The organism is Halobellus sp. GM3 (assembly GCF_052545375.1).
Map to the genome: position 1 here is coordinate 1 of NZ_JBQWLT010000006.1, position 219,196 is coordinate 219,196.

The following is a 219,196-nucleotide window of genomic DNA, read 5'->3' on the forward strand; positions in this document are numbered from 1 at the left end:
GCTGAGGCGGGCGATTTCTGGCATAGATCACCAAGGAATTCTCCCGCCTCACTCTTCATCCTTAACTAAACACGACCCTTCTCTCGTATCTGCGCTCTGTCACCCGTACCCTTCGACCCTCCTCTGTTCAGTTGATGGCGGATCTTTAAGCGCGTCCCAGTGTAGATCTGAATCGTTCCAATGAATTCGAAAGAGGACACATACGAGGAATCTGGGATTGGAACCGAACAGATCGGGTTCGGAGATACCCCCGCGATTGTCGTTATCGATCTTCAGAAAGCGTTCACCGACCCTGACTGTCCGCTCGGTAGCAATCTAGACGAAACTGTAGCCAATACTGTAGAACTTCTCAAGACGGCACGGCAGCTCGGCATCCCGGTGTACTTCACTCGAGTCGTCTGGCGCGCCGACTACAGGGACGCCGGAATATTCGGAATCAAAGGTGCTCCAGACGGAGACCATCTTACTGCTGACTCGGATTTTTCTGATCTCGACTCACGGCTTCCAGTAGATGAGTCCGATCACATCCTCGAGAAAAAACAACCGTCGGCGTTCTTCGGGACGGAACTCAATACGATGCTCACGACAGAGGGCTGTGACACCGTTATTGTCACTGGTGCGACCACGTCGGGATGCGTCAGAGCCACGGTCGTCGATGCCTGTTCGTACGGTTATCGTCCGATAGTACCTCGTGAGTGTGTCGGTGATCGAGCACCCGATCCTCATAAATCGAACCTGTTTGATATGAACGCGAAGTACGCCGACGTCCTCCCATTAAACGAGGTAACACAACAGATACAGGGGGGATAGCCGTCCTGAGTACTTCAGCCGATTATCTGCACCAGTGGGGAACCGCAAAATACGTACCCTCGTGCACTACTTCGTCGCGGAACCGAAGTGACGCGTTCCTGCTTGCTATGACGTACGTCTTACCTGACCGGCCCCGGATGTGCGGGGTCTCCGGGCTCGATCCACTGGTCCGGATCTGTGTAGGGGATGACCGGCAACACCAGCCGTGACTGTCTATCGTTATCGTGGTAGATCCGATGACTGATCGTTTCGCTGTGCGGGAGATGATGACTTCCGGGAGGAAGGTCACTCGTGTCAGAGAATGGCATTTCCAATGATTTGAGGCTCATCTGTAGTCGATGTCCCTGCTTGAATAGATTCGAGATCGGGGGTAACTCTAGGTGGTACTCGTACGTTTCCCCCGGTTCGACAGGTTCTGGATCATCGTGGGGATGGTACGGCCGATACGGTTCAGATCGATCATCGTCGATTCCGCGGTGGGAGGCTCGGAGGTATCCCCGGCTCAATACGAACGCCTCTCCTGTTGGGGCAACGTCACTGAGCGTTGCCATCCATGTCGTGTCCGCCCTGTCGATAGCAGCATAGAAATGTAATGCAGCCGGCCCCGTCATTTCTGTCTCTGTCTCGAACGGCTGGGTACGGAAGACGATGTCCTCGATGTCGGTCCCGACGTTCGGTGGTTGTTGCGTAAATCCGCTCGGCGGCAGGTCTGCGACTGGGTCTGGGTGATCAAGGAGGCGCCCGTGATTCCTGAGATATCGCTCGGTCCATTCTGTCCGTTCCGGGATCAAGCTGTCTTCGAACCGCCACTTGTCGGCACCTCTGACGTACATCTTTACTTTTGGTTCATCTGTGATCCCGGTGTCCTCTCCCTTGATCCAGTAGTCGTACCAACGGAGCATCTCCTCTTTGTATTCGTGATATGGACGTTCGAGAAGGCGCGGTGGAGTCATCAGGTATCGACGTTCGTCCAGCGACAATTCTTCCTCTGCGGTATACACGGGTCTAGTGTGGGTACCACCCCAAGCCCCAGAGATGTAGATTGGAACGTCCACTTCATCGAGCCGTTCGTGCGGCGACCGTTCGGCGTAGAACTCTGTGTCCGTGTCGTTCAACACGAGATCAACGAACAACGGATTTTTCTCGGGGTATTCGAGAAGCTGGTACAGATTCGGATACGTCCTGAAGTCTGGATCCTCGAGCTTTTCGCTCAGCTGATCGTTGAATTCAGACTCGGTATTTCGCTTTCGTTCACGGGAGACCCAATTAGTATCAACGATACCGCTATCGCCGCCCCGGCCATCCCACAGCCCATAGAGGAACATATTGAGTATACCGCCGTGATATGCGAATTCCCGATACAGGTCCGTGAATACGCCGCTTGGGAACACCGCTTCAAGAGAGGGTGGATTCTCGGCTGCCAACAGTAACTGATTCGTTCCGAACCACGAGCGTCCGATACCACCTACCTTGCCGTTACACCAGGGTTGCTCGGCGATCCACTCGACCAAGTCGTACCCGTCCTGGCCCGCTTTATCGAAGAATCCAACGCACTGGCCGCCCGAATCACCAGTCCCGCGAACGTCGGCGATAACGTGGGCGTAGCCGTTCTCTGTGAGAAATTCGATATCACCTGCTTCGATCGTCCCATCCCACATTGTGGATTCATCACGCGCTTGTTTTGGAAGGAAGAGTACGGAGTCTTGGATTTCCTTGCCGTACGGAGAATAGGCGAGGAGTGTAGGATATTCACCCTCTTCCTCCGGCAGGTAAACATCTGCTGCGAGTTCGACACCGTCGCGGGCCTCACAGCGTTCGTTCTTTTTAATTTTCATAAGATGACAAATTATGCATTATCAGTATAGTATCGTGTATTGGGGAAAATATTGCCGTCCGAGGTGTGTCATTTCTATAAAAACATCGACCCGCGTCCGACCGCGGTGGGCTCTCTCAAGCAAGTCCTCGAAGAGTACGACCACCTCGACGACATCCTCTCGCCGATGGGGTACGGCAATGCCCAGCTCCGGGATCTCGAGGCGACCATCCGGAATGCCGACCGGAGGTCGTCGTCTCGGGGACGCCCACGACCTCGCGCGGGTGATCGACGTCCCCGTCGTCCGCGTCCGCTACGAGCTCGAAACGAAGAACCGCACCCTCGGATCAATACTCGACGAGCGCGCCGAACGCTTCGAGAGCGACACCACGTCAGCCTAAGTACGGCGGCGACGTTTGCGACACCAGAGGGATGGATTCGATTCTCGGTCCACTGCGGTCGCGACTCGGCGAGACGCAGCTGTTCGCGTCCGCCGCGGACCGCCGTCGGTTTCTCTTACACTCGACGGTCGCGGTCGTCGCGGTCGCCGTCGGAGTGGTCCTCCTCCGGCGGCGGCTCGCCTTCCTGACGAGCGCGTCCGAACTCCGGGAGTTCATCCGCGGCTACGGCGTGTGGGCCCCGCTCGTGCTCATCGGGTTGCAGACGCTGCAAGTCGTTCTCGCGCCCGTCCCGGGACAGATTCTCGCGGTCGTCGCCGGCTACCTCTTCGGCGCGTGGTGGGGAACGCTCTACAACATGATCGGCATCACACTCGGGAGCGCGGTCGCCTTCTGGCTGTCGCGGCGGTTCGGCCGGTCGTACGTCGAGCGCGTCGTCAGCGACGAGGCCCTCGACACGTTCGACTCGGTCAACGACGGGTACGTCCGCCTGAGCCTCTTCGTGTTCTTCCTGATCCCCGGGCTCCCCGACGACGTCCTCTGTTTCGCCGGCGGCCTCACCAAGCTTCCGCTGTGGCAGCTCGTGCTCATCGCCGCCGTCGGCCGGGCGCCGGCGTTCTTCCTCGCGAACGTCGTCGGCGACTTCCTCGGGACCGAACAGGTCGCCGCCGCGGTCGGCCTCGCCGCGGGCGTACTCCTCCTCTCGGCGATCGGCTACCTGAACCGCGATCGGATCGTTCGGCTGTTCGGCGGCGAGCGGTAGCCGCGGCGGGGCCGGCGCCGCTCGCGTTTCCCGTTCGCTTTTGGTCTTCGGCCGCCGTCCTGCTGGTATGGAACGGGCCGACCCGAGCGAGACCGACGGCGGCGGGAACGCTGACGGCGGGAGTGGGAGTGCCGACGGCGGGGACGGGGACGCCGACGCGTCGATCGAGGGCACCGGCGTCGACGGCCCCAACGCAGACACGGACGACCGGCGACCGGAGGGGCCGCCGGAGAAGATGCTCGCGCGCCGCGAGGAACTCACGCCGATGCTCTCGCAGTATCTCGACCTCTGTGAGGCGCACCCCGAGGCGCTCGTGCTCTTTCAGGTCGGCGACTTCTACGAGGCGTTCTGCGAGGCCGCCGAGACCGTCTCTCGCGTCTGTGAGGTGACGCTGACCCAGCGGGAGGACTCCACGGGTACGTACCCGATGGCGGGCGTCCCCATCGACAACGCGGCCTCGTACCTCCAGTCGCTGCTCGACGCCGACTTCCGGGTCGCCGTCGCCGACCAAGTCGAGGACGCCGAGGAGGCCTCGGGACTGGTCGACCGGGCCGTCACGAACGTCGTCAGCCCGGGGACCGTCGTCGAGGACGAACTGCTCGATCGCGCGAGCGCGACGTATCTCGGCGCGATCGTCGGCGGTGGCGACGGCGACGGAAACGGCGACGGAAACGGCGACGGCGACCCCAGCGAGACGGGCGCGGCGGCGCTCGCGACCCTCGACGTCTCGACGGGCGAGTGCCAGGTGACGAGCGCGCCGGCCGACCGAATCCGCGAGGAACTCGAGCGGCTCGCGCCCGCAGAGCTGCTCGTCGCCCCCGAGGTCGGCCTCGCCCCGGAGACGCTCGGCTTCGAGACGATGGTGACCGACCGCGACCCGGCGACGTTCGGGCTCGAAAGCGCCGACGAGACGCTCTCGGGGTACGTGGCCGAGCCGGCCGCCGTCCTCGGCTCGGCGTCGGAGCGGCGCGCCGTGGGCGCCCTCCTCGACTACGCGGAGTACACCCAAGGCGGCGACGGCACTCTCTCGTACGTCTCGCGGATCCGTCGGTACGATCTGCGGCGCTCGCTTCGAGTGGACGCGACGGCGATGCGGAGCCTCGAACTGTTCGACTCCCGGCACCCCGGCCGCGGGGCGACGCTGCTGGATGCGATCGATCGAACGGCGTGTGCGCCCGGCCGGCGGAAGCTGGAGGCGTGGCTCCGCCGACCCCTGATCGACGAGGGGGAGATCGAGCGCCGACACGACGCCGTCGGGGAGCTGCTCGACAGACCGCTTCCGCGGGAGACGATACGAGAGCACCTCGGGCGGGTGTACGACCTCGAGCGGCTGGCCGCGCGCGTCGCCAGAGAGCGGGCGAACGCCCGCGACCTCCGCGCGCTCAAGACGACTCTCGACGTCGTCCCGGACGTGAAAGCCGCGCTCGCCGACGCCGAGTCGACCGCGCTCTCGGAGCTCCGCTCGGCGCTCGACGAACTGGCCGACGTCCGGGAGCTGATCGAGCGATCGATCGTGCCCGACCCGCCGCAGGAGATCACCGAGGGCGGCGTCGTCAGAGAGGGGTTCGACGCCGAACTCGACGAGATCCGCGAGGCCGAGCGCGAGGGCCGCGAGTGGGTCGCCTCCCTCGAGGAACGCGAGCGCGAGCGGACCGGAATCGACTCGCTTGAGGTGGGATACACCCAAGTCCACGGCTACTACATCGAGGTGACGAACCCGAACCTCGATCGGGTCCCCGACGATTACACCCGCCGGCAGACGCTGAAGAACGCAGAGCGGTTCTACACGCCGGAGCTGAAGCGCCGCGAGGACGAGATCCTCTCCGCGTCCGAGCGCGCCGACTCGCTGGAGTACGAGGTGTTCTGCGAAGTACGCTCTCGCGTCGCCGCGGAGACGGAGCGCCTCCAATCGCTCGCGGACGCGCTCGCCCGGCTGGACGTGCTCGCGGCGTTCGCCGCCGTCGCGGCCGGAGCGGGCTACGTCCGTCCGGAGATGGACGCGGAGACCCTCCGCGTCGAGGCCGGGCGACACCCCGTCGTCGAGCGGACGCAGGCGGAGTTCGTCCCGAACGGCGTCGACTTCGCCGACGGCCACGTCGCGGTTATCACCGGACCGAATATGAGCGGCAAGTCGACGTATATGCGGCAGATCGCGCTGATCTGCCTGCTCGCACAGGCCGGCAGTTTCGTCCCCGCCGACGCCGCGGAGCTGCCGGTCCTCGACCGCGTCTTCACGCGGATTGGCGCCTCCGACGACATCGCCGGCGGCCAGTCGACGTTCATGCGCGAGATGTCGGAGCTGACGGACATCCTCCACGACGCCACCGCGGACTCGCTCGTGCTCCTCGACGAGGTCGGCCGCGGCACCTCGACGGCCGACGGCCTCGCGATCGCCCGCGCGACGACGGAGTTCGTCCACGACGAGGTGGGCGCGACCACGCTCTTTGCGACCCACTACCACGACCTGACCGCGCTCGCCGAGGACCTCCCGGAGGCGTTCAATCTCCACTTCACCGTGAGCAAGGCGGGCGAGGGGTCCGGAGACGAGGCTGAGAACGGAGACGGGGCCGACCACGCTGCTGACGCCGCGGGGTCGACCTCGGACGTGACGTTCCTCCATCGCGTCGCCGAGGGCCCCTCGTCGTCGTCGTACGGCGTCGAGGTGGCGAAGCTCGCCGGCGTCCCAGACCCGGTGGTCGAGCGCGCGCGTGAGTACGTCCACGAGCCGTCTGAGCGCGGGCCGCCGTCTCCCGCCGAACCGAGCGACGCTTCCACTCCCGAAGCACCGGCGTCGATGTCGGCGCGCCAGTCGAACGGGGTCGCCCGGGCGGAACCGCCGTCCGCCGCGGATCGAAGCGAGGAGGCGACCGAGCGCGGCGACACGCTCGCGGCGTACGTCGACGGCCTCGACGACGCCGAAGCCCGGGACGGCGTCGGTCAAGCCCAGCGGACGGCGGAGTCGAGACCGGCGGCGGAAACGGACCTGACGGACGCCGAGCGCGCGGTTCTCGAATCGCTCCGCGACGTCGACGTCGCGCGGACGACGCCGCTCGAAGCGCTCAACACGCTGGAGGCCCTACGGCGCCAACTAGATGAGTGACGCTTCCGGCCCGGCCGACGCCGGCGACCGTTCGGTCCGCCGCCTCGACGACGCGACGGTCGCGAGCGTGGCCGCCGGCGAGGTGGTCACCCGCCCGGCGGACGTCGTCGTCGAACTGATCGAGAACGCGCTCGACGCCGGGGGCGAACGGGTCGACGTCGAGGTCGCAGGCGACGGCACAGAGCAGATCCGCGTCCGCGACGACGGCCGCGGGATGAGCCGTCGAGACGCCGAGCTCTCGGTCGAGCGGCACACGACGAGCAAACTCGCCCCCGGAGAGTCGCCCGAGGGCGTCGGGACGCTCGGCTTCCGTGGCGAAGCGCTCGCGAGCGTCGCGACGGTGGCGACGCTCGACCTCCGGACGAACGACGGCGGCCCGCGCGGGACGCGCGTCGTCGCCGCGGACGGGCCGGGCGCCGACCGGGTCGAAGCCACCGGACGCGGGCGTGGAACGACCGTCACCGTCCGAGACCTCTTCGCGTCGACGCCGGCGCGCCGGGAGTCGCTCGCGGCCTCTCGGACCGAGTTCGCGCGCGTGAGCGACGCGGTCTCGCGCTACGCGATCGCCCGCCCGGACGTCGCGTTCTCGCTGACTCACGACGACGCATCGGTGTTCTCGACGCCCGGGACGGGCGCGTTCGATGAAGCGCTGCTCGGCGTGTACGACCGGGAGGTCGCGGCGCGAACGGCGGAGTTCGAGGCGGTCCACCGGGCCGGATCCGGCCCCGAAAGCGCGGCCGGGGAGCTCTCGATCCGCGGCGCCCTCGTCCAGCCGTCGATCACCCGCGCGCGGCGGGAGCACGTCTACGTGGCGGTCGACGGGCGACCCGTCCGGAACGACCGCCTGCAACGCGCCGTTGTCGAGGGATACGGCGACCTGCTCGCCGACGGCCGCGCGCCGATCGCCGCCCTCTCGGTGTCGACGCCCGAATCGTGGACCGACCACAACGTCCACCCGCGGAAGCGCGAGGTCCGCTTTCGCGACCCCGACGCCGTCGCGAGCGCGGTCCGAGCGGCCGTCGACGACGCGCTCTCCACGGCGGATCGGCGCCGGAGCGAGGCGCTCTCGATGGACCTCGGCGACTCGCTGGAGCCGGTCACGGAGACCTCGGCGTTCGAGGCCGTCGACGTCATCGGCCGGTTCCGCGGGCTGTACCTCCTCTGTGAGCGCGACGACGACCTCCTCGTCGTCGACCAGCACGCGGCGCACGAGCGCGTGAACTACGAGCGCCTCCGCGATGCGGTCGCCGGCGAGTCGCCGACCGCGCCGCTGGATCCGCCGGCGAGCGTCTCGCTGACGCCGGCGCAGTACGCCGCCGCCCTGTCGCACCTCGACGACCTCGCCGACCTCGGGTACGACCTCGAACCGTTCGGTGACACGACCGTTCGCGTTCGATCGGTTCCGGCGCCGATGGGCCGCGCCGCCGCGCCCGGGACCGTCGGCGACGCGGCCGACGCCCTGCGGCGGGGGGAGACCCCCGAGGACGGGCGCGACGCGCTACTTGCGGACCTCGCGTGTCACCCCTCGCTGAAGGCGGGCGACGACCTCTCCGAGGCCGAAGCCGAGGCGCTCGTCGAACGCCTCGGCTCGTGTGCGAACCCCTACGCCTGCCCGCACGGCCGGCCGACGGTGCTCTCGGTCGACGAGGGAACGCTCGTCCGCGGCTTCGGTCGGCGGAGCGCGCGTACGGACTGACACTGATGGGCTCGTCTCTTCCCGGCCAGTCCCGCGACGACGCGACCGCGTCGGCCAGTCCCCGACCGCCCGACCGCGCCGGCTGATTCGGTACTGATTTACACGCGTCGATACGAGTTCGATTCGATGACACGACGTCGGACCGCCGTCGAACGGGTCGCCGCGCGCTCGATGCCTCGATGAACCCGGTCGGCACCTTCAAGCGCGAGGCCCGAGCGCTGGTGGGCGACGGAAAGGGCGGACCGCTGGGCGTGATCGCCGGGACGTGGGGGGTACTGTTGGGTACGCGGATGATCTATCCCGTTCTCCTGCCGTACTTCCGAGAGACGTTCGCGATCAGCCTCACCGTCGCGGGGTTTCTGGTCACGATCCTCTGGCTCGGCACCGCGATCGGACAGCTCCCGGGCGGCGTGCTGACGGACCGGTACAGCGAGCGCTCGATGATGGCGTTCAGCACGGCCGTCGTCGCGCTGGCGGTCCTAGCCGTCGCGACCGCGCGGACGGCGCTCGTGCTGTTCGTCGCGACCGGCCTCCTCGGGCTCGGACAGTCGCTGTACCCCATCGCCCGGATCACCATCCTCGCGAACATCTACCCCGACCGGATCGGCAGCGCGCTCGGCGTGACGATGGCGACTGGCGACCTCGGACAGACGGTGTTGCCGCCGATCGCCGGGACGCTGGCGGTCGCTTACGCTTGGCAGGTGGGACTCGGGTTCGTGGCTCCGCTCCTCGCCGTCGCGGCGGTCGCGCTGTGGGTGATACTGCCACGGGAGACCGCGGCCGACGCCTCACGCGGCCCGAGCGGCGGCTCACTGGCGGAGATGGCGCGCGACGTCCGCACGGCTCTCGGTCAGGAGAACGTCCTCTTTTTCGCCTTCATCCTCTTTCTGTACATCTTCGTCTGGCAGGCGTTCACGGCGCTGTATCCGACGTACCTCGTCGAGCAGAAGGAGTTGTCCTCCGGGCTGGCATCGCTCCTGTTCAGTCTCTTTTTCGCGGTCGGCGTCGTCGTCAAGCCCCTCGCGGGGGCGATGTACGATCGGGTCGGAATACGGGCCGCGCTCGTGTCGATCCTCGCGCCGCCCGCCGTCGGGCTCGCGGTTCTCCCGCTGGCTGACGGCGTCCTCGCGCTCACCGCGGTCACGATCCTCGTGAGCAGTATGCTCGGATCGGGCGCGATCACGCAGTCGTACTTCTCCGATTCCTTCCCCGAAGCGGTCCGCGGGACGGGTCTCGGCGTGGTCCGGACGGCGACGATGACGATCGGGGCCTCGGGTCCGGTGGTCCTCGGGACGATCGCAGACCGCGGGTACTTCGATGAGAGCTACTGGCTCCTCGCCGTGATCATCTTCGTCGTTGTGCTCCTCACGCTTCGCCTCTCTGGGGGATCGGACGCGGCGTGACAGCGATAGGAGGAAGCCCGCGGCTGTAGTGTTCTTTTTCCGCCGTGCGAGCGAACGGTCGGCAATGACCGTCATCGCACTGCTCAGCGTCGCGCCCGTGATCGAGGGGAGTATGGCCGAGGAAGTCGCAACGGCCGTCGACGCGCTGGATGGATTCGACGTCGAGTACGAGACGAATCCGATGGGGACCGTGATCGAGGCAGACGACGTCGGAACGCTCTTTGCCGCCGTCGAGGCCGCACACCGGGCCGTCGACGCCGATCGAGTGAGTACGGTGCTGAAGATCGACGACAAGCGGACGAGCGACGGCAGCGCTCGCGAGAAAGTCGACGTCGTCGAGGAACACCTCGGCCGACCGGCGCGCAGCGGCGAGGAGTGATCGGGGAGCCGTTCGCCCCGCGGGCGAAGTGACACGCAGCGAGCGGAAGCCCGCCCGTTCACGGCCGGATTAGTCCCGACGGAGCGCGAGAAGCGCGGCCCCGGCGAGCGCGACGAGCGCCGCCAACACGCCGAAGCCCGGCGTCGTCGTCGGCGTCTGGACCGTCGGGAAGGCGGTCGTCGTCGTGGACGCGGTCGTCGGCGCGTCCGTCGACGTCGCCGTCGTCGTCGACGTCGTGGTCGTTGTCGTCTCGGCCGGGGTCTCCGTCGTCGCGGTCGGGATCACCGCTTGAACGGTTCCGTCGACGGCCAGTTCGGGCGCGGGGCCGATGTCGTCGACGGTGACCGTGTAGCTGTCGCCGGGCCGCGTGTCGTTGAACGAGAGCGTCACGAGGAACTGCCCGTCCGCATCGACGGTGGTCGACGCGGTCTTCAGGAACGCCGGGCGAACGCCGTCGTCGCTCCGGACGCGGACGTTCACTTCGGTCCCGGGAGCGACCGTCGCCTCGCCGAATATCTCCTGTCCGCTCACCTCGGTGACGTTGAACGGCTCCGTCATCTCGAACTCGGGCGCGGTCAGCGAGTGGGTCGTCTCGACCGTCTCGTCGTCGCCGGAGGCCGTCAGATCCAAGTCGTTCTCGTCCTCGCCGTAGACCGTGAACGACGCCCGCAGGTCGTCCTCGGCGTCGATACTGCCGCGCTCGTTCTCCGATCCGTCGATCACGCCGTCGCCGTCGGCGTCTTGGACGCCGTCGATGTCGGAGTCGTCGGTGCGGAACGCCACGTAGTAGGTGTCGTTGGCCGAGTCGGCCACCACGCGGGCGTTAGAGCGGTTGAGTTCGAGGAGCAGCGGGTCCTGGTTCGGGCCCGGATCCCGCTGTTCGACGGAGAACAGAGCGGCGGGATCGCTCGCGGTCCCGTTCGCGAAGTCGAAGAACGCCTCGGTGACAGTGTCCTCTCCGCGGGCGTCGAGCGCGCCTTCCAGTCCGGACGCCTCGATCTCGTAGACGACGACGTCGCCGAATGCGATCTCGGAGTCCTCGGTGACCCACTCGCCGGTCCCCTCGTGGACGTCTTCGGGCGCGTCGAGGTTGTTGTAGCGGTTCCGGGGCGCGGTCAGGGTTCGGATGTCGGTCGTCGCGCGCTCTTCGAGGACGAGTAGCTGCACGTCCGTCTCGCGGCCCGCCGTCTCCACGGACAGCGGATACGCCTCGGCGTCGAGCAGATCCGAGACGCCGATCGTGACCTCGCCGTCGACGACCTCGTCGTCGTCGCTCACGCTGAAGAGGTCGTTCTCGCCGTCGAACTCGCCCGTGCCGAATTCGGAGGCCTCGTAACTGTTGAAGTAGACGGTCACGCGTCCGTCTCGGTCGTCGCCGCCGCCGTCGCGGACGGTCACGCTCGCCTCGTAGCCGGCCTCGTCGTCGCCGATCGTCAGCGTGGCCTCGCGGGTGTTCTCCAACTGAATCGGGATCGCCGCGACGTCGCCGCGGTGCTCCTGAACGACGTCGTTCGGGAGATCCGCCCGGGTGTCACCGGCCTCGGTGACATCGATCACGTCCGACTCGACGGAGATCCCCGTGGTGGTGTCGGTGGCGCGGATCGTGTACTCGCCGGTCTCGACCGCGAGCGATTCGAGGTCGTAGGTGAAGTCGTACTCGCCCTGTCCGCCGAGCGTCTCGTACCGGTCGTCGACGATGTCCCCGTCGTCATCGAGCAGTTCGAGGTATATCTCGCGGTCGCTGGTCTGCGCGGAGACGGTCCCCTCGATCGTCTGGAGGGTCGTCACGTTCCGGTCCTCGACCGAGAGCGAGAGATCGAGGTTCCGGAGGGTGATCGACGCCGTTCCCTCGGCCTCGATGTCGGCCTCGTAGTCGCCGAGTTCCTCGTCGGTCGTATCGAAGAGGAAGATCCGACTGTTCGTCCCGGTCGACCCCTCGAAGAAGTAGCTGTCCGTGTCGTCGTCGGTCCCCTGAAGGGTGACGCTCGTGTCCGTCGCCGACGCGACGATGGAGACGGTCGAGCCGCGGTACGCGTTGGTGTCGCCGTCGGCTCTCACCGTCGTCGGGGCGAACGTGACGTCCTTATCACCGGGGTTATCGAGCGGGTTCCCGTCGGCGTCTTCGATCCCGTCGTCGAGCCGCAGCGTCAGCTCTCGGCTGTCGACGTCGTCGAGTTCGATGATCGCGCGTCCCTGTGCCTCGGAGGCGGAGCCGACGACAGTCGAAGCGACGACGTCACTGGTCACCTCCTCGTCGTCGACGTACAGGCCGTAGTTGTCCTCGAAGTTCTCGATGTCTTCGGAGAAGGCCACCTCGATCTGGGGCGAGCCGGGTGAGGGGACGTACTGGACCGCGCTCTCGAACTCCGGCGCGCCGGCGACGCCGCCGACGTACCGGACGGTGATGTCCTCGTCGACGGAGTCCGAGCGTCCGTTGGTGTCGCTGGCCTCGGCGGTGAACGGGTACGTCTCTTCTTCCTGTCCCTCGGGAACGGCCGGGCTCGTGAGGTTGATGCTCCCCGCGAGGTAGGCGGTCTCAGTCGAGGGATTGGCGCTCATCGTGAGCGTGTTCCCGCTCTCCGATGGCGAGTCGTCGAGGACGGTCCCGTCGGCGTCTTTGACCTCGATGTCGTACGTACCGATGTCGAACTCGCTCGGAACCGTGAGCGAGAACTTCGTGTTGTCGCTCGTGTTGATTCCCGTGATCGAGTAGTTGAGGGTGTGTTCGTTCTCGGTCTCCTGATCGACCTCCGCGGGGTCGAACGTCTGTGTGCTCACGGAGAAGTCCGCGACGGTGAGCGCCACGGTCTCGGTGCTGGAGTCCGAGTCGTCGTCCTCGCCGGTGAACGTCACGTCGTAATCCCGATCGGAACTGACCGACGGCGCCGTCAGGGTGACGGTGCCGTTGAAGTAGACCGTACTCGTCGTCGAGTTGACCTCGAAGGCGAGTTCGTCGCCGGAGTCGGTGCGCGTCGCGTCCAGTTCGGATCCGGTCGCGTTCCTCACGACGATGTTGTCGTCATCGATCGTGAGGTCGCTGTCGACACCGAGCGTGAGCGTGGTGTTCCCGCTCGTGTTGACGCCGGTGAACGAGTAGTTGAAGGAGTGATCGTTCGTCGTTTCCTCGCCGACGCTCTGCGGCGTGAACGGATACGGATCCGTGACGCCGTCGACGGCGGTCACTGAGCCGGAGAACGTGACGCCGCCGGCGACGACTGACAGGACGACGAGCAGCGCGATCGGAACCGCACCGAGTCGGAACGTGGGGCGTGTCATAGTGGGGATGGGGGAGGGGTGGGCGACAGAGAGCCGACGCACCGCGTCGGGCATCGACTCGTCGGCTCGCGACTGGAACTGGCCGATTGGTCTCGGGGCTCGAACGCCCAGTCACAGCCACGTAGGTATCTGTACAGGTCAACTAACACGACACTATATGATATGTTTTGTGTATGCTTCGATCGCTATTTCACTGCGCTATCGATAATCATCAGTCGAATTACCCGATAATTATCTGTTTTGATAACTGGAAAGATAGACTTATTTGGGGGTCTGTGAAACAGGCATTTAGGCCTCCTACTGCACGAGCGGTGACTGATAGACGAGAACGGGGATGGAGGGGTCACCGCCGTCGCGTAGGGCGGAATCACTATCAACAATGAATGTCAAGCAACTGTTCACGGACGACTCGGCCGTCTCGCCGGTCATCGGCGTCATCCTGATGGTCGCCATTACGGTTATTCTCGCGGCCGTCATCGGGACGTTCGTCCTGAACCTCGGTCAGGGGATTCAGCAGACCGCCCCGCAGGCGAGTTTCGGCTTCGATTTCGACACGGACAACCAGAACGTGACGATCACTCACGAGACCGGCGATTCGGTCCCGTCGGGCGAACTCAACGCGACGTCGAGCGGATCGCTCGACTACGCTGGATCGACGACGTTCGAGGATTTAGGCGGCGATATCAGCGCCGGAGACGCGGCGACGTACAATAACTCCGGCGTGTGGAACGGCGAGACCGTCCGCGTCGTCTGGACCTCCCAAGACGGCGAGAACTCAGCGACGCTGAGCCAATCGACCGCTCCGGGTAACTGAAATCTATGAAACTTAAACAACTCTTTACGGACGATTCGGCCGTCTCACCGGTCATCGGCGTGATCCTGATGGTCGCGATCACCGTCATTCTCGCCGCCGTCATCGGGACGTTCGTCCTGAATCTGGGTCAGGGAATCGGACAGAGCGCGCCGCAGGCGAGCTTCGACTTCGATTTCGACACGACGGACGATGGAAACGTGACGATCACCCACCAGACCGGTGATTCGGTTGAGAGCGACCGACTAAACGTGACCGGCTTCGGAGCCGGCACCAACTCCCGTGGCTGGGGCGTCGACGAGACGGTGTCAGCGGGGTCCAGCAACGTGTTCGATAACAACGCTAACTGGGCCGGCGAGACCATCCGCGTCGTCTGGACCTCCCAAGACGGCGAGAACTCCGCGACGCTGAGTCAGTCGACCGCGCCCGACGAATCCTGATCGGCGCAGAGTCGACTCGATTTCGATTTTTTACCCCCGAGCGTTAACGCGCCGCGTCACGGCGCGCTGCAGTCGACAAAAAAGAGTCGTCGAGCGCTCAGACCGCCGGCGACTCTTCGGACGTCCCCACGAGCCACGTTCCGAGAGTCACGAGCGCCGCCGCGGGAACGAGCGCGTAGGTGAAGATCATCGAGGCGTCAGGAAGCGCACCCGGCAGGAGCAGCAGCGACCCGACGATTATCAGAGCGATACCGGCGAGCACGCGCGTGCTGTCGAACAGTCCCATACCTTCCTCCTGCAAGCCAGCGAATATGGATTTTCCGCTTTGGGGTCCGGGGCCGGTGCGACCAGCGGAGGTCCCCGAACACACTCTCCGTCGACGGGAGGCGGTCAGAGTGACACTCTCTACCCAGATTTCTGAAAAAACGAGAACCATAGTCCCGTTATAACCCGATATACTCCGACTGTTCAGTCGTAAGGTGACCGATTATGAGCACAACCACACCCACGACCCGAACCGCGACCGAGACGACGTTCGGAAACGTCCTCGACTTCGACCTGCAGGGCACCCTCGCCGGCTACTGGATCGCCGTCCTCCGCGTGATCACCGGCTACTGGTTCCTGCACGCCGGCTTCACGAAGTTCAGCTTTGTCGCCGGCGAGCCCTTCGACGCGAGCGGCTACCTCCTCAACGCCAGCAGCCCGATCAGCGGGCTGTTCTCGTGGGTCGCCACCACGCCGTGGATGCTCGAGTTCACGAACCTCGCGATACCCGCCGGTGAGTTCCTCATCGGACTCGGACTGATCGTCGGCGCGCTCGTCCGGCTGGCGAGCTTCTTCGGCGGCGTCCTGATGGTGTTCTTCTACTTGGGGAATGCCAACTGGGCGCACGGCTTCGTCAACGGCGACCTGATGGGCCTGATGCTCTTCGTCACCCTGGCGACGCTCGGGGCGGGTCGAATCCTCGGGCTCGACGCCTACATCGAGAAGCTCGACTTCGCGAAGACGCGCGCCGCGAAGTTCCTCCTCGGATAGGCGGTTCCCGCGCTTTCCGCTCTCTCCGCTTTTTCGTTCTCTCCGCCTTTCCGCTCTCTTCGCTTTTCGGATTTGTTCCGAAGGTCCGCGTTCGATCCGCGAGTATTTCTTCCCGGCCGCCGACCGTCCGGTATGGCGATCGATCTCCGGTCCGACACCGTGACGCGCCCCTCCGACGCGATGCGCGAGGCGGCCGCGAACGCGACCGTCGGCGACGACGTCTACGGCGAGGACCCGACGGTGAACGAGCTCGAATCCGCGGCGGCCGACCGCGTGGGGACGGCGGACGCGCTCTACGTACCGACTGGGACGATGGGCAACCAGATCGCCGCGCGCGTCCACACCGACCGCGGACAGGAGGTGGTCCTCGACCGCAACGCGCACCTCTACAACTGGGAGCTCGGCGGGCTGGCGCAGCTCTCTGCTCTCCAGGCGCGGCCGGTCGACGCCGACGACGCGGTCCCGACGCCCGAGCAGTTCGAGTCGGCGTACGTCGAGGAGTCCCTGCATCGGCCCGGCACCGGGCTGCTCGCGCTCGAGAACACCCACAACGGCCGTGGGGGCGTCGCCGTCCGGCCCGAGTCGGTCTCGGCGGTCGCCGAGGCGGCTCACGCGCGCGGCGTCCCGGTCCACCTCGACGGAGCGCGCCTGTTCAACGCCTGCGTCGCGCTCGACGTCGATCCCGCGCGGATGGTCCGCGACGTCGACTCGGTGCTGTTCTGTCTCTCGAAGGGCCTCGGCGCGCCCGTGGGCTCGATTCTCGCCGGCGACGAGGCGTTCGTCGCCGCCGCGCGGCGCGTCCGAAAGCTGTTCGGCGGTGGAATGCGTCAGGCCGGACTCATCGCCGCGCCGGGACTCCTCGCGCTGGAGAACGTCGACCGGCTCGCGGTCGATCACGAGAACGCCGCCCGCCTCGCGGCCGGACTCGGCGATATCGACGGCCTCCGCGTGCCGACTCCGGACACGAACATCGTGCAGGTGTACACCGACGGCCTCGGCGTCGACGCGGAGACGTTCGTCGCCGCCTGCGAGGGCGCCGGCGTCCTCGGCGGCGTACACGGGGCTTTCCTCACCCGGTTCTGTACGCACCTCGACGTGACGCGGGAGGACGTCCAGACGGCTATCGACCGGGTCGCCGGCGCGGCCGAAGAACTGCGTAACTGAGCGTCCAACTCACCAAGACCCGATCACACTTCGGGCTCGACGAAGATGTGTACGATCCGGTCGTCGGCGGCGATGAGCCGCCGCTCGATCTCCTCGATCACGGCGTCGAGGTCGCCGGCCTCGGTGTCCGAATCGAAACTCACATCGGCGGTGACGAGCACTTTCTGCGGGCCGACGAACACCGTCCGGAAGGTGTCGATGTGGACGACGCGCGGGCTCTCTCGAACGACGTCTCGGAGGTCGGCTTCGACGTCCGCCGAGAGGCTCTCGCCGAGGATCAGCCGCTTGTTCTCCCACGCGAGCGCGAGTGCGAATCCCATGAGCATCACGCCGATGAGGAGCGCGGAAATCGCGTCGTACACCTCGTTTCCGGTCGCCTTCGAGAGGAGGATCCCCACGAGCGCCAAGCCCGCGCCGAGCAGCGCGATCGTGTCCTCGGTGAACGCCGTCAGCGTGGTCACGTCGCTCATCTTCCCGAACGCCTCGCGGAGGCCGCTCCACCCGTAGTGATCGATCTGCCGTTGGACCTCCGCGTTCGCCTTCGCGAGGGCGTAGCTCTCGAAGCCGATCGCGCCGAGGAGGACGATCACGTTGACGTACCACGAGGGGAACGTTGCCCCGGCGAGCGTGAGCGTCCCGGAGACGGCGTGGCCCCCGTGGGCGATCGCGTTGTACCCGTGTTTGACCGACTCCCAGCCGGCGATACCGAACAGCAGGACGGCGACGAGAAAGGAGTAGAAGAACTGCGCCTTGCCGTACCCGAACGGGTGTTCTCGGCTCATCTCCTTTTCGCTGTAGCGGATGCCGACGAGGAGAAACACCTGATTGCCCGTATCCGAGATCGAGTGGTACGTCTCCGACAGCATCGAGGGGCTGCCGGTGAGGACGAATCCGCCGAACTTGAGAATCGCGATGGCGCCGTTCGCGACGAGCGCTGCGAGGACGACGCCCCTGCTTCCGGCCATACCGTAGTCTCTGTGGACTGGAATATAGGAGTTTTCACGCAGACGGTGCGGTGGTCGGCGACAGCGCCAGGCCAGACGGCGTGTCGGACGGTTCTTGTCTCTCGGCCTCCTAGCCGAGCGAAATGCTGACCGTCGTCTCCGACACCCACAGTACAGATTCACACCGCCTCTCCGGGCGGACGCTGCAGGCCGTTCGCGAGGCCGACGTCGTCGCGCACGCCGGCGACTTTATGCGCGAGTCGGTCCTCGAAGACTTCGAGCGCGAGGCGTCCCGGCTGCTGGGTGTCACCGGGAACAACGACGACGTCGCGATCAGAAGCCGACTCCCCGAGGCGCGGAACTTCACGTTCGGGGGAGTCACCTTCGCGATGACGCACACGCGACCGGGCGGCCCGACGGCGTTGTCACTGTTCGGTCGCCAGCGCGGCGCCGACGTCGTGCTCTTCGGCCACAGCCACCGGCCGACGTACGAGCCGACCGAGGCGGTCGCGCTCGTCAACCCCGGCAGCCACGCCCAACCGCGCGGCCACCGCGCCGCCCACGCGGAGTTCGAACGGCGCTCCGACGGCGCTGTCGAGGGGCGCCTCGTCACCGTCGACGGCGAGGTGTTCGAGTCGTTCGTCGTCGAGCGACGCACCGGCTGCGGCGGCGAGTGAGCGAAGCCGTGCAAACGCTACGATAGATGTCTGGAGCAGCGCGAAAACGGGGTGCGCCGGGCCGTCACCGGCCGACGTGACGGCCGCGACCAACGCGGTCTGGTGGATCAGGAGGGCGACCGCGTGGCGCGGCCGATCGCCGGCGGCGCGCCGGGGAAGACGCTCGTTGGGAGAGCCGAAGCGGCGACGACCCTGCACCCGCCCGTTCAATCCGGGAAATAAAATACCCGACGGAGACTCAAACGGCTCTTTCAGCGTTTCTGCTGGTCCACGGCCGGACGTGAACGGCCGGTCACACGGAGGGAAAGCGCTCCGGTCGCGCCGGGGGAAGACTTCCGCTGACCGCCCGCGGAGGCACCCATTCCGTCCCTTTCGAGGCCCCACTCCGTCCTTCCGAGGTCCAACTCCGTCCCTTTCGAGACCCTCACTGCCGCCAGACGAGCGCGACGAACGAGAGCGCGATGAGGCCGCCGAGAAAGAAGAACGCGCCGGGAGGAAGTCCGGCGACCGCGGCCGCGACGGCCTGCAGCGGATCTCCGCCCGCGGCCGCCTGAGTGGTCGTCTCGACGGCTGTCTGCGTCGCGTCTACGGCCGCCTGCGCCGTCTCAGTGACCGTGTCAGTCGGCGTGGCGGTCGGCTCGCCCGTCGGCGCGGGTGTCGACTCGGGCGCCGGCGTCTCGGTCGCTTCGGCGATCTGCACGCCGCCGTCTCCGCCGCCGCTCGGCGTCGCCGTCTCCTCGGGAGTCGGGGTCGCTGTCCCCTCGGAAGCGGGTGTCGCCGTCTCGCCGTCGGTCGCGGCGTCACCGCCCGACGCGCTACTGAGGTTCGTCGCGTTGGCGGCCGCATCGGCGTCGCCTCCGGCACCGCCGCCGTCTGCTCCGCTCGATCCGACGGACAGCGGCGGACCCACGCCGTGTCGAGCCAGCCGATCGACGGCGACGCTGCCGAGCGCGACGACGCCGAGACCGCCGAGCAGTTGCGTGAGCGCGGACTGGAGGCCGCCCGTGTCGTCTTCGGTTCCGGCGACGACGACCAGCGCGCGGTCGGAGGGCGCGTAGACGGTCATCTCGCGTCCCTTCTCGGAGTAGGCGGTCCCGGCCCCCTCGATCAGGCCGGCGGTTTCGAGCCGATCGAGGTGGTACTGCGCGTTCTGGATCGACGTGTCGACGCGCGTCGCGACGTCCGAGGGGGGTCCGGGTTCGTCGTGGAGGGCCACGAGTAGTTCCCGCGCCGTCTCCGAAGAGATCGCCGCGAGCAAGTCGTCGACGTCGTCACTGTCGAGCCCGACGACCCGAGGGTCTTTGTCCTCCTCGTCGGGCAGCTCTGGCCGGGAGGGCAGGATGTCGGCCATCTCTCGGAACGGTTTCGAGCCGTGCGTGATGAGTCTTGCTCTCTTCGGAACGCCGTTGTCCCACCTGTCGACCCCCCCGTCGGAAGTGCGGTACATCGCGCCCAGACACCCCACCAGCGACCCGCCGCCGCGTCTCGTCGGCGCGGCGAAACGTCTTTACTCACGCCGGGGGAAGCCCCCCCTATGTCTTCCCGTCTGCCGGGCGTCGTCGACCGGTTCCAGACGCGAGCGGTGTCGCCGCGGGCGGGGCCGCTGTCTTCGGACGGCGACCCCGCGCAGGTCGACGTCGTCGTCGACTTCGTCGCCTCGAACCCCGCGTTGGTCGTGCTCGTGGTCTTCCTGCTCGGATTCGTCTTCTTCGCCTACCTCTTCGTCAGGCGGACGCTCACGGGGCTCCGTGACGGCTTCGACGAGGGATACCGGGGGAAATAGCCGAGATGGTCGTCGGTGCCACTCTCGCGACGCTCGTCGTCGCCGCCGTCGCCAGTCTCTTCATGGCGTGGTCGATCGGCGCGGGGTCGTCCGGATCGACGCCGTTCGCCCCGGCGGTGGGAGCGAACGCCATCTCGGTGATGCGCGCCGGGTTCATCGTCGGCGTGCTCGGTCTCGCTGGCGCCGTCCTCCAGGGGGCGAACGTGACGGAGGCCGTCGGCACCGAACTCGTCCTCGGCTCGGTGCTCACCGCCACCGCCTCGACGATCGCGCTGCTCGTCGCCGCCGCGCTCGTCGCGATCGGCGTCTTCGCCGGCTATCCGATCGCCACCGCCTTCACGGTCACCGGCGCGGTGGTCGGTGTCGGCCTCGCGAACGGTGGCGGCCCCGCAGTCGCGAAGTATCAGCAGATCGCCTCGCTGTGGGTGCTCACCCCCTTCGTCGGCGGCGGCATCGCCTACGGGACGGCGCGGCTGCTCCGGAACGACTCGATCCCCGAACGCGTCGCGATTCCCGCGCTCGGCGGCGTCGTCGGCCTGCTCGTCGCGAACATTCGCTTCGCCGCACTCGGCGGCGACGGCGGGCGATCGCTGGCGGAGGTCGGCGCGTCAGCGACGCCGCCGGTGACGATCCCGCTCGTCGGCGTCGACCTCGGGGTCGTCGTCGTCTCCGCGCTGATCGTCGGCGCGTCGGCCGGACTCGTCCGCCGCGAGATCCTCGCCGACGCGAAGCGCGGGCAGCGCCGCTTCCTACTCGTGTTGGGCGGGCTCGTCGCCTTCTCCGCCGGCGGCAGTCAGGTCGGTCTCGCGATCGGGCCGCTCGTCCCGCTTCTCGACGCGGTGGCGGTCCCCCTCCCGGCGCTTCTCGTCGGCGGCGGGATCGGGCTCCTCGTCGGCTCGTGGACCGGCGCGCCGCGGATGATCAAGGCGATCTCGCAGGACTACTCCTCGCTCGGGCCGCGGCGCTCGATCGCCGCGATGATCCCGTCGTTCGCGATCGCCCAGGCGGCGGTGGCGTTCGGCATCCCCGTCTCGTTCAACGAGATCATCGTGAGCGCGATCGTCGGCAGCGGGTACGCCGCCGGCGGTGCGGGAGTCAGCCGCGAGAAGATGCTCAAGACGGTGCTCGCGTGGGTCGGCTCACTCGTCCTCGCCTTCGCCGTCGCCTACGCCATCTTCACCGGCGTCGACGCGCTGTTGTGAACCGCCGGAGTCGACGCGCTGGCGGAGGAGCAGACCCTTTGATGGCCGCCCCATACGTCGGTCGATGCTCGCTGTGCCGACCCCTCATCCCTGTGTCGGGGATTCGGAGGGTTCGCCCCCGACCTTCGTCTCGGCGCCGTCTTCGGAGGCGGGAGGCGGTGACTCGGGAATCGTGATCCGCGCCTTCATGATCCGGGTGTTGTCGACCTGTTCGATCCTGATGACGATCCCGTCGTAGGTGATCTCTTCGCCCTCCTCGACGAGCCTGCCGGCGCGGTTGAAGATGAAGCCAGCCAGCGTCTCGAACTCCTCGCCCTCGGGGAGTTCGAGGCCGAGTTCCTCGTTCACCTCGTCGATGTTGACCTCGCCGCGGACGAGCGTTTCGCGCTCGTCGACGGGCTCGAAGGACTCCTCCTCGTCGTCTTCGAGGATGTCACCGACGATCTCTTCGACCATGTCCTCGAGCGTCACGAGCCCCTCGGTGGTCCCGAACTCGTCGATGACGATGACCATCCGCAGGCGGTTGTCTTGGATCTCCGTCAGGAGCTCGTCGACGTTCTTCGACTCGGGGACGTGCAGCGTCGGCTGGACGATGTCCGTCAGCGTCGCGGCGCCCTCGCCGTAGTGCTTCTCGCGCACGAGATCCCGGATCGTGACGATCCCGATGATGTTGTCGAGGTTGCCGTCGTAGACGGGGACACGCTCGTGATCGGACTGGACACACGTCTCGATCGCCTCATCGATTGTGGCGTCTTTCGGGACGGCCGTCATGTCGAGTCGCGGCGTCATCACCTCCTTGGCGATGGTCTGATTGAAGCGGAAGATCCGATCGAGCATCTCGCGCTCCTCCTCTTCGATGACTCCCTCGCGCTCGCCCGTCTGGATGAGGTCTTGGATCTCATCGCGGGTGATGTAGGAGGTCTCGATGGCCGATCGGCCCCCGGTCACCTTGTTGATGACGCGGGTGAGGTAGTCGAAGACGACGACCAGCGGCAGCAGGACGTACTCGGAGTACTTGAGCGGCCCCGCGATCCGGAGCGCCCACGACTCGGTGTTCTCGACCGCGTAGGACTTCGGCGCGCTCTCGCCGAACAGCAGCACGAGCGTCGTGATCCCGAACGTCGAGGCGAGCACGGCCGTTCCGGGATCAAAGTAGATGCCGACCAGCGCCGTCGCGATCGAGGACATCGCGATGTTGACGATGTTGTTTCCGACGAGGATGGTGATCAGGAGCCGGTGGGGGTTCGATTTGAGCTCGCTGACGGTCTCCGCCCGCGGGACGCCGTCCTCGACGAGCGAGTCGACCCGGTGTTTCGCCAGCGAGAACATCGCGATCTCCGAGGAGGAGAAGAAGGCGGAGAAGACGATGAGGAGGGCGATCGCGACCGCGCCGGCGACCGTGACGGTCGCGTCGGTGATCGGTACGGCTTGGAGGAACGTCTCGGTGACGGCCGTCGTCGATGTCCAGTCGCCGGCCGTCGTCGATGTCCAGTCGCCGGTCGTCGCCGGAATGACGCCGCTGTCGGCGGCCACCGCGAGTGCGTCCACCCCAGTGCCATCGGCGGTTCCGACTCGACGCGGGGATGCGAGAGACGCGAATGGCGGAGATAAGCCCATATAACTACAGCACCTTGTCCGGCCCCGGAATTAAGAGTTACTCTCGTATCGGCGCCGACGAGCCGCCGAACGCGGGGCGAAGCGCTTAGGGACGTTTCGCCCGTATCGCCGCGTATGGATCCACACGAGTCGGACGGCGGCGACGAGTCGAGTCCGCCCATCACGCTGTATCGACTCCAAGCGTGCCCCTACTGCGAGCGGGTCGTCAGTGTGCTCGACGACCTCGGGCTGCCGTATCGCTCCCGATTCGTCGAACCGATGCACTCCGATCGGAACGTCGTCAAACGGGTCTCCGGGAAGCGAAGCGTGCCCGCGATCGTCGACGAGCGCACCGGAGTCACGATGTCGGAATCGGCGAACATCGTGACGTACCTCGAGACGACCTACGGCGGGCGGGGGACCGCTGACGGGGGTGCCGCCTGATGGTCGATTTCGAGGTGCTCTCCCTCCCGGAAGCGACGCATCCCGAAGTCGGCGACACCGCACCGGACTTCACGCGGCCGCTCGTGAACGGGGAGTACTGGGAGGACACCGCCCTCTCGACGGTCACCGACGCGGGGCCGACGCTGCTCGTCTTCCACCCGATGGACGGCTCGTTCCCGACGACCTACATCTGGAACGAGATCGACGACCGAGGGTTCGCCTCGGACGTGCAGCTCGTCGGCGTCTCGATCTCGTCGCCGTACGAACACGGGGCTCTCTTAGAGGAGCGCGCGGACGGCGCGCGGCTCTTTTCGGACCCCGCGGCCGAGATCGCCGAGCAGTACGGGATCGAGAACCCGCTCGACGGGATGACGGGGGTGAGAGAGCACCGACCGGCGGTGTTCCTGCTCGACGAGTCGCGGACGGTTCACTACGCGTGGGCCGCCGACGAGTGGCCCGCCTTCCCGGAGTACGACGCGGTCGAGGCGGCGATCGACGAACGCGTCGGACGATGACGGGCGGTGGTGAGCGATGACGTCCGATCAGTCCGCTTCGGATCGCCCCGACCGCGACGAACCGTTCGACGACGGACTCGAGGCGGCGATCGACGCGGCGGCGGACGCGATCGCGAGCGGTGATCCCGTGGTCTACCCGACGGAGACGGTCTACGGGCTCGGCGCGGACGCGACCGATCCCGGCGCCGTCGAGCGCGTCTTCGAGGTGAAGCGGCGCGATCGGTCGAAGCCGCTCTCCGTGGGCGTCCCGAGTATCACCGCCGCACAGCGGTACACGCGCCTCACCTCGCGGTCGATCCGGTTTATGCGCGCCTTCCTCCCCGGCCCCGCCACGGTCGTCGTCGAGCGCGAGCCGTCGCTGCCCGACGCGCTCACCGCCGGCGGCGACCGCGTCGGCGTCCGCATCCCGGACCACGAGGTGGCGCTGGCGCTGTTCGAGCGCGTCGCGCCGACCCCCGTGACCGCGACGAGCGCGAACGTCAGCGGATCGCCGAGCGTCACCGACGTCGCGTCGCTGGACCCGAGCCTCCGCGACGCCGTGGGCGCCGTCGTCGACGCCGGCCCGACGCCCGGCACCGAAAGCACGGTCGTCGACCCCGAGCGCAACGTCGTACACCGACGCGGCGCGATGGCCGATGCCATCGCGGCGTGGCTGGCCGACGAGACCGGGAGCGAGCCGACGATCGAGGGCGAGTGACGGCCCCTCCACCGCCTCGCGGTGGGGGACGACCCGGCTCCGCTTGGACGACCGGCTCCGCTCACCCGAACCCGAGCATCGTCTTCAGCGAGCGGGTCTTCGTCCCGCAGCGCGTGCGGTACTCGCAGGCGTCGCACTTCGACTCGTCGCGGATCCGGGACGGCACGCCCCCCATTGATCGGACCGTCCAGAGCGCGCGTCGGTACGCGCTCCGGTTCCGCGTCGTCAACCGCACGGTCCGGACGATGCCGTGCGCCGGGTACTCGACGAGCGCCCGCGGGACGGCCCGCTCGCGCTCCCACGCGAGCGCCTTCGCGACGGCGACCGCGCGGACTCGCTGGGGCTCCCAGACGCCGCGCGGCGGCGGATCGCCGGGCGAGACGAACGTCGGCGTCGGGGGCGAGGCGTCGCGAGCGTCGCCGTCCGCGCACAGGACTTTGTGCGCGACGCCGTGACAGTCGCGGCCGCGGAGGAACACGTCGCGCTCCGACGGCGCCGCGAGCCGGTCGTAGTCGTCGCGTCGGGCGAGCGCCGAGAGGTTCGAGCGGTACGTCGCCGGCGAGACGGCGATCGGCCGTTCCCGGAGCGAGCGGTCGGGGGCGGATCGGTTCGCCTCGTACTCGTCGGCGAGTTCGCGGACGGCGCCGACGGCCGGCGGCGGCTCGAAGTCGTCCTCGCGCCGGGCGTAGTACAGCTGTCGCGGGCAGTACGCCGCGCGAGCGAGGTGTGAGATCGGAATCGAGTCGGTCGGGGGAGACACGGGGCGAGTGGTCACCCGTTCCTATTTGAACGCTCGGTCACCCCCGTCGGTCACGGAACGGCGCGACACCACCGGTTGCCCGCGCCGACTGTCGGCGTTGTCCGCGGTTGTGCGTCTCGGCCGACACCGGATTTGAAGTGCTGCAGCCGCGACAGTTCGGACGGATGTCGCCAACACCCACCGACAACCAGCAGCGAATCCTCGAATCAGCCGTTGACGGGTCAGTGGCGCTCGACGAGGACGAACGCGACGCCCTGCTCACGCTGACCAGACACCCCTCCGAGGACGTCCGAGTCGAGGCGGCGAACGCGTTGACGATCGTCGCCGGGACGCAGCCGTCGCTTCTGGGGCCTCGGGCGGACGCCGTCCTGCTGACGCTCCGGGACGCGGACGTGAACGTCCGCGCGCTCGCGCTCGACGCCGCCGCAACGCTCGCGACGGCCGACCCGGAGAGCGCCGTCGAAGCGAACGCGATCAGCAACGTCGCGCAGGCGCTCAACGACCGAAACGAGTTCGTTCGCGCGCAGGCCGCCGAGAGTCTCGGCGAGATCGGGGAGGGGGCCGCGGACCTGCTGCTCGACACCGGGGCCGTGCAGTCGCTCGCGCGCCGAGTCGACTCGGAGGATCACAGCGACGCCCGGGCGCAGGCGGCGCGAGCGCTCGGTCGGATCGGCTCGGCCGCCCCGGAACTGATCGACGAGCGGACCGAGGGGTGCTTAGAACGGGCCGTCGACGACCCGGAGATCGATCGATCGGTCCGGTCCGCGCTCGATTCGATCGCAGCGGCGAGAGCTGGTGGGCCGGACGCACCCTCGGTCTCGACCGCGACCGCGGGGTCGACAGCGGGGTTCTGCCCGCAGTGCGGCACCGAGATCACGACCGACCCGGAACCGAACTTCTGTCGGAGCTGCGGCCACGAGCTGTGAACGCGGTGGCGGGAGGAGCGGGAGGGGCGAACGGGACGGAGAGGGGTCGCAAACGCCGCTTCCGAGACGGCTATACGGCCGGTGCGGCCGAACACTTTTTCGTCGGTCACCCGTGAGTTCCGGTATGGCGACGAACACCGAACACGACGGCGCCGACGGCGACCGGGGCGCCCCATCGCGGCTCGGTCGCGTTCTCTTCGGGCTCGGACTCGCGCTGCAGGCGTCCGAGGACTTCCGCGATATGGACGACACGGTCGAGTACGCGGAGTCCGCGGGCGTGCCGCTTCCGGAACTCGCGGCCCCGTTCGCCTCGGGAATGATGGTCTTCGCCGGGGTTGCGATCGCGCTCTGGCGGCTCCCGCGGATCGCCACCGGCGCGGCGGTCACCTTCCTCGCCGTCGTGACGCCGACGATGCACGACTTCTGGAACGCCGAGGAGGGGTCCGGAAGCGGCGACCGACTCGCCTTCTTCGGGAACCTCGCGATGCTGGGCGCGGCGCTCGTGTTTCTGCGCGAGGCGTTCCGGTAGCTCCGCTATTGCTCGGTCTTCCGGTCGGTGATGTCCTGTACGACGCCGACGGCCTCGATCGGGTCCCCCCCGTCGCCGAACTCGATCTCGGCGCGTTCGCGGACCCACCGCGTCTCGCCGTCGCCGGTGACGATCCGGTGTTCGATGTCGTACTCGGCGCCGTCGAGCGCGTCGTTCCACGCCTCCTCGGCGTGCTCCCGATCGGCCGGATGGACGTACTCCATGAACTGCGTGTGATCGAGCGTCCCCTCGCGCTCGTCGATCGCGAAAATCTCGTAGATCTCCTCGGACCAGTAGATCTCGTCTTCGCGGACGTCTTTGTACCAGCTTCCGAGGTCGGCGAGCAGTTGCGCCTGCTGGAGGTGTGACTCGCGCGCCTCCAGTTCGCGCCTCGCTCGCACGCGATCGACGTGCGCTCGGACGCGCGCGGCGAGTAGCTGATACTGTTCGTTGCCGGGTTGCTTCTGCAGATAGTCGCTCACGCCGGCGGAGATGGCGTCGCTCGCGACCTCCTCGCTCCCCTTGCCCGTGAAGAGCACGAACGGGAGCCGCGGGTACTCCTCGCGCACGGCTTCGAGGAAGTCGATACCGTTCCGGCCGGGCATATCGTGATCGGAGACGACGCAGTCGTAGGCGTTCGTTTCCAGCCGTCGGAGCCCCTCGTCGGGACGCCCGGCGGTGTCGACGTCGAACCGCTCGTCCTCGCGTTCCAGAAACGACGCGGTGAGCCCCGCGAACCCCGGCTCATCGTCGACGTGCAGGACGCGGATTGTGTCGGATGAGGGGAGCATACCGGTTGCTATCGCGAGCGGAAGGATAAGCGTACAGGGGCGATATCAGGGCTGAGAATACCGGTCTGTCGTTCTCGAGACCGGCTCGGTTCTGGTGGCCCGACGATTCTCCCACCAAACGCTTTATGGACGGACCTAACAACCCTCGTCTATGGCCGCCATCGAACTGGACGGGGTGACGAAGCGCTTCGAGGACGTCACCGCCGTATCGGATCTCTCGTTGACAGTCGACGAGGGCGAGATCTTCGGCTTCCTCGGCCCCAACGGCGCGGGGAAGTCGACGACGATCAACATCCTCCTCGATTTCGTCCGTCCGACCGCGGGGACGGTGACCGTCCTTGGACACGACGCCCGCGAGGAGAGCGTCGCCGTCCGCGAGCGGACCGGCGTCCTCCCGGAGGGCTTCGGCGTGTACGACCGGCTGACCGGCCGCGCGCACGTCGAGTTCGCGATCGACTCCAAGGAGGTCGACGCCGACCCCGACGCCGTCTTAGAGCGGGTCGGGCTCGCGGACGCCGCCGACCGACAGGCCGGCGGCTACTCGAAGGGGATGCGACAGCGGCTCGCGCTCGCGATGGCGCTGGTCGGCGAGCCGGATCTCCTTGTCCTCGATGAGCCCTCCTCGGGTCTCGACCCCGCCGGCGCGAAGGAGATGCGAGAGATCGTTCTCGCGGAGGCCGAGCGCGGCACGACGGTCTTCTTCTCCAGCCACATCCTCGAACAGGTCGAGGCCGTCTGCGACCGTGTCGGCATCCTCCGCGAGGGCGAACTCGTCGCCGTCGACTCGATCGACGGGCTACGGGAGGCGTCCGACGCCGACGCCACCCTCCGGGTCGTCGTCGGCGATTCCGTCGACGACGACGCGCTCGCGGCGGTTCGCGGACTCGACGGCGTGGCGAGCGTCGAGCGCGACGGCGACGACGCCCTGCGCGTCGGCTGCGAGAGCGACGCGAAAACGCGCGTCGTGACGACACTCGAAGAGCGCGGCGTGTCGGTTTCTGACTTCACGACCGAGGAGGCTTCACTCGAGGACCTGTTCCTCGCGTACACGGAGCAACGGGGGGACGAGAGCGGCGGAATCACCCCCGATGCCACCGACGGAGACTCCGGCGCTGGAGAGACCGACAGCGACGAGAGCGACAGCGACGACACCGCAGAGTCCGAGACCGCCGAGAGCACGGAGGTGAAACGATGAGTTGGCAGGCCGTCGCGCGCAAGGAGTTCCGCGACGCGATCCGCTCTCGGTGGCTGCACGGCTCGACGCTGTTTTTCGCGCTCTTCCTCGGCGGCGCCTCGGCGCTGTTTTTCGGCGTCCTCCTGCCCCCGGCGAATCGGCAGGTGTCGAACCTCTTCGGCTTCTTCGCCAACCTCGGCGTGTTCAGCTTCTCGTTCCCGGGGCTGCTCGCGCTCGTCCTCGGGTTCATCGCGCTGTCGACGTCGTACGGTTCGATCACCGAAGAGCGCGAGACGGGGTCGATCAAGCTCCTGCTCTCGCTGCCGAACTCCCGGCTCGACGCCGTCGTCGGAAAGCTCTTGGGCCGGTCGGCCGTCGTCGTCGTCGCGCTGCTCGTCGGCTTTCTGGCTGCGTTCGTCGCCCTCCTCGCGACTGGAACGCGGCTCGAACTCAGTTCGTTCGTCCCGCAGGTCGCGCTCACGGCGCTTCTCGGAGCCGCGTTCGTCTCCATCGGGCTGAGCCTCTCGGCGCTCGCGGACTCGAACCGGGAGGCGACGCTCGCGACGATGGGACTGTACCTCGTCTTCGCGATCCTGTGGGGGTCGGTATCGGAGGGGATCCCGAAGCTCCTGAACTACACCGCCGAACAGATCGGAATGGGCGGCGTCTCCGAGCTCACGCGGGTCAAAATCGGCGTGTTCCTGAAGTACGTGAACCCGCTGAAGACCTACGAGACCCTCGCGGCGGGGCTCTACTACGAGCCGTCGAAGGCGCGACTCGTCAGCACGGCGTTCGGCGAGCAGACGATCCTCGGGCCGGTACTCTCGGAGTCGATCCCGTTTTACTTCTCGGGATGGTTCCTGTTTCTGGTCCTGCTCGCGTGGATCATCGTGCCCGCGGCGATCGGGTACTGGGCGTTCGAGCGGTCCGATTTGTGAGCTGATCGGAGCGGGACGGCAACCGAACGGGGCGAGCCGTCGAGACTGCTCCCCCGAACGACCCGGGGTCGGCTGCGTACCTATTGTACCCCACTACTGACTACGGTGGTCCCCGTCCGTTCCCCCGTTCCCGCCCCCGACGTCGCCCGTTCTCCCACCCTCGTCCCGGATTTTCGCTCCGCGCGCGTTCGTTCGGTCTGTCGCCGTCATCGTCGTCGTCATCCTCATCGTCATCGTCGTCATCGTCCTCGTCGTCATCATCGTCATCCTCTTCGTCCTCTTCCTCCCCTCCGTCGTCGTCCTCGTCATCATCCTCATCGTCGTCTCCGCCGCCTTCCTCGCCGTCGTCCGACTCTTCAACGTCGTCGTCTTCGTCGCGGTCGTCATCGTCGTCGTCTTCGTCGCGGTCGTCATCGTCGTCGTCTTCGTCGCGGTCGTCATCCTCGTCCTCGCGATCGTCGGTTTCCCCTTCGTCGCTGTCGTCCTCGTCATCATCCTCATCGTCGTCTCGGTCACGGTCCTCCTGCTCGGCCGGCACCGAACCGACGTCCGCGCAGCGGCCGGTCGCGAGCAGGATCGGACCCTCCATATCGAGCGCGATCCGGTCTTGGCCCTCGGCGCCGGAGAGGAACTCCCAGTCGGTGAGCGTCCCCTCATAATACTCGTCGTAGAGTGCTGCGGCCTCGTTGAACGCCGGATACACGGCGATCTCGAAGTCGTCACCGAGGTCGCCGAAAGCCCCCCCGTCCGTTCTGGCGTCCGACCACGTCCAGTCGATCCGGTGTGGGTTCTCCTCGATGTCCCAGTTGTCGTAGTTCGAGGCGGCCAGTTCGCCCGATTCGGGGTCGCGGTAGAGGTCGTCTTTGACCAGCCACCCGCCGTCCGACGGGAGCCCGGCGATCCGGAACGTCACCGATCCGCCATCCGGCGAGTCGAGGCTCCCGTGGACGAAGACGAGACTCAGGCGTTCGGGGCCCTGATAGAGGAACGCGACGCTCGTCTGCGGCCGCTGGAGTTCGGCCGTTCCCCCCGAGGAGTACGAGGGTCCGTCGCCGACGACCGCGCCGTTCTCCTCGGACGCGTACCGCTCCGGCAGGAAGAACTCGTAGAACGCTTCGACCGGCTCTTCGCCCCGGAGCGGCTGGACCGGGACGCAGCCGTCGCCCTGCGCGAGGACGTACTCCGGATCCGTGTCGCCGTCCGAGGGCCGTTCGTCCGATTCCGTCTCTTCTTGTCCGGCGACGTTCGACCCGACGAGGCCGGCCGTGATTCCGGCCCCGGCGGCGGACAGTACCGTCCGGCGCGTCAGTTCCGCGTGCTGAGTTCCCATCGGTCGGACATCGAAGCCCCGAGGGTTTGTTACAATGAGCGTACCCGCGACGGCCGCGGGATAGGGAGACGTGACGAGATCGGATCGCAGAACGTGTGGCCGAATACGGACGACCCGTCCGGCCGGAAACGAGCGGTGAGGATCTGTCGTGAAGTCGACTCTCGTCGCTTCCCTGTCTGTTAAACCTCGGTTTGGCCCGTCATACCGAGCGGTACGTCGGCGTTTTCGACCCGATTGCCCCGGCTTACTCCGCGGGGGGATAGGCGATCCCCCGCGATTCGAGCAGTTCCGCGAACGCCGACTCGTCGATCACCTGCACGTCGTTCGCCGCCGCGTCCTCGCGCTTCGATCGCCCGGGGTTCGCCCCCACCACGAGGTAATCGGTGTTGCCGGAGACGCTCCCCGTCGCGGCGGCGCCGTGGCGCTCGACCAGCCGCTGTGCGGCGTCCCGCGTCACCGAGAGCGAGCCGGTGAAGACGAACGTCAGCCCGTCGAGCCCCTCTGCGCCGTCGGCGGTCTCGGGCGGCTCCGGCTCCACGCCGAGCCCGCGGAGTTCGTCGACGACCGCGCGGTTCCGCTCGTTGTCGAAGAACTCGCGGACGTGCGCGGCGACCGTCGGGCCGACGTCGTCGACGGCCCGAAGCTCTTCGGTCGTCGCCGACATCACGCCGTCGAGGTCGCCGAACGCCCGCGCGAGGTTCCGCGCGGTGCTCCCGCCAACCTCCGGGATCCCGAGCGCGACGAGGAACTCCGAAAGCGGCGGCGACGTCGTCGCCTCGACCGCGGAAACGAGGTTCGCCGCGCTGGTCTCGCCCCAGCCGTCGAGGTCCGCGAGGTCGTCGGTATCGAGCCGGTAGAGGTCCGGAAGCGACGTCAGAACGCCCGCATCGACGAGCTGTTCGACGCGCTCCTCGCCGAGGCCGTCGACGTCGAGCGCCTGCCGGCTGCCGTAGTGGACGACGGCGCGAACGAGCTGTGCGTCGCAGGTGAGCCCGCCCGTACAGAACGCCAGCGGGCCCTCCCGCTCGACGTGACTGCCGCAGACCGGGCACCGAGCCGGGAAGTCGAAGGTCCCCGGCGATCGCTTTTCGAGCACCTCGGCGACCTCGGGGATCACGTCGCCCGCGCGGCGGACGCGAACCTCGTCGCCGACGTCGACGCCGAGGCGCTCTATCTCATCGGGGTTATGCAGCGACGCCCGCGAGACGGTAACGCCGCCGACGTCGACCGGATCCAAGAGCGCGACCGGGGTGAGCCGGCCCGTTCGGCCGACCTGCACGACGATGTCGGTGACGCGCGTCACCTCCGCGCGCGGCGGGAACTTGTAGGCGAACGCCCAGCGGACGGCGCGGCTGGTCGCGCCGAGCCGTTCGCGGGCCTCGCGGGCGTCCACTTTGACGACCGTCCCGTCGATCTCGTAGTTCAGTTCGTCGCGGTCGTCGAGCAGCGCGTCGCGGTAGTCGATGGCCGCCTTGACCGTCTCGACGGACTCGACGCGGTCGTTCACGCGGAGCCCCCACTCGCGGAGTCGATCGAGCGTCTCCGTCTGGGTCTCCGGGACGTCGCTCGCGTCCAGCACGTCGTAGAAGAAGCAGTCCAGCGGCCGCTCGGCGACGATCGAGGGATCGAGCTGTCGGAGCGTCCCGGCCGCGGCGTTCCGGGGGTTCGCGAACGGCTCCTCGCCGCGCTCGACGCGCTCGCGGTTGTGTTCGCGGAACGCGTCGCGGGGCATAAACACCTCGCCGCGGACCGCCAGGAAGTCCGGACACTCGCCCCGGAGCGACAGCGGTATCGATCGGATCGTCCGCACCTGCGGCGTCACGTCGTCGCCGCGCCGGCCGTCGCCGCGGGTGGCGGCGCGGACGTACTCGCCGTCCTCGTAGACGACCTCCACGGAGAGCCCGTCGAACTTCGGCTCGCAGACGTAGTCGACGTCGCCGACGCCCCCGCGGACGCGGCGGTCGAACTCCCGCAGGTCCGCCGCGTCCGTGGACTGGTCGATCGAGAGCATCGGCGCGACGTGCTCGACCGTGTCGAGTTCCTCGAGGGGTTCGCCGCCGACGCGGCGTGTCGGGCTCGAAGCGCGGTCGAGATCGAACCGTTCTTCCAGCGCCCGCAACCGCGCGAACAGTTCGTCGTACGTTCGATCCGCGATCAGCGGGTCCGCCAGCACGTAGTACCGGTGGTCGTGTTCGCGGATCGCCGCCCGGAGCAGCGCCGCCTGCTCCGCGGCCGCCTCGCGCGTCAGCCCCTCGATGGGCTCGAAGTCCGTCTCCGGGTCGCGCAGGTACGGGTTGTCCGGATCGGCGTACGCCGGGGTCGGCTCCTCGTCGGCGCTCATACACTCGCGGATGGCCCAGCACGGTGTTAGATGCTTCGCCGTCGCCCGTCGCCGGCCGTCGCTCTCGCGCCGTTTCCCGTCGCGTTCGCGCTATCGGTCGTCGGTGCGTCGCGCGATCGACCGCCGGCGACGGGCGACCGGCAAAAACCGCGCGATGGAGGAAACCCGTATCGCTTATCCCGGAGCGCCGCAATCGCCGCGTATGGAAGAGGACTTCCTCCTCCTCAACCCGGGTCCGGTGCCCGTCACCGACGAGGTGTCGGCGGCGATGGACGAGCCGATGGTCTCACACCGGTCCGCGGCGTTCGAGGCGGTCTACGAGCGTGCACAGGACGGTCTCGACTACATCTTCGAGGAGTCCACCCCCGACGGGTCCTCGACCGCCACCGCCGGCGGCGGGACGTCGCTGCTTCTCAACGGGACGGCCACGATGGGGATGGAGGCGGCGGTCGCCAACCTCGCCGGGGAGGGCGACAACGTCGTCGCGCTCGTCAACGGGAAGTTCGGCCGGCGCTTCGCCCGGATCGCCGAGCGCTACGCCGACGTGACCCGCGTGGAGGTCCCGTGGGGCGAGTCGATCCCGCTCGCGGACGTCCGCGCGGTCGTCACCGAGGAGACGGACCTGGTGACGATGGTCCACAACGAGACGAGTACGGGGCTTCTCAACCCCGTCGAAGGCGTCGGCGAGGTCGCCGCGGACAACGACGCCCGGTTCGTCGTCGACGGCGTCACCTCGATCGGCGGCGACGAGTTCCGCCTGGACGAGTGGAACGTCGACGTCGCAGTCACCGACTCACAGAAGGCGCTCGCGGCCCCGCCGGGGATCAGCGCGATGTACGTCACCGAGGAGGTCAAAGGCGACCTCGACGGCGAGTCCGCGCCGTTCTACGAGGACCTCGAGTGGCACCTCCGGAAGGCCGACGCCCACCAGACGCCCTTCACGAGCGCGGTGCCGCTGTTCCGCGCGATGGCGGTCGCCGTCGAGGACATCGTCGAGGAGACGATGCCGACGCGGATCGCCCGCCACCGCCGGCAGGCCGCCGCGTTCCGCGCGGGGTTCACGTCGATGGGACTGGACCTCTTCGCGGAAGTGAAAGGCGAGACCGAGCTTTCGAACACCGTTACCGCGGTCTCCCTTCCCGAGGCGGTTTCGGGCGACGACGCCGACGCGTTCTTCGACGGCGTCGACGCGCGCAACGTGAGCATCTCCGGCGGACAGGGCCACCTCGGCGGCACCATCTTCCGCGTGAGCAACATGGGCGGTCTCCCGGACGACGCCATCCTCCGCGGCGTCCGCACGGTCGGGGAGGCGATGGCAGAGGCGGGCGTCGACGTCGACGTCGACGCCGGCATCGCGGCCGCCGAGAGCGAACTCGACGCGACCGAGACGGCCTCCGCGGACGACTGATACTGAGTATTCTCGTCCCGTCGAGGACGACACGGGGTCAGTCGTCTCCGACGACGGTCTCGTTCTGACGCTGTCGGATTCGAATGGCGAGCGCCAGAACCGTCGCGAGTATCGTCAGCCCGACGGCCGCGGCCGCGGCGACGTCGTGTGCCTGAGTGCTGTGGTCGCCGGCAGTGACGAATTGCGGACCGAAGTACGCGTGGTGGTAGTCACCCACGAGTGGGTAGAAGTAATCGACCACGTCGTTGAAGCCGAACCAAGCGGCGGCGAGGCCGACAGTCGGGACGGTGAACTCGGCGTACCGGTAGATCACGAACGCCTGTAAGCCCATCCCGAGGTGACTGACGAGCAGGAACCAGAGGTAGGGATCGCCGCTCGCGAGCACGTCGTTGATCGTGAGCTGGACGACGACCACCCAGAGACCGTATTTCAGGTTCCCGACGAACGCCAGCGCGTGAACCCAAGCGCGGTCCCGCCCGAGCTTCCACGACGCGAGGCTCGCGGCCATAAGCAGCGTCGCCAGCGGGCTATCGGGCACTGCGGGCCACATCACGAGCGGGGTGTGCAGGAGCTGAAACCGGTAGTACCAGAACCCGAACGCGGTGCCCGCGAGGTTGATCGCGACCACTACCCAAGCGAGACGGAGCGCCACCGCCTCGACCCGGTCGGGTAGCGGAGCGAGGTACGCCGGGAGGTCGCCTGCGGGGGGAATCGACGCCATCGTGGTTACGCACTCGGTGCGAGCGCCACCGGTAGGAGAGTTCCGATACCGACGAGACAGGCACCAGTTGCCTGTCGAGATCGCCGCGAGCGGTCTCCGTCCCGTCAGATCGCCGCCGAGCCGTCGAGCCGAAAGACGTTCTCGTCGCTTCGTCCGTAACCGCTGGTTATAAGCCTCCGAGCGAATATGCGTAATACACATAGTATGGTCGATGGGTTCCACACCCGGAGTCTGCACGCCGGTCAGGAGCCGGACGAGTCGACCGGCGCGCGGGCGCCGCCGATCTATCAGACGACCTCCTACGCCTTCGAGGACGCCGACCACGCCGCCGACCTCTACGCGCTCTCGGCCGACGGCGACGTCTACTCGCGGATCTCGAATCCCACCACGCGCGTCCTCGAAGACCGCCTCGCGGCCTTGGAGGGCGGCGTCGCCGCGGTCGCGACCGCCTCGGGGATGGCCGCGCTGGACTCGGCGACGAGCATCCTCGCCAGCGCGGGCGACAACGTCGTCGCCGCCGCGGACATGTACGGCGGGACGGCGACGTACCTCACGAAGATGGCGACGCGCCGCGGCGTCGACGTTCGGGTCGTGGACACGCTCGATTACGACGCCTACGCGGACGAGATCGACGCGGACACCGCCTTCGTCCACGTCGAGACGATCGCGAACCCCTCGCTGAAGACGCCGGACTTCGAGCGCCTCGCCGAGGTCGCCCACGCCAACGCCGCGCCGCTCGTCGTCGACAACACCTTCGCGACGCCGTATCTCTGCCGGCCGCTCGAACACGGTGCGGATATCGTCTGGGAGTCGACGACGAAGTGGATCCACGGCTCGGGGACGACGATCGGCGGGATCCTCGTCGACGGCGGGACGTTCCCCTGGGAGCACGCCGACTACGACGAGCTCTCCGGGGAGAACCCGGCGTTCGGCGTCGACTTCGTCGAGCGCTACGGCGAGGCGGCGTTCGCAAACGCGGTCCGACAACGCGCGCTCCGGACGCTCGGGAACCAGCAGTCGCCCTTCGACGCCTGGCAGACGATACAGGGGCTCGAAACGCTGCCGCTCCGGATGCAGCGCCACTGCGAGAACGCCCGGACGGTGGCGGCGTTCCTCCGCGACCACGAGGGCGTCGCGTGGGTCTCCTACCCCGGCTTCGAGGACCACCCGACGCACGCGAACGCGCGTCGGTACCTCAGGTCGGGCAACGGGGACGCCGACGGCGGGGACGGCGAGTTCGGCGGGATGGTCGCGTTCGGTCTCGCCGGCGGCTTCGAGGCGGCCAAGCGGACCTGCGAGGAGACCGAACTCGCGTCGTTCCTCGCGAACGTCGGCGACGCGAAGACGCTCGTGATCCACCCCGCGTCGACGACCCACGCGCAGTTGAGCGAAGACGAACAGCGCGCCGCGGGGCTCAGCCCGGAGATGCTCCGGCTCTCGGTCGGCATTGAGGACGCCAAGGACGTGATCGCCGATCTCGATCGGGCGATCCGCGACGCGACCCGAAGCGTTTCCTCGCCGGACCACGAACCGGGGGAGAAGCGATGAAGACCGACAGCGGCACCGTCGAACTCGGTCGGTTCGACTTCGAGTCCGGCGACGAGATCGAGGCCCTCGAGGTCGCCTACGAGTCCTACGGCGAGTTCGACGGAGAGAACGCGGTCCTCGTCTGCCACGCGCTCACCGGCAGTCAGAACGTCGCCGGCTACGGCTCCGACACGGCCGGGCAGGCCCGCGCGTGGTGGAACGACATCGTCGGCCCCGGCAAGGCGATCGACACCAACGAGTACTACGTGGTCTGTGCGAACGTCCCGGGGTCGTGTTACGGCACGAGCGGTCCGGCGAGCGAGAGTCCGGACGGCGAGCCCTACGGCACCGATTTCCCGCCGGTCACGGTCGGCGACTGGACGCGCTCACAGCGACTGCTGCTCGACGAGCTCGGCGTCGGTCGCCTGCACGCCGTCGTCGGCGGGAGCGTCGGCGGGATGAACGCTCTCGACTGGGCGAAGCGCTACCCCGACGACGCGCGGTACGTCATCTCGATCGCGGCGGCCGCGCGCCTCGACGCGCAGTGTCTCGCGCTCGACGCCATCGCCCGTCGGGCGATCACGACCGATCCGGACTGGAACGGCGGCCACTACTACGACACGGGGGAGAAGCCGACCGACGGCCTCTCGCTCGCGCGGCAGATCGGGCACGTGATGTACCTCTCGAAGTCGTCGATGGAGCGGAAGTTCGGCCGCCGAGCGGCGGGGCGGGACTCCCGCCGGGACTCCTTCCCCGCCGACCCCGCGGCGGCGTTCTTCCCGTACCGCGACGTCGAGTCCTACCTCGACTACCAGGCCGAGAAGTTCGTCGAGCGCTTCGACGCCAACTCGTATCTGTATCTCACCCGCGCGATGGACGATTACGACCTCGCGGAGGGCTACGAGGACGACGCCCGCGCCGTCGCCGCCTTCGAGGGTGAGGCACTCTTACTCTCGTTCACCGCGGACTGGCACTTCACGACCGAGCAGTCGGAGACGGTCGCTGAGGCGTTCCGCGAGGCGGGCGCGCCCGTCGCCCACCACGTCATCGAATCGGATCACGGCCACGACGCGTTCCTCGTCGAGCCCGAGAAGGTCGGCCCGCCGATCCGCGGGTTCCTCTCGGAGGGGGTCGAAGGACGATCCGTCCACGACACCGACGACCCCGACCCCGACGACGGTAACGACTTCGCTCCGGTTCACGCGTCGCTGTTCAGCCGCTGAGACGGTGGCGCTCCCGTCGCTGACACGACCGGCGTCACCGCGGCGTTTTCGCGCCGCAGACCCCTAGGCAGTCAGCATAAAGTACGCCAGCGGCAGCAGGCTGACGCCGACGCCGATGACCGAGAGGACGAGCAGCTGCGCGCCCACGTACAGCAGGCTCGCGCCGAGCAGTCCGAGCACGATCGTCAGCGTTCCGAGCGCGAACACGAAATCGAACCCCTCGTCGCTGTCCGCGGGGACGGCCGCCACCGCGAGCAGGAAGAAGTGGATGCCCATCGGGACCGCCGAGAGGACCGCGTAACCGACGTCGACCCAGCGAGGGGGCAGCGTCGTCGCCGCGGCGAAGGCGCGAAGCGTGTGGACCGCTGTCAGGTAGAACTCGCCGACGCTGTGGAGGACGAGGTCGACCGCGGAGGCCGACGCGCCGGACGTCGTCGCGAGCACGATCGAGACGCCGACGAACCCCCACGCGAGGAGCCACAGTGCGGTGGCAACGAACACCATATCCCCCTATCCAGAGAGACCGTGAAAAATCCTGCCGCGGCCCTCCCCGAATCCGAACACCCTTTTCGATCCGCTCCGTGTCCGGGCGTATGACTCCAGCCGAACTGCTCGCTCGGCTCACGGGACTCGCTGTCGCTATCGCCGGCGTAGCGCTCGTGTGGGGCGGCTTTTTCGTTCCGACCGCGGGTGCGCCCGGATTCGCGTTGCTCGCTCGCGGCGTGCTCATAGACATCGTTGTCGCCGCCGGATTCGTCGGAATCGGCTTCCTCCTCGCTGGACTCGCCGTGTTCGTCGGGCGCGGCCGGTCCCTCGCAGTCACCGTCGGCGGCGTCGTCCTCGTCGCCGCCGTCGCGCTGGTCGCTCTCGGGACCAGTTCGACACAGAGCGTCCTCGCTGTCAGCCTCCTCGCGTTCGCACTCTTCTTCGCAGGCGCGTCGGTCGACGGTCGAGAGACGGCGTGACGTCGACGCGGTGCGTTCCGACTGGGCGTCGTCGGGGGATCGGGCCGAGAATCGTCCCCAATACGTAACACGGGGTGGCGGTAACAGGTGACTGCGTGACTCGAACTGCATACTGTCGCGGGGATGTGAAACGCGATGAGTAGCCACGGCGAGCGGTCCCCGTCTGCCAACCTCAACCTCCTCGACGCGACGATGATCGGGATGGGGGCGATGATCGGCGCGGGAATCTTCGTCCTGACGGGACTGGCCGCCGAGATCGCCGGGCCGGCAGCGCTCCTCGTGTTCGTACTCAACGGCGTCGTCACTGCGTTCACCGGCCTCTCTTATGCGGAGCTCGCGAGCTCGATCCCGAAGAGCGGCGGGGGATACGCGTTCGTCAGAGAGACGTTTTCGGACCTCCCGTCGTTCCTGATGGGATGGATGCTCTGGTTCGCGTATATGATCGCCGGTGGGCTGTACGCGCTGGGTTTCGCGCCGAACTTCCTTGAGTTGCTGCACGTCTACGAAATCGTTCCGCCGCCGGGGCAGATCGGTGCGGTCGTGCTCCCGGCACTGGGCGTCTCCGTCCCCGTCGGAGTCGGACTGGCCTTCGCAGCCGTGTTCTCGTTCGTCGTGCTGAACGCGGTTTCGACTGCCGCGAGCGGCAGCGTCGAGACGCTTTTCACCGCGGTGAAGATCTCCATTCTCGTGGTGTTCGTCGGTTTCGGCGCGACCTCGCCGATGTTCTCCGGCGCGGAGTTCCAGCCGCTGTTTCCCGAAAACGTGGGCGCCTACGCGATCCTGCCCGCGATGGGCCTGACCTTCATCGCGTTCGAGGGCTACGACCTCATCACGACCGTCACAGAGGAGGTCAAAAATCCCCGCGAGAACATCCCGAAGGCGATCTTTATCAGCCTCGCTGCGACCGTCGTCATCTACATGGCCGTGGTCGCGGTCGCGATCGGAACGCTCGGGGCCGACGGCCTCGCTGCGGCCGGAGAGGCCGGGATCGCCCAGGCCGCCACCACGTTTATGCCGGCGGAGCTGCCGGTCATCAAAAACGGCGGTGCGATCATCGTTTTCGGAGCCGTGTTTTCGACGCTGACGGCGCTGAACGCCGTCGTCATCGCGTCCTCTCGGGTGGCGTTCTCGATGGGACGCGAGGGGCAACTGCTGCCGTCGCTCGGACATCTCCACCACCGGTACGGCACGCCCTTCGTCGCCATCGTCGCGAGTGCCGTGGTGATGCTCGGATCCGTCGCTCTCCCAACGAAGAGCGCGGGGAATATGTCCAGTCTCTTCTTTCTGCTCTCGTTTATCGTCGTCAACGGCGCGGTGATCAAACTCCGTCGGGAGCGCCCGAATATGAACCGGCCGTACGAACTGCCGTACTATCCGTTCCCGCCGCTGGCGGGGATCGCGTTGAACCTGCTGCTGACCGGGGTGCTGGTCAGCTACCTGTTCCGAACCGATCCGCTGGCGCTGCTTCTCAGCGCCGGGTGGATCGCCCTCGGCGGACTCAGCTACTACGCGTTCACGCGATTCCACCGCGGGCGCGACGTCGCCAGCGCGGGACGTGACGCGGAACCGACTGCGGAGGATTGAGACAAGATGCCACAAAAACAGAAACTCGACGTCGTCGTCGCCGGTGGGGGGCGCGTCGGCCGGCAGGCCGCTGAATGGCTCGCCGACCGGGACGACGACGTCACGATCATCGAACAGGACCCGGCCATCGTCGACGCGATTGCCGAGGAGTGGTTCGCGACGATCATCCAGGGGGATGCGACGGACCCCGACATCCTCGAACAGGCTGGCGTCGCCGACACCGACGTCATCGCGGCACTGACGGGCGACTCCGGCGTGAACCTCGCGATCTGCATCGTCGCACAGAAGTTGGCTCCCGAGATCCGAACCGTCGCCCGCGTCGACCACGCGGCGAGTGAGCGCTACGCCGAGTTCGTCGATGCGGTAGTCTTCCCCGAGCGGGTCGGCGCACGAACGGCGGTCAACGAGATCACCGGCAGCGACGTGCAGACGCTTGCGGACGTGACGAGTTCGCTCGACGTGATGCAGATCCGCGTCGCGGAGGGCGCCCCCGCCGCGGGGAAAACGCTCTCCGAAGTCAGCTTCCCCGCCGGAACGCTCGTCGTTTCCGGTGGCGACGGCGAGCACATCGCCGGCCCCGAGACGACCCTCGTGCCCGGAAAGCGGTACGTCGTCGCGGTCGAACCCGACGTCGTCGACGAGGTGATGAACCTCCTTCGAGGTTGACGACGCGTCGCAGATACCGGCGGTAATTGCACACGTCACGTTGGTTAGGCCCCTCCTCCGAGAACGGGCACTTATGTCAGACGACGACAGCGAGACGCCGCTCGGATTCGGAACGCGAAGCCTGCACGCGGGACAGGAGCCCGACCCGACCACCGGCGCGCGCGCGCCGCCGATCTACCAGACGACCTCCTACGTCTTCGACGACGCCGACGACGCCGCGGGGCAGTTCGCCCTCGAGAAGGAGGGCTTCATCTACAGCCGGCTGATGAACCCCACTGTCGCGACGCTGCAGGAGCGGCTCGCGTCGCTCGAAGGCGGGATCGGCGCGGCGGCGACCGCCTCGGGGATGGCCGCCCTGGACCTCGCGACGTTCCTGCTCGCGAGCGCCGGCGACAACATCGTCACGGCGTCGTCGCTGTACGGCGGCACCTACACCTACTTCACGCACACCGTCGAGCGCCGCGGGATCACGACGAGGTTCGTCGACACGCTGGATTACGACGGGTACGAGGACGCGATCGACGAGGACACCGCCTACGTCCACTTGGAGACGATCGGAAACCCCGCGCTCGTCACGCCGGACATCGAGCGCATCGCCGAGATCGCCCACGACCACGACGTGCCGCTGCTCGTCGACAACACCTTCGCGACGCCGTACCTGTGCCGGCCGCTCGAACACGGCGCGGACCTCGTGTGGGACTCCACGACGAAGTGGATCCACGGCGCCGGGACGACGATCGGGGGGGTCCTCGTCGACGGCGGGTCGTTCCCGTGGAGCGAGCACGCCGAGAAGTACCCCGAGATCGGCGCGTCGAACCCCGCCTACCACGGCGTCAACTTCGCCGAGCGCTTCGGCGACGCGGCGTTCACCTACGCGGCGATCGCGCGCGGCCTCCGCGACCTCGGTAACGCCCAGTCGCCGTTCGACGCGTGGAACACCATCGAGAAGCTGGAGTCGCTGCCGATGCGGATGGAGCGACACTGCGAGAACGCGCTGGCGGTCGCTGAGTTCCTCGAGGATCACGACGCCGTCTCGTGGGTGAACTACCCCGGTCTCGAGAGCCACGAGACCCACGAGGAGGCCACGAAGTACCTCGAGGGCGGCTACGGCGGGATGATCACGTTCGGCCTCGAAGCCGGCTACGAGGCCGCCCGCGACACCGTCGACAACGTCGAACTCGCCTCGCTGCTCGCGAACGTCGGCGACGCGAAGACGCTCGTGATCCACCCGGCCTCGACGACGCACCAGCAGCTAACGGAGGAAGAACAGAACGCGGCGGGCGTCACGCCCGATATGGTCCGGCTCTCGGTCGGGATCGAGGACGTCGGCGACATCATCGCCGACTTGGAGCAGGCGATCGAGTCGTCGACGAACTGAGGGCGCGGCGTCGGGAGCGTCCGAGACGGGAGCGGTTGCAACTGATTTCGCATCCGCTCGCGTCCGCGGCGCACGCGGGTCGGGCGCGGTCCCGGTTCTCTGTGCCACTCTGAACAGCCATCGAACACTGCCACGGGCAGCAGGCGGTCAGGTGACAAATACTGTCGCAGCGTCCCACAAATCGGTCAGTTTCGCCCGGATCGTCCGAAAAACGAAGCAAGCGAACAGCAAAGTCTAATGGGAAGGGTCACGAATCGGCTGCTGATGCCTACCGTAGAATACCTCAACTACGAAGTGCTTGACGACCAGGGCTGGGACATGGACGACGACGACCTCTTCGAGAAGGCCGGCGACGCCGGCTTAGACGCCGAGGATTACGGCTCCCTGGAAGTCAATCAGGGCGAGTACATCCTCGAAGCCGCCGAGGCGCAGGGCTACGACTGGCCCTTCTCGTGCCGCGCCGGCGCGTGTGCGAACTGCGCGGCGATCGTCACGGAGGGCGAGATCGATATGGATATGCAGCAGATCCTCTCCGACGAGGAAGTCGAAGAGAAGAACGTCCGCCTGACCTGCATCGGGTCGCCGGCGGCCGACGAGGTGCAGATCGTCTACAACGCGAAGCACCTCGACTACCTCCAGAACCGCGTCATCTAAACTCCGCGACCGACGCGTTTTTGCTGCGCGTCGTCGAGGGTGGATACGCATATCCACGTTCTCTTCGATACGCGCTCGTACGGACGATTGCCATCTCTTCGCGGGGTCACACCCCGGAAGCCGCGATTCGCGATGGCGATAGCGGTGTTTGCAGGTCTTCGCCTCTCGATCACACGGCGGCGTCCGATCGGACGAGCAATCAGCGGCACGACGATACAGATCAGTCGATCGCTTCACCGTCACCGTCTATCGCAGACGCAACTTACAACTCCCCCGGGTCCGCTTCCCCACTATGCTCGGAAGCGTACCGGATCTCCTTCGGCTGGTGGTGCTGCCCGTGCTCGCGTGGACGGCGTGGCGGGACGTCGAGACGAGGCGGGTGCCGAGTCGAACGTGGGCGCCCCTCGTCGGTCTGGGACTGCTCCTCCTCGTGGTAGACGCCGTCGGACAGCTCTCCGCGTCGATGCCCGCCGCCGCCCTGTTTTTCGTCCGCGTCGCGGTCAGCCTCTTTCTCGTCGCCCCGATCGCCTACCTGTTCTGGCGGCTCGGCGGCTTCGGCGGCGCGGACGCGAAGGCGCTCATCACGATCGCGATTCTCCTCCCGACGTTTCCGACGTACTACTTCTCGGGCTACACGCTCCCGTACGTGGAGACGACGCTCGGCGTCTTCTCGATGACGATCCTGACGAACACGGTCGTGCTCGCGGCCGCGTATCCGCTGGCGCTCGCGGTGCGAAACGCCCTCGACGGCGACGTCGCGTTCCCGGTCGCGTTCCTCGGTCGGCGGATAGCCACCGACGCGCTCCCGACGGCGCACGGACGGCTGTTCGAGACCCCCGAGGGGTTCTCCCGGAACGGCCTCGACATCGACGCGCTTCGGATGTACCTCCGCTGGCGCGGCGCGACCCTCGAGGAACTCCGGGCGGACCCGGACCGGTTCCGCGATCCGGCGAGCATCGACGAGACGCACGATCCGACGGACGGTGCGGTCGTTGCCGACGGCGGTGAAATCAGGGAACGCCGCGGCGACGGCGCCGACGACCCCGCGACGGTCGACCCCGAGGACCCGTGGGGCGCGGCAGCCTTCCTCGACGACATCGAGGGGACGGCCTACGGCACGACGCCGGAGACGCTCCGCGGCGGGCTGGAGATCGTGAGCGACCGCGAGGAGGTGTGGATCTCGCCTGGAATCCCGTTTCTCGTGCCGATGTTCCTCGGGACGCTGCTGGCGTTCACGTACGGCGATCTGGTCTTCGGCGCGCTCGGGCTGTTCGGCGTCGTGTGAGCGGCGCTGGCGCTCGTCTGCGCTCGGACCGCTCGCCCGTCGTGAGAACGTCGCCCGGCTCCGGACGCTCGCCCGTCGTGAGAACGTCGCCCCGGCTCCGGACGCTCGCCGACCGTGAGGACGTCGCACGGCTCAGCGTTGCGGGCAAAAGACCTATCGGCCGGACACCCCTCCGTCGAGGTAATGACCGACGACGTCGAGGTCGACTTCGGCGAGGACGGGCTCGTCCCCGCCGTCGCACAGGACGCCGACTCCGGCGAGGTGCTGATGCTTGCGTACGTCTCTCAGACGGCGCTCGAACGGACGCGCGAGACGGGACGAGCGCACTACTACTCGCGCAGCCGCGACGAGCTCTGGGAGAAGGGCGCGACCAGCGGGCACACCCAGTCTGTCCGAGAGATCCGCGTCGACTGCGACGCCGACACGCTCCTGTATCTCGTCGAGCAGGCCGGCGGCGCGTGCCACACCGGCCACCGATCGTGTTTCTACCGGACTATCGAGGGCGAGAACGTCGGCGAGCGCGTCTTCGACCCCGACGACGTGTACGACTAACGACCGATGACCGACCCGGACTCAGCGGACGACCGCGACGCGCACGCCCGCGCCGACTTCGAGACGCACCTCGCGGATGCCGACGAGCGGATCGAGGCGCTCAGGTCAGCCCGGACACGACGCGAGGCCGTCGAGTCACACATCGACGACCGCGGCGAGGAGGCCGTCGTCACCGCCGCCGACACCTACCGGAAAGCGGTTCGGCTCCTCGATCGGTACGAGGACTCCGCGACCGGGACGGGCGATTTCCAGGCGTACGTCGAGTTTCAGGACCGCTTTCTCGGGCTCGTCGAGTCGCTCCAAGAGTCGGTGCCGGCGCACGAGGCCTTCTCGGCCGCCGCCGAGCGGATGGACCGCCGCCGACTCAGCGCGGACGATTTCGACGCCGCGCGCGAGGACCTCGAACCCGCTTCCGAGTACGTTGACCTGCTGGACCGCCGCGAGTCGTCGAAAGAGGCGGTCTCGGCGGCAAAGCGGGACGCGAAGCTCGCGCTCGAAGACCTCGACGCGGAGATCGAGCGCCGCGAGGAGATGCTCTCGTTCGCCGACGCCGACCTCGATGCGCCGGTCGGGGAGCTTCGGGAGCCAATCGAGGCGTACAACGACGCCGTCTCCGAGGAGTTCGAGTCGTTTTACGAGTCGGCGCCGGCCGCCGAGGTCGTTGCCTTCCTCGAACGGGCGGAGTCGTTCCCGCTCGTGTCCTACGAGTCGCCGCCGCGGGACCTCCGGACGTTCGCCCGCGAGAGCCCCGACGCCGACGAGCCGATCCCGACGCTGCTCGAATACGCCGACTACACGGGCTCGAAGCTCGATCACTACGCGGCGGACCCGGCGCTCCTGCAGACGACCGTCGCGGTCCACCGGACGTTCCTCGAACGCCTCTCGGGGGAGCCGCTGACGGTGTCGCTCCCGCCGCCGCCGGCCGGGACGCTGCGCCTCTGGGCCGGCGAGGCGACCTCGCTGGCCGGCCGGTTCGCGTCCGAGGAGACGGTCGCGCGCCTCCGCGCGGTTCGATCGCTGACGCGCCGCGAGGACTACGAGGACCTCCGACTCGCCGCCCGCGCCCACGAGGAGCTCGACGCCGAGGCGCGAGAGCGCGTCCGCTCGGGCGCGGCCGCCGACGAGCTCGAACGCCTCCGGGAGGCTCGCGAACGCCTCGCCGCGGCACTGGAGCGCGAGGCCGCAGACGGGGAGCAGAGCGGTGCGGGGCGCGGCGGCGGTCCCTCCGGCGAGACCGCGGACGACGTCGAACGCGACGAGCGGGCCAACGCCCGGCGGCGCTGATGGTCCTCGTCGCCGCCGTCGCGTTCGCGGTCGGCGGGTGCTGTCTCTACTACGGGGCCCGGGCGCTCCGGACGCGGCGGGCTATCCGCCGACTCGACGACGAGGGCGATCACCTCGGCGACCCGACCGACTGGCTGGATCCGCCGAGTGAACGCCTCGAATCCGGCGACGGGGACGGTTCCGCTTCAGCGGACGACGAAGACGGGGTCGCTTTAGCGGACGACGGTCGCGGAAGTCCCGAGACGGCGAGAAGCGTTGCCGCGTCCGACCCCCGATCGGACGTCTCGATCGAGCGGGGGTTCGTCCTCCTCGTGTTGGGGGTCGTCTGTCTACTATTCGGGTTCTTCGCGCTGTGATCGATCCCGCGAGACGGCGCGTTCACTCGGCGTCGTCGAGGGCCGACCGGAGGACGTCGGCGGCGTCGTTCGCGAGCCCCCGCGCCCGCGACGCCTCGCGCGCCTCGGCGTAGACGCGAACCTTCGGCTCAGTTCCCGAGGGGCGGACGAGGACCCACGCGTCTCCGTAGTCGAGCCGGTAGCCGTCGGTCGTGTTCGGCTCCGCCTCAGCGTCCTCGGCGTACGCGCGAGCGGTCTCCAGCATCGCCTCGAGCTGCGTCTCGGTGTCGTATTCGAGGTCGATCCGGACGTTCTCGTAGTCGGTGTACGGCTCGATGACTTCGGAGACCGAGCGCTCCGCGAGGAGTTCGAGGAACTTCGCGCCGACGTACGCGCCGTCGCGGACCAAGCGGTACTCCGGGAAGAAGACGCCGCCGTTGCCCTCGCCGGCGATCGGGACGCGCTCGCCGTTCGAGCGGAGTTCCCGGATGCGGGTGATGATGTTCGTCGCGCCGATGGGCGTCAGTTCGAGCGTCGCGCCGACCGCCTCGCAGACGTCGACGAGTCGCTGTGAGACGTTGACGGCGGCGACCGTCGCGTCTCCGGCGTCGAGTTCCGCCGCCGCCAACGCCGCCAGCGACGCCTCGCCGGAGACGAACTCGCCGCGCTCGTCGACGAACACCGCCCGGTCGGCGTCGCCGTCGTGGGCGATGCCGACGTCGGCGTCGGCCGCGGTGACGAGCGAGCGGAGGTCCCCGAGCGTGCGCTCGACGGGTTCCGAATGGCGCCCGGGGAAGTGGCCGTCCGGGTTCGCGTTGACGGTGACGACCGCACAGCCCAGTTCGCGGAAGAACTCGGGGCTCGTCAGCGCGCCCGCGCCGTGCCCGGGGTCGAGCGCGACGGTGAGATCGGCCGCGGCGATCGCCTCCCGGTCGACCGAATCGAGGAGGTCCGCCACGTACTCGCGGTTGGCGCCGCTGATCTCGCGGACCGCGCCCACCGCGTCCCACGCGGCGGTCGAGAAGTCCTCGCCCAGCACGCGTGCCTCGACCCGTTCGAGGTCGTCGATCCCGAGTTCGACGCCGTCCGCGCCCACGAGCTTCACGCCGTTGTACTCCGGCGGGTTGTGCGACGCCGTGATGACGAGCGCGGGACGTTCGTACGCGCCGGCGTAGCGAACGGCGCTCGGCGTCGGCGTCGGGCCGAGCCGGTCGACGTCGACGCCGACGCTCGCCAGCCCGCTCGCGGCCGCGTTCGCGAGCATCTCGCCGGTGGTTCGGGTGTCGCGCGCGACGATCGCCCGGTCGGTCTCCCACGCCGTCCCGGCGGCCTCGGCGATTCGGAGGACGAACTCGGGCGTCAGGTCCTCGCCGACGACCCCCCGCGTCCCGCTCGAACCGAAGAGTTTCATTACCTCTTGTTGCCGCCCCCCGAGTGAAAGCGGTTGCGACCCGACAAGCGGCACTACTGCCGCGGAGCCACCGAAGCGGGTGACTCACCGGAGTACGACCTACGGCATCGGGATTCCGGAGCGCGGATCCCCCGGGCGCGAGTCACCGCATCGCGTCGCCGAGTCCGGTCAGCGCCGCCGACACCTTGTCGGTGGCGAGCAGGTACGCGAAATAGAGCGCGACGGCGCCCATCACGCCGGCCCACAGCCCCAGCATCGGCTCGCCGGTCTGAGCGGTCGCGAACGCGAAGCGCTCGATGTACACGCCCGCGAGAGAGAGCCCGAGGGAGCCGACGCTGAACACGAGCAGTTCGATGAAGGCCGGTGCGAGTTCGAGTAGGGAAGCAGACATTGCCGTCCGTTGCCCCCCACGGACCGTGGCTCTTTCGGTCGGAAAGAGGAATGTATATTAGACGCTGCGTTCTCGCGACGACTATGACGGGACGCTACGGTGACATCGACTACCCGACGCTCACGAAGCGGAGTTTCCTCCTCGGCTTCGGGCTGTTCGCGTTCGGCGCGCTCGGCGAACTGGCACTGGCCGCCACCGGGGTCCAAGTCCCCGGCTGGGAACACGCGCTCCTCGTCGACGCCGAGTGGATCGGCGTCGCGATCGCCCTGCTGTCGCCGTTCGTGTTCGGGATCTTGCTTCCGCTGACGGAGTGAGCTCCGGTGACTTTAGGCCGCCCCTCCACGGAGCCTCTCGCGTGATCGATCCATTCCCCTCCTTCGAGGTCGTCCCCGCCGTCGACATGCAGGACGGCGAGGTGGTCCAGCTCGTGCAGGGCGAACGCGGCACCGAAACGCGGTACGGCGATCCGGTCGAGGCCGCCGAACGCTGGGTGGACGCCGGCGCGAAGACGCTTCACCTCGTCGACCTCGACGGCGCGTTCGAGGGCGAGCGCGCGAACGCCGACGCCGTCGAGGCGGTCGTCGACGCCGTCGACGTGCCGGTCCAACTGGGCGGCGGCATCCGGACCGCCGCCGACGCGGCCGACCTGCTCGACCGCGGCGTCGCGCGCGTGATCCTCGGCACCGCCGCCGTCGAAGAACCCGGACTGGTCGAGGAGATCTCGGCGGACTACCCCGGCCGCGTGATGGTGAGCCTCGACGCGAAAGACGGCGAGGTCGTCGTTTCCGGGTGGACCGAGGGGACCGGCCTCGACCCCGCGGAGGCGGCGGCCCGCTACGAGGACCTCGGCGCGGGCTCGATTCTCTTCACCGACGTCGACGTCGAGGGACGACACGAGGGCGTGCAGGCGGCCGTGACCCGGCGCGTCGTCGACGCCGTCGACATCCCCGTCGTCGCGTCCGGGGGCGTCGCGTCGCTGGACGACGTCCGAACGCTCAAAGCGGCCGGGGCGGCGGCCGTCGTCGTCGGCACCGCCCTCTATGAGGGGACGTTCACCCTCGAGGCCGCGATGCGCGTCTGAGCTCATAGCGCGAGACAACCGCGGCGCTCACGAGCGTGATGAGCACGAGCCCGAGCCCGGCGGCGACGAACGAATCGGAGAACAACAGCAGCCCTCCGAAACACACCGCGAACGCGCCCAGTACGATCCCCTTGATCCCCATCGTTCCGCTGACGTCGCCGAGAACCCATTAACCTCCGCAAGACGGCCGTCGGACAGCCCGGCGTCGAAGCCGATCGGTCGAGGGCGGACAGCCGGGATAGTACGGCCGTCGGTCTAGGACGGATGTCCGTTCAGGGTCGGCTCAGGCGCGCCGCGCCTCGATCTGTTCGCGTCCGGGGGCGATGAGTTCGTTCAGGTACGTCGCGAGCGCGCCCTTCGCGTCCGCGGGGTGGAGTTCGCCGGACTCCAGATCGGTTTCCAGCCCCTCGTAGCGGTCGTAGACGAGGTCGCCGCCGTACTGTTCGGGGCGCTCGACGACGACCTCGCCGAACCGCGGGAAGACGTGGTACTCGAAGAGCTGCAGGACGGGGTTCTCGCGCTCCTCGCCCTCGTCGGTCGGGTCCGGGTCCGCCGTCGGCGGGCAGTAGGCCTTGTTCACCTTCGCCTCGATGTCGGACTCGGAGTCCTCCATGGAGATCGACAACCCCTCGCTGCTCGACATCTTGCCGACGCCGGTCGTCAGGTCGGCGATCAGCGGCGTGTGGAGACACGTCGGCGAGTCCGCGTCGATGCTCGGCAGCGTGTCGCGGGCGAGCATGTGGACCTTCCGCTGCTCCATCCCGCCGATCGCGAGGTCGACGTCGAGATAGACGATGTCGAGCGCCTGCATCAGCGGGTAGACCGCCTGGGCGACCGTGGCGGTGTCGCCCCCCGCGATCTCGGCCATCGCGCGCGAGGCGCGCGAGAGCGACGTCTCCAGTTCCAGCGCGTGCAGATCGAGGATGTACTCCTCGTCGAGTTGGTACTCCGACCCGAGGACGAACTCCGTCTGGGACTCCTCGAGGCCGTAGGCGACGAACTGCTCTTGCATCCGCGTGGCCGTCTCACGGATCTCCTCGAAGGTGCCCTTGCCGTTGAGGTAGGCGTGGACGTCCGCGAGGAGGACGACGACCTCCAGTCCCGCCTCCTGGAGTTCGATGAGCTTGTTCGCGGTCAGCATGTGGCCGACGTGGAGGACGCCCGACGGTTCATAGCCCACGTACGCCCGCTTTCCGTCCGGCGATTCGGCTAGCGCGCGCACTTCTTCCTCGGTGACCACCTCGGAGACGTTCCGGGTGATCAGGTCGTAGGCGTCCATACGTTCGGAGAGTCGCGACTGCGGCATATGACTTCTGGGATGTCCCCGCGGCGGAGCCATCGTCCGGGGTGGTCACACCGGAAATCACGGCCGCTGGCCCCACTGGAAATCACTCCGGATGGCCCACTGGAAAGCGTCATACGCGCGCGGTCCCAAGCCCCCCCGATGGCAACGACCCGTTCGCCGCTCGTCGTCCTCGGGGGGTTGGTCGCCGTGGCGTTCCTCCCGCTCGTCGTGATGTGGATCGTCGTCACCGACGTCGTCACGTTCGCGTACTTCGCCGGCTTCGCGCTCTACTTCCTCCTCGCCCACGTCGCGCTGCCCGCGTGGGTCTACCTCGATGCCACCGGGCGCGGCAGCGACTCGGCGGTCGGCTGGACCGCGCTCTCGTTTCTCCTCCCGTTCGTCGGATTCGTCGCCTACTTCTTCCTCGGACGGCCGGACGCGCCGTACGAGGCCGGCGTCGACCCTCGAGTGCGCCGGGAGTGACTCCCCGACCCAGCGAGACGTACCGCCGACGGCGGCGAAAGAATTGAATCACCCGCGGTCGTACACAGCCTATGGACCGACAGCAGGTGCTCGCGATCGTCCTCGTCCTCCTGATGGTTGGATCGTCGCTCGCCTACGGCGCGGCGCTCGTTTTCTGAGACCGGATTCGAGTCACACGACGATGAGGCGGGGAGCCACGGCGGTTCCCCGCTGCCGGGTTGATTTCAGCGACCAGAAGAATTTATACAGTAGACTGTAAGTGTCGGACAAAATGGGTCTGGGAACCGACAGAATCAGTCAAACGGACGAGACGCCGGTATCTCGTCGAGCGATTCTCCGATCGGGAGCCGTCGTCGGGACCGGCAGTTACCTCGCGCGGACCGGAATCGAAACCGCGTCCGCACAGACGGACGACAACTGGCCGGCACAGGGATACGATCCTGAAAACACGCGGTATACCGCGGAAACAGTGCCGCTACGAACTGATCCGACGGTGCTCGCAGAGGTAGACATCCCCGCGGGCCAACACGCGGACTATCTGCTGACATCTTCGGTTGCCTACCTCCACGGCGCCGAAAACGGGGTTGGCGCCGTCCACACCGAGACGGGCGAACTGCTGTGGCAGTTCAACCCGGGCGAGGGACCGGTGATCCCTGAGGGCACCGACGGGAACGAAATCCTCGCCCGAGACCGGGACGGGACCGTGTACGCTATCGATATGGACACGGGTGACCCCACCGCCGAGATCCCTGTAGGACGGGGATATGGTCTCGGATACAACGGCACGGGACAGTGGTTCGCACCCGTCTCGGGGGGCAGGATCGTCAGCGGGGAGGTCGGATCTCCAGATGTCACTTGGGACACGTCAGTAGAAGGCGTCCCGTTTCGGCCCGCAGTAACCGGTGACGATAGCCGAGTACTCGTCTCCACGGTAACGGCCCCGCCATCGAGCGTGGATCTCGACGACCCCGAGTCCGTAGATGCGGAGGGTCGACTCTACGCACTCGATGCCACGGACGGATCCGTGCTCTGGGAGTCTTCACGCGTTGGAGCCGGATTCGGATCACCAGCGATCCGGAACGGACAGGTCTACTGGGCCGGGGCAGACGGCGACATCCTCACGCATAACGTTGAGACGGGGGACAGAGTGTGGGAGTTCAAGACAAGTGGTAGCTTCCCCCGGTCGCCAGCAGTGACCACCAACGCGGTGTTGGCGGGCAATCGGGACGGGTATCTCTACGGGGTAGACGTAGACACGGGCGAACAGATCGGTCGACTCCCCGTCGGAGCGCCGATCAGCGCTCATCCGGTGGTCGTCGACGACGTCGTCTACCTCGGGACCGAGACGGGATCGGTGTACGCGTTCGAGTACGGGGGCGAAGGGCAACTGTGGGAGTTCGATGCCGGCGCGTCGGTCCGGTCGCTGGCGCCCGGCAACGACCGGGTAGTTGTTGGGACCGAGGCCGGGTACTACCTCTTGAGTGGCGACGGGCCGCCCGCAGACGGCAGTGCTGCGAGCACGACACACCAGGCGGACAGCGGTGGAGATGAGGCGCCAACTGGTGGTGACGCGGCCGATGTTCCCCAGCGTGGTCTGTTTTCGAACGGCGGTGACGAGCCGGATGCCGTTTCAAATCCGTTCAACCTGACGATGCTCGGCTTCTTGTTGTCGGTCGTCGGTATCGTTCACCAGATGTTTCAGGGGAGATAACAATGGCACGAGGACTACCAGCTGTCTGGAGTGCAATTCTCGGACTGCCTTTCGTAGCCGGCGGGTTTTACGCCGTTACGCGTGACACCTACGTTCCGGACGAAGCCGGTCTTCCGTTTATCGGATTCGGCGTGTTCGTCGTCATATTCGGGCTCTATATCCACTACGTCGCGGCACCCGAGCCGCCGACGATGCGCGAGGGAGAGGAGATAATCGAAACGCGGAACCCTGCCCAGCGAGCGGCCGCAGTCAAAACCGCGATCGGGTTTGTGCTGTTATTCGTCACAGGATATCTCCTCTTTTTCACGTACGAGCCGTATATTTACCCGATACTGACACTGATGGCCGGTCTCTATCTGTTCTCGACGGGGCTGTTCGCCTACTGGACGAACACGTTGACGACATATTACGTGACGAACCAGCGGCTGATCAAGGAGTACCGATTCATTTCGCTGGTCCGAGAGGAGCTTCCGTTCGATAAGGTTCGTGGCGTCGAAGAGCGTCGGTCACTCTGGGAGACAATCGTCGGTCTCGGGAACGTCCGCGTGGCCTCCGGCGGGGGGCGCACGCTGGAGGTAGTCGTCCGGAACATCTACTCGCCGACGGACTTCGCAGACGAGGTCCGAAACCTCGTGTGAACCGCTCGCGGTCGGCCGCTCGTACGACTCGCCGTTCACCCGTCGCCCCAGACGTCCGATAGCGGGTGGTTCGATCGCTCGTCGTCGCCGGAGCGATCCGGCGGCGGATCGTCGTCCGCCGTGCCGGACGACCGTCCCGACCGCGACGTGCCCGTCGTCCCCGCACCCGACGAGCCGGTGGCTCCCGACCCCGCCGCACCCGACTGCGACGAGCGCGGGGCTGACGAGGCACCCCGGCCGCTCGCCGTCCCGCCCGAGGCACCCCTCCCGCCGGCGGCGACCTGATCGAACGCGGGGAGTTCGGGCTCCGACAGCCTGTCGACCTGCTCGCGGAACCACGCCGGCATATCTCCCCGCGTCCGCTCGAAGAGATCGAGGAGCGACGAGTCCGCGAGGTACGTCGCGCCGTGGTCGTCGGGGGCGCGGACGACGCGGCCGCAGGCCTGAATGACCGTCCGGAGGGCCGCGCGGCGGTACCACGCCCACTGGCCCTCCTCCAGCCGCCGCGCGACCCGCGAGTCGCTCGTGTTCAGATAGGGGGCCTTACAGACCACCTGCCACCGGCAGAGGTCCCCCGCGAGGTCGAGGGCCTCCTCCATCTTCACCGAGAGGAAGACGTCGGGGTCGTCGGTCACCTTCCAGGACTCTAGGGCTGCGTCGCGGTTCTCGCGGTCGTGTCCGCGCACGCGGTCGCCGAGGCCGAGTTGCGCGAGCCGCCGCTGGAGTTCCGACTGAATCGCGTAGGAGTGACAGTGGACGAGGCCTTTTTCGTCCCGGTGATTCGCCATAATCCGGACGAGCGTCCGCGCCACCTTGGGGAGCGTCTCCTCGCGTCGGTCGTATGTCATCTTCCCCTGCGTCACGTCGTACAGCGGGCGGTTTTCGACCGGAAACGTGTGCTCGACGTCGACGAGCGCGACGTTCGAGGGATCGAGGCCGACGCCGCGGCAGAACGCCGCCTTGTTCAGGATCGTCGCCGAGAGCAGCGCGAACGTGTTCCCGCGGTCCCAGACGGTGTGGTGGAGATACCGAGCGGGATCGAGCGGCTTGACCGTGATCGCGCCGCCCTCACCGTCGGGTTGATCGACGACCCACGTCGTCGGGCTCTCGGGGTCGCGGTAGTCGGAAACGAACCACTGAAGCTCGGAGCGGAGCTCCTGCAGGCGGTCGCGACGGGCGGCGTCCTCGGGCGTCAGTTCGGGCTTCCGGATCAGTTCGTCCTTCGCGCGCTCTGCGACGCCCGCGAGCGTCTCGGCGAACCGGGACGTCCGCTCGACGGGGTCGCCGTCGGCCGTGACGTCCGGGACCCTCACGTCGTCCCAGACGGGGACCGTTCTGGGGTTGAGGTCGACGGTCGCGTACATCTCCGCCCACTCGGCGAGCCCGTGCGCCTCGTCGATCACGACGACGTCGCGCTTGCGGAAGACGTCGGAGCCGGCGGTCTGCATGAAGTACGCGAGCGTCATCGCCGCGATCCGCCGGTTCGAGGCGATGGCGCGGTCGGAGAAGTACGGACACCGGTGCCGGACTGAGCAGTCGAAGCCGGCCTGCCGGGCGCAGGGGGCCCGATCGACCGGCGTGTCGGTCTCGCCGTTCAGGATGCAGGTGTAGTTCGACTTCCCGCGGATGACGTTCAGGTCGTCTAACAGCGGGTCCTCCGCGACGTCGTCGAGCTGGGAGACCTGCGGCGTCGTGTAGTACGCGTCGGTGGCCTCCGCGGGCGCCGTCTCCTCGACAGTCGCGGCCGCGCCCGCGATGGACCGCGCGAGGAGCGACTTCCCGCTGCCCGTCGGCGCGCGGACGAGCACGACGTCGTTCCCGGCGGCGAACGCGTCGCGGATGTCCGAGAGCGCTCGCTCCTGTGCGCCGCGGAAGCTCGGGGCCGGAAACGACGGGGGGATCCGATCGGGGTCCACGTCCGACCCTGTGCCGCTCTCGGTTAAAAACCTTCAGACGGGAGCGTCGCGTTCGTCGGTAGATTCGCGCGGTGACGGCTCACAGCGATTTCACGTCGGCGCTCGTCACGACGCGGTCGTCGGGGAGCCGCGCGATGCAGTCGTGACACAGGAAGAACTCCCCTCCGTCGTCGAGTTCGAGGGTCATTCCGCCGGTCGACTCCGCCGAGAACGACCAGAAGTCGCCGATGCCGCCGGCGATCCGCACCGACCGACCGCAGGCGTCACAGGGTTCGCTCGTCATAACCGACCTACGGACCCCGAGCCTGAAACGTCCTGCGAGACGTATCTCCATAGGTACATATCCATACCTTCTACTGCGGTAGCGACGAACTACGAGGGGAATGATCACTCCAACCGTGGAGCCGGTCGCCGGCGGGGTCTCCGACGTGCGCGTCTCCATTCGGGACGCGGTCGGGGGCGCCCTCGTCGCCCGGGATCGGGCTAACGAGGCGGAGTCATCACAGGAGATAGAACACGTATGAAGACGAACTGCGAGGGCTGTGCCGGCTGCTGCGTCGACTGGCGGCCGATCGCGGACGCGCCGTCGGATCACGAGCGGCGCGGACCGGGCGAGCCGCTCGACGACGCGTACAACTTCGTCGCCCTGACCCGCGACGAGGTCGCCCGTTTCGTCGAGCGGGGGCTGGGCGACGTTCTGACGCCGCGGCTCTGGCGCGTCGACGAGGAGACCGCTGGCGTCGTCGTCGACGGCGTCCGGGTCGCTGCGCTCGCGGGCTATCCGGCGTTCTTCGTCGGGTTCCGAAAGCCCCCGAAGCCGATCGGTCCGTTCGGGACGGCGCGCCGCTGGCTGTCGACCTGCGCGTTTCTGGACCCGGACACGCTTCAGTGTCGGATCCACGACCGCGACACGTACCCAGACGAGTGCGCGTCGTACCCCGGACACAACCTCGCGCTCGACGCCGAGACGGAGTGTGAGCGCGTCGAAGCGGAGTACGGGGGTGAGCGCCTGCTCGACGACGAGGCGGAGGGACACGACGGACTAATGCTCGGCCCGCAGGCGGTCGGCGCGAAAGTGTTCGCGTACCCGGACCCCGAGGAGCTCACTGGCATCGTCGAGCGACTGCGGCGGGGCGAACTGACCGAGACGGACCGCGCCGCGTTCGTCGGCGTGGCCGCGGGCTCGAAGCCCGGCTCGCTGTCGGTCGATGAAGAGCGCGCGGCGACGGCCACCGCGGATGTCCTCGACGCCGACTCGTGGGCCGGGCGGGCGATCCGCCAGTGGGCGGACGCCGCGGGCGACGTCGGATCGGCGGCCGACGATCACCCGTCCGGCGACGCGGTCGAGGCGTCCCGCGGCGCGCCGCAGACCCCCGGCTGGGACGACGTCGACGGAGCGTGAGCGACCCCGCTGGCGACGGAGCGTGAGCGTTCTCGTCGGCGACGAACTGGACGCAGCGAGAGAACGGTTATCCGGCTCCGGAGTCATACACCGGTATGGACGTTCTCGTCACGGGCGCGACGGGCTTCGTCGGGGGGCGCCTCGTCCCCGCGCTCCGCGCGGCCGGTCACGAGGTGACAGCGCTCGTCCGCGACGCGTCGCGGTACGAGAGCCCCGAGTCCGTTCGGGTCGTCGAGGGCGACCTCCTCGAGCCCGGGAGCTTCGATGCGGCGCTCGACGTCGACGCGGCGTACTACCTCGTTCACTCGATGCGCTCGGGGGCGGACTTCGAGGCGCGCGATCGAACCGCCGCGCGGAACTTCGCGCGCGCGGCCTCAGAGCGCGGCGTCGACCGCGTCGTCTACCTCGGCGGCCTCGGGGAGGACCGAGACCGGCTCTCCGAACACCTCCGCTCGCGGCGGGAGGTCGAGCGCCTCCTCGCCGCTGGCGAGTACGACCTCACGACGCTGCGAGCGGCGATCCTGATCGGATCGGGGTCGGCGAGCTTCGAGATGATCGTCCAGTTGGCGTCGCGGCTCCCGGTGATGGTGACGCCGCGGTGGGTCGAAACGAGGTGTCAGCCGATCTTCGTCGACGACGCGATCGAGTATCTCGTCGGCGTCCTCGACGTTCCGGAGACGGCGGGTGAGACCTACGAGATCGGCGGACCGGACGTCCTGACGTACCGGGAGATCCTGACCCGCGTCGGCGGTCATCGCGGTCGGGCGCCCGTCATCGTCCCGGTCCCGATCCTCTCGCCGAAGCTCTCCTCGCTGTGGATCGACCTCGTCACGGACGTCCCGGCCCCGGTCGCCCGGCCGCTGATCGACGGGTTGAGAAATCCCGTCGTCGTCCGCGACCACCGGATCGAATCGCTCGTTGAGGTCGATCTGACGCCCTTCGACGTGGCCGTCGAACGGGCGCTCGGAGGCGGCCCCGCGGCCGACTCTTCCCCCGAGGCCGCCGACGAAGTCGACGCTGAAGCCGGCACCGAGACCGGGGCGACGGATCGTCGGGGACCCGATACCTGATGCGCCGGTCGACGTCGCGCTCGGAGCGACGGGTCGAGCCCTACGGCGAGACGTGGGTCTATGAGAGTATCGTCGGTGCGCTCCTCGGCCTCCACCTCTCGGACCGGCAGGCGATCACCCTCCAAGTGGGACTGTTCGAGGTCGCCGTGTTGCTCCTCGCGTGGTGGTACGACCTCGGGTCGGCGGTTCTACCGGGAACAGTCGCCGTGGTCGTCGCCGCGGTGGGGAGCGTCGTGATGCGGCGGTTCGGCCGGCGGACGCGACGACTCGACCTGCCGGAGCCGTACCGCCGCCTCCTCTTCGGATCGAGCATCGAGGTCGTCCTCGGCGTCTTCGCGTTCGTCGCGCTCGTGACGTACGTGTTCGTGTTCGCCCCGCGATCCGCCGTGCCGCCGCTTTTCGAGCGGCTCTTCGGGAGCGCCGCGCCGGTCCCCGTGACGTTCCTGACGCTCTTGATCCTCTGGGACCTCTGTTACCGCATCGGCACCTCGTGGTGGGCCGCCCTCGTCGCGCTCTGGCGGTCGCGGCGGTACGCGTTCGACGCCGAGACGGTGCGTGCGCTCCGTCGGCTCGACGCGCTGAACGTCGCGTTCGCGCTGACGCAGCTCGCGATGGTCCCCTTCATCCTCGATCAGCCGGTGCTGTTGCTCGCGGTGGGGGGCCACGTCGTCGCCGTCGCTGTCGTGTCCACGGCGGCAATATGGACGCTTCGCGTCCGCGACGGACACGTACCGTCCGCGAGTACGTAGTCGGCCGGCGAGCCTTCACTCGCCCTGTAGCTGTTTGAACTGGTCGAGGAGCGCCTCTGTCGAGTCGCCGGAGTCGTACTCGATAGTACCCCGATACACCGTCCGGTCGTCCGAGAAATCCGTATCGACCGCACCGTTCTTCCGTTCACGACGTTCGTGCTCGTCGTCGTCGTATGCGCCCATCGACATGGTACAACATACCGTGTGTGGGTATCCCATATATAGATGTCGCCGGAATCGGACCCGAATCCACCCATCGGTCGGGGCCAGAGAGGCGACAGTTAAACCGGACGGCCCCCTACGGGCGCGTGTGGCACGCCCACTACGCTTTCGATACGCCCCCGGTCGCTGGACCGAAGACCGGGTAGTCGGTCAAATCTACCGCGATCTCGATCGAAATCTCGGCGCGACCCGCCGCCGTCCGTGGTTCAAACAGCCGGACCGGTACGCGGGCGAACGCTTCGAGATGGACAACGGCGACATCGCGCTTTTCATCTGGAACGACGAGGAGGCCTATTGGCTCGGCAACACCGAGACGCCGGAGGCGCTCTGGCGGACCGAGAAGTACAACTTCTCCGACGTTCCCGACGACGTCTCGCGGTGGGCCACGCGCGAACTCACCGCCCAGTTACACGACGAGAGCCCGTGGCTCGAACCGTACCCCGCGCTCTCGTGGTTCTTCCTTCCCGTCTTCCTCTCGAAGGACGGCCGCGAGACGACCAGAGCGTTCTTCGACGAGCACGCGGCCGGGTTCCCCGACGCGACGCGCGAGGAGGCACTGGAGTTCTACGAGTCGTTCCTCCGGACGCGCGTCCTCGACGAGTGGCGCGAGGTGATGGCCGGCAAACTCGGGACCTCCGAGTACCTCGACCTCACGCGGATGACCGCGACGATGGGCGAGTTCAACGTCGGCCACCTGCTCGTCGAGGCGGGCTACGAGATCGAACCGGAGATCGACGTCTCGACCGGCCACGCCATCGACTACCGCGCGGAGCGTCCCGACGGCGAAGCGGCCCTCGTGGAAGTCACCCGGCCGACGCCGACGGGACAGCGCCGGGCCGGGACGCCGGTGGCGGCCGTCCGCGACACCGCGGCGACGAAATCGGAGGGGCAACTGGAGGAACACGGCGGCGGCGTCGTCCTCTTCGTCGACTGCTCGTCGTTCCCCGACGACGAGTGGCAGTCAATCCTCGCGGAACGTCCCGAGGTACACCACCGCCCGGCCGTGGTCTTCCGACTCAGGCCGTCGGGTCGCATCGAGGGATACACGAAGGGGAGCGTCCCCATCGATATTCAGCTATCGTAGCATTCCGACTGTTTTGCGCGTCCGATCGAACGACCGCGTGCCATCGAGTGTACAGTGACTTGCAAACGGCCTTATATAGCCGACCAAACCGCCGCTCAAAAGATCGATGGGGGCCGACACCCGTCGGCCGTCCGTCCCGTTAGAAGGAGACCTGCTGCGGTCCCTCTTCGCCCGTCGCGTAGGCGTCGCGGTCGCTGTAGTAGCGCCGACCGATAGCCTCGTGGCCGAGACCGCAGAAAAGCGCCGAGTGGGCGTCGTCGGCGCTCCGGTACGTCTCCGACCCCGCACGAGCGAGTACGTCTCCGAGGCGCGCCGATCCGTTGGGGAGTTCTATCGTCTGATCGCCGTACGCCTCGATGAGGTCTTCGGTCGTGGCCGGGAACTCGTGGGCGTCGATGAGCTCACCGGTCTGGTTCAAGCGCATTGCACTCTCCCGTAGAGGCTCCGTATTCTTAATGGTTTTCTATGAGGATATATGTAGAATGCAGGATTCCTTAATGATCATTAATTGGTGGCTGGTGCCACGGATCGTGTCCCCGTCTGTGACACGGGCGAGGCTGAAATCGTGAGCGTCGCGGACACGGTGAGGAACGGCGCGCGACTGCCGGAGTCGGCGGCAAAAGAGCACTGGTGATTGTTCGCACGGGGTATCGGTGAGCGCCCACCCCTGACGGCGTTCGCCGGGAGGAGACGAGAACAACCATTATGAGACGTCGCCGCCGATTTGTCGGTGTGACACACGACCGTGACGACGCCCCGGTGGCGGACCTCCACGTTCACACGACCGCCTCCGACGGGACGCTGACGGTCCCCGAACTCGCCGAGTCGGCGCGGGCGGGCGGCGTCGACGTCGTCGCCGTGACGGACCACGATCGAATCCACCCTGAGCTCGACGCGCCCGTGAGCGACCGCGACGGCGTGACCGTGATCCGCGGGATCGAACTCCGCGTCGACGCCGGGGACCAGCGCCTCGACCTGCTCGGGTACGGCCTCGAAGCGACCGCGGGGATCGAGCGGGTGACCGAACGGATCCAGCGGAACCGGAAGCAGCGCGGGGCCGAGATCGTCGAGCGCGTGGAAGCGCGCCTCAGCGTCGACCTCGACGTGGAACTCCGCGAGGGCTTGGGGCGACCGAACATCGCCCGCGCGATCGACGAGAGCGACGCCCCCTACGATTTCGACGGCGCGTTCGCACACCTGATCGGCAACGACGGTCCCTGCTACGTCGAGCGGTACGTTCCCCCGTTTTCGGAGGGGGTCGAGGCGCTTCGAGCGTCCTGTGCCGTCGTCGCCCTCGCCCACCCGTTCCGCTACCCCGATCCGGAATCGGCGCTCGAGCGGGCCCGAGAGCTCGACGCGGTCGAGCGCTACTACCCCTACGGCGGATCGAGCGCCGAACGAGAGGACCGGGCGCTTCTCGACCGCATCGCCGGGGAGGCTGGACTCCTGTTGACGGGGGGGTCGGACGCCCACGACCGGACGCTCGGCGTCACCGGCCCGCCGCGGTCGGCGTTCGAGCCGTTCGCTGCGCGTCTGCCGGGCGTCTGACTGTCGTTCTCGGTGGCGATAGCCGGGGGCGCAGAGTTAAACCCCACGGAGACCCAAGCGTGGGTATGAAGTGCCACTACTGCGACCGGGACGCCGCCTACGCCGCGGAGAAAGACGGAATCAAGGTCGGCCTCTGTGAGCGGCACTTCCGGACGCAGGTCGAGGCACTGGCCGACTCCGAGGAGTTGGCCGCGATCCGAGAGCAGATCGACATCGATCGCGCGGAGTAGTCGACGTCGGTCGCGGCGAGCGTATTTGTCGCCGCGTATCGACGCGGCGTTGGCGACGTTATCGACGCGCCAGCGGCCGCTCACAGTCGGGACACCGCTCGTCCACGATGGTCACCTGCGCGTCGCAGTCGGGACACACCTCGCGATAGCAGGCTGGGTCGCCCATCTCGTCTTCGCTACGCGCGCGACCGACAAAGTCGTTTATGCCGCGTTGACGCGACAGCGAGGCGCTCCACTCGGCGACCGTATCGCTCCGTCGGCGCTTCGCTAGCGACGCCGCTACGCAGACAGTCGCTCGAAAGAAAACGGATTCGCGGGCGTTCGGCGGGCGATTCGAGGCGTGCGGGACGTGGGAAGTGATGTAAGCGTTCTGAACCGATCTTACATTGCGCCGCCCATACCGCCCATGCCGCCCATGCCACCCATGCCGCCGGGGGCACCGCCGGGCGCGCCGCCCTCGTCGCCGCCGTCGTCGCTGCCGCCGCCCTTGAGGTCGCCGGCTGCGATGACGTCGTCGATGCGGAGGATCATCACGGCCGCCTCGGTGGCGGACTCGATGGCCTGCGTCTTGACGCGGAGGGGTTCGACGACGCCGTCGTCCTCCATGTTGACGATCTTGCCCGTGTAGGCGTCGAGGCCCGCGGCGATGTCGCCGTCGGAGTGCGCCTTGCGGAGGTTGACGAGCGACTCGATGGGGTCGAGGCCGGCGTTCTCAGCGAGGGTGCGCGGGATGATGTCCAGCGCCTCGGTGAAGGCCTCGATCGCGAGCTGCTCGCGACCGCCGACGGAGCTCGCGAACTCGCCGAGCTCCATCGAGAGTTCGGTCTCGCTCGCGCCGCCGCCGGGCAGGACCTGTCCATCCTCCAGCGTCGTCTTCACGACGCCGAGGGAGTCCTCGATCGCGCGCTCGAGCTCGTCGACGACGTGCTCGGTGCCGCCGCGGAGGATGAGCGTGACGGACTTGGCGTCCTCGACGTCCTCGACGAAGATGCGCTCGTCGCCGCCGATGTCCTTCTGGGCGACGGAGCCGGCGAAGCCGAGGTCGTCGGCCTCGATGTCGTCGAGCGAGCCGACGACGTTGCCGCCGGTCGCGCGGGCGAGCCGCTTCAGGTCCGAGGACTTCGCGCGGCGGACCGCGAGGATGCCCTCCTTCGCGAGGTAGTGCTGGGCCATGTCGTCGATGCCGTCACCGACGAAGACGACGTCGGCGCCGACGTCGACGAGCTGGTCGACCATCTCCTGCAGCTGTTTCTCCTCTTGGTCGAGGAACTGCTGAAGCTGGTCGGGATCGGTGACGTTGACTTCGGCGTCGATCTCGGTCTCACGGACTTCGAGGGCGCCGTCGAACAGCGCGATGTTGGCGTCTTCGACGCCGTAGGGCATGTTCTCGTGGACGCGCTCTTTGTCGACGATGACGCCCTCGACGAGCTCGGAGTTGTCGATGGAGCCGCCGACGACCTTCTCGACGGAGACGTTGTCCGTGTCGATGCCGTCGTCGTCGGCGACGGCCACCACGGCGTTGACGACGAGTTCGGCGAGCAGGTCCTTCGAGGACTCCGCGCCCTTGCCCGTCATCGCCGTCTCGGCGATCTTGACGAGCGTCTCGTGGTCGTCCTCGGAGACCTCAATGGCGTTCGCCTCGAGGACCTCCTTGGCCTTCTCCGCGGCCTGACGGTACCCCTGCGCGATGGTGGTCGCGTGGACGTCCTGCTCGATGAGATCCTCGGCCTGGTCGAGGAGCTCACCCGCGACGACGACAGCCGTCGTGGTCCCGTCGCCGACCTCGTCCTCTTGGGTCTCGCTCACTTCGACGATCATGTTCGCCGCCGGGTGATCGATGTCCATCTCCTTGAGGATCGTGACGCCGTCGTTCGTTACGACGACCGAGCCGCCGGAGTCGACGAGCATCTTGTCCATTCCCTTCGGACCGAGCGTGGTCCGAACGGACTCGGCGACGGCTTTCCCCGCCGAGATGTTCATCGATTGTGCGTCTTTCCCCTGTGTGCGCTGTGAATCCTCACCCAGAATGATCATGGGCTGACCCTGCTGCATTCGCTGACTCATATACAACGTGGGATTGTTTGTGATTCTATATAAAAGTGACGTTCCCGGAACCGAAACGCGAGGGAGCGCGTGTCAAGGCACGTGTTAATCACTAACATACATTGATTTATATACTATTCCCGTACTCGGCCCGGATCCGAGGGCCCCCAGACGAGTAAAGACCTAGTAGCGGGACGGACTATCTCGCGGTGATGTCGCTGCGGGGGTTCATAGACGAGTTCGCGACCACGGACGCGGAGACGACGCTCTCGGTGGTCAACACGGCGCAGCCCCCCACGATTTCTCGGATGCTCGATTCGCTGTTCGCCAATCAGCCGGTCGCCGTCTCGGAGGTCGCTCGCGTCCTCTCGGACTCGGACGTCGTCCAACTGCACCGGGACGGACGCATCGTCGCCGAATCGAGCTTCGAGGACGTTCGCGACGCGATTCTCACGGTGAACTCCGACACCTACATCACCGGCTCTCGCTCCCTTCGCGACGTCGAAACGCCGGATGTCGTCCGCGATCTCGCGGGAACGCGGTTCCGCGTCCGCGGATACCCGGACAACGCGAAGGGGAAGCTCCTCCTGATCGAGATCTCTCGGTACATCGAGGCGGAAGCGGCCCGGCACGGACGAGGAGCGCTCCACGCCGGCTTTCAGCGACTCTCGCGAATCGCCGACGAGCGCGGCACCGACCGCGCGTACGAGGAGCTGGCTGCGACCGACCTCGACGTGCACGTATACGGCCTCGGCGACGCCTACCCCCTCGAATCGAGGGACGTGACCGTCCACGACGACGACGTCGCGGAGATCAGAAACGGGTGGTTCGTCGTCTTCGATCCGCCGCCGGACGCCGACGTCTCGGGGGCGGCGCTCGTCGCGCTCACCGACGATAACTGCGAGTGGGAGGGCGTCTGGGTCATCGACAGCGAGTCGGCAGCGCGCGTGAGGGCGTATCTCGAAGAGACGTACGGATAGCGGCGAACACCGCAGCATCCCCCTCGATCGGGCGCTATCCCGATTGCCGGACGTCGAAGCCCTGCGTGAGCTCGTTGTGCTTGCGTTCGAGGAACGAGTAGACCGCGCCGTGCGGGGCGCCGTCGAGGATCATCCCGACGGCGCGGCGAACGGCCTCGACCTCCTCGGGTTGGCCGATGACGCCGAGCGTCGTTCCCTTGATGACGACCTCCGCGCCCGTGAGCTCCTCCATCAGCTCGCGGGTCCGGCCGTCCTCGCCGATGAGTCGGCCCTTCTGTCGCTTCAGATCGTTCTTGTTTCGCGTGTGCGATTCGAGGTCGACGAGCTCGAACGTCCGAAGGTCGTTATCGAGAAGCGACAGCGCCGATTCGGGCGTGAACCCGCGGCCGATCGCGCGGACGATGTCCGGGGCGAGCATCCCGCTCACGGGGTCGCCGACGTCGTCGATCGCGACCGCGCCGGTCTCGGAGTCGATGTCGAGTCGAACCTCCGCCCGCTGTTCGATCTCGCGCATCGTCTCACCGCCCTCGCCGATGAGGACGCCGATGCGGTCCTGCGGGACCTTCACGTGTTTCATACCCGAATTATCCGACGGAACGGTTTAAGCGTTTTCAGCGTCGTCGCCCGGCGTCCCCGACGGATCTGGATCGGGATCGGTGACGAACGCGTACAGTTCGTCAGCGGTCACGCCCAGCCCCTGCCGGCGGAAGAAGGCGGCCACGTTCCGGCAGTCTCGCCGCAGGAACTCGCCGGCGTTCGGGTGGTGGACAGTCACGGCCTGCCCGAGGTCGATCACGACGAGTTCGCCGTCGTGAATGATCATATTGTACTCCGAGAGGTCGCCGTGGACGAGCCCCGCGGCGTGGAGTCGTCGCATGTACTCGCGGACGACCTCGTAAGCCGTCTCGGGGTTCTCGACGTCGACCTCGGCCAGCCGGCGCGCCCGCTCTTCGACGAGCCCGACGAGTTCCATCACGAGGACGTTTCGCTCGACGGCGATCGGTTCGGGGACGCGGACGCCGGCCTGTCGCGCGCGAGAGAGGTTCGCGAACTCCTTTTGGGTCCACGCGAGGACGATCCGCTTTTTGTCGTTGCCGATGCTCTCGAACCGCGGATCGCCTTCGAGGTACTCGCTCATCTGCCGGAAGTTCGAGGCGTTGATCCGGTAGATCTTGACGGCGACGTCGCGTTCGTCCTCGCCCTCGCTTCCGAGCGCCTCGTAGACGTTCGCCTCTTTTCCGGTCGAGATCGGGCCGCCGAAGGCGTCGATGTGACCGTCCTGTACGAGTTTGTAGATCGCCGCGAACGTGGCGTCGTCGAAGACCGACTGCTCCACTTTGAACTGATCGGCGTCCTTCAGCCGCTCGCGGAACTCGTCGAACTTCCGGTCGCGACGGCGGGCGATCCGGTCGGCCTCCGTGTCGGTGACATCGATCTCCTCCCACTCGTCGCCGGGAGCGTCGGCCTCCTCCGGAGCTAAAAAGCCGAACTCCTCGGAATCAGTCACTGGATGTGTCCTTCCTCGCGGAGCTGGTCCGCCTCGGACTTCTCGTAGCGCCAGACGACGTCGGCCTTTTCGTCCTGCCAGTCCCACGGCTCGACGAGGACGACGTCGTCCTCGCGGATCCAGATGCGCTTTTGCATCCGTCCGGGGATTCGCGCGGTGCGCTCGACGCCGTCGGCGCACCTGACTTTCACGCGGTTCGCTCCGAGCATATTCGTGACGACGGCGAACACCTCATCGTCGTCGGGCATCCGGAGGTCACGTCGTCCCCGGTTCTCGTCGTCGCTCATACGCGGCCGTTCGTCGCGCCTCGGTTTAAGTTCTGCGAGAACCGCCGTCGACGGCGCTTCGAGGCCGTCGCTCGCCGCTTCGGATCAGTGTCCCGTCGGGCTGTCGCGCGGCACTCGACACCCGTCGATCTCTCACCGACAGACGACACGCTCATACGCCAGCCGTCGGTACGGCGCGTATGGCATCCGACACGCTTCTCGTCTCCGGCGGCCGGGTCCTCCGCCCCGACGCGACGGTCGTCGACGCGGACGTGCTCGTCGACCGTGAGACCGGGCGAATCACGGACATCGGAGCGGAGCTGACGGCCGAACGCGCCGCCGACGATACCCTCGACGCCTCGGGCGGACTCGTGATGCCCGGACTGGTCAACGCGCACACGCACGTCGCGATGACGCTCCTCCGGGGGTACGCTGACGACAAGCCGCTCGACGCGTGGCTCCGCGAGGATATCTGGCCCGCAGAGGCCGAACTCACCGCCGACGACGTCCGCGCCGGAGCGGAGCTCGGCCTCGTCGAAATGATCAGATCGGGGACGACCACGTTGGCGGATATGTACTTCCACGTGCCCGAGATCGTCGAGGCGGTCGACGCGGCGGGGATGCGCGCCCGCGTCGGCCACGGCGTCGTCACCGTCGGGAAGGACGACGCGGACGCGCGCGCCGACGTCGAAGAGAGCCTCGAGGTCGCCCGCGAGTACGACGGCGCCGCGGGCGGCCGGGTTCGGACGGCCGTGATGCCGCATTCGCTGACGACCGTGGACGAGCCGCTCCTGCGTGAGGCCGCCGAAGCGGCTCGCGAAGACGGGATTCCGGTTCACTTCCACGCCAACGAGACGCGCGAGGAAGTCGCACCGATCGTCGAGGAGCGCGGCGACCGGCCGCTCGCCTACGCCGACGACCTCGGACTCCTCGCCGAGGAGAACTTCCTCGCGCACGGCGTGCACGTCGACGGAAGCGAGGTCGACCTGTTGGCCGACCGGGGTGCGGCGGTCGTTCACTGCCCGGCGTCGAACATGAAGCTCGCCTCCGGGATCGCGCCCGTGCAGAAGTACCTCGACGCCGGCGTGACGGTGGCGCTCGGCACCGACGGCGCGGCCTCGAACAACGACCTCGACCTGTTCGACGAACTCAGGGACGCCGCGATGATCGGCAAGCTCGGCGCCGACGACGCGTCGGCGGTGCCCGCGGCGGCGGCCGTGCGGATGGCGACTGAGGGCGGCGCCGAGGCGCTGTCGCTGCCGGGGGGGCGTATCGAGGTCGGCGCGGCCGCGGACCTCGCGGTCGTCGACCTCGACGCGCCGCATCTCGCGCCCGCTCACGACCTCGTCAGTCACCTCGCGTACGCCGCTCGCGGTTCCGACGTCCGCCACACTGTCTGTGACGGACGAGTGCTGATGCGCGACCGCGAGGTCGTGACGCTCGACGAGAAGGGGGTCGTCGAGACGGCCCGGCGGCGCGCAGTCGACCTCGTCGCCCGCGCGGCGTGACACTACGCGATCGACGGACTACTCGGCTCGGATGTCGACGCCGTCGTCGGTGATCGAAACCGTCAGGGAGTCGACGGCGCGCTCGTAGACGCTGGCGTGCCGGCCGTTGTCGACGTCGACGCGGACGGTCTCTTCGAGAAGCCCGGCCTCGACGAGCTTACTCGCCTCCCGGTAGACCGTCGAGAGCGGCACGCCCGATCGGTCCCTGAGTTCGCAGGCTGTTCCCGGGCGACCCGCCGCCTGTAAAAGCTCGATGCCGGTATCGCTCGCCAGTAGCGTCAGCGCGTCCGATCGCGGGAGCGTTGACTCCCTGCCGTCGACCCGGCGCGGCTCGCGGTCAGGTGTGGACATCTGCGCAGGTCGCCTATCGGAGCGGACCCTGAAAGGCTTTACCGGGGTCGACGGGGGCGGCCGAAGTAAACAACACCGTATGGCAAACAGCCGGCACTCCCGCGCCCGCGCCGACGTGCCGGACAACCGCTTCCCGGCGCGGGCTGATTCTCACGTCACGGGGGCGTTGGCCCCGGCATCGCACATAAGGGTACGGCGGCGCAGTAACGCACGTTGACGGGCGTGGATGCGGTCAGCGTCAGAGCACAGCGTGTACGCAGTCGCAAGCCAGACACAGTGGGAGGCAGTCGCGGCGATCACGTCACGAGCGCATCCCCCGCGAGGCTCGCCGCGGCGAGCCTCGCGGCCTTTTTTCCCCACCAGGTTTTTGCGCGGAGGGGTCCAGTGGACCCCTCCGTGGAAAAAGGTGGTTCGGTAGGTATTTTCCGCCCGGCGGGGTAGGTCGGTCTATGAGCACGTACCCGCCCATCGGCGAGCAACTCGACGATATTGAGTCCGCTCGCACCGAGGGGCGACGGAAGATGGACTGGGCGCTCCAACACATGCCGATCCTGCGGGAACTCCGCGAGCAGTTCCGAGAGGACCGACCGCTCGCCGGCCACACGATCGGGATGGCGATGCACGTCGAGGCGAAGACGGCGAACCTCGTCGAACTGCTCGCGCTCGGCGGCGCGGAGGTCGCGATCACGGGCTGTAACCCCCTGTCGACCCACGACGACGTGAGCGCGGCGCTCGACGCCAACGACGACATCTTCTCGTACGCGAAGCGCGGCGTCGGCGACGACGACTACTACGCCGCCATCGAGTCGGTGGTCTCCCACGAGCCGACGATCACCGTCGACGACGGGATGGACATGATCTACGCGATTCACGAGGACTACCCCGAACTCATCGACACCATCGTCGGCGGCGCCGAAGAGACGACGACGGGAATCCACCGCCTGCGCGCGATGGACGACGACGGGGAGCTCAAGTATCCGGTCTTCGCCGTCAACGACACCCCGATGAAGCGGCTCTTCGACAACGTCCACGGGACCGGCGAGTCGTCGCTCGCGACCATCGCGATGACGACGAACCTCTCGTATGCGGGCAAGAACGTCGTCGTCGCCGGCTACGGCTACTGCGGCAAGGGCGTCGCGAAGAAGGCCGCCGGCCAGAACGCGAACGTGATCGTCACCGAGGTCGAGCCGCGCCGCGCGCTGGAGGCGCACATGGAGGGCTACGACGTGATGCCGATGAACGAGGCCGCCGCGGTCGGCGACGTGTTCATCACGACAACGGGAAACCGCGATGTCATCACCCGCGAGGACTTCGGTGAAATGAAAGACGGCGTTCTGCTCGCAAACGCCGGCCACTTCGACGTGGAAATCGACCTCGGCGCGCTCTCGGAACTCGCCGTCGACGAGTACGACGCGCGCGACGGCGTCCGCGCCTACGAGCTGTCCGACGGCCGGCGGCTCAACGTCCTCGCGGAGGGACGGCTCGTCAACCTCGCCTCGCCGATCGCGCTGGGTCACCCCGTCGAGGTGATGGACCAGTCCTTCGGGATTCAGGCGGTCTGCGTCCGCGAGCTCGTCGAGCGCGGCGGCGAGTACGCCCCCGGCGTTCACGACGTCCCCGACGACCTCGACCGCGAGGTCGCAGAGATCAAACTCGAGGCGGAGGGCGTCGAGATCGACTCCCTCACTGACGAGCAGACGGAGTATCTGGGAAGCTGGAGCCACGGGACGTAACGCCACTCACACTCTCTAGGGAGCTCGATCGACTGCCCAGACCTCACTGACCCCAGGTCCACTTCGCGTCGAGGACGTACCGGTAGATCCCGCTCACGAGGATCGCCACGGCGTTGGCCGCGAGATAGAGAACCGCCCCCCGCTCGACGAGCAGATACAGCACCGCGAGCTGAATCGGGATCGCGGTGCCGCGGACGACGTTCGTCTTCAACAGCCCGTAGAGATACTCGGCGGTCCCGGTGTTCTTCGAGATCTGAAACGTCCAGGCGTTGTTGAGCACGTAGGAGAGAATAATCGTGATCTCGATCGCGAAGACGGCCCCGAGTATGTAGAAGAGCCCGCCGACGTCGACGAACAGCCACAGGAGGACCATCTGGACGCCGGCCGTGAGGGTGCCGACGATGACGAACCGGCGAAGTTGTAGCGCGAGCGGACCGCTGTGGAGGTTTCGGAGAAAACTCCGGAGCATCTATCGGTAGCCGAGCGCCTCCAGCCGAGCCTCGAGATCCTCGTCGACATCGCCCGCCTCCCGGGCCGCCTCGGCGGCCTCGCCCCGCTCGCGGAGTAACTCCGCGTGTGCGTCGACGAGCGGTCGGAACCGGTCGACGACGCGCTCTGCCTCGTCCGCGAGGTCGTCGGCGATCGTATCGCGATCGGCCGCGTCGAGATCGGCCGTACCGTTGTCGACGCCGTCGGCGACGCGGTTCACCTGCTGTGTCGGGTCGTCCGGGCGGTAATACAGCTCGTGGGTCTCTCTGTCGACGTTTCGGATGTACGTCCAGTCGCGGTCGCGGACGCTCACGAGCAGGTCGCCGTCCGAGAGCGACCGGGGAATCGGCTGGGCGGTCACCTCCTCGCCGCGGACCGTGACGGAGACGACCGGGTCGTCCGCGGGGGCGTCGCCGTCGGTCACCGCCGCCGAGAGCGACGCACCGCGCCACTCCTCGGGAGCGTCGACGCCCAGCAGGTCGGTGACCGTCGGCGGGATCGCCTCCAGCCCGACCGGGCCGTCGATCCGTCGCCCCTCGGCGCCGGGAACGTCGACGATCAGCGGGACGCGGATCAGCTCGTCGTACAGCTTCGGGTAGTGTGCGAGGTGGCCGTGTTCCTGGAACTCCTCGCCGTGGTCACCCGCGAGGATGACGGCCGTCTCGTCGTCGAGTCCGTTCGCGGAGAGGTCCTCCAACAGCCGGCCGATACTGGCGTCGACCTGTCGGGCGGCCGCCTGATACAGCGTGCGGAGGTCAGAGAGGGTCCGATCGCCGACCTCCCAGCCGAGTCCGGTCCGCGCGTGTGCGCGGAGCATCCGGTGAGTTCCGATGAGGCCCGAGGAGACCTCCCGGATGTACCGGGGTGCGGGAACGTACGGGGTGTGAGTGTCCATGTAGTGGACCCACAGGAAAAACGGCCCCTCGGCGTCTTCGAGGAACGCCGACGCGGCGTGCTCGACGTCGAACATGCGCGAGGTGTCCAGAAACGGGCGATCGTCGACGTTGCCGGCGAGTCGAGAGCGGATCCGCCTGATCGGCGACGCCGCGAGCTGGAGCCACGCCTCGACGGTCGGGTGCGTCGCGAGGTACCGGCTGTACAGGCTCGACCCGACGCTGGCGACGAACGGCTCGAACGCGTCGAAGCCGTCGTCGTAGCCCCAGTGGGAGGTGAGAAACCCGTTTGCGGCGTTGAACCCGCCCGTCGCGAATCCGGCCCCAGCGAGCGTCTCCGCGAGCGTCGGAACGCCGTCGACGCCGATCTCCCCCGAATCGGCGAACACCGGTCTGGACGCCAGAATCGACGGAAACGAAAACGGCGTCCAGTTCCCGTTCGCGAACGCCCGCTCGAACACCGCGCCGCGCTCGGCCAGACCGTCCATCACCGGCGTGTGGCGTTGCTCGTCGTACGCGCCGATCGCGTCGGCCCGCAGTGAATCGACCGTGACGAGAACGACGTTCGAAACTTCGGTGTCTGCGTTCATAGGTGTGAGCGAGAGCGCCTCCGATCGGTGCTGACAGCACACGGCGGAAGTATGTACTACCCGACTGATGGGATGTGGTACATATATACTCCCGGATTTGTTACGGGGTCGAGGCTTCCCCCCGAACCCGCGACGCCGAGCGCGTTTCGGCTCGGTGTCGTCCCGTTTAAGGTCCCCTCTCACCGAGTGACGGATATGTCCTCGAACCGGAAGGGCGACCGCCGCGAACGGGAGCTCGTCAACCGCCTCGACGAGGCCGGGTTCGCGGTGATGCGAGCCCCCGCCTCCGGCTCCGCGACGGAACGAGAGCTTCCGGACGTGCTCGCCGGCGACGGCGACGTCTTCTACGCCATCGAGGCGAAATCCAGTTCGGGCCGACCGATCTACCTCTCCGGCGAGGAGGTCGAGGCGCTGATCTACTTCGCGCGGAACTTCGGCGCGAAGGCGCGCATCGCCGTCCGGTTCGATCGGGAGGCGTGGTACTTCTTCCACCCGGGCGACCTCCACGTGACCGACGGCGGGAACTACCGGGTCAAAAAGGAGACCGCGCTCGCGGAGGGCGAGGGCTTCGACTCGTTCGTCGGCGGGCCGGCGCAGTCGCGGCTGACCGACGTCGGTGACGACGCCGGGTGATCAGCGACCAGTCGGCGTCTCCCGATCGGCTCGGTCCTCGCGATGGCTGTGCTCGGGCGGACCCGATCGGTCGGGGACCAGACGAGACGCCGGGAACAGGTATCGGGGCGCTGCGGCAGCGCCCGCGAGCACCTCGTCGGGGTCGACGCCCGCCGGCAACGCGTCCACGTAGACGGCCGCGAACACAGGCTCGTGGTCGCCGTAGTTCGCGTTCGTCCGGTAGTCGGCGACGAGACGGCCGTCCGCGGTTCGGACGTCGTCGGCGCGCTCGGGTACCCGGTCGACCACGACGAGGAGCGCGCCGGTCTCGCGGTCGCGGACGCGCTCCCCACGCTCGTGGTCGTGACGGTCACACAGCGCCGGACTGCGGTCGCCGATCGGTTCGAACGTCGGGTCGCCGCAGACGGCGCAGACGCGCTCGCGCTCGTCGGGGGCGGGCAGCAGCCCTCGGGCGATCTCGGCGGCGACGCGCCGGCGGTGTTTGCAGCGCGCGCCGCGGATCGCGCTGTCCGGACAGGTGCAACGCGACCGCTCGACGTCGACGACGTACGTCCCGCCCTCGCTTTCGACCACGTAGCGGCCGTCGCGGAGCGGCCGGACGAGCATCGGCTCCGCGCGGGCGCGGTGTGCCCGACCCACGTACCCGTCGGCAGGAAGCGTCGTCTTCCGTCGAGAGCCCCTGCGCCGAGCCGGCGGCTGTCGCGAGCGGTGACCGGCTCCCGATCGGTCGTCGGCGGTCGTTGCTCCCGGCGTGGAATCGTTTCGAGTGGGCGTCATCGTGTACTCGCCGCCAAGCGTGTCGACGGCTCCGTATGACGGTACGTTCCGCACGTCCCTAAACCCTCGTTTCGGGTGGAGATCGGGGCTTTGGGTCGCATCGAAGCCCTTTTAGAATGTCCTGCGGAAGGCGCAGGTATGGATATCGACGCGGAGATGCGCCGGAAGATCATCGTCTCTATCGTCTCTGTCGGCGCGTTCTTCGCCGTGTTCCTCGGGATCGGCGCCACCTACGGTCCCGACCTCGGCGAGACCGGCGGGCTCGCGCTCGTCGGCGCGATCGCGCTGTTTATCCTCGTGATGGCCGCCGTCGGCGTGATCCTGCAGGACTAGTCTCTCCGGGCGACGCAGCCGATTCTCGACCCGCGTCGCGTCCTCTCCGTCGGCAGCCACGCCCGCACTCCGTCAGCGACGCTCGCGCTCCGGTATCGCTTACTCCGCGTCGGCGGTCTCTCGCCAGTCGCGGACGTCGCCGGCGTCCCGCACCGCGTCCGTGTAGTACGACAGCGGGTGCGAGATCGTCTCGCAGCGCTCGTCGGGGTCGACGCAGTCGCCGTAGGCTTTCATCGTCGAACACGACGGCGGCGGGTACTGCGTCCCGTCGCCGTCGGCGAGGTACTCCACGCGCGTTTCGAGTCGATCGGACTGCTCACCGCCGCTGTCGAGCAGCGTCGTCACGTCGGCGGCGTCCATCCCGAGCGCGACGAGGAACGAGACGAGCGAGAACTCGCTGTGATCCGGCAGCGACTCGCCGCTTCGGGCCCGTTGGACCAGCGTCTTCAGACAGGGCGGAAACAGCGCCGGAACGACCGCCTCGACGCGCGACTCGCTGGCGACGTCGTGGTCGTTCAACAGCGACCGAAGCGCCGAGACGGACGGCTCGAGCGCGTCCGCGATCGCGTCGCCGCCGTCGCTACCGCGCACCTCGATCGGGAGCCCGGCGGCGACGCGCCGGTGGACGGCCGCCTCGACGATCCGCGTCAGCTCGTCGTCGGTGACGCTGACGGCGCCGCTGGCCACCTCGCGGTTGACGAGTCGCCACCGCTCGCCCCAGTCGGGGTCGGCGGTGTCGAGATACGCACCCAACTCGATCCAGTAGCGAGCCTGCGCGCGTCGGCCGCCGGCAGCGGCCCCGGCGCCGCCTCCGCCGGTTCCGCCGCTCTCGACCCCCACGCTCGACGGGCCGGTTCGTTCCGGCCGCACGGTCTCATCGAGACCGAACTCCCGGAGCACGGTCTCGCGAGTCGCCCGGCGCTGCCCGGCTTCCGGGACGTCGCCGTCGGCCTCGAAGTCCGTCCGAAACCGCTCTCGCGCCGTCGACGCCTCCGCGGCGGCGTACTTGTCGACGGCCGCGGGCGTGTCGATCAGGGAGACGAGGATCCGCGCGATCGGATACGAGAGCAGTTCAGTGCGGTCGTCCCATCGTCGGGGCTCCTCGGCGACCACGGTCCCCTCCATCAGCGCGCGCTCGACCCGTTCTGTGCCCCGCTCGACGGCCGGCGCGTCCTCGGCGATGAGCGCCGCGGGCGAGATGTCCGCCTCGCGGACGGCCTCGCGGGCCCCCTCGAAGAACGGATACCGCGCGTAGAGCGGGTCGATCGGCATCGCCTCCCCGTTTCGGGCGTCGGAGAATAAACGCGGCGATCGGTCCCGCGCGGGACCGTCGTTCTGCCGTAGATGCCGCCGACGCTCCGTAGGCGCGACCTATCCTCCCGTAAGGGGAACCTACTGCGACGTCCCCAGCGGGCGCTCGCCATACCGTATCACCTAAGGCGGCACGCGTCCTCTGCTCGCTCCGTGCCGCAGTTCGAGTATCCGTGTCCCGACTGCCGGGCCACGAACAGCCTCCACGACGCCGACTGCGAGTTCGAGGGGACGCCGTGGCCCGACGTCGAGAAGGCGTACACCGACGTCGTCGCGCGACTCACGGCCGGGCCGACCGACGAGCCCGCGCTCTACGACGCCGTCGACGGCGAGTGGGGCGCGCTCCACCGCGCGGCGCTCGAACGACTGAAGCGAGACGGGCGCGTCACGGAGGCCAACGACGTGCTCCGACTGCTCACGCCCGCGGAGTTCCGCGAGGCGGTCTCGGAGCCGACCCGCGAGCCGATGCGGACGATCTACCGGCGGGGGAGCGTGCCGGGCTGTCACGACAACGCGATTTTCGCGATGATCGCGTGGTACGAGATGGTCGGCCTCTCGTGGCGCGAAACGCGCGAGAACGTCGTCGAGTGGCTCCGCGAGAGCGGCGCGTGGTCCCGGGGCGGCTTCGAGGAGTCCTCGCCCGAGGAGCTCGTCGACGCGAAGCGACACGTCTACGAGGCGGGGTACGGCTGGAAGGAGAAGGCCGAGGCGGCAAAGCGCGTGATCGAGCGACACCGCGGGTGAGACGGGTCGGCGTCGCCGTCGCGACCGGCTGGCGTGATACGGGCGCCGCTCAGTCCGACTGGATGCGCGGCGCGAGCATGTACGTGACGTTGCCCTGCCCCTCGGCGACCGCGTAGTGGATCTTCACCGGGAACTCCTCGCCGAGTTCGATGGTGACCTCCGCGTCCTTCGGGATGGCCTTGTTCATATCCTTCAGGTAATCGAGCGAGAACAGCGAGTCGGCGGCGCCGGCGGTGAGCGCGATGAGGTCGTCGGCGTCGAGCTCGAAGTCGACGTCGTCGGTATCCCCCTCCGCTTGGATGTGGAACGCCTCCTCGGTGGCGTCGACGCGGAGGCGGACGTGATCGGAGACCATGTCGGCGGCCTTGATCCCGCGGTCCAACTGCGCGCCCTCGAGGACGATTTCCGCGGACAGATCGAGGTCGGGGATGTCGGGCTCCTGTCGGATCGAGTCGGGGTCGATGAGCGCGAGCGTCGAGGAGAGGCCGTCCATCCGGATGTTGAGTTTCCGCGTCTCCTCGTCGAGTTCGAGCTCGACGAGCTGATCGCCGCTGGCCATCCCCACGAAATCCTCGAGCTTCGCGAGGTTGACGCCGATGACCCCCCCGTCGGCCTCGTAGGACTCGAACGCGGCGGCGTCGAGCGACAGATCGACCATCCCGACGTTCGCGGGATCGACGGCGCGGATCGACAGCTCGTCCTCGTTCAGACGGATCTTGCACTCGTCCACCAGCACGCTCACCGAGTCGAGCGCGTCCTGGAGCGTAGACGCGCTCACGATGGCCTTGAACATACGGACGCTGGTACGACAGCGGGCTTAAAAATACTGGTCCTTCTTCTTCGCGCGCGCGTCGTGCGAAACCGTCACGGGACGGCTGTCCGGGACCATCGGACTTCCCGGATGACAGTCCGGGACGACCGGGCTTCCGGGACGCGTCCTTACCGAGACGACGATATATATCTCCGCGCCGCGTACGACCGCTATGCGCGAACTCGTCTTCGCCCTCGAATACGAACCCGGCTGCAACAGGGTAGCGGACACGCTCTCTGAGCACCCCGAGGCCCGGATTCGCTCCCTCTCGCTGCACGCGACTTCCGAGCGCCTCTGGCGCGTCGACCACGTCACGGGGACGCCCGAGTCGCTCTCGGCGGTCGAGACCGCGGTACTCGACAGCGACTACTACGCGGACTGCCTCGCGACCGAGCACTGCGGCGCGACCCAGTCGACGGAGGTCCTCGACCACACCGACGAGACGCTCGTGCTCTACTCCTACTGGGAGCGGACTCCCACGTGCGCGTCCGTGCCGCACATCGCGCTGGATCACCTCGGCGACGGCGTGCTGTTCGACACGCGCAACGAGGGCCGACACTACACGTGGCGCATCATCCACTCCGGCACCGGTGACGTCGCGGCGTTCTTCGAGGAACTGGAGGGCGCCGTCGGCGAGTGCGCCCGACTGGAGGTCCTCAGAACGGCGAGCGCGTCGCGTTCGGGGTCCTCGGGAGAGGAGGCGAACGCGCTCTCGCCCGAGCAGGAGGCGGCGCTCCGAGCGGCCGTCGAGCACGGCTACTACGAGTCGCCGCGCGAGATCGACGTCGGCGGGCTCGCGGCCCACCTCGACGTGCCGCGGTCGACGCTCACGTACCGGCTCCGGCGGGCCGAGGAGATTCTGGCCAAGCGGTACGTCGACGACGGACGCGTGACGGGCGCGCCGTCGATTCCGCTGTAGCCCCGGTCCGCGCCTCGATCAGCGCCCCGAGAAGCCCACCGTAGTTGGAATATTCCAACGAACATTTATCGAACTACTCCCCCTAGCCACACTCAATGGACGACGAGTCTCCGTCGGGTCGAGCGAGTGGCAACGGGGAGCGAGCAGAGCTGACCGCTCGTCTCAGCGTCCCGGAGATGGACTGCCCCTCGTGTGCGAAGAAGGTGGACAAGAGCCTCCAGCGCGTCGAGGGCGTCGCCGACGTCTCGCTCCGACCGGTCACCGGCACCGCGACGGTGAGCTACGATCCCGATCGGACGACGGAGGCCGCCGTCGTCGAAGCAGTCGAAAACGCGGGCTATGAGGTCGTCTCCGACGAGTCGATCGACGGGTCGGCCGCGAGTCCCGCGCCGCACGGAACCGCCGCGGCGAGCGGGTCCGACGCGACAGGCGGCTCTGCGGCCCACGCACACGCTGCGAGCAGCGTCGCCCCGCCGGCGGCGGTGTGGACGAGCCCCCGCGCGAAGAAGACGTGGCTCGGCGCGGCGTTCGTCGTCGCCGGCCTCCTCGTCGAGTTCGTCCTGACGGCCCAGAACGTCGCCGTCGCGAGCGTCCTGGGCCGCGGCCTCTCGGTCGCGGACGTCCTGTTCCTCGGAGCGGTTCTCGGGAGCGGCCTGCCGGTCGTTCGGGACGGGTACTACTCGGCGCGGAACCGGAGTCTCGACATCGACCTCCTGATGGGTACCGCCATCCTCGCCGCGACCGGAATCGGCTACTTCGTCGAGGCCGCGACGCTGGCGGTCCTGTTCAGCGTCGCCGAACTGCTGGAGGACTACTCGATGGACAGAGCGCGCGACTCCCTGCGGGAGCTGATGGAGCTCTCGCCCGACGAGGCGACCGTTCGGCGGGACGGCGCCGAGGAGACGATTCCAGCCGAGGACGTCGCCGTCGGCGAGACGGTGATCGTGCGTCCGGGCGAGAAGATCCCCCTCGACGGAATCGTCCGCGAGGGCGAGAGCGCGGTCGACGAGTCGCCGATCACCGGCGAGAGCGTCCCCGTCGACAAGGCGGCGGGCGCGGAGGTGTACGCCGGCGCGATCAACACCGAGGGCTACCTCGAGGTCGAAGTCACGTCGGTCGCGGGCGACTCGACGCTCTCGCGGATCATCGAGATGGTGCAGGGCGCACAGGAGAAACAGACAGAGAGAGAGCAGTTCGTCGACCGCTTCGCGGGGTACTACACGCCGGTCATCGTCGTGCTGGCGATCCTGACGACCGCGGTTCCCCCGCTTTTGATCAGCCGGCCGTTCTCCGTCGGCGTCGCCGGCTACGCGATCACGTTCGCCGGCGATTGGGGGACGTGGTTCGTCCGCGGTCTCACCCTGCTCGTGATCGCCTGCCCCTGCGCGTTCGTCATCTCGACGCCGGTCTCGGTGGTCTCGGGGATCACGAGCGCCGCGAAGAACGGCGTCCTCATCAAGGGCGGCAACCACCTCGAGGCGATGGGCGACGTCGACGTCGTCGCCTTCGACAAGACCGGGACGCTCACGAGGGGCGAACTGGCCGTCACCGACGTCGTCCCGCTCGGCGGCCGCAGCGAGCGCGACGTCCTCCGGTACGCCGCCGGACTCGAACGGCGGAGCGAGCACCCGATCGCCGCCGCGATCCTGGCCCGCAGCGAGGCCGCCGGCGTCGCGGACGTTCCGGAGCCGTCCGCCTTCGAGAGCGTCACCGGGAAGGGCGTCCGCGCGACGATCGACGGCGAGACGCTCTACGCGGGGAAGCCGGCGCTGTTCGAGGAACTCGGCTTCGACCTCGCGACGTCTCGACACCGCACCGACGGCGGGCTGGTGTCCGGCCGAGCGGCTGGAGAGGACCTCCCCGACGCGCTGGCCGAACTGGAGCGCGAGGGCAAGACGGTCGTCCTCGTCGGGACCGACTCGGCGCTCATCGGGCTCGTCGCGATCGCCGACGAGGTCCGTCCGGGCGCCGCGCGGACCGTCGAGCGCCTCCGCGAACGCGGCGTGGAAGCGGTGATGCTGACCGGCGACAACGAGGGGACGGCGCGCGCCATCGCCGAGGCGGTCGGCGTCGACGACTACCGCGCGGAACTCCTCCCTGAGCAGAAGGTCGCGGCGGTCGAGGAACTCCGATCGACTCACGGCGGGGTGGCGATGGTCGGTGACGGCATCAACGACGCCCCCGCGCTGGCGAGCGCGGACGTCGGTATCGCGATGGGTGCGGCGGGGACCGACACGGCGCTCGAAACGGCCGACATCGCGCTGATGGGCGACGACATCGGGAAGATCCCCTACCTGTACGCGCTGTCGCACACGGCCAACGGCGTCATCCGTCAGAACATCTGGGCCAGCCTCGGCGTGAAGGCCGTGCTCGCGCTCGGCGTCCCGCTGGGCTTGGTCAGCGTCGCGCTCGCCGTCGTCGTCGGCGATATGGGGATGAGCCTCGGCGTGACGGGCAACGCGATGCGGCTGGCGCGGATCGATCCCGAACGGTTCTCCTGACGCCACGCCTCACCCGCTGAAAGCTTATCACGCCCGCGCCGGAACGCACCGATTGCGATATGATCCGCGCCGCCCTCGCCGCCCGGCCCCTCCAGACGCTCAAGTTCGCCGTCGCCCTCGCCGTCCTCGTCTTCGGCGGCCTCGGGCTCTTCGGCGTCCTCCCCCACCAGCAGCTCACGGCCCTCCTCTGGTTCCCGGTCGTCGCGGTCGCGCTCGCGCTCGTCGTCGTCGGAGAGACGCTCGTCGCGGGGTACCGGGCGGTTCGGTCCGACGACCCGCTGGCCGTCCAGAGCGTAGTCCGCCCGGCCTACACGCTCGTTCGGGCGGTCGAAGCCGCCGCGGCGGTCCTCACGCTCGCGGGTATCGCGGGAGCCATCGCGATGGTTCCCGACGGCCCGATGGCCGGCCCGGGCGCGATCGGGCTCCTGTTCATCGTGGTCGCGTTCGGCCTCCCCGCCGTCGTCGGGGTGCTCGTCCGCACCACCGTGGAGTTCTACTCTGAGTTCGTCTCCGGTGGCGGGCCCGCCGGCGACGCCGCGTCGAACTGACGGCCATCCGATGTGCCTTTCCCGGTCGGCCCCCTGCAGAAACGTATGAACGCGAATTCGACGGTGGGTCCCGCACGGGACGGCGGACGGGATCCGGTGGGAGACGCATGACGGGTCGCGACGAGTACTACAACCGCGCGAAGCAAGAGGGCTACCGGGCTCGGTCGGCGTACAAGCTGAAGCAACTCGACCGAGAGGCGGGCCTGTTCGGCCCCGGCAACACCGTCGTCGACCTCGGGGCCGCCCCCGGCGGGTGGCTGCAGGTCGCTTCGGAGGCCGTCGGCGAAACGGGCACCGTCGTCGGCGTCGACTTCCAGCGCATCCGCGACATCGACGCCGCGAACGTCGAGACGATCCGCGGGGACATGACCGACGAGGAGACCAAATCCGAGCTCCGAGAACGGATCGGCGAGGAGGGCGCGGACGTCGTCATCTCCGACATGGCGCCGAACATGACCGGCGAGTACTCGGTCGATCACGCCCGCTCGGTCCACCTCGCTCGGCAGGCCTTCGAGGTGGCACTCGACCTACTGCCGGCCGGCGGCGACTTCGTCGCGAAGGTGTTCGACGGTCGCGACCTCGAAGAGCTCCGAAGCGACGTCGAAGCGGAGTTCGAGTACGTCCGTTCGATCCGCCCCGACGCCTCGCGGGACTCCTCCTCGGAGCTGTATCTGGTGGGCAAACACCGCGTTACGGCACCGGTTCGCGAGGGCGACGAACTCGACGTCGTCGTCGACGACGTCGGCAGCGAGGGCGACGGCGTCGTCAAGATCGACGGGTACGCGCTCTTCGTTCCGGAAACGGAGACGGGCGATTCAGTGCGCGTCCGGGTCACCGACGTGAAGTCGAACTTCGGCTTCGCCGAGGTCGTCGACGGGGACGAAGCCTAATATTCTCACCCCGTGGGAAGGCCTCTCTTCCCGAGCGGCCGTGATATTCCTCTGAGAATACCGATCGGTCGGCCGTTTACGTCTCGACCCCTCAGTCGGTCGCCCAGGCGTTCTCCTCGCGGTCGATCTCGGACCCGCCAAAGAACGCGACCACGGCGTAGACGAACGGCGTGTCGACGAGCGCGATGAGCAGTTTCAGGAGGTACTGGCCGACGATCAGTCCGAGGATCACCGAGACCGGGAGGACGTCGCCGAAGCCGAGCAGCCGCGGGGCGACGTAGAACGCGACGCCGACGAAGAGCACCGTATCGATCGCTTGACTCGTCGCCGTCGAGACGATGTTTCGGAGCCACAGCATCGACGACCCGGTCGCATCGCGGATGCGGTGGAAGACGAGCACGTCCCAGTTCTGGCTGACGAGATACGCGAGCAGGCTGCCGAGGACGATGTTCGTACCCGGCGCGAGCACCGCGCGGTACTGTCCGGCCGCCTCGGGGTTCGCCGCCGGCGCGAGTATCGTACTCCAGACGAGCGCGAGGAGGACGAAGTTCATCGCGAAGCCGACGTTGACCATCACCTGCGCCGCGCGGCGGCCGTAGAGCTCCGAGTAGCAGTCCGACGCGAAGAACGTCAGCGCGTACGCCAGCGCTGCTCCGGGGAGGATGATACTCGCGCCCGTAACGGGCAACTCGACCGGGAGATCGAACGCGAGCAGCTTCGAGGCCGTCAACTGCGCCGTCGTCAGCGCGGTGACGAAGAGCGCCACGAGCGCGATCCGGCCGGCCTGCGAGCGCGTCTCACTCATCGTCGAGCCGCCCGTGTCGCGAGTCGATCTCGTCCAGTACGTCCAGCGTCTTCCTGATCGACGCGCGGACCGCGTCGCTCCGGTTGACGAACTTCCCGTCGTCCCCGACGTGCTCGTCGAGGTCGGTGAGGAGCTCCTCGGGGATCTCCACGCTTATTTTGGGCATATTCGGAGATTCTCTCGCGAATATTTATGCGTTCGCTCTCGCGACGTCGGTTCTCGAAGAGACACGGTCGACGACCGATGTGCCGCCCCAGTAGCCACAGCAGCCGAACGCCGCAGCGTCGAACGCAATTAACGCGTGAACGAACGTCGCCACCGCAGAATCGTTGTAGCGGTCTTCCGGTCTCGGAGGACCGCGGTCATCGCGGCGCGGGAACACAAGCCCACATCACACGTCCGCGCCGCGAGCGGGCGAGAGATCCCGTCGGCCACCGAGGGTGAGCACGAACAGGACGCCGAGGCCGATGCCGTAGGCGACCATCAGCGGGATCGTCACGAGGAACATCGTCAGGACGTCCGCGGGGGTGAACACCGCCGCGAAGGCGAGGACGCCGACGGTCACCTCCCGCCAGCGCCCCCGCATCGTCCGATAGCCGACGCCGGTGCTGTTGAGCAAGATCATCAGGATCGGCACGTCGGCGAGGAGGCCGATCCCCGCGGTGGTGAAGAAGATGAGCCAGAAGAAGTTGGTGATGCGGTAGGCGATCACCATGTTCGCCAACACGGCGTCGTTGACCAGCCACGAGATGACCGTCGGCGCAATCGTCGTGTAGCCGAGGACGAACCCGCCGAGCAGGCCGACCGCCAGCGTCCCGGTCCAGACGAACACCGCGCGTCGGCGGTGCCGGACGATGTCTCGCTCTCTGAGCGCCGGCCACGCGTAGTACGCGAGAAGCGGCGCGGTCACGATGGCGGCGACGATCGTCGAGAACTTCACCTCGAACACGAGCGCCTCCATCGGGTGGAGGGCGACGACGTTGAGGACCTCGTCGGGCGTCACCTGCGCCGGCAGCCGACTGAGGAAGTCCTCGTAGACGCGCTTGATCCCGCCGGTGTACAGCCAGCCGAACGTGCCGGCGAGCACGAGCATAAAGACCCCGACGAGACGGAACGCGTTCGAGGTGACCGATTCGAGGATGAACTGGAGGTCCGTGTAGTAGCCGCCGATGTCGTCTTCCTCGTCGGCGATCGCGACGGTGCCGTCGGCGTCGTCGCCGCCTGTGCCGTCGTCCGCCGCAGGGGACGCGTCACTGTCCCCTCTGAACGCGTCGAAGAACGCGTTTCCGGCGCGTGTGGCCCGATCGCCGATCGATCCCGTCGCCGATCGCCCCCCGGCGGCGCTCTGGGACCCGCTACCGGATGCGTCCGATTCGGCGGCGTCCTCGCTACCGCCCTCGGTGTCTTCGCCGTCCCCTGCCGCGGCGTCGACCGCGTCGAAGCGGTCGACGATCGTTCGCGCCTTCTCCTTCTCGCCGGCGTCGAGGGCGTCGCCCGCGGCGGCCATCACCTCGTCCTCGCTCATCGACTCGAACACCTCCGGGGGAGCGGCGCGGACGCCGGCCGCGTCGAGGTCCGCGAGGTCGATCGCACTGGGATCGCCCACGCCGGCCTCGACGATCGCGAGGTCGTCGAGGTCATAGTAGACGAAGTACCCGACGGCGACGACCGCGCCGGCGAGCGCGGCGAGGAGGGCGTACCCGCCGAGCACGGCGAGCGACGACGGCGCGTAGACGACGTAATCGCTGCCGATCATCGCCAGCGCGTCGTTGACGTAGCCGACGCCGCCGTACTCGAAGAACGCGTAGACGAGCGCGCCGCCGAGCACGCCGACGCCGGCGATGGCGTTCCAGTGCGCCCGGACGCTCGCTTTCACGTCCATCTTCTCGCTCCCGCGGCGAGCGGTGGTCACGACTTTTGCGAGATAGAGGCTGACCCCGTAGAGCGCCAGCACCGGGATCGCCCACATAATCTGCGTGAACGGGTCCGGCGGGGTGAACATCGCGCCGACGGCGAAGACGCCGACGACGGCGTGGCGCCACTTGTCGCGGAACGTCTCGTAGGGGACGATCTCGGCGTACGACAGACCGGTCATCACGAGCGGAAGCTGGCTCGCGAGGCCGAACGACGCGGTGAGCAGGAAGATGAACTGCGCCCACTTGACGATGGAGTACGTCGGCGAGAAGCCCGCCGCGATGGCGTTCTGCGCGAGGAAGGCGAACGTGAACGGGAAGAAGACGAAGTAGCCGTAGGCGACTCCGAGGACGAAGAGCGTCGCCATCGCGAGGAGGATCAACGCGAGCTGCCAGACCGGAACCGGCGAGCTGGGCCACAGCCCGCGCTCTTTCAGCGCGTCGCGGGAGAAGTAGATAAACGCCGGAAGGGCGAGGACGACGCCGACGACGAGCCCGATCTTCGCCTGCAACAGGATGACGTCGAACGGCGTCTGCGCGATGATCGACACCTCGCCGTCGACCTGCGCGGACATCTGCGCTCGCGTGATCCGCTTGAGAAAGTCCCAGATGTAGAGCCGGAGAGCGTAGAACGTGCCGAGAAAGCCGACCAAAAAGAAGATGAACACCTTCTGGAGGTCCTTCTGCGCGGCTCGAAGCATCGCGCCGGCCGTCTCGCGGCCCGCGTCGAGCGTTTCTCTGGTGTCCTCGTCGAGCGCGCTAGACATAGGTGAAGTGAGCCCGTTCGCAGTTATCAATCTTTTCGACCGGCGCCGACGCGGGCGGAGGGTTCGAATAACCGCGCGGCGACGGGTTCGACGGCCGGGCGACTGATCCCGCCGCGTGTCCGCGAAACCCTGGTTTTTTGTCTCCGCCCCGGATCTGTAAGCGAAGCTATGGGCCGATACCTGATTTCGGATCACCACTTCGGCCACTCCAACATCATCGACTACTGCGACCGACCCTTCACCTCGGTCGGCGCGATGGACAACGCGCTGCTCGATCGGCACTACGGGACTGTGGGGGTCGACGACGTGCTCGTCCACCTCGGTGACGTCGCGATGGATATGCGCGACGGCCGGACGACGATCGAGTACTTCGAGCAACTGGGCGGCGATCTCCTGATCGCCGGCAATCACGACGTCGGGCTCGACCCGGACGCCGCGCCCTTCCCGGTGCTCGACGCCTGCGTCCTCGAACGCCGCGGCCACTCGTTCTACTGTACTCACCGCCCCGAAGACGTGCCGGACGCCTGGGACGGCTGGGTGATCCACGGCCACATCCACAACAACGACCTCGAACGGTTCCCGTTTCTCGCGTACGACGACAAACGCGTGAACGTCAGCGCCGAGGTCCTCGGGTACCGGCCGATCGGCTTGGACGTTATCGCCGACCTCGTTGAGGCGGCGGCCCCCGGAGATCGCCTTCGGTTGCGAGAGGACGCAGTCGACGGAGAGGCGAATTCTCTCTAGACACACTGAACTGGACCGCTGGACCACCGGACGAGATGACGACCCGACGGTGTCGTGCGCTCTCCGATCGACGGGAGCGATCTCCGCCGGCGGAACAATGCGGAAAGGCCTATAAGAACCGGGCGGTGAATCTCTGGTGAATGGGCGACGACTCGGAGCGCGAAGCGGAGACGTCTGCGGATTCGGAGGCGTCCGCGACCGATTCTTCGACGGGCGACGACGCCGAGCGCGGCGCGTCGACCGCGAGCGGATCCGCTGCCGGCGACAGTGAGGACCCCGACACCGAATCCGGTTCCGAATCCAGTTTTGACTCGGCACCCGCTCCCGATGTCGAGACCGCCGACAGCGACGAACCCACGGAAAACGACGAATCCGTCGACGACGGGGGCGACGGATCTGAGGCGTCCCCGAGCGACGGTCCCACCGAAGACAGCGCTGACGGCGGTGCCGGTTCGGGCGGAGAAGAGTCCGAGGCCGAAGAGTCAGAATCCGAAGCCGAACAGGAGTCCGACTCCGGATCCGAATCCGAGACCGAACAGGAGTCTGAGGAGTCCGACTCCGGATCCGAATCCAAGACCGAACAGGAGTCTGAGGAGCCCGACTCCGGCGTCGCCGGCGACGACACCGACGAACTCTGGCCCGACGCGGAGACCGGACCGAGCGACGCGGTCGACGCCGACGCGGTGCCCGGAACGGACGGCGGCGCGCCGGCGAGCGTCGGCGACGCAGCCGCCGGGACCGGCGACGTCGAGTCCCCCGACCCCCTCATTGACGAGGGGATCGCGGGCGAGGGTCCCGAGAGCGACGAGGAGATGCCGCTGGCGGATCACATCGAGGAGATGGTCCGTCGGCTGGCGGTCGTCCTCGGGATCGGCGGGATCGTCACGCTGCTTTTGTACCCCGGCTCGGACCTCCTCAACTCCGCGTTCGGCTTGGATATGATCAGCTCCACGGAGGTCATCGACTTCCTCTGGAACAAGCACATCCCCGGCGCGCCGGAGATGGTCGATCGCCGACCGCGGCTGTACGGCCCGCTCGAACTGCTGTTGACGGAGCTGAAAGTCGCCGCGCTCGGCGGGCTCATCGTCGGTCTCCCGGCGTTCGTCTACCAGACGTACCTGTTCATGCGACCGGGGCTGTACGCGAAAGAGCGGCGGTACTACCTCGCGGCGGTGCCGACGAGCCTCGTGCTCGCGTTCGTCGGGATCTCCTTCGCGCACTTCATCGTCCTGCCGGCGATCTTCGCGTACTTCACCTCCTACACCACCGGCACGGCGGTCGTCGCGTTCGGACTCAAGGAGACGTTCAACCTCATCTTGATCCTGATGGGCTACAACGCCGTCATCTTCCAGATCCCGCTGTTCGTGATGCTGGCGATCATGATGAACCTCGTCACGCGGCGGTGGCTCGAAACCCGTCGCCTGCTCTTCTGGGGGACGTTCCTCGGACTGGCGTTCCTCGTCAGCCCCGACCCGACCGGGATGGCGCCGATCATCATCGGCGCGACGATGATCGTCCTCTTCGAGGGGACGCTGTTCGCGCTGCGGTGGACCTCGAGGGGGTCGCTGGCGCCCACCGCCGAGGGACTGGCGGCCCGCCGCCCCCACGCCGCCGTGCTCGCGGCGCTCGTCGGCTACCTCCTCAGCCCCCTGCCGGCCCCGACGGGCTATTACGGCCTTCTTCCCTCGATAGCCGTCGAGGCGCTCGCGGCTAACGACCTCGCGGTGTACACGCCCCTGATCATCGCTGGCGGCCTCGTCGGTGTGTTCGAACTCGTGTCGTTCCTCCTACGCCGCTACGGCCGCTCGCGTCGGACGCTGCGGGTCAGTCTCGCCGTCGGCAACGTCCGCCGCCCGGTGTGGCTGCTCGCCGTCGTCGTGGGCTATCTCGGCAGCCCCGATCCGGCCGTCCTCCGGTGGGCCACTGAGTTGAATCTTTACCCGGCGCTGGCCGGCGGGATCGCGGTCGGGCTGGTGCTCGGCTACGAGGCGCTTCGCCTCCTGCTCGCGTCCCGCGAAGATCGTGCGGCCTAAACTGTCGGCTGTCACCTCATAACCGGCCGAACGGCCAGAACCGAGGTCACGACGCTCCGACCCGACTATCGGCTGCCGGCGCGGCATCATACCGACTGCTGTACCTATTTATCGGCGCTCACCGGCCCGGTGTGGTGAGCACCGGTAAGAGACCACGCACTCATTCTCACTCGCCGGCGGTCGGGTAGTCGGCCTCGAAGACGTTTCCGACGACCGGGTCGCCGTCGTCTCCCCCGCCGTCGCTCGGACTGACACTTCCGGTCTGATAGCCGTGGAGGTCGAGGGTCACGTGCTCGAAGCCGAGCTCGGCGAGGCGTTCGCGCGCGGCGACGACGAAGTCGTGATTCAGCGCGGCCTCCAGTTCGTCGGCGGCGATCTCGATGCGGGCGAGGCCGTCGTGATCGCGCACGCGGAACTGCGAGAACCCCCACTCCCTGAGCACGCGCTCGGCCTTCTCGACGCGCGTGAGCCGTTCGTCCGTCACTTCCAGCCCGGTCGGGATGCGCGAGGAGAGACACGCCATCGAGGGCTTCTCGGCGACCGAGAGGCCGTAGTTGTCGGCGATCGCTCTGACCTCGTCTTTCCCGATCCCGTGCTCCAGAAGCGGCGAGCGAACGTCGAGTTCCTCGACCGCGCGCAGCCCCGGTCGGTGGCTCTCGCCGGGATCAGAGGCGTTGGTACCGTCGCAGACCGTTTCGGTTCCGAGATCGTGGGCGGCCTCGTACATCCGGCCGAGGCGCATCGTCCGGCAGTGGTAGCACCGATCGCCGTCGTTCTCGACGAAATCGGGGTTGTCGAGTTCGGAGAACTCGACGATCTCGTGGCGGATTCCGATCTCGCCCGCAACGCGGCGGGCGTCGTCGAGTTCCGCCGCCGGGAGCGTCTCGGACTTAGCTGTACAGGCCACCGCGTCGTCGCCGAGCGCGTCGTGTGCGAGCGCGGCGACGACCGCGGAATCGACGCCGCCGGAGAAGGCCACGAGGACGCCGTCGCGCTCTGCGAGGGAGTCGCGGGCGGCGGCCGCCTTCGCCTCCGTATCCGGCTCCGTGGCCCCCCTCGCGCTGTCGGAATCGGTGTCTGTCCGGACGTCCGCGTCCGTCTCGGTTCGCATACGCGCTCTACCGGGTGCAGTGGCAAAAGCGCGTTGTCGTCGGACGGCCGCCGTAGACGGCGGCGTTCGGCCTCACTCGGACTGCGGCGGCTCCGGCGGCTCGAGCCGCGAGGTCGTCGCCATCGCTTCCAAGTGCCACGACGCGTCCGGGTTACTGCCCCGCGCCGGTGGTCCCTCGGCGAACTCCGTGAAGACGAGGCGGCTCTGGTCGAGTTCGCCCCAGTCAGTGAAGCTGAAGGGATAGGCGAAGAACGTCTCATACGAGGACGAGCGGACTGTCTCGGTGATCTCGGCCGGATCCGTCGACCCCGACTCTTGGATGGCGTTCGCGATCAGCTTCACGGCGCTGTAGCCGACGCCGACGAACTGATCGGCGTATCGTTCGTGCTCTTGGTAGAACTGCTGGGCGAAGTCGAGATACGCGTCGCTCGTCGGATCGAACGGGCTCCACTCGACGATGCCGCGGAAGACGTCCTCGCCGAGAACGTCCCACCAGATGGGGGCCGGCTGCGCGACGCCGAGTGTGATCTCGGGATCGACACCGAGTTGGAACTGCCCGCTGGCGATCGGTGCCGCACCCGGCGGGTGCCCCGACGTCATCATCACGTCGGGCTCGAACTCCTGCATACGGCGGAGATACGACGTGAAATCGCTGGTCGAAACCGGCGCGACCTCTACCTGCGTTTCGACGCCGGAGAGCGGTTGGATGAACTCCTCGATGGCTTGCTGATTCGCTCGCCCCCACGCGTAATCGGCGACGATCGCCCCGATCCGCTCGTATCCTCGCTCTTGGATCAGTTCGGCGTGTGCCTGCTGGATCATATGGATCGAACCGAGGTTCATCCGGAAGGTGAAGCGGGTCCCCTCAGGGAGGAGCTCTTTGGTCCCCGGCGTGTTCACGAACTGCGGGATCTGGTTCTGCTCGGCGAGCTGTCGGAGCCGGAGCATCACGTCGCTCGACGTCATCCCCACCATTCCGACGGCTCCCTGAGACGCGAACTGCTCGAACAGATTCGCCGCCTCGCTGGGGTCACTCCCCGAGTCTCCCTCGAGGATCTCGACGGTTCGATCGAAGTCCGCGGAGTCGTTCAGTTCTTGGGCGGCGAACTGGGCTCCGGCGAGGCTGCTGCGGCCCCACGGTGCAAAGGGCCCACTCAGCCCCGCGATAGCGCCAATCGAGACGGTGTCATCGTCTCCGCCCGTCGCGCCGAGGCACCCGGAGAGAGCCAGCCCGGCCCCCACCGCACCCGCGGATCGCAGAAACCGTCGACGTGTGTTTTGATACGGCATACTCGTGTCTCTTTCGGGGCGGTCGGCGTTAATAACTGTGTCGTCGCTGTACCCGTATCGTGAGGGCCAACCGCGCGTCGGGATTTATATCGTCGGTCTCAGAAGAGTACGGTATGTATCACAGCGACACGAACGCGATACACCGGCCCTCGAAAGAGCAACTCGAGGCGATCGCCGATTCCGTTGGCCTCTCTCTGAACGAAGCGGAGCTAGCGGACTATCACGACGTGGTGAACGCGACGCTGGACGGCCTCGAACAGTTGCACGGGCTGCCGACACCGCAGTTCGGTCCCCACAAAATCGAGTACACGGACCGAGAGCCCGGGTACCGTCCGGATCCCAAGTCGAACCCGCACAACATCTGGATCACCAAGGGACGAGTCGAAGGCGCCGCCGAGGGACCGCTCGACGACAAGGAAATCGCACTGAAGGACAACGTCGCGCTAGCGGGGTACGAACTCACTGCCGGGTCCCGGGTGCTCGAGGGATTTGTCCCCCGAATCGACGCGACGGTGGTCACGCGGCTGCTCGATGCAGGTGCGACGATCACGGGGAAGCTCAACCAAGAGAGCTTCGCGTTCTCGGGGAGCGGGAGTACCAGCGACTTCGGACCGGTGACGAATCCGCGAGACGACGACCACTTGGCGGGAGGGTCTTCGAGCGGGAGCGCGGCGGCGGTCGCCGCCGGCGAGTGCGACATCGCGATCGGCGGTGACCAAGCGGGGTCGATCCGCATTCCGAGTTCGTGGTGTGGGGTCGTCGGGCTCAAACCGACGCACGGGTTGGTCCCCTACACCGGGATTCTTCCGCTGGATATGAGCCTCGATCACGCCGGACCGATCGCGACGTCTGTCGCAGACGTCGCGACGACGCTCGAAGCGATCGCCGGCGAGGACGTTTACGAAGGGCTGAAGATGGACCCGAGACAGCCCCGTGGCGTCGAGAGCGAGCCCTACGCCGATGCACTCGGAGAATCCGTCGACGGTCTCTCGGTCGGAGTCTTAGCCGAGGGGTTCGGCTGGGAGTTCTCCGACCCGGCGGTCGACGAGTGCGTCCGCGATGCGATCGACGTCCTCGCCGCAGAGGGAGCCGAGACAGAGCAAACGAGTATGGCGCTTCACAGGGCGTCGATCGCCATCTGGGAGGCGCTCGGGCTCCAAGGCGGATCGCGGATGTTCAAGGAGGCGGGGACCGGATCGAATCACAACGGGTGGCAGTGGGAGGGTCTCGTCGACGTCCTCGGGAAGGTCACCGAGGCGCGCCCCGACGATCTTCCGCCGAGCATCAAGCGAGTGCTCCTCGCAGGTGCATATCTCGACGAGGAGTACAACAACTCATACTACGCTCGCGGGCGTAACCTCGCGCTCGAATCGGAACGGCGGTTCAACAAGCTGCTGGACGAGTACGACGTGCTCGCGCTCCCGACGATGGCGTTCACCGCGTACGAGCAGCACGCGGACCAGAGCCGCGGAGAACAGCTCGCGCGGGAACCGCCGATCATCGCCAACACGTGTCTCTTCGATCTGACTGGCCACCCGGCGATCACCGTCCCCTGCGGGACCGTCGGATCGCTCCCGGTCGGCCTGATGCTCGTCGGGGCGCACTTCGACGAAGAAACGCTGATCGCCGCCGCGAACGCGTTCGAGAACGCGGTCGACTGGCAGTCGCGGTAGGCTCTCGCGAGGGCTGACCGTCGCGAGACGTTCAAACGCGGGAAACGCTACGAACCGCCCGCGGAGTGCACGCCGGACCACACAGTTCCGTCGCCGACACCCGTAACGTTTTGTCGAATGGCGAGCGAAGGCATCCTCGAATGGAGTTCGAGGCCATCCCGGGGGTCGGCGAGAAGACGGCGGCGGCGCTGTCGGAACTCGACGACGCCGAACGGGCGCTCAGAGAGGGCGACGTCGCCACGCTGGCTCGCGCGCCCGGGATCTCCGAGGGGCGGGCGGCGGCCGTCGCCCGCGGGGCGATCCGCCGCCGGCACGGCGACGGCGGCGACTTCCTCGCGACCGACCGAGCCCGGGAGATGTACGAATCGGTGCTCGGCCTGCTGCGGGCGCGGACCGTCACCGACTACGCCGCAAAGCGCGTCGCCACCTTCTACCCCACGCGGTCGGCCTCGCGGATCGAGGAGGTCCGCACCTTCGTCGAGCGGGCGACCGATCGCGATCCCGACCCCGCGGTGCTCGAGGCCCTCTCCGGCGTCGAACCGCTCGCGCCGGCGCCGACGCGCCGGGTCCGCGACCGCTGTCTCGCCACCGTCGACGCCGAGCGCTACGCCGAGGCCGAGGCGGCGTTCCCGGAGCTCTCCGTCGAGGTCGTCGACGACGCCCGCGGGCTCGCAGAGCTCGCGCGCTCCTACGCGACGGTCGTCGCGCTCGACGAGCGGTTCGCCGGCGTCGACGTCGAGGGCGACGTGCGCGTGCGGCCCGACGCCCTCGAACGCCCGGACGAGATCGTTCCCGAGCGTGTGCTCGCCTTCTTCGCGGAGAACCGCGGGCGGATCCTCGCCGCCGCGGCCGTCCACGACGCGGCGGGACTGGACCCGCCCTGCGACCTCGACGAGCTCCGGGACGCCCTCGACAGGCTGGACGACGACGGCACGGTCGTCGGCGACGCGGAGTTAGATCGGCTCGTCAACGCCGTCGACGACCTCGACGCGACGGTCGCGACCGCCGAGTCCGTCGCCAACGACCGCCTGCGCGAGGCGATCCGCGAGCGCGACGTGACCATCGAGGGCACGGACTTCCTCTCGCTGGTCGAGCAGGGCGCGCGCGTCGACTCGCTGCTCGACCGGGAACTCGACGACGAGTACGACGCCGCCGTTGCGACCGCGCGCGAGCACCTCGTCGACGCCCTCGACCTCCGGCCCGAGGAGGTCGACTTCGCCGAGCGGGCGTTCCCCGACGATCCCTCGTTCCCGGTCGAGCACGGGGAGTCGGTCGTCTCCCGGCTCCGGACGGAGCTCAAGGCCGGCAGAGACCGACGCGCGGCCCGCCTGAAACGCGAACTCGCCGCGGACCTCTCGGCGCTGCGGGAGCCGGTCGAGTCGCTCCTCGGCGACGCGCTCGAACTCGACGTCGAACTCGCCGTCTCGCGGTTCACCGACGACTTCGACTGCACGCTCCCGGAGTTCGTCGGCGGGGAATCCGGGGGGAATCGGGGATTCGAGATCGAGGGCGGGCGCTCGCCGCTGCTCGACGTCGACTTCGGAGACGTCGATTCGGTCGACTACCGGGTGTCGGGCGCGACGCTGCTGTCGGGGGTCAACTCGGGCGGGAAGACCTCGACGCTGGATCTGGTCGCGCTCGTGGTCGTGCTCGCGCAGATGGGCCTGCCCGTCCCGGCCGAGCGCGTCGAACTCGAACGATTCTCGGAGCTTCACTACTACGCGAAGACGCAGGGGACGCTCGACGCCGGCGCCTTCGAGAGCACGCTTCGGGACTTCCGTGCACTCGCCGACGGCGAGGCGAACCGGCTCGTCCTCGTCGACGAACTGGAGAGCATCACCGAACCCGGCGCGTCGGCGAAGATCGTTGCCGGGATCTTGGAGGCGCTCGACGAGCAGGCCGCGACGGCCGTCTTCGTCTCTCACTTGGCCGACGAGATCCGCGAGGCCGCGGACTTCGACGTCGCCGTCGACGGCATCCAAGCGCTCGGACTGGAAGACGGCGAACTCGTGGTGAACCGCTCGCCGGTGAAAGACCACCTCGCGCGCTCGACGCCCGAGCTGATCGTCGAGAAGCTCGCCGACGGGGACGACTCGGGGTTCTACGACCGGCTGTTGGAGAAGTTCTGACCGCTCGCTCTCGACCGGCACGCGCGGCGGGCCGTCGGAACGGTCGGGTCGCGAACAGGTCGGGTCGCGACGACCCCCATCCGTGCGACCGGGAGAGGCCCCGCGTGGCAGACCACCTCGTGGATTTTTTGCGCTGGGCTATGAGCGCCCAGTATGGTTCCCGACGATCCGCCTCGCGCCTCCGCGAGAGTCGACGCAGACGACCCGCCCGGGGACGTCGGCGACGCGACGTACGACCTGATTTACCGAGCGACTCGCGAGGCGATCTGGGACGTCCTCGGCACGGCCACGCTGATCCTCTTTTATCTCGCACTGACGGCGATCTGCCTCTCGGTCGCGGTCGGCGGGATCGGGCCGTTCCTCCGCGGGTCGGCCTCTTACGTCGCGCTGGCGGTCGGCCTCATCGCGCTCGTGGCCGGCGTCTTCGCCCTCTTCCGCGTCTATCGGCTCGTCACGGAGTGACCGCTGCGGCCCACACCGAGGCGGTGGGTGCCCGGATCTGGGGAACGGTTAAGTAGACTCCTCGTCGTGATTGAACCGATGAGGGACGACCCCGACGAGGGGATGCTGTCGTGGGACGAGACCGTCTTCCGCGACGAACGCGTCTTCGAGATCGACTACGTCCCCGAGACGTTCGAACACCGCGAGAGCCAACTGGAGAGCCTGAAGTACGCGCTCCGGCCGGCCGTCCGCGGATCGCGTCCGCTCAACACGCTGATCCGCGGGCCGCCGGGCACCGGGAAGACGACCGCGGTGCAGAAGCTCTTCAGCGAACTCGGCGCACAGAGCGGCGTGCAGACCGTCCGCGTCAACTGCCAGGTCGACTCGACGCGCTACGCCGTCTTCTCGCGCGTCTTCGAGCACCTCTTCGAGTACGAGCCCCCCTCCTCAGGCATCTCCTTCAAGAAGCTGTTCGGGCAGATCACCGACCGGCTGTCCGAAGACGACGAGGTGCTCACGGTCGCGCTCGACGACGTGAACTACCTCTTCTATGAGAACGAGGCCTCGGACACGCTCTATTCGCTCCTCCGGGCGCACGAGGCGCACGCGGGCGCGCGCATCGGTGTCGTCGTCATCTCCTCGGACCTCGCCCTCGACGTGATAGACGAACTCGACGGGCGGGTCCAGAGCGTCTTCCGGCCCGAGGAGGTGTACTTCCCGGTCTACGACGTCGACGAGATCGTCGATATCCTGCGCGAGCGCGTCCGCCGGGGCTTTCACGAGGGCGTCGTCGGCGCCCCGGAGCTCGACCGCGTGGCGGAGCTCACCGCCGAGAGCGGCGACCTGCGCGTGGGGATCGACCTGCTCCGCCGCGCCGGCCTCCACGCGGAGATGCGCGCGAGCCGAACCGTCTCCGTCGAGGACGTCGAGGCCGCCTACGAGAAGTCGAAGTACGTCCACCTCTCGCGGAGCCTCCGCGGGCTCTCCGATCGGGAGCGCGAGCTCGTCCGCGTCGTCGCCGAGCACGACGGCGAGCAGGCCGGCGCGGTGTACGAGTCGTTCCGCGAGGAGACCGGTCTCGGGTACACGCGGTACTCCGAGATCGTCAACAAGCTCGACCAGCTCGGCCTCGTGGACGCCGACTACGCCGACATCGAGGGTCGCGGTCGGTCGCGGTCGCTCTCGCTCGCGTACGACGCCGAGGCCGTGCTGGATCGACTGTAACTGCCGGCCGCGACCCCGGTCGAGAGCGGAAGCTTTGTGCCGCGCGTCGTCGAGACAACGCGTATGAAGACGACCGGCGGCACCGACGACCAGAAGCGACGCGCTGGCGAGCGCGCCGCCGAACTCGTCGAAGACGGCGACGTCGTCGGGCTCGGGACCGGCAGCACCGCCGCCTACGCGATCCGCGCGATCGGGCGCCGGGTCGCCGACGGTCTCGACGTCCGCGGCGTGCCGACGTCGTTCGATTCGCGGGCGCTCGCTCGCGAGTCCGGGATCCCGCTCCGGTCGCTCGAGGAGACCGGGGAGATCGACCTCGCCATCGACGGCGCAGACCAGATCGACACGGCGCTCCACGCGATCAAAGGCGGGGGTGCGGCCCACGCGCGCGAAAAGATCGTCGACGCCGCCGCCGACCGGTTCGTCGTCGTGGCCGATCCCTCGAAGGCCGTCGAGACGCTCGACCGGGCCGTCCCCGTGGAGGTGCTTCCGGACGCGCACACGGCCGTCGAGCGGGACGTCGCGGCGCTGGGAGGCGAGCCCGCGCTCCGCCGGGCCGAGCGCAAGGACGGGCCGGTCGTCACCGACAACGGGAACCTCGTGCTCGACTGCGAGTTCGGCCCGATCGACGACCCGAACGCGCTGGCAGCGGCGCTCTCCGGCGTCCCCGGCGTCGTCGAACACGGACTGTTCGTCGACCTCGTCGACGCCGCCTACGTGGGGACCGACGACGGCGTCGACGTCCGGCGGCGCGACCGATAATGATTACGCTCACTTTTCACCGGTGAGCGCCACCCCCGCTGGCGGCGCTCACCGGTAAGAGACGAGAGTGATCATTATGACGGGCACCCGCCGGCGAGCGCTCGGGCTACGCGTCGTTGCTATCGCAAAAAATCTGCGTCGGGTCTACCGGCCTACAGGTCGCGGGGCTGCACCGTCTTTCGGTCGTTCTGTTCGGCGCGACGGGCAGCGTCTTCGAGCAGCTCGTTCACTTCGCCATCGAGCGCGTCGTAGAAGTCGGAGGCAACGTTTTTGTCCTGGAGCGCTTCCTTGACTGCTGCTTTGACAATAAGGTCTGCCATACACGTCTCCCTATATCGGCCCTATATAAAAAGATTTTCCAAAATGCCGTCGTCTCCGTCCGTGCGTGTCGTCTACAGCGTTTCCTATGAGAATGATTTATATGCTCTGAATTCGCATTTCCCCAGTCCGTCGAATTATGGGAATCGCTCGCCCTCGCCGCGGGTTCTCGTCGAGGCTTTCCGGCGCGCGCGTCGTGAAACGACAAGTACGTGGCGCTCGTCTGTCGAGAGAACGCTATGCGCGAAGTGCTCGAAGCCGTCGCAGCGGGCGAACTCTCGCCGGCGGACGCGGAGGCGCGGCTCGCCGGCTACGTGACCACCGGTGCGGGCCGGTTCGACGCCGCCCGGGAACGGCGCCGAGGCGTCCCCGAAGGGATCCTCGCCGCGGACAAAACCCCCGACGAGGTGGCCGATCTGACGACGGCCGCACTCCGTGCAACCGGGCGGGCCCTGCTCACGCGCGTCTCCGGGGCGGACGTCGACGCTGTCTCCGAGGCCGTCGGCTCCCTCGACGCCGCGGTCGAACTGTCTCACGACGAGCGCGCGCGGACGCTCCTCGCGCGGACGGCCGAGTACGAGCCGCCGTCACTCGACGCGACGGTCGCGATCGTCACGGGCGGGACGGCGGACGCGGCGGTCGCCGGCGAGGCCGCGGCGGTCCTCGGCGCGATGGGCGCGGCCGTCGAGCGGATCGAAGACGTCGGCGTCGCCCACCTCGGCCGCGTGCTCGACCACCTCGAAACGCTCCGCGCGGCCGACGTCCTCGTCGTCGCGGCCGGCCGGGAGGGCGCGCTGCCGACCGTCGTGGCCGGGCTGGTCGACACGCCGGTCATCGGCGTCCCCGTCTCGACGGGCTACGGCCACGGCGGCGACGGCGAGGCGGCACTCGCGGGGATGCTCCAGTCCTGTACGGTCCTCTCGGTCGTCAACACCGACGCGGGCTTCGTGGCCGGCGCGCAGGCCGGGCTCGTCGCCCGCGCCGTCAGCGACGCGCGCGGCGGGGAGTGACCGCGAAGAGAGGCATCCGGTCGGACTCACGGTGAGCGCGCCGCCGGCCCGTCCGCGCCGAACCGGAAGGGCTACCTGTCTCACCGCGTACCTTCACGGCGATGAGTGAGGCCCCCGCCATCCTGTTGACCAACGACGACGGTATCGACGCGCCGGGCATCGCCGGACTCCGCACCGAACTCACCGCGCTCGGCGACGTCACCGTGGTCGCCCCGGTCGAAAACCAAAGCGGCGTGGGGAGGACTCGGAACCACACGACGGTCGTTCGCGATCACCCGTGGGGCTACTCCCTCGCCGGAACGCCCGCGGACTGCGTCGCCTACGGTCTCCGGGGGCTGGACACCGACTTCGACATCGTCGTCTCCGGCGTCAACAACGGCCCGAACGCCGGGAACTACGTCGTCGGGCGCTCCGGGACCGTCGGCGCGGGCATCGAGGCGGCGTTCCTCGGGACGCCCGCGCTCGCCGTCTCGGCGTACCACTCGACGGACTTCTTCCTCGCGCCGCCGGAGGAGTACGACTTCGAGCGCCCCGCGCGGATCGCCCGACGGCTCGTCGAGCGCGGGCTCGAGGCCGGCATCTACGAGGACGTCGACCTGCTCAACGTCAATGCGCCGGTGGACTCGCCGTCCCCGCCGGTGATGCTCACCGAGCCCTATCACGACTACGAACAGGACGTCGTGCCCGCCGACCCCGATGCGCTCGACGGCGAGTTCGGCTCCGACGGCGGCGAGCTGGCCGACGGCGAGCGGGTCGTGCACCTCCACGACCGGACGTGGCCCGGCGTGGTCGGCTGGGAGAACCCGTTCCCGGCGACCGACGAACACCGCGATCGCTACCCCGTCGGGACGGACCGGCGCGCGATGGTCGACGCCGCGGTCAGCGTGTCGCCGCTGTCCGTGGACCACGTCTCGCCCGACAGCGCCGCGCTGGCGGAGGTCGTCGAGACGATCACCGTCGAGTGAACGGGGGCCAGACGATGGCCGACGCCGACCACTACGTCTACGTCGTCGAGTGCGCCGACGGGTCGCTGTACACCGGCTACACGACCGACGTCGAGCGCCGCGTCGCCGAACACGACGCCGGCGACGGCGCGAAGTACACCCGCGGACGGACGCCGGTCGAACTCGTCCACACCGAGGCGTTCGACTCGAAGTCGGCGGCGATGTCGCGCGAGCACGAGATCAAACAGCTCTCGCGCGCGGAGAAAGTGCGACTCGTCGGGCTCGGTGGCGTCCGCGACTGACTGCGCGGCCGATCGCGCGCCGCCGGGCCCGTTCACGCCTCCGGGTGCAACCGCCGCGCCTCGTCGACGACGGCCCCAGCCAGCCCCCCGAGTCGTCGCCGGATGTCCGCGTCCGTGAGCGTCTCGCCGTCGAACGCGTCCGACGCGCCGCGGATCCCGACCTGTTCGGGCACCGTGTGACCGTGGACGCCCCGGACCGTGCTCCGCAGATGCTCAAGCGCGGGGCCGTAGGACCCGCCGCCGGCGGTCGCGACGAGGCCGACGGCCGTGTTCCGGTACTCGTCCTTCGAGCAGTAGTCGTGGAAGTTTCGGAACGTCGAGGAGTACGAGCCGTGATAGACGGGCGAGCCGATCACCACCGCCTCTGCGTCGCGGACGGTTCCCAGCAGTCGCTCGGAGTCGCCCTGCTCGTCGATGTCCGGGTGATACAGCGGGAGGTCGACCGCGCCGAGGTCGATGCACTCGGTCTCGGCGCCCAGTTCGCGCGCGGCGTCGAGGACCGCGTCGAGCGAGCGTCTGGTGGTGCTGCGTCCGCGTCGACTGCCGGAGACGGCGACGACTGTGATCATTACACGCTCTCGGACGGGGACGGCGAAAAGGACAGCGGCAGCGCGCGGCGTCGCGGATCCGGAACGACGCCCCGAGGCGGCGCCGCGTCGCCGCACCTTTTTGTTCGACGGCGGGGACCCTCACGTATGGACGCGATTTCATTCGGGACGGACGGGTGGCGCGCGACGCTCGATACGTTCACCGACGCGCGCGTGCGGGTCGTCGGGCAGGCGGTCGCCGACTACCTCGCCGACGAGGGGTACGACGACCCCGTCTTCGTCGGCTACGACGCGCGGGAGACCTCGGCTGGGTTCGCCGACTCGCTGGCCGCGGTCCTCGCCGGAAACGGCTTCGACGTCCTCCTCCCGGAGCGCGACTGCCCGACGCCGCTCGTCGCGTACGCCGTCGTCGAGCGCGGGCTCTCCGGGGCGCTGATGGTGACGGCCTCGCACAACCCCCCGGAGTACAACGGCGTGAAGTTCATCCCCTCGGACGGCGCGCCGGCGCTCCCGGAAGTGATGGACGCGGTCGGCTCCCGGCTCCGCGAGCCCGACCTCCTGCCCGAGGCCGAGCGCGGGACGGTCGAGACCGTCGACGTCGTGACGCCGCACAGAGCGCGCGCACGGGAGCTGATCGACGCGGACCTCTCGGGGCTCACGGTCGTTCACGACGCGATGCACGGCTCGGGCCGGGGCGTCACCGACGGACTGCTCCGCGCGGCGGGCGCGGAGGTCGTGAGCGTCCGCGACGAGCGCGACCCGACGTTCGGCGGGACCCCGCCGGAGCCCAGCGCCGAGAACCTCGAACCGCTCGTCGAGGCCGTCGCCGAGCACGACGCGGACCTCGGCGTGGCGAACGACGGCGACGCCGACCGCGTCGCGTTCGTGACGCCCGCCCGCGGGCACCTCGACGAGAACCTCTTTTTCGCGGCCGCCTACGACTACCTCCTCGAATCCGATTCCGGCCCGGCGATCCGGACGGTCTCGACGACGTTCCTGATCGACCGCATCGCCGAGGCCCACGGTCAGGAGGTGTTCGAGACCCCCGTCGGGTTCAAGTGGATCGCTCGGGGGATGGCCGAGCACGACGCCCTCATCGGCGGCGAGGAGTCCGGCGGCTTCTCGATCCGCGGGCACGTGCGCGAGAAGGACGGCGTGCTGATGGGGCTGCTCGGCGCCGCCGCCGCGGCCGCCGAGCCGATGGACGAGCGCGTCGACCGCCTGCGTTCCACCTACGGCGACATCGTCGCCGGCAAGATCAGTCTCGACTGCCCCGACGCCGAGAAGGCGCGCGTCATCGACGACCTCGACGGCGCGCTGCCCGCACAGGTCGCCGATCGCGACATCGCGGAGGTGGTGACGCTCGACGGCTTCAAGCTCCTCCTCGACGACGGCTCGTGGCTCCTCGTTCGGCCGTCGGGGACGGAGCCGAAGATGCGCGTCTACGCCGAGGCCGAGAGTCGAGAGCGGGTCGACGCGTTGCTGGCGGCCGGGCGGGAACTGGTCGAACCGCTCATCTGAGGACGCCGTAGAGCCGCGTGTCGTCACCGGTCTCAGCCGCGGAGGCGCGCGCGTCACCGTCGTCGGAGGGCCGAATCTCGAACCCCAGCGACTCGTAGAACGGCCGGACCTGCTCGCGGAACCGCGCGAGGACCGGCCCCGCAGAGCGCGCCGCCGCGGCGTCGACGAGCGCCGTCCCGATTCCCCGCCCCCGCCGCGAGCGGTGAACCGCGATCTGTTCGATCACGGTCGCCCCGGACCGGCGTCCATCGGCGCCGACCTCGTCGAACACGCAGACGCCGACGACGCGGTCGCTTGGGGATAATCCCGGTGGATCGGACCCCGTCGGGTCGGCGCCGTGCCGCTCGGTGACTGCGACGAGCGTGGATCCCGCCTCGACGCGGCGTCGCACCCGCTCACGGTCGAATTCGAGCATCGCAGCGTCGAGCAACCCGACGGCGTCGTCGGCATCGGACGGCCTCGACTCGCGGACGGCCTGCGTCACGTCCGAGAGATCGTCCCGTCGGGGTAAGAGGGCGGCGCTTCGCGAGCCTCGCGCGGCGGAGCAGGTCGCCGCGGGTCGTTGTAGGTCGCCGCGGGCCGCCCGCCACCCCCGGATTCGGTACTCTCAGATGCCTTGGACAGTCTCGATGGCGCCGACGGACTCGAGGGTCATCCACAGGAGGAAGACCGCGTACAGCCCCAAGAACACGTAGGCCTCGCGGTCGGTCAGTTCGAGGCCGGTGCGGGTGAAGACGATGAATACGAGCGTCGCGAACGCGAGAAAGCCCATCGTCGGAATCGCCGCGAGGAAGTTGATGGTCGCCGACCCCGCGAGGATGACGCCGACCGGGATCGCGACCAGGAGGTTGAACGTGTTGCTCCCGAGGACGTTCGTGAGGCTCGTCACGCTGTCGTCGTTCTTGGCGGCGCGGACGCTGACGAACGCGTCGGGGAGGCTCGTCGCGGCCGCGATGACGGTCAGCCCCCACAGGAAACTCGGCGTCCCGAAGATCTCCCCGAGCGAGAGCGCCGCTCGGACGATCCCTTCGACGCCGACGGCGATTACGACGAGCGCCACCGCCAGCGTCACCCACTCCCGTCGCGAGTCGACGTCGAGCGAGCGGCCGCCCGGGTGGTCGCTGGCGTCCTGCTGGTGGAGGAAGATGTAAATCCCGTACGTGGCGAGCGGGAGGATCGTCAGCGTCGGAGTCAGGATGGCGGCGCTGTTCGTCCCGCCCGGGACGTAGGTCGCGCCGAGCGCGAACACGATGAACAGCACGAGGACGCTGATGATGTAGAACTGCCCGTCCTTGAGGACGAGCGAGCGGGTCGCCTCCAGTTCCTCGCTGGACAGCGCCGACACCGCGGGGATGACGAGGAGATTGAAGATGGCGCTCCCGACGATGGCCCCGACGCCCAGCGAGAACTCGCCGTGAACCACCGTACTGATGACGATGGAACTGATCTCCGGGAAACTCGACCCGACGGCCACGACGACGGCGCCGTGGATGGCGACCGGTAGGCCGTAGTACCTGCTGAGGTGCCTCGCGGCGCGCTCGAAGTGCTCGCTCCCCTTCCAGATGACGAGCGTCCCGACGATCACGAGAACGAGGGAGGCGGCCAGTCCCGGCATTGGTCGCGTGGTAGTCCGCCCGACGTGAAAGGCGTGCCCCTCGCGTCGGCGCAGTGCGAACCGAGGCCTCGCGTACCCTACGCCCCCCCGCCCTTGATCAGCCGCAGAACTCGAATCTGCGAGGCCTCGATCGACTGGTCCTCCGGGACCGGGCGGCCGTCGACGATGACGGACACCTCGTGGGGCGAGTAGCCGACGGCGCGGACGACGTCCGCGTACGTCTCGTCGTCGCCCACCTCGACGTCCTCTTCTCCCTCGCCGACGACCTCGACGCTCACGCGCATACCCGTCGTTCGCGCGGCGGCGGTTTGCCGGTTTCGCTCGGCGGTCGCGGGTCGCAGCCCGGGGTCACTCGGGGCGCTCGATCCCGAGGACAACGCGGGTGGTTTATGAGCCACGGGGTCCCTCTCACGGGTATGAGCGAGGGCGAGGCGTCCGCGGACGTCCCGGCGGGGCGCGAGATCTGGATCGAGAAGTACCGACCCGAGACGTTCGACGACATCTACGGGCAGGAGGAGATCGTCGGTCGGCTGCGCTCCTACGTCGAGCGCGGCGACCTACCGCACCTGCTCTTCGCGGGGCCGGCAGGCGTGGGAAAGTGTGTGACTGGTGAAACACCAGTTCTCACGAATAACGGGATCGAACGGATCGATTCGGTTGTTGGTGATGTGGAGGGCTTCGGAGAGCCTGAGTCCGACTTACACATTCTCTCCATCACCGACGCGAACGAATTCGAGTACGTCAAACCGTCTCACGTCTTTGGGAAGCAAGCAGCAGAACTCCGCCGCATCGAGACACGAGACGGGAACACGTTGGAAGTTACTCCCGAGCACAAACTTCTCGTGCTTACCGAGGATGGCCTCACATGGAAAGAGGCGAGCGATGTTATCGACGGCGATCGGATCGCACGACCTCGTCAGATTCCAACGTGCTCCTATCAGGTAGAGACTGTTAGCGAATTAAACTGGCTTACGAGCGTTGACGACGAACGAATTCAGGTCCGGATCACCACCGAGTTCGCCGCCGAATTCGGCTTCTCAGACACCACGATCTCCCCCACGGAGCTCCGCTCGTTGGAGCTCGGAACCGATGCGCTCGAATCCGGCGTTCGATCGATCCAGTACGTCAATGCGAGTGGAAACCGCTCACGTCCGATTACGCCTCCGTGGCGGTTGACTCCGGAACTGGCTCGATTCGTCGGTCTCGCAGTCGCGGAAGCTCGGATCGATGGCGGTCGAATTAAATTCTACAATACCGACGAAGACCTCTGTGACGCGTTCGAGAAGACGGTACAATCCGTATTCGGTCTCGAACCCGAGCGAGGCACCCAGAAGGGTGTCCCGTACGTCGTCGTTCGATCGAAGACGCTTACGCACTTTCTCAGTGCCTCTTTCGACGTTTTCGCGAGTGCGAGTGACGGGTCTGGGATCGGATCGACGCTCGTGGTTGCCGACGATGAGAGTCGCGCAGCGTTCGTCCGAGCGATGTTCGACGGCGAAGCGTACGTCTCCGATCACGGCATTATCGAACTGACACAGAAGAACGGCGATCACATTACGCTGCTCTCGTATCTCCTTTCCACGTTCGGAATCCCGAGTCGTCGGGGAACTGTGACGAAATCCGCCACGAACGGTACCGGTATCGAACGCGAATATCACGAGTTGAAGATCTCGGGATCCCCGGCGATTCGACGGTTCGCCGGCGTAATCGGGTTTAGTATAGACCGGAAACAGCGGATAATCAAAAAACATGCCGACAAGAAATCGAACCCCAATCACGATACGATACCTCGACAGCGTGCCGCTCGACAACTGTGCGAAACGTTGAACCTCCCGGTTCAATCACTCATCTCGGATACGCGAAATCCGGATAATCCGGGACGAAGCGCCCATCAGGCCGAACTCACGGAGATCGTCGAAGCAGCGGCACAGCGTATCGAGTCCGCACAGGAGGCCCTCGTTCGAGTCGAACAGCTCTCAGCCGAACTGGACCTCGCCACTGGAACCCCGGCCAAGTGGATGAATGTGCGACGCGCGTTGGAGCCCATCGAAACCCGGCGTGAACTCTCCGCCTCGACCGGTGTTCGAAGCGATCGATTACTTGAATATGCGGACGGTCGGCGGACGCCGTACGCGTCACGAGTAACCGATCTCATCCCCGTACTCGATGGGACTGACGGGAAGTCGGCTGCGGCAAACGAACGCGAGAGCCTAGACCTCGAACGGCTCCAGCGGGAACTGTCCGCGTGTATCGACAGTCTCGACGTATCCTACGAACGCGTCGCCGAGAACACCGATATTCGTGGTGTCGATGTGAACGAACTCCTCACGAGAGACGACCACGCGCTTGGCTCGCTCGTCAGATTCGAGACGGTCGCGGAGAGAGTTCAGACGTTAGCCACCGAAATGCTCTCTCTCGACGTGATCGAACGTATTGATTCACTCTCCCGCGTTGTGGATTCGGATCTCTACTACGACGAAGTGATCGGGACCGAAACGGTTCAGGAATCGCGTCGCGTCTATGACCTCACCGTACCGTCATCTCGGAACTATGTCGCGGGGTCGGTCCCCACCGTGATGCACAACACCACCGCGGCCACCACCATCGCCCGCGAGGTCTACGGCGACGACTGGCGGAACAACTTCCTCGAACTGAACGCCTCCGACGAGCGCGGTATCGACGTCGTCAGGGATCGGATCAAGAACTTCGCGCGCTCGTCGTTCGGCGGCTACGACCACCGGATCATCTTCCTCGACGAGGCCGACAGCCTCACCGACGACGCCCAGTCGGCGCTGCGCCGGACGATGGAGCAGTTCTCCGACAACACCCGATTCATCCTCTCGTGTAACTACTCCTCGAAGATCATCGACCCGATCCAGTCGCGCTGCGCCGTCTTCCGCTTCTCGCCGCTGTCGGACGACGCGATCCGAAGCCAAGTCGTCGACATCGCCGAGGCGGAGGGGATCGAGGTCACCGAGGACGGCCTCGACGCGCTCGTGTACGCCGCCGGTGGCGACATGCGCCGCGCGATCAACTCCCTGCAGGCGGCGGCGACGACCGGCGACGTCGTCGACGAGGAAACGGTCTATCTGATCACCTCCACCGCCCGCCCCGAGGAGATCGAGGAGATGGTGCGGGCGGCGATCGACGGCGACTTCGCGTCGGCGCGGTCCCGGCTCGAAACGCTGCTCGTCGACACCGGGATGGCGGGCGGCGACATCATCGACCAGCTGCACCGCTCGGCGTGGGACTTCGATCTCGACGAGCGGACGACGATCCGGCTGATGGAGCGGATCGGCGAGGCCGACTACCGCATCACGGCGGGGGCGAACGAGCGGGTCCAACTCGAGGCGCTGCTGGCGTCGCTGGCGGCCGAAGAGTAGCGGAAACAGACGGTAGCGCGGATCCTGCACCCGGAACTGTTTTACCCGGCCGTTGGTCAACTGACGGGTAATGAGTGAACTCGAAGCGGAGTATCGGCTCGACTACTTCGAGGAGGAGGGGTTCTACCGGAAGCAGTGTCCGGTGACGGACGTCCACTTCTGGACGCGCGATCCCGACCGCGAGACCTGCGGCGAGCCGCCCGCCGACGACTACTCCTTCATCGACAACCCGGGCTTCGACGAGGAGTACTCCCTCGAGGAGATGCGCGAGGCGTTCCTCTCCTTTTTCGAGGAGCACGGCCACGAGCGCATCGCCCCGTACCCGGTCGCGGCGAACCGCTGGCGCGACGACGTCCTCCTGACGCAGGCGTCGATCTACGACTTCCAGCCCCTGGTGACGAGCGGGCAGACGCCGCCGCCGGCGAACCCGCTGTGCATCTCCCAGCCGTGCATCCGGATGCAGGACATCGACAACGTCGGCAAGACCGGCCGCCACACGATGGCCTTCGAGATGATGGCCCACCACGCGTTCAACGCCCGCGAGGAGGCCGGCGACCAGTACGCCTACTCGGGCGAGGTCTACTGGAAGGACGAGACCGTCCGCCTCTGCGATCAGTTCTTCGAGCACCTGGGCGCCGACGTCGAGGAGATCACCTACATCGAGGACCCGTGGGTCGGCGGGGGCAACGCCGGGCCGGCCTTCGAGGTCCTGTACCGCGGCGCCGAGCTGGCGACGCTCGTCTTCATGTCGATGGAGCAGGACCCCGACGGCGACTACGAGATGAAAGACGGGAACCGGTACTCGCCGATGGACACCTACATCGTCGACACCGGCTACGGACTCGAGCGGTGGACGTGGGTCTCACAGGGGACACCGACCGTCTACGAGGCGGTCTACCCGGACATGATCGAGTTCCTCAAGGCGAACGCCGGGGTGTCGCTCACCGACGAGGAGGAGGCGCTCGTCCACCGGGCGGCGAAGCTCTCGGGGTATCTCGACATCGACGAGGTCGACGACCTCACCGAGGCGCGCTCCGACGTCGCCGCGGAGCTCGACGTCGACTCCGAGGAGCTCACCGAACTGCTCCACCCGCTGGAGACGATTTACGCCATCGCCGATCACTGCCGGACGCTGGCCTATATGTTCGGCGACGAGATCGTCCCCTCGAACGTCGGCACGGGCTATCTCGCGCGGATGGTGCTGCGGCGCACGAAGCGCCTCGTCGACGACGTCGGCGTCGACGCGCCGCTCGACGAACTCGTCGATATGCAGGCCGCGCGGCTGGACTACGAGAACCGCGATACGATCCGCGACATCGTCCGCACCGAGGAGCGGAAGTACCGGGAGACGCTCGAGCGCGGCCGCCGAAAGGTCGAGAGTCTGGCCGCGGAGTACGCCGACAGCGGGGAGTCGGTCCCGGTCGAATCGCTCATCGAGCTGTACGACTCCCACGGGATCCAGCCCGAGATGGTCGCCGATATCGCCGAGGAGCGCGGCGCGAGCGTCGACGTTCCCGACGACTTCTACTCGCTGGTCGCCGAGCGCCACGAGGGCGAGGGCGCCTCGCGGGAGGCGATCGAGCGGAGCGAGCGGCTGGCTGACCTCCCCGAGACCGAGAAGCTCTACTACGACGACGCAGAGCGGACCGAGTTCGAGGCGGTCGTCCTCGACGTCATCGAGCGCGAGGGGGGCTACGACGTCGTCCTCGATCAGACGATGTTCTACCCGGAGGGCGGCGGTCAGCCGGCAGACCACGGGACGCTCTCGAACGACGACGCGACCGTGCAGGTGACGGACGTCCAGATCCGCGACGGCGTGATCCTCCACCGGACCGACGACAACCCCGGCAAGGGCGAGTTCGTCCGCGGACAACTCGACGTCGACCGCCGCCGCCGGCTGATGCGACACCACACCGCCACGCACGTCGTCGGCCACGCCGCCAGACGGGTCCTCGGCGAGCACGTCCGGCAGGCGGGCGCACAGAAGGGGACGGACCGGTCGCGGCTCGACATCCGACACTACGAGCGGATCTCCAGGGCGGAGGTCAAAGAGATCGAACTGGTGGCCAACGACCTCGTGATGCAGAACCGCTCGGTGAAAGAAGCGTGGCCCGACCGCCACGAGGCCGAGGCGGAGTACGGGTTCGACCTGTATCAGGGCGGGATCCCGCCGGGACAGAACATCAGAACGATCACCGTCGGCGACGACGTGCAGGCCTGCGGCGGCACGCACGTGAGCCGTACCGGCGACATCGGCGCGATCAAGGTCCTCACGACCGAGCCCGTCCAAGACGGCGTCGAGCGGATCGTCTTCGCCGCCGGCGACGCCGCGATCGAGGCGACGCAGGCCACAGAGGACGCGCTCTATGAGGCGGCCGAGGTACTCGACGTGACGCCCGAGGACATCCCCGAGACGGCCGAGCGCTTCTTCACCGAGTGGAAGGAGCGCGGCAAGACGATCGACCGCCTGAAGACCGAACTCGCGGAGGCCCGCGCGGCCGCCGGCGAGGACGCGATCGACATCGACGGCACGCCCGCGGTGGTCAAGCGCCTCGACGCCGACGCCGACGAGCTTCGGGCCACCGCGAACGCGCTCGTCGAGGAGGGCAGCGTGGCCGTCCTCGGCTCCGGCGCGGGCGACAGCGCCCAGTTCGTCGTCGGCGCCCCCGACGACGCCGGGATCAACGCCGGCGAGGTCGTCGGCCGGCTCGCCGCTAAAGTCGGTGGCGGGGGCGGCGGGCCGCCGGACTTCGCACAGGGAGGCGGACCGAACGTCGACGCGCTCGACGACGCGCTCGACGACGCCCCGGACATCCTGCGCGCGGTCCGCGCCTGAGACCGAGCGCGAGTGCCGCCGCGTTTACGGGTCGTGACAGCTGATCCTCGTATTATCAGGTTTCAGATATATGGTGCGAAGGACGCCTATCTCGGCGCTGTCGGGGCGGGATTCGGCATACTACACAAGACTTATCGCCGGTTATTAGATAGCTAAACTGTGTCCTCCATAGAGCGAGTCGCAGCGCAGGTCGACACCGCCGACGCGGTGTTGGTCCTTCGACCGCAGTCGGCGTCTCTCACGGACGCAGAGTGCAAGCGCTTGCTCCTCGAAGATCCCGCCGAGGCCCAGATACTCGGCATCTCCTTCTCGCAGTCGCCGTCGGGGTGGTACGACGGCTGGCGCGAGGCGCTCGGAGACGACCCCGCGGAGGCAGCGCTGATCACGACGCCGGATCTCGCCGACGCCGACCCCGCGGACGAAGACCGGTCCTTCTCGGTCGAAACCGTCGCGACGCCGTCGAATCTCACCGGCATCGGCGTCAAATCGACGCCGTATCTGAACGAGTGGGACAACGCGGTCGTCGTCGCCGACTCGCTGACGATGCTGCTGCAGTACACCGACCCACAGAGCGTCTACCGGTTTCTGCACGTGCTCACGACGCGGCTCCGGACCACCGGCGCGGCGGGGCAGTTCTACTGCGACCCCACCGTGCAGGACGATCAGACCGTCGAACTGCTCAAGACGCTGTTCGACGGCATCATCGAGTGCGAGGACGGCGACGACGGCTGGGTCGCTCACCTCCGCAGCCAGTGAGCGGAGGCGCTCTGGGTCCGGTCGCGCGCGTCGGCGTCGCCCCGGCGCTCGTCCGAGACACCTAAGCCGCTACTGCCGGTAGAACCGACGCGTATGCCAACCGCCACGAACGACGGCGTCGACATCTACTACGAGACGAGCGGCACCGACGGGGAGACCGTCGCGTTCGTCGGCGACGCGGGGTACGGGGCCTGGCAGTGGGGCTGGCAGCACGCCGCCGTCGCGGGGCCGTACCAAGCCCTCGTGACCGACCTGCGGGGCGCCGGCAGATCGGACGCGCCGCCCGGTCCGTACGCGGTCGAGTCGCTGTCCGCGGACCTCACGGCCGTCCTCTCGGCGGCCGGGGTCCGCTCGGCCCACGTCGTCGGCGCGGGCCTCGGCGGGATGGTCGCGCTGCAGACCGCACTGGACACGGCGCGCGTGAACAGCCTCGCGCTCGTCGGGACCGCCGCCCGCGGAGAGGGCCTCGGTCTCGAACCGCTGTGGGCCGACCCCGGCGACGACTCCGCACTCGAAGCGTCGCTCGCGGCCGGGTTCTCCGAGGCGTTCGCCGACGCGCACCCCGACGCGGTCGCACAGATCGTCGAGTGGCGCGGCGAAGAGGACGCGAGGCGAGACGCGTGGGAGGCGCAGGCGGCGGCGGTCGCGGCGTTCGACGTCGCCGACCGGCTCTATGAGATCACCGAACCGGCGCTCGTCGTCCACGGCGGCGAGGACGCGGTGTGGCCGCGTTCGCGCGCGTCCGCGCTGGCCGATGACCTCCCGCGCGGGGCGTACCGGGAGATCGAGGGAGCCGGCCACCTCGCCCACATCGAGGCGTCCCGACGCGTCAACGACGATCTCGTGGCCTTTCTCGCAGACACGTAGGCGCGCCGACCGGCCGCCCGCGGGCGGCGGCCGCCCGCGTGCGCAAAGCACTTCTGTCCCCGAGTGCTTCCACGAGACGATGAGTAGCGGCCACGACCGCCTGCGGTTCGCGCTGCTGGACGCCTCCCACGGCGACGAGAACACGCGCCGGAACTTCCGACGGGAACTCGACGCCGACCTCGCCGAGTACGACGTCACCGAACGCGAGCGCCCGCCGGACTTCGACTTCGACGGCGTCGTGGTCACCGGCTCTCGGTCCTCCGTCTACTGGGACCGCGAGTGGATCCGGCCGCTCCTCGAGTACGTCGCCGAGGCCGACGAGCGCGGCCTGCCGATCCTCGGCGTCTGCTACGGACACCAAGTCCTCGCCTCGGCCCTCGGCGGCCGCGTGGAGGCGATGGGCGAGTACGAGATCGGATACAGCGAGATCGAACGGACCGCCCCCGACGACCTCTTCGAGGGGATTCCCGAGTCGTTCGTCGCCTTCACGTCGCACTCGGACGCCGTGACCGAACTCCCGCCGGACGCCGAACTGCTCGCCGAGAACGAATACGGGGTCCACGCCTTCCGGCGGGGGGACGCGTGGGGGGTCCAGTTCCACCCCGAGTACGACCGCGAGACCGCCGAAGCCATCACGCGGGAGAAGGACTTCTCGGAGGAGCGGATCCGGTCCGTCCTCGACGAGATCACCGCCGAGAACTACGACGCCGCCTGTCGGACGAAACGCCTCTTCGCCAACTTCACCGGCTACGTTCGGCGGGCGCGCCCGGATCCGGTGCGGTGAGTCGCGTCCGGCCCGAACGTGTGCGAGGTGTGCCAACACGGGACATAGTTTTATACGTCACCAGTCGTACGTTTCGCTGGTGACACCGATGACCGCCTCCGCTCACGACTCCCCGACCTCGCTCGATCTGACCCGCGAAGAGGCGTGGGTCGTCCACGCCGCCGTGGTGACCGCCGTCGAACGCCTCGCTGACGACGAACAGGACCCCTCGGACGCCGTCGCGCTCCTCCGCTCGCTGGAGGTCGACGAGACGTTCGAGACGGGCGAACTCGAACACCTCCTCGACGTCCTGCGAACGTATCTCGAGGACGACGCGCCGTCGTCGGACCGCGAGTCGGCGAGGCGCGTCGTCGAAGCCATCGAGGGCGCGCTCGAGGGGTAGCGCCGTCGTCGCGGTGGCAGTCGCCAGCGTCTCGACCGCTACGTTTCGCCCTCCCAGTAGTCGACGTCGTCGTCGCGGCGGTAGTACCCCGAGACGACGCGGTCGCTCCCCTCGCCGCCGGGCGGCGACCCCGCGTACACGCCGATCTTCTCGGAGTCGGGGTAGACGGTCACGTCCGGGTCCCGCATCGTCGAGACCGCGAGGTATCGGAGCGGGTCCTCGCCGTCGTTGTGGAGGCGGTGCGCGCCGTCGGGGTCCGCCGGAAACGCGCAGAAGTCGCCCGGCCGGACCCGGCTCTCGCCCTCCGGCGTCCGGAGCAGGCCGGTTCCGCTGAGGACGTACACCGCCTCCTCGTTCCCGACGTGGAAGTGATACGGCCACGAGGAGGACTCGGGCGGCAGTTCATACAGGCTCGCTCCGAGGGCCGCCGCGTCCGTCTCGCTCGCGAGTTTCTTCCGCCGGAAGCGCGTCTCGCCGCGCTCGGTCTCGCTCCACTCCAGTTCGCGCTCGTTGACACGTCCCATACGTCACGTCCCGGGGGCCGGCGGCTTAAGTCTCGGGAGGCGGCGGGGCAAGCAAAGAGGAAGGGCGGCACCGACGACGTTTTCCACGCTTCGGCTGTACTGGCGGACAATGGGAATCGATCCGAACTTCGACAGCAACCGCGAGAGGGTCGGCGAGGAGAACGGCGTCGACGTCTGGGGGCCGGTCGAGCCGCCGGAGAAACTGGGGATCCACGGGACCCACGTCGCGGTCGACTACGACCTCTGCGTCGCCGACGGCGCGTGCCTCGAGAACTGCCCGGTCGACGTGTTCACCTGGGTCGAGACGCCGGGGCACCCCGAGTCCGAGCGGAAGGTGGAACCGACTCGCGAGGACCAGTGTATCGACTGCATGCTCTGCGTCGACATCTGTCCGGTCGACGCCATCGACGTCGACGGATCGAGGGGCTAACCGGGGGCAGTCGACCGATGATCGAGACGCTTCTCGGCGACAACGTCGAGTCGTCGGGTCGGTACCTCGCCGAGGTCATCTACGGCGCGAACGACGGGATCGTGACGACGTTCGCGGTCGTCTCCGGGGTCGCCGGGGCCGCGTTGAATCCCTCTATCGTGCTGATACTGGGCGCGGCGAACCTCTTTGCGGACGGCTTCTCGATGGGGATGAGCAACTACCTGAGCCGCCGCTCCGAGCTCGACTACCAGCGCTCGACGCACACGGCGGCGACGGCACCGCCGGAGCAGTTGGCCGACGGAAAGTCCCCTCGGTGGACCGCGCTCGTCACGTTTCTCGCCTTCGTCGTCGCGGGCTGGGCTCCGCTTTTCCCGTACATCTTCGAGCTGGAGCCGGCGTTCCCCTATTCGATCGCGTTCACCGGCCTCGCGTTCTTCACCGTCGGAGCGAGCCGGAGCCTGGTGACGAGGCGGCGGTGGTACGTCAACGGGGCGGAGATGTTCGCCGTCGGGATGGCCGCGGCCGCGGTCGCCTACACCGTCGGGCGCCTCCTCGGTGGCATCGCGTGAGCGCTTCCCCGACGACGTCGACCGATTCCGAGCGGGGCCGAAGCCGTCAACCGATTCCGAACGAGGGTGGAACGTCGGTGGGCCGACAGTATCTTGTCGCTTCCCGCCGAAAATAGGACTGTTATGTCTGATGAGGTTACCCGGCTGTTGCAGAAGGCCTACCAGGACGAGATCGAGACGGTGATGAACTACATGACGAACTCGATCGTCCTCGACGGCGTCCGCGCCGAGGAGATCAAAGAGTCCCTCCAGCAGGACATCCAAGAGGAACTCGGCCACGCCGAGCAGCTCGGGAACCGCCTGAAGCAACTCGACGAGAAGCCGCCGGGGTCGGCCGCGTTCGAGGCGAACCAGATGAGCCTCCAGCCGCCGGAGGACAGCACGGACGTGCTCGCGGTCATCGACGGCGTCCTCGACGCCGAGGAGGGCGCCATCGAGACGTACCGCAAGCTTATCACCGCCGCCGAGGAGGCCGACGACCCGGTGACGGAGGACCTCGCAGTGACGATCCTCGCCGACGAGGAGGCCCACCGGACGGAGTTCCGCGGGTTCAAGACCGAGTACGAGCAGGAGTAGGCGGTTTTCACGCGCTCAGAGCCCGATCGACCCGACGAGCGCGGCGGCGACGACGAGTCCGAGCGCGTCGGGCCGCCCGAAGCGAAGCGCCGGCAGCGTCGGGTTCCACGCGAAGCACCGGGCGCGGAGCGCGAGCGCGAGCCGGTCCGCACGCCCGAACGCCCGGCGGATCCCCGCGCTCCCGAGGAGTCTCATTCGATCGCGGAGCGGCCGCTCCGACCCCATACGTGCCGTCGAGGCCTCTCGGACACGCCGGAGGTCGGCCCGGAGCAACGGGAGAAAGCGGAACACGAGCGCGACGCCGACGCCGAGCAGCCGCCCGACGCGCCCGGGAACGAGCCGCTGGATCGCCGCCCGGGAGTCGCGGACGGGCGTCGTGTGCAGGTAGACGGCGGAAACGAAGAGGATGAGGAGGACGCGGTAGCTCGCCAGCAGCGGCTCGACCGCCGCCGCGGGGTCGACGCCGAGCGCGGGCGCGCTCGCATACCCGACGTCGATGTCGATCGCCGACACCAGCGGTCCGGCGAGCAGAAACGGGAGCGCCGGGAGGTAGCCGCGGAGCGCCCGGACCGGCGACAGCCGACCGGCGGCGAGGAACGTCGCGGCGACGACCGTGAACGCCGCGAGTCCCCGCGGCGTCGTGTGCGCGAAGGCCGCCGCGGCGAAGGCCGCCTGCGCGAGCAGTTTCGTCCGGGGATCGAGGCGATGCGCGAGCGAGTCGCCGGGGCGGTAGGTCAGCATCGCGAGGAACCATCGCGGCGGTCGCGCCGCCGCCTCTGTCCGTTTGTCGGCGCGCACGCGTCGCGGTCGGGAGCGGACGCGTCGGCTTCCAGTGCGCGGATGTCGTGCTGCGGCTCGCGAACGACGGATTCCGGCACGCGGATGCCGTAGGCAGACAGCGAGTCGAGGGCGTCGTCGGGAGCGGCGTCGACGACGACGCGCCCGTCGGCCATCGCGATCACCCGATCCGCGATATCGAGCACGTCGCCGAGGTCGTGCGTGACGATCACGACGCTCGTGCCCGCCGCCGAGAGCGCGCGGAGCCGACCGAGCACGGACGCCCGGGACGGCTCGTCGAGCCCGGTGAACGGCTCGTCGAGGACGAGGTGATCGGGGTCCATCGCCAGCGCGCCCGCGATGGCGACGCGCTCGCGCTCGCCGCCGGAGAGCTCCTCGACCCGGTCGCCGCCGCGGCCGTCGAGGTTCACCGCGGCGAGCGCGTCCGCGACGCGGCGGTCGATCTCGCTCCGCTCTAACCCGAGGTTCTCGGGGCCGAAGGCGACGTCCGCGCCGACCGTCGCGGCGACGAGCTGGTCCCGCGGCTCCTGGAACACCATCCCGACGGCGGTCCGCGCGGCGACGAGGTCCGCGCCGACGCCGGTCCCGTTCACCTCGACGCGCCCCTCGTCCGGGGTCAGCAGGCCGTTGAAGTGGCGGACGAGCGTCGTCTTCCCCGAGCCGTTGGCACCGGCGAGCACGACGCACTCGCCGTCGGAGATCGAGATCGACACGCCGTCGAGGGCGACGGCGTCTCCGTAGCGGTGAACGAGGGTTTCGGTGCGTATCATCGTCGGTTTCAGGGCCGCTGTGTGCGACTCTCATAATGAGTACTCTCACTGTTTACCGCCGAGCGCCGCCGGCGGGGGTGGGCTCGGCGGTAAGAGACGAGAGTACTCATTATCAGGCCGCCGCCGCGGCGTCGCTGCGGACGATTCCAACCGCCGCGGCGATCTTGACCGCCTCGAACGGGACGAAAGCCAGCGCGCTCACCGCGAACGCCTCTGCGAGTCCGACGTTCTGGACGAGCGCGAAACCGACCGTCCCGAGCGCGTAGATGACCACGGTCCCGGCGAGCATCCCGGCGACCAACCGCGCGGTCCCTATCGATTCGGGATCCGCGAGACCGTCGAAGCCGTGCACGACCGCCCCGATGAGCGCCGCGGCGACCGGATACGACCAGAGGTAGCCCGCGGTGTACCCGACGAGCGGCCCGAAGCCGGCGGATCCCCCGGAGAAGATCGGCGCGCCGGCGGCCCCCGCCGCGAGGTAGAACGCCATCGAGACGCCGCCCCAGACCGGTCCGAGGAAGACGCCCGCGAGGAAGACGCCGAGCACCTGGAGACTCACCGGGACGGGCGAGACGGGATTCGGAAACGAAACGTACGCGAACGCGCCGGTGAGCGCCGCGAACAACGCCGCTCGCGCGACGTTACCGACGACGTCCTCGCCGACGAGTTCGACGGACTGGGTCTCTGCGGACATACTCGCTCCCCTCTCGTAAACCAGTATCAATTCTTCGGTTTACGACAGAAATCTTTGTACGGCTGCGGCCCCTATCGCGTCGCGATGGACGAGAAGACCGCCGAGCTTCGGGAACTCTTCGTGGAGACGACCGGCGCGGAGTCGGTGACCGAGTCGCAGGCGGACTCGCGCGGGACGCTGTCGTCGACGGACGGCGGGGCGACCGCGGAACGGCTCGGCGAGGTGATCGCGACGATGCGCGAGCGATCGGACTTCGCGTCGTCGCTTCCGGAGGCAGACCTCCGTCGGGTCGTCCGGGGGTTCTTCGACCCCGACGCCGTCGGCGCGCACGCCGACTCGTGGTCTCGGGAGGCCGACGCCGCCCTCGCCGCCTCGCTGGAGGCCGACGCCGACGCCGACGCCGTCTTCCGGGCGCGAATGGACCTCCACCTCGTCGCCGACGCCGACCGGGACTCGCCGTTCCCGTTCGAGCGGCTGCGCCGCCTCGTGCTCGCACACCGGGCCGACGCGGAGGCGAGCGAGCCCGACGACGAGTCGCTGGCCGCCGCGCTCGATCGGGAGGACGCCGCCGGGGACGACCGCGATTCGACGCCCCGCCCGGACGCCGAGACGGTCCGCCGCTACCGGCGCGTCGTCGAGGCCGACCTCGCGTCTCGAGGGGTGAATCACCGCTTCCGCGACGCCTTCGCGGAACTGCTCACGGACGCCGACCTCTCGACGCGGCTCGCCGAGGACGCCCGTCGCGACGGGCTCAGAGAGGCGACCGAGGACATCGAGACCGACGTGTCGCTGTAGAGATTGACGTGTCGCCGTGGGAGGCCGACGTGTCGCCGTGGCTGTCGGGGCGGCGCTCGGCGGTCGACCACTTCCGCTCCGGGTGGCGAAGACTCTTACCCGAGGAGGCACCTACTCACCTGCGATGGCGCAGGCCCCGCAGGATTCGTCCGATCTCACCGAGGAGTTCATCCAGTTTTACCGAAAGTACTACCGCGAGGAGATCGGTGCGCTCGCCCAGCGATATCCCAACGAGCAGCGCTCGTTGTACGTCGACTACGACGACCTCTACAACTTCGACACCGAACTGGCCGAGAACTACCGCAAGAAGCCCGACCAGTACCGCGAGTACGCCGAAGAGGCCCTCCGCCTGTACGACCTCCCGGCGGACGTCAAACTCGGACGCGCGCACGTCCGTCTACATAACCTCCCGGAGACGGTCGACATCCGCGGCATCCGCGTCCACGACGACCACATCGGCCGGATGATCGCGGTGCAGGGAATCGTTCGGAAGGCGACCGACGTCCGGCCGAAGATCACCGAGGCCGCCTTCGAGTGTCAGCGCTGCGGGACGATGACCTACATCCCCCAGATGGACAGCGGCTTCCAAGAGCCCCACGAGTGTCAGGGCTGCGAGCGTCAGGGACCGTTTCACGTCGACTTCGACCAATCGGAGTTCGTCGACGCGCAGAAGGTCCGCGTCCAAGAGAGCCCCGAGGGCCTGCGGGGCGGCGAGACGCCCCAGAGCATCGACGTCGACCTCGAAGACGACATCACCGGGAGAGTCACCGCCGGCGACCACGTCGCGGTGACCGGCGTTCTCCACATCGAACAGCAGACCTCCGGCCAAGAGAAGACGCCCATCTTCGACCTCTATATGGACGGCGTCGCCGTCGAGATCGAGGACGAGGAGTTCGAGGACATGGACATCACCGACGAGGACGTCGCCGAGATCGTCGAGCTCTCGAACGAGCCGGACATCTACGAGAAGATGGTCGCCTCGGTCGCGCCCTCCATCTACGGCTACGACCAGGAGAAGCTCGCGATGATCCTCCAGCTGTTCTCGGGCGTGACGAAACACTTGCCGGACGGATCGCGGATCCGCGGCGACCTGCACATGCTTCTGATCGGGGACCCTGGGACGGGTAAGAGCGCAATGTTGCAATATATACGCAATATAGCGCCACGGTCCGTGTACACGTCCGGGAAGGGAAGTTCGTCCGCAGGCCTCACCGCGGCCGCCGTTCGCGACGATTTCGGCGACGGGCAGCAGTGGACGCTCGAGGCCGGCGCCCTGGTCCTCGCAGACAAGGGAATCGCGGCTGTCGACGAGCTAGACAAGATGCGATGCGTCACCGGCGACACGCTTGTTCATACTGCGAACGGGATCCGTCCGATCCGTGACCTCGCCCACGAGGCCGCTACGAGCGGTGAGATCGAACAGCTATCGAACGGCAGGACAATTCGAGGAGACGTTACTACCGTCTGGACGCTAGCCGAGGATGGAAGCCTCGTCCAGCGGCCGGTTACGGCAGTACACGAATACGATGTTCCAAGGGCACTCTACGAAGTTACGTTAGAATCGGGTGAATCGATATCGACGACACCCGACCATCCGTTTTTCGTGTTCGGAGACGGGGAACGTATGAAGTGCGCAGCAGAGGATCTAGAGAAAGGTGACTGGGTGTACGTCCCTAAATCGATAGCCCAGCCCGCATCCGACGGTGGTACGCAGTCGGTCGACGCTAGCCGACCGATCAAAGAGCAGGCCAAATCCGACTCTCTTCCCCCCTCTATTACTCCAGCGAAAGGAGCGATCCTAGGATATCTCGCCGGAGACGGCAACGTCTACAATAACCCTTCAAGCGGGAGTTACGGAATCCGTTTCACGAACAAGGAGGAGCAATTGCTATCCCATTTCGAGTCGGTCTGTCGTAGGGCGTACGACAGCGAAGCGGTTCGTCATCCCAGCGAGCAACGCGAAGATGGCGTCGAGACTGTTCGCCTCCACGGAAAGCGATACGTGGACGATCTGATCGAGACCGGCTTGAATCTAGAGACGTATGAAGGTAAACGAGTCCCTGTCGGCGTCAGCCGCAGCAACCGAGAGACCAAGGCGGCGTTCATTCGTGCCCTCGCCGACTCGGAAGCGACCGTAGCCAAACGGGCGGTCAAGGTCTACTCGAGTAGTTACGAACTGCTGCTCGGCACGAAGATGCTACTCTCTGAATTCGGCATTCAAAGCCAGATTCAGACGAGAGAGCGTTCGGAAAAGCGTGATCTCTACATCCTTGCGATTACTTCCGCCGCTTCCCTCGAAGCGTATCGACGCGAGATCGGCTTTACGCTCGATCGGAAACAATCGGCTCTCAAAGAGGCGGTCGCCGCGACGACGGGTGACAGAGCGATACTCGATGTACTTCCGGATGTAGGTGATCTATTAGAGCGAAACCGGAAGCAACTCCGACTGTACCAGTCCGAATGTGGCCTTAACGACGCGACGTACTGCAACTTCGAGAACGGAGATGCGAATCCATCGGTCTTCCGGGCGAAACGTATCCGAAACCACTTCGATCAACGCCGTCGACAAGCGCGTGCAGATCGGCAGCTCCTCGAGAGACGGATCGATTGGGTTCATCTAGGGGTTCTCTGCGATGAATATCACGTTTCGCAACGTGAACTCGCCCGCGGGACGGAATACTCACAGCAGCAGATCTCCCGGCTCTGGCGGTCGGACGAATCTCTCCGTGAAACCGTTGCCACGCGACTTCAGACGCTCCTCGACGGAGTCGCTAGTACGGACTTCGAGAGATTCGCAGACCTAGTTGATGCGGACGTCCGATGGAGGCGTGTCGAATCCGTGGAGCCGACGGTCCCCTCGAAGGAAGACGACCGAATCCGAGTGCTCGAACGTCGCCTAGCGGACGAACTCAGATGTTCTCAAGACTGCGTTCGTGAACGGGCTACTGCGCTCCTTTCAGCGGAACCCACCGCTGAAACGTGGTCAGAACTGCGGAGCGAGCTCGAACGCCACGGCATATCGTTCCAACATCTCGCTGCAGAACTCGGTGTCGCCGGATCGACGGTCTCTCGATGGTTCTCCGGGACTGTCGATGTCGATAACTTTGAACGAGTTAAACCGGTCGCACTCGAGCTCGTCGAGTCGGTGCGCTCGGGGATCAGTGAGATCTTGAATGAACTCGACGCTCGGGAACGCGGCCCGAAAGTGTACGACCTCACCGTCCAAGGGACCCACAATTTCGTCGCTAACGGGATGGTCGTACACAACTCTGAGGACCGCAGTGCAATGCACGAAGCGCTAGAGCAGCAATCGATTTCGGTATCCAAGGCCGGCATCAACGCGACGCTGAAATCCCGGTGTTCGCTCCTCGGCGCGGCGAACCCCAAGTACGGCCGCTTCGACCAGTACGAGTCGATCGGCGAGCAGATCGACCTCGAGCCCGCGCTCATTTCCCGGTTCGACCTGATCTTCACGGTGACGGACACGCCCGATCCCGAGTCCGACGCCGAACTCGCGAGACACATCATCAGCACGAACTACGCGGGCGAACTCAACACGCAGAAGACGAACGTCCCGAGTTCGGAGTTCACTGACGACGAGATCGAGAGCGCGACCGAGGAGGTGACGCCGGAGATCGACGCCGAGCTCCTGCGGAAGTACATCGCCTACGCGAAGCGCAACTGCTATCCGACGATGACCGACGAGGCCAAGGAGGTCATCCGGCAGTTCTACGTCGACTTCCGGGCGAAAGGGGCCGACGACGACGCCCCGGTCCCGGTCACCGCGCGGAAGCTCGAAGCGCTGGTCCGGCTGTCCGAGGCGTCGGCTCGGCTCCGGCTCTCGGACACGGTCGAGCGCGAGGACGCCGTCCGCGTCACCGAGATCGTCGAGTCGTGTCTCCGCGACATCGGGATGGACCCCGAGACCGGCGAGTTCGACGCCGACATCGTCGAGACCGGGACGTCGAAGAACCAGCGCGACCGGATCAAGGACCTCAAACACCTGATCGAGGAACTCGAAGACGAGTACGAGGAGGGTGCGCCCCTCGAGGAGGTGGTGTCCCGGGCGACGACCGACCTCGGCCTCGACGAGTCGAAGGCCGAGGACGAGATCGAGAACCTCCGGCGGAAGGGCGAAGTGTACGAACCGCGGCAGAACTACCTTCGGACGACGTAGATGGACCGAATCTCCGCGCTCCGGAACATCGAGGAGGCGCTTTCGGACTTCGAGGCCGGCGAGTCAGATCTGGCGGCGACAGAGCAGCGCGTCGCGACGGTTCTGCGGACGTACGCCACCGACTTCGAGGGGGAGGACGGACTGAGAGCGTATCAGGCGATCGGCGAGGGCCGAGCGCACGGGCTCGTCGTCGTCGCCGAGAGCGAGGGCGCGGCGCGCGAGCGCATCTCGGACCTCCTCGACGAGGATCCCGATAGCTTGGACGTCGACGTGTCCCCCGTCTGACCGCCGGACTGCTCGCCGGTGTAGGTGGAACTTTACCGGCTGCCGAAAATCCGATCGTAGCGTGCTGCTGGTAGTGACCTACTCGCGCCGAGCGCGCGAGACGCTGCGAAACGCCTGTCGAGCACACGAGGAGACCGTCGTCCGCCGCTTCGGCCGCGCCGCGCTGTTAGAAGAGACGGAGTACGGGGCGTTTCTCGCCTGTCGGCTCCGCGAGCGCCACGGCGCGGACGTCCAGATCGAACGGACCGAGCCGTTCAACGAGTTCGCCGACGCCCCGGACGCGGTTCGGGAGGCGGCCGCGGCCTACGAACGGCGCGACTCGCCGAGCACACCGTACGACAAGTTCGCCGCCGGAACCGACCACCCGCGCTCGGCGGCGATGCGCGAACGCGAGCTGTGACGGCGACCAAGAGCCCCTCCGAGAGACCGAGCGCTTCCGACGTCGTCGTCCGGTTCCCGGACGGGCGGACCTACTGTGGCCCGATCGTCGACCTTCGCGAGATCGAGGCCGGCTCGCCGGGTTCGCTCTCGCGCGCGGCGCTCCGGCGGGCGGTCGTCGCCGGCTGCCCCGCCCCCGCCGACGCGCCCGCGGTCGAAGCACCCCCGCCCGGCCCGGTTCACGAGTGCGCCGCCTCGCTCGCTCCGGAGACGCGTCTCGACCGGCGCCGGGCGCTCAGCGCTGTCGCCGCCGCCCGCGGTATCGAGACGCCGCACGACGGGGAACTCGCGGCGGCGCGCCGGGCCCTCCGTCGGTCGACAGCGGGGGCCGTCGACGCCGAGGCACTGCGGGCCGCGCGTCGACGCGCTGCGGAGGCGGGTGCCGAAACCGAACGGCTCAGAGAGCGCGTCGCGACGATCCGCGGGCGGGTGAACGCCCTGCGGGAGATCACAGCGGAACCCGAAGACGCCGTCGACAACACCGATGTCACGGACGCAACAGACAGCGGCGCCCGCGGTTCGAATCCCGGTGACGACGACACCGGCGTATCAGGCGCCGCGGCCGAGGCGTCGCTCTCGGAGGCGACGCGGCGACTCTCAGAGGCGACGCGCCGGCTCTCGGAAGTCGCGACCGACCGCGTCGCCGCCGCACAGCGACTGGACCTCCTCGAGCGGCGGGCCCGCGCGGGGCGCGACGACCGGAGCGCGCGGTTGCGGCTCGAAGACCGCGTCGGGAACCTCGAACGCGCCGTGCGGGACGCCCGCGTGGCGGCCGTCGAAGCGGAGTTCCGCGACGCTCGCAGCCGATTCGCGTCTCGTATCGACCGTTTCGAGGACTCGGGCGCGGCATCACCCGACCTCCGCGACGCGCTCGCCGTGGTCAGCATCGCACCGGTACGCGCCCCCGTCGTGGTCGCTGCGGCCGTCGCCGAGGGGCTCGGGGGTCCCGCGTCCGCGTTCGAGCTGCTCGACGCGCCGCTCGTGATCCGGTGAGGGTCGCTCTCTGAGCACGGGGGCCGCTCGGCCGACGGTTTATGTACGAACGCGAGGCCACACCCTCCGTGCACTCCGCTGCTTCCGCGGTCCCGTCCGGAGGCCGGACAGATCGAACGGATCCGTCGAGCGATCCGCCCCCAGTGCGGGCCGACGTCACCACGACAGCCGCCGCGGGCGTGACGCTCGTCCGCGTGGCGCTCCGGAATACCGTCGCCGTCGCCCTGCGCGTCCGTATCAGAAACGAGCTCGGGGGGCCCGTCCTACCGCCGCGTCGGGAAGGCGTGCCCGAGGCCGGCTGGGACGCCGACGGCTTCACCGGGGTCGTTCCGGCCGAGGGACGGCTCGGAGTCGGGTACGCCTGCCCGATAGCGGCCGAAACAGCGCGGGCAAGCGCCGACGAGGCGCGCGAACACGACCGGGACAGCGGGGTCGTCACAGTCGACATCGCAGGTCCCGCGACTGACGACGGCGGCTGGGCGCCCGCCACAGACGACCCCGTCGCTTCCGCGGTCAGAGCGCTCGGACGGGCGTGCCCGCCCGCCGATGCGATTCCGACAGAACCGGATACGATCGGCAGCAACGAATCAGACGCGACCGGCAGCGACGAACTCGGTGCGACCGTGAGTTCCCACAGCGACCACGCCCGCTCGGCCACGGCCCCGCGGGCGGTGGCCGCGTGGGCCGACGCGGTCGAGGCGCGAATCGAGCGGGCCGAGCGGCTCACCGACGCGTCCGCCGCCGAGGCGGCGGCGATGCTCGAAGCCTGCGGCGGGATCGATTCGCTCGAATCGGTCCCCGACACGCTCGCCGCGGACGCGACCGCCCTCCGAGCGGCGAGCAAGCGAATCGGCACCCTCGCAGACCGGGCGGAGGCGGCGGATCCCGCACCGGTCGTGTCGGCGCTCGCTGCGGCGGCGGCGGGAGAACGTGTCGATATCGATACGGAAACGCCCGAGTGGCCGGAGGAACGGTGATCCTCGCGGTCACCGGCGGCAAGGGCGGCGTCGGCAAATCGACGGTCTCGGTCGAACTCGGCGCGGCGCTGGACGCCACGGTGGTCGACGCCGACTTGGGGATGGCAGATCTGCCCACCGGCCCCGGACCGGACCTGCACGACGTGCTGGCGGGTCGCGCGGACCCTATCGAAGCGGTGCGGGAGGGCTGTGGCCCGGTTCGCCTGCTCCCCTGCGGGCGCTCGCTCGCGGGCGCTCGCGCGGCGGACGTGACCGCGCTCTGTGAGACGCTCCGCGCCGTCGAGCGCGACTACGGCGACGTCGTCGTCGACTGCCCGGCCGGGATGAAAGCGGACGCCGGCGTTCCGCTCGCCGTCGCGGACGCCTGCGTCGTCGTCGCCTCACCGCAGCCGTACGCGCTCGCCGACGCCGTTCGCTCGCGGGAGCTCGCGCGCGAACTCGACGCGGGGCTCGTCGGCGTCGTGATCAACCGCGCCGTCGACGACCCGTCGACGGCGGCGTTCGAGGAGGTCTTGGGCGCGCCCGCGGTCACTGTTCCCGCCGATCCCCGCGTCGGCCGGACGGTCGAGTCGTTCCGCCCGGTCGTCCGCACCGCGCCGTCGACCGAGGCCGCCCGCGCGTTGACGGCCATCGCTGACGCGGCCGAGCGGACGAAACGCGTCTGAGCGGCCGCTACTCGCGGGGAAGTTCGAGAGGCGCCTCCCGTCGACGGCCGCTACTCGAAGACGTCTCTCGTCGACGGCCGCTACTCAAAGAGGTCTCTCGTCGATAGTTGCACGCGAAGACGTCTCTCGCCAACGTTCGTTGACCGGGATATCGCGAGCCGCTATTCGTCGCTGCGGAGGTCCTGGTACGTCGACCGAAGCGTCACGGGGGTGATACCGGCCGCGTCGGCGGCGTCTCGCTGCGTCAGATCCGCGCCGGCGTCGCGGCCGGCGGTGTAGAGGCAGGCGGCCGCGACACCGCTCGGGTTCCGTCCCACGGAGATCCCACGCGCTTCGGCCTCCGCGGCGTACTCGCGGGCCCGCCGTTCCACGTCGCCAGAGAGGTCGAGCCGAGACGCGAACCGAGGGAGGTACTCGGCGGGGTCGATCGGACCGACCGGCAGCCCGAGTTCCCGGTTGATCGCGTCGTAGGCGGCCGTCTGTTCGCTCTCGGTCGCCTTCGCGGCGTTCGCGACCTCGTCGACCGTCCGCGAGACGCCGGCGACGCGGCAGGCGGCGTAGACGCAGGCCGCGGCGAAGCCCTCGAGTGACCGACCGCGGATCAGATCCTCCGACTGCGAGGAGCGAAACAGCGAACAGGCGTGATCGCGGATCCGGTCCGGCAGCGACAGCACGCTCGTGAGCCGGCGGATCTCCGTGAACGCGTACACCTGATTCCGCTCGCGCTTCGAGGAGATACGCGCCCGCGTGTGCTGCCGGCGCATCCGAGCGAGCTGGCGGCGCTTTCGGCCCTTCACGCGCGTCGATCGGCCGATCTCCGTCGAGAGCCCCCGATCGTGACGCGAGCGCGTCAGCGGCGCGCCCGTCCGTCTCGGGTCGGTGTCGTCGTCCGCGAACGTGCGCCACTCGGGCCCGTGATCGACCCGGTACTCCGAGAGCACGAGCCCGCAGTCCCCACAGACGGTCTCCCCGCGAGACGTCTTCGGGCGGCCTCCGCACTCGGGGCAGGCGTTCGTCGTCGAGTCGACATCGGCGGCGGGTGCGTCACTCATCACAATTGAAACTCGGTCGCGATTGCATATTTAAAACCGGGAGAAAACGGCCGTTTCGGCCCTGTTACAGGGAGAAGAACCGACCGGTCACCGGTAGGTATGAGTATCAATCCTGATATCGAATGCGAAATCACTTATTGGAATGAGCCAGTAGCCTGCGACGATGGGCCTGTCGGAGATCGCAGCCGGGTTGGAACTAACGACGAAGCAGGTGGAACGCGGCGTCGCGACCGTCGACGACACGGACGTCGACCTCGAGGAGCGCCTTCGGGACCGCGAGGACGACCTCCCGTGTTCGGCCGTCGCCGCGTCGACCGTCCTCGAGAGCTACGAGGCGGGCGCGAGCGTCGGCAGCGCCGGCGAAGCCGCGGCGCTCGCGCCGGTGACGGCCGCGAAGCTGCTCCACCGCTGCGGCGTCGAGGGAGTGACGCCGCTCTCGCCGACGGCGCGGCGCGTACTGCGGGACTGGATCGACGGCCGGATCGCGCGGGCGGACGCGCTCGAACTCACGGGCGCGAACGAGGGCGAGTTCGCGCTCGCGGCGTACGTCGAGACCCACGAACCGGTCCCCGAGCTCGCCGAGGCGGTCCGCCGCGACGCGTCCGCGCCGCTCGCGGGCGACGCGCTCGTCTCGAAGCGGGACGCTCTCGCGGAGACGATGACCGGAAGCGCCGACCTCCGATAGGAGGCTCGCGAGAGTGAAGGCTCAGACGCTCCGGTAGCTTCACCAACCGACGTACTCGCCGATCGAGTCGAGAAGTCCGCCCTCCACGTCGGTCGCCGCCTCTATCCGCCGGCCCGTAACGACCGCCGCGACCCGCCCGACCGTGGCGGCGAACGCGCCCTCCCCGCCGAGACAAGCCGGCGCAGCGCGGGCTCCGGTCCGCCCCGTCTCGGGGATCGAGACGTCCGCCGTCTCGAGGTCGCCCCGCGTCGACACCACGAGCGAGGCTTCGGCGCCGACGTCGGCGAGTCGGTCGTGACACTGCTGCACCGCGTCGACACCCCGCTCGCTGGCGGGCGTGACGACGACCACGCGGGCGGCGGCGTTCACCGCGGCGACGGCCTCGTTCGACGCCACCGGCGGGACGTCGACGAGCACGTGATCGAACCGCGACGCCGCGGTTTCGACCCGCGACTCGAACTGACGGGCCGCGTCGACGGCTTTCGCCCGGGCCAGCCGCTCGAACGGCGCGTGGGCGGGGCAGACGGCGACGCGGCCGGGCACGTCCGCGCCGAGGTCCAGATCGACGAACCCCTGCGACAACGCTTCGTCGGCGGCGTCCGTGAGAAGTGCCGTCATATCCGGGTCGATTCGCCCCGTCACGTACCTGCTGAGCCCCTGCGTCGCGAACGCGGCGTCGAGAACTGCAACCTCGTCGCCGGCGGCGGCGAGCGCGCCGGCGACTTCGACCACTGTCCGAGTCGTCCCCGCGCCGCCCGCTGCGCCGACGAACGCCGCGACGTTCGGCGTGTCTGTCTCCGACATACGACTCGTGGTCGCGTACTCGGAGTTAAGTTATCCGGTCGCCGCCGTCCGTCGATCGTCGCGTCGGACAGCGCGATTCAGCCCCGTCGCTACTCGCTCGATCCGATCGCGTCCGCGATGTCGTCGAGTTCGCCCTCGGAGAGATCGGGACGGCTGCCCGCGACGGCGTGGATCGGGCCGCCGCCGTCGCCCGCAAAGCGCGGGACGACGTGCACGTGGACGTGCGGCACTTCCTGTCCGGCCGCCTCGCCGTTGTTCACGCCGATCGTCGTCGCGTCGGCATCGACGGCCGCTTCGATCCGCGGCGTCAGCTCCTGTACCGCGGCCCAGACGTCGGCGGCGACGTCCGCGGGCATCTCGTCGAGGCGCTCGTAGGGGGTCTTCGGCACGACCAGCGTGTGTCCGGGCGCGAGCGGGTTCGCGTCCAGAAACGCCGCGACGGTGTCGGTCTCGTAGACGATTCGCGCCGGGATGTCGCCGGCGACGATCCGCTCGAAGATGGTCGGCTCGCTCATACGCGTCACGTCGGACGGATCGCCGAAGTAGGTTCGGGTCTGTACGCTCGATTCGGTTCGCGTGTCGACGCGGGTCGTCGCGAGGTCGAGACCAAGATCTCGGAAGCCCCCGCGCGCTCGCTGGCTCCGACTCGCTGCGCGCTTCGTCGCTCACTCTGTTCGCTCCTGCAGTGCTTGCGTCGTCTCGCTCAGCGAGCGCGCGGCCCCTTCCATTCCTCCCAGCGGTTTCTCGGTCACCTATCGATCGCCGTCCGGATCGCATCGTGGACGGCGGTTCGGTACTCGTCAGCGCGATACCCGAGTCGCGCCCGCCAGATGTCTTGATACGAGGGATGCAGGATCGGCAGCAGCGTCGCGAACGGGAGCTGAATCGGGGTCAGTACGTGATCGAGGAACCCCTCGATCCCGCGGTCGTCGATCGCGAGTACCGAGGTCGTCGCGTGCCTGCCGGTCGCGACGATCACCGTCGGCTCGACGGTCTCGATCTCCGCGCGCAGATGCGTCCGGCAGTTCTCCCGCTCCGTGGCGGTGGGCTCGCGGTTCGATCCCTCGCCGTCGCAGGGGAAACACTTCACCGCGTTCGTGACGTAGGCGTCGGGCCGACCGATTTCGGCGAGGAGCCGTCGGACGCGACGCCCCGAGTGCCGCGCGGTGTAAGCGCGCCCCGTCCAGTTGCCGCCGCGCCACGTCTCCGCCTCCGGGTTCCCCGCGCCGGGGGCCTCGCCGACGACCATCACGTCGGCGTCGAGGTCGCCGGTGCCCCACGAGATCTCCTCGCGGCACGCCACGAGCGCGGGACAGCGGTCACAGCCGGCGTCGAGGACGTGTCGCTCCGTTGGATACTGTCGGTCCACGGTGTCCATTCCGCTTCTACGCCGCTTCCACGGCGTCGACGGCGGCGGCGACGATCGGCGCGACCGAGACGACGCTCACGTCGCGCTCGATCGTGTCGGTGCCGATGATCCGCTCGATGCCGGCGCGCTCGAGTTTCGTCCGGGCGCTGCGGGCGAGAAGCGGGTGAACGCACGCCGCGAAGACGCGCTCGGCGCCGCCGGCGACGAGGTGGGCGACGGCCTCGCTCATCGTCGAGCCGGTCGCGACGATGTCGTCGACGATCACGACGTCTCGACCCGCGACGTCTGCGTCGCTCGGCGCGATCTCGACTTCGGTCCCGGAGTGCCGCGTCTTCTCGAAGTAGTCTGTGTCGCCGTCGCCGTAGGCCGCACACGTCGCCTTCGCGAGATCGATCGCCCCCGAGTCCGGCGAGAGAAAGAGCGGCGATGCGAGGTCGTCGGGGAGGGGCTCGGCCAGTCTGCCGGCGGCGTCGCAGACGGTGACGTGCGCGTCGAAGAAGTCCGCGATCGACTCCTCGTGGGGGTTCACGAGCACGATCCGGTCGGCCCCGGTCGAGACCGCGCGGGCCACCGCTCGCGCCGACACCGGGTGCCCCGGCTCGAACGCCTCGTCTTGGCGCGCATACCCCATATACGGGATGACGGTCACGACCTCCGAGGCGCCGGCCTCGCGGACGGCGTCCTGCAACTGGAGCAGCTCGACCCACGCGTCGTTCGAGTCCGTCGTCGCGACGACGACCGCGCGGTCGGCGTCGAACGCCGGGACGGCCGCGAGCGTCTCGCCGTCGGGGAAGCGGTCGTACTCGACGGCCGCGAGCGGTTCGCCCAGTTCGTCCGCGAGCGCGGCCGCGAGAGCCTGCGAGGATGCGCCGGGTACGATCATACGTGTATCTCTCGAGCCGCAGTAAAACCCCTTTTCGTCTGCGGTGACGGGCGTACGGCGGCCGACGGGGAGACGCCGGCCGGCGGCCCGCGGTCAGACCGCCGCGGCGGCGACGTCGCGGACGCCGAGGCCGCGGTATCGCCACTCCTCGCCCGGGAGCCGAACGGCGAGCGTGCCGTCGTCGGTGACTGCGTACGACGCCGCCGCCCCGTGCGTCACGGCGACCACGTCGCCGTCGACCGGGAGCGCCTCCTCGCGCCACCGCTCCTCGGTCGCGTCGTCGCCCGTCTCGGACCCGCGCGCGAACAGCGAGCCGTCGCGCGCCGCGAGGGCGCGCTCACCGACGGCGTCGACAGCGTCGACGGGCCCCGAAAGGGCCTCCATCCAGCCGTTTCCGAGCTTGTACAGCCCCGAGCCCGTCGCGACGAGCGGCTCGTCGTCGACGTCGCGAACGTCGTCGAGACCGGCGTGGATCAGGCCCGGGGAGTCGACGCGGTAGACCCCGTCAGCGGCGGCGACGAGCCCGCCGTCGATCGCGCGGACGGACGTCGCCGCGTCCCCCACGTCCGTCCACGTCGGCTCCGAAGTCACGGTGTCGCGGCCGCTGACGCGCCCGTCCGCGTCGCCCGCGAGCATCGTTTCGCCGTCGAATCCGACGGCGGTCGCCGGGCCGAACCCCGTCGCCGCGAAGTCGAGATCGGGGCCGGGGGCGCCGGCGTCGTCGGCCTCAGTTCGGCGCGCGAGCAACACGTCCTCGTCGGTCGCGACCGCGACGAGCGGCCCCGCCGTCGCGACGTCGCGCGCGCGACACCGCCGAGCGACGCCGAACTCCCCGATCAGGTCGTCGGAGACCGAGACGGCGACGAGCCCCAGCCCCGACGCGAGATAGACCGTCTCGACGTCCGTGTTGTCGGTGTACACCCGCTTTTCGTCGATCGTGGGCATTGCCCGACGTTCGCCGAGGCGGGGTAAAAACCGTGCGGAGCCGCTCGCACCGCCGTGTGAGGTCACTGGCGCCGCGCGCGGCGCCGCTCGTTCCGATTGTTCTCGCTGAGTGTCGATGAGCGATCGCCCCGGTGACGGGACTCACCGGTACGGGACGAGACCGATCAGTATCAGAGGAAGTCGCGAACCTCGGAGTACCACATCTCGTGGTGGTCGACCTCGCCGATGCGCTCTGCGATAGCGACCGCGAGCACGTGCCAGCAGCGTTCGTGGGGGTCGTCGGGGTCGAGGTTGTACGAGCTGTCCTTGCAGGTGCAGCCGCCGGCCTCGACGACGTACTCGTCCTCGTGGCCGACGACGACCGTGAAGTCGCGGTAGCGCTTGATGCGCCCCTCCGAGACGGCCTCGATAGCGCGGGCGCCGCGCCCGTCGTGGAGCGACATCAGCGTATCGACCGCGCCGGGAGTCAGCTCGCCGCGCTCGGCCAGCTCTCGCCGCCAGGCGGTTTCGGCGTCGCTCTCGGTTGCGGTCGGGACGGCGAACGCGGCGTCTTCGGTACCTCCGTTGAGGCCGTTTCGGTCGCCCTCGCGGCGGCCGTCGCCGCCCCCGATCGAATCTCCGTCCCCGGCATTCGCGCCGGCTTCGTCTCCGGCGTCACTCTCGACGTCGACACCGGCTTCGCCCCCGGCATCCACGCCGGCTTCGTCTCCGGCGTCGTCGCCGTCGCCGTTACTCACGGCACCGTGTTGCCCCGGCGCTGACAAAACGCCACCGGTGTCCGAGGGGCGTTTGATCGACTCGGTTCGCTCGCCGCGCATCGCATCGCTTTTCGTCGCCGGGGGACCGAGTCGACGTATGGACGTTCGTGAGGGCGGCGTGGAGATATCGGTTCCCGACGCCCGCGACGGCGCCTCCGAGGGCGCGGGCGACGGCGTGTTCTACAACCCGACACAGGAGCTCAACCGCGACGTGACGGTGGCGACGCTCCGCGCGTACCGCGAGCGCGAACCGCGCGCGAGTTCGTATCTCGACGCGATGGCCGCAAGCGGCATCCGCGGCGTTCGGGCCGCGTCCGAGGGGTTCGACGTCACCTGCGCCGACGTCGACGCCGACGCCGTGGAGCTCGCCCGCGCCAACCTCGCGAGAAACGGGCTCGACGGCGACGTCGTCGAGCGCGACGTCAACGCCCTCCTGCACGAGTCAGTCTTCGACGTGGTCGATCTGGACCCGTTCGGCACGCCGATCCCGTTCGTCGACGCCGCGGTCGCGAACACGCGCAGCCTCGTCTGCGTCACCGCCACTGACACCGCGCCGCTCTGTGGCGCACACCAGCGCTCGGGGATTCGGAAGTACTCGACGCTCCCGCAGAACACCGATTACCACCCCGAGATGGGCCTGCGCGTCCTCCTCTCCGCGCTCGTCCGCACCGCCGCCCGCTACGACAAGGCGGCCGTGCCGATCCTCTCCCACGTCACGCGCCACTACGCCCGGGCGTACCTCGAACTCGATGCGCGCGCGACGAAGGCGGACGAGCTCGTCGACCAACTGGGCTACGTCCACCACTGCGAGGACTGTCTCACCCGAACGCACGAGTTCGGGCTGATCGCGCACCCGCCCGACCGCTGTGACGGCTGCGGCGGCGACCGACTGCTCACCGCCGGCCCGATCTACCTCGGGCCGATCCGCGACGCCGACTTCGTCCGCGACGCCCGCGAGCGCGTGACAGAAGAGATGGGTGAGGCGGCGCGAGCGGGGCGACTGCTCGACGCCCTCGCGGACGAACTCGACGAGCCGACGCACTACGATCAGCACCGCCTGTGCAAACAGTGGAGCCGCTCGGCACCGGCGATGGACGAGTTCCTCGAGGCGCTCCGGGACGCCGGCTTCGAGGCGACGCGCGCGCACTACTCCGGGACCGCGTTCAAGACCGACGCGACGGTCGAACAGATCCGCGAGGCGACGGCGGAGTCAGTAAGCCCCGATTGAGTTCGTCGGCTCCCGCCCGTCGGAGCGAACGGGCCCACAGCCGACAGTGCCTTGTGTCAGTCCGCCGAACATCGTCGCGTGAGCGCTCCGACCCTCGACAGACTCGCCGTCCTGCGATCCGTCGTCGACACCGTCCGCGAGCGCGAGGTGACGTTTCTCGCCGCCGGAATCTCCTATTACGTGCTCGTCTCGCTCGTTCCGCTCCTCACGCTCGCGGTCGTCGTCGCGACGTTCGTCGGCGGGGCCGAACTCGCCGCACTCGTCCGATCGATCGCCCAGCAGTACCTGTTACCCGCCGGCTCGGACCTCGTCGCGACCGCGGTCGAGGATCCGACGAGCCGGGGGACGGTGTCGGTCCTCAGCCTGCTGATCACCGTCTGGGGCGCGCTGAAACTGTTTCGCGGCGTCGACGTCGCGTTCTCCCGGATCTACGGGTACCCGCCGGAGTCGATACTTCGCCAGCTCTCGGACGGCCTCGTCACGCTCGCGGCGCTCGGTACGGCGACGCTCGGCGTCGGGGGCGCGACCGCCGCGATGGCGTTCTTCGACGTACCGTACGTGGGGGTGCTGACGACGGTCGTGCTGCTCGGACTCCTCGTCGCCGCGTTCCTCCCGCTGTACACCGTCATTCCGGACGTCGGCGTGACGCTGCGAGAGGCGCTTCCGGGCGCGGCGTTCGCCGCGCTCGGCTGGACCGCGATGAGCGCCGTCTTCGGGATCTACGTGCAGTTTTCGAGCGGCGTCGCCGGCGCGCTCGGCGCGGTCTTGCTCCTCGTGACGTGGTTCTACCTCTCGGGGATCCTCGTGCTCACCGGCGCGGTGCTCAACGCGGTGCTGGCGGGGCGGATCGACGGACCGGATCGGCAGCTACAACACCCGCGGGGCCGACCTACCGAGCGGACGATGAGCGCGGACGACGCGACACCCGGCGACGAGGACGACGGGGGCGGTTCCCCGAGCGACGGCACTCGCGGGAGATCTCCCCCGAGCGACGACACCGATGTCGAGCCTCGCGGCGCGCCCGACATCGAGCAGCTCGATCGTCGCGTCGAGGAATTGCGCGCCGACCTCGACGCCTTCGAGGACGACGTCACGTCCCGCACCGTCGAGCGGCCGACCGTCGAAGCCGAGATGCGGCGCTACGTCCGCGGACGGCTCCGACGTGGGAAAGCCCGCGGCTGGGGTCCGTACCTCGTGCTCCTGTACGGGACCGCGGCGACGATCTCCGCGTTTTACCTGCTCGATGACGACCTGCTCGCCGTCGTCGCGATGCTCGTGATCTACCTCTCGACGCTCGGCCTCTACGCCCTCTTCGTGGTCTTCGGCGTCGGCCTGAACGCGCTCGGCGTTCCCGGCCGCCTCCTCGATTGGGTCCGCGATCGGCGCTCCTGAGCGCCGTCCGTCGATCGAGAGCGCACCGCGAACCCGACGATATTTGTCCCTCGCGCGGAGAGTGCGGACCGATGACGCCCCCACCAGCGCCGGTCAGCGCGACCCCGCTCGCGACCCGCGGCGTCGGCGAGATCGCGTTCGCCGAGTCCCTGCCCGAGGCCGTCACCGCGGTCTTCTGGGCGCTCACGCACCTCGGAAACCCCTATCTCCTCTTGGCGCTCGTCGCGCTCGCGTACCTCTTCGGCGACCGCGTCGGACTCTCGCGCCGGTCCGCGGCGTTCGCACTCGCGCTCGGCCTCTGTGCGATCGGTCTCACAGTCGGGCTGAAACACTTCTTCGGGCTCCCGCGCCCGCCGACCTCCTACCGCGGCGACCTCGGCTTCCCGAGCGGGCACGCGCTCGGATCGACGGTGTTCTGGGGCGGGGTCGCCGTGCTTTCGACCCGGGGTCGGTGGCGCCGACGACTCGCCGCCGCCGGCGCCCTCGTCGCGATCGTCTGCCTCTCGCGCGTCCTCATCGGCGTGCACTACCTCGCGGACGTCGTCGCCGGCGTCGCCGTCGGATCGGCTTTCCTCGCGGTCGCGTTCGCGCTCGGTCCGGGGTTCGACCGCGGAACGCGCGGTGGCGCGCTCGCAACGCCAGATCACGGACACGTCACGGCGCTGTTCGCAGTCGCGCTCGCCCTCGGTCTCGCGGGACTGCTCGTCGCGCCGGGCGAGAGCGAACTCCTGTTGGGCGTCGGGACGGCCGCCGGCGCCGTCGCCGCGTGGCACCGCTTCGGCCGGCGTGCGGCCGACACAACGATCGAACCGTCGGGACGCGCGCTCGCCGTCGGGGGCGGGGGGCTCGTCCTCGCGCTGGGCGTGATGAGCGGGACCGCGAAACTGGCGGACAGTGCCGCGGTGATCCTCGTCGCCGGCGCGCTCGGTGCGGTCTGTCTGCTCGCGCTGCCGCTCGCCGTCGGCGAACGCAGCGGTGGCTGACCGGCCGAGCACGGAAACGCGGAAATCCGGGAACGCGGGAAAACGGGGAATCGGGGACAGAAATTCGAGAACGCTGGAGAGCGGAAATAGCGGTCGAAAGAGCCGCGTGGGTCGCGTTCAGTACGTCTCGAGGTAGCGGTCGAGTTCCCACTGGGAGACGTCGATGCGGAACTCGTCGTACTCCTGGGTCTTCGCCTCGACGAACTTCTCGTAGACGTGCTCGCCGAGCGCCTCTTGGATGACCTCGTCGCCTTCGAGCGCGGCGACGGCCTCGCCGAGGTTCGCGGGCAGCGTGTCGATGCCGTACTCCTCGCGCTTTTCCTCGTCGAACTCGTAGATGTTCTCGCGGACCGGCTCGGGCGCGTCCAGCCCCTCTTCGATGCCGTTGAGGCCGGCGTGGATGATCGCCGCGAACGCGAGGTAGGGGTTACACGACGGATCGGGCGAACGGAGTTCGATGCGCGAGGCCGCGGGAACCCGCGCGGCCGGCTTGCGGATGAGCGCCGAGCGGTTCCGGTCGGACCACGCGACGTACACCGGGGCCTCGTACCCGGGGACGAGGCGCTTGTAGGAGTTCACCGTCGGGTCGGCGACGGCCGTGATCGCCGGGGCGTGTTCGAGGACGCCGGCGAGGAACGAGTGCGCCGTCTCCGAGAGGTTGAACTCGTCGTCCGCGTCGTGGAACGCGTTGTTGCCGTCCTCGTCGAACAGCGAGACGTGGGTGTGCATCCCCGAGCCGTTGATCTTCGGGATCGGCTTGGGCATGAACGTCGCGTGCAGGTCGTGCTGGGCCGCGATGGCGCGGACGACCGTCCGGAACGTCCCGACGTTGTCGGCGGTCGTGAGCGCGTCGTCGTACTCGAAGTTGATCTCGTGTTGGCCCTCGGCGACCTCGTGGTGACTCGCCTCGATCTCGAAGTCCATCGATTCGAGGCCGTAGATGATGTCGCGGCGGACGTCGCTAGCGAGGTCCTTCGGCGCGAGGTCGAAGTAGCCGCCGGCGTCGTTGGTCTTCGTCGTCGCGCGCCCCTCCTCGTCCTCCTCGAAGAGGAAGAACTCCGGTTCGGGGGCGACGTTGACCGTGTAGCCCATCTCCTCGGCGCGCTCGAGCGTCCGCTTCAGGACCGTCCGCGGGTCGCCCTCGAAGGGCTCGCCCGTCGTCGTGTTGATGACGTCGCAGATGAGCCGCGCGGAGCGGCCGTCGCGCCACGGGAGGATCGCGAACGTCTCGGGGTCGGGCTTGAGCCGCATATCGGACTCCTGAATGCGGACGAAGCCCTCGATGCTGGACCCGTCGAAGTAGATCCCGTCGGTGAAGGCCTTCTCGGCCTGCGTCGCGGGAACGGCGACGTTCTTTACGGTCCCGAGGATGTCGGTGAACTGCAGGCGGAGAAAGTCGACGTCTTTCTCCTCGATTTCGTCGATGACGCGCTGTGCTTCGGCGGAGAGACCACCGTCGGCGACGGCGGTGCGAGGGTCATTTTCGTCCGTCATATCCTGGACACTCGAATCCGAACACTCCCAGTATAAAGACGTTATCGCTTAGTGCAAATGCCCGCAGTCGCTTTTCTAATTGGATATTCGTAAAATTCTAATGCCCCCAAACGCATTATGACTGTAATGACGTACGAAAACCTCGATGCAAAACTGATCAACGCACTACTCGGCGACGGCCGCGCGAGTCTGCGAAGCCTCGCGGAGGACCTCGACGTCTCGGTCACGACGGTCTCGAATCACCTCCGCGACCTCGAAGACCAGGGCGTGATCGAGGGGTACACCCCCCGCGTGAACTACGACGCGCTCGGCTACGACGTCACGGCGATCATCCAGCTGAAAGTCGAGGGGAGCGCGCTCCCGGACATCACCGACCGGCTCAGAGAGCAAAAGCAGATGACAACCGTCTACGAGGTCACGGGCGATTACGACGTCATCGCGGTCGGGAAGTTCAGGGACACAGACGGAATGAACAGCCAGATCAAAGAGCTGCTGACCGACGCCGACATCCGCGAGTCGAACACGAGCGTCGTCCTCAACGCCGTCGTCGAGAACGCGCAGTTCGACCTCGACGTCGACGAGTAGTCCCGTCCCGGGACCGACGGGCGGTATCGCTATTCGCTACCGGGGCCAGAGAGCACGTCGCTTTCGGCGTGCGCGCGGACCCAGAGCTGTCCGATCCGCGAGAGTCGCGTGCGGTAGGACTTCCCGTGGTCCTCCTGTTCGATGTATCCCTTGCCGCCCGGACCCAGCCGGTCGACGTTGTATATCACCTTCGAGCGGAACGAGTCGGTGTACTCCTCGTTCATATCGCGCGCGAGCGTCTCCGCGAGTTCGGAGACCGACTCGAACTCCTCGTACTCGCCGAGCTCGAAGAGGATGACCTCCTCGAACGGCTTGACGTTCCGGAAGGAGGCGATCGGAAGCTCCACGATGTGGCCCTCGCCGATCCGTTTCGCGCCGATCGTCGTCCCCCGCTCGTCGAACTCCTCGAGGATGTCCGCGGCCGAGTCGTAGCGCTCGCGGATCCGCTCGTCGTCGATGTCCGCGCCGGCGAGCACCTCGCCGAGGAGGTCCTTCGCGGCGCGGACCTCTTCGGCCAGTTCGGTCTCGAGGTACTTCTCCGGGGCCGTGTAGTAGGTGTGGATCCGCTCGCGGTCCTCCTGTCGCTCGACCATAATCGAGTGGGCGGCGGTGGCGAACGCGAACGAGACGGGCCGCGGCATCGCCGAGACGTTCACCCACACTTCCGAGTCCGCTGCGGCGTCGAGTTCGGCGTTGATGAGGTCGTACGCCTGTTCGAAGGCGGCGTCGTAGTCGTAGACGTCGTCGACGACGACGCGCTCCGTGTCGGCGCCCAAGAGGTTCTTGAAGTCCTTTTCGAGCTTCCCCGAGAGGTTCCGCGAGTACTCGACGTTCGACTCGCTGCCGACCGCACCCTCCAGAAGAATCACCCGGTCGACGTCCCGCTGGTCCCGGATGAGCGGCGCGATGAGCCGGTCGTAGTCGAACCCGACCGGGACGATGTGGGTCTGCATACCCCCCGTAGGGTCGACCGGGTGTTAAAGCGACCGTCAGCCGCAGACGGCGACGCCTCGCGCGCGGCGGCGACCGCCCCCGGCCGTGAGCGCCGACCGCGAGCGGCAGCGCCGAGACAGTCACGCCAGCGCCGCGAGCACCTCGTCGGCCGTCGCCACGTCGGCGAACTCGCCGTAGAGGTGCGCCAGCGCCGTTTGATGGATCTCCTCGGCCGAGTAGCGCGTTCCGTCCGGGGCGTCGCGCTCGAACGTCGCGGTCGCGTCGGCGACGACGACCGCCTCGAACCCGAGGTTCTCTGCCAGCCGCGTCGTCGTGGAGACGCAGTGATCGGTGGTGAGTCCGACCACGACGACCGCCTCACAGCCGCGCTCGCGGAGCCGCGCTTCGAGGTCGGTGCCGACGAAGGCCGCGTTCACGCGCTTCGTGAGCACCGGCTCGTCGCCGGTGGGCGCGGTTTCGGGCTTCCACGCGAACCCGGGAGCGTCACCGCGCAGCGGCGAATCCGGCTCCGTGGAGTCGTGCCGGACGTGAAATAGGGGAAGACCGGCCGCGCGCCACGCGTCGAGCAGACGGGCGGCGGTCGACTCGGCATCGGGGTTGTTGCGCTCGCCCCACGCCGGGTCGTCGAAGCCGGTCTGGAGGTCGACGAGGAGCAGCGCGGGAGCGTCGCCGAGGAGGCCCGCGAGGTCGGGGCCGGCGGTCTCGCACATCGGCTCAGTCGTCCGCCGTTGGCGCCGAGCGCGGCAAGGCGGCCTTCGGGTGCTCGCGCGTCACCTCGATCGGGCACTCCTCGGGCGACTGCTCGGGATCCTCTCTGAAGAGGTACTGCGGCCACTCGCGGTCGCCCGCGACGCCCCAGTCGCCGAGGTCCGCGTGCGGGCAGACGCCGTCGTACGCCTCCAGTTGCCCCTGGATCTGTTCGCGTGCGCGCCGACCCGCCTCGGTGTCGTGCGTGATGCCGTCGAAGAGCGCGCGCGGCTGGAAGGTGATCTCCAGTCCGATCGGGCAGTACCGGCTCTTCCGATCGTCGTAGAACGGCGCGCGACAGGTCGGGAACATCGGCTCGCCGCCGAAGGAGAACTCCCAGTGCGGGTCGTCGGGATCGGTCGGGATGTCCGCCGGCCACGGTACCGGGTCGTGGACGTGGAGGAACTGCAGCAGGTGCCACAGCGTCTCGTGGTAGTCAGCCTCGGTGAACTCCCGCTCGGGCGGCCTGAAGAACGTCACGAGCGACGCCCGACCGGGGGCGTCGGGGTAGGTGTCCAGATACTCCAGTAGCGTGTCGCCGAACGCCGAGAGCGCGTCGGGGTCGGTCGTCGACGGCACGGCGGTGTACAGCGGCTCGCCGTCTCTGACGGACTGCGCGCCGAAGTGACACGGAAAGGGCGTCCCGTTGCGCTCGCCGCGGAGCGCGCCGGTGAACGTCTCGTAGTGCCGTCGGACCCACCGGGGGACCTCGCCCGCCTCGACGCGGGCGACGAGCGTCTCTTGGTCCAGAAGCGATTGCACTCCCGGTTCGTTCATACCGAGGGATCGAATCGACCGTTCAAGAGCGCTTCGCTCCCTCCCGTCGGGCGGGAACGCGAACGCGCCCGGCGCCTCTCGGACGTCAGTCTGCGCGCGCGGTCATCGCGAACGCCTCCGAGCGCTCGTCGGTGTCGGCGGTCGTGAGGAGCGAGCCACCGACGGTGAGCACCAACGAGAGGAGCATCCCGTACAGGGCGACGTCCCACGTGAGATACGTCGAACCCAGGACGGTGACGCCGCCGATCGTCGTCGCGGGGACGAACACGTGCGCGAGATAGAACAGCTGTGAGCCGGCGACGCCGGCGATCATCCCCTGTCGCGTCGTCCGCGGCCAGTAGAGCGCGACGATCACCGGCAGCGCGAGCTGTGCGTACCCGCCGAAGGCGGTGCTGCCGACGGTGATGAGCGACCCCGGGCGGAACAGGCTCACGACGAACGTCCCGACCGCGAAGGCGGCGACGCCGAGGCGGGCGATCCACGCCTCGCGCTCCCCGCTGGCCGCGGGGTTCACGAACGGGCGGTAGAGGTCGCGCGTCAGGTACGACGACCCCGAGAGGAGCATCGAGTCCGACGAGGACATCATCGCGGCCATCGCGCCGGCGACGACGAGCGCCGCGAACCACGCGGGCGTGTACGCGTTCAACAGCACGGGGATGACGTTCGCGCCCTCGGGGACCGCGATCCCCAGTCCGGCCGCCCACGTGCCGAGGAGGAACGCCGGCACGAACAGCAGGACCACGAGCACCGGCCACAGCGCGAACGACCGCTTCAGAACGCGTGCGTCCTTCGCGACGAAGAAGCGCTGATTGATCTGCGGGAACATCGTGACGCCGAAGGCGATGGTCACCGCTTGGGCGATCATCCACTGCGGCGAGTAGACGCCGCCGCCGAGCGCGAGGAACTCGGGGTTCGTCCCCGCCAGCGACGAGGAGACCGCACCGAGTCCGCCGGCGCTCGAGAGCACCCAGCCGACGGCGACCCAGACGATCCCGAGCATAAAGACCCCCTGTATCGTGTCGGTCCACGCGACGCCGCGAAGCCCGGCGAGGACGACGTAGACGATCATAAACAGGGTGATCGCCGCCGCCCCGACCCAGTAGGGGATCGCCCCGTCCGTGAGGCCGACGATGGCCTCGCCCGCGCCCATCTGCTGGAGCATCACGTACGGGAACAGCCAGAACAGCGAGATGCCCGCGATCAGCGCGCGGAGGCGCTTCGAGCCGAACCGGTCGCCGAGCATCTCGCCGAGCGTGACGTAGCCCTCGAAGCGCCCGATTAGCCACTGTCGGTAGCCGACGGCGTACCAGAGGATCGCAAAGAGGATCCCGTCCATCAGCCCCATCACGAGGATCCACTCGGGACCGGAGCCGTACGCGAGGTTCGGCCCGCCGAAGAAGGTGAACGCCGACAGCAGCGTCGCGAACGTCGTGAACAGGAGGACGAACGTCCCGAGCGAGCGGCTCGCCAAGTAGTAATCCTCCGCGCTACGCCCCGTCAGCCGGTAGGCGAAAACGCCGATCGCGAGCGCGATCAACAGGTACGCCGCGATGATTCCGACTTGGACGACCAGTTCGGTTTCAGCCATCGAAGCCCACCTCCTCCGGATCGACACTCATCCCACGGTCCCACGTCCCGCGGGTGAACTGTGCGAACGCGAGCGACGCGATCACCATCCATCCGACGTGCCACCACAGCCACAGCGGGAGCCCCAGCCACGTCGTCGAGTCGCCCCACAGGAACCACGGAATCGCGAACGTTACGAGTACTGCGAAGACGCCGATCCACAGATAATCTGTCTTCCGTCGCGTCATCGAATGTATATCTGCCGTGGTCATATGTAAACATTGCTTTATTCGATTCGGTGTTGCTAATTGAATAATAATACTCTTCAAAGCACAGACGTGGGAGACAGCGGTGAACGCGGGGGTCAGTCGAGGTTCGCACGCTCACCGGGACAGAATATCGATCACGTACCGGAGGACCCGCGGGGAGACGGCGTTCCCAAGTACGATAGTTATTTGCCGGGAGCGGCCCATATATAAACACGTTATGGGATCGCCCATGACGGTCACATCACCATCACACCCCCTCAGGGGGATTCACCAATGGACGACACCGAAAAATATCTCATTCACGCAGCGATCACCGCCGATGGGATCGTGGAGCGATCCGACGTCGTCGGAGCCATCTTCGGGCAGACCGAGGGGCTACTCGGCGACGATCTGGACCTCCGCGACCTCCAGCAGTCCTCGAAAGTCGGGCGCATCGACGTCGAAATCGACTCCCAGAACGGACAGTCGTTCGGGACGGTCACCATCGCGAGCAGCCTCGATCGGGTCAAGACGGCGATCCTCGCCGCCTCCCTGGAGACGATCACTCGCGTCGGTCCCTGCCGGGCCACCGTCGAGGTGACCGACATCGAAGACGTTCGCGAGGCCAAGCGCCGCGAGGTCGTCGAACGGGCGAAAGAACTGCTCTCGCAGTCGTTCGACGAGAGCGTGATGTCGTCGACGGAGATCCTCGACGAGGTCAAAGAGAGCGTCCGCGTCGAGGACATCAGCGAGTACGAGGGGCTGCCGGCCGGCCCGCGCGTCACGGACTCCGACGCCGTCATCGTCGTCGAGGGGCGCGCGGACGTGCTGACGCTCCTCAGCTACGGCGTGAAAAACGCCATCGCGGTCGAGGGGACGAACATCCCCGACGCCGTCGCCGACCTCACCCGGGATCGGACGGCGACGGCCTTCTTCGACGGCGACCGCGGGGGCGAACTCGTCCTCCGCGAACTCGCGCAGGTGGGCGAGGTCGACTACGTCGCGTTCGCGCCCGAAGGACGCTCCGTCGAGGACCTCGAACGCCACGAGGTGTTCGCGGCCCTCCGCGATAAGATTCCGATCGAATCGGTCTCGACCGAGGGCGTACTGCACCCCTCGATCGTCGGTGACGACGCCGAGACGGACGGTGAGCGCCCGGACCCTCGAAAGGGGTCGCCGACGACTGAGTCGGCGGCTCAGGGTTCGCCCACCGACGGCTTCGACGTCGAGACCGCGATCGACCGCGCACCCGTTTCCGATGTCGGCATCGACACCGACCACACGGTGAAGTACGATCCGTCGGACCGAAGCGGCGAGAGCGGTGAGTCCGACGGCACGACCGATCCGTCGGCGGTCGACGGGGACGACGAAGCGGCTGGACCGGAGTCGGCCGACGACGGCGCCGGCGAAACGGAGGCGACCGACGACGCCAGCGGAACGGCGGCAGACACCGAAGCGGAGCAGGCCGCCGAGACAACGGATCGAACCGCCGAAACGACGGATCAGACGACCGGTCGACGTACCGCTGACCCGGCTCACGCGTCCGCCGCGTCAGACAGCGCCAGCGGTCCCGACGCCGACCACGCCGATGCGAGCGGCGACAGTGCCGCCGCGGCCGAGGAGAGCGAGGCGGACGGGTCCCGCCCCCGCTCGCTCCGGGATCACGTCCGGGAGGTCATCGACGGCGACACCGGGACGGTCCGCTTCCTCGACGAGGAGCTCGTCGCCGTCGCCGACCGCCCGGCCGAGGAGGCGTTCGAAGCGCTCGTCGACGCCGACCCGGCCCCGTACGCCGTCGTCGTCGACGACGAGTTCACCCAGCGGCTCCTCGACGTCGCGGCCCAGCAGGGCGTCGATCACGCCGTCGCGACCTCGACCGGCGAATTCGTCAAGAAGCCGGTCGGCGTCAGGCTGCTGACCGCCGATCAACTGGCGAACTCGATCGCGAGCTGAGCGGCGGCCGCGGACCGCACGTTCCCTACTCGAGACCGCGATTTCCGTAATCGACCTCGTACGCGTACGCGATCGCGTCCGTCGACGACGTGGGCGTCTCCTCCGTCGGAACAGCTGTCTCCCCCGCCGGCGCGGCGGCGTCTGGGCGATCGGCCGCTCCGGGACGGTCGGCGCCGTCGCCCGCGTCGTAGAAGTCGGGATGTCGAGAGACAGGACGGAAGCCGACAGATTCGTACAGCGATCGCGCCGAGTCGTTATCGGCGGCGACGAAGAGCGTCACTCGCGTGCCGCCCTCCCGACGCCCGAAGAGCGCCCGCAGAAGCGCCCGTGCGCGACCCTCCCGGCGATACCCGGGGTGGATCACCAACTCCGCCAAGTGAGCGTCCTCGCTCGCGACCCAGAGGGCGTAGCCGACGGCGCGGTCAGTCGGACACCGGCGCTCCCGTGGGCTGTCTCCGTCGCTCCCGCTGTCAGCCACGTCGTCGCCGGCGACGGAGACGAGACAGCGGCAGACGTCCCCGACGGCTGGATCGGCGGCGCCGCCGGTCGCGGCGGCGAGGAGCGCCGGCGATGGGGCGTCGAGACGTGACTGCAGCGCCGAGAGCGCGGATCTGTCCGAGCGTCGGGCGGGTCGGATCACTGGGCGGTCACGCTCAGTTGGTCGGTCACAGCAGTGCGAGCGCCGCGATCGCGGTGACGACCGCGCCGACGAGCGTCGCGGCGAGATTGACGGCTTCGTTACCGAACCCGGGACCCTCGACCGTCGCGCCCAAGACGCTGTCGGCGGTCATCCCGGCGAAGCCGCCGACGGCGACGACGGCCGCGCCGACGGGCGAGACCCCCGCGAGGAGCGCGAACGCGACCACACCGACGACGGCCGCGCCGAGCAGGCCGTACACCTCTCCCTGCCAAGTCACGCCGCCGTCGGTGCCGGGCGGGACGGGCTCGAGCGTCGTGATGAGCCGCGGGTCGTCGTAGAGGCCGCCGAGTTCCGATGAGAGCGTGTCGCTCAGCGCGGCCGCCATCGAGCCCGCGAAGGCGTACTGAAAGAGGACGCCGTCGACCGGGAGCGATCGGCTCGCCGCGAAGAGGATCACGCAGACGAGTGCGACGGCGGCGTTGCCGAGGACGTTCCCGGTCCCGCGAGCGCCCTCGTTCTCCTCGGCGATCCCGCGGCGCTTCTTCTCGTCGTATCTGAACTTCGTCGAGAGCGAGCCGATGCCGAAGAAGCTGATGAGCACGGCGAACCACCCGATGCCCCCGAAGACGACGACGAGCAGCCCGAGCAGGACGCCCGAGAGCATCCCGGCGACCGAGGCGGCACCGAGGGCGTACGAGGCGTAGCCGAGCGCGACGGTCACGCCGAGCGCGGCGACGACGTCGACGGTGCCGACCGACACCGCGAGCGCGTCGAAGAGCCACAAGAGCAGCCCCGTCGAGAGCATCACCAGCGGGTCGTCGCGCTCGAAGAGCATCTCCCGAAAGAGCGCGGCGACGAGCGTGCCGGCGACGGCGAGGAAGACGAACCGCGGTGCGAGAACCGCTGTCGACGACAGCGAGGCGACGGCCGCCTGTCCCGCGACGCCTGCGACGCTTCCGGCGACGCCGAAGCCGGCGGCGCCGAGAAACGGATTGTCGGTGGTCTCGGCGACGAGCCGCTTGCCGAGGTTCCCGTAGGCGAGGACGAAGACGGCCGCGACGAAGAGCGCCACCGGGAGGCCGATTTCGGTCGACAGAAGCGCCAGCCCGGCCGCGGCGAGCGCGAAGCCGATGAGCCCGTTCAGCCGGCCCTCCCGCCTGTCGGCGGGCCGGGCGAACAGCTCGAACAGCGGTCCGTCGGTGACGCCGAACGCCGCGACGAGCGCGACGGCGGCGAACGGAACGAACGCCGCCCGGCCGAGCACTGGCGCGGCCACCGCCAGCGTCCCCACGAGGGCGAACCCGCTCGCCCGCCGGAGCGTCGATTGCACACCACCGGATATCCCCGACGCGCACTTAACCCTCCCGACATTCTGTGTTCGACGCTCTCGGCGGGGTTCGCGGGCCGGCCGAATGGCCGCCGCGGCTCGAAGCGCCCGACTCCGAGGCGACACGTCGGGTCGGGCGGCGGGTCGCGAACCCCGGGGCCTATATCGCCCCGGCACACAGACTACCGCGTGGGACTGTACGAGCGCTATCTGGCCCTCCGACACCGCTTACACGAGGCGGATCCGCCGTCGCACGTCGCCGTCGTGATCACCGAGCGCGACCTGCTCGAACAGGGCGCCTACGAGACGCTGTCGGCGTTTCTCGACTGGGCGTTCGAGTACGGGGCCGAGCGGATCACGATATCGGTGAGCGTGCTCGATGAGGCGGTCGTTCCGACGCTCGAACGGGAGCTTCGGAACGTCGAGGCGCCGACGGCCGTCGCCGTCCGGGGGCCGGGCGACACCGAGCGCGCCGACGCGCCCGTTCGGGTGAACATCGGCCTCGGCGGCAAGCGGGAGTTCGCGGCGGCCGTGCGACAGATCGCCGAGTCCGTCGAAGCCGGCGAACTCGAGCCGGCGGACGTCGACGCCGAGCGGGTCGAGGAACGGCTCGTGTTCGACGACGAGCCGGATCTGCTGATCAAGACCGGGGCCGAGCGGCTCTCGGACTTTCTCATCTGGCAGTCGGTGTACTCCGAGCTGTACTTCACCGACGTGAACTGGCGGGACTTCCGCCGGCGGGACTATCTCCGCGCCGTCCTCGACTACCAGAACCGACAGCGTCGGTTCGGTCGGTGAGCGTACAGCATTACGCGTGTCGTCAGAGCGTCATCATTCGGCGACGGCGACGCGCACGCCGACGGCCGCGGCAGAATCCTTAATAGTAGTTGACACACACCGTGGTAGTATGGACGATATTTTCGTCGCACGAGTGATGTCATCGCCGGTCCACACGGTATCGCCCGACACCCTGGTCGAGGACGCCGCCGGAGAGATGCTCGACGCCGGGATCGGGTCGGTCGTCGTCGTCGACGACGGCCGGCTCGTCGGCATCCTGACGACGACGGACTTCGTAAAAATCGTCGCCGAGCGGAAGCCGAAAGATCAGACGCCCGTCTCGGCGTACATGTCCGATGCGGTCGCCACCACGACCGCGCAGGTGCCGATCGCCGAGGTCGCCGAGACGATGATGGAGCGCGGCATCCACCACGTGCCCGTCGTCGACGCCGACGACGCAGTCATCGGAATGGTCACGACGACCGACTTGGCGTCGTACCTCTCACATCTCGAAGCCGCGAAGGCGTAGCCGGGCCGAACGACTGTCGCGCCGACGAAAAGACGTATTAGCGTCACTTTCGAAGCGCGTGGCGTGACTAGTCCCTCCCTCTCACGCCGTTCCCTCCTCCGCGGTGGCGCCGCTGCGGGCCTTGCCGCGCTCGCTGGCAGTGGCGCCGTGGCTGCCGCGGGGCCGTGGGCTGTCCCCGTGCCCGACGGGGTCTCACACCAAGACGTCGCCGTCGTGCGCCCGCCACACCGGGATGTCGCGATCGAGCACCTCCGCGACCTCCTCGAGCGTGCCGAACCGATCGTCGAACGCGCGCGCTCGGCTGGCGTCTTCGAGGGCGAACGGTTCCTCGGCTACGAAGGCAGCGTCGCGTCCGCGCGAGAGTTCCTCGACGGCTCGCACGCGGCCTCGTTCGATACGGTCAGCGAAGCCCGGTATCACGTCCGGTACGTCGCCGAGACGTTCGGCGTTGCCGCCGCCGGTCTCGACGACGTGTCTATCGGCCCGTCTGGTCCGGCGCAGACTGGCCCGGCCTCGGGCATCGAAGAGCTGCGCGGGACGCTCAGTTACGAGAGCGACGCGTCCGCGGAGACGATGGTCTGGATCGACCTCGTGGAGTCGTGGCTCCACACGGCGATGATCGCCGGCAAGAACGCCGAAGTCGACCGCGAAAAGCTCACAGAGAAGCCCGACCGCGTCCGTAAGAAGGCGCTGGCTCGGGCCGTCCGAAACCACGAGCGCTCCGTCCGGTTTCTGAGCGACGCCCGCCAGTTCTATCGGACGTTCCGTGCTCGGCAGTCCGCTCCCGCGTCGATCGGACTCATGGCGGCCCGCGAGACGTACCGCGAGCGCGCACAGCGCTCATCCCACGACAACGAGTGGTACCACGAGCGCCACACCGACGAGGAGACGCCGCGTGACACCGCGTGGAACCGTCTCCTGACGCTCCATCCGGGAGAAAATAGCCTCGACGACGCCGAGTGGGCGCGTCGAGACGGACTCTCGGGGCTCGAAACGGTCCAACTCGCGGAAGCAGCCGTCGAATTCCGGGGCTTTTCGACCGGCCGTGCCGCCGTCGAGCGGTTGCGCGATCGCCAGTCGGTCCCGGAGCGGCTACTGCTCGACGCGAAACGGCGGGCCGTCGACGGCGCGTATCGGATTGCCGCCGCAGGCGACCCCTTCGAGAGATGGCTCCTGCGTCGGGCAGCGATGTACCTCTCGAAGGGGGACCGATTCCTCACCGACGGCGAGATCCTCGACAACTATCCGCGAGCGCACGCGCTGGCCTGCTACGGGGTTGCGGTTGGCGTCGTGGACGCGGTTCCGTCGGTCGCGAGCGTCGTGACGGACTGAGGTGCGTCCGAACGGCGAAAGATCAGGTGCAGGGAAGGTTCCGGCCCTCCGTTCGAGTCTACGCGATCTTCGCGTACTGCTCTGTGAGTTTCTCCGCCGCGTCGTCCATCAGTCCGCGCTCGTAGTCGTCGAGGTCCCACTCGACGACGGCCTCGACCCCCCCGGATCCGAGCTTTACCGGGACGCCGAAGGCGGTGTCCTCGTAGCCGAACTCGCCGTCGAGGACGATCGACCCGGGGAGGACCTCGCCGGTGTCCCGGAGGACGGCCTCGACCATGTGGGCCACGCCGGTCGCCGGCCCCCACTGGGTCGCGCCCTTGCGCTCGATGACGTCCATCGCTGAGGCCTGGAGGTCGCCGAGGATCTCCTCGCGCTCGTCGGGAGTGAACTCGGGGTCCGCGCCGTCGACGCGGACCTTCGAGAACACGGGCACCTGCGCGTCGCCGTGTTCGCCGAGGATCGTCGCCTCGACGTTCTGCACGGGCGTATCGAAGCGCTGGGCGAGCACGTATCGGAAGCGCGCGGAGTCGAGGCGGCCGCCGAAACCGATCACCTTCCGGCGGTCGCGGTCGCCCGACTCACACAGGTGGCGGTTCAGCAGATCGACCGGGTTCGAGGTGGTGATCGAGACGAACTCGTCGTTGTGCGCCGCGAGCGAGGCGCCGATGTCTTCCATGATCGGCGCGTTGTCGCCCGCGAGATCGATTCGCGTCTGCCCGGGCTGGCGGGGGATCCCGGCGGTGATGACGACGACGTCCGATCCCGCCGTGTCCTCGTAGGACCCCTGGACGACCTCGGTGTTGGAGTCGTAGGCGACGCCGTGGTTCGCGTCTGCGGCCTGTCCGACCGTCTCGTCCTCCTTGTCGGGGATGTCGACGAAGACCAACTCGTCGACGACGTCCCTGAGCGCGAGGTTGTATCCGGCGGCGGCGCCGACTGTCCCGGCGGCACCGACGATGCTGACTTTCGCCATAATCGCCTGAACCGTCGGTCGGCGTTCGATTAAACGCTTCGGCAGTTATCGGGTCTAGACACCACATCCGGCGGCGGCGCGACACCCGACCGCCACGGCTCTGAGTGCTCGACAACCGTCAAAAAGAGCGCGACGGGACTCCCGAGAGCGAAGCGATCGGGAGTACGTCGCGCGAGTGAAATCAGAGATTTCACGAGTGCGACGAGATTCGAACCACGGTCGCTCCGCTCCCTGATTCGAATCCCGCGTGCCGGTTCGCTCGTCGCTTCACTCCTCCCTGCACGGGCGCGACGGGATTCGAACCCGCGACCATCGGATTAGAAGTCCGACGCTCTGTCCGACTGAGCTACGCGCCCTCGTCGGTGTCAACTCGGTCGCGGGTAAAAAGCCGTACGGGTTCGGCGCCGGAGGCGGCGAGCGGTCGCACGCTCGATCGAGCGGTCGCGGGCGCTCGACGCGCCCGAGCGGAACTCGTAAGGTCGGGTACCGTGAACCGTTGCGTGATGAAGGTCATCGGCACCGTCGGACTCCCGGGAAGCGGCAAGGGCGAAGCCGCGGCCGTCGCCCGCGAGAAGGGCGTTCCGGTCGTCACGATGGGCGACGTGATCCGCGAGGCCTGCCGCGAGCGCGGCTTCGATCCCGCCGAACACCACGGCGAGATGGCGCGGACGCTCCGCGAGGAGGGCGGCCCCGCGGCCATCGCCGAGCGCTCGCTCCCGCTCATCGAGTCGGAGCTGGAATCGAACAACGTCGTCCTCGTCGACGGCCTGCGCTCGGACGTCGAACTCGACCGCTTCCGCGAGGCGTTCGGCGACGAGTTCCTGCTGGTGAGCATCGAAGCGCCGTTCGAGACGCGCGCCGGGCGCCTGCTCGAACGCGACCGCGACGACTCCGACGTCGACCGCGAGGCACTCCGCGACCGCGAGGAGCGCGAGCTCGGGTTCGGGATGGGCGAGGTGATGGACGACGCCGACGTCGTCGTCGACAACACCGAGACGCTCTCGGCGTTCCGCGAGCGCGTTCGGGCGATTCTCGACGAGGACGTCGGGAGCCTGACCGAGGACGGGTACGTCACTGTGGCCGACGCATCGGGGATCGGCGGCGGCCCGGCCGACGAGGTCGACGCCGGTGATGCCCGATGATTTACACCGTCGAAGCGCGGATCGTCGCGCCGGTGCGTGACACCGAGGTGACAGACCGCGTCGAGGACGCCGTCCGGAACCTCTTTCCGAACGTCGAGTTCGAGCGCGAACCCGGGGAGATCGTCGGCGAGACGCACTCGCTGGAGCGCTTCTCCGAGCGCCTGCACGAGCAGGCGATCCTCGATACCGCCCGGACCGAGTTCTTCAAACGCGCCGACGAGGACGGCTTCTCGTTCGCGCTGAAAAAGCAGGCGGCGTTCAAGGGCGTCGTTAACTTCGCCGTCGGCAATCCCGACGAACTCGGCGACATCCACGTGCACGTGACGGTGCGGGAACCAGACGTCGAGAGCTACATCGATCACGTCGCGCCGCCGACCGAGGAGGGACGGCCGGTCGACCCCGACGCGGACCGCTGAGTACGCGGTGAGAAAACACGCGACCCCTAAACGAGCAGCAGAGCCAACGCGACGGCGATGAAGACGATTTTCAGTGCCGTGTTGACCGCGATCACTTTCGAGCCGAACCGCGGGCCCCAGATCCCGTACTGAAACGGGATCGAGCGCTTGAACGTCGAGACCGCGAAGGAGACGATCCCGCCGAGGAGCATGGTCGCGACGGCGGTCCGCGGCGTGAACGTCGAGCCGATCATCGGCGCGATAGTCGCGGCCCCGGCGGTGGTGTCGAACGCGAATACCGCGATCACCGGCAGCGACGCCCCGGGGAGGCCGAGGAGTGCCGTCAGCGGGTCGGCGGCTCCCGTGAACGACTGGAGGTCCTGCGTCCGAACGAGGAGCGTGACGAGGACGTAGACGAAGGCGAGTCGCGGGACGATGCGCCGCAGTTTCGGCCACGTCTCCTCGGCGGCGGTGCGGACGGTCTCGGTCGCCCCCGCGGAGCCGCCGTCCGGCGCTCTCTCCGGACCCTCGCCGTCGCGCGCGTCGGTCGGGTTCGATCGGGGCTCCGCCGCCGGCGACGCGGGTTCCCGGGGCAGCAACACCGCGCCGGCGAGGACGCCGGTGACAGTGATCCCGAACGCGATAGCGGCGCGCGCGCCGACGTACAGCAGCCCGACTTCGAGGCCGAGAATCGGGATCAACACCGGCGCGTAGAAGGTGAAGATGTGCTGGACGAATCCGAAGAACGTGTTCATCGTGACCGCGACGAGCGTCTCGACGTCGTCGAGCCGTCCGGACTCCCGGAAGTCCGCGAGCATCCCGTAGCCCGCCGTCGTCGACGCCGCGGTCGTGACGATCGCGGCCCCCACCTCGTCTGGGAGGTTCGCCGGTCGAGTAAGGTACTTCGAGAGGTGGGCGATTCGCTCGACGAGGCCGAAGCCGACGGCGACGTTCGCGAGGAAGACGCCGACGCCGACGAGCGCGGATATGCGAACCACGCGCGGCGCTACCTCGACGAGGACGGGCCACACGGCGTCGAAGAGTGCCGTCGGCTGCACGGGCGGACGTGGACGCCGCGGCGACTAATCGGCGTCGGTTCGACCGGGCGTCACAGAAGCGCGAGCGAACGCGAAGATTCAGATAGGAGTTATCGTAGCGGTTGCAACCGATTGTGCATCCGATCGCACGCTGTTGGGCGATCGCGGCGCGAACACGTGCAACCGCAACGACAGTTCAGATCCACTTCGGTGAATCAGTCGACAGGAGGGCCTGCGCGTCGAGCGGACGTTCATACATCGCGGCTGTCAGACAACTCTCCGGGAGCATATCGAAAGGCTGCATATCAATGTGAGACCCGGTACCGGTACATAGTCGGATAGAGAGCTCTTAGCAGCGAATAATAGCCAATCTCGGAACATCCTATCCGATGTCTTACTCCGGGGTCGAATTACCGATAGAATACGAAACGTTGCATATCGGAACCGCGTTGTATGATCCAGAGGCGGGAGCGATTTTGGACGCGAACGAACGCTTGGAATCGCTGATAGGATACACTACCCGCGAGCTTCGGGATCTCTCGATAGAGACCTACTCGGCAAATACGTACTCGTTGTCCGAAACCGCGTTTGTTGACCACCTGAGAGCGAGTGCTGAGGGGACACCGCAACAATTCAGTTGGCGAATAAAACAGGCGGACGGCACCTTAATTTGGGTTCAGATTCACCTCACAGGGACGTCGTTTGACGGTCGGACGTACGTCTTAGCGGAGATACAGGATGTCACGGAGGATTACAATGCGCGCCACCGTGAGGAACTGTTCTGGCGGATTCTCCGACACAATCTGCGAAACAAGGCGAACGTGCTCACCGGCTATAGCGAGTACGCCGCGAGAACGGCCGAAACGGAGGACGTCGTCGAACCCGTGAGAAAGATACGATCGAATGCGATGGAACTCAGCAGACTCACGGAGTCGATTAATCAGATCCAGTACGCGGTCGAACAGACGGATTCACTCCGAATTACGAAGAGCGCCACGAACGTCGTGAAAAACGTGGTAAACGATGTTGCGGGGGACTATCCGAGTGCCGAAATATCACTGGAAGAACGGGAGCAGATGTGGGTCAGAGTCGATGACGCGTTCAGATACGCGCTTACCCACGCAGTAGAGAACGCAATCGTTCATAGCGAAGCGGAAACGCCTGCTGTGACGGTTTCCATCGGCCCGTCTCCGAACACGGGGCGCGTTGAAATTCGCATTACGGATCGAAACGCGCCGATTGCTGACGCTGAAATTGAGAGTGTATTCACTCGCAGCAACGTGACAACCACGTCTCACGGATCCGGCGTCGGGCTGTTCGTAATGAAGTGGTGTATCGAATCGCTCGGCGGCGAGCTCACGTTCAAGAGAAACGACTCAGGCGGAAACACGGTGTATTTTTACCTGCCGCCAGAGGAGGGCGCCGGGACGTATAGTAGCGCTTGCAACTGAATGCCCATTCGATCGCACGCAGTCGTGCGATCAGATGCGTGAAGACAAACGCTACGATAGCTCGCCGTCACAGCACCACCTGCACCGTCAGAAACAGCACCACGACGCCGAGCACGTCGCAGGTGTTGGTGACGGCCGGGATGACCACGTCGTCGGGGTCCAGTCGGAACCGGTAGGCGACGTACGTCGCCGCGAGTGTCACCGCGATCACGAGGACGGCGAGCGCGATCCCGGAGACGACCGAAATCGTGACGACGGTCGTGAGCGCCAACCGAACGCCGCTCACGAGCGCGGTGAGTCCCCACGCGCCGACCCCGACGATCGGGAAGATCGACAGCGCGAGCGCGAACGTCGCGAGCGCGTTGCCCGCGAGGTGCTCGTCGGCGGGATCGAACGAGAGCGTGCCGAGATGAAACGACGTCGAGAGCCGCGCGGCGAGGATGCTCCCGAGATTGCCCGCCGTCCCGATCGTCACGGGAACGAGCGCGAGAAGCGTCGGGTACTGAAGCAGTTGCGCCTCGAACCGCCCGAGCACCAGCCCGCTGCCGACCTCGACGAGCGTCAGAACGAGCAGCACCGGGAGCATTGCGCGCGTGATCGCTCGGACGGTCCACTCGGTGGGCACTCAGATCACCCCCGCGACGAACAGGACGAGCCTGACCGCGACGAGCAGAAAGAGCATCCCGAAGAGGTCCCCGGTGGTCGTCACGAGCGGTCCGACGAGCGTGTCGGGGTCGCGCCCGCGGCGGTAGCCGGCGAAGACGGCCGTCACCACGACGCCCGCGAGCACGACGCCCGAGAGAACCCCGGAGACGAGCGCGGTCGCGACGAGCACTGGCAGCGGCGCGACCGGGTCACCGAGCACCGTAAGCACGGAAAACACCGCGACAGCCGCGAACGACGACGCGAGGAGGCCGTTGGCGAGCGCGGCCGCGACCGCCGCGCGGAGGCGCTCGTCGCCCCCGCGGATCCGCGGCTCGACGAGCCCCTGATGGAGGGCGGTCGAGATGCGCGCGCCGAGCGAGCCGTAGACATTGCCACGCGTCGCCAGCAATGCCGGGACGAGAACGAGCAGCCCCGGTACGTCGCGGATCTCTGCGCGCATCCCGCTGAGAACGATCCCCGCGAGGAGGCCGCCGACGAGGCTCGCGGCGAGTGCTGGGAGCGCCTCGCGGTAGGCCTCGCGAGCCACGTCCCGGACAGTCATACGACTGTCGACGACCGCGGGGGTGAAAAATCGGACGTGTTGCGGACGTCGGGGGCTGCGTTAGTCGCCGAACGGGCCGAGGCCGCCGCCACCGCCGCCCAGACCGCCCATTCCGCCGCCACCGCCCTGGTTCTGGAGCTTCTTCATCATCCGCTGCATGTCGCCGTCGCCCATCCCCTGGAACTGCTGGATCGTCTGCTCCATCATCTTGTGCTGCTGGAGCAGTTCCTGGACGGTCTCCTCGTCGGTCCCGGAGCCGCGGGCGATGCGCCGGACGCGCGAGGCGCCGATCGACCGGGGGTTCTCCAGTTCGTCCTCGGTCATCGAGTCCATAATCACGTCGAAGTCGCGCATCCGGTCCTGCGTGACGTCCATCGCGTTGTCGGGGAGTTGGTCCATGAAGCCGCCGCCGAGACCCGGGATCATATCGAGGACCTGATCGAGCGGTCCCATCCGGTTCATCGCCTCCATCTGCTTTTGCATGTCCTTGAGGGTGAAGGGCCCCTCCATGATGTCTTCGGGCTCCCAGTCGTCGTCCTCGTCGCCGGTCTCGGCCATCGCCCGCTCGACGCGCTCTGAGAGCTGCTTGAGATCTCCCATCCCGAGCAGCCGGGAGATGAAGCCGTTGGGCTCGAAGCGCTCGATGTCCTTGACGGTCTCGCCCGTCCCGAGGAACGCGATCGAGGAGCCGGTCTCGTTGACGGCCGTCAGCGCGCCGCCGCCCTTCGCCGTCCCGTCGAGTTTGGTGACGACGACGCCGCCGATGCCGATGGCGTCGTCGAACTCGCGGGCCTGCTCTTTGGCGCCCTGTCCGATCGCGGCGTCCAAGACGAGCAGCGAGCGATCGGGGTCGACGACGCGCTCGATCTCTTCGATCTCGGCGATGAGATCGTCTTCGAGCGCGTGCCGACCGGCGGTATCGACGATGTGGACGTCGGCGTCCGCGGTCGCTTCCAAGCCGTCGCGGGCGATCTTGACGGGATCCGACTCGTCGGGATCGCCGTAGAACTCGACCTCCGCGCGCTCGCACATCTGCTCGGCCTGGTCGTACGCGCCGGGTCGGAAGGTGTCCGTCTGGATGACGGCCGGGCGCAGCCCCTTCTTCGAGAACCACCACGCCATCTTCGCGGCGCTCGTGGTCTTCCCCGAGCCCTGCAGGCCCGCGAGGAGGATGGTCTGCGGTTCCAGCGGGAGCTCGGTCGATTCGCCGACGAGCGAAACGAGCTCCTCGTAGACGATCTTGAGAACGTGGTCCCGCGCGGGCGTTCCGGCGGGGGGTTCCTCCTCGGTCGCGCGTTCTTTGATTGACGAGGAGAGCTCCATCACGAGGCTCACCTCGACGTCCGCAGAGAGCAGCGAGCGCTGGATCTCCTTGACTATCTCCTCGACGTCCTCCTCGTCGAGGCGGGACTTCCCCTGCAGTTTGTCGAGACTGCCGCGGAGGGAACTCCCGAGATTATCGAGTACCATTACTCCGCTCTAGGCCGCCACGCGGGTAAAGGCTTTTTCTGCGGGGCGGACGGCTTCGCCCCCCGACAGGACGCGGCGCGGCGACCTACTCCTCGTCGCCGACCAACCGCGCGACCATCCGTTCGGGGTCGAACCGCTCGAGGTCGTCGTAGCCCTGCCCGATCCCGAGAAAGAGGATCGGCTTGCCCGTGACGTACGCGATGGAGATGGCCGCGCCGCCGTTGGAGTCGGCGTCGGCCTTCGTGAGGACCGCCCCGTCGATCTCGGCGGCGTCGTTGAACGTCTTCGCGCGCTCGACGGCGTCCTGCCCGGCGACGGCCTCGTCGACGAACAGCGTCATATCGGGGTCGACCACGCGGTCGATCTTCTCCAGTTGGGCCATCAGGTCGTTGGAGGTGTGGAGCCGCCCCGCCGTGTCCCCGAGGACGACGTCGATGTCGTGCGCCTCGGCGTACTCGACCGCGTCGTAGAGCACCGCCGCGGGGTCGCCGCCCTGCTCGTGGGTGATGAGCTTCGTCCCGAGGTTATCGGCGTGTTTCTGCAGTTGCTCGTTCGCGCCGGCGCGGTAGGTGTCGCCGTTCGCGAGAACGACCGACAGCCCGCGCTCCTCGAAGTACCGGGACAGCTTCGCGATGCTCGTCGTCTTCCCGACGCCGTTGACGCCGGTGAAGACGATGGTGACCGGCTTTTCTGCCGATCGGACCCGCTCGTCGAAGTCGAACTGGCCGACGCTTATGACCTCATAGAGCGCGTCGTGCAGCGCGGTCTCGACGAGCTGGCCGGTCGTTTCGACCTGCGCCCGCGTCTCGCCGACCATCTTCTCGCGGATCGTCTCGAGGATCTCCTCTGCGACGTTCATCTCGACGTCGCTCTCTAAGAGCGCCATCTCAAGCTGCCAGAGGGGGTCTTCGAGGTCCTCCTCCTCGATGATCACCTTCCCGGTGGCGAACGCCGCCGCGCGCTTGAGCCGCCCGGGGCCCTCGCCGTCGTCGGGGTCCTCGCGAAGCGCGGCCGCGGCCTCGTCGGACGCGAGCGAGGCCGGTTCCTCGTCTCCCGCCGCGGAATCCGCCGCTGCCGGCTCGCCAGAGTCGACACCGGCGCCCGTCCGGTCGGCCTCGTCGGTCGCGGCCGCCGTCCCGGGTTCGCCGGGCTGTGTGTCCTGTGTGTCCCGCGCGTCAGCCGGTTCGGCTTGGGCCGTCGCTGCCGCGGACGCGTCCGTCTCGGCCGCGGCGTTGTCGCTCGTCTCGGCCGCGGCGTTGTCGCTCGTCTCGGCCGCGGCGCCGTCGCTCGTCTCGGCCGCGGACGCCACGGAATCGTCGAGGTCGGCGTCGGTCGCTGCGTTCTCTTCGGCCGTCTCCTCGACGTCTTCGCGGAAACTTGTGAGCTTCTTCTTCAGTCCGTCAAACATAGTGTCTGCCGCTAATTCCGTGATTGCTGCGCTATCGGGAGCGTCGTCGACAGCCGGGTTACTCGCCCTCGCCTTCCTGCATCTGCTGCATCTGCTGCATCTGCTGTTGCTGCATCTGCTGTTGCATCTGCTGGGCCTGTTGTTCGAGTTCCGCGCTCTCGGATTCGAGGTCGGCGATGTCCTCGCGGACCTCGGCGATGCGGTCGTCGAGGGCGTCGCGCTTGGCGTTCAGCGCGTCGACGGCGTCGTCGGCCGCCTGTTCGGCCGCGAAGTTGCCGCCGAGACCGACGATGATCTCGTCGATGTCCTGAATCTCCGCGCGGACGTACGCGCCGCCGCCGAGCGGGACCTGCACGGTCGAGCCGGTCTCGAGCGTCCCGATCGCCTCGATCGCCTCGTCGATCTCCGATTGCTCCGTCTGGAGGTCCTCGACGTCGGATTCGAGCGCCTCGATCTCCCCGTCGATCGCCTGCAGTTCCTGTGAGAGCTGCTGGAGTTGCTGCTGACCGCCGCCCATCATGCCGCGGACACCTCTTCTGCGACCTCGCCGATCTCGATCCGGTTTCGCTTCAGCCCGTGCTGGCTTCCGATGTTCGTGTACACGCGCTCGCGGGCGACGTTCTCGTTCGGTGCTTCGACGACCGTGTTGAACTCGCTGAACCCGTCGCGGCTCTGGAACCGGCCGCTCACTGCGTATTGACTCATACCAGATGATTTCCGAGCGAGCGGGAAGTATCTTCCTACTCGGAACCCCACAATCGGCCAGAGTCACGGCGCGAGAACGGAGTCCAAGCGCACGCGCGCCACGACGGCAACGGACGCAGTGGCGGCGAACGAAGCGGTGAGAGCGTCGACCGGCGCGGTAGCGGCGAACGCGACAGGAGCGACGGAACGTGACAGAAGCGGCGAACGCGACAGGATCGACGGAACGTGACAGGAGCGGCGAACGCGACAGAAGCGGCGAACGCGACAGGAGCGACGAACGGGGAGAGTGAAGCCGTCGTGAATCTCCGAGGAGAACGGGATCGGTCAGTCGGTCACTCGAGGTACCCGAGGGCGTCCTCGATCCGACTCAGCTCAGGTCCAGTCGTCTCCTCGCCGGCGACGTAGCCGGTTTCGTTGGCGACGAGGCCGGATCCGACGAGCGGTGCGCCGTAGTTGACGGTGCCGATGTCGGCGCGAACGTCGAGGTGCACCTCGAGCGCCTCGAGTTCGGGTTCGCGCGATTTCGGGTGACAGAGGACGCCATCGTTGGTCGCGACGGCCGCCGTGCCGACGGTCTGGACGTCCGCGAGTCCCCCGCGCTCGACCGGGACGCCGAGGGCCGCTTCGACGGCCTCGACGGCCGTATCGGAGAGCTCGGGGTGGACGTACGCGCCGTAGTCGTTCGCGAGAACGACGTTGCCCGCGGCGTTGATATTGCCCGGGAGCTCCGATACAGGGACCCCCGCGGCCGACTCGATCGCCTCCTTCTCGCGCTCTGTCGCCCGGCTCGTCACGAGAATCCCGTTCTCGTTGCCGGTCGCGAGCGCGCCGACGGTCCCGGAGCCGCCGACGGTCGTCGCGACGGCTTGGACGCCGAGCTCGTCGGTCATCGCGTCGACGACGTCCTCCTCGGCGTCCGACCGAACGACGAGCACGTCGTCCGTCGCGCGGGCGAACACGCCGACGTACGGAGAGCCGGCGAAGGAGGCGCGAAACACGTTACTCTGCCGGCTCCGCCTCGACGATGGACTCGCCGTCCTCGTCGAATCGGGCGGCGCGCACGCGGAGCTTGCTCGGCGGCTGCTGGCGGCCGCGCGCCCACACCGTCTCGTTGAGCGAGGAGTCCAGCCGGACGGCCTCCTCCTCGACCTTGAAGTGTTTCGCGAGGTGCTCGCGGATCAGGGACATCGCTCGCCCCGCGCGCTCGTGGGCGGGGACCGCGTTGACGTCCCGAAGCGGTACCGTGATGACGCGTTCCTCGAAGTCGCTGGCGCTCATCGTTACTCGTCCGTGTCACTCCGCCGCCAGTTGCGGCGCTTGGGGTTGCGCGTGACTTCCATGTCCGTCTTCATCATCACCCAAGCCGGAACGCGCGTGTTCTGGCGCTCCAGTTTGGCCAGGCGCTTCTTTTTGGCCTTCGACTTCTTGCTCATAGTGCTCGCTACTTTCCCCGGACCGCATAAAATCTTGTTCCTTCGGGCCCGCGCCAGTGCGAGCGCCTCACACGCCGATAGAACCGCGTTGTCGATCTCGACGGCGGCATCCAGATCACACCGCTCGCAGCGCGCGCTCCTCGGGTCAGATCCACAGGCGGGAGTGAACCATAGCGGCGGATCGGCTACGAGCTGCCGCAACGCCGCTAGAGGCCGAACGACGCGACGGTCTCGTACTCCGGTCCGTCGCTCCGCAGCGTGCTCTCGGTCAGGTTGATCCGATCGACGTGGAACGCGCCGAGGTCCGGGTCGCCCTCGCGGACGACGCGCCGGACGAGGCTCTTCCCGCGAGCGTCGTCCATCCGAGCGAGCGTGACGTGCGGCGTGAACGCGTGATCGTCACCCTCGAAGCCGAGCGCGGTCAGCTCTCGCGCGACAGCCTCGTGGAGCCGCGTCGTCTCCGCGGCGCCCGCGCGCTCGCGGACGCCCGCCCACACCACGCTGACGTAGTCGAGAGAGGGGAAGACGCCGAACCCGCCGACGCGGAGGTCGAAGGGGTCGACGCCGGCGTCGTCGACCGCGCGTGTCAGCGCCGCCTCGATGTCCTCGAGCCGCTCGGGGTCGACATCGCCGATGAAAAACAGCGTCAGGTGCGCCTGCGCGGGATCGACGAAACGCAGGCCCGCGGCGTCCACAAAACGCTCCTGCGCGTCCGCGACGGCGTCCGCGAGCCGATCCGGGAGGTCGATGCTGACGAAGAGCCGCATACGCGGTCGTACGCGACCGGGAGGTATTACCTCTGTGGCGCATCCCCGAACGGCCGCTACTGCTGTGACGCAGTGCTTAACCGTCCCGACACCCAACCGCGGGGTATGACTGACGGCGAGCGAACCGACCACGAGTTCTCCTCGGGACAGGGCTTCGGGGAGGACTACGACGAGTTCTCTCTGGACCCGCCGGAGCTGAAAGTGGACCCGACGAAGGTCGATCCCGTCGACACCCGCGTCGTGACGGACGAACTCGACAGGCGGAACATCGCGTCCGACCGAGTAGACGTCGACCAGCTCGTCGACGTGGGGCTCTCGTACATGCAGATCAACCGCTTCGAGGCGGCGACGGAGACGTTCGAGCGCGCGGCGCGCTTCGCCGACGAGGACTCCATCGAGGCCCAAGAGGCGTGGGTGAACAAGGGCGCCGCGCACGCCGAACTGGAGGAGTGGGACGAGGCCATCGGCTCGTACCGCGAGGCCCTCCGCGTCGACGACGACTCAGAGCACGCCGCGTCCGCCGAGACCAATCTGGCGTACGCGCTCTGGAACGCCGGCGAGATCGAGGCGGCGCTGCACCACGCCGAACGCGCCGTCGAGATCGACCCGCGCTTCCCGCAGGCGTGGTACAACCGCGGCTTCTTCCTCAGCGAGCGCGGCCTGAACGAGGACGCCGTCAACGCCTTCGACAACGCGATCCGCCTCGGAATGCGGACCGCCGACGTCCTCGAGGAGAAGGCGGCCGCGCTCGAAGAGCTCGGCGAGGACGAGGAGGCCGAGGCGGTCCAAGAGCAGGCCGAAGAGCTGCGCCAACAGCACGAACAGGAGCTGCTGAACCAACAGCAGCAAGCGAAACAGCAGCCCCGGTGATGTTACTCCGCGAACGACAGACCGCCGAGGGACTGCTCGTCTCCGTCTGCGACCCCGAGTGTCTGGGCGAGACCTACGCCGAGGGCGATGTCTCCCTGGAAGTCACGGAGGCGTTCTACGGCGGCGAGGAGGCCGAAACGGCCGGCGAGGAGGCGGTCGTCGATAGCCTCACCCGCGCCAGCGTCGCCAACATCGTCGGCGAGCGCGCCGTCTCCGTGGCCGTCGAGGCGGGCATCATCGACGAGGAGCGCGTGCTCTCGGTCGACGGGACGTTACACGCGCAGTTGCTGTGGATGTAATCCCACCTTTTTGCTGACTCGGGTGCGCCTCCGGCGCACCACTCGTTGCAAAAAGCTGGACCAAAAAGACGCCGCTCGCTCGGCCGTCGGCCTCGCTCGCGGGAGAATATCCTCGAGGGAGGAAGTGCCATCCTAGAGATGGAGGGTAGTCTTCCGTATCGATACGACAGATTAGCTACAATAGACGGTGCTTGCAGAGCGGGCAGTTAATCACGCTTCCTGAAAGCACGCCCTCGTAACCACCACCCGTTTCGTTTCCCTGCCCAGACCGAAGCCGTGTTAGTGCTGCGGCCGCTATCGGTCCCCAATGAGAACGCAGGAACAGTACCCGGTCGACGTCGCCTCGATACGAGAGGACTTCCCGATCCTCGACCGGAAGGTCGGCGGCGACATCGAGTCGCCGGGTGAGGGCCCCGACGACGACACCCCGCTGGTCTATCTCGACAACGCGGCGACGACGCAGACGCCGAAGCCCGTCGTCGACTCGATCGTCGAGTACTACTACGACTACAACTCCAACGTCCACCGCGGGATCCACCACCTGAGTCAGGAGGCCTCCGTCGCCTACGAGAACGCTCACGACCGCGTCGCGGAGTTCATCGGCGCGAACGGGCGCGAGGAGATCGTCTTCACGAAGAACACGACCGAGTCGCTGAACCTCGTCGCCTACGCGTGGGGACTCGCCGAACTCGGCCCCGGAGACACGGTCGTCCTGACGGAGATGGAACACCACGCCTCGCTCGTCACGTGGCAGCAGATCGCAAAGCGGACGGGCGCGAGCGTCGAGTACATCCGAGTCGACGACGAGGGGCGGCTCGATATGGACCACGCCGCCGAGTTGATCGACGACTCGACGGCGATGGTCTCGACCGTCCACGTCTCGAACACGCTCGGGACGGTCGCTCCCGTCGCCGAGCTCGCCGATCTGGCGCACGACCACGGCGCGTACGTCTTCGTCGACGGCGCACAGTCGGTCCCGACGCGACCGGTCGACGTCGAGGCGATCGACGCCGACTTCTTCGCGTTCTCCGGGCACAAGATGCTCGGCCCGACCGGCATCGGCGTGCTCTACGGGAAAGAACACATCCTCGAGGAGATGCAGCCGTACCTCTACGGCGGCGAGATGATACGGAGCGTGACCTACGAGGACTCGACGTGGGAGGACCTCCCGTGGAAGTACGAGGCCGGCACGCCCGTCATCGCGCAGGGGATCGCACTCAGCGCCGCGATCGACTACCTCGACGAGATCGGGATGGACCGCGTCCAGGCCCACGAGGAACTGCTCGCCGAGTACGCCTACGACCGGTTGTCAGAATTCGACGACATCGAGATCTACGGCCCGCCGGGCGACGAGCGCGGCGGTCTCGTCGCGTTCAACCTCGAAAGCGTCCACGCGCACGACCTCTCGAGTATCCTCAACGACCACGGCGTGGCGATCCGCGCTGGCGATCACTGCACGCAGCCGCTGCACGACAAACTCGGCGTGCCCGCGTCCACCCGCGCGTCGTTCTACATCTACAATACGACCGACGAGATCGACGCGCTCGTCGACGCCATCGACGACGCCAGACAGCTGTTCGCCTGATCGCTCGGAGTCCGGCGTCGGCTCCGCGCCCGCCCGAAACGCTTTGTGGCTGACACCCGACTCACCGGCACCGATGTCCACTGTCGTTCGGTTTCTCGTCGACACGACCGTGCGAACGATCAACGAGTTCGCGGCCGGGATCCAGACGGCCGCCCCGAAGCTCCTCACTGGCGTCGTCTTTCTCTTATTAGCGTACGTCGGGATCCGGCTGGTGACCGGCGTGTTTCGCCGCACGCTCGGAGCGATCTATCCCGACGAACAGGGGCTCATCGTGGATCTCGGGGTGACTGTCGCCGCGGTATTCCTGTGGTTCGGGGCCGCGCTGACGCTTCTCGAAATACTCGGGATGGGCGAGATCGCGGCGAGTCTCGGCACCGCCGCGGGGTTCGTCGCGCTCGGCGTCTCCTATGCGCTCTCGAACATGATCGCCGACACCGTCGCGGGCGTGTACCTGCTTCGCGACCCGGATTTCAATCCCGGCGACGAGGTGAAGTCCGACCCGGTCACGGGCGTCGTGACCGCCATCGAACTGCGGAAGACGCGGTTCCGCGACGGGGAGGGGCGCACCGTCGTCGTCGCCAACCGCGACGTCGAAAAGAAGTGGACGAGACTGGCGGGAGTCGACGACGCCAGCGACGACCCGGTTTCGGACGTCACCGACGGCGGCGAGGGGTAAACGCTCGGAGAAGAGCGGTTCCCCTCGGTTACGATCGGCTTACCGAGGTCCGCGGATCTCGTCGATATCCGGTCCCGTCGGCGACGCCGCACCGAACGCCTCGGCGCCGCTCAACCGGGTTGGGACCGCCATCGCGCCCATCGTCGGTTCGGGGAACCCCAGCGGTTCCGCTTCCGGACGAGGTAACGCTCACATCCGCCTGCGCCTGAAGGCGGTGAAATCCCGATGGGTAAGGTCGGACATCGACGGATCCATCCTGCCTATAGTAGCGTTTGCAAGTCTGTACACACTCGACCGCACGACGTCGTGCGGTCGGCTGGGCAATCAGTCGCAAACGCTACTATAAAGCCGCAGGGAGTCTCCTTGAGTCTGCATAACAAAGACCGGACTGGCCCACCGGTCGCTATGAACGTCACCGAGGCCAGCGAACTGGCCGCGGACGTGCTGGAGGAGGTGTCGAACGCCGTCATCGTCGACGAGTCGGTGTTGCGGACGGTTCTCACCGGCGTCGTCTCCCGCGGTCACGTCCTCTTGGAGGACGTCCCCGGGACCGGAAAGACGCTGACGGCGCGGAGTTTCTCGACGGCCCTCGGGCTCTCGTTCAGCCGGATCCAGTTCACGCCCGACCTCCTCCCGAGCGACGTGACGGGCACGTACGTCTTCAACGAGCGGACCCGCGAGTTCGAGTTCAACGACGGACCGCTCTCTGCGAACGTGGTCCTCGCCGACGAGATCAACCGGGCGTCGCCGAAGACGCAGGCGGCGCTCCTTGAGGCGATGGAGGAGCGACAGGTCACGATCGACGGCACGACACACGGACTCCCGGACCCGTTCTTCGTCATCGCGACGCAGAACCCGATCGAGGGGAGCGAGGGCACGTTCCCGCTTCCCGAGGCGCAGAAGGACCGCTTCCTGGTGAAGAGCAGCCTCGGCTATCCCGACGCGGCCGGCGAGCGCCGGCTGCTCGACCGACGCGAGGCCCGCGATCGACCGACGCCGACGGCAGCGCGCGTCCTCGACCGCGACGAGATGCGGGCAATACAGCAGGTGCCGGAGCGCGTGCGCGTCCACGACGACCTCAAAGAGTACGTCGTCGAACTCGTTCGAGCGACCCGAACGGAGCCCCGCGTCGACGTCGGCGTCTCCCCGCGCGGGTGTCAGCGGCTCTTCGAGGTCGCCCGCACTCGGGCGGCGCTGGCCGGGCGCGAGTACGTCACGCCGGACGACATCAAGGCCGTCGCCGAGCCCGCGCTGTCACACCGGCTCGTCCTGACGGCGGACGCCACGATCGACAGGGTCGACGAGCGAGCGGTGGTACGGTCGGTCGTCGAGAGCGTGCCCGTCCCGAGCGTCGGTCGCAGGGGGACGAGTGCGACGTCGGAGATCTGAGCGCGATACCGAAGACCCGAGTACGACAGCGGGGCACCGAGTGCGGCTCCAGAGCCCCGAAGTCGACGTCGAGGGGCTCGTCTGAGCGACGCGACCGCAGCGAACGACAGTCGTGGCGATCGTTTTCGACGTCTGCTCACCCTCGCATCGCCGCGACGAGGAGCAACAGTGCGACGAACAGCAGCGTGAACGACGCGAGCGACAGGCCCGTCGCGGCCGCGTCGCGGACGGCGAGGACCGCGACCACGCCGGCGAGACCGACAGCCACGCTCCCGGCGATGTGCACCGCTTCCAGCCGCCGAGTGACGGCGTCCCTGCCGAGCTGTCGTCCGACGCCGACGGCGTTCTCCGCGGCGCTCCAAGCGACGATCGTCGCCGCGGCGGCGACGAGCATCGGCGCGTCGTCGATCGCCAAGAAGAGTCCCGAGAGGACGACCGAGAGGAAGACACCGCCGGCCCCCAGTTTGATCAGGGTGCGCGAGCCGTCGCCCCGGACCGGGAGCAGGCCCGCCGCGAGAAGCGGGAGTCCGAGAAGGCCCGGGAGCACTCGGAGCGCGAAGCTGAGCGGCGGGCGCTCCGCGACGAAGACGGCTATCGCGGCGACCGCGGCGCAACCGCCCCCGACCGCGAACGCGATGCCCCAGTTCCGACGGCCGCGCCGATACAGCGTTCCGCCGGCGGCCACACCTACCAGTCCGGTGCCCTGGACGGCGAGCGCAGTCGGTACGACGTCGCCGTCGCCGAGCGCGAGGACGACACCGGCGGCCAGCGCGATCGCTACCGCCGCGCCGGGAACGGTCGGACGCAGGTTCGCCCGCCGGACGGTCACGGCTTCGACACCTCCGCGGCGTCAGCGACCGCCGCCGCGAGCGGGCGGTCGGGCGACCAGTCGACGACCGGGACGCCGATCCGGCGGAGTTCTCGGACGCGCTCTGTGCGCTCTACGGCCGCGAGCGTTCGACCGACGCTCCCGGGTTCGGTGACGTCGGGCGAGATCACGCTCGGCGGTCGGCCTTCGGCCTCGAACCGTCGGACGAATTCGACGATCTCGTTGTCGAGAAGCGGCGTGAACACGAGCGGTTGGGCGTCCGTCGGGAGTCGTGAGCGGATCGTGGCGGCCCGGTCGCTCAGGCTGGGTCCGTCGTCTGGCGGACGAGAACCGAACGCGGCGTGCGTCGCGAGAAGGCGCCGCGCGCGCACCCGGTGTGCGCGGCCGGTGCCGGGCGCAATCCAGGGCGCGTCGCGGCCGAGGCCGGCGATCCCGACCCGGTTACGTTCGTCGAGCGCCGACTCGAGCAGTTCCCGCGCCGCGGCGACGCCGTAGTCCACCGCGTGGGGTTCGTCCGCCCGCCCGCGGTAGGCGGCCGGTCGCGCGTCGATCACGATGACGACCGTCGCCGCCCGTTCGACGCGGTACTCGACGGTGGTCAGGTCGCCGGTCTGCGCGTACCGGTTCCAGTCGATCCGATTGACGGGATCGCCCGGGCGGTACGCGCGGGTCTGATAGAACTCGGTCCCGCTGCCGCCCTGCTCGGAGGCGATCCGCCCCGCGCCGCCGACCGCTCGCGATCGGAGCGGCGCCCGCGGGACGCCCGACGGGCACTCGATCGTCGTCTCCGCGGCGACTTCCGTCTCGACCTCGTGAGCACCGCTGAGGTTCCGCACCACCGCGGTCGCGGGGTCGAAGCGGTGCTGTCCGCGCCTGGCCTCGACGACGTAGGAGAACGACGCGCTGCGCCCGGGCAGGAGCGCGGTCCCGTGCCGCGGCGAGCCCTCGACGACGGACAGCGCGGACGGCGTCCCGTCGACGAGACGGAGGTCGAAGAGCGGCCGCTCCCCCGCGTTCCACACGGTCGTCGTCACCTCGACGCGGTCGCCGTGATCCGGGTTCTCCTCGCTGACGCGCCGCTCCAGCCGCAGTCGCGGTCGCGGCGGCGACGACACGAACGGGTAGGCGGCGACGACGACGCCGAGCGCGGCGACGAGGAGCAGCGACGGTCGTTTCCCGAGCAGGCCGATCCCGCCCGCCCCGAGGGTGAGAACGAGGATCCCGCGCCAGCGGTCCGTGGGGTACGCGTCCGTCATTGGTCACTCCCGACGGCGTATCGTTCGTTCTCCACGCTGCGGCGGCCGCCTTCGGGTTCTCGGCGGCCGGAAGCCGTTCCTCTCTGGTCGATTCCGACCTCGCGGCGGTCGCTGCGGGGTCGGCGACTGTCGTCCTCGGAACCGCGCCGTTCGCCGCTCTGTTCGCGGCGTCCGATTCCGCGCTCGCGACGTTCCTCGAGCGCGTCGAGCGTGCGACGGGCGGCGAACCGGAGCCAGCCCCCTCCTCGCCGAAGCGCGGCCGCCCTGTCGGCGAGCGGCGGCGGCTCGGACGACGCGCTGAGGAAGGCCGCCGCGATCGGATCGTCCGTCCAGGTTCCCTCGGCGACACGGCGCTCGGCCTCCGCTCTGCTACAGCCCGCCTTCGCGGCGATCGTCCGGACGGCGACCCCTCGGAGCCGTCGCCGGACGGACTCGCGGACGCTGGAGCCGAGGAGCGGCACGCGCCCTCGCCACCCGGACAGCTTCCGGTCGAAGTCCTCTCCCGGCACCGAGACGGGCGTCGAGCGCTCCACCTCCGGCATCGTCGCCTGTCGCGGACGCCCGGCTCCCGAGGCGAACGCCCACGTCCCCAGCGCCAGCGCGACGCCGCCGAGACCCGCGGCGAGGAGGTAGTCGCTCCCGAGCGCGGTCTCCGCCGTCGCCACCGCGGCCTCCAGCGGACCGACGGCGAAACCGCCGAAGGCGGCGACGAGACCGATCAGACCGGCGACGGCCAGTCCGACACGGACGGCGTCGATCTCCTCGGGTTCGGCCGTGTCCGTCTCCTCGGTCGAAGCGGTGTTCGTCTCTCCGGCCGCGACGGGGTCGGCCCCCTTCGTGGCGTCCGCCTCGGTCGCGACGTCCGCCCCGTCGGTCGCGACGGCGTCGCTCATTCGCCCGCCTCCCGCGATCTGGACCGGCGCAGACAGCGGCGAGCCCGTTCCACGCGGTCGTCGGTGACTGGGGCCTCGGCGTAGCGTACCTCCTCGAACAGCGTCACGAGCTCCCGCACTGCGTCCCCGTCGAAACCGGCGCGGGTCAGCATTTCGACGCACTCGCGCGGCGTCGCGCTCGGCTCCGGATCGACCCCGGACCGGGAGAGCAGCTCCAGCCACGCCCGTTCGACCTGATTGCTCGGCGAGCGGAAGGCCGGGGGCGGCGCGGCGTCCGCGGTCGTTCCGCCCTCGGTCGACAGAAGCCGCTCGAGTCGGGTTTCGAGCCACGCGAGGAGTCGGTCGCGCCTGTGAACGACTAGGATCACTGCGACGAGCAACAGCAGCGCCGGGAGCGCCGCTCGCAGCGCCCCGAGAAGTGCCAGCAGGAGGTCGTAGAGCATCGCCAGCAGCCCTTGGTCGGGTAATCCCGGGACGTTCCCTTCCTCGTTCTGGGACCGATCGACGCCGGTCGGTCCCGACTGCTCCGAGCGAGGGTCGACCGAGCTCGCCGCCGATTCGTCCGTCTCCGAGCCGTCGGCCCGACGCTGATTCCGGTTTTCGTCTCCGCTTCCGTCCTCGGACCGGCTCTGGTCGCTCGGGTCGCCATCCTGGGCTTTCTGGCCCGACTGGTAGGCCTCCTTCAGTTCGGAGGCCTCCTCTACCGACAGCGGGAGCGACGCGAAGTCCGGATTGATCGCGTCGTCCGGCGTGCCGGAGACGGTCGACTCCAGCGACGCGGACATACTCGTCAGGATCAACAGACAGCAGGCGACGACCACGAGCGCGAACGCGCGTTGGCGCCTCATGCTGTGCTCCGGTCGCTGATACGTGGGTCGTTCTCGAGCGCGCGGACGCTCCGCTCGCCCGCGATCGGACGGCCACCGCGCCCGCCGACTGCCCGGCCTCCGCATCGTCGGTCGAAAGCGACGTCGTCCGCGTCCGAGGCGGCGCCGGCGGACTCCGGATCGAACCTGCTCCTCGCCACCCGTAATCCCGGCGACACGGTAGTCGACGCAGCGCGTACCATCTGGCGCGCATACGGATACGGCGGACGTTGTTATGCGCTCGTTATTCGCAGCGCGGGGCAACGCGACGTGACTCGATTCGCCGACGGAGAGCCGGGGGTGGTTGATAATCTCATCCTACATCCGGAAGGCGGCAGGAGACGGACGTCGCGGCGGAACCCTTTTGCGCGGCACTCTCGTACCGATGACAACGATGGGACTCGGCTCGGATATGTATCGGCAGCAGATCCTGGATCACTACAAGAACCCCCGGAACAAGGGTGAGATGTCCGATCCGGACTTCTCTCACACCGGGGAGAACCCCTCCTGCGGGGACACGATCACGGTGAACGTCCGCCTCGAAGACGACGGGGAGACCATCGAGTACGTGACGTTCACGGGCGACGGCTGTGCGATCAGTCAGGCTTCCGCGAGCATGCTCTCCGAAAAGCTCCGGGGGCTGACGCTGTCGGAACTCGACGCGATGGACACCGACGACGTGACGGAGATGCTCGGCGTCGACATCTCGCCGATGCGGATCAAATGCGCCGTCCTCGCCCGCCAGGTGGCGCAGGACGGCGCGAAGATCCACGAGGGCGACGTCGAGATCGAAGAGACGACGACTGAGGACTGACCACCGCGTGAGGACGGTGCCAGTTGTGGTACCGGAGTTTATACAGATTAGGCGAGAAAACCCACGACTTCAGTCGTGGGAGGATGTCACCAATTGGCGGTATCCCGGCGGCTGGACGAAAGCCGGCATCATCGGTGGCGTCGCGTGGATCACCGCTCTCATCGTGCTCTGCGTCGTGAACTCTGTCCTCCGACTCGGCGTCGGGGCGTTCGGAGTTCCGGGGGCATAGACGCCCAGCGGAGTCGTGGAACGAGCAACTGGCCTCCTCAGAGTTTCTCGGCGTCTTTCGCTTGGTCGCTCCGACGGCGCGCCTGATCGAGGCGGTTGCTCGTGGCTCGGGTCAGGCTCCCCGGGAGCGAGCCTGTTGCCTCTTCGAGTCTGGTTGCGACGCGGTCCAACCGTTCGATCACCGTGTCGAGGCGCTGGTCGGCCTGTCCCCGCGCCCCGGCGTCGGCCGCCTCAGCCGCACGTCGCGAAGCTTCCGCGACCGCGTCTAAAGCGTTCGTGAGCCCCGTTATCGCGTTCTCGCGGCCGCCACCGTCACTGCTCCGGTCGTCGTCACCGTCGTCGCTTTCCGCGGCGGCCGCCACCTGGTCGCGGGTCTCCGCCGCGACGTCTGCGACATATTCGGCAAGCGGCGCCTTCCCGGTCCGCGGATTGTCTACACGCACGCGCGCTTCGTCGCCGGGGTTGACGCGGAACGCGCCGACCTCGTCGTCGCCGTCTCTGACTTCCGTCGTGTACGCCCCGCCGCTGTGGACGTAGACGGCGTCCGGACCAGAGAGCGGCGCGTCGTATAGACGCCCCGCGAAGTCGTCCTCGACTGCGAGACCGCGCAAGTCGCTGTCGGCCTCGCTCGGATCGATCTCCATCTTCACGGCGTGCTTGCGGGCGACGACGGGGATTTCGCCCTCGACGCCGGCCGGCGTCACCGCATCGTCCTCACCGACAGTCACGGTTTCCGAATGGGGTGCGACGCCCGCGCCGTTGATCGTCAGCTCGTGATCGCCGGCCGGGACGTCCCTGACGACGGCGATCCCGTTGAACGTCGGGACGGCCTCGGGATCGCTCCGGAGCAGCGCGAACATCTCCAGCGGCGAAGAGACGGTCGTTAGTCCCTCGTCGTCCGGAGCGTCCTCGTCGGTGACGGCGTTCGTCACGCCGGCGACGACCTGGCCGACAGGAGACGGCGCGCCGATGGCGTCGTAGCGGTCGGCCAGCGCCTGCCGGTGTTTCGGCTCGCTGATGTCGGAGGCGGGGTTCTCATAGCGCGGATCCTTCCACGGGACGCCCGCAGTCGTGATGTGGCCCGCAACGGCGTCCTCTGCGAACTCCGGCACGGAGAACTCGAAGCTCAACTGCGGCCCGATGAAGTCGTCGATATGTTCGAGCTCGCTGCTCGGGTGCAGGTCGTACCGCACGTCGGTCTCCCCGTCCTGCGCGTCTCGGTAATCGAACCGGTAGCCGGTCTCCCGTTCCGGGAGGTCCGGCGGTGATTGCAGCTCGTCGAACGAGCGAACCGTCAGTGCTTCCGGAATAAGGTTCGAGGCGTCCACAGACGGCAGGCGGTCGTGCTCGTAGAACGGTTCCCCGTCGAGTTCGGGAACCGCGTACGGGAGCGCAAACCCCTCGTCCCGCGGAAGGCCGTACGCCAGCGGGATGCCCGCGACAGCGTCGATGCCGTCGATAACGCTATTGGTGATGTCGGCGACGCCCCCTCCGAGCGGGAGTCGTTGGAAGCGTTCGGCGTCGTCGTTCACCGAGAGGCCGCTCGAGTGCGATCCGAGCTCGGAGAGGATCCGCGGTCTGGTGCGCTCGGGGTCGAGGAACTCGTTGTTCGGGACCGTCCGTGAGTGCGAACTCGCGACGTGGAGTTGTGGTTCCTCAGTATCGGTGTCCACGAACACGTGCAGGACCTCCCAGTCGTGCCAGTGGAAGTTCGCCGTGAACTGATCGAACACCGAGTAGAACCAGAACTGGACGACCGCCAGCGGTGACTCCTCGTACTCCACAACGTTGTAGAAGCCGGTCGGTGCGGGCGGGTCGTCGGCACCGCCCTGATCGACGTAGCCGTTGAGAGCATCGAAGCCGTCGACGACGGTTTCGCCGTCGAGTTCGCTCTCGAACGCTCGGGGGTCCGTCGGAAACCACCGCTCGTTTCTGTCGAAGTACAGCGTCGGTGCGAACTGTTCGGCGAGCGCCTGCGCACGGTTATCGCCGACGGTCGACGCCTCCCCATCGTCGCGGGTATCCAACGCTGAACAGCCGGCAAGCGCCGCAGTCCCGCCTCCGGCAAGGGAAGCGAGCAGTGTCCGCCGATCGATGGGGACAGGGTTCTCAACTGGCATACGCTACCTCTCTCGTCTCATCGGATAATAGGAGGGCATCGAGCTGATCGTTGGGAGAGACTCCATTCCACGGGAACGAACGGTTCACCGCCGACGAACGGCCGAAGGCCGTGATGTCGGCCGCCTTTTCCCCCTAGGGTTTTGCGCCGAGCGGTGCGCCGCAGGCGCACCCGAGGCGGAAAAAGGAGGGTCCGTTACTCGGGCTTCAGGCCGCCGTCCTGCACCCGCATAATACCCTCGCCGTCGGCGAGGTTGGGGGCGTCGACGAGGCGGACGATCCGCTTGTCGCCCTTCGACTTCCGGAGGTAGATGCGGAACGTCGAGGTGTGACCGAGGATGTTGCCGCCGATCGGCTGGGTGGGGTCGCCGAAGTACGAATCGGGGTTGGAGGCCACCTGATTCGTGACCAACACGGCGGTGTTGTAGAGGTCGCCGATCCGCATCAGGTCGTGGAGGTGCTTGTTGAGCTTCTGCTGGCGGTCGGCGAGTTGGCCCCGGCCGACGTACTCCGCGCGGAAGTGAGCGGTGAGCGAGTCGACACAGAGCAGGCGAACGGGGAACTCCGCGTCCTCGTTGTCGCGGGCGATCTCCTTGGCTTTCTCCGCCAGCAGGATCTGGTGATTGGAGTTGAACGCCTTCGCGACGTGAATGTGGTCGAGGAAGCTGTTGAGCAGCGCGTTCATCGTGTCATCGTCGCCGGGCGATCCCTCGATCTCGCGGCGCTCTAAGAGGTCGGCGATGATCTCGTCGTCGAGGCCGCGGACCATGTCGTCGATCCGCTCCGGGCGGAAGGTGTCCTCGGAGTCGATGAAGATACAGGAGCCCTCGAGCCCGCCGTGCTCGTGGGGGAGCTGTACGTTGACCGCCATCTGGTGTGTCACCTGCGACTTGCCGGCGCCGAACTCGCCGTAGACCTCGGTGATCGACTGCGTCTCGATACCGCCGCCGAGCAGGTCGTCGACCTCGGGGATCAGCCACGAGAGCTTGCCGATCTCCTCGCGCCGTTCGAGAACCGCCGCGCCGGTCTCGAAGCCGCCGATGTCAGCGGAGTCCCGCGCGGCGTTGATGATGTCGGCCGCGGTCGACTCGCCGACGTCGGCGGTGTTCGACATCTCGCCGGGGCTCGCGACGGCGATCGCCTGATAGCTCTCGAACCCCGCTTCGACGAGTTTGTCTGCGGTCGCGGGACCCACACCGGGGAGACTCTCGAGATCGTCTTCTGGCATCGTATCTCCTCCTGTGCCCCACTCGCACATAAACCCTCGTTAACACCACGGTGTAAGTGAAACCGCTCGACTGAGCGGACAGTCGAGCACCCACCAGACAAGAGTTCAAACCGGAAGGCGCGGGCTACGCGCCGCCGTCGTCGCGGAGTATCGCCGCCACGTCGGCGCTCACGGACGGCACCGCGCGGCACGTCTCGGCGACGACGACGTACCCGGCGGCCTCCCGTTCGACGAAATCGACCCGGGTCTCGCCTTCGTACTCGGAGAGCCGGTCGTCGATCCAGCGGAGTTCGCGGGCGAATCGGGGGAGAACCGCGTCGACGACGAGCCGATTTCGGCCCGCCTCGCGAGCGGCGCTGATCGCGTCGACGGCGTCTGCACGGAGCTCAGAGACGTCTTCTACTTCTTCGACCGCGACGTCGTCGCCATCTTCGATTCGTTCGCGGAGCGCCTCGAACGCGCGGAGGTATACGAGCGTTTCCGCTGCGGTGGGCGTAGCACCCGCGAGCGACGGCGGGTCCCGCTCGTCGCCGCGGTCTTTGGTACGCCACCGTGCGTCCCGGAGGACATCGTCGAGGGCGATCACGCCCGCGGTCCGTCCGACGTCTCGGTCCACGAGCGACGTCGGGTCCTCGGTCTCGTCAGGGAGTGACTCGGCGCGCGTTCGAATGCGTTCGTCGAAGGCGTCCCGCGCGGCTGCGAACCGCTCGCGCAAGTGCTCCGCCCGCGTGAGATTCCCCCGGAACCGATCGAAATAGTACGACGCGACCGCCACGGAGGTCCGCGCGCGTTCGATGTCGACGGCGATGTCGGCGAAATCGAGCGGCTGCTCCGCCGCGTATTCGAGTTCGCGCTCCCTGAGCGACAGCCAGTTCCGCGCTGCACGGATCTCGCGCTCGATCTCCGCGTGAACGACCGCTGCCCGCACCGGGTCGTCGCCGACGTACTCCCATCGGGACGCGAGCGCGTCGACGTCGGAGGAGACATCCGACCGGGACTCGCGGAGGTCGTCGATAGTTGCGTTCCCCTCGATCGCGCCCCAGGCTGTCAGTACCTCGTGGGCGCCCGTTCTGGCGCGTGTCGCGCGCCCGAGGCGTTCGTAGGCCGTCCCGGCCTCAGAGGACTCGCGGATTGCCCCGCGTGCGGCCTCGTACTCACCGTTTATCCGCTCGCGGATCACCCCGTTCGGAATCTGTGTTTCGGCGAAGGGCGCGGGCACCGAATCGAGTTTCGCCTGAGCGACCTCGCGCTGTTCGGCGACGAATGCGGTTCCGATGTCGACCGGAAGCGTCTCGGAGACCTCGGGTGCCTCGTCGTCGGCGAGGGCGGCGACCGCGTCGCCGTCGATCGTCGCCGGCCCCGATCCGGGCAGCTGATCGAGACACCCGGACAGAGACGCGAACCCGAGCGCTCCGGAGAGCCCGAGCAGCTCCCGGCGGCCGATCTGTCCGTCCTGTCGGCAGTCCGGAGGCGTTCGGGTCACGACTGTCCCCCCTCCTCGGTCGCCATCGGTTCACCAGTCGGCGTCCGACACCGACCGCCGCCGCTGGATCCGTAGCTCCGGACCGAATCAGGGTTCAACGCGGCCGGAATACGGATCAGGTTCGTCACGAAATCGTCGGAATCGGCCTCACAGGCGACGTCGGCGTCGCGGAGAATCCGCGCGTAATCAGTCTCGATTTCGGTGTCGGTCCAGCGGATCCAGCACAACCGCCGTTCGTAGCACTCGCCGACAACGTGTCCCTCGATATACACCGACTCCGACTCGAAGTCGGTCTCCGCGAGGAGCGAGCGGGCGCCGTCGGCGCCGTCGACGTCCGCGAACGCGAGCGAGTCGGCCCGCTCGGCGTCGGCGACGAGGTCGTGTTGCCAGCGGTCGAACCGCGGGGTTCCCTCGGAGTCGGCTCCCGACTCATCCGTCTCCGAGCCCGGGTCTCGAACGATCGGCGCTTTCTCCGCGTTCCTGAGGCTCACGTGCGTCGGGTCGGTCAGGGCGTCTTCTGGCGGGTCGGCGTCAGGCCCCGACCGGGCGGTGCTCGAAGCGGAGCCGCTTCCGCCGCAGCCCGCGAGCGCGGAGACGCCGAGAAGCGTCCCCATCGATTGGAGGAGGCGCCGCCTACTCGGCGAGGGAGTGTTGGAGGGCATCGCACGGATCTATTCGACAGGGGGGTAAATAGCCACGGGACCGGCGGCTTCCGGTGGCGGCGAGGACCTATATACGATCGGGCAGCCAGACGTGGCGTGCGCTAGAAACCGTCCCGCGTCGAGCCGCGGTTGCTCGGCACGTCGACGCGGGCGCCGATATCCGAATCGGTTAGCGGGGGGCCGGATTCGGGGAGAAACCGTCGTGCCGACTGTTCGCCACGCCGCACCTGACAGGCCGTCTCAGTCCGGGTGTCCGTCTCACTCCCACGGGTGACCGCCGTCGCGGTCGGGCCACATCGGATACCAGTAGGACTCGTCGTCCTCCAGTCCCAACTCGCCGTCGAGCACCGACTCCAGCTTGAACTCCAGCCGCTGGTTCCGCTCCTTGCCGGGCTGTGGGGCGAAGGGATAGTACGCGCCACGTCGGAACGAGTAGATCCAGTACGCGCTGTCGGCGCCATCGCTCCCATCGTCACCAGCGCGCTCGAATCCGAACACCGCCGCGAGGATCCGCGAGCCATAGCCCCGTTCGATGAACTCGTCGGCCGCGAAATGGATACTGGTCACCAAGTCCTCGGGGTCGTCGTCGCGGAGGACGACCCACTCCCAGCCGTGGCTGTCCTCGCGGATGTCGAAGGCCGTTCCGGTCTCCTCCTCGCCGGCGCGGAGGATCGCTTCCACGTCCCCGACGGTCTCGGCGAAGTCGGTGCTGTCGACGCCGGAGAAACAGAGCGCTGCGGCCCCGACGGAGCGGAAGCCGAGATCGGCCTCCATCGTGACGTAGGCGGTGCTCATCCCGAAGAGGTCCTCGGGGTCGGCGTCGCGCGTCGCGTCCGCCTCGGCGTTCGTCCCGAGAACGGTTCTGAGGGTGTCCAACAGCCCCATCTACCGCAGTCGCCTCCGTTCGAGCGCCGGATAGCGTCCCGACAGCGAGACGCGGACGCGTGCGAGCATCGTCACGACTCCATCTCCCGTTCGAGGTCACGGAGGCGTTCGACGCGCGTTTCGGTCGCGGGATGAGTGCTGAACAGCCGACCGATGAAGTCGCTCTTCAGCGGCACGATGAAGAACGCGTTCATCTCCGACTGCTCGCGGAGGTCCTCCTTCGGGACGCGGTCCATCCGGCCGTCGATCGTTAAAAGCGCCGACGCGAGCGCGGAGGGGTTGCCCGTGATGAGCGCGCCGCCCCGATCGGCTGCGAACTCGCGGTACCGCGAGAGCGCGCGGATCAGGAAAAAGGAGACGACCCACACGACCAGCGAGGCCACGATCGCGACGAGGAACCCCCCGCCCCCCTGTCGGTTCCGGCCGCCGCCGAACCAGAAGCCCATCCGGACGATCATGAACGCGACCGTCGAGAGGAACGACGCGATCGTCATCACCATCACGTCGCGGTTCTTCACGTGTGCGAGTTCGTGGGCGATCACGCCCTCTAGCTCGTTGCGATCGAGCGTCCCGAGGAGTCCGGTCGTGACGCAGACGGTCGCCTTCTTCTGCGAACGGCCGGCCGCGAAGGCGTTCGGCACGCGAGAGTCGGCGACGGCGACGGTCGGCTTCGGCAGGTCGGCCTGCTGGCTGAGCCGGGAGACCATCGCGTGCAAGTCGGGATACTCCTCCTCGGTGACTTCCTTCGCGCCCATACTGTAGAGCGCGAGTCTGTCGCTGAAGAAGAACTGCGCGAGGGCGAACGCGCCCATCAGCGGGAGGTAAATCAGCGATCGGGACCACACGAGCGCACCGACGAAGACCATATAGAGGGCGAAAAGCAGGAACATCGTCAGGACCATCCGGCCCCGGAGCCCCCAGTCAGGTTTCCAGTCCATACCCCGACTATGGCCTCGGGGTAATAAACCGTGTTGGGGAGGGGGACGGCGCGGGCGGCGGCCGTTCGTCGCGCTTAACCGCCTCCGTCGTCTACGGACGCCGATGAGTTCGGGTGACTTCTGTCCGCGGTGCGGGGATCCGGTTCCGGAGCGAGCGGAGCCGCTGCCCGGCGCGCCCCGCGAACGCGACGCTGTCCTCTGCGATGACTGTTACTTCGAGGACTTCGACCTCGTCGACGCGCCCGAGCGGCTCGAGGTCCGCGTCTGTTCGCAGTGCGGCGCGGTCTACGAAGGCAACCGCTGGGTCGACGTCGGCGCGCGCGACTACACCGACGTCGCCGTCGAACAGGTGACCGAGGCCCTCGGCGTCCACCTCAACGCGGAGAACGTCCGCTGGGGCGTCGAACCCGAGCAGGTCGACGAGAACACGATCCGAATGCACTGCACCTTCGGCGGCGTCGTCCGCGACACGTATCGGGAGGAGCGCGTGACGGTGCCGGTGCACATCTCGAAGCAGACGTGCCAGCGCTGCGGCCGCATCGCCGGCGGCTACTACGCGAGTATCGTTCAGATTCGGGCCGACGAGCGGAATCCCACTCCCGAGGAGGAACAGCGAGCCGTCGAGATCGCCGAGTCGTACGTCGCAAAACGCGAGGCCACCGGAGCCCGCGACGCGTTCATCACCGAGATCAAAGAGACCGACGACGGCACCGACATCAAGATCTCGACGAACCAACTCGGCGGCGGCGCCGCGAAACGGATCGTCCGGGCGCTCGGCGGGCACGTCGAGGAGTACCCGACGCTCGTGACCGAGGACAGCGACGGCAACGAGGTCTACCGGGTGACCTACGCCGTTCGGCTCCCGAAGTACACCCCCGGCGACGTCATCGACCTCGAGGACGGCGACGGGCCGGTGCTGGTCAGGAGCGTACGCGGGAACCTGAAAGGCGTCCGACTCGCGACCGGCGACCCGTACGAGGCCGACTTCGAGGAGGGCGAGACGCCGGAGGCGCGCCGCTTGGGGACAGTCGACGACGCGTCGGAGACGACGGTCGTGACGGTCGAAGACGAGTACGCGATCCAGGTGCTCGATCCGGAGACCTACGAGGCGAAGACGATCGCCCGTCCCTCGTACGTCGACGCCGACGCGCAGACGGTTCCCGTACTGAAGAGCCGCGCCGGACTACACGTGCTTCCTGCTCGCGCGGCTGCTGTCGGCGACGACCAGTAGCGACTCACCGACAGTGCGGATCGGCAGACGTCGAATCGATTGGAGTTAATCCGCCGCGTGTGACCGGCCGTGGCCCTCGCGCTCGGTGACCGAGATACCGTGCCGCGCGAGCGCCATCGAGAACGCGTCCGTCGAGCGACCCGCCCGCGACGCCGCCTGCGAGAGCGTCAGTGTTCCGTTCTGGTACAGGGTCATCGCCGTGTTCAGCCCGTGTGTGTACATTGCCGGACAGTAGGTACCACGATATCAGTGGTGTTAACTATTGTGTGAGATACCGTCCCAAACAGACACACATTGTCCGTGATGCCGGACGCATCTCCAATAATAGCAGATTATATATTTACTTTCTAAACCAAAATGGAAGTACATTATAGATACGTCTCGGAGTTCGAAAGGTTCCCTGACAGACACGACACCGAACGGGGATACAGTGAAAAATTCGCAAACGTTGCGCCGAACGATACGTCCGGCCCCCGCTCACGAACAGCGGACGGCGTTCGAATCGGCCGTCAGCGGCTCTCGCTGCGCGTCTCCGCGCGGTGCTCGGAGATGATCTGGTCGACCATCGAGGCCTTCCGCTCCTTCCGGCGCGATTCGGCGCGGCGCTCCCAGTCGTCGACGGCGGCCTCGACGTCGGACTCGCGGGCCACCGCGAGTTCGTCCACCTCTTGGATCGTGACGTCGTCGGCGGGGGCGACCGGGATTTCGTGCTCGAAGAGGATGCGGTCTGCGACCTCCGAGAGGTTGCCACCGGAGCGGAGGACCACGCGCGGGTCGACGGCGGCGAGTCGCTCGGCCGTCGAGCGGCCGGCGCCGGAGGCGTCGCGGAGGTAGACGACGTCGCCGGCGGCGAGGCCGTACTCCTCGTCGGCCGTCTCGATGGCGTCTCGGGTGAACTGGTCGATCACCTTCACCGAGACGAGGTCGCCGTCGGTGTCGACGTCGGCGAAGTTCGAGTGATCGAGTTTCCAGAGCCGCTTGAGCCGTTCGAGCTTCTCATCGAGCGCCTCGTTTTCGCCCTCCAGCGTCTCGACCCGCCGTTCGAGCCGGTCGTTCTCGCGTTCGAACCGCTTGACCTCCCGCCGCTCTCTGGCCTTCCGGCGCTCTTCGCGCTTCGCTTCCGAGAGCTTCGTCTCGTACTCCTCGATCGTTTCTTCGCGGTCGTCTATCGTCTCGTTCAGGTCCTCGACGTGCGACTCCAAGCGCTCGACTCGGGTCTCCAGCCGCCGGATCCGCTTTTCGTCCTCGGAGAGTTCGCGCTCCTCGTGTTCGGGCTCGGCTTCCTCGTGGGGCTCGTCGTCTTCGAGCTCGCGGAGGACGGCCTCGACGGACTCCTCGCCGGCGACGACCCGGGAGATCACCTCGCCGCGTTCTACGTCCGGCGGCACCTTCTGTGAGATCCGATCGAACTGGTCCTCGTGGTCGTCGAGGGCGAAGAGCGCCGCCGCGAGCGCGTCGCGCTGGTGGTCGTTCTCGTAGGCCGCGTCGCGCGTGCGATGGAGCTTCTCGTCGACCGGGAGGTCCGAGTTCGGCGTCCAGCCCGCGGCGTCGAAGCTCCGGCGGAACTTCTCGACGGTCTCGGGCATCGGCGTCACGTCTGCGGCGACGACGATCGGCCGCCCGCGCTCGATGAGCCACTCAATCACCGCGGCGGTGTCGGCCGTCCGCGTCGAGTAGACGTCGAGGACGCGCCCGTCGAGACCGACGACGGCGGCGGCGGTCGTCGTCCCCGGATCGATGCCGACGACGACGTGGTCGCGGCGCTTGACGATCGGCTCGAACTCGATGCCGTCGTGGCGCTCGCGCTCGATCTCGATCCGCGTGTCTCCGGAGCGACCGCGCGAGACGGGGATCTCCGACGGCGGCGCTTCGACGGTGAACACCGCGTTCGCGTAGCCGCCGTACTTCTCGGTCACGTCGGTCTCGAACGCCAAGTTCGCCTGTCGCAGTCGCTTTTTCACCTCGCGGGCGCGGCGCTTGACGGAGCCGTGGATCCGCCGGGTGTACCGGTCCTGACTCCAGCCGCCCTTCCCGGTCGAGCGCCCGCGGGAGACCTTCACGGTCGTGGTGTCGCCGAACGCGGACACCTCGTGGCCGACGTTCGCCGCCGCGAGCCGAGCGGCGGCCTCGGCCTCCTTCATCGGCTTTTTCCCATATGGCACGCCGTGTCGGGAGGCGACCCGCGAGAGCGGCTCCGGTCGCTCCGCGCCGGTCACCTGCACCAGCGTCGTCTCCGCCGGGAGCGCCCGGAGGAAGCGGACGAGATCGTCCTTGTCGGCCGCCAGCTCGTACATATTGTCGGTCGCCAGCATCGCCGGCTCCTCGCGGTCGAGCAGTCGGCGAAGCTTCCGGTGAGAGACGACGTCGCGATCGAGGTTCTCGCCGTCGAACGCGACGAGGGCGTACGAGGGCGCATCGCCGCGGACGTCCCCGCTCTGGATGTCCACGCCGAAGACGAGAGTGTCGAGGGCGCTCGTCCGGTCGTTCACACCGGCGTTAGGTCGCGTGCGGATATATATTCCACGCCGGGGGCGCTCACCAGACGTACCGGAAGAGCAGCCAGAACGTGACGTAGGCGCCGCTCGTCGAGAGAACGGGCACGAGGTTCTGCATCAGGATCACGCGCCCGGTGGTCGCCGGGTCGAAGAGGTCGGCCGCGCTGGGGATGTCCGCGGGGTCTTCCTCGCCGAGCGCCGGCGCCTCCTCGCCGGGCTCTTCGGCGGCGAGCGCCCCCACGGAGACGTTCGGCTCTTCGCCGCCGTGAATGCTCTCGGAGAGCGTCGTGGTCCGGGTCGCCCGTCCCCAGCCCAGGCCGACGATCGACATCGTCGCGATGATGACGAACGAGGCGGGAATGCCGATCGCCGAGAGGCCGATCACGATGCCGGACGAGACGATGGCGACGACGATGGCCGCCGTCAGCGGCAGCGCGGTGAGGTCGTTGCCGAGCGTGTCGAGCGTCCGGCGGGCGATCGTGAGCGCGCCGACCGCGACAGCGCCGGAGCCGAGAAGCAGCAGCAGGTTCAGCTCGACGCCGGCGCCGTACAGCGGCGCGATCGCGTTCGCGATGTTCGAGGTGCCCGAGGAGAACGCCATCAGACAGCTGATCGCGACGAGCGTCACGGTCCCGAAGAACTCCCGGCGGGTCGTGTTCGGCCCCGGCCGCGGGAGCGGAACCGCCCCCGACCGGTCCAGTTCGACGAGCGCGCCCTCGCTGCTCGTGATCGCGATCCAGCGGTTGATCGTCGGGTAGACGTACCGGCCGATCATCACCGACACCCAGAACCCGACGAGCGGGGCGACGATCCACCAGACGGCGATCTCTCCCATCACGGCCCAGTTCAATTCGCCGGTCGCGACTCCCAGTCCGGCGATCGACCCGACGGCGGTCATCGACGTCGACGCCGGCACGCCGACGTAGTTCCCGATGAAGAGCGCGCCGCCGATGAAAAACAGGACGACGATACTCGTCTCGACGGTGAAGACGCCGGGATCGTAGACGAGTTCGCGTCCGAGCGTGTCCACGACCCGCCGGCCGATCGTCCACGCGCCGACGAAGAAGAACACGGCCATCAGCGTCCCGGCGAGGGCCTTCGAGATGATGCCCGCGCCCACAGCCGGGCCGAAGGCTGGCCCGGTCGTCGACCCGCCGATGTTGAACCCGACGAACAGGGCGACCGCGAGACCGACGACGATCAGTATTTCGACCATCAGTAGAGTGCCTGTATACGATACGCCGCCGACGTTCGATCGCGCTCAGCCATCCGAGAGAGCCGAAGTAAGCCGTTCATGTTGACTGGTCCCGTGTCGGTTCCGCGACGTCCGATTCGTCCTCCGCAGTGTCCGGAGAGTCCCCCCCGGCGTCCGACTCGTCCTCTGTGGCGTCCGATTCGTCCTCCGCGGCGTCTGGGGAGTCCTCCGCGGCCGCACTCGCCTCTTCGATGAGTTCGTCTCTGCTCGGCCGCCGCTCGATCCGCTCGTTGACCTCTTCGAGCTGGTCGATGATCGAGTCGATATCCGTCGAGAGCGCCTCCTCGACGTTCTCGGTGACCTCTTTGGTCACCTTCTGTTCGACGCTCTCTGTGACCTCTCTGGTCACTTTCTCGCCGACGTCCTCGCTCACCTTCTTGGCGACTTTCTCCTCGACGTCTTCGCTCACCCGCTGGGCGACCTTCTCCTCGACTCCTTCGCTCACCCGCTGGGCGACTTTCTCCTCGACGTCCTCGCTGACGTCCTCGGACACCTTCGCGGTGACGTCTTCGGAGACCTTCTCCGTCACGTCCTCGGACACTTTCGCCGTGACGTCTTCGGAGACTTTCTCCGTCACGTCCTCGGACACTTTCGCCGTGACGTCTTCGGAGACCTTCTCTGTCACGTCCTCGGACACCTTTTCGCCGACGCTCTCGGTCACTTCCTCCGTGATCGTCTCTTCGATCTGCTCTGAGACCTCTTCTGTCATCCACTCTGGATCGAATCGTGACATCTTCCACGCGACGTGGATGACGTACGAGACCAGCGCACCCAGACCGAACGCGATACCGATTCCGGTCCCGACGGTCGCGATGAGCACGATCGCGAGAAAGAGCAGCACACCGTACGCGAAATCGACGGTGAAATCGATCTGGTTTGGTTTCATCTATGTGGGCTAACGAGGGCGGGGGTCTTTTGCCCGTTGATGACGCGCCGAGCGATCCGTCCCAAACGCCGTGTTGGCAACGACGGGCCACTCACGCCGACCCGTCGTCCGGATACGGCACCTCGAGTGTCCGCCCGTCGTCGGGGACGAATACGCACTCGGGGTCGCCCGCGAACGCCTGCCGCGCCTCGCGCTCGATGGGCGAGGCGTCGACGGCGTACCGCGAGGAGATGTGGACGAGCGCGAGTCGCTTCGCCCCGGCGCGGTTCGCAATTTCCGCGGCCTCTCGCCCCGTTGAATGCCCCGTCTGGCGCGCGCGGTCGGCCCACTCCGTCGCGAACGTGGCGTCGTGGACGAGCAGGTCCGGCTTCTCGATGGCCTCGACCGTCGCGTCGACGGGACGAGTATCGCCCGTGTAGACGAATCGCCGGCCGGGTCGGGGATCACCCACGACCTGTTCGGGGCGGACGACCGTTCCCTCCTCGAGCTCGACGGCCTCGCCGTCGTGGAGCCTGCCGAACTTCGGCCCGACCGGCACGCCCAGTTCCTCGGCCTTCCCGCGGTCGAACCGCCCCCGTCTGTCCGCCTCCACGAGCGCGTACCCGATCGAGCTGACGGTCCGGTGTTCGGTCTCGAACGCCCGAACCTCGTAATCGTCGCCGTCGAGCGCGACGGCACCCGGCCGGACTTCGCGGACAGTCAGGGGGAACCCCGGCCGGTAACCGCCGGCCTCGACGAGCCCCTTCAGGTGATGCTTCGATCCCGGCGGCCCGTGAATCGAAAGCGGCTCCTCGCGGTCGTTGAAATCCAGCGTCTGGATCAGTCCGGGAATCCCGAGGACGTGATCGCCGTGGAGGTGCGTGACGAACAGATGCGAGACCGAGAAGCCGGTGCCGAACCGCATCATCTGGCGCTGGGTGCCCTCGCCGCAGTCGAAGAGCAGCCGCTCGCCCTCGCGTTCGACGAGCAGCGCACTCGGTCCTCGCTCGGTCGTCGGTACGGCCCCGCCGGTTCCGAGGAACGTCACGCGCATCGACATACACTCGTTTCGAGGCCCCCGGGGTAAACCCGTATCGGAACGGCGACCCTTTTTCCCTGCCGCCGAGCGAGTGTGGCGTATGGTGCAGCGCGGAGCCGACGGAGGCGACCAAGCCCACAGAAGCAGCCGGGGTGACCAAGCCCACAGAAGCGGCCGGGGTGACCAATCCGACCGAGGCCCCCGAAGCGACCGGTGGTGGGACAGCGCACTCACCGACGCCGACGACCCCGTCGTCGCCGCGACCGCCCTCGCCGTTCTCGGGGCGGGCCTCGGCTCGCTGTTCGGCGTTCCGATCCTCTCTGCGGTCAATTTCTGGGTCGTCTTCGCGGTCGGATACGCCGTCGTCGTGCCGCTCGCCTCACTGCTCCGCGGGAGGCGCGGGAGCGAGAGGGGCGACAGCCGGAGAGAGCGGACCGGACAGCGCGAGGAGCGCGTAAACGTCGAAACGCCTCGAGACGACGACGTCGACGCCGCTCTCTCTCGGCTGCGCGACCGCTACGCCCGCGGAGACCTCTCCGAGGCGCAGTTCGAGCGGAAGCTGGAGGTACTGCTCGAGACCGACACGCCGGAGAACGCCCGAGAGCGCGTCCGCCGCGGACGCGAGACGGAAGAGGGCGACGAGACGCGAGACAGAGAAACAGCGAGAGACGCCGGGTGTCGCTGACGCCGCTCGCGGAGGGAGAGTTTCTTACCCTCCCGCCGACTACCCGATGGCAATGGACGCCCCCCTGTGGACGGAGAAGCACGCGCCGTCGCTCTCGGAGCTGCCCCAGCCCGAGGCCCGAACGCGCCTCTCGCGCACCGTCGACGAACCGATGAACCTCGTCGTGCAGGGTCCGCCCGGCGTCGGGAAGACGGCCGCCGTCCGCGCGCTCGCCCGCGAGACGCACGACGACCCCGACGCGGACCTCGTCGAGATCAACGTCGCCGACTTCTTCGACCGGAGCAAAAAGGAGATCCGCGAGGACCCGCGGTTCTCGCGATTTCTGCAGGGACAGACCGAGTTCTCGAAGCAGTACCGCCGCGGCGGGAAGGGGAACAAGTACAAGCGGGAGTGGTCCAAGCGTGACATGATCTCGCACGTGATGCAGGAGCTCTCCTCGTACCAGCCCGCCTCGGGGGCGTACAAGACGGTCCTCTTGGACAACGCCGAGACGATCCGCGAGGACTTCCAGCAGGCGCTCCGCCGCGTGATGGAGCAGTACCACCGGAGCACCCAGTTCGTGATCGCGACCCGACAGCCCTCGAAGCTCATCGCGCCGATCCGCTCGCGGTGTTTCCCGGTCCCGGTCCGCGCGCCGACGACCGAGGAAACGGAGGCGGTCCTCGCGGACGTCGCCGCCGCCGAGGGCGTCGACGCCGAGTCGATGGCGCTGAACCTCGTCGCCTCGAAGGCCGGCGGCGACCTCCGATACGCCGTTCTCGCCGCGCAACACGCCGCCGTCGAGGGTGACGGCGAGATCACGGTCGAATCGGCGCAGGAGGCGCTCTCTGCGGCCGGTCACGACGACGCGCTGAAGTCGGTCCTCGATTCGGCCGCCGGCGGCGAGATCCGCGACGCCAGAAAGCAGCTCACCGCGCTCATCGACGACGAGGGGTTCGGCGGCCAGGAACTGCTCTCGGAGCTGCTCCGCGTCGCCGACACCTACCCCGAGGAGTTCGGCGAGGCGAACCTCGTGCGCCTGCACCGACTCGCCGGGGCCGTCGACCTCGACCTCGCGGAGGGCAACGACGGCCGGCTCCACCTCACGCACCTGTTGGCCGCGTGGGCCGGCGGGCAATCGGAGCTCGACGGGGAGGCGTTCGCCTGACCGATGCGGTTTGCCCCCGGCGTTCGGCGCTTTGCGATCCCGGCGTTCGCAGCGGCGGCGGTTCTCGCACTCGTCGCCCCCCCGCTCGCGGTCGTTGCGCTCGCGGCCGGCGGCTTCGTCGCGTGGTTCTTCCGCGACCCCGACCGGCGGCCGACCGGGCCGGGCGTCGTCTCGCCCGCCGACGGCCGCGTATCCGTCGTCCGCGAGGAGGCCGATCAGCTCCGCGTGGGCGTGTTCATGAACGTGACCGACGTCCACGTGAACCGCGCGCCGTTCGACGGCCGGGTCGAGCGCGTCACGCACCGCCCCGGCAAACACCTGCCGGCGTTCTCGAAGGAATCCGAGCGCAACGAGCGCGTCGACGTCGACGTCGCGACCGACGAGGGGCCCGCCGAACTCTCGTTCATCGCCGGCGCGTTCGCCCGCCGCATCCACCCCTACGTCGCCGCCGGCGACGACCTCGAACGCGCCCAGCGGGTCGGACACATCGACTTCGGCTCCCGCGCCGACGTGCTCCTCCCGCCGGCCTACGAGCGCGCCGACCTCCTGATCGAGGCGGGCGACCGCGTCCGCGCCGGCGAGTCAATCGTCGCCGCGAAAGAGCGATAACGCCCCGGAGAGACAGCGCGTACGATGCTGCCCACCACACTCCAGTCGGTCCGGCCGGCAGCGGTGCTGTACCCGCTGGGAGTCTGGCTCGTGATGGCGGTCGTCGCCGTGCTGAACGGCGCGTTCAGAGAGGTATTCATCATCCCGCGGACCGGCGAGTACGCCGGGCACGTCCTCAGCACTGGGCTGCTGGTCGCGGCGATCCTCGCGATCTCGGGGCTGTTTTTCGCGGTCACGCCTATCGAGTACGGCCGCGCGGAGCTTTTCGCCGTCGGCGTCGGCTGGACCGTTCTCACGGTCGGCTTCGAGTTCCTCGTCGGCTATCTCGAGGGGACGCCGGCGAGCGAGACGCTGGCGCAGTACGACGTCCTCTCGGGACAGGTGTGGATCTTCGTCCCGCTGACGCTGCTTCTGGCGCCGCTGGTGTTCGGGTGGCTCCTCGCCGAGTGACGCCGGACCTCTGCCGGATCGAAAGGTCCTGAGCGGCGCTCGCTACTCTCGACGCAGCGCCGCCTACTCCCGACGCAACACGTGAACATGGCGCACCAGTGACCCGTGGACGCGGCGCTCGAATCGGGCCTCGACCGCCAAGCCCGCCTCGCGGGCCTCGGCTTCCCAAGACCGGTCCGCGACGAGGACGCAGGAGGGCGCGAGCCGCGAGGCCTCCGCGAGCGCGCCCCCGACGAGGTCCGACAGCCGGTGGCCGGCGATCTTCGACTGGCGGCCGTAGGGCGCGTCGAAGACGACCGCGTCGGCGGCGTCCTCGACGAACGGGAGTTCCGTGGCGTCGCCGCGGACGACGTCCCAGCGGGCGTCGTCGGGGTCTGAGAGGTAGTGCGCGAGGTTCTCGGTCGCGCCGCGCGCCATCTTCCACTGCGCGTCGGATCCTAAGGCGCGCGCGCCGGCGAGGCCGGCCTCGACCAGTAGGCCGCCCGTACCGCACATCGGATCCAGCACGGTCGCGTCCGGGAGCGACGGGCCGGCGGCGAGGTTGACGTACGCGCGGGCGTCCATCGGGGCCATACTCCCCGGCTGGAAGAAGGGGCGGTCCGTCGGGGCGCGCGAGCCGAACGACGCGTCGCGTTCGGCGACGGTCCACCCGACGAGACAGACGTCCTCGGAGAAACAGACCCGGAGCTCGTGGTCCGGGTCGTCGAGGTCGACCGCGAACCCCCGCTCGACGAGGACGCTCCCGAGTTCGCGCTCGGCCTCGGCGGTGCTCACGTCGGCCGTCGAGCGGACGTTCCGCGCCCGGACCGCGACGGTCCCCGCCCGGTCGATCGACGCCGCCGTCAGCAGAGCGACCGCGTTCGACACCGCGGCCTCGGTTCGGCCGACGAGTTCGGAGGCTCGGCGGGTGTACGCGAGCGTCGGGACGCGATCAGCGCGGATACCCCGGGCGGTGGCGAGTCCCGGGGCGACGCGCGTGAGCGCCGACGCGGCGGCGCGCTCGGCCTCCAGCGCGGCGAGCGACTCGTCGTCCGCCGCCCCGGCGAACTCCAGATAGTACACGCTCGATGCTCGCCCGCCCCGCCAATCAGCGTGTCGGATCGCCGTTCCGATCGATCAGCGGCGGCTCGAATGATCGCCATTCGGAGCGGTCAGCGGCGGCTCGAACGACCGCCGTTCGGAGCACTCGTCGGCCGATCGGGCGATCGACGGCCCGGGCGCTCGGAACAGCGATCGAGTGACGGGCGGGCCGTCGATCCGCGCACCAATCTTTTTAAACCTTAAATACGACGTTTAAGTCGTTATATGAGCGACCCCAAGGACACGATCAACATCGAAAACGTCGTCGCCTCCACCGGGATCGGTCAGGAACTCGATCTCCAGAGCGTCGCGATGGACCTCGAGGGCGCCGACTACGACCCCGAGCAGTTCCCCGGTCTCGTCTACCGGACGCAAGAGCCCAAGTCGGCCGCGCTCATCTTCCGCTCGGGGAAGATCGTCTGCACCGGCGCGAAGTCGACCGACGACGTCCACGAGAGCCTCCACATCGTCTTTCAGAAGCTCCGCGACCTCCAGATCCCCGTCGACGACGACCCCGAGATCACGGTGCAGAACATCGTCACCTCCGCCGATCTCGGCCGCAATCTCAATCTCAACGCCATCGCCATCGGGCTCGGTCTGGAGAACATCGAGTACGAGCCCGAGCAGTTCCCCGGCCTCGTCTACCGCCTCGACGAGCCCTCGGTGGTCGCGCTGCTCTTCGGCTCCGGGAAGCTCGTCATCACCGGCGGCAAGGAGCCCGACGACGCCCGCGAGGCCGTCGACGTGATCGTGTCCCGCCTGAGCGACCTCGGCCTGCTCGACGCGTGAGCGCGCGCGTCGACGACCCCCAGTTGCTTCCCTGATGCTCGTCACGCTCCAGTCGGCCGCCACGGAACGCGCGCTCGCGATCGCCGGCACGTTCGCCTCCTTCGCTATCTTCCTGTCGGTCACGGCACACATCGCCGCCAGAAACGTGCTCGGCGACGTGCCCGTCCGCAGCGCGTTCCTCGTCGGCCCGGTCCCGGCGGCGATCAGCGTCCTGGTCGCGACGTTCGCCGTCGACAACACCCCCGTGCTGTTCGCGGGGCTCGCCGTCGCGCTCGCGCTTGACGGGGTCGCCGTGCGGTACGTCTACGGCGAGTCGACCGGGCTGTCGGCGTACATCACGCTCATTCACTTCGTCGTCAGCGTGATCCTCGGGACCGTCGTCTTCGGGGTCCTCGCGCTCGCGACGAGCGCGCCGGGGTGACGCCCCCGGCTCACTCGACGAGCCGCTCGATCTCGGTGACGAGGATCCCCGAGGCCCCGACGGCCTTCAGGTCGTTGACGACCTCGAAGACATCGCGCTCGTCGACGACGACGTGCACGGCGACGGTGTCGTCGCCGGCGACGTCCATTACCGTCGGGCCGCCGAGCCCGGGGATGACCTCGCGGACGTCGCCGAGTCGGTCCCGCGGGACGTTCATCATCACGTAGCGTTTGTTCTCGGCGGCCAGCACCGACTCGAAGGCGGTCACCAGCTGGTCGACCTTCGGGTCGTCGGCGTGGTCTGGGTGAGCGTAGAGCCGAACGGACGAGGAGAGCACCTCGTCGATCACGGCGAGGTGGTTCATCCGCAGCGTCGTCCCCGTCGAGGTGATGTCGACGATGGCGTCGGCCATCTCGACGTGCGGCGTCAGTTCGGTCGCGCCGGTCACCTCGACGACGTCCGCGTCGATGTCGTTCTCCCGGAGGTACTCGCGGGCGATCCGGGGGAACTCGGTCGCCACGCTCCCCCCGACGAGGTCCGTCGGATCGGAGATGTCGCCGTCCTCGGGCGCGGCGAGGACGAGCCGACAGCGGCCGAACTCCAGGTCGACGAGTTCGACCAAGTCGCGGCCGGACTCGACGACCTGATCTCGACCGGTGATGCCGACCTCGGCGGCCCCGTCCCAGACGTACTCGGGGATGTCGGCGGCGCGAGCGAACAGGACGCTCACGTCTGGGTCGACGGTGTCCGCGTAGAGCTTTCGGTCCGCGGCGCTCTCGATGTGGAGACCGGCCCGTTCGAGGAGGTCGACGCTCGGATCGTGCAGGCGGCCCTTGTTGGGCACGGCGATTCGCATACCGGAACCTCACGCGCCCGCGACGTACCACTTTCGCTCGCACTCGGCGTCGGATCCCCATCGAGATCGGAGGCGTGTCGGGCGGCCTCCGAGGCACAACGATCATAGGCGCGGGCGTCGATTCGCCGGTATGACTCGCGACGCCGACGAGGAAAGCACCTCAGACGAGGGCGACGCGCGCGCCGACGGGCGAGCGCGCAGCGCGGCCGTCTCCCGCGAGACCGCCGAGACGACCATCGACGTGACGCTGGCGATCGACGGCGACGGCGACGGCGCGATCGAGACGGGGATCGGCTTCTACGACCACATGCTCGAGGCGTTCGCGAAGCACGGCCTGTTCGATCTGACGGTCCGCTGCGACGGGGACCTCGAGATCGACGACCACCACACCGTCGAGGACGTCGCGATCGTCCTCGGAGAGGCGTTCGACGAGGCGCTGGGCGACAAGCGCGGCATCGTCCGCTACGCCGACCGGAAGGTCCCGCTGGACGAGGCCGTCGCGGGCGTCGTCGTCGACGTGAGCGGCCGGCCGCACTTCGGCTTCGCGGGCGAGTTCTCACAGGAGCGGATCGGCAGATTCACGAGCGATATGGCGCGGCACTTCGCGTACTCGCTGGCGATGAACGCCGGCCTGACGCTGCACGTCGAGGTCGACGGCGTCAACGCGCACCACGAGGTCGAGGCGCTGTTCAAGGCGCTGGCCCGCGCGCTCGACGACGCCACGCGCGTCGACCCGCGCCGGAGCGACACGCCGAGCACCAAAGAGACGCTGTAGCGCGGCTCCCGGATCGTCCCGTCAGTACGCTCTCGTCGCGCGGAGCGAACATATTCGTCCGAACGCTCCTGCGTGCACGACCAGTAGCTCCGCTGATGCGGTTTCGCTGCCGACACTGTGACGTGCGGGCGGACAACACCGCGGCGATCAGCGCGCACGTCGTCGAAGAGCACGGCCGTCCCGGGTTCGGCTGGAGTATCGTCCGGATCCCGGAACGTCCGATCGAGCGGCCGGTCACGTGGCTCTCGAACCTCCCGGTTCGGATCCGCGCTCGCTACGGTTCTCGTTCGCGCTGAAACGCCCGCCACCGCGCGGTGAACATGTTCCCGGTAAAGACGATACCCCCGTCCCAGAAAGCAGGGCGTATGCCGACCGGATCGGGACAACTCGCACTCACTGCCGTTATGGGATTGTTTCTACTGGCCGTCGTCGCGTGGATCGCGCGCGTCGAATCGTGGCGTTCCTACACGCCCGCGGGGGGTGTCGGCGAGTCCGGGGCCGCCCACGGGCACGCCGAAAAGCCCGGCGGGCTGCTTCGGTGGTTGACGACGGTCGATCACAAGGACATCGGACTGCTGTATGGGGTGTTCGCCGTGATCTCCTTCGCGTGGGGCGGTATCGCGGTCGTGCTGATGCGGACGGAGCTCCTGACGCCGCCGGTCGACCTGCTCGGCGAGGCCACGTACAACGCGCTTATGACGACCCACGGGATCACGATGCTCTTTCTGTTCGGGACGCCGATGCTCGCGGCGTTCTCGAACTACCTGATCCCGCTTTTGATCGGCGCTGACGACATGGCGTTCCCGCGGATCAACGCCATCGCCTTCTGGCTGCTCCCGCCGGGAGCGCTCCTGATCTGGGCCGGGGTCATCCTCGATCCGCTCGGCGTCGGCGTCGAGGGCGCACAGACCGCGTGGACGTTGTACGCACCGCTGTCCATCCAGCAGGCGAACCCCGGAATCGACCTGATGCTGCTCGGGTTGCACCTCACGGGCGTCTCCGCGACGATGGGCGCGGTCAACTTCGTCGTCACCATCTTCACCGAGCGCGGCGAGGAGGTCTCGTGGGCGAACCTCGACATCTTCTCGTGGACGGTGCTCGTCCAGTCCGGGCAGATCCTCTTTGCGTTCCCGCTTCTGGGCAGCGCGATCGTGATGTTACTCTTCGATCGCAACTTCGGCACGACGTTCTTCACCGGCGAGGGCGGCGCGATGCTGTGGCAGCACCTGTTCTGGTTCTTCGGTCACCCCGAGGTCTACATCCTCGTACTGCCGCCGATGGGACTGATCAGCTATATTCTGCCGCGGTTTTCGGGGCGTCGGCTGTTCGGATTCAAGTTCGTCGTCTACTCGACGCTCGCCCTCGGCGTGCTCTCGTTCGGCGTGTGGGCGCACCACATGTTCGCGACCGGGATGGATCCCCGGCTCCGCGCCTCGTTCATGGCCGTCTCGATCGCGATCGCGATTCCCAGCGCCGTGAAGACGTTCAACTGGATCACGACGATGTGGGGCGGCCGGATCCGGCTGACGACGCCGATGCTCTTCTGCGTCGGGTTCGTCGCCAACTTCATCATCGGCGGCGTCACCGGCGTGTTCGAGGCCTCGGTCCCGATCGACCTGATCCTCCACGACACGTACCACGTCATCGCGCACTTCCACTACGTCATCATGGGCGGCATCGCGTTCGCGGTCTTCGCGGCGATCTATTACTGGTTCCCGTTGGTCACGGGGCGGTGGTACCAGCGGACACTCGGCAAGTGGCATTTCTGGCTCACGATGATCGGGACCAACCTGACGTTCTTCCCGATGGTCTTCCTCGGCTACGGCGGGATGCCCCGACGGTACGCCGGCTACGACCTCACTGTCGGTCCCGTCGGGTACTTCACGGACCTCCACCAGCTAGCGACGCTCGGGGTGTTCGTCCTCACGGTCGGCCAGTTGATCTTCGTGTGGAACCTCGTCTCCTCGTGGGTCGAGGGCAAGGAGATCGACGGCGCCGATCCGTGGAACCTCGAGCGCGACGGGCTGCTGACTAACGAGTGGCAGTGGCTCGAAGACACGCGTCGGGGTCAGCAGACGGCGGTCGTTGACGGAGGAACCGAGGTATCTCCCGAGTCCGAGACCAAACCGCCCGCGGACGCGAAGAACGACGGGGCCGAGGGGGAATCGACCACCCGCTAGTCGACGTACAGCGAGTAGAGGATCACCGCGAATCCGACCGTGGCAAACAGGCTTTCGACCACGAGCGCGACGCTGGGTTCGAGCGGTGAGAACTGGTCGACGACGCCGGCGAGCAGTCCGCCGAGCGTGACGACGCCGAATCCGACGGTCAGCGCTCGGAGGGCCGGAGAGCCGGTCCGTCGATACGCCCGAAGCGCGTAGAACGTGATCAACCCGCCCAACGCGAGGGTGATCGTCTTCAGTCCGACGGCCACCGGCGTCACGCTCACTCGGATTCACCCCACGTCGAGACGGGTCTGACGGCGCTGCACATTACACCGAGAGTAGTCGGTAGTCGGTGCTGGGCGTATTGCCGAATATGTTCGTCCGGGAGAGCGGGAGCGGCACAACAGCGCGAACCTCTCCTTCGCAGACACTCGCCGTTCCCGGTTCGGTTCCGACCCGTCGGATTCGGATCAGTCGGGTCTCTCGAGCGTACCGCCGTCGTCCGCGAGCAGGCCGCGGTCAGTCGCGTACTCGAGGATGCGCTCGACGTGCGAGGGATCGAGGTCGTAGGCGCTCGCGGCGAGGTCGACGATCGTGTCCCGATCGACCGGAAACTCGCGGTTCCCGAGCAGTCGCATCACCGTCCTGAAGTCCTCGGGCTCCCCCTCGGTCGGCGTGTCCGCCCCCGCATCGGCCACGTCGGCGGCGCCCGTCCCCACGTCGACCGCCTCAGCCTCCGGCCCTGCGTCGGCCACATGATCCTCCGCCCCTACGTCGGCCGCTTCTCTCACCGACCCCGCGTCAGCGGCGTCAGCCTCCGACCCCGCGCCGGCAACATCGTCCCCGGTAGCGGCCGCGTCCGCCCCGACATCGGCCGAGTCGGGGTCGGGATCCGCCGATGAATTCGCGTCCCGAACACCGTTCGTCGCCTGATCAATCGTCTCCTCGGACACCGTATCGCCGGTCGGCGACCCGTCAGTCGGCCCTTCCGCGGGAGCGGGTCCGCCCGCCTGTCGCCCGCCCGAGAGCGGGTCGAGGTCGTCGATCGCGGCGGCGCCCTCGTCCGCGTCCGCGTCACTCTCGTCAACGGCGTCCGCGTCACTCTCGTCAACGGCGTCCGCGTCATCCCCATCAACGGCGTCCGCGTCATCCTCGTCAACGGCGTCCGCGCCGGACGTCGCGCTGCGGTCCGAATCGATGTCCGGTGCGACAGACGGATTCTCCGAGCGCGACGGCGACGTCGCGGCGTCCGTCGGCCCGGCCGCGGAACGCGACTCGCCGCTCGCATCGACGCCCAGCCGCGCGAGAAGGGGGTCAAGCACCGCTTCCAACGTTTCGAGGCAGTCCGCACAGAGAACGATCCGCCGCTGTTCGGCCTCCGTCGGCGACAGTTCCGGCGGGAGGACCTCGTAGACGCCCGCGGCCGCGCCGCCGCAGAAGTCACAGCTCCGGAGTTGGCGCATCGGCATACGGCGTTCTTCGCGGGAACGCTGATAAAACCACGCGACCGGCCCGCCGCTCACCCCTACTGGGTCGGCCCGCCCCGCTCGATCCATTCGGTGAGGCTGCCCTCGTAGAAACCGACGTCCTCGTAGCCGAGCGACCGCAGGACGACGTAGGTGTGGCTGATGCGCCGCGCGGTGTTGCAGTAGAGGATCACGCGCGCGTCGGGCCTCACGCCGACGTCGGCGAGGACGGCGGCGAGTTCGTCGGCGGGCTTCAGTCCCCGGGTCTCGTCGTCGACGAGTTCCCGCCAGTCGAGGTTGACCGCGCCGGGGAGGTGCCCCTCCGCGAACTCTCGGTCCTCCCGGGTGTCGACGATGGTGACGTCGGGGTCGTCGAGCGCTCCCAGAACGGTCTCGTAGTCGACGAGCGGCGAGCGCTCCGGCTCTCGAACCGCGTACGACGTCTCCGTCGGCGACGGCGAGTCGGTAGTCGTCTCCCGGGATCGGTTCCACGCGCTGTAGTCGCCGTCGAGCAGGTGGAGGCGCTCCGGCGGGTGACCGTACAGCTCCGCCGTCACGAGAAAGCGAGCGGCGAAGACGCCGTGGGTGTCGTCGTAAGCGACGAGGTCGTCGTCGGGGTCAACGCCGGCCGCGGACAGGAGCGACTCCCACGTCTCCGCGCCCGGGAGCATCCCCTCGTCGCCGGTCTCGCTGCGGAACGACTCGAACGGCACGTTCACCGCGCCCGGCACGTGACCGATACCCTCGAACTCCCAGGCGTCGCGGACGTCGATCACCCGCACCTCGTCGAGGCGCTCGGCCACCCAATCGGCCGAGACGACGACGTTCTCGTACATATGTCGACGTACGTCCGGAACGCCTTCAACGTAGCCGAAGCGTCCGCGCTCGCCCGGTGTCGGAGAAAGAGGAAATTATTTCCTCATTGAGCGTCTCGGAACCGACGACAGGTGCCCGTTTGTGCGGCCTCTCCAGTCCGGATGCTGTCAGTGGCCACAGATGCGGCAATATTTTCTGGATGGCGGGAGGATGGGCAGTACACGCCGTTGCTGTCAGGATTATACGGGGAGGGTGCATAGAGGGAGACGCAATGACAGACGACGGTTACGCCAAAGACGTGCTCGTCTCCCCCGAGTGGGTGGAAGAGCGCCTCGACGAGTTCGACAGCGACGACCCCGCGTATCGACTGGTGGAAGTCGACGTCGACACGGAAGCGTACGACGACGGCCACGCGCCCGGCGCGATCGGGTTCAACTGGGAGAGCCAGCTTCAGGACCAGACAAACCGCGACATTCTCGATAAGGAGGACTTCGAGGCCCTCCTCGGAAGCCACGGTATCTCCGAGGACTCGACGGTCGTGCTGTACGGCGACAACTCCAACTGGTTCGCCGCCTACACCTACTGGCAGTTCAAGTACTACGGCCACGAGGACGTCCGCCTCCTGAACGGCGGCCGCGACTACTGGCTCGACAACGACTACCCGACCACGGACGAGGTCCCCGATTTCTCGGCCGTCGACTACACCGCGAGGGGACCGTTCGAGTCTATCCGCGCGTACCGCGACGACGTTGACCACGCCGTCGACGAGGGGCTCCCGCTCGTGGACGTCCGCTCGCCCGAGGAGTTCTCCGGCGAGATCCTCGCCCCGCCGGGACTGCAGGAGACGGCCCAGCGCGGCGGCCACGTCCCCGGCGCACAGAACATCTCGTGGGCGGCTACCGTCAACGACGACGGGACGTTCAAATCCGCCGAAGAGCTCCGAGAGCTGTACGCCGAGAAGGGTATCGACGGCTCGGAGACCACCGTCGCCTACTGCCGGATCGGCGAGCGCTCCTCGATCGCGTGGTTCGCGCTCCACGAGCTACTCGGCTACGACGAGGTCGTCAACTACGACGGCTCTTGGACCGAGTGGGGCAACCTCGTCGGCGCGCCGATCGAGACCGGCGACGCCGAGTAATCCCGTTCTGCGGTCGCCTTCTGCTGTTTTTGCTCCTTGTGTCCCCCTGACGCCTCCGGGAGAGAACGGACGGGCCCGCGCTCGGGCGGCAACGACGTCGACGCCGGCCGAGCCGGATCCCGAGTACGCCGCGCGATGAGCGGGGGATCTCGAGGACGCGGTGCGGCGCGACCGACGCGACGGGGTCAGTTGACCGACATCACTTAGTGGGCCGGCCGCACACGTAGCGTCACTATATGGCGGGCGACCACATTCTCGGTATCGACTTCGGGACTCGGACCAGCCGCGCCGCCGTCTGGAGCGACGGCGGCACGGAACTGGTCTCGGGGTGGATCGGAGAGGAGACCGTGGGTTCGACCGTCTCGCACACGGACGGCAACACGATATACGTCGGCGGATCGCCGACGGAAGTCGCGGCTTCGTATCCCGACCGGACGGTCGAGTCGGCCGCGCGCTACCTGCGCGACGTCGGCGACGACCCCCTCGAGTTCCTCCGCCCTCAAGCGTTCGCCGCCGGGGTCCTGCGCCGGCTGAAAGGGAACGCCGAAGAGGACCTCGGCGGCGACGTCCGCGGCGCGGTGATCGCGGTCCCCACGCTTTTCAACGGCCGTCAGCGGCAGGCGGTTCGAGACGCCGCCGAGATAGCCGGGTTCGATGACGTCAGCCTCATCGACGAGACGACCGCCGCGGCGATGGCCCGGTACCGCGGCGACTGGGACGACCGCTCGGTGTTCGTGTTGGACCTCGGTGCCGGAACCCTGAGTACGGCGGCGCTCGACCTCGGGGGCGGGGTGTACGAAGTCGTCGCCACGGACGGGGACCTCGACCTCGGCGGCGACCGGTGGGACGACGCGATCGTCGACTGGGTCGCAGACGACGTACTGCGAGTGCACGGCGTCGACCTCCGGGAGGACACGGCGGCGTATCACCGCCTGAAAGGCGCCGCCGAAACGGCGAAGCGAGAGCTCTCCGATCGGAAGGAGACCGACGTATCCGTCGATCTGACCGGAGTCGACGGGAGCGAGGCGAACCGCATCGAGCGAACCCTGACCAGAGCGCAGTTCGAGTCGTCGACGCGGGATCTCGCGGAGGGAATCGTCGATCCGATCGAGCGGACGCTCGAGGACGCCGCCTACGAAACGCACGACATCGACGAGGTGCTCCTCGTCGGCGGCGCCGCAGAGATGCCACAGATACGGCAGCGGGTCTCGCAGTTCTTCGGTATCGGACCCAGAAAGCGGACGGCTCCCGGCGACACCGTCGCGCGCGGTGCGGCGATCAAGGGCGGGATCCGCAGCGGTCACGTCGACGACGCGGTCGACCTCGCTGTCACCGCGCAGTCGCTCGGAATCGAGGTCGAAGACGGCGCGTTCGAGACGCTCATCGAGCGGAACACGACGGTGCCGACCGAGAGCTCGAAGGTCTTCACCACGGCGAGCGACGACCAGACGACCGTGCAGGTGCGCGTCCTGCAGGGCGAAAGCGACGTCGCGGCGGAGAACGAACCCCTCGATACGTTCCAGTTGACCGGTATCCGACCGGCCCCGGGGGGCGCACCGCAGATCGAGGTGACCTTCCGGATCGACGGCGACGGACTCGTGGAGGTCGAGGCCGAGGACGGGGCGTCGGGCGAGGGGAAGTCGGTCAACGCGGAGGGGGGCGCTGGGCTCTTCGAGAACGAGATCCAAGCCCACCGCGAGAAGCTTCCCGAGCGGGTCGAGCGAATCGAGTAGCTCCCGGCCCGAGAGGTCGACTCGCCGAGCGGACCGGCCGCGGTCGATGGCTACAAGCGCCCCGCGCGGGAAGAAAGTGTATGAACGGGAACGACCTCGAAGCCGCGCTCCGCGACGACCACGAGACGGCCTTCTCGCGGCTCGGCTCCTCGAAGGCGATGTACGCGCTCACCGACGGCGAGATGGACGGCGACCGGATCCGCGCGGCCGCGGCGAACGACGCGCTCGCGCTCGCGGCGGTCCTCGACGAGTGGACGAGCGAGACGGCCGACCAGAGCGGCGACGAGACGACGCTCTTCGCCGACCTCGCCGAGGGCGCCCGCGAGCGCGCGGCGGACGTCGTCGACGATCCGGCGCTCGCCGACGAACCGCTTATGTACGGCGCCCTCTCGACGTTCGAGTCGGCGCCCGCTCGGCTCGGCGGACTGCTCGGTCGCTCCCTCGTCGCGCTCGAACACGCGAGGCAGATGGTCGGCTTCTTCGTCGGCGACGCGGATCCGACGGCCGCCAACGAGTTCCGGTCGATCCGCTCGGACCTCGAATCGGAGCGAGACCGAATCGTCGACGCGCTCGAGGACGGCTGCCAAGGCGGCGACGACTGGGACGCCGCCCGCGACGCCGCCGACGCCGTGATCGACGCCGCCTACGACGACTACGTCGAGACGCTCGAGTCGCTCGGTATCAAGCCGAAGAACGTCTGCTGATCGCGGCTCGCCGTCCGCTCGTCGCATGCGAACACTCGCCGGGGGCGTCACCGATTTGGTATTTCGGCGTCACGTCCGCCCCGGACGTGACACGTTCGCAACCTCCACCCGAAATAGAGGGGTAGAGCGGCTGTGCGTATGACGTGCGTGCGACAATCGTCGCCCGGGCGTCAGACGCCCTCGACGCCCTCTCGGAACTCCGAGACCTCTTCGCGCGCGGCGACGACGTCATCGTGGGCGGTCCCCGCCGTCTCGTCGGCCAGTTCGGCGAGGACGTTCATGTGCCGGGCGAGTCGGCCGTGATCGGGCGTCCGATCGCTCGCTGCGAGCTCCGCGAGGGCGTCCGATTGGTCGTAGATTCGCTCTTGTACGTCGCCGCTCGCGGACTCGGCGGCCGCGCGCAGGTGATCGCTCGCCGCTTCGAGGAGTTCGTGTGCCATACCGATGTCTGCGTCCGCCGGATAAAAAGAGCTTCTCAAAGCGAGTGTTCGGTGATAGCGAATTACCGGATGTCTGAACGGTCTGCGACGTAGCCCAGGATATGCGTGCTGCTATCTGATTACGTAGCGAGTGTCGTCGCGTTTGCTATAGTAGCGTTTGCAACTGATCACACGACTGTATGCGACCGGGTGCGCAATCAGTTGCACACGCGACGATAGCCGCGAAGGACGCGACGATAGAGTCATCGGGGGATTCAACTCCCGGCGACCCAAACTGTTTCCTTCCTGTTGCGTGAGTTAAAGCCGGATCCGCGGAAATCAGAATCGCGGGGGACCAATGCCAAGACAACGACTCTCGATCGAGGCGTACGTGCTGCTCGGGACCGCGAGTGTCGGCTACTTTCTGTTCACGTTTTCGTGGTTCTCTCTCGCCGCGTTTCTCGTACCGATCATCGAGGACTTGGGACTCTCCAGCACCCAAGCCGGCGTCGTGACGGGCGCCGTTCAACTCAGCTACATCCCCCTCTCGCTCGTTTCGGGGCTCGCTATCGACCGACTGGGCTCTCGGAGATCCCTCGGGGTCGGATTATTCGTCATCGGCGTCGCCCACGTACTACGAGGGGTCTCGGAGGGGTTCGTGACGATCCTGCTCCCGACGCTCTTTCTCGGAGTCGGCGGGACCGCCGTCACGTTCGGGCTGCCGAAGCTCGTTTCGGAACTGTTTCCACCCGGTCGGTCCGGAACGATGTCGTCGGTGTATATCGTCGGCGCGACCCTCGGAAGTGCGACCGTCTTCGCCGTCGCGCGCCCGTTTGTCGGCCCGCTCGCCGGGGGGTGGCGGCCCGTCTTCCGCTATACCGGCGCGGTGGTCATCGCGTTTTCGGTGGGTTGGTTCATTCTCTCGTGGTATCTGTGGGATCGGGTCGATCACGGCGACGTCCACTCCGAGGGGCAGTCCTTCTCGCTGGCCTCAGCGCAGGAGGACCTCGTCCGCGTGTTCACCCACTACGGCCTCCTCCTCCTGGTCGTCGTCGGTACGGTGCGGCTCTTCATCTCTCACGGTCTCTCGAACTGGCTCCCGGCGATCCTCGAAGCGCGTGACGTAACGCCGTCGCTCGCGGCCATGTTGACGAGTCTGTTCATTCTCATCCGGATTCTCGGAATCGTCGGAATCCCCGTCCTCTCGGATCGATACGGCACTCGACGGCTGCCGATCATCGCCTGCGGACTCGCGGGAACGGTGGGTACGCTGGGTCTGATCGCCGCGAATTCCGTGCCCGCGGTCCTGTTTTCTCTCTTACTCGTTGGGACGTTCGTTATCGGCGGATTATCGCCGCTCATTCGGGCGATTCCGATCGAAATGGACGAGATCGGACCGCAGTTCACGGCCGTTGCGACCGGGCTGATTTTCACCGTCGGCGAAGTCGGCGGGTTCTTCGGTCCGTTCCTCATCGGGTTCCTGTACGATATCACGGGGTCGTTCGCTCCCGCGCTCGGGGTACTCGCCGTCGCGAGTCTGTTCGCAGCCCTCGCCGGGTACTATATGAACGAACCGTCCGATTCGACGTAGTCCCCCGCATATCTCCCAACCGACCGCCTCACGTGCGTGTATCCCAACCGACCGCCTCACGTGCGTGTATCCCAACCGACCGCCTCAAGTGCGTGTATCACCAACCACGTTCCGATGAGTGACACCTCCGGGTCGAGTCCGCTCTCGCCCGACAGACCGGCGGCCGAGCGGGAGTTCCGCGTCGACGCCCCGTTCGACCCCGCGGGCGACCAACCCGAGGCCATCGAGCAGCTCGCGTCGGGGTTCGAGTCGGGGATGGGAAAACAGACCCTCCTCGGCGTCACCGGGTCGGGGAAGACGAACACCGTCTCGTGGGTCATCGAGGAACTGCAACAGCCTACGCTGGTCATCGCCCACAACAAGACGCTCGCCGCGCAGCTGTACGAGGAGTTCCGGAACCTCTTTCCCGACAACGCCGTCGAGTACTTCGTCTCCTACTACGACTACTACCAGCCGGAGGCGTACGTCGAGCAGACCGACACCTACATCGACAAGGACATGTCGATAAACGAGGAGATCGACCGGTTGCGCCACTCGGCGACGCGGTCGCTTCTCACCCGCGACGACGTCATCGTCGTGGCTTCGGTGTCGGCGATCTACGGGCTCGGCGACCCGACCAACTACACGGAGATGGCGCTCCGGGTCGAACTCGGCGACCGGCTCGACCGCGACGAACTGCTCGCCCGGCTGGTCGATCTGAACTACGAGCGAAACGACGTCGACTTCCAGCAGGGGACGTTCCGCGTCCGCGGCGACACCGTGGAGGTGTACCCGATGTACGGCCGCTACGCCGTCCGCATCGAGTTCTGGGGCGACGAGATCGACCGCCTCACCAAACTCGATCCCCTGCGGGGCGAGGTCGTCTCCGAGGAGCCGGCGGTGCTCGTCCACCCGGCGGAGCACTACTCGATCCCCGAGGACAAGCTCGAGGCGGCCATCTCGGAGATCGAGGAGCTGATGGACGAGCGCGTCGGCTACTTCGAGCGACAGGGCGACCTCGTCGCCGCCCAGCGGATCGAGGAGCGCACGACGTTCGACATCGAGATGCTCAGAGAGACGGGTTACTGCTCGGGAATCGAGAACTATTCGGTTCATATGTCCGATCGCGACTCCGGCGAGGCGCCGTACACGCTGCTCGATTACTTCCCGGACGACTTTCTCACCGTCGTCGACGAGTCCCACCAGACGCTCCCGCAGATCCGCGGGCAGTTCGCCGGCGACAAGTCCCGAAAGGACTCGCTCGTCGAGAACGGCTTCCGGCTCCCGACGGCCTACGACAACCGCCCGCTGACGTTCGAGGAGTTCGGCGAGAAGACCGACCGCACGCTCTACGTCTCGGCGACCCCCGGCGACTACGAGCGGGAGCGAAGCGAGCAGATCGTCGAGCAGATCGTTCGACCGACGCACCTCGTCGACCCGGCGATCGAACTCGCCGAGGCCACCGGTCAAGTCGACGACCTACTCTCGCGGATCGACGAGCGGATCGAACGCGACGAGCGCGTGCTCGTCACGACGCTCACGAAGCGGATGGCAGAGGACCTCACGGAGTTCCTCGAGGAGTCGGGCGTCGACGTCGCGTACATGCACGACGAGACCGACACGCTGGAGCGCCACGAGCTGATCCGGGACCTCCGGCTCGGGAACATCGACGTCCTCGTCGGGATCAACCTCCTCCGAGAGGGGCTGGACATCCCCGAGGTCTCGCTCGTGGCGATTCTCGACGCCGACCAAGAGGGCTTTCTCCGCTCGGAGACGACGCTCGTGCAGACGATGGGACGGGCCGCCCGAAACGTCGAGGGCGAGGTCGTCCTCTACGCCGACGAGACGACGGACTCGATGGCCGCCGCGATCGAGGAGACGCAGCGGCGTCGGCGGATCCAACAGCGGTACAACGAGGAGCACGGCTTCGAGCCCAAAACGATCGAGAAGTCGGTCGGCGAGACGAACCTCCCCGGCAGCGGCGATCGGAGCGAACGGTCCCCGACCGACGAGCCGACCGACGCGGACGAGGCGCGCGAGCAGATCGCGTATCTGGAGGATCGGATGGGAGAGGCCGCCGACAACCTCGAATTCGAGCTCGCGGCCGACATCCGCGACCGAATTCGCGACCTCCGACAGGAGTTCGGTATCCGGGAGGACGACGCGGAGTCGCGCGGCGACGACGGCGTCGACCCCGGCGCCGATCCGCTCGACGGCGTGCCGGTCGACGAGGCCGACCCAGAGGAGTGACCCGTCGACGTCGCGACTATTCGGTCCCTTCGGCGGCGTCGAGGGAGGAAGGCGAACGACGCGAGCGGTACAGATTGACGGCGAGACCCGCGAGGAACGCGAGGAGTCCGGCGCCGACGAGCCACAGAGCGTTCGGATGTTCGAGACCCAAGTGAAGCGGAGCTATCATCGCCCGGAAACAGGGCGGACACGCATCTAAGAGCTTCTATCTTCTGCGCCTCTTTTGCTCACCGTTATCGCGTCGTCTCGTAGGACTCTTCGATATTCAGGTCGACGTCGGCTTCTGCCGCCGGTTCGCCGTCCTCGCGGCCGGGGAGGTCGCCGACGGCGTCGACGCTCTCGATCTCCTCGACCGCGGCGGCGATCTCGTCGATCTCGTCGAGGCCGAGGAGCTCGCGCGTCTCGGCGTCGAAATCGAGACTCTCCAGCCCGGCCGACGTCTGTACGTCGCTGTCGGTCAGCCCGCGGCCGTACCGCCCGAGGAGGCTCGTGAGTTCCTGTGGGACGACGTACGTCGTCGACGGCGACGTGCCGATGCGCGCGAGCGCCTCCAGCCCGCGGTCGACGATCGCCCGCTCGCCCATCGACTCGGCCGAGCGCGCGCGGAGGACCGTCGCGACGGCGTCCCCCTGCGCTTCGAGGATCTGACTCTGCTTTTCGCCCTGCGCGCGGATGATGTTCGACTGCTTTTCGCCCTCGGCCCGCTCGACCGCAGAGCGCCGTTCTCCCTGCGCTTCGAGGATCATCGCCCGGCGGCGGCGCTCGGCGGAGGACTGCTCTTCCATCGCGTTCTCGACGGCCGCGCTGGGCTTGACGCTCCGGACCTCGACGCTCTCGACGCGGATCCCCCACTCGTCGGTCGGCTCGTCGAGTTCCTCGTTGATCCGTCGGTTGATCTTCTCGCGTCGCGACAGCGTCTCGTCGAGCTCCATGTCGCCGAGGACGGCCCGAAGCGTCGTCTGCGCGAGGTTCGAGACGGCGCGTTTGTAGTTGTCGACCTCCAGAAACGCCCGTTTCGCGTCCATCACCCGGATGTAGACGACCGCGTCGGCGGTGACGGGCGAGTTGTCGCGGGTGATCGCCTCCTGTTTCGGCACGTCGAACGTCTGGGTCCGCATATCGAAGGTGTACGTCTTCGAGACGAACGGGGGGACGACGTTGAGTCCCGGTTCCAGCAGTTTCCGGTACTCACCGAACACGGTGAGCGCGCGCTTCTCGTAGGCGTTGACGATCTCGACGGCGCTGTAAACCGTTGCGATCGCGAGCGCGAGGGCGACGAGTCCGACGAGCGCCGTCGGGTCGCCGCCGAAGAGCGCGAGAGCGACGAAGACGGCGGCGGCGACGCCCACAGCGGGGAGCAGCCAGCCCGGTGGCCCGCGCGCGGAGAGCCGACCGAGTTCGCGGAAGAGACTCGCCATGGCTGACATTGTGAGCCTGTGGCATTAAGGATGTCCCGAGCGGGACCGGGGATCGGCGGGGCCGATCCGGCGCGACCCGAAGGCACTTGACGGTCGCTCGAGTGAGAGCGCGTATGCGCATTCCGCGTCCCGGCGTCGACCGAGCGAAACTGGAGGTCGAGGACCTCCTGAAGATCGTACTGGTCCTCGTCGTGGTCTGGCTCGTTTTGGAAGTGATCGGCGGAATTCTCGACATCCTCGCGTGGATCCTCGGTCCGCTCCGCCCAATCCTGGGAATCGTCGTCATCGCCCTGATCGTGCTGTGGCTGCTCGACCGGATCTGAAACGGTGCGTCGACGGGAGGACGATCAAGACGCCCGCCATCGGCGAGCGGTCCGGCCGACCGATCACCCCACTCAGGGACAGTCAATCTCCCCGACGGCCCGCCGCTCCGACCCCTGATCGACGGGCCGCGTCGCGCCCGAATCGAGGTTCGCGAGCACCAGCCGTCCCCCGTAGCCGTGCGTTTGATCGTGGCCGCGGACGGCGACACAGGTCACGTCCTCGGGGATCTCGACAGTGTCCGAGCGCGTGAACGGCTGCCGGGAGTGGGCGTGCAGTAGCTCTCGCCGACCCAGTCGCGTCCCGTCGAGGCGCTCGACCTGCCACCAGTTCGCGTACCCGTCCTCGCCGTCGTCGTCGTGATGAAGGGTCACGTCGAAGGCGAACGCTCCGTTCTGACGCTCGAAGGCGACGTCCACGACGTTCGCCTCCCGAAGATCGAGGGACGGCTCACCCTCCCCGGCGTCGGTCGATTCCGTTCCCTCCCCGGCGTCGGTCGATTCCGTTCCCTCCCCGGCGTCGGTCGATTCCGTTCCTTCCTCGTTGCCGGCGGCCTCGGTTCTCGTTCCGGTGGTCGTCTCACTCGCACCGTCAGATCCGCCACACCCGGCCAACGTTCCCGCGAGGAGCGCACCCGAAAGGCCGCCGAGAAGTCGCCGTCTGGACGTGGAAATCGGGGAGTCGGACATACGTCTCAGTAGACGAGACGCGCGGGCCGCACAAAGCTTTCACCCGCTTTCCGCGACCACGACGGCCCCTTTCATTCCCACCGTGAGATGGGGCTCACAGTGATACAGCGCGACCCCCGGCTCATCGAGCACCTGCTCGTAGGTCTCGCCTTCCTCGTCCACAGGATCCCCGGAGGAGAACTCGTAGTCGGACTCTCCGATCTGATCGTCCGGTTCGGCCTCGACGTTGTGGGCGCCTCCCTCGCCAGTCCACTCCCACCGGACGGTCGTTCCCGCGTCGACCGCCACCGCGGCGGGGTCGAACTCCGTCCCCGTATCGCCCGTTCCGACACCGACAGTGATCGCCTCTTGGTCGCGCCGGTCGACGATCGAGCCGTCGTAATTCGGGGCCGCGGCCCCGACGTCGGTCTCGGTGAGCCACGCGTCGACCGCAGGGTAGTCGTCGCCGGTAAGAGCCGGGGCGCCGTCTCCACCGTCCCCGCCGTTCCCGTCTCCCCCGCCGTTCCCAGTACAGCCGGCTATCGCCGTCAGCACCGCGAGTCCAGTCGCTTGAACGCATCTCCGCCGTCTCATACGAGGACGAGACTGCATAGAGACGAGTATCCGGCCCGAGAGTTAGTTATGGAGCCAGTTACGCCCGGGTCGGGTTCTGTTCAGTGCGATAGGAGTACCGTACTGCCGTGCGCGGCGGGGGTCTCCCGCACTCCGGTCTCACCCTCGCGGTTTCGACCCGTTCGGTCGACGACGACGGATCGCTCCGACGGCTTCTTGGTCCGCGTCGCCGCACGATCACCCGTGTTTAGCTTGAACGTACCCGTTCCGGGGCAGGTCGCGCGACTCGCCTCCGAGTTGCATCCGGAACTCACCCGCTTCGAGCGGATCCGCGAGCGGCACACGCTGCTCGCGAAGCGCTTCGACACGGCGCTCGACGACCACGCCGACTCGCTGCCGCGGCTCCGAGAGCGGCTCCGGCCCTTGCTTCGACGACACGCGCCCGCGAGCCTCGAACTTCGAGTGACGGGGCTCGACTACTTCGAGACGCCACCGCGCGGCCCCGGACCCGTGGTCTATCTGGCCGTCGAGAGCGCCGACCTCCGGGCGCTGCATCGCCGGCTCTGTGACTCCTTCGGAACCGTCGAGGGGCTGGAGGGCGACGGCTACGTCCCGCACGTGACGCTGGCTCGCGGCGGGCGAGTCGCGGACGCCGCCGACCTCGTCGCCAGACGGGAGATCGAACCGATCGAGTGGACGGCCGGGGAACTCCGGGTCTGGGACTCGCGCTACCGCGAGGACGCCACGCGGATTCCGCTCGGGTGAGGCCGAGACGAAACCGCCTCACGCGGCCGGCTACGGTCGCGGCGGCTCCCCGGCGTAGGCGTCGAGGTCGGCGTAGAAGTTCAGCATCGAGAACTTGAGCTTCTCGGGGGCCACGTCGACGAGTTCCGCGCGCTCCTCGCGCGGGAAGCTCTCGCGAACGCCGTACTTTCCCATCTCCACGCTCTGTTGGGTGTAGCGCTTGTCGACGAGCAGCCGCACCCCGAAGTCGTCCGGCGCGCGGATGACCCGACCGAGGGCCTGTCTCGTCTTCCGAATCGTCGGAATCTCGACCGCGTAGCGCCAGCCCGCCCCCTCGCGGTCGTCGTACGCGCGGTCGTAGGCGTCCTGAATCGCCTCCAGTCGTTCAGAGAGGTGCGGGTACGGCACGCCGACGACGGCGACGGTCCGGGCGTCGTCGCCGTCGAAGCTCACGCCCTCAGCGAGCGTCCCCCACAGCGACGTGAAGAGCGCGGCGTCGTCGCCGTCGACGAACGAGCGCCGCGTCGACTCCGTGTCCACGTCCGAGCCGTCGAGAAACAGCCGGCTTCCCACGTCCGGGCGGCTCCGAAGCAGTTCGTGATACCGCTCGGCCTCGGCGTAGGAGGGGAAGAAAAACAGCGCGTTCCCCGGCGTAAATCGGGTCGCGTCCGCCAGTACGTCGGCGATCGCCGACTGCGTCTCGGGGTTCCCCCGCTCGGAGCTGAACAGCGCGGGCGCCTCGACGGCGAGCGTCCGCCGGCGCTCCTCCGGGTACTCGAGCCCGTACGCCATCGTCGCGGGGTCCGACAGCCCCAGCACGTCCTCGATCACGTCGAAGGGGCGCAGCGTCGCCGACATCAGGATGCTCGCGTGGACCTCCTCGAACAGCGTCTCTGTCACCTCCCGCGGGATGCAGGTGTACAGCTCCGCCCGCCCGTACACCTCGTCGGTCGCGCCGTCGCGACGGACCGAACACAGCGGGTGCTGGCCGAGCTTCCCGCCGTCGGCCATCCACGCCGCGACGAACTCGGCGGCCTGGAGCGTCTGACACTCCGCGCGGGTCGTCGCGGTCCCGTCGCGGTAGGCCTCTTCGTACTCCCGATCCAGGGTCCGACCGAGTTGCAGAGCGAGGTCGATCTCCGAGCTGATCCCGCGGCCCTCATAGCGGTCGAGAAACGCGAGCGTCAGGTCGTCTCGCCGGTCCGGGTTCGCGATCGAGAGGTCGTGCCAGTCGTCGCCGACCTGCTCGCGCTCGCCGAAGCCGAGGGCGTCGTCGTAGGTGCCGCGGAGCGCCCCGAGGAACGCCGAGAGGACGTTTTCGGCCGGTTCCGCGCGCGAGTCGTCGGCGTCTTCCAGCTCCGAGAGCGCCTCTTCGAGGGTGTTCTCCGTCAGCGTCCGGCTCGCGTGGTCGCGCGCGGTCGACTCGATGTTGTGGGCCTCGTCGAAGACGGTGACGACGTCCTCGGGATCGCGGCCCAGCCACCGGAAGAACTGCTCGCGGATGTTCGGATCCAGCAGGTGGTGGTAGTTGCACACCACCAGATCGACCGCCTCCATCCCCTCTTTGAGGAGTTCGTACCCGCAGAGCTGCCGTTCGTCGGCGTACTCGTAGATCTCTTCGGGCGTCCGCACGCCCTCGAAGAGCCAGCCGAAGAACTCGTCGGTGTCGCCGACGAGGTTGTTGTAGTAGTGCTCGCAGACGTTGCCGTCGCGGAGTTCCTCGAGGTCCGATTCGACGGCGTCGAGCTCGTCCGTCACGGCGCTCCGGGCGTCGCCCGCGCGGTCTTCGCCCGCACGGATCCGATCGAGGAGGGCCTCCGCCTGCTCGGTCAGCTCCTCGCGTTCCTCTTCTTTCTCCACGAGCGTTCGCGTCGTATCGCGGAGCGTCTGACACTCTTGGTATTCGACGTCGATGTGACACATCGACGACTTGCCTTTGAACACCACCGCGCGAACCGGTTCCTCTCGGGTGATCGCGCGCGCGTCCTCGACGAACTGCCGCATCTGCTGGTGGACGTTGGTGGTGATGACCACCGTCTTATCGGTCCGTCGCGCGTACGCGAGAGCCGGAACGAGCGCCGAAAGCGTCTTTCCAGTCCCCGGGGCGCCCTCTAAGAGGACGTCGCGCTCTTCGTCCAGCGCGCCGGCTATCTCCCCCATCGCGGAGCGCTGATTCGGATACGGTTCCTCGTAGGGGAAGAACCGCTCGTACTCGCCGGTCGTGGACACGGTGGTCTCTCGGGCCGCTTGCGATTAAAAGCCTCGGGCGGGCGAGGAGGCAGAATCCGTTCCTAGTGTGCGACGGTAGCATTCCACATAACACTACTGGCCTCGTGCGCTGAAATCGCCTCGCCGAGACGCCGTTATCTGGGATGGCGGAGTACTTTCCGGTATGGCGACTGAAACGAGCACGACAGCAGTACAGACCGAAGACAACGCGTGGCAGTACGGCGTCGTCGCCGGTGTCATCGCGGCCATCGTGATGGGCGCGTTGATGGTGATGCAGATGCGGCCGGTCATCGAAGTCGCGATCCCCTCGATGTACTTCCTGGCGGGTGGTGCCGCGGGCTTCACCATCCACGTCGCCCACGGGGCCGTGTTGGGCGTGGTCTTCGCCGCGTTCGCGACCACCCGGCCTGACTTGACGACCGCGAAAGCCATCGCGTACGGCGTCGGCTACGGCGTCGTTCTCTGGGCCGTTCTCGCGGTCATCGTGATGCCGGTCTGGCTCTCGGCCGTCGGTTCGCCGGCGAACCCGCCGCTACCGAACGTGAGCGTCACGAGTCTCGTCGGACACGTGGTCTACGGGGCGGTACTGGGCGTCTCCTACTCTGCGTTCCGGCGTCAGTAGCCCCGAGGAGAGTCGTCCGGAACCGCCACAGATAGAGCGGGGGTTCCCGATCAGCGCCGACACGATACTCTTCCGTCGCGAACACCACAATGGTAAGATGAGTAATATAAATGCCAAAAGTAGTTATGAATTTTCAGACACGAAAACGCCCGAAATTCAGGAGGTGAGAAAACGCAGAGACAGAGTTGATATCTGTATATCACTATTTAGTAGGAAATATTAATACAAAATGGGGAGAGTCACCAAGTGCCAATGTGCGCAAACAACGTCGACGAGTTAGTCCGAGAGTCGGACAACATCGTCGAAATGCTGCGGGGGAACGCCACGGCGTTCACCCTCGGCGAACACTTTCCGGCGATTCCCAACGAGATAACGAACTGGATCGAAGAACAGCGAGCGATCATCGAATCGGTCGCGCTCGGCGATCTGTCTCACCATATGACGGAGATCCACGCCGAGGGGCCGGACGCCTTTCAGTTCTTCAAAGACTTCTCGGTCAACAGCTTCGAGAACTTCGAGGTCGGCGACGGGAAGCACATCGTCCTCTGCAACGCTCGCGGACACCTCATCGGTGACGGGCCGCTGCTTCGGCTGGGCGAAGAGGAGTTCTGGGGCGTCCCGTGGGGCGCGGAGAACTGGCTCGAGTACCAACTCGATGTCGGCGACTACGACGTGACGGCATCGTTCGATCCGCCCACGGCGAAGAAAGACGGCGGCGACCCCGAGAGCTTCATCATTCAGGTACAGGGACCGGACGCGTACGCGACCCTCTCGAAACTAACCGACGCGGACATCAAAGACATCGGTTTCTACAAGTTCAGAGAGATCACGTTAGCGGGAAAGCGGGTCCGAGCGTTCGGTCACGGGATGTCCACGCAGCCGGGATTCGAGTTCCACGGGCCGTTCGAGCACGCTGATGAAATAAAAAGCGCGATCCTCGAGGCGGGCGAGGAGTTCGGAATCAGACACCTCGGGTCGAAGGCTTATAATTCACAGTCGGTTCGACTCGGCTGGATCGGCGCGGGTCCGCCACCGGTGTACGACGGCGAGGAGATGGCGGACTTCAGACAGTGGCTGGGGACGGACCGCCGCGAGGCCTCGTTCTCGATCGAGGGGAGTTACGACTCCGACGACATCACGGATTACTACATGACGCCGGTGGAGTACGGCTTCGGCGGTCTCGTCGACTTCGATCACGACTACGTCGGGAGGGAAGCACTCAGAGAGCAGCTCGACAACCAACAGCGAGAGTTCGTCTCCCTGCTTTGGGACGACGACGATATGGTCGACGTGTACGCGTCGCTGTACGGTGACGGCACCCCGAATAAGTACTTCGAGCTTCCGCGTTCCCGCTGGGGGAACTCGGCGTTCGACAGCGTGACGAGAGACGGCGAACTCGTCGGCATCTCCCGTCGACGCTCGTACGAACCGGACATTCGCGGCGTCGCGTCGCTCGCCGTCGTCGATCTGGAACACAGCGAGCCCGGGACCGAAGTCACTGTCCACTGGGGCGAGGGACGCGGTTCGGTCAATCCCCGAATCGAGGACCACGAGCCCACGGAGGTCTCGGCGACAGTCGCTCCGGTACCGTACACGGAGGACCTCCGCAAGGCGTGACACCGCGAGCGTGACAGAGAGACGTATCGCCCCCCGCAGAACGGTTACAGTTCGACCCGTAGTTCGTCGCCGTCGACGACGACGGGGAACGTCCGCATCCGCTTTTCGGTCGTCTGGTGCTGTCCCGTCTCGAGGTCGAACTTCCAGCCGTGCCACGGACAGGCGGCGACGCGTGCCTCACAGTCGATATCGCCCGGCCCCTCCGTCAGGCAGTCCTCCTCGCCGATCCGCTCCTCGTCAATCCGGTGGAGCGCCGCGCTCCGATGGATGCAGCGGTTCTGCATCGCGTAGAACTCGCCATCGCAGTTGAAGACGGCGATCTCCAGCCCGTCGACTTCGACACCCATCACGCCCCCGTCCGGCACCTCGTCGACGGATCCCACGGTGTGTTTTGTCATCGTGTCTCCTCCAGCCTCACAGCCGGTAGACCTCTTCTGCCGTCTCGTGGAGGATGCGTTCGCGCATCTCGTCGTCGATATGCGGGTGCTCGAAGATCCACGTCGGCGGATCGTTCGTGCTGTGCGGCCAATCCGTCGCAAACATCAGCGTGTTATGGGCGTGCTCCATCTCCAAGAGCCACTTGTAGTGCTTCGGGTTATCGGGGAGACAGACGGGTTGCGTGGAGAATTTGATGTTCTCCCAGAGGTACTCGCTGGGGAGCTTATCGAGGTACTCCTTGCCCTGGTCGTACATCCGCTCTGCCAACTGAACGTCTTCGGGAGTGTGCTGGTAGAACTCGTCCATTCGATACGCGACGAACGGAAGCCAGTGAACGCCTCCCTCCTGATAGACGACGTTCAGGTCGGGGTACTTATCGAACACGCCAGTGACGATCATATTCACGGTGTTCATGATCGCGTGCGTCGCGGGATCGAACCCGATGGCCTCGATCCACGTCCGGATCGCCTCCCCCTCGGGCGTCGCTCTGTCGGCGTAGGACGCGACGTCCAAGTGAAGCGAGAGCGGGAGATCCAACTCGGTCAGTTTGTCGTACAGCTGATCGTACTCGGGGTTCCCGAGTCGCCAGAACTTCCCGAACCACCCGTAGGCGCCCGCGAAGTCGGGCTCGCTCCCGACGCGGTCGAGTTCCGCCGCGGCCGCCTCGGGGTCCCAAAGCGGGAGAAGCAGCTGCGCCCGGACGTTGTCGTGTACCGGCGTGACGTTCTCCAGCACGTAATCGTTGTACGCGCGACAGACCTCCTCTTTCATTCTGGGGTAGGCGACCTGCGGGAGGCTCTGGAACCCCGGGGTGACGATCGGGACGTCCGTCCCCATCGACTCCATCATCGCTAAGATGTCGTCTCCGTCTTTCGCCGTCCCGTGGCTGTCGACGCCGATCCCGCCGGCGTCGTTCGCCCACGTGGGAAGCCAGTCGATGGCCTCGAACTGGTATTTCCCCCACGGGCGATCGAGTTTGTCGACGATCCGATCGTCCATGTACGGGAACAGATCGTCGAGCATTTTGATCGAAAGGTGGACGTCGATGTCGACGATGAACGCCTCTCTGGCGGCGTCCGGGATCTCCGGTCGGTCCGAAGGTTGGAATTTCTTCACGGACATAGATTATTAATATCGGAGTCACAGTATAAATCAGTAGGGTCGGTAACAAAGGCCATAGAGCGGTCACACGTTGAACGTTTGACTCGATAGCGGGGGTACCGTCGACGTCGTCGAGGGCCATACGTGATCGGCAGTTGAACGCTTGAACGGAGATCTATACACATCAACTATTTACAATCGGTGCGGGTACCGACTCGGTGATGGCGCGCTCCTCAGACGCCACCGGCGTTTCCTATCGAACGCTACTGACGGACTCTGCCCTCCTCGTGGTATTCCTCTCGAGTGGCGTCGCGGCGCTCGGGTTTAACGCGGCGCCCGTCGCACTCCCCGATATCGGGCGCGAGTTCGCGCTCACCGAATCGGAGATCGGACTCGTGATGAGTATGTTCTTTTTCACGCAGACGCTCTCGGTTCCGTTGGTCGGCATCGGTGCGGATCTCTACGGACGGCGGACGATCCTGATTCCGTCGCTTCTCCTGTTCGGCGTCTCGGGAATCGCGATGCTCTGGGTGATGAGCTATCCCGCACTATTGGGTTTGCGGGCCGTACAGGGCGCGGCGTTCGCGGGCGTGTTGCCGCTGTCGGCAACGCTCGCCGGGGACCTGTACACCGGTGCTGAGGGGTCGACCGCACAGGGGATCCGCTCGGGCATCAACGGACTCGCCAGCGCCATCGCACCGATCGTCGCGGGCGTTCTCGTTATCGTGACGTGGCAACTGCCGTTCGTGTTGTTCGCGCTGGCGCTTCCCGTCGCGCTACTCGTGTACTGGTACTATCCAGAGCCGCTGAGGGACGACGCCGGCCGCGGAGACGGAACCATCGTCGCAGCGCTCGGCGCGTACGTCCGAACGATCGCCGCCGCCGCCGATCGACGTCTCGCCATCTTCATCGCCGGCGGGTTCACGCTGTTTTTCCTGAAGGCGAGCTTCACCACATTCCTCCCCGTGTTCGTGGTCTCGGAGCTGGGATCGGTCGCCACGGTCGCCGGAACGGTACTGGGCGTATACGGGGGGATCCGCGTGCTCGTCTCGCCGGTGTCGGGGTCTGTGCTCCTCAGGTTGGGTCGGCGGAACACGATTCTCCTCGGCGTCGCACTCGCCGCCGTTGGAACGGCGATCCTCCCGTTTTCCCCGGACGTCTGGACCCTAGTGGTCGCCACCGTATTCTACGCGCTCGGAGAGGCGGTACTGAACCCGGTCATCAACGACGCTGTCGCGGCGTTCGCTGACGAGGATCAGCGGGCGGGGATCATGAGCGGCCTGCAGTTCTTCAAGAGCGGAGCACTGACGCTCGCCCCGTTGACGATGGGGTTTCTGATCGGCGTCGTGAGCTTCGAGGGCGCGTTTGTCGCCGCTGCACTCGCTGCGATCGTCTACGGGGCGATAGTGGCCGTGAAGTTCACCTCGGAACCGGACGGGGACGGGTGAGTTCTCGCCAGAAGGCGGCAATATGAATTTTCAAAGACATATACGCCACCGATCCCCGGCCCTTGGAGGTGGCGAAAACACCGGGTATTTGATGAATAATAATACAAGTTTAAGTAAGCTGGACTCTTTCGCTGTAGTATGCCAGACGGTGACAAAGGCCAATGGTCAGTAGCGAACCGACGTCGGTTTCTCAAAACAGCCGGAAGCGCGGCGATCGTCGGCTCAGTCGCGGGCTGTCTCGGCGGAGGCGGCGGGGACGACGGATCAGACAGCGGCGATAGCGGCGGCGACAGTGACAGCGGAGACAGCGGCGGTGACGGCGGCGGCAGCGACGGCGACTCCACCGAAGAGCCGGGGTCGGATTACCCGTCCGGCGATATCGACTTCATCGTGCCGTACTCCACCGGAGGGGGGTTCGACGCGTACGCGCGGCTGATGGCACCGTATCTGGAGGAGGAGTTAGGGACAACAGTGAACGTCCGGAACGTCACTGGTGGTGGCGGCGTGGTCGGCGCCACGGAGCTGTCGAACGCCGACCCCGACGGCCACACGCTGGGCATCTGGGCGCCGAAGGAAGCGGCGTACAAGCAGATCGGACTCGACGTGGATTTCGACGTGCGTGACTGGACGAAGATCGGGTACGTCACGCAGGACCCGAACGAGCTCGTCCTGATGGAGTCGGCCGGCATCGACACGTGGGAGCAGTTCGTCAGTTCCGTATCGGATCTGAACTTCGTCACGCAGGGGCGGGGCTCTTCGGCCCACATGCTGACGATTCTGCTCGGGGGGATGACCGGCGCCTTCGACGTGGAGGCGCCGAACTTCGTCCACTACGAGGGGACGGGGGCGGCGCTCGCGGGCCTCGAGTCGGGGGAGGGAGACGCCTTCACCGTCGGAACCGCGTCCTCCGCGGCGAAAGTGGTGAACGCCCTCGAAGCGGAGATGTTCGTGCTGTTCGAGTCTCCGGACCACTCGGTCAACGAATACCTCGAAGACCAGGGTATCGAGGTGATGCATCACTCCACTGAACTCGACATCGACAACGTCGTCGAGTACAACGAGCTCACGGTCTTCCGGCGGTTCATTGCGGCACCGCCGGGCGTTCCGGACGACGTCCACCAACAGCTCGTCGGGGCCTTCGAGACGATCACCTCGAACGAGGAGTTCATTCAGGAGGCGCGAGAGGCGGCGCGACCGATCATCGACCCCGAGGCCGGCGAAGAGCGGGTCACCGAAGCGATCGACTCGACGTTCGAGACGCTCTCGGAGGAGCCGTACGCGAGCCTGATCCAAGACGCCTTCAGCAGCTAACGTCGCGTTCCCTTTTTTGGCCGGTACGGACCGAAGACGGATCGAGCCAGCAGCCAAGCGGTTCCGGGTCGCGAACGACCGCCCGCTCAAGCGGACTGCCGGCGCCGGTACAGCGGAATCGCGAGGACGACGACGATCCCGAGGATCAACAGAATCGAGAGCGGACGGTTGTAGAGGATCGAGGGGTCGCCGCGGGAGATCTGGAACGCGCGGTGGAAGTTCTGTTCGGCGAGCGGTCCGAGGACGAGCGCGACGATCAGTGCGACGCGAGAGAGTCCGAACTTGACCATGAAGAAGCCGACAACGCCGAACCCGGCGGTCAGTAACACGTCGGTGAACTGACCGCGGATGACGAACGACCCGATGAGCCCGACGATGATGACGATGGGAACGAGCGTCGTCACGTTGATCTGTGTCACCTTGATCAGATACTTCGACGACGCGAGACCGACGAGCGACGTCAGGACGTTCGAGATAATCAGCGCGAAGACGATGATGAACACGATCTGCAGGTTCTCTCGGAACAGCAGCGGACCGGGACTGACGCCGTTGATGACGAAGGCGCCGATGAGGACCGCAGTCGATGCCGACCCGGGGATCCCCAGCCCCAGCGTCGGGACCATCGATCCGCCGTCTTTCGCGTCGTTCGCCGCTTCGCTCGCGATGACGCCGTTGATGTTGCCTTTCCCGAAGGAGTCCGGGTCGGGATCGGTCTGCTTGGCCTGTAGGTACGCCAAGAAGTTCGCAACGGTGCCGCCAGCGCCGGGAACAGTGCCGATAATCCACCCCAGTGAGGAACTGCGCAGAAACACCTTCCAGTTTTTGAACACGGCCTTGACGCCGACGAGGACGCCTTCGATGTCCGGCTCCTCCTGTGAGATCGTCGACCGCTCCCCCATCAGCTTGATCATCTCTGCGATCGCGAACACGCCGATAATCAGCGGAACGAGCGGAACTCCCGAGAGGAGGTAATCGAAGTCCCACGTGAACCGAGCACTCCCGGTCACCGGATTGAGGCCGTGAAACGCCAGTATCAGGCCGAAGCCGCCGGCGATCAGGTCCGAGATGACCGATCCGCGAGTCACGACCGCGATCGTCGCTAACCCGAGAAGCGCCAGCCAGAAGATATCGACGGAGTGGAAGGCAACCGATAGCTGTCGAATGAACGGGATCGTCGCGATGAGGAGCACGACACCCAGTATCGCTCCGAGCGCCGACGCGGTCGCACTCGCGCCGATAGCTTCGCCGGCGCGTCCCTGTCGAGTCAACGGATAGCCGTCGAACACAGTGGCCGCGTTCGGCGCGTCTCCGGGCGTGTTCAGGAGGATCGCCGTGATCGAACCGCCGAAGGCCGTTCCACCGAGGTTGGCCGCGAGAATCATCAGCGCTACGTTCGCCGGCAGCGGATAGGTGATCGGGATGAGCAGCGCGAGCGCGACCGGTCCACCCAAACCGGGGAACATCCCGGCGATGAGGCCGAGGAGCGTCGCTAACAGGATATAGAGAAGGTTCCGCGGCGTGAATATGGTGTCGATAGCGATTCGGATAGCCTCCATCGGCTCTCCTGTCTGCTGGAGCGGGACAGCGAAATCGACCGCGGCGAGGAGTTCATTCATCGGCTACGTCTCACCGGAGGTTGTGCGCGGGCTGCTCGAAGATCCCGTTCAACGCCCGGTACAGTGCGGCTCCGAGAGCCGGAGGGAACGTTCGCGGTTGGGGGTCCCCTCATAACAGGGCCCCCAGAACGCCGATCGGATACGCCCCCTCGTAGATGTTCGCGCCGAGCAATCGGATGAAAAACAGATACACGAAGACGAAGGTGCCCGCGGCGATGAGAACCGCTCGAACGAGGTCGCGCTCGTACAGCAACACGAAAGAAAACAGGAACACGAACAGCGCGAACAGGAACCCGAACGCCCAGAGGAGGGCCGAGAGCGCAGTGATCCACAGAATCATCGCGAACTCGCGGCGGTAGCGAACGGCGGGTGAGACGTCGACACCAGTCACCGATTCGACTTGGGTATCGAGCTCGATAGCGTTGAACGAGCCGAGTCGGATCCTGTCACTGGCGGCCATCATCACGAGCTTCAGGACGATCAATCCGAGAAACGGGATGCCGACGATAAGCGGAAACAGCCGGGCGTCACTGCTGTACGTCGTCGCTTCAACGACAACAGCGAGCGTGTACAGCCCCAAGACGCCGAAGAAGATGCCCGACCAGAGGCGGCCGTCTATCGATGAGAGCCGCTCGAAGATCGGATCTCCGAACTCCGATGTTATCGCCATAGTTGTGGGTCATAGTTCGTGAATATAAACTTAACCCCCGCAACCCTATGTAACGAATCAGTCATTTAAACGATTCAGCGACGAAGAGGTCGCTAGCTGAAGTTGAAATAGTTCGCTTTTCGAGGCCGAAACGGCATTATCAGACCCGATACCGCAGTTATTCGGATCAACCGTTTTCCACGGTCTGGTTTTTATACACTGGTCAAATCTCCGAAACGTCTGTCGGGTTTGTACGGAGCGGGAGCGACTGTCGCGTCGATCTCTTTTTGTGGTCCGTCCGGTTCCCCCCACACGACCGTGACCGCTGTCCCGGGTTCCGCGTGGGCGACGTCTATGGTACACAGAGAGAGCATCTCCCGGAAGTAGTAGCTGTACCCGCGGAACGTCGAGACGCCGACGGTTTCCGCATCGACGAGAACCCTGTCCGACTCCATCTTCCACTGCTGCTTGTTCGGCATATCCATGAACTTGTACGGCTCGCCGTCCCGGAAGAGCGACGCGTACACGTCGACGACGTCGGCATCGTCCCACACGAGCGTGACCAGCGTCCGGCGGGGGTTTTCGACTTCCGCTTCGAGCGCCTCCCGACCGAGGAAGTCGTGGTCGAAAGCGATCCGGTTCTCCCAGCCGAGTTCGACCGGGCTTCGGAACCACGCGCTGATGTCGTCGGCATCGAAGCTCCCCTCGATCGGATAGGTGAGAATGTCCCTCGAAACGCGGTCCATGTCCTCGAGGAGCCACCGCTGATACGCCGCCATCTCGGGGGCGACGATAGCCGGGATGAACACTCTCCCACGGGGCGGGAAACACGCTTCCAGATGGTTTATCGAGGCCGTCCGCCCCCCCAGACGGCGGAGTCCGTACTCCGATCCGGCGTCGACGATGTGGTCCCAGATCTCGTCAGCGTACTCCTGTGGACCCTGCAGCTCGAAGCCGAGTTCGCCGGCCATTCCCATCCGGAAGGCAGTGACCTCGCGGCCCGAGATATCGATCGGGCCGAAGTGAATGAACTCGATGTCCCGAAGCGACCCGTCGGCGACGGCCTCGAGGACCTGCAACGAGTTCGGACCCTGCACCTGGAATTTGAACAGGTCGAGCTCGCGGCAGGTCGCGTCGTAGTCTCCCCGCTGCAGATTGAACTCAGTCCAGTAACTCGGCGTGCTGTGAAGGATGAACGTCTCCTCGCCCGTCCGCCTGACGACGCCCTCGGCGAGGA

The 219,196-nt window shown here is 67.7% G+C and carries 222 protein-coding genes, 1 tRNA gene and 2 pseudogenes (1 of these 225 cut by a window edge); 122 read left to right on the forward strand and 103 right to left on the reverse strand.

What is annotated here, in order from left to right; translation table 11 throughout:
- Positions 1 to 180: 180 nt before the first annotated feature.
- Positions 181 to 810: an isochorismatase family protein gene (locus ACT3HL_RS10445; RefSeq protein WP_445086777.1), complete on the forward strand. Its 630-nt coding sequence runs from the start codon at positions 181 to 183 to the stop codon at positions 808 to 810.
- Positions 811 to 929: 119 nt separating this feature from the next.
- Here ACT3HL_RS10445 and ACT3HL_RS10450 read toward each other — a convergent pair whose 3' ends face one another.
- A complete protein-coding gene (locus ACT3HL_RS10450; RefSeq protein WP_445086778.1) occupies positions 930 to 2,645 on the reverse strand; it encodes a CocE/NonD family hydrolase in 1,716 nt (571 codons plus the stop codon).
- Positions 2,646 to 2,859: 214 nt separating this feature from the next.
- Between ACT3HL_RS10450 and ACT3HL_RS10455 the strand changes: the two genes are divergently transcribed.
- The 6 genes from ACT3HL_RS10455 (at position 2,860) to ACT3HL_RS10480 (ending at position 10,362) form a co-directional block, all read left to right on the forward strand.
- A complete protein-coding gene (locus tag ACT3HL_RS10455; protein WP_445086779.1) occupies positions 2,860 to 3,024 on the forward strand; it encodes a hypothetical protein in 165 nt (54 codons plus the stop codon).
- A 31-nt stretch (positions 3,025 to 3,055) separates the two neighbouring features.
- The gene (locus ACT3HL_RS10460; protein ID WP_445086780.1) at positions 3,056 to 3,784 is read left to right on the forward strand and encodes a VTT domain-containing protein; all 729 of its coding nucleotides are present in this window, start codon (positions 3,056 to 3,058) and stop codon (positions 3,782 to 3,784) included.
- A gap of 235 nt (positions 3,785 to 4,019) precedes the next feature.
- Positions 4,020 to 6,884: a DNA mismatch repair protein MutS gene (gene mutS, locus ACT3HL_RS10465; protein ID WP_445087040.1), complete on the forward strand. Its 2,865-nt coding sequence runs from the start codon at positions 4,020 to 4,022 to the stop codon at positions 6,882 to 6,884.
- Complete coding sequence (mutL, locus tag ACT3HL_RS10470) at positions 6,877 to 8,580, forward strand: DNA mismatch repair endonuclease MutL (RefSeq protein ID WP_445086781.1); 1,704 nt, start codon at positions 6,877 to 6,879, stop codon at positions 8,578 to 8,580. Before mutS ends, mutL begins: the two co-directional genes overlap by 8 nt.
- Positions 8,581 to 8,759: 179 nt before the next feature.
- Positions 8,760 to 9,983 (forward strand): MFS transporter, encoded by a 1,224-nt coding sequence (locus ACT3HL_RS10475; protein WP_445086782.1) that lies wholly within the window; start codon positions 8,760 to 8,762, stop codon positions 9,981 to 9,983.
- A 64-nt stretch (positions 9,984 to 10,047) separates the two neighbouring features.
- Positions 10,048 to 10,362 (forward strand): MTH1187 family thiamine-binding protein, encoded by a 315-nt coding sequence (locus tag ACT3HL_RS10480; protein ID WP_445086783.1) that lies wholly within the window; start codon positions 10,048 to 10,050, stop codon positions 10,360 to 10,362.
- 69 nt (positions 10,363 to 10,431) lie between these two features.
- Here ACT3HL_RS10480 and ACT3HL_RS10485 read toward each other — a convergent pair whose 3' ends face one another.
- Positions 10,432 to 13,638, reverse strand: coding sequence for a DUF7827 domain-containing protein (locus ACT3HL_RS10485; RefSeq protein ID WP_445086784.1), 3,207 nt, complete (start codon positions 13,636 to 13,638; stop codon positions 10,432 to 10,434).
- 379 nt (positions 13,639 to 14,017) lie between these two features.
- Between ACT3HL_RS10485 and ACT3HL_RS10490 the strand changes: the two genes are divergently transcribed.
- Together ACT3HL_RS10490 and ACT3HL_RS10495 are read left to right on the forward strand one after the other, a co-directional pair.
- Positions 14,018 to 14,452: a type IV pilin gene (locus ACT3HL_RS10490; RefSeq protein WP_445086785.1), complete on the forward strand. Its 435-nt coding sequence runs from the start codon at positions 14,018 to 14,020 to the stop codon at positions 14,450 to 14,452.
- 5 nt (positions 14,453 to 14,457) lie between these two features.
- Positions 14,458 to 14,889 (forward strand): type IV pilin, encoded by a 432-nt coding sequence (locus ACT3HL_RS10495; RefSeq protein ID WP_445086786.1) that lies wholly within the window; start codon positions 14,458 to 14,460, stop codon positions 14,887 to 14,889.
- 97 nt (positions 14,890 to 14,986) lie between these two features.
- On the opposite strand, the gene ACT3HL_RS10500 is transcribed toward ACT3HL_RS10495, so the two are convergent.
- Positions 14,987 to 15,175 carry a hypothetical protein gene (locus ACT3HL_RS10500; protein WP_445086787.1) on the reverse strand — a complete coding sequence of 63 codons (189 nt, stop codon included), beginning with the start codon at positions 15,173 to 15,175 and terminating at the stop codon, positions 14,987 to 14,989.
- Between the two features lie 203 nt (positions 15,176 to 15,378).
- On the opposite strand from ACT3HL_RS10500, the gene ACT3HL_RS10505 reads away from it, so the two are divergent.
- Positions 15,379 to 15,924, forward strand: coding sequence for a DoxX family membrane protein (locus ACT3HL_RS10505; RefSeq protein WP_445086788.1), 546 nt, complete (start codon positions 15,379 to 15,381; stop codon positions 15,922 to 15,924).
- Between the two features lie 132 nt (positions 15,925 to 16,056).
- Positions 16,057 to 17,088 (forward strand): GntG family PLP-dependent aldolase, encoded by a 1,032-nt coding sequence (locus ACT3HL_RS10510; protein ID WP_445086789.1) that lies wholly within the window; start codon positions 16,057 to 16,059, stop codon positions 17,086 to 17,088.
- 23 nt (positions 17,089 to 17,111) lie between these two features.
- Here ACT3HL_RS10510 and ACT3HL_RS10515 read toward each other — a convergent pair whose 3' ends face one another.
- The gene (locus tag ACT3HL_RS10515; protein ID WP_445086790.1) at positions 17,112 to 18,053 is read right to left on the reverse strand and encodes a cation diffusion facilitator family transporter; all 942 of its coding nucleotides are present in this window, start codon (positions 18,051 to 18,053) and stop codon (positions 17,112 to 17,114) included.
- Between the two features lie 122 nt (positions 18,054 to 18,175).
- Between ACT3HL_RS10515 and ACT3HL_RS10520 the strand changes: the two genes are divergently transcribed.
- Both ACT3HL_RS10520 and ACT3HL_RS10525 read left to right on the forward strand, forming a co-directional pair.
- Positions 18,176 to 18,709, forward strand: a complete 534-nt coding sequence (locus ACT3HL_RS10520) for a YfcE family phosphodiesterase (RefSeq protein WP_445086791.1) — start codon at positions 18,176 to 18,178, stop codon at positions 18,707 to 18,709.
- A 51-nt stretch (positions 18,710 to 18,760) separates the two neighbouring features.
- Complete coding sequence (locus ACT3HL_RS10525; protein ID WP_445086792.1) at positions 18,761 to 18,931, forward strand: hypothetical protein; 171 nt, start codon at positions 18,761 to 18,763, stop codon at positions 18,929 to 18,931.
- A 202-nt stretch (positions 18,932 to 19,133) separates the two neighbouring features.
- Here ACT3HL_RS10525 and ACT3HL_RS10530 read toward each other — a convergent pair whose 3' ends face one another.
- Complete coding sequence (locus ACT3HL_RS10530) at positions 19,134 to 20,060, reverse strand: helix-turn-helix domain-containing protein (protein WP_445086793.1); 927 nt, start codon at positions 20,058 to 20,060, stop codon at positions 19,134 to 19,136.
- A 183-nt stretch (positions 20,061 to 20,243) separates the two neighbouring features.
- Between ACT3HL_RS10530 and ACT3HL_RS10535 the strand changes: the two genes are divergently transcribed.
- Both ACT3HL_RS10535 and ACT3HL_RS10540 read left to right on the forward strand, forming a co-directional pair.
- Positions 20,244 to 20,492: a DUF7859 family protein gene (locus ACT3HL_RS10535; protein WP_445086794.1), complete on the forward strand. Its 249-nt coding sequence runs from the start codon at positions 20,244 to 20,246 to the stop codon at positions 20,490 to 20,492.
- Positions 20,493 to 20,497: 5 nt separating this feature from the next.
- Entirely contained in the window at positions 20,498 to 21,694 is a 1,197-nt protein-coding gene (locus ACT3HL_RS10540; protein ID WP_445086795.1) for an inorganic phosphate transporter, read from the forward strand.
- An 84-nt stretch (positions 21,695 to 21,778) separates the two neighbouring features.
- On the opposite strand, the gene ACT3HL_RS10545 is transcribed toward ACT3HL_RS10540, so the two are convergent.
- Positions 21,779 to 23,113: a CNNM domain-containing protein gene (locus tag ACT3HL_RS10545; protein ID WP_445087041.1), complete on the reverse strand. Its 1,335-nt coding sequence runs from the start codon at positions 23,111 to 23,113 to the stop codon at positions 21,779 to 21,781.
- 312 nt (positions 23,114 to 23,425) lie between these two features.
- Between ACT3HL_RS10545 and ACT3HL_RS10550 the strand changes: the two genes are divergently transcribed.
- From ACT3HL_RS10550 to ACT3HL_RS10560, 3 genes are read left to right on the forward strand one after another with little or no spacing between them, the layout of a single operon-like run.
- Positions 23,426 to 23,734: a glutathione S-transferase N-terminal domain-containing protein gene (locus ACT3HL_RS10550; RefSeq protein WP_445086796.1), complete on the forward strand. Its 309-nt coding sequence runs from the start codon at positions 23,426 to 23,428 to the stop codon at positions 23,732 to 23,734.
- Positions 23,734 to 24,249 (forward strand): redoxin domain-containing protein, encoded by a 516-nt coding sequence (locus ACT3HL_RS10555; RefSeq protein ID WP_445086797.1) that lies wholly within the window; start codon positions 23,734 to 23,736, stop codon positions 24,247 to 24,249. Before ACT3HL_RS10550 ends, ACT3HL_RS10555 begins: the two co-directional genes overlap by 1 nt.
- 16 nt (positions 24,250 to 24,265) lie before the next feature.
- Entirely contained in the window at positions 24,266 to 24,946 is a 681-nt protein-coding gene (locus ACT3HL_RS10560; protein ID WP_445086798.1) for an L-threonylcarbamoyladenylate synthase, read from the forward strand.
- 61 nt (positions 24,947 to 25,007) lie between these two features.
- Here the strand turns inward: ACT3HL_RS10560 and ACT3HL_RS10565 are convergent, their stop codons facing one another.
- Positions 25,008 to 25,706 carry a CRISPR-associated protein Cas4 gene (locus ACT3HL_RS10565; RefSeq protein WP_445086799.1) on the reverse strand — a complete coding sequence of 233 codons (699 nt, stop codon included), beginning with the start codon at positions 25,704 to 25,706 and terminating at the stop codon, positions 25,008 to 25,010.
- 164 nt (positions 25,707 to 25,870) lie between these two features.
- Between ACT3HL_RS10565 and ACT3HL_RS10570 the strand changes: the two genes are divergently transcribed.
- Both ACT3HL_RS10570 and ACT3HL_RS10575 read left to right on the forward strand, forming a co-directional pair.
- Complete coding sequence (locus ACT3HL_RS10570; protein WP_445086800.1) at positions 25,871 to 26,632, forward strand: HEAT repeat domain-containing protein; 762 nt, start codon at positions 25,871 to 25,873, stop codon at positions 26,630 to 26,632.
- Between the two features lie 124 nt (positions 26,633 to 26,756).
- Positions 26,757 to 27,161: a DoxX family membrane protein gene (locus ACT3HL_RS10575; RefSeq protein WP_445086801.1), complete on the forward strand. Its 405-nt coding sequence runs from the start codon at positions 26,757 to 26,759 to the stop codon at positions 27,159 to 27,161.
- A 5-nt stretch (positions 27,162 to 27,166) separates the two neighbouring features.
- Here the strand turns inward: ACT3HL_RS10575 and ACT3HL_RS10580 are convergent, their stop codons facing one another.
- The gene (locus tag ACT3HL_RS10580; protein ID WP_445086802.1) at positions 27,167 to 27,952 is read right to left on the reverse strand and encodes a response regulator; all 786 of its coding nucleotides are present in this window, start codon (positions 27,950 to 27,952) and stop codon (positions 27,167 to 27,169) included.
- Positions 27,953 to 28,103: 151 nt separating this feature from the next.
- Between ACT3HL_RS10580 and ACT3HL_RS10585 the strand changes: the two genes are divergently transcribed.
- Both ACT3HL_RS10585 and ACT3HL_RS10590 read left to right on the forward strand, forming a co-directional pair.
- A complete protein-coding gene (locus ACT3HL_RS10585; RefSeq protein ID WP_445086803.1) occupies positions 28,104 to 29,147 on the forward strand; it encodes an ATP-binding cassette domain-containing protein in 1,044 nt (347 codons plus the stop codon).
- Entirely contained in the window at positions 29,144 to 30,064 is a 921-nt protein-coding gene (locus tag ACT3HL_RS10590; RefSeq protein ID WP_445086804.1) for an ABC transporter permease subunit, read from the forward strand. The genes ACT3HL_RS10585 and ACT3HL_RS10590 overlap by 4 nt, the downstream gene beginning before the upstream one ends.
- A 100-nt stretch (positions 30,065 to 30,164) precedes the next feature.
- Here ACT3HL_RS10590 and ACT3HL_RS10595 read toward each other — a convergent pair whose 3' ends face one another.
- Both ACT3HL_RS10595 and ligA read right to left on the reverse strand, forming a co-directional pair.
- The gene (locus ACT3HL_RS10595) at positions 30,165 to 31,394 is read right to left on the reverse strand and encodes a hypothetical protein (RefSeq protein WP_445086805.1); all 1,230 of its coding nucleotides are present in this window, start codon (positions 31,392 to 31,394) and stop codon (positions 30,165 to 30,167) included.
- A gap of 244 nt (positions 31,395 to 31,638) precedes the next feature.
- Positions 31,639 to 33,735, reverse strand: a complete 2,097-nt coding sequence (gene ligA / locus ACT3HL_RS10600; protein WP_445086806.1) for an NAD-dependent DNA ligase LigA — start codon at positions 33,733 to 33,735, stop codon at positions 31,639 to 31,641.
- Positions 33,736 to 33,937: 202 nt separating this feature from the next.
- Here ligA and ACT3HL_RS10605 point away from each other — a divergent pair, with 202 nt between their 5' ends.
- Positions 33,938 to 35,143: an aminotransferase class V-fold PLP-dependent enzyme gene (locus tag ACT3HL_RS10605; RefSeq protein WP_445086807.1), complete on the forward strand. Its 1,206-nt coding sequence runs from the start codon at positions 33,938 to 33,940 to the stop codon at positions 35,141 to 35,143.
- Between the two features lie 37 nt (positions 35,144 to 35,180).
- Here the strand turns inward: ACT3HL_RS10605 and ACT3HL_RS10610 are convergent, their stop codons facing one another.
- Positions 35,181 to 35,864 (reverse strand): DUF1405 domain-containing protein, encoded by a 684-nt coding sequence (locus tag ACT3HL_RS10610; RefSeq protein WP_445086808.1) that lies wholly within the window; start codon positions 35,862 to 35,864, stop codon positions 35,181 to 35,183.
- Positions 35,865 to 36,068: 204 nt separating this feature from the next.
- On the opposite strand from ACT3HL_RS10610, the gene ACT3HL_RS10615 reads away from it, so the two are divergent.
- Together ACT3HL_RS10615 and metX are read left to right on the forward strand one after the other, a co-directional pair.
- A complete protein-coding gene (locus ACT3HL_RS10615) occupies positions 36,069 to 37,412 on the forward strand; it encodes an aminotransferase class I/II-fold pyridoxal phosphate-dependent enzyme (RefSeq protein ID WP_445086809.1) in 1,344 nt (447 codons plus the stop codon).
- A complete protein-coding gene (metX, locus tag ACT3HL_RS10620; protein ID WP_445086810.1) occupies positions 37,409 to 38,614 on the forward strand; it encodes a homoserine O-acetyltransferase MetX in 1,206 nt (401 codons plus the stop codon). The genes ACT3HL_RS10615 and metX overlap by 4 nt, the downstream gene beginning before the upstream one ends.
- 63 nt (positions 38,615 to 38,677) lie before the next feature.
- Here the strand turns inward: metX and ACT3HL_RS10625 are convergent, their stop codons facing one another.
- Positions 38,678 to 39,118 (reverse strand): hypothetical protein, encoded by a 441-nt coding sequence (locus tag ACT3HL_RS10625; RefSeq protein WP_445086811.1) that lies wholly within the window; start codon positions 39,116 to 39,118, stop codon positions 38,678 to 38,680.
- 89 nt (positions 39,119 to 39,207) lie between these two features.
- Between ACT3HL_RS10625 and ACT3HL_RS10630 the strand changes: the two genes are divergently transcribed.
- The 9 genes from ACT3HL_RS10630 (at position 39,208) to ACT3HL_RS10670 (ending at position 47,338) form a co-directional block, all read left to right on the forward strand.
- Positions 39,208 to 39,579 carry a hypothetical protein gene (locus tag ACT3HL_RS10630; protein WP_445086812.1) on the forward strand — a complete coding sequence of 124 codons (372 nt, stop codon included), beginning with the start codon at positions 39,208 to 39,210 and terminating at the stop codon, positions 39,577 to 39,579.
- Positions 39,580 to 39,714: 135 nt separating this feature from the next.
- The gene (locus ACT3HL_RS10635; protein ID WP_445086813.1) at positions 39,715 to 41,163 is read left to right on the forward strand and encodes an amino acid permease; all 1,449 of its coding nucleotides are present in this window, start codon (positions 39,715 to 39,717) and stop codon (positions 41,161 to 41,163) included.
- 6 nt (positions 41,164 to 41,169) lie between these two features.
- On the forward strand, positions 41,170 to 41,829 hold the full coding sequence (locus ACT3HL_RS10640; RefSeq protein WP_445086814.1) for an NAD-binding protein: 660 nt from the start codon (positions 41,170 to 41,172) through the stop codon (positions 41,827 to 41,829).
- 73 nt (positions 41,830 to 41,902) lie between these two features.
- Positions 41,903 to 43,207: an aminotransferase class I/II-fold pyridoxal phosphate-dependent enzyme gene (locus ACT3HL_RS10645; RefSeq protein ID WP_445086815.1), complete on the forward strand. Its 1,305-nt coding sequence runs from the start codon at positions 41,903 to 41,905 to the stop codon at positions 43,205 to 43,207.
- 264 nt (positions 43,208 to 43,471) lie between these two features.
- Positions 43,472 to 43,861 carry a ferredoxin Fer gene (gene fer / locus ACT3HL_RS10650; RefSeq protein ID WP_445086816.1) on the forward strand — a complete coding sequence of 130 codons (390 nt, stop codon included), beginning with the start codon at positions 43,472 to 43,474 and terminating at the stop codon, positions 43,859 to 43,861.
- A gap of 292 nt (positions 43,862 to 44,153) precedes the next feature.
- On the forward strand, positions 44,154 to 45,146 hold the full coding sequence (locus tag ACT3HL_RS10655) for a prepilin peptidase (RefSeq protein WP_445086817.1): 993 nt from the start codon (positions 44,154 to 44,156) through the stop codon (positions 45,144 to 45,146).
- Between the two features lie 183 nt (positions 45,147 to 45,329).
- On the forward strand, positions 45,330 to 45,698 hold the full coding sequence (gene hisI / locus ACT3HL_RS10660) for a phosphoribosyl-AMP cyclohydrolase (protein ID WP_445086818.1): 369 nt from the start codon (positions 45,330 to 45,332) through the stop codon (positions 45,696 to 45,698).
- A 6-nt stretch (positions 45,699 to 45,704) separates the two neighbouring features.
- A complete protein-coding gene (locus ACT3HL_RS10665; protein WP_445086819.1) occupies positions 45,705 to 46,982 on the forward strand; it encodes a DUF7118 family protein in 1,278 nt (425 codons plus the stop codon).
- Positions 46,982 to 47,338 (forward strand): hypothetical protein, encoded by a 357-nt coding sequence (locus ACT3HL_RS10670; protein ID WP_445086820.1) that lies wholly within the window; start codon positions 46,982 to 46,984, stop codon positions 47,336 to 47,338. Before ACT3HL_RS10665 ends, ACT3HL_RS10670 begins: the two co-directional genes overlap by 1 nt.
- A gap of 22 nt (positions 47,339 to 47,360) precedes the next feature.
- Here the strand turns inward: ACT3HL_RS10670 and glmM are convergent, their stop codons facing one another.
- Together glmM and ACT3HL_RS10680 are read right to left on the reverse strand one after the other, a co-directional pair.
- Positions 47,361 to 48,728, reverse strand: coding sequence for a phosphoglucosamine mutase (gene glmM / locus ACT3HL_RS10675; protein WP_445086821.1), 1,368 nt, complete (start codon positions 48,726 to 48,728; stop codon positions 47,361 to 47,363).
- 142 nt (positions 48,729 to 48,870) lie between these two features.
- Positions 48,871 to 49,119 carry a hypothetical protein gene (locus ACT3HL_RS10680; RefSeq protein ID WP_445086822.1) on the reverse strand — a complete coding sequence of 83 codons (249 nt, stop codon included), beginning with the start codon at positions 49,117 to 49,119 and terminating at the stop codon, positions 48,871 to 48,873.
- An 83-nt stretch (positions 49,120 to 49,202) separates the two neighbouring features.
- Between ACT3HL_RS10680 and ACT3HL_RS10685 the strand changes: the two genes are divergently transcribed.
- Together ACT3HL_RS10685 and hisA are read left to right on the forward strand one after the other, a co-directional pair.
- The gene (locus tag ACT3HL_RS10685) at positions 49,203 to 49,433 is read left to right on the forward strand and encodes a DUF7860 family protein (RefSeq protein ID WP_445086823.1); all 231 of its coding nucleotides are present in this window, start codon (positions 49,203 to 49,205) and stop codon (positions 49,431 to 49,433) included.
- A gap of 86 nt (positions 49,434 to 49,519) precedes the next feature.
- Complete coding sequence (gene hisA, locus ACT3HL_RS10690) at positions 49,520 to 50,200, forward strand: 1-(5-phosphoribosyl)-5-[(5-phosphoribosylamino)methylideneamino]imidazole-4-carboxamide isomerase (RefSeq protein ID WP_445087042.1); 681 nt, start codon at positions 49,520 to 49,522, stop codon at positions 50,198 to 50,200.
- Here the strand turns inward: hisA and ACT3HL_RS10695 are convergent.
- Together ACT3HL_RS10695 and ACT3HL_RS10700 are read right to left on the reverse strand one after the other, a co-directional pair.
- Positions 50,172 to 50,342 (reverse strand): hypothetical protein, encoded by a 171-nt coding sequence (locus ACT3HL_RS10695; RefSeq protein ID WP_445086824.1) that lies wholly within the window; start codon positions 50,340 to 50,342, stop codon positions 50,172 to 50,174. The two genes, hisA and ACT3HL_RS10695, sit on opposite strands and share 29 nt — an antisense overlap.
- Positions 50,343 to 50,483: 141 nt before the next feature.
- Entirely contained in the window at positions 50,484 to 51,479 is a 996-nt protein-coding gene (locus ACT3HL_RS10700) for a tyrosine--tRNA ligase (RefSeq protein WP_445086825.1), read from the reverse strand.
- 165 nt (positions 51,480 to 51,644) lie between these two features.
- Between ACT3HL_RS10700 and ACT3HL_RS10705 the strand changes: the two genes are divergently transcribed.
- From ACT3HL_RS10705 to ACT3HL_RS10715, 3 genes are all read left to right on the forward strand, one after another.
- Complete coding sequence (locus ACT3HL_RS10705; RefSeq protein WP_445086826.1) at positions 51,645 to 51,968, forward strand: PLDc N-terminal domain-containing protein; 324 nt, start codon at positions 51,645 to 51,647, stop codon at positions 51,966 to 51,968.
- Between the two features lie 271 nt (positions 51,969 to 52,239).
- Complete coding sequence (locus tag ACT3HL_RS10710; RefSeq protein ID WP_445086827.1) at positions 52,240 to 53,679, forward strand: outer membrane protein assembly factor BamB family protein; 1,440 nt, start codon at positions 52,240 to 52,242, stop codon at positions 53,677 to 53,679.
- 2 nt (positions 53,680 to 53,681) lie between these two features.
- The gene (locus tag ACT3HL_RS10715) at positions 53,682 to 54,317 is read left to right on the forward strand and encodes a PH domain-containing protein (protein WP_445086828.1); all 636 of its coding nucleotides are present in this window, start codon (positions 53,682 to 53,684) and stop codon (positions 54,315 to 54,317) included.
- Positions 54,318 to 54,352: 35 nt separating this feature from the next.
- Here ACT3HL_RS10715 and ACT3HL_RS10720 read toward each other — a convergent pair whose 3' ends face one another.
- Both ACT3HL_RS10720 and ACT3HL_RS10725 read right to left on the reverse strand, forming a co-directional pair.
- On the reverse strand, positions 54,353 to 56,233 hold the full coding sequence (locus ACT3HL_RS10720; RefSeq protein WP_445086829.1) for a helicase C-terminal domain-containing protein: 1,881 nt from the start codon (positions 56,231 to 56,233) through the stop codon (positions 54,353 to 54,355).
- A 79-nt stretch (positions 56,234 to 56,312) separates the two neighbouring features.
- Positions 56,313 to 56,516, reverse strand: coding sequence for a DUF7561 family protein (locus ACT3HL_RS10725; RefSeq protein WP_445086830.1), 204 nt, complete (start codon positions 56,514 to 56,516; stop codon positions 56,313 to 56,315).
- 100 nt (positions 56,517 to 56,616) lie between these two features.
- Between ACT3HL_RS10725 and ACT3HL_RS10730 the strand changes: the two genes are divergently transcribed.
- From ACT3HL_RS10730 to ACT3HL_RS10745, 4 genes are all read left to right on the forward strand, one after another.
- On the forward strand, positions 56,617 to 56,757 hold the full coding sequence (locus tag ACT3HL_RS10730; RefSeq protein ID WP_445086831.1) for a hypothetical protein: 141 nt from the start codon (positions 56,617 to 56,619) through the stop codon (positions 56,755 to 56,757).
- A complete protein-coding gene (locus tag ACT3HL_RS10735; RefSeq protein WP_445086832.1) occupies positions 56,754 to 57,635 on the forward strand; it encodes a YkgJ family cysteine cluster protein in 882 nt (293 codons plus the stop codon). The genes ACT3HL_RS10730 and ACT3HL_RS10735 overlap by 4 nt, the downstream gene beginning before the upstream one ends.
- A 95-nt stretch (positions 57,636 to 57,730) precedes the next feature.
- Positions 57,731 to 58,705: an NAD(P)H-binding protein gene (locus tag ACT3HL_RS10740; protein ID WP_445086833.1), complete on the forward strand. Its 975-nt coding sequence runs from the start codon at positions 57,731 to 57,733 to the stop codon at positions 58,703 to 58,705.
- The gene (locus ACT3HL_RS10745) at positions 58,705 to 59,454 is read left to right on the forward strand and encodes a DUF7530 family protein (protein ID WP_445086834.1); all 750 of its coding nucleotides are present in this window, start codon (positions 58,705 to 58,707) and stop codon (positions 59,452 to 59,454) included. The genes ACT3HL_RS10740 and ACT3HL_RS10745 overlap by 1 nt, the downstream gene beginning before the upstream one ends.
- A 15-nt stretch (positions 59,455 to 59,469) precedes the next feature.
- On the opposite strand, the gene ACT3HL_RS10750 is transcribed toward ACT3HL_RS10745, so the two are convergent.
- Positions 59,470 to 59,643 (reverse strand): DUF5786 family protein, encoded by a 174-nt coding sequence (locus ACT3HL_RS10750; RefSeq protein ID WP_445086835.1) that lies wholly within the window; start codon positions 59,641 to 59,643, stop codon positions 59,470 to 59,472.
- Positions 59,644 to 59,764: 121 nt separating this feature from the next.
- On the opposite strand from ACT3HL_RS10750, the gene ACT3HL_RS10755 reads away from it, so the two are divergent.
- Entirely contained in the window at positions 59,765 to 60,760 is a 996-nt protein-coding gene (locus ACT3HL_RS10755) for a DUF5784 family protein (protein WP_445086836.1), read from the forward strand.
- Between the two features lie 139 nt (positions 60,761 to 60,899).
- Here ACT3HL_RS10755 and ACT3HL_RS10760 read toward each other — a convergent pair whose 3' ends face one another.
- Positions 60,900 to 61,184 (reverse strand): DUF5789 family protein, encoded by a 285-nt coding sequence (locus ACT3HL_RS10760; protein WP_445086837.1) that lies wholly within the window; start codon positions 61,182 to 61,184, stop codon positions 60,900 to 60,902.
- A gap of 281 nt (positions 61,185 to 61,465) precedes the next feature.
- Here ACT3HL_RS10760 and ACT3HL_RS10765 point away from each other — a divergent pair, with 281 nt between their 5' ends.
- Together ACT3HL_RS10765 and ACT3HL_RS10770 are read left to right on the forward strand one after the other, a co-directional pair.
- Entirely contained in the window at positions 61,466 to 62,308 is an 843-nt protein-coding gene (locus ACT3HL_RS10765; RefSeq protein ID WP_445086838.1) for a PHP domain-containing protein, read from the forward strand.
- Positions 62,309 to 62,373: 65 nt separating this feature from the next.
- Positions 62,374 to 62,538: a DUF6757 family protein gene (locus ACT3HL_RS10770; RefSeq protein WP_445086839.1), complete on the forward strand. Its 165-nt coding sequence runs from the start codon at positions 62,374 to 62,376 to the stop codon at positions 62,536 to 62,538.
- 381 nt (positions 62,539 to 62,919) lie between these two features.
- On the opposite strand, the gene thsA is transcribed toward ACT3HL_RS10770, so the two are convergent.
- Positions 62,920 to 64,572, reverse strand: a complete 1,653-nt coding sequence (gene thsA, locus ACT3HL_RS10775) for a thermosome subunit alpha (RefSeq protein ID WP_445087043.1) — start codon at positions 64,570 to 64,572, stop codon at positions 62,920 to 62,922.
- 221 nt (positions 64,573 to 64,793) lie between these two features.
- On the opposite strand from thsA, the gene ACT3HL_RS10780 reads away from it, so the two are divergent.
- Positions 64,794 to 65,561 carry a DICT sensory domain-containing protein gene (locus tag ACT3HL_RS10780; protein ID WP_445086840.1) on the forward strand — a complete coding sequence of 256 codons (768 nt, stop codon included), beginning with the start codon at positions 64,794 to 64,796 and terminating at the stop codon, positions 65,559 to 65,561.
- Positions 65,562 to 65,595: 34 nt separating this feature from the next.
- Here ACT3HL_RS10780 and ACT3HL_RS10785 read toward each other — a convergent pair whose 3' ends face one another.
- Genes ACT3HL_RS10785 through eif1A form a run of 3 tightly spaced genes read right to left on the reverse strand, consistent with a single transcriptional unit; the run spans position 65,596 to position 67,355 of the window.
- Positions 65,596 to 66,138: a KH domain-containing protein gene (locus tag ACT3HL_RS10785; RefSeq protein ID WP_445086841.1), complete on the reverse strand. Its 543-nt coding sequence runs from the start codon at positions 66,136 to 66,138 to the stop codon at positions 65,596 to 65,598.
- A 24-nt stretch (positions 66,139 to 66,162) separates the two neighbouring features.
- Positions 66,163 to 67,068: a serine/threonine-protein kinase Rio1 gene (gene rio1, locus ACT3HL_RS10790; RefSeq protein ID WP_445086842.1), complete on the reverse strand. Its 906-nt coding sequence runs from the start codon at positions 67,066 to 67,068 to the stop codon at positions 66,163 to 66,165.
- Positions 67,065 to 67,355 (reverse strand): translation initiation factor eIF-1A, encoded by a 291-nt coding sequence (gene eif1A, locus ACT3HL_RS10795; RefSeq protein ID WP_311170339.1) that lies wholly within the window; start codon positions 67,353 to 67,355, stop codon positions 67,065 to 67,067. Before eif1A ends, rio1 begins: the two co-directional genes overlap by 4 nt.
- A gap of 179 nt (positions 67,356 to 67,534) precedes the next feature.
- Between eif1A and ACT3HL_RS10800 the strand changes: the two genes are divergently transcribed.
- Entirely contained in the window at positions 67,535 to 68,842 is a 1,308-nt protein-coding gene (locus tag ACT3HL_RS10800; protein WP_445086843.1) for an amidohydrolase family protein, read from the forward strand.
- 18 nt (positions 68,843 to 68,860) lie between these two features.
- Here the strand turns inward: ACT3HL_RS10800 and ACT3HL_RS10805 are convergent, their stop codons facing one another.
- Positions 68,861 to 69,193 (reverse strand): helix-turn-helix domain-containing protein, encoded by a 333-nt coding sequence (locus ACT3HL_RS10805; RefSeq protein ID WP_445086844.1) that lies wholly within the window; start codon positions 69,191 to 69,193, stop codon positions 68,861 to 68,863.
- 449 nt (positions 69,194 to 69,642) lie between these two features.
- On the opposite strand from ACT3HL_RS10805, the gene ACT3HL_RS10810 reads away from it, so the two are divergent.
- Positions 69,643 to 70,926 (forward strand): adenosylhomocysteinase, encoded by a 1,284-nt coding sequence (locus tag ACT3HL_RS10810; RefSeq protein ID WP_445086845.1) that lies wholly within the window; start codon positions 69,643 to 69,645, stop codon positions 70,924 to 70,926.
- A gap of 43 nt (positions 70,927 to 70,969) precedes the next feature.
- Here the strand turns inward: ACT3HL_RS10810 and ACT3HL_RS10815 are convergent, their stop codons facing one another.
- Both ACT3HL_RS10815 and ACT3HL_RS10820 read right to left on the reverse strand, forming a co-directional pair.
- Positions 70,970 to 71,395, reverse strand: coding sequence for a GtrA family protein (locus ACT3HL_RS10815; RefSeq protein ID WP_445086846.1), 426 nt, complete (start codon positions 71,393 to 71,395; stop codon positions 70,970 to 70,972).
- Positions 71,396 to 72,898: a sulfatase-like hydrolase/transferase gene (locus tag ACT3HL_RS10820; protein WP_445086847.1), complete on the reverse strand. Its 1,503-nt coding sequence runs from the start codon at positions 72,896 to 72,898 to the stop codon at positions 71,396 to 71,398.
- A gap of 195 nt (positions 72,899 to 73,093) precedes the next feature.
- Here ACT3HL_RS10820 and hjc point away from each other — a divergent pair, with 195 nt between their 5' ends.
- Complete coding sequence (gene hjc, locus ACT3HL_RS10825) at positions 73,094 to 73,531, forward strand: Holliday junction resolvase Hjc (protein ID WP_445086848.1); 438 nt, start codon at positions 73,094 to 73,096, stop codon at positions 73,529 to 73,531.
- Here the strand turns inward: hjc and ACT3HL_RS10830 are convergent, their stop codons facing one another.
- Entirely contained in the window at positions 73,532 to 74,362 is an 831-nt protein-coding gene (locus tag ACT3HL_RS10830; protein WP_445086849.1) for an SWIM zinc finger family protein, read from the reverse strand.
- An 84-nt stretch (positions 74,363 to 74,446) separates the two neighbouring features.
- Here ACT3HL_RS10830 and ACT3HL_RS10835 point away from each other — a divergent pair, with 84 nt between their 5' ends.
- The gene (locus ACT3HL_RS10835; RefSeq protein ID WP_445086850.1) at positions 74,447 to 74,641 is read left to right on the forward strand and encodes a DUF7472 family protein; all 195 of its coding nucleotides are present in this window, start codon (positions 74,447 to 74,449) and stop codon (positions 74,639 to 74,641) included.
- Between the two features lie 99 nt (positions 74,642 to 74,740).
- Here ACT3HL_RS10835 and ACT3HL_RS10840 read toward each other — a convergent pair whose 3' ends face one another.
- On the reverse strand, positions 74,741 to 75,907 hold the full coding sequence (locus tag ACT3HL_RS10840; protein WP_445087044.1) for a DNA primase: 1,167 nt from the start codon (positions 75,905 to 75,907) through the stop codon (positions 74,741 to 74,743).
- A 198-nt stretch (positions 75,908 to 76,105) separates the two neighbouring features.
- Here ACT3HL_RS10840 and ACT3HL_RS10845 point away from each other — a divergent pair, with 198 nt between their 5' ends.
- Positions 76,106 to 76,696, forward strand: coding sequence for a DUF7474 family protein (locus tag ACT3HL_RS10845; protein WP_445086851.1), 591 nt, complete (start codon positions 76,106 to 76,108; stop codon positions 76,694 to 76,696).
- 49 nt (positions 76,697 to 76,745) lie between these two features.
- On the opposite strand, the gene ACT3HL_RS10850 is transcribed toward ACT3HL_RS10845, so the two are convergent.
- Positions 76,746 to 77,489: a DNA polymerase sliding clamp gene (locus ACT3HL_RS10850; protein ID WP_445086852.1), complete on the reverse strand. Its 744-nt coding sequence runs from the start codon at positions 77,487 to 77,489 to the stop codon at positions 76,746 to 76,748.
- Positions 77,490 to 77,679: 190 nt separating this feature from the next.
- Between ACT3HL_RS10850 and ACT3HL_RS10855 the strand changes: the two genes are divergently transcribed.
- The 4 genes from ACT3HL_RS10855 to ACT3HL_RS10870 all read left to right on the forward strand — a co-directional run bounded on the left by ACT3HL_RS10855 (position 77,680) and on the right by ACT3HL_RS10870 (position 82,365).
- Positions 77,680 to 78,426: a helix-turn-helix domain-containing protein gene (locus ACT3HL_RS10855; RefSeq protein ID WP_445086853.1), complete on the forward strand. Its 747-nt coding sequence runs from the start codon at positions 77,680 to 77,682 to the stop codon at positions 78,424 to 78,426.
- A gap of 95 nt (positions 78,427 to 78,521) precedes the next feature.
- Positions 78,522 to 80,927, forward strand: a complete 2,406-nt coding sequence (locus ACT3HL_RS10860; protein WP_445086854.1) for a heavy metal translocating P-type ATPase — start codon at positions 78,522 to 78,524, stop codon at positions 80,925 to 80,927.
- A gap of 59 nt (positions 80,928 to 80,986) precedes the next feature.
- Entirely contained in the window at positions 80,987 to 81,475 is a 489-nt protein-coding gene (locus ACT3HL_RS10865; protein WP_445086855.1) for a hypothetical protein, read from the forward strand.
- Positions 81,476 to 81,582: 107 nt separating this feature from the next.
- The gene (locus ACT3HL_RS10870; protein WP_445086856.1) at positions 81,583 to 82,365 is read left to right on the forward strand and encodes an SAM-dependent methyltransferase; all 783 of its coding nucleotides are present in this window, start codon (positions 81,583 to 81,585) and stop codon (positions 82,363 to 82,365) included.
- Between the two features lie 91 nt (positions 82,366 to 82,456).
- On the opposite strand, the gene ACT3HL_RS10875 is transcribed toward ACT3HL_RS10870, so the two are convergent.
- From ACT3HL_RS10875 to tatC, 3 genes are all read right to left on the reverse strand, one after another.
- The gene (locus tag ACT3HL_RS10875) at positions 82,457 to 83,170 is read right to left on the reverse strand and encodes a queuosine precursor transporter (protein ID WP_445086857.1); all 714 of its coding nucleotides are present in this window, start codon (positions 83,168 to 83,170) and stop codon (positions 82,457 to 82,459) included.
- Complete coding sequence (locus ACT3HL_RS10880; protein WP_445086858.1) at positions 83,163 to 83,336, reverse strand: ribbon-helix-helix domain-containing protein; 174 nt, start codon at positions 83,334 to 83,336, stop codon at positions 83,163 to 83,165. Before ACT3HL_RS10880 ends, ACT3HL_RS10875 begins: the two co-directional genes overlap by 8 nt.
- 225 nt (positions 83,337 to 83,561) lie before the next feature.
- Positions 83,562 to 85,850: a twin-arginine translocase subunit TatC gene (gene tatC / locus ACT3HL_RS10885; protein ID WP_445086859.1), complete on the reverse strand. Its 2,289-nt coding sequence runs from the start codon at positions 85,848 to 85,850 to the stop codon at positions 83,562 to 83,564.
- Between the two features lie 168 nt (positions 85,851 to 86,018).
- Between tatC and ACT3HL_RS10890 the strand changes: the two genes are divergently transcribed.
- Both ACT3HL_RS10890 and ACT3HL_RS10895 read left to right on the forward strand, forming a co-directional pair.
- On the forward strand, positions 86,019 to 86,594 hold the full coding sequence (locus ACT3HL_RS10890) for a metallophosphoesterase (RefSeq protein WP_445086860.1): 576 nt from the start codon (positions 86,019 to 86,021) through the stop codon (positions 86,592 to 86,594).
- Positions 86,595 to 86,734: 140 nt separating this feature from the next.
- A pseudogene (locus tag ACT3HL_RS10895) lies at positions 86,735 to 88,153 on the forward strand (twin-arginine translocase subunit TatC); the annotation flags it as partial.
- A 640-nt stretch (positions 88,154 to 88,793) separates the two neighbouring features.
- On the opposite strand, the gene larE reads toward ACT3HL_RS10895, so the two are convergent.
- Positions 88,794 to 89,738: an ATP-dependent sacrificial sulfur transferase LarE gene (gene larE, locus ACT3HL_RS10900; RefSeq protein ID WP_445086861.1), complete on the reverse strand. Its 945-nt coding sequence runs from the start codon at positions 89,736 to 89,738 to the stop codon at positions 88,794 to 88,796.
- A 72-nt stretch (positions 89,739 to 89,810) separates the two neighbouring features.
- Positions 89,811 to 91,028, reverse strand: a complete 1,218-nt coding sequence (locus ACT3HL_RS10905; RefSeq protein ID WP_445086862.1) for an ABC transporter substrate-binding protein — start codon at positions 91,026 to 91,028, stop codon at positions 89,811 to 89,813.
- A 113-nt stretch (positions 91,029 to 91,141) separates the two neighbouring features.
- Here ACT3HL_RS10905 and ACT3HL_RS10910 point away from each other — a divergent pair, with 113 nt between their 5' ends.
- The 5 genes from ACT3HL_RS10910 (at position 91,142) to rpiA (ending at position 97,254) form a co-directional block, all read left to right on the forward strand.
- Complete coding sequence (locus ACT3HL_RS10910) at positions 91,142 to 92,701, forward strand: amidase (RefSeq protein WP_445086863.1); 1,560 nt, start codon at positions 91,142 to 91,144, stop codon at positions 92,699 to 92,701.
- A 140-nt stretch (positions 92,702 to 92,841) separates the two neighbouring features.
- Positions 92,842 to 94,830 (forward strand): MutS-related protein, encoded by a 1,989-nt coding sequence (locus tag ACT3HL_RS10915; protein WP_445086864.1) that lies wholly within the window; start codon positions 92,842 to 92,844, stop codon positions 94,828 to 94,830.
- Between the two features lie 153 nt (positions 94,831 to 94,983).
- Positions 94,984 to 95,292: a hypothetical protein gene (locus ACT3HL_RS10920; RefSeq protein ID WP_445086865.1), complete on the forward strand. Its 309-nt coding sequence runs from the start codon at positions 94,984 to 94,986 to the stop codon at positions 95,290 to 95,292.
- A 78-nt stretch (positions 95,293 to 95,370) separates the two neighbouring features.
- Positions 95,371 to 96,495 (forward strand): ORC1-type DNA replication protein, encoded by a 1,125-nt coding sequence (locus ACT3HL_RS10925; protein ID WP_445086866.1) that lies wholly within the window; start codon positions 95,371 to 95,373, stop codon positions 96,493 to 96,495.
- A gap of 63 nt (positions 96,496 to 96,558) precedes the next feature.
- Positions 96,559 to 97,254: a ribose-5-phosphate isomerase RpiA gene (rpiA, locus tag ACT3HL_RS10930; protein ID WP_445086867.1), complete on the forward strand. Its 696-nt coding sequence runs from the start codon at positions 96,559 to 96,561 to the stop codon at positions 97,252 to 97,254.
- A 152-nt stretch (positions 97,255 to 97,406) separates the two neighbouring features.
- Here rpiA and ACT3HL_RS10935 read toward each other — a convergent pair whose 3' ends face one another.
- Positions 97,407 to 97,574: a DUF1931 domain-containing protein gene (locus ACT3HL_RS10935; protein ID WP_445086868.1), complete on the reverse strand. Its 168-nt coding sequence runs from the start codon at positions 97,572 to 97,574 to the stop codon at positions 97,407 to 97,409.
- A gap of 237 nt (positions 97,575 to 97,811) precedes the next feature.
- On the opposite strand from ACT3HL_RS10935, the gene larB reads away from it, so the two are divergent.
- From larB to ACT3HL_RS10950, 3 genes are all read left to right on the forward strand, one after another.
- Entirely contained in the window at positions 97,812 to 98,582 is a 771-nt protein-coding gene (gene larB / locus ACT3HL_RS10940) for a nickel pincer cofactor biosynthesis protein LarB (protein ID WP_445086869.1), read from the forward strand.
- Between the two features lie 101 nt (positions 98,583 to 98,683).
- Positions 98,684 to 99,547, forward strand: coding sequence for a 5'/3'-nucleotidase SurE (surE, locus tag ACT3HL_RS10945; RefSeq protein WP_445086870.1), 864 nt, complete (start codon positions 98,684 to 98,686; stop codon positions 99,545 to 99,547).
- A 14-nt stretch (positions 99,548 to 99,561) separates the two neighbouring features.
- Positions 99,562 to 99,828, forward strand: a complete 267-nt coding sequence (locus ACT3HL_RS10950; RefSeq protein ID WP_445086871.1) for a GIY-YIG nuclease family protein — start codon at positions 99,562 to 99,564, stop codon at positions 99,826 to 99,828.
- 32 nt (positions 99,829 to 99,860) lie between these two features.
- Here ACT3HL_RS10950 and ACT3HL_RS10955 read toward each other — a convergent pair whose 3' ends face one another.
- Complete coding sequence (locus ACT3HL_RS10955; protein ID WP_445086872.1) at positions 99,861 to 100,397, reverse strand: NAD(P)H-dependent oxidoreductase; 537 nt, start codon at positions 100,395 to 100,397, stop codon at positions 99,861 to 99,863.
- A gap of 126 nt (positions 100,398 to 100,523) precedes the next feature.
- On the opposite strand from ACT3HL_RS10955, the gene ACT3HL_RS10960 reads away from it, so the two are divergent.
- A complete protein-coding gene (locus ACT3HL_RS10960; RefSeq protein WP_445086873.1) occupies positions 100,524 to 101,897 on the forward strand; it encodes a phosphoglucomutase/phosphomannomutase family protein in 1,374 nt (457 codons plus the stop codon).
- Here the strand turns inward: ACT3HL_RS10960 and ACT3HL_RS10965 are convergent.
- The 3 genes from ACT3HL_RS10965 to samp2 all read right to left on the reverse strand — a co-directional run bounded on the left by ACT3HL_RS10965 (position 101,890) and on the right by samp2 (position 103,796).
- Positions 101,890 to 102,381, reverse strand: a complete 492-nt coding sequence (locus ACT3HL_RS10965) for a GNAT family N-acetyltransferase (RefSeq protein ID WP_445086874.1) — start codon at positions 102,379 to 102,381, stop codon at positions 101,890 to 101,892. The genes ACT3HL_RS10960 and ACT3HL_RS10965 overlap by 8 nt on opposite strands.
- A 123-nt stretch (positions 102,382 to 102,504) precedes the next feature.
- Complete coding sequence (locus tag ACT3HL_RS10970; protein WP_445086875.1) at positions 102,505 to 103,512, reverse strand: sodium:calcium antiporter; 1,008 nt, start codon at positions 103,510 to 103,512, stop codon at positions 102,505 to 102,507.
- A gap of 77 nt (positions 103,513 to 103,589) precedes the next feature.
- Positions 103,590 to 103,796 carry a ubiquitin-like small modifier protein SAMP2 gene (gene samp2 / locus ACT3HL_RS10975; RefSeq protein ID WP_445086876.1) on the reverse strand — a complete coding sequence of 69 codons (207 nt, stop codon included), beginning with the start codon at positions 103,794 to 103,796 and terminating at the stop codon, positions 103,590 to 103,592.
- A gap of 132 nt (positions 103,797 to 103,928) precedes the next feature.
- Here samp2 and ACT3HL_RS10980 point away from each other — a divergent pair, with 132 nt between their 5' ends.
- The 6 genes from ACT3HL_RS10980 to ACT3HL_RS11005 all read left to right on the forward strand — a co-directional run bounded on the left by ACT3HL_RS10980 (position 103,929) and on the right by ACT3HL_RS11005 (position 112,520).
- Entirely contained in the window at positions 103,929 to 106,895 is a 2,967-nt protein-coding gene (locus tag ACT3HL_RS10980) for a replication factor C small subunit (RefSeq protein ID WP_445086877.1), read from the forward strand.
- A 70-nt stretch (positions 106,896 to 106,965) separates the two neighbouring features.
- Positions 106,966 to 109,731, forward strand: coding sequence for an alanine--tRNA ligase (alaS, locus tag ACT3HL_RS10985; RefSeq protein WP_445086878.1), 2,766 nt, complete (start codon positions 106,966 to 106,968; stop codon positions 109,729 to 109,731).
- 159 nt (positions 109,732 to 109,890) lie between these two features.
- Positions 109,891 to 110,487 carry a DUF7504 family protein gene (locus ACT3HL_RS10990; protein ID WP_445086879.1) on the forward strand — a complete coding sequence of 199 codons (597 nt, stop codon included), beginning with the start codon at positions 109,891 to 109,893 and terminating at the stop codon, positions 110,485 to 110,487.
- Positions 110,488 to 110,580: 93 nt separating this feature from the next.
- Positions 110,581 to 111,354: an alpha/beta fold hydrolase gene (locus tag ACT3HL_RS10995; RefSeq protein ID WP_445086880.1), complete on the forward strand. Its 774-nt coding sequence runs from the start codon at positions 110,581 to 110,583 to the stop codon at positions 111,352 to 111,354.
- Between the two features lie 79 nt (positions 111,355 to 111,433).
- Entirely contained in the window at positions 111,434 to 112,138 is a 705-nt protein-coding gene (locus ACT3HL_RS11000; RefSeq protein WP_445086881.1) for a glutamine amidotransferase-related protein, read from the forward strand.
- A gap of 88 nt (positions 112,139 to 112,226) precedes the next feature.
- Positions 112,227 to 112,520 carry a DUF7853 family protein gene (locus ACT3HL_RS11005; RefSeq protein ID WP_445087045.1) on the forward strand — a complete coding sequence of 98 codons (294 nt, stop codon included), beginning with the start codon at positions 112,227 to 112,229 and terminating at the stop codon, positions 112,518 to 112,520.
- A gap of 38 nt (positions 112,521 to 112,558) precedes the next feature.
- Here ACT3HL_RS11005 and ACT3HL_RS11010 read toward each other — a convergent pair whose 3' ends face one another.
- A complete protein-coding gene (locus ACT3HL_RS11010) occupies positions 112,559 to 113,044 on the reverse strand; it encodes a cupin domain-containing protein (protein ID WP_445086882.1) in 486 nt (161 codons plus the stop codon).
- Positions 113,045 to 113,153: 109 nt separating this feature from the next.
- Here ACT3HL_RS11010 and ACT3HL_RS11015 point away from each other — a divergent pair, with 109 nt between their 5' ends.
- From ACT3HL_RS11015 to ACT3HL_RS11025, 3 genes are all read left to right on the forward strand, one after another.
- Positions 113,154 to 113,474 (forward strand): 4Fe-4S dicluster domain-containing protein, encoded by a 321-nt coding sequence (locus ACT3HL_RS11015; protein ID WP_445086883.1) that lies wholly within the window; start codon positions 113,154 to 113,156, stop codon positions 113,472 to 113,474.
- Positions 113,475 to 113,491: 17 nt separating this feature from the next.
- A complete protein-coding gene (locus ACT3HL_RS11020; RefSeq protein WP_445086884.1) occupies positions 113,492 to 114,043 on the forward strand; it encodes a VIT1/CCC1 transporter family protein in 552 nt (183 codons plus the stop codon).
- A gap of 123 nt (positions 114,044 to 114,166) precedes the next feature.
- Complete coding sequence (locus ACT3HL_RS11025; protein WP_445086885.1) at positions 114,167 to 114,619, forward strand: DUF892 family protein; 453 nt, start codon at positions 114,167 to 114,169, stop codon at positions 114,617 to 114,619.
- 15 nt (positions 114,620 to 114,634) lie between these two features.
- Here the strand turns inward: ACT3HL_RS11025 and ACT3HL_RS11030 are convergent, their stop codons facing one another.
- The 3 genes and pseudogenes from ACT3HL_RS11030 to ACT3HL_RS11040 all read right to left on the reverse strand — a co-directional run bounded on the left by ACT3HL_RS11030 (position 114,635) and on the right by ACT3HL_RS11040 (position 116,881).
- Positions 114,635 to 115,360 (reverse strand): CbiQ family ECF transporter T component, encoded by a 726-nt coding sequence (locus ACT3HL_RS11030; protein ID WP_445086886.1) that lies wholly within the window; start codon positions 115,358 to 115,360, stop codon positions 114,635 to 114,637.
- Between the two features lie 131 nt (positions 115,361 to 115,491).
- A pseudogene (locus ACT3HL_RS11035) lies at positions 115,492 to 116,187 on the reverse strand (energy-coupling factor ABC transporter ATP-binding protein); the annotation flags it as partial.
- Between the two features lie 112 nt (positions 116,188 to 116,299).
- Positions 116,300 to 116,881: a biotin transporter BioY gene (locus ACT3HL_RS11040; protein WP_445086887.1), complete on the reverse strand. Its 582-nt coding sequence runs from the start codon at positions 116,879 to 116,881 to the stop codon at positions 116,300 to 116,302.
- A gap of 84 nt (positions 116,882 to 116,965) precedes the next feature.
- Between ACT3HL_RS11040 and ACT3HL_RS11045 the strand changes: the two genes are divergently transcribed.
- The 7 genes from ACT3HL_RS11045 (at position 116,966) to ACT3HL_RS11075 (ending at position 125,211) form a co-directional block, all read left to right on the forward strand.
- On the forward strand, positions 116,966 to 117,676 hold the full coding sequence (locus tag ACT3HL_RS11045; RefSeq protein WP_445086888.1) for a conditioned medium-induced protein 4: 711 nt from the start codon (positions 116,966 to 116,968) through the stop codon (positions 117,674 to 117,676).
- A gap of 124 nt (positions 117,677 to 117,800) precedes the next feature.
- Positions 117,801 to 121,853: an LAGLIDADG family homing endonuclease gene (locus ACT3HL_RS11050; protein WP_445086889.1), complete on the forward strand. Its 4,053-nt coding sequence runs from the start codon at positions 117,801 to 117,803 to the stop codon at positions 121,851 to 121,853.
- Entirely contained in the window at positions 121,854 to 122,138 is a 285-nt protein-coding gene (locus tag ACT3HL_RS11055; protein ID WP_445086890.1) for a DUF7854 family protein, read from the forward strand. It begins immediately after the preceding gene.
- Positions 122,139 to 122,199: 61 nt separating this feature from the next.
- Positions 122,200 to 122,538 carry a DUF7855 family protein gene (locus ACT3HL_RS11060; RefSeq protein ID WP_445086891.1) on the forward strand — a complete coding sequence of 113 codons (339 nt, stop codon included), beginning with the start codon at positions 122,200 to 122,202 and terminating at the stop codon, positions 122,536 to 122,538.
- On the forward strand, positions 122,535 to 123,569 hold the full coding sequence (locus ACT3HL_RS11065) for a DUF7856 family protein (RefSeq protein ID WP_445086892.1): 1,035 nt from the start codon (positions 122,535 to 122,537) through the stop codon (positions 123,567 to 123,569). The genes ACT3HL_RS11060 and ACT3HL_RS11065 overlap by 4 nt, the downstream gene beginning before the upstream one ends.
- 143 nt (positions 123,570 to 123,712) lie before the next feature.
- On the forward strand, positions 123,713 to 124,546 hold the full coding sequence (locus ACT3HL_RS11070) for a DUF7857 domain-containing protein (RefSeq protein ID WP_445086893.1): 834 nt from the start codon (positions 123,713 to 123,715) through the stop codon (positions 124,544 to 124,546).
- Positions 124,543 to 125,211: a P-loop NTPase gene (locus ACT3HL_RS11075; protein ID WP_445086894.1), complete on the forward strand. Its 669-nt coding sequence runs from the start codon at positions 124,543 to 124,545 to the stop codon at positions 125,209 to 125,211. The genes ACT3HL_RS11070 and ACT3HL_RS11075 overlap by 4 nt, the downstream gene beginning before the upstream one ends.
- 161 nt (positions 125,212 to 125,372) lie before the next feature.
- Here ACT3HL_RS11075 and ACT3HL_RS11080 read toward each other — a convergent pair whose 3' ends face one another.
- On the reverse strand, positions 125,373 to 126,263 hold the full coding sequence (locus ACT3HL_RS11080) for a TFIIB-type zinc ribbon-containing protein (protein ID WP_445086895.1): 891 nt from the start codon (positions 126,261 to 126,263) through the stop codon (positions 125,373 to 125,375).
- Positions 126,264 to 126,426: 163 nt separating this feature from the next.
- Between ACT3HL_RS11080 and ACT3HL_RS11085 the strand changes: the two genes are divergently transcribed.
- Complete coding sequence (locus ACT3HL_RS11085) at positions 126,427 to 126,948, forward strand: DUF7858 family protein (RefSeq protein WP_445086896.1); 522 nt, start codon at positions 126,427 to 126,429, stop codon at positions 126,946 to 126,948.
- Positions 126,949 to 126,987: 39 nt separating this feature from the next.
- Here the strand turns inward: ACT3HL_RS11085 and ACT3HL_RS11090 are convergent, their stop codons facing one another.
- From ACT3HL_RS11090 to ACT3HL_RS11115, 6 genes are all read right to left on the reverse strand, one after another.
- On the reverse strand, positions 126,988 to 127,752 hold the full coding sequence (locus ACT3HL_RS11090; RefSeq protein WP_445086897.1) for an AAA family ATPase: 765 nt from the start codon (positions 127,750 to 127,752) through the stop codon (positions 126,988 to 126,990).
- Between the two features lie 89 nt (positions 127,753 to 127,841).
- Positions 127,842 to 128,267, reverse strand: a complete 426-nt coding sequence (locus ACT3HL_RS11095) for an HIT domain-containing protein (protein ID WP_445086898.1) — start codon at positions 128,265 to 128,267, stop codon at positions 127,842 to 127,844.
- A 233-nt stretch (positions 128,268 to 128,500) separates the two neighbouring features.
- Positions 128,501 to 129,130: a uracil-DNA glycosylase family protein gene (locus ACT3HL_RS11100; RefSeq protein ID WP_445086899.1), complete on the reverse strand. Its 630-nt coding sequence runs from the start codon at positions 129,128 to 129,130 to the stop codon at positions 128,501 to 128,503.
- Positions 129,131 to 129,137: 7 nt separating this feature from the next.
- Positions 129,138 to 130,004: a ribose-phosphate diphosphokinase gene (locus ACT3HL_RS11105; protein WP_445086900.1), complete on the reverse strand. Its 867-nt coding sequence runs from the start codon at positions 130,002 to 130,004 to the stop codon at positions 129,138 to 129,140.
- Positions 130,005 to 130,097: 93 nt separating this feature from the next.
- Positions 130,098 to 130,949 carry an HVO_0234 family beta-propeller protein gene (locus tag ACT3HL_RS11110; protein ID WP_445086901.1) on the reverse strand — a complete coding sequence of 284 codons (852 nt, stop codon included), beginning with the start codon at positions 130,947 to 130,949 and terminating at the stop codon, positions 130,098 to 130,100.
- Between the two features lie 170 nt (positions 130,950 to 131,119).
- Positions 131,120 to 131,686: a hypothetical protein gene (locus ACT3HL_RS11115; RefSeq protein WP_445086902.1), complete on the reverse strand. Its 567-nt coding sequence runs from the start codon at positions 131,684 to 131,686 to the stop codon at positions 131,120 to 131,122.
- A 118-nt stretch (positions 131,687 to 131,804) separates the two neighbouring features.
- Here ACT3HL_RS11115 and ACT3HL_RS11120 point away from each other — a divergent pair, with 118 nt between their 5' ends.
- From ACT3HL_RS11120 to ACT3HL_RS11130, 3 genes are all read left to right on the forward strand, one after another.
- Complete coding sequence (locus tag ACT3HL_RS11120) at positions 131,805 to 132,935, forward strand: tRNA (guanine(26)-N(2))-dimethyltransferase (RefSeq protein ID WP_445086903.1); 1,131 nt, start codon at positions 131,805 to 131,807, stop codon at positions 132,933 to 132,935.
- A 78-nt stretch (positions 132,936 to 133,013) separates the two neighbouring features.
- Positions 133,014 to 134,327 (forward strand): YhjD/YihY/BrkB family envelope integrity protein, encoded by a 1,314-nt coding sequence (locus tag ACT3HL_RS11125; RefSeq protein WP_445086904.1) that lies wholly within the window; start codon positions 133,014 to 133,016, stop codon positions 134,325 to 134,327.
- A 71-nt stretch (positions 134,328 to 134,398) separates the two neighbouring features.
- On the forward strand, positions 134,399 to 135,310 hold the full coding sequence (locus ACT3HL_RS11130; RefSeq protein ID WP_445086905.1) for a phosphatase PAP2 family protein: 912 nt from the start codon (positions 134,399 to 134,401) through the stop codon (positions 135,308 to 135,310).
- 117 nt (positions 135,311 to 135,427) lie between these two features.
- Here the strand turns inward: ACT3HL_RS11130 and glnA are convergent, their stop codons facing one another.
- Positions 135,428 to 136,804: a type I glutamate--ammonia ligase gene (glnA, locus tag ACT3HL_RS11135; protein WP_445086906.1), complete on the reverse strand. Its 1,377-nt coding sequence runs from the start codon at positions 136,802 to 136,804 to the stop codon at positions 135,428 to 135,430.
- A 117-nt stretch (positions 136,805 to 136,921) separates the two neighbouring features.
- On the opposite strand from glnA, the gene lrp reads away from it, so the two are divergent.
- Complete coding sequence (lrp, locus tag ACT3HL_RS11140; protein ID WP_445086907.1) at positions 136,922 to 137,389, forward strand: HTH-type transcriptional regulator Lrp; 468 nt, start codon at positions 136,922 to 136,924, stop codon at positions 137,387 to 137,389.
- A 29-nt stretch (positions 137,390 to 137,418) separates the two neighbouring features.
- Here lrp and ACT3HL_RS11145 read toward each other — a convergent pair whose 3' ends face one another.
- The 5 genes from ACT3HL_RS11145 to ACT3HL_RS11165 form a co-directional block, all read right to left on the reverse strand.
- Positions 137,419 to 138,342, reverse strand: a complete 924-nt coding sequence (locus tag ACT3HL_RS11145) for an HFX_2341 family transcriptional regulator (protein WP_445086908.1) — start codon at positions 138,340 to 138,342, stop codon at positions 137,419 to 137,421.
- 120 nt (positions 138,343 to 138,462) lie between these two features.
- Positions 138,463 to 139,053, reverse strand: a complete 591-nt coding sequence (locus tag ACT3HL_RS11150; protein ID WP_445086909.1) for an isochorismatase family protein — start codon at positions 139,051 to 139,053, stop codon at positions 138,463 to 138,465.
- A 4-nt stretch (positions 139,054 to 139,057) separates the two neighbouring features.
- Positions 139,058 to 139,867 carry a YqcI/YcgG family protein gene (locus tag ACT3HL_RS11155; protein WP_445086910.1) on the reverse strand — a complete coding sequence of 270 codons (810 nt, stop codon included), beginning with the start codon at positions 139,865 to 139,867 and terminating at the stop codon, positions 139,058 to 139,060.
- Between the two features lie 85 nt (positions 139,868 to 139,952).
- Complete coding sequence (locus ACT3HL_RS11160; protein ID WP_445086911.1) at positions 139,953 to 141,455, reverse strand: sodium:solute symporter family transporter; 1,503 nt, start codon at positions 141,453 to 141,455, stop codon at positions 139,953 to 139,955.
- Positions 141,448 to 141,681, reverse strand: a complete 234-nt coding sequence (locus ACT3HL_RS11165; protein WP_445086912.1) for a DUF3311 domain-containing protein — start codon at positions 141,679 to 141,681, stop codon at positions 141,448 to 141,450. Before ACT3HL_RS11165 ends, ACT3HL_RS11160 begins: the two co-directional genes overlap by 8 nt.
- Positions 141,682 to 141,975: 294 nt before the next feature.
- On the opposite strand from ACT3HL_RS11165, the gene dnaG reads away from it, so the two are divergent.
- On the forward strand, positions 141,976 to 143,634 hold the full coding sequence (dnaG, locus tag ACT3HL_RS11170; RefSeq protein ID WP_445086913.1) for a DNA primase DnaG: 1,659 nt from the start codon (positions 141,976 to 141,978) through the stop codon (positions 143,632 to 143,634).
- A gap of 25 nt (positions 143,635 to 143,659) precedes the next feature.
- Here dnaG and ACT3HL_RS11175 read toward each other — a convergent pair whose 3' ends face one another.
- Both ACT3HL_RS11175 and ACT3HL_RS11180 read right to left on the reverse strand, forming a co-directional pair.
- Entirely contained in the window at positions 143,660 to 144,274 is a 615-nt protein-coding gene (locus tag ACT3HL_RS11175; RefSeq protein ID WP_445086914.1) for a GNAT family N-acetyltransferase, read from the reverse strand.
- Positions 144,275 to 144,299: 25 nt separating this feature from the next.
- Positions 144,300 to 145,604, reverse strand: a complete 1,305-nt coding sequence (locus ACT3HL_RS11180; protein ID WP_445086915.1) for a DUF92 domain-containing protein — start codon at positions 145,602 to 145,604, stop codon at positions 144,300 to 144,302.
- Between the two features lie 186 nt (positions 145,605 to 145,790).
- On the opposite strand from ACT3HL_RS11180, the gene ACT3HL_RS11185 reads away from it, so the two are divergent.
- The 3 genes from ACT3HL_RS11185 (at position 145,791) to ACT3HL_RS11195 (ending at position 148,239) form a co-directional block, all read left to right on the forward strand.
- On the forward strand, positions 145,791 to 146,399 hold the full coding sequence (locus tag ACT3HL_RS11185) for an undecaprenyl diphosphate synthase family protein (RefSeq protein ID WP_445086916.1): 609 nt from the start codon (positions 145,791 to 145,793) through the stop codon (positions 146,397 to 146,399).
- Positions 146,400 to 146,508: 109 nt separating this feature from the next.
- Entirely contained in the window at positions 146,509 to 146,907 is a 399-nt protein-coding gene (locus ACT3HL_RS11190; RefSeq protein WP_445086917.1) for a CBS domain-containing protein, read from the forward strand.
- A gap of 63 nt (positions 146,908 to 146,970) precedes the next feature.
- A complete protein-coding gene (locus ACT3HL_RS11195) occupies positions 146,971 to 148,239 on the forward strand; it encodes a hypothetical protein (RefSeq protein ID WP_445086918.1) in 1,269 nt (422 codons plus the stop codon).
- A gap of 58 nt (positions 148,240 to 148,297) precedes the next feature.
- Here the strand turns inward: ACT3HL_RS11195 and mdh are convergent, their stop codons facing one another.
- A complete protein-coding gene (gene mdh, locus ACT3HL_RS11200) occupies positions 148,298 to 149,212 on the reverse strand; it encodes a malate dehydrogenase (protein WP_445086919.1) in 915 nt (304 codons plus the stop codon).
- 282 nt (positions 149,213 to 149,494) lie between these two features.
- Positions 149,495 to 149,568, reverse strand: a tRNA-Arg gene (locus ACT3HL_RS11205).
- Between the two features lie 147 nt (positions 149,569 to 149,715).
- Here ACT3HL_RS11205 and ACT3HL_RS11210 point away from each other — a divergent pair.
- Together ACT3HL_RS11210 and ACT3HL_RS11215 are read left to right on the forward strand one after the other, a co-directional pair.
- Complete coding sequence (locus tag ACT3HL_RS11210; protein ID WP_445086920.1) at positions 149,716 to 150,354, forward strand: AAA family ATPase; 639 nt, start codon at positions 149,716 to 149,718, stop codon at positions 150,352 to 150,354.
- Complete coding sequence (locus ACT3HL_RS11215; RefSeq protein WP_445086921.1) at positions 150,351 to 150,770, forward strand: RNA-binding domain-containing protein; 420 nt, start codon at positions 150,351 to 150,353, stop codon at positions 150,768 to 150,770. Before ACT3HL_RS11210 ends, ACT3HL_RS11215 begins: the two co-directional genes overlap by 4 nt.
- A gap of 26 nt (positions 150,771 to 150,796) precedes the next feature.
- Here the strand turns inward: ACT3HL_RS11215 and ACT3HL_RS11220 are convergent, their stop codons facing one another.
- Positions 150,797 to 151,807, reverse strand: coding sequence for a nucleoside recognition protein (locus ACT3HL_RS11220; protein WP_445086922.1), 1,011 nt, complete (start codon positions 151,805 to 151,807; stop codon positions 150,797 to 150,799).
- A gap of 368 nt (positions 151,808 to 152,175) precedes the next feature.
- On the opposite strand from ACT3HL_RS11220, the gene ACT3HL_RS11225 reads away from it, so the two are divergent.
- Positions 152,176 to 153,237 carry an ATP-binding protein gene (locus ACT3HL_RS11225; RefSeq protein WP_445086923.1) on the forward strand — a complete coding sequence of 354 codons (1,062 nt, stop codon included), beginning with the start codon at positions 152,176 to 152,178 and terminating at the stop codon, positions 153,235 to 153,237.
- 67 nt (positions 153,238 to 153,304) lie between these two features.
- Here the strand turns inward: ACT3HL_RS11225 and ACT3HL_RS11230 are convergent, their stop codons facing one another.
- The 10 genes from ACT3HL_RS11230 to thpR all read right to left on the reverse strand — a co-directional run bounded on the left by ACT3HL_RS11230 (position 153,305) and on the right by thpR (position 160,227).
- On the reverse strand, positions 153,305 to 153,862 hold the full coding sequence (locus tag ACT3HL_RS11230) for a magnesium transporter (RefSeq protein ID WP_445086924.1): 558 nt from the start codon (positions 153,860 to 153,862) through the stop codon (positions 153,305 to 153,307).
- Positions 153,863 to 154,444: a magnesium transporter gene (locus tag ACT3HL_RS11235; RefSeq protein ID WP_445086925.1), complete on the reverse strand. Its 582-nt coding sequence runs from the start codon at positions 154,442 to 154,444 to the stop codon at positions 153,863 to 153,865.
- A 60-nt stretch (positions 154,445 to 154,504) separates the two neighbouring features.
- Positions 154,505 to 155,914, reverse strand: a complete 1,410-nt coding sequence (locus tag ACT3HL_RS11240) for a signal recognition particle receptor subunit alpha (RefSeq protein WP_445086926.1) — start codon at positions 155,912 to 155,914, stop codon at positions 154,505 to 154,507.
- Positions 155,915 to 155,999: 85 nt separating this feature from the next.
- Positions 156,000 to 157,322, reverse strand: coding sequence for a signal recognition particle-docking protein FtsY (gene ftsY / locus ACT3HL_RS11245; protein ID WP_445086927.1), 1,323 nt, complete (start codon positions 157,320 to 157,322; stop codon positions 156,000 to 156,002).
- 58 nt (positions 157,323 to 157,380) lie between these two features.
- Positions 157,381 to 157,839 carry a prefoldin subunit alpha gene (gene pfdA, locus ACT3HL_RS11250; RefSeq protein WP_445086928.1) on the reverse strand — a complete coding sequence of 153 codons (459 nt, stop codon included), beginning with the start codon at positions 157,837 to 157,839 and terminating at the stop codon, positions 157,381 to 157,383.
- Positions 157,839 to 158,027, reverse strand: coding sequence for a 50S ribosomal protein L18Ae (gene rpl18a / locus ACT3HL_RS11255; protein ID WP_445086929.1), 189 nt, complete (start codon positions 158,025 to 158,027; stop codon positions 157,839 to 157,841). The genes pfdA and rpl18a overlap by 1 nt, the downstream gene beginning before the upstream one ends.
- 332 nt (positions 158,028 to 158,359) lie before the next feature.
- Entirely contained in the window at positions 158,360 to 159,025 is a 666-nt protein-coding gene (locus ACT3HL_RS11260; RefSeq protein WP_445086930.1) for a translation initiation factor IF-6, read from the reverse strand.
- A 1-nt stretch (position 159,026) separates the two neighbouring features.
- Positions 159,027 to 159,305, reverse strand: coding sequence for a 50S ribosomal protein L31e (locus tag ACT3HL_RS11265; RefSeq protein ID WP_445086931.1), 279 nt, complete (start codon positions 159,303 to 159,305; stop codon positions 159,027 to 159,029).
- Between the two features lie 2 nt (positions 159,306 to 159,307).
- A complete protein-coding gene (locus ACT3HL_RS11270; RefSeq protein ID WP_049985609.1) occupies positions 159,308 to 159,460 on the reverse strand; it encodes a 50S ribosomal protein L39e in 153 nt (50 codons plus the stop codon).
- A gap of 206 nt (positions 159,461 to 159,666) precedes the next feature.
- Positions 159,667 to 160,227, reverse strand: coding sequence for an RNA 2',3'-cyclic phosphodiesterase (gene thpR / locus ACT3HL_RS11275; RefSeq protein WP_445086932.1), 561 nt, complete (start codon positions 160,225 to 160,227; stop codon positions 159,667 to 159,669).
- A gap of 105 nt (positions 160,228 to 160,332) precedes the next feature.
- Between thpR and ACT3HL_RS11280 the strand changes: the two genes are divergently transcribed.
- The 5 genes from ACT3HL_RS11280 to ACT3HL_RS11300 all read left to right on the forward strand — a co-directional run bounded on the left by ACT3HL_RS11280 (position 160,333) and on the right by ACT3HL_RS11300 (position 165,046).
- A complete protein-coding gene (locus tag ACT3HL_RS11280) occupies positions 160,333 to 161,097 on the forward strand; it encodes a tetratricopeptide repeat protein (RefSeq protein ID WP_445086933.1) in 765 nt (254 codons plus the stop codon).
- On the forward strand, positions 161,097 to 161,396 hold the full coding sequence (locus ACT3HL_RS11285; RefSeq protein WP_445086934.1) for a DUF424 family protein: 300 nt from the start codon (positions 161,097 to 161,099) through the stop codon (positions 161,394 to 161,396). The genes ACT3HL_RS11280 and ACT3HL_RS11285 overlap by 1 nt, the downstream gene beginning before the upstream one ends.
- Before the next feature lie 307 nt (positions 161,397 to 161,703).
- Positions 161,704 to 162,981: a bifunctional cysteine desulfurase/selenocysteine lyase SufS gene (sufS, locus tag ACT3HL_RS11290; RefSeq protein WP_445086935.1), complete on the forward strand. Its 1,278-nt coding sequence runs from the start codon at positions 161,704 to 161,706 to the stop codon at positions 162,979 to 162,981.
- A 73-nt stretch (positions 162,982 to 163,054) separates the two neighbouring features.
- Complete coding sequence (locus tag ACT3HL_RS11295) at positions 163,055 to 163,657, forward strand: mechanosensitive ion channel domain-containing protein (RefSeq protein WP_445086936.1); 603 nt, start codon at positions 163,055 to 163,057, stop codon at positions 163,655 to 163,657.
- A 405-nt stretch (positions 163,658 to 164,062) separates the two neighbouring features.
- Positions 164,063 to 165,046, forward strand: coding sequence for an AAA family ATPase (locus ACT3HL_RS11300; RefSeq protein WP_445086937.1), 984 nt, complete (start codon positions 164,063 to 164,065; stop codon positions 165,044 to 165,046).
- Positions 165,047 to 165,182: 136 nt separating this feature from the next.
- On the opposite strand, the gene ACT3HL_RS11305 is transcribed toward ACT3HL_RS11300, so the two are convergent.
- The 4 genes from ACT3HL_RS11305 to ACT3HL_RS11320 are packed head-to-tail and all read right to left on the reverse strand — an operon-like array spanning position 165,183 to position 168,872.
- A complete protein-coding gene (locus tag ACT3HL_RS11305) occupies positions 165,183 to 165,875 on the reverse strand; it encodes a DUF7519 family protein (RefSeq protein WP_445086938.1) in 693 nt (230 codons plus the stop codon).
- On the reverse strand, positions 165,872 to 167,131 hold the full coding sequence (locus ACT3HL_RS11310) for a DUF58 domain-containing protein (RefSeq protein WP_445086939.1): 1,260 nt from the start codon (positions 167,129 to 167,131) through the stop codon (positions 165,872 to 165,874). The genes ACT3HL_RS11305 and ACT3HL_RS11310 overlap by 4 nt, the downstream gene beginning before the upstream one ends.
- Positions 167,128 to 168,024, reverse strand: coding sequence for a DUF7269 family protein (locus ACT3HL_RS11315; protein ID WP_445086940.1), 897 nt, complete (start codon positions 168,022 to 168,024; stop codon positions 167,128 to 167,130). Before ACT3HL_RS11315 ends, ACT3HL_RS11310 begins: the two co-directional genes overlap by 4 nt.
- Positions 168,021 to 168,872, reverse strand: a complete 852-nt coding sequence (locus ACT3HL_RS11320; RefSeq protein WP_445086941.1) for a DUF4129 domain-containing protein — start codon at positions 168,870 to 168,872, stop codon at positions 168,021 to 168,023. Before ACT3HL_RS11320 ends, ACT3HL_RS11315 begins: the two co-directional genes overlap by 4 nt.
- Positions 168,873 to 169,284: 412 nt before the next feature.
- Between ACT3HL_RS11320 and sufU the strand changes: the two genes are divergently transcribed.
- On the forward strand, positions 169,285 to 169,704 hold the full coding sequence (sufU, locus tag ACT3HL_RS11325) for a Fe-S cluster assembly sulfur transfer protein SufU (RefSeq protein WP_445086942.1): 420 nt from the start codon (positions 169,285 to 169,287) through the stop codon (positions 169,702 to 169,704).
- Between the two features lie 266 nt (positions 169,705 to 169,970).
- Here sufU and ACT3HL_RS11330 read toward each other — a convergent pair whose 3' ends face one another.
- The 6 genes from ACT3HL_RS11330 to htpX all read right to left on the reverse strand — a co-directional run bounded on the left by ACT3HL_RS11330 (position 169,971) and on the right by htpX (position 177,246).
- The gene (locus ACT3HL_RS11330; protein WP_445086943.1) at positions 169,971 to 172,052 is read right to left on the reverse strand and encodes a hypothetical protein; all 2,082 of its coding nucleotides are present in this window, start codon (positions 172,050 to 172,052) and stop codon (positions 169,971 to 169,973) included.
- A 194-nt stretch (positions 172,053 to 172,246) separates the two neighbouring features.
- Positions 172,247 to 173,278, reverse strand: a complete 1,032-nt coding sequence (gene radA / locus ACT3HL_RS11335; RefSeq protein ID WP_445086944.1) for a DNA repair and recombination protein RadA — start codon at positions 173,276 to 173,278, stop codon at positions 172,247 to 172,249.
- A 124-nt stretch (positions 173,279 to 173,402) separates the two neighbouring features.
- Positions 173,403 to 174,761: a hypothetical protein gene (locus ACT3HL_RS11340; protein WP_445086945.1), complete on the reverse strand. Its 1,359-nt coding sequence runs from the start codon at positions 174,759 to 174,761 to the stop codon at positions 173,403 to 173,405.
- Positions 174,758 to 175,423 carry a hypothetical protein gene (locus ACT3HL_RS11345; RefSeq protein WP_445086946.1) on the reverse strand — a complete coding sequence of 222 codons (666 nt, stop codon included), beginning with the start codon at positions 175,421 to 175,423 and terminating at the stop codon, positions 174,758 to 174,760. Before ACT3HL_RS11345 ends, ACT3HL_RS11340 begins: the two co-directional genes overlap by 4 nt.
- A 258-nt stretch (positions 175,424 to 175,681) precedes the next feature.
- Positions 175,682 to 176,308, reverse strand: coding sequence for a PspA-associated protein PspAB (pspAB, locus tag ACT3HL_RS11350; protein ID WP_445086947.1), 627 nt, complete (start codon positions 176,306 to 176,308; stop codon positions 175,682 to 175,684).
- A 71-nt stretch (positions 176,309 to 176,379) separates the two neighbouring features.
- Positions 176,380 to 177,246 carry a zinc metalloprotease HtpX gene (gene htpX, locus ACT3HL_RS11355; protein ID WP_445086948.1) on the reverse strand — a complete coding sequence of 289 codons (867 nt, stop codon included), beginning with the start codon at positions 177,244 to 177,246 and terminating at the stop codon, positions 176,380 to 176,382.
- A 103-nt stretch (positions 177,247 to 177,349) separates the two neighbouring features.
- Here htpX and ACT3HL_RS11360 point away from each other — a divergent pair, with 103 nt between their 5' ends.
- Positions 177,350 to 178,477 carry an NMD3-related protein gene (locus ACT3HL_RS11360; protein WP_445086949.1) on the forward strand — a complete coding sequence of 376 codons (1,128 nt, stop codon included), beginning with the start codon at positions 177,350 to 177,352 and terminating at the stop codon, positions 178,475 to 178,477.
- 45 nt (positions 178,478 to 178,522) lie between these two features.
- Here ACT3HL_RS11360 and ACT3HL_RS11365 read toward each other — a convergent pair whose 3' ends face one another.
- The 5 genes from ACT3HL_RS11365 to rnz all read right to left on the reverse strand — a co-directional run bounded on the left by ACT3HL_RS11365 (position 178,523) and on the right by rnz (position 184,146).
- The gene (locus ACT3HL_RS11365; RefSeq protein ID WP_445086950.1) at positions 178,523 to 178,699 is read right to left on the reverse strand and encodes a UPF0175 family protein; all 177 of its coding nucleotides are present in this window, start codon (positions 178,697 to 178,699) and stop codon (positions 178,523 to 178,525) included.
- Between the two features lie 287 nt (positions 178,700 to 178,986).
- A complete protein-coding gene (locus ACT3HL_RS11370; RefSeq protein ID WP_445086951.1) occupies positions 178,987 to 180,966 on the reverse strand; it encodes a DUF460 domain-containing protein in 1,980 nt (659 codons plus the stop codon).
- Positions 180,967 to 181,012: 46 nt separating this feature from the next.
- Entirely contained in the window at positions 181,013 to 182,188 is a 1,176-nt protein-coding gene (locus ACT3HL_RS11375; protein ID WP_445086952.1) for an inorganic phosphate transporter, read from the reverse strand.
- Between the two features lie 76 nt (positions 182,189 to 182,264).
- Positions 182,265 to 183,113, reverse strand: a complete 849-nt coding sequence (locus ACT3HL_RS11380; RefSeq protein ID WP_445086953.1) for a hypothetical protein — start codon at positions 183,111 to 183,113, stop codon at positions 182,265 to 182,267.
- Between the two features lie 91 nt (positions 183,114 to 183,204).
- On the reverse strand, positions 183,205 to 184,146 hold the full coding sequence (gene rnz / locus ACT3HL_RS11385; protein ID WP_445087046.1) for a ribonuclease Z: 942 nt from the start codon (positions 184,144 to 184,146) through the stop codon (positions 183,205 to 183,207).
- Positions 184,147 to 184,231: 85 nt separating this feature from the next.
- Between rnz and ACT3HL_RS11390 the strand changes: the two genes are divergently transcribed.
- From ACT3HL_RS11390 to ACT3HL_RS11405, 4 genes are read left to right on the forward strand one after another with little or no spacing between them, the layout of a single operon-like run.
- Positions 184,232 to 184,816, forward strand: coding sequence for an SHOCT domain-containing protein (locus ACT3HL_RS11390; protein WP_445086954.1), 585 nt, complete (start codon positions 184,232 to 184,234; stop codon positions 184,814 to 184,816).
- A gap of 52 nt (positions 184,817 to 184,868) precedes the next feature.
- Positions 184,869 to 185,963: an AAA family ATPase gene (locus tag ACT3HL_RS11395; RefSeq protein ID WP_445086955.1), complete on the forward strand. Its 1,095-nt coding sequence runs from the start codon at positions 184,869 to 184,871 to the stop codon at positions 185,961 to 185,963.
- Between the two features lie 3 nt (positions 185,964 to 185,966).
- The gene (locus ACT3HL_RS11400) at positions 185,967 to 186,572 is read left to right on the forward strand and encodes a protein sorting system archaetidylserine decarboxylase (RefSeq protein WP_445086956.1); all 606 of its coding nucleotides are present in this window, start codon (positions 185,967 to 185,969) and stop codon (positions 186,570 to 186,572) included.
- A gap of 24 nt (positions 186,573 to 186,596) precedes the next feature.
- Positions 186,597 to 187,022 (forward strand): hypothetical protein, encoded by a 426-nt coding sequence (locus tag ACT3HL_RS11405; protein ID WP_445086957.1) that lies wholly within the window; start codon positions 186,597 to 186,599, stop codon positions 187,020 to 187,022.
- A gap of 63 nt (positions 187,023 to 187,085) precedes the next feature.
- On the opposite strand, the gene ACT3HL_RS11410 is transcribed toward ACT3HL_RS11405, so the two are convergent.
- The gene (locus ACT3HL_RS11410; RefSeq protein WP_445087047.1) at positions 187,086 to 188,075 is read right to left on the reverse strand and encodes a methyltransferase domain-containing protein; all 990 of its coding nucleotides are present in this window, start codon (positions 188,073 to 188,075) and stop codon (positions 187,086 to 187,088) included.
- A 252-nt stretch (positions 188,076 to 188,327) separates the two neighbouring features.
- Between ACT3HL_RS11410 and ACT3HL_RS11415 the strand changes: the two genes are divergently transcribed.
- Together ACT3HL_RS11415 and ACT3HL_RS11420 are read left to right on the forward strand one after the other, a co-directional pair.
- A complete protein-coding gene (locus ACT3HL_RS11415) occupies positions 188,328 to 188,891 on the forward strand; it encodes a TATA-box-binding protein (RefSeq protein WP_445086958.1) in 564 nt (187 codons plus the stop codon).
- A gap of 34 nt (positions 188,892 to 188,925) precedes the next feature.
- Positions 188,926 to 189,312, forward strand: a complete 387-nt coding sequence (locus ACT3HL_RS11420; RefSeq protein WP_445086959.1) for a DUF7473 family protein — start codon at positions 188,926 to 188,928, stop codon at positions 189,310 to 189,312.
- A gap of 10 nt (positions 189,313 to 189,322) precedes the next feature.
- On the opposite strand, the gene hisG is transcribed toward ACT3HL_RS11420, so the two are convergent.
- Positions 189,323 to 190,168 (reverse strand): ATP phosphoribosyltransferase, encoded by an 846-nt coding sequence (gene hisG, locus ACT3HL_RS11425; protein WP_445086960.1) that lies wholly within the window; start codon positions 190,166 to 190,168, stop codon positions 189,323 to 189,325.
- A gap of 130 nt (positions 190,169 to 190,298) precedes the next feature.
- Here hisG and hisB point away from each other — a divergent pair, with 130 nt between their 5' ends.
- From hisB to ACT3HL_RS11440, 3 genes are all read left to right on the forward strand, one after another.
- Entirely contained in the window at positions 190,299 to 190,943 is a 645-nt protein-coding gene (hisB, locus tag ACT3HL_RS11430) for an imidazoleglycerol-phosphate dehydratase HisB (RefSeq protein ID WP_445086961.1), read from the forward strand.
- 95 nt (positions 190,944 to 191,038) lie between these two features.
- Entirely contained in the window at positions 191,039 to 191,239 is a 201-nt protein-coding gene (locus ACT3HL_RS11435) for a hypothetical protein (RefSeq protein ID WP_445086962.1), read from the forward strand.
- Positions 191,240 to 191,347: 108 nt separating this feature from the next.
- Entirely contained in the window at positions 191,348 to 193,123 is a 1,776-nt protein-coding gene (locus ACT3HL_RS11440; protein WP_445087048.1) for a cbb3-type cytochrome c oxidase subunit I, read from the forward strand.
- On the opposite strand, the gene ACT3HL_RS11445 is transcribed toward ACT3HL_RS11440, so the two are convergent.
- The 3 genes from ACT3HL_RS11445 to ACT3HL_RS11455 form a co-directional block, all read right to left on the reverse strand.
- Positions 193,120 to 193,392 carry a DUF7521 family protein gene (locus ACT3HL_RS11445; protein ID WP_445086963.1) on the reverse strand — a complete coding sequence of 91 codons (273 nt, stop codon included), beginning with the start codon at positions 193,390 to 193,392 and terminating at the stop codon, positions 193,120 to 193,122. The two genes, ACT3HL_RS11440 and ACT3HL_RS11445, sit on opposite strands and share 4 nt — an antisense overlap.
- A gap of 186 nt (positions 193,393 to 193,578) precedes the next feature.
- Positions 193,579 to 194,577: a hypothetical protein gene (locus ACT3HL_RS11450; protein ID WP_445086964.1), complete on the reverse strand. Its 999-nt coding sequence runs from the start codon at positions 194,575 to 194,577 to the stop codon at positions 193,579 to 193,581.
- 56 nt (positions 194,578 to 194,633) lie between these two features.
- Positions 194,634 to 195,410 carry a rhodanese-like domain-containing protein gene (locus ACT3HL_RS11455; protein WP_445086965.1) on the reverse strand — a complete coding sequence of 259 codons (777 nt, stop codon included), beginning with the start codon at positions 195,408 to 195,410 and terminating at the stop codon, positions 194,634 to 194,636.
- Between the two features lie 251 nt (positions 195,411 to 195,661).
- Between ACT3HL_RS11455 and ACT3HL_RS11460 the strand changes: the two genes are divergently transcribed.
- From ACT3HL_RS11460 to ACT3HL_RS11470, 3 genes are all read left to right on the forward strand, one after another.
- Positions 195,662 to 196,528, forward strand: a complete 867-nt coding sequence (locus ACT3HL_RS11460) for a rhodanese-like domain-containing protein (protein ID WP_445086966.1) — start codon at positions 195,662 to 195,664, stop codon at positions 196,526 to 196,528.
- Between the two features lie 236 nt (positions 196,529 to 196,764).
- A complete protein-coding gene (locus tag ACT3HL_RS11465; RefSeq protein WP_445086967.1) occupies positions 196,765 to 198,261 on the forward strand; it encodes an Hsp70 family protein in 1,497 nt (498 codons plus the stop codon).
- An 80-nt stretch (positions 198,262 to 198,341) separates the two neighbouring features.
- The gene (locus ACT3HL_RS11470; protein WP_445086968.1) at positions 198,342 to 198,965 is read left to right on the forward strand and encodes a transcription antitermination protein; all 624 of its coding nucleotides are present in this window, start codon (positions 198,342 to 198,344) and stop codon (positions 198,963 to 198,965) included.
- A gap of 170 nt (positions 198,966 to 199,135) precedes the next feature.
- Here the strand turns inward: ACT3HL_RS11470 and ACT3HL_RS11475 are convergent, their stop codons facing one another.
- Positions 199,136 to 199,405, reverse strand: a complete 270-nt coding sequence (locus tag ACT3HL_RS11475; RefSeq protein ID WP_445086969.1) for a DUF7553 family protein — start codon at positions 199,403 to 199,405, stop codon at positions 199,136 to 199,138.
- A gap of 337 nt (positions 199,406 to 199,742) precedes the next feature.
- On the opposite strand from ACT3HL_RS11475, the gene ACT3HL_RS11480 reads away from it, so the two are divergent.
- Both ACT3HL_RS11480 and uvrB read left to right on the forward strand, forming a co-directional pair.
- Complete coding sequence (locus ACT3HL_RS11480) at positions 199,743 to 200,975, forward strand: MFS transporter (protein WP_445086970.1); 1,233 nt, start codon at positions 199,743 to 199,745, stop codon at positions 200,973 to 200,975.
- Positions 200,976 to 201,089: 114 nt separating this feature from the next.
- Positions 201,090 to 203,204, forward strand: a complete 2,115-nt coding sequence (gene uvrB, locus ACT3HL_RS11485; protein ID WP_445086971.1) for an excinuclease ABC subunit UvrB — start codon at positions 201,090 to 201,092, stop codon at positions 203,202 to 203,204.
- A gap of 16 nt (positions 203,205 to 203,220) precedes the next feature.
- On the opposite strand, the gene ACT3HL_RS11490 is transcribed toward uvrB, so the two are convergent.
- Positions 203,221 to 203,373, reverse strand: coding sequence for a hypothetical protein (locus tag ACT3HL_RS11490; protein ID WP_445086972.1), 153 nt, complete (start codon positions 203,371 to 203,373; stop codon positions 203,221 to 203,223).
- A gap of 64 nt (positions 203,374 to 203,437) precedes the next feature.
- Positions 203,438 to 204,622 carry an SPFH domain-containing protein gene (locus tag ACT3HL_RS11495; RefSeq protein ID WP_445086973.1) on the reverse strand — a complete coding sequence of 395 codons (1,185 nt, stop codon included), beginning with the start codon at positions 204,620 to 204,622 and terminating at the stop codon, positions 203,438 to 203,440.
- Between the two features lie 113 nt (positions 204,623 to 204,735).
- On the opposite strand from ACT3HL_RS11495, the gene ACT3HL_RS11500 reads away from it, so the two are divergent.
- Positions 204,736 to 204,945 carry a DUF7554 family protein gene (locus ACT3HL_RS11500; protein ID WP_445086974.1) on the forward strand — a complete coding sequence of 70 codons (210 nt, stop codon included), beginning with the start codon at positions 204,736 to 204,738 and terminating at the stop codon, positions 204,943 to 204,945.
- 72 nt (positions 204,946 to 205,017) lie between these two features.
- On the opposite strand, the gene ACT3HL_RS11505 is transcribed toward ACT3HL_RS11500, so the two are convergent.
- Both ACT3HL_RS11505 and ACT3HL_RS11510 read right to left on the reverse strand, forming a co-directional pair.
- Complete coding sequence (locus ACT3HL_RS11505) at positions 205,018 to 205,632, reverse strand: hypothetical protein (RefSeq protein ID WP_445086975.1); 615 nt, start codon at positions 205,630 to 205,632, stop codon at positions 205,018 to 205,020.
- 39 nt (positions 205,633 to 205,671) lie between these two features.
- A complete protein-coding gene (locus tag ACT3HL_RS11510; RefSeq protein WP_445086976.1) occupies positions 205,672 to 206,205 on the reverse strand; it encodes a halocyanin domain-containing protein in 534 nt (177 codons plus the stop codon).
- A gap of 222 nt (positions 206,206 to 206,427) precedes the next feature.
- On the opposite strand from ACT3HL_RS11510, the gene ACT3HL_RS11515 reads away from it, so the two are divergent.
- Positions 206,428 to 206,949 carry a 2'-5' RNA ligase family protein gene (locus ACT3HL_RS11515; protein WP_445086977.1) on the forward strand — a complete coding sequence of 174 codons (522 nt, stop codon included), beginning with the start codon at positions 206,428 to 206,430 and terminating at the stop codon, positions 206,947 to 206,949.
- 30 nt (positions 206,950 to 206,979) lie between these two features.
- Here ACT3HL_RS11515 and ACT3HL_RS11520 read toward each other — a convergent pair whose 3' ends face one another.
- Positions 206,980 to 209,157 (reverse strand): helicase C-terminal domain-containing protein, encoded by a 2,178-nt coding sequence (locus tag ACT3HL_RS11520; RefSeq protein ID WP_445086978.1) that lies wholly within the window; start codon positions 209,155 to 209,157, stop codon positions 206,980 to 206,982.
- A gap of 163 nt (positions 209,158 to 209,320) precedes the next feature.
- Between ACT3HL_RS11520 and ACT3HL_RS11525 the strand changes: the two genes are divergently transcribed.
- Positions 209,321 to 209,779, forward strand: a complete 459-nt coding sequence (locus ACT3HL_RS11525; RefSeq protein WP_445086979.1) for a DUF6789 family protein — start codon at positions 209,321 to 209,323, stop codon at positions 209,777 to 209,779.
- Positions 209,780 to 210,031: 252 nt separating this feature from the next.
- A complete protein-coding gene (locus tag ACT3HL_RS11530) occupies positions 210,032 to 211,396 on the forward strand; it encodes an aminomethyl transferase family protein (protein WP_445086980.1) in 1,365 nt (454 codons plus the stop codon).
- Positions 211,397 to 211,440: 44 nt separating this feature from the next.
- On the opposite strand, the gene ACT3HL_RS11535 is transcribed toward ACT3HL_RS11530, so the two are convergent.
- Together ACT3HL_RS11535 and ACT3HL_RS11540 are read right to left on the reverse strand one after the other, a co-directional pair.
- A complete protein-coding gene (locus ACT3HL_RS11535) occupies positions 211,441 to 211,794 on the reverse strand; it encodes a Rieske 2Fe-2S domain-containing protein (protein WP_445086981.1) in 354 nt (117 codons plus the stop codon).
- Positions 211,795 to 211,810: 16 nt separating this feature from the next.
- Positions 211,811 to 212,956 carry an amidohydrolase family protein gene (locus ACT3HL_RS11540; protein WP_445086982.1) on the reverse strand — a complete coding sequence of 382 codons (1,146 nt, stop codon included), beginning with the start codon at positions 212,954 to 212,956 and terminating at the stop codon, positions 211,811 to 211,813.
- Positions 212,957 to 213,156: 200 nt separating this feature from the next.
- Here ACT3HL_RS11540 and ACT3HL_RS11545 point away from each other — a divergent pair, with 200 nt between their 5' ends.
- Positions 213,157 to 214,383, forward strand: coding sequence for an MFS transporter (locus ACT3HL_RS11545; protein WP_445086983.1), 1,227 nt, complete (start codon positions 213,157 to 213,159; stop codon positions 214,381 to 214,383).
- 138 nt (positions 214,384 to 214,521) lie between these two features.
- Positions 214,522 to 215,694 carry a tripartite tricarboxylate transporter substrate-binding protein gene (locus ACT3HL_RS11550; protein WP_445086984.1) on the forward strand — a complete coding sequence of 391 codons (1,173 nt, stop codon included), beginning with the start codon at positions 214,522 to 214,524 and terminating at the stop codon, positions 215,692 to 215,694.
- An 86-nt stretch (positions 215,695 to 215,780) separates the two neighbouring features.
- Here ACT3HL_RS11550 and ACT3HL_RS11555 read toward each other — a convergent pair whose 3' ends face one another.
- From ACT3HL_RS11555 to ACT3HL_RS11565, 3 genes are all read right to left on the reverse strand, one after another.
- Complete coding sequence (locus tag ACT3HL_RS11555) at positions 215,781 to 217,310, reverse strand: tripartite tricarboxylate transporter permease (protein WP_445086985.1); 1,530 nt, start codon at positions 217,308 to 217,310, stop codon at positions 215,781 to 215,783.
- 109 nt (positions 217,311 to 217,419) lie between these two features.
- Positions 217,420 to 217,980 carry a tripartite tricarboxylate transporter TctB family protein gene (locus tag ACT3HL_RS11560; protein WP_445086986.1) on the reverse strand — a complete coding sequence of 187 codons (561 nt, stop codon included), beginning with the start codon at positions 217,978 to 217,980 and terminating at the stop codon, positions 217,420 to 217,422.
- Between the two features lie 191 nt (positions 217,981 to 218,171).
- Positions 218,172 to 219,196 carry the 3' portion of an aminomethyl transferase family protein gene (locus ACT3HL_RS11565; RefSeq protein WP_445086987.1) on the reverse strand. 289 nt of this gene lie beyond the right edge of the window, so the window shows 1,025 of its 1,314 coding nt (coding positions 290–1,314); its start codon lies beyond the right edge, outside the window; its stop codon occupies positions 218,172 to 218,174.

What these genes read in the sequence shown, in the direction of transcription:
- ACT3HL_RS10445 (WP_445086777.1), top strand. Translation starts at nt 181, where the DNA reads ATGAATTCGAAAGAGGACACATACGAGGAATCTGGGATTGGAACCGAA.
- ACT3HL_RS10450 (WP_445086778.1), bottom strand. Translation starts at nt 2,645, where the DNA reads ATGAAAATTAAAAAGAACGAACGCTGTGAGGCCCGCGACGGTGTCGAA.
- ACT3HL_RS10455 (WP_445086779.1), top strand. Translation starts at nt 2,860, where the DNA reads ATGCCGACCGGAGGTCGTCGTCTCGGGGACGCCCACGACCTCGCGCGG.
- ACT3HL_RS10460 (WP_445086780.1), top strand. Translation starts at nt 3,056, where the DNA reads ATGGATTCGATTCTCGGTCCACTGCGGTCGCGACTCGGCGAGACGCAG.
- mutS (WP_445087040.1), top strand. Translation starts at nt 4,020, where the DNA reads ATGCTCGCGCGCCGCGAGGAACTCACGCCGATGCTCTCGCAGTATCTC.
- mutL (WP_445086781.1), top strand. Translation starts at nt 6,877, where the DNA reads ATGAGTGACGCTTCCGGCCCGGCCGACGCCGGCGACCGTTCGGTCCGC.
- ACT3HL_RS10475 (WP_445086782.1), top strand. Translation starts at nt 8,760, where the DNA reads ATGAACCCGGTCGGCACCTTCAAGCGCGAGGCCCGAGCGCTGGTGGGC.
- ACT3HL_RS10480 (WP_445086783.1), top strand. Translation starts at nt 10,048, where the DNA reads ATGACCGTCATCGCACTGCTCAGCGTCGCGCCCGTGATCGAGGGGAGT.
- ACT3HL_RS10485 (WP_445086784.1), bottom strand. Translation starts at nt 13,638, where the DNA reads ATGACACGCCCCACGTTCCGACTCGGTGCGGTTCCGATCGCGCTGCTC.
- ACT3HL_RS10490 (WP_445086785.1), top strand. Translation starts at nt 14,018, where the DNA reads ATGAATGTCAAGCAACTGTTCACGGACGACTCGGCCGTCTCGCCGGTC.
- ACT3HL_RS10495 (WP_445086786.1), top strand. Translation starts at nt 14,458, where the DNA reads ATGAAACTTAAACAACTCTTTACGGACGATTCGGCCGTCTCACCGGTC.
- ACT3HL_RS10500 (WP_445086787.1), bottom strand. Translation starts at nt 15,175, where the DNA reads ATGGGACTGTTCGACAGCACGCGCGTGCTCGCCGGTATCGCTCTGATA.
- ACT3HL_RS10505 (WP_445086788.1), top strand. Translation starts at nt 15,379, where the DNA reads ATGAGCACAACCACACCCACGACCCGAACCGCGACCGAGACGACGTTC.
- ACT3HL_RS10510 (WP_445086789.1), top strand. Translation starts at nt 16,057, where the DNA reads ATGGCGATCGATCTCCGGTCCGACACCGTGACGCGCCCCTCCGACGCG.
- ACT3HL_RS10515 (WP_445086790.1), bottom strand. Translation starts at nt 18,053, where the DNA reads ATGGCCGGAAGCAGGGGCGTCGTCCTCGCAGCGCTCGTCGCGAACGGC.
- ACT3HL_RS10520 (WP_445086791.1), top strand. Translation starts at nt 18,176, where the DNA reads ATGCTGACCGTCGTCTCCGACACCCACAGTACAGATTCACACCGCCTC.
- ACT3HL_RS10530 (WP_445086793.1), bottom strand. Translation starts at nt 20,060, where the DNA reads ATGGCCGACATCCTGCCCTCCCGGCCAGAGCTGCCCGACGAGGAGGAC.
- ACT3HL_RS10535 (WP_445086794.1), top strand. Translation starts at nt 20,244, where the DNA reads ATGTCTTCCCGTCTGCCGGGCGTCGTCGACCGGTTCCAGACGCGAGCG.
- ACT3HL_RS10540 (WP_445086795.1), top strand. Translation starts at nt 20,498, where the DNA reads ATGGTCGTCGGTGCCACTCTCGCGACGCTCGTCGTCGCCGCCGTCGCC.
- ACT3HL_RS10550 (WP_445086796.1), top strand. Translation starts at nt 23,426, where the DNA reads ATGGATCCACACGAGTCGGACGGCGGCGACGAGTCGAGTCCGCCCATC.
- ACT3HL_RS10555 (WP_445086797.1), top strand. Translation starts at nt 23,734, where the DNA reads ATGGTCGATTTCGAGGTGCTCTCCCTCCCGGAAGCGACGCATCCCGAA.
- ACT3HL_RS10560 (WP_445086798.1), top strand. Translation starts at nt 24,266, where the DNA reads ATGACGTCCGATCAGTCCGCTTCGGATCGCCCCGACCGCGACGAACCG.
- ACT3HL_RS10570 (WP_445086800.1), top strand. Translation starts at nt 25,871, where the DNA reads ATGTCGCCAACACCCACCGACAACCAGCAGCGAATCCTCGAATCAGCC.
- ACT3HL_RS10575 (WP_445086801.1), top strand. Translation starts at nt 26,757, where the DNA reads ATGGCGACGAACACCGAACACGACGGCGCCGACGGCGACCGGGGCGCC.
- ACT3HL_RS10580 (WP_445086802.1), bottom strand. Translation starts at nt 27,952, where the DNA reads ATGCTCCCCTCATCCGACACAATCCGCGTCCTGCACGTCGACGATGAG.
- ACT3HL_RS10585 (WP_445086803.1), top strand. Translation starts at nt 28,104, where the DNA reads ATGGCCGCCATCGAACTGGACGGGGTGACGAAGCGCTTCGAGGACGTC.
- ACT3HL_RS10590 (WP_445086804.1), top strand. Translation starts at nt 29,144, where the DNA reads ATGAGTTGGCAGGCCGTCGCGCGCAAGGAGTTCCGCGACGCGATCCGC.
- ACT3HL_RS10595 (WP_445086805.1), bottom strand. Translation starts at nt 31,394, where the DNA reads ATGGGAACTCAGCACGCGGAACTGACGCGCCGGACGGTACTGTCCGCC.
- ligA (WP_445086806.1), bottom strand. Translation starts at nt 33,735, where the DNA reads ATGAGCGCCGACGAGGAGCCGACCCCGGCGTACGCCGATCCGGACAAC.
- ACT3HL_RS10605 (WP_445086807.1), top strand. Translation starts at nt 33,938, where the DNA reads ATGGAAGAGGACTTCCTCCTCCTCAACCCGGGTCCGGTGCCCGTCACC.
- ACT3HL_RS10610 (WP_445086808.1), bottom strand. Translation starts at nt 35,864, where the DNA reads ATGGCGTCGATTCCCCCCGCAGGCGACCTCCCGGCGTACCTCGCTCCG.
- ACT3HL_RS10615 (WP_445086809.1), top strand. Translation starts at nt 36,069, where the DNA reads ATGGTCGATGGGTTCCACACCCGGAGTCTGCACGCCGGTCAGGAGCCG.
- metX (WP_445086810.1), top strand. Translation starts at nt 37,409, where the DNA reads ATGAAGACCGACAGCGGCACCGTCGAACTCGGTCGGTTCGACTTCGAG.
- ACT3HL_RS10625 (WP_445086811.1), bottom strand. Translation starts at nt 39,118, where the DNA reads ATGGTGTTCGTTGCCACCGCACTGTGGCTCCTCGCGTGGGGGTTCGTC.
- ACT3HL_RS10630 (WP_445086812.1), top strand. Translation starts at nt 39,208, where the DNA reads ATGACTCCAGCCGAACTGCTCGCTCGGCTCACGGGACTCGCTGTCGCT.
- ACT3HL_RS10635 (WP_445086813.1), top strand. Translation starts at nt 39,715, where the DNA reads ATGAGTAGCCACGGCGAGCGGTCCCCGTCTGCCAACCTCAACCTCCTC.
- ACT3HL_RS10640 (WP_445086814.1), top strand. Translation starts at nt 41,170, where the DNA reads ATGCCACAAAAACAGAAACTCGACGTCGTCGTCGCCGGTGGGGGGCGC.
- ACT3HL_RS10645 (WP_445086815.1), top strand. Translation starts at nt 41,903, where the DNA reads ATGTCAGACGACGACAGCGAGACGCCGCTCGGATTCGGAACGCGAAGC.
- fer (WP_445086816.1), top strand. Translation starts at nt 43,472, where the DNA reads ATGCCTACCGTAGAATACCTCAACTACGAAGTGCTTGACGACCAGGGC.
- ACT3HL_RS10655 (WP_445086817.1), top strand. Translation starts at nt 44,154, where the DNA reads ATGCTCGGAAGCGTACCGGATCTCCTTCGGCTGGTGGTGCTGCCCGTG.
- hisI (WP_445086818.1), top strand. Translation starts at nt 45,330, where the DNA reads ATGACCGACGACGTCGAGGTCGACTTCGGCGAGGACGGGCTCGTCCCC.
- ACT3HL_RS10665 (WP_445086819.1), top strand. Translation starts at nt 45,705, where the DNA reads ATGACCGACCCGGACTCAGCGGACGACCGCGACGCGCACGCCCGCGCC.
- ACT3HL_RS10670 (WP_445086820.1), top strand. Translation starts at nt 46,982, where the DNA reads ATGGTCCTCGTCGCCGCCGTCGCGTTCGCGGTCGGCGGGTGCTGTCTC.
- glmM (WP_445086821.1), bottom strand. Translation starts at nt 48,728, where the DNA reads ATGAAACTCTTCGGTTCGAGCGGGACGCGGGGGGTCGTCGGCGAGGAC.
- ACT3HL_RS10680 (WP_445086822.1), bottom strand. Translation starts at nt 49,119, where the DNA reads ATGTCTGCTTCCCTACTCGAACTCGCACCGGCCTTCATCGAACTGCTC.
- ACT3HL_RS10685 (WP_445086823.1), top strand. Translation starts at nt 49,203, where the DNA reads ATGACGGGACGCTACGGTGACATCGACTACCCGACGCTCACGAAGCGG.
- hisA (WP_445087042.1), top strand. Translation starts at nt 49,520, where the DNA reads ATGCAGGACGGCGAGGTGGTCCAGCTCGTGCAGGGCGAACGCGGCACC.
- ACT3HL_RS10695 (WP_445086824.1), bottom strand. Translation starts at nt 50,342, where the DNA reads ATGGGGATCAAGGGGATCGTACTGGGCGCGTTCGCGGTGTGTTTCGGA.
- ACT3HL_RS10700 (WP_445086825.1), bottom strand. Translation starts at nt 51,479, where the DNA reads ATGGACGCCTACGACCTGATCACCCGGAACGTCTCCGAGGTGGTCACC.
- ACT3HL_RS10705 (WP_445086826.1), top strand. Translation starts at nt 51,645, where the DNA reads ATGGCAACGACCCGTTCGCCGCTCGTCGTCCTCGGGGGGTTGGTCGCC.
- ACT3HL_RS10710 (WP_445086827.1), top strand. Translation starts at nt 52,240, where the DNA reads ATGGGTCTGGGAACCGACAGAATCAGTCAAACGGACGAGACGCCGGTA.
- ACT3HL_RS10715 (WP_445086828.1), top strand. Translation starts at nt 53,682, where the DNA reads ATGGCACGAGGACTACCAGCTGTCTGGAGTGCAATTCTCGGACTGCCT.
- ACT3HL_RS10725 (WP_445086830.1), bottom strand. Translation starts at nt 56,516, where the DNA reads ATGACGAGCGAACCCTGTGACGCCTGCGGTCGGTCGGTGCGGATCGCC.
- ACT3HL_RS10730 (WP_445086831.1), top strand. Translation starts at nt 56,617, where the DNA reads ATGATCACTCCAACCGTGGAGCCGGTCGCCGGCGGGGTCTCCGACGTG.
- ACT3HL_RS10735 (WP_445086832.1), top strand. Translation starts at nt 56,754, where the DNA reads ATGAAGACGAACTGCGAGGGCTGTGCCGGCTGCTGCGTCGACTGGCGG.
- ACT3HL_RS10740 (WP_445086833.1), top strand. Translation starts at nt 57,731, where the DNA reads ATGGACGTTCTCGTCACGGGCGCGACGGGCTTCGTCGGGGGGCGCCTC.
- ACT3HL_RS10745 (WP_445086834.1), top strand. Translation starts at nt 58,705, where the DNA reads ATGCGCCGGTCGACGTCGCGCTCGGAGCGACGGGTCGAGCCCTACGGC.
- ACT3HL_RS10750 (WP_445086835.1), bottom strand. Translation starts at nt 59,643, where the DNA reads ATGTCGATGGGCGCATACGACGACGACGAGCACGAACGTCGTGAACGG.
- ACT3HL_RS10760 (WP_445086837.1), bottom strand. Translation starts at nt 61,184, where the DNA reads ATGCGCTTGAACCAGACCGGTGAGCTCATCGACGCCCACGAGTTCCCG.
- ACT3HL_RS10765 (WP_445086838.1), top strand. Translation starts at nt 61,466, where the DNA reads ATGAGACGTCGCCGCCGATTTGTCGGTGTGACACACGACCGTGACGAC.
- ACT3HL_RS10770 (WP_445086839.1), top strand. Translation starts at nt 62,374, where the DNA reads ATGAAGTGCCACTACTGCGACCGGGACGCCGCCTACGCCGCGGAGAAA.
- thsA (WP_445087043.1), bottom strand. Translation starts at nt 64,572, where the DNA reads ATGATCATTCTGGGTGAGGATTCACAGCGCACACAGGGGAAAGACGCA.
- ACT3HL_RS10780 (WP_445086840.1), top strand. Translation starts at nt 64,794, where the DNA reads ATGTCGCTGCGGGGGTTCATAGACGAGTTCGCGACCACGGACGCGGAG.
- ACT3HL_RS10785 (WP_445086841.1), bottom strand. Translation starts at nt 66,138, where the DNA reads ATGAAACACGTGAAGGTCCCGCAGGACCGCATCGGCGTCCTCATCGGC.
- eif1A (WP_311170339.1), bottom strand. Translation starts at nt 67,355, where the DNA reads ATGAGCGACGACGAGAACCGGGGACGACGTGACCTCCGGATGCCCGAC.
- ACT3HL_RS10800 (WP_445086843.1), top strand. Translation starts at nt 67,535, where the DNA reads ATGGCATCCGACACGCTTCTCGTCTCCGGCGGCCGGGTCCTCCGCCCC.
- ACT3HL_RS10805 (WP_445086844.1), bottom strand. Translation starts at nt 69,193, where the DNA reads ATGTCCACACCTGACCGCGAGCCGCGCCGGGTCGACGGCAGGGAGTCA.
- ACT3HL_RS10810 (WP_445086845.1), top strand. Translation starts at nt 69,643, where the DNA reads ATGAGCACGTACCCGCCCATCGGCGAGCAACTCGACGATATTGAGTCC.
- ACT3HL_RS10815 (WP_445086846.1), bottom strand. Translation starts at nt 71,395, where the DNA reads ATGCTCCGGAGTTTTCTCCGAAACCTCCACAGCGGTCCGCTCGCGCTA.
- ACT3HL_RS10820 (WP_445086847.1), bottom strand. Translation starts at nt 72,898, where the DNA reads ATGAACGCAGACACCGAAGTTTCGAACGTCGTTCTCGTCACGGTCGAT.
- hjc (WP_445086848.1), top strand. Translation starts at nt 73,094, where the DNA reads ATGTCCTCGAACCGGAAGGGCGACCGCCGCGAACGGGAGCTCGTCAAC.
- ACT3HL_RS10835 (WP_445086850.1), top strand. Translation starts at nt 74,447, where the DNA reads ATGGATATCGACGCGGAGATGCGCCGGAAGATCATCGTCTCTATCGTC.
- ACT3HL_RS10850 (WP_445086852.1), bottom strand. Translation starts at nt 77,489, where the DNA reads ATGTTCAAGGCCATCGTGAGCGCGTCTACGCTCCAGGACGCGCTCGAC.
- ACT3HL_RS10855 (WP_445086853.1), top strand. Translation starts at nt 77,680, where the DNA reads ATGCGCGAACTCGTCTTCGCCCTCGAATACGAACCCGGCTGCAACAGG.
- ACT3HL_RS10860 (WP_445086854.1), top strand. Translation starts at nt 78,522, where the DNA reads ATGGACGACGAGTCTCCGTCGGGTCGAGCGAGTGGCAACGGGGAGCGA.
- ACT3HL_RS10865 (WP_445086855.1), top strand. Translation starts at nt 80,987, where the DNA reads ATGATCCGCGCCGCCCTCGCCGCCCGGCCCCTCCAGACGCTCAAGTTC.
- ACT3HL_RS10870 (WP_445086856.1), top strand. Translation starts at nt 81,583, where the DNA reads ATGACGGGTCGCGACGAGTACTACAACCGCGCGAAGCAAGAGGGCTAC.
- ACT3HL_RS10875 (WP_445086857.1), bottom strand. Translation starts at nt 83,170, where the DNA reads ATGAGTGAGACGCGCTCGCAGGCCGGCCGGATCGCGCTCGTGGCGCTC.
- ACT3HL_RS10880 (WP_445086858.1), bottom strand. Translation starts at nt 83,336, where the DNA reads ATGCCCAAAATAAGCGTGGAGATCCCCGAGGAGCTCCTCACCGACCTC.
- tatC (WP_445086859.1), bottom strand. Translation starts at nt 85,850, where the DNA reads ATGTCTAGCGCGCTCGACGAGGACACCAGAGAAACGCTCGACGCGGGC.
- ACT3HL_RS10890 (WP_445086860.1), top strand. Translation starts at nt 86,019, where the DNA reads ATGGGCCGATACCTGATTTCGGATCACCACTTCGGCCACTCCAACATC.
- larE (WP_445086861.1), bottom strand. Translation starts at nt 89,738, where the DNA reads ATGCGAACCGAGACGGACGCGGACGTCCGGACAGACACCGATTCCGAC.
- ACT3HL_RS10905 (WP_445086862.1), bottom strand. Translation starts at nt 91,028, where the DNA reads ATGCCGTATCAAAACACACGTCGACGGTTTCTGCGATCCGCGGGTGCG.
- ACT3HL_RS10910 (WP_445086863.1), top strand. Translation starts at nt 91,142, where the DNA reads ATGTATCACAGCGACACGAACGCGATACACCGGCCCTCGAAAGAGCAA.
- ACT3HL_RS10915 (WP_445086864.1), top strand. Translation starts at nt 92,842, where the DNA reads ATGGAGTTCGAGGCCATCCCGGGGGTCGGCGAGAAGACGGCGGCGGCG.
- ACT3HL_RS10920 (WP_445086865.1), top strand. Translation starts at nt 94,984, where the DNA reads ATGGTTCCCGACGATCCGCCTCGCGCCTCCGCGAGAGTCGACGCAGAC.
- ACT3HL_RS10925 (WP_445086866.1), top strand. Translation starts at nt 95,371, where the DNA reads ATGAGGGACGACCCCGACGAGGGGATGCTGTCGTGGGACGAGACCGTC.
- rpiA (WP_445086867.1), top strand. Translation starts at nt 96,559, where the DNA reads ATGAAGACGACCGGCGGCACCGACGACCAGAAGCGACGCGCTGGCGAG.
- ACT3HL_RS10935 (WP_445086868.1), bottom strand. Translation starts at nt 97,574, where the DNA reads ATGGCAGACCTTATTGTCAAAGCAGCAGTCAAGGAAGCGCTCCAGGAC.
- larB (WP_445086869.1), top strand. Translation starts at nt 97,812, where the DNA reads ATGCGCGAAGTGCTCGAAGCCGTCGCAGCGGGCGAACTCTCGCCGGCG.
- surE (WP_445086870.1), top strand. Translation starts at nt 98,684, where the DNA reads ATGAGTGAGGCCCCCGCCATCCTGTTGACCAACGACGACGGTATCGAC.
- ACT3HL_RS10950 (WP_445086871.1), top strand. Translation starts at nt 99,562, where the DNA reads ATGGCCGACGCCGACCACTACGTCTACGTCGTCGAGTGCGCCGACGGG.
- ACT3HL_RS10955 (WP_445086872.1), bottom strand. Translation starts at nt 100,397, where the DNA reads ATGATCACAGTCGTCGCCGTCTCCGGCAGTCGACGCGGACGCAGCACC.
- ACT3HL_RS10960 (WP_445086873.1), top strand. Translation starts at nt 100,524, where the DNA reads ATGGACGCGATTTCATTCGGGACGGACGGGTGGCGCGCGACGCTCGAT.
- ACT3HL_RS10970 (WP_445086875.1), bottom strand. Translation starts at nt 103,512, where the DNA reads ATGCCGGGACTGGCCGCCTCCCTCGTTCTCGTGATCGTCGGGACGCTC.
- samp2 (WP_445086876.1), bottom strand. Translation starts at nt 103,796, where the DNA reads ATGCGCGTGAGCGTCGAGGTCGTCGGCGAGGGAGAAGAGGACGTCGAG.
- ACT3HL_RS10980 (WP_445086877.1), top strand. Translation starts at nt 103,929, where the DNA reads ATGAGCGAGGGCGAGGCGTCCGCGGACGTCCCGGCGGGGCGCGAGATC.
- alaS (WP_445086878.1), top strand. Translation starts at nt 106,966, where the DNA reads ATGAGTGAACTCGAAGCGGAGTATCGGCTCGACTACTTCGAGGAGGAG.
- ACT3HL_RS10995 (WP_445086880.1), top strand. Translation starts at nt 110,581, where the DNA reads ATGCCAACCGCCACGAACGACGGCGTCGACATCTACTACGAGACGAGC.
- ACT3HL_RS11000 (WP_445086881.1), top strand. Translation starts at nt 111,434, where the DNA reads ATGAGTAGCGGCCACGACCGCCTGCGGTTCGCGCTGCTGGACGCCTCC.
- ACT3HL_RS11005 (WP_445087045.1), top strand. Translation starts at nt 112,227, where the DNA reads ATGACCGCCTCCGCTCACGACTCCCCGACCTCGCTCGATCTGACCCGC.
- ACT3HL_RS11010 (WP_445086882.1), bottom strand. Translation starts at nt 113,044, where the DNA reads ATGGGACGTGTCAACGAGCGCGAACTGGAGTGGAGCGAGACCGAGCGC.
- ACT3HL_RS11015 (WP_445086883.1), top strand. Translation starts at nt 113,154, where the DNA reads ATGGGAATCGATCCGAACTTCGACAGCAACCGCGAGAGGGTCGGCGAG.
- ACT3HL_RS11020 (WP_445086884.1), top strand. Translation starts at nt 113,492, where the DNA reads ATGATCGAGACGCTTCTCGGCGACAACGTCGAGTCGTCGGGTCGGTAC.
- ACT3HL_RS11025 (WP_445086885.1), top strand. Translation starts at nt 114,167, where the DNA reads ATGTCTGATGAGGTTACCCGGCTGTTGCAGAAGGCCTACCAGGACGAG.
- ACT3HL_RS11030 (WP_445086886.1), bottom strand. Translation starts at nt 115,360, where the DNA reads ATGCTGACCTACCGCCCCGGCGACTCGCTCGCGCATCGCCTCGATCCC.
- ACT3HL_RS11040 (WP_445086887.1), bottom strand. Translation starts at nt 116,881, where the DNA reads ATGTCCGCAGAGACCCAGTCCGTCGAACTCGTCGGCGAGGACGTCGTC.
- ACT3HL_RS11045 (WP_445086888.1), top strand. Translation starts at nt 116,966, where the DNA reads ATGGACGAGAAGACCGCCGAGCTTCGGGAACTCTTCGTGGAGACGACC.
- ACT3HL_RS11050 (WP_445086889.1), top strand. Translation starts at nt 117,801, where the DNA reads ATGGCGCAGGCCCCGCAGGATTCGTCCGATCTCACCGAGGAGTTCATC.
- ACT3HL_RS11055 (WP_445086890.1), top strand. Translation starts at nt 121,854, where the DNA reads ATGGACCGAATCTCCGCGCTCCGGAACATCGAGGAGGCGCTTTCGGAC.
- ACT3HL_RS11080 (WP_445086895.1), bottom strand. Translation starts at nt 126,263, where the DNA reads ATGAGTGACGCACCCGCCGCCGATGTCGACTCGACGACGAACGCCTGC.
- ACT3HL_RS11085 (WP_445086896.1), top strand. Translation starts at nt 126,427, where the DNA reads ATGGGCCTGTCGGAGATCGCAGCCGGGTTGGAACTAACGACGAAGCAG.
- ACT3HL_RS11090 (WP_445086897.1), bottom strand. Translation starts at nt 127,752, where the DNA reads ATGTCGGAGACAGACACGCCGAACGTCGCGGCGTTCGTCGGCGCAGCG.
- ACT3HL_RS11095 (WP_445086898.1), bottom strand. Translation starts at nt 128,267, where the DNA reads ATGAGCGAGCCGACCATCTTCGAGCGGATCGTCGCCGGCGACATCCCG.
- ACT3HL_RS11100 (WP_445086899.1), bottom strand. Translation starts at nt 129,130, where the DNA reads ATGGACACCGTGGACCGACAGTATCCAACGGAGCGACACGTCCTCGAC.
- ACT3HL_RS11105 (WP_445086900.1), bottom strand. Translation starts at nt 130,004, where the DNA reads ATGATCGTACCCGGCGCATCCTCGCAGGCTCTCGCGGCCGCGCTCGCG.
- ACT3HL_RS11110 (WP_445086901.1), bottom strand. Translation starts at nt 130,949, where the DNA reads ATGCCCACGATCGACGAAAAGCGGGTGTACACCGACAACACGGACGTC.
- ACT3HL_RS11120 (WP_445086903.1), top strand. Translation starts at nt 131,805, where the DNA reads ATGGACGTTCGTGAGGGCGGCGTGGAGATATCGGTTCCCGACGCCCGC.
- ACT3HL_RS11130 (WP_445086905.1), top strand. Translation starts at nt 134,399, where the DNA reads ATGACGCCCCCACCAGCGCCGGTCAGCGCGACCCCGCTCGCGACCCGC.
- glnA (WP_445086906.1), bottom strand. Translation starts at nt 136,804, where the DNA reads ATGACGGACGAAAATGACCCTCGCACCGCCGTCGCCGACGGTGGTCTC.
- lrp (WP_445086907.1), top strand. Translation starts at nt 136,922, where the DNA reads ATGACTGTAATGACGTACGAAAACCTCGATGCAAAACTGATCAACGCA.
- ACT3HL_RS11145 (WP_445086908.1), bottom strand. Translation starts at nt 138,342, where the DNA reads ATGCAGACCCACATCGTCCCGGTCGGGTTCGACTACGACCGGCTCATC.
- ACT3HL_RS11150 (WP_445086909.1), bottom strand. Translation starts at nt 139,053, where the DNA reads ATGTGCGAGACCGCCGGCCCCGACCTCGCGGGCCTCCTCGGCGACGCT.
- ACT3HL_RS11155 (WP_445086910.1), bottom strand. Translation starts at nt 139,867, where the DNA reads ATGAACGAACCGGGAGTGCAATCGCTTCTGGACCAAGAGACGCTCGTC.
- ACT3HL_RS11160 (WP_445086911.1), bottom strand. Translation starts at nt 141,455, where the DNA reads ATGGCTGAAACCGAACTGGTCGTCCAAGTCGGAATCATCGCGGCGTAC.
- ACT3HL_RS11165 (WP_445086912.1), bottom strand. Translation starts at nt 141,681, where the DNA reads ATGACGCGACGGAAGACAGATTATCTGTGGATCGGCGTCTTCGCAGTA.
- dnaG (WP_445086913.1), top strand. Translation starts at nt 141,976, where the DNA reads ATGGACGACACCGAAAAATATCTCATTCACGCAGCGATCACCGCCGAT.
- ACT3HL_RS11190 (WP_445086917.1), top strand. Translation starts at nt 146,509, where the DNA reads ATGGACGATATTTTCGTCGCACGAGTGATGTCATCGCCGGTCCACACG.
- mdh (WP_445086919.1), bottom strand. Translation starts at nt 149,212, where the DNA reads ATGGCGAAAGTCAGCATCGTCGGTGCCGCCGGGACAGTCGGCGCCGCC.
- ACT3HL_RS11210 (WP_445086920.1), top strand. Translation starts at nt 149,716, where the DNA reads ATGAAGGTCATCGGCACCGTCGGACTCCCGGGAAGCGGCAAGGGCGAA.
- ACT3HL_RS11215 (WP_445086921.1), top strand. Translation starts at nt 150,351, where the DNA reads ATGATTTACACCGTCGAAGCGCGGATCGTCGCGCCGGTGCGTGACACC.
- ACT3HL_RS11225 (WP_445086923.1), top strand. Translation starts at nt 152,176, where the DNA reads ATGTCTTACTCCGGGGTCGAATTACCGATAGAATACGAAACGTTGCAT.
- ACT3HL_RS11235 (WP_445086925.1), bottom strand. Translation starts at nt 154,444, where the DNA reads ATGACTGTCCGGGACGTGGCTCGCGAGGCCTACCGCGAGGCGCTCCCA.
- ACT3HL_RS11240 (WP_445086926.1), bottom strand. Translation starts at nt 155,914, where the DNA reads ATGGTACTCGATAATCTCGGGAGTTCCCTCCGCGGCAGTCTCGACAAA.
- ftsY (WP_445086927.1), bottom strand. Translation starts at nt 157,322, where the DNA reads ATGTTTGACGGACTGAAGAAGAAGCTCACAAGTTTCCGCGAAGACGTC.
- pfdA (WP_445086928.1), bottom strand. Translation starts at nt 157,839, where the DNA reads ATGGGCGGCGGTCAGCAGCAACTCCAGCAGCTCTCACAGGAACTGCAG.
- rpl18a (WP_445086929.1), bottom strand. Translation starts at nt 158,027, where the DNA reads ATGAGTCAATACGCAGTGAGCGGCCGGTTCCAGAGCCGCGACGGGTTC.
- ACT3HL_RS11265 (WP_445086931.1), bottom strand. Translation starts at nt 159,305, where the DNA reads ATGAGCGCCAGCGACTTCGAGGAACGCGTCATCACGGTACCGCTTCGG.
- ACT3HL_RS11270 (WP_049985609.1), bottom strand. Translation starts at nt 159,460, where the DNA reads ATGAGCAAGAAGTCGAAGGCCAAAAAGAAGCGCCTGGCCAAACTGGAG.
- thpR (WP_445086932.1), bottom strand. Translation starts at nt 160,227, where the DNA reads ATGCGGCTCTTCGTCAGCATCGACCTCCCGGATCGGCTCGCGGACGCC.
- ACT3HL_RS11280 (WP_445086933.1), top strand. Translation starts at nt 160,333, where the DNA reads ATGACTGACGGCGAGCGAACCGACCACGAGTTCTCCTCGGGACAGGGC.
- ACT3HL_RS11285 (WP_445086934.1), top strand. Translation starts at nt 161,097, where the DNA reads ATGTTACTCCGCGAACGACAGACCGCCGAGGGACTGCTCGTCTCCGTC.
- sufS (WP_445086935.1), top strand. Translation starts at nt 161,704, where the DNA reads ATGAGAACGCAGGAACAGTACCCGGTCGACGTCGCCTCGATACGAGAG.
- ACT3HL_RS11295 (WP_445086936.1), top strand. Translation starts at nt 163,055, where the DNA reads ATGTCCACTGTCGTTCGGTTTCTCGTCGACACGACCGTGCGAACGATC.
- ACT3HL_RS11300 (WP_445086937.1), top strand. Translation starts at nt 164,063, where the DNA reads ATGAACGTCACCGAGGCCAGCGAACTGGCCGCGGACGTGCTGGAGGAG.
- ACT3HL_RS11310 (WP_445086939.1), bottom strand. Translation starts at nt 167,131, where the DNA reads ATGACGGACGCGTACCCCACGGACCGCTGGCGCGGGATCCTCGTTCTC.
- ACT3HL_RS11315 (WP_445086940.1), bottom strand. Translation starts at nt 168,024, where the DNA reads ATGAGCGACGCCGTCGCGACCGACGGGGCGGACGTCGCGACCGAGGCG.
- ACT3HL_RS11320 (WP_445086941.1), bottom strand. Translation starts at nt 168,872, where the DNA reads ATGAGGCGCCAACGCGCGTTCGCGCTCGTGGTCGTCGCCTGCTGTCTG.
- sufU (WP_445086942.1), top strand. Translation starts at nt 169,285, where the DNA reads ATGGGACTCGGCTCGGATATGTATCGGCAGCAGATCCTGGATCACTAC.
- ACT3HL_RS11330 (WP_445086943.1), bottom strand. Translation starts at nt 172,052, where the DNA reads ATGCCAGTTGAGAACCCTGTCCCCATCGATCGGCGGACACTGCTCGCT.
- radA (WP_445086944.1), bottom strand. Translation starts at nt 173,278, where the DNA reads ATGCCAGAAGACGATCTCGAGAGTCTCCCCGGTGTGGGTCCCGCGACC.
- ACT3HL_RS11345 (WP_445086946.1), bottom strand. Translation starts at nt 175,423, where the DNA reads ATGCCCTCCAACACTCCCTCGCCGAGTAGGCGGCGCCTCCTCCAATCG.
- pspAB (WP_445086947.1), bottom strand. Translation starts at nt 176,308, where the DNA reads ATGGGGCTGTTGGACACCCTCAGAACCGTTCTCGGGACGAACGCCGAG.
- htpX (WP_445086948.1), bottom strand. Translation starts at nt 177,246, where the DNA reads ATGGACTGGAAACCTGACTGGGGGCTCCGGGGCCGGATGGTCCTGACG.
- ACT3HL_RS11360 (WP_445086949.1), top strand. Translation starts at nt 177,350, where the DNA reads ATGAGTTCGGGTGACTTCTGTCCGCGGTGCGGGGATCCGGTTCCGGAG.
- ACT3HL_RS11365 (WP_445086950.1), bottom strand. Translation starts at nt 178,699, where the DNA reads ATGTACACACACGGGCTGAACACGGCGATGACCCTGTACCAGAACGGA.
- ACT3HL_RS11375 (WP_445086952.1), bottom strand. Translation starts at nt 182,188, where the DNA reads ATGGTCGAAATACTGATCGTCGTCGGTCTCGCGGTCGCCCTGTTCGTC.
- ACT3HL_RS11380 (WP_445086953.1), bottom strand. Translation starts at nt 183,113, where the DNA reads ATGAAACCAAACCAGATCGATTTCACCGTCGATTTCGCGTACGGTGTG.
- rnz (WP_445087046.1), bottom strand. Translation starts at nt 184,146, where the DNA reads ATGCGCGTGACGTTCCTCGGAACCGGCGGGGCCGTACCGACGACCGAG.
- ACT3HL_RS11390 (WP_445086954.1), top strand. Translation starts at nt 184,232, where the DNA reads ATGGTGCAGCGCGGAGCCGACGGAGGCGACCAAGCCCACAGAAGCAGC.
- ACT3HL_RS11395 (WP_445086955.1), top strand. Translation starts at nt 184,869, where the DNA reads ATGGACGCCCCCCTGTGGACGGAGAAGCACGCGCCGTCGCTCTCGGAG.
- ACT3HL_RS11400 (WP_445086956.1), top strand. Translation starts at nt 185,967, where the DNA reads ATGCGGTTTGCCCCCGGCGTTCGGCGCTTTGCGATCCCGGCGTTCGCA.
- ACT3HL_RS11405 (WP_445086957.1), top strand. Translation starts at nt 186,597, where the DNA reads ATGCTGCCCACCACACTCCAGTCGGTCCGGCCGGCAGCGGTGCTGTAC.
- ACT3HL_RS11415 (WP_445086958.1), top strand. Translation starts at nt 188,328, where the DNA reads ATGAGCGACCCCAAGGACACGATCAACATCGAAAACGTCGTCGCCTCC.
- ACT3HL_RS11420 (WP_445086959.1), top strand. Translation starts at nt 188,926, where the DNA reads ATGCTCGTCACGCTCCAGTCGGCCGCCACGGAACGCGCGCTCGCGATC.
- hisG (WP_445086960.1), bottom strand. Translation starts at nt 190,168, where the DNA reads ATGCGAATCGCCGTGCCCAACAAGGGCCGCCTGCACGATCCGAGCGTC.
- hisB (WP_445086961.1), top strand. Translation starts at nt 190,299, where the DNA reads ATGACTCGCGACGCCGACGAGGAAAGCACCTCAGACGAGGGCGACGCG.
- ACT3HL_RS11435 (WP_445086962.1), top strand. Translation starts at nt 191,039, where the DNA reads ATGCGGTTTCGCTGCCGACACTGTGACGTGCGGGCGGACAACACCGCG.
- ACT3HL_RS11440 (WP_445087048.1), top strand. Translation starts at nt 191,348, where the DNA reads ATGGGATTGTTTCTACTGGCCGTCGTCGCGTGGATCGCGCGCGTCGAA.
- ACT3HL_RS11450 (WP_445086964.1), bottom strand. Translation starts at nt 194,577, where the DNA reads ATGCCGATGCGCCAACTCCGGAGCTGTGACTTCTGCGGCGGCGCGGCC.
- ACT3HL_RS11455 (WP_445086965.1), bottom strand. Translation starts at nt 195,410, where the DNA reads ATGTACGAGAACGTCGTCGTCTCGGCCGATTGGGTGGCCGAGCGCCTC.
- ACT3HL_RS11460 (WP_445086966.1), top strand. Translation starts at nt 195,662, where the DNA reads ATGACAGACGACGGTTACGCCAAAGACGTGCTCGTCTCCCCCGAGTGG.
- ACT3HL_RS11465 (WP_445086967.1), top strand. Translation starts at nt 196,765, where the DNA reads ATGGCGGGCGACCACATTCTCGGTATCGACTTCGGGACTCGGACCAGC.
- ACT3HL_RS11470 (WP_445086968.1), top strand. Translation starts at nt 198,342, where the DNA reads ATGAACGGGAACGACCTCGAAGCCGCGCTCCGCGACGACCACGAGACG.
- ACT3HL_RS11475 (WP_445086969.1), bottom strand. Translation starts at nt 199,405, where the DNA reads ATGGCACACGAACTCCTCGAAGCGGCGAGCGATCACCTGCGCGCGGCC.
- ACT3HL_RS11480 (WP_445086970.1), top strand. Translation starts at nt 199,743, where the DNA reads ATGCCAAGACAACGACTCTCGATCGAGGCGTACGTGCTGCTCGGGACC.
- uvrB (WP_445086971.1), top strand. Translation starts at nt 201,090, where the DNA reads ATGAGTGACACCTCCGGGTCGAGTCCGCTCTCGCCCGACAGACCGGCG.
- ACT3HL_RS11490 (WP_445086972.1), bottom strand. Translation starts at nt 203,373, where the DNA reads ATGATAGCTCCGCTTCACTTGGGTCTCGAACATCCGAACGCTCTGTGG.
- ACT3HL_RS11495 (WP_445086973.1), bottom strand. Translation starts at nt 204,622, where the DNA reads ATGGCGAGTCTCTTCCGCGAACTCGGTCGGCTCTCCGCGCGCGGGCCA.
- ACT3HL_RS11500 (WP_445086974.1), top strand. Translation starts at nt 204,736, where the DNA reads ATGCGCATTCCGCGTCCCGGCGTCGACCGAGCGAAACTGGAGGTCGAG.
- ACT3HL_RS11505 (WP_445086975.1), bottom strand. Translation starts at nt 205,632, where the DNA reads ATGTCCGACTCCCCGATTTCCACGTCCAGACGGCGACTTCTCGGCGGC.
- ACT3HL_RS11510 (WP_445086976.1), bottom strand. Translation starts at nt 206,205, where the DNA reads ATGAGACGGCGGAGATGCGTTCAAGCGACTGGACTCGCGGTGCTGACG.
- ACT3HL_RS11525 (WP_445086979.1), top strand. Translation starts at nt 209,321, where the DNA reads ATGGCGACTGAAACGAGCACGACAGCAGTACAGACCGAAGACAACGCG.
- ACT3HL_RS11530 (WP_445086980.1), top strand. Translation starts at nt 210,032, where the DNA reads ATGTGCGCAAACAACGTCGACGAGTTAGTCCGAGAGTCGGACAACATC.
- ACT3HL_RS11535 (WP_445086981.1), bottom strand. Translation starts at nt 211,794, where the DNA reads ATGACAAAACACACCGTGGGATCCGTCGACGAGGTGCCGGACGGGGGC.
- ACT3HL_RS11540 (WP_445086982.1), bottom strand. Translation starts at nt 212,956, where the DNA reads ATGTCCGTGAAGAAATTCCAACCTTCGGACCGACCGGAGATCCCGGAC.
- ACT3HL_RS11545 (WP_445086983.1), top strand. Translation starts at nt 213,157, where the DNA reads ATGGCGCGCTCCTCAGACGCCACCGGCGTTTCCTATCGAACGCTACTG.
- ACT3HL_RS11550 (WP_445086984.1), top strand. Translation starts at nt 214,522, where the DNA reads ATGCCAGACGGTGACAAAGGCCAATGGTCAGTAGCGAACCGACGTCGG.
- ACT3HL_RS11555 (WP_445086985.1), bottom strand. Translation starts at nt 217,310, where the DNA reads ATGAATGAACTCCTCGCCGCGGTCGATTTCGCTGTCCCGCTCCAGCAG.
- ACT3HL_RS11560 (WP_445086986.1), bottom strand. Translation starts at nt 217,980, where the DNA reads ATGGCGATAACATCGGAGTTCGGAGATCCGATCTTCGAGCGGCTCTCA.